Annotated in this window: 214 protein-coding genes and 1 tRNA gene (1 of these 215 running past the window's edge); 112 read left to right on the forward strand and 103 right to left on the reverse strand. The window is 72.7% G+C overall.

Translation table 11 applies throughout. The features are described from left to right. Positions 1 to 541: 541 nt before the first annotated feature. From Q9R28_RS10075 to Q9R28_RS10090, 4 genes are all read left to right on the forward strand, one after another. Positions 542 to 1,540, forward strand: a complete 999-nt coding sequence (locus Q9R28_RS10075; protein WP_066655816.1) for a glycosyl hydrolase family 18 protein — start codon at positions 542 to 544, stop codon at positions 1,538 to 1,540. Positions 1,541 to 1,728: 188 nt separating this feature from the next. Then, positions 1,729 to 2,721 carry a MoxR family ATPase gene (locus tag Q9R28_RS10080; RefSeq protein WP_235426362.1) on the forward strand — a complete coding sequence of 331 codons (993 nt, stop codon included), beginning with the start codon at positions 1,729 to 1,731 and terminating at the stop codon, positions 2,719 to 2,721. After that, positions 2,721 to 4,052 (forward strand): DUF58 domain-containing protein, encoded by a 1,332-nt coding sequence (locus tag Q9R28_RS10085; protein ID WP_066655815.1) that lies wholly within the window; start codon positions 2,721 to 2,723, stop codon positions 4,050 to 4,052. Before Q9R28_RS10080 ends, Q9R28_RS10085 begins: the two co-directional genes overlap by 1 nt. Beyond that, positions 4,049 to 6,406 (forward strand): transglutaminaseTgpA domain-containing protein, encoded by a 2,358-nt coding sequence (locus tag Q9R28_RS10090; RefSeq protein ID WP_311206003.1) that lies wholly within the window; start codon positions 4,049 to 4,051, stop codon positions 6,404 to 6,406. The genes Q9R28_RS10085 and Q9R28_RS10090 overlap by 4 nt, the downstream gene beginning before the upstream one ends. A 480-nt stretch (positions 6,407 to 6,886) precedes the next feature. Here the strand turns inward: Q9R28_RS10090 and Q9R28_RS10095 are convergent, their stop codons facing one another. Together Q9R28_RS10095 and Q9R28_RS10100 are read right to left on the reverse strand one after the other, a co-directional pair. Next, a complete protein-coding gene (locus tag Q9R28_RS10095) occupies positions 6,887 to 7,495 on the reverse strand; it encodes a TetR/AcrR family transcriptional regulator (protein WP_209685623.1) in 609 nt (202 codons plus the stop codon). Between the two features lie 416 nt (positions 7,496 to 7,911). Continuing rightward, positions 7,912 to 8,685, reverse strand: coding sequence for a trimeric intracellular cation channel family protein (locus Q9R28_RS10100; RefSeq protein WP_311206004.1), 774 nt, complete (start codon positions 8,683 to 8,685; stop codon positions 7,912 to 7,914). A 69-nt stretch (positions 8,686 to 8,754) separates the two neighbouring features. Between Q9R28_RS10100 and efeU the strand changes: the two genes are divergently transcribed. From efeU to Q9R28_RS10115, 3 genes are read left to right on the forward strand one after another with little or no spacing between them, the layout of a single operon-like run. Next, on the forward strand, positions 8,755 to 10,344 hold the full coding sequence (efeU, locus tag Q9R28_RS10105) for an iron uptake transporter permease EfeU (RefSeq protein WP_311206005.1): 1,590 nt from the start codon (positions 8,755 to 8,757) through the stop codon (positions 10,342 to 10,344). Further along, the gene (gene efeO, locus Q9R28_RS10110) at positions 10,331 to 11,581 is read left to right on the forward strand and encodes an iron uptake system protein EfeO (protein WP_311206006.1); all 1,251 of its coding nucleotides are present in this window, start codon (positions 10,331 to 10,333) and stop codon (positions 11,579 to 11,581) included. Before efeU ends, efeO begins: the two co-directional genes overlap by 14 nt. Continuing rightward, positions 11,578 to 12,861 (forward strand): Dyp-type peroxidase, encoded by a 1,284-nt coding sequence (locus tag Q9R28_RS10115; protein ID WP_311206007.1) that lies wholly within the window; start codon positions 11,578 to 11,580, stop codon positions 12,859 to 12,861. The genes efeO and Q9R28_RS10115 overlap by 4 nt, the downstream gene beginning before the upstream one ends. Positions 12,862 to 13,114: 253 nt before the next feature. Here Q9R28_RS10115 and Q9R28_RS10120 read toward each other — a convergent pair whose 3' ends face one another. The 3 genes from Q9R28_RS10120 to Q9R28_RS10130 all read right to left on the reverse strand — a co-directional run bounded on the left by Q9R28_RS10120 (position 13,115) and on the right by Q9R28_RS10130 (position 18,622). After that, positions 13,115 to 15,463 carry a bifunctional UDP-sugar hydrolase/5'-nucleotidase gene (locus Q9R28_RS10120; protein ID WP_311206008.1) on the reverse strand — a complete coding sequence of 783 codons (2,349 nt, stop codon included), beginning with the start codon at positions 15,461 to 15,463 and terminating at the stop codon, positions 13,115 to 13,117. A gap of 122 nt (positions 15,464 to 15,585) precedes the next feature. Further along, positions 15,586 to 17,400: a thiamine pyrophosphate-requiring protein gene (locus Q9R28_RS10125; protein WP_311206009.1), complete on the reverse strand. Its 1,815-nt coding sequence runs from the start codon at positions 17,398 to 17,400 to the stop codon at positions 15,586 to 15,588. Positions 17,401 to 17,452: 52 nt separating this feature from the next. Beyond that, positions 17,453 to 18,622, reverse strand: coding sequence for a Gfo/Idh/MocA family protein (locus Q9R28_RS10130; RefSeq protein WP_066655782.1), 1,170 nt, complete (start codon positions 18,620 to 18,622; stop codon positions 17,453 to 17,455). Between the two features lie 81 nt (positions 18,623 to 18,703). Between Q9R28_RS10130 and Q9R28_RS10135 the strand changes: the two genes are divergently transcribed. The 6 genes from Q9R28_RS10135 to Q9R28_RS10160 all read left to right on the forward strand — a co-directional run bounded on the left by Q9R28_RS10135 (position 18,704) and on the right by Q9R28_RS10160 (position 22,842). Beyond that, a complete protein-coding gene (locus Q9R28_RS10135; RefSeq protein WP_311206010.1) occupies positions 18,704 to 20,128 on the forward strand; it encodes a glucose-6-phosphate dehydrogenase in 1,425 nt (474 codons plus the stop codon). A 102-nt stretch (positions 20,129 to 20,230) separates the two neighbouring features. Then, the gene (locus Q9R28_RS10140) at positions 20,231 to 21,016 is read left to right on the forward strand and encodes a dienelactone hydrolase family protein (RefSeq protein WP_271826772.1); all 786 of its coding nucleotides are present in this window, start codon (positions 20,231 to 20,233) and stop codon (positions 21,014 to 21,016) included. Positions 21,017 to 21,128: 112 nt separating this feature from the next. After that, positions 21,129 to 21,201, forward strand: a tRNA-Arg gene (locus Q9R28_RS10145). Positions 21,202 to 21,516: 315 nt separating this feature from the next. Continuing rightward, positions 21,517 to 21,897, forward strand: coding sequence for a hypothetical protein (locus tag Q9R28_RS10150; protein WP_311206011.1), 381 nt, complete (start codon positions 21,517 to 21,519; stop codon positions 21,895 to 21,897). Positions 21,898 to 21,983: 86 nt separating this feature from the next. Then, positions 21,984 to 22,424, forward strand: coding sequence for a hypothetical protein (locus Q9R28_RS10155; protein WP_251154503.1), 441 nt, complete (start codon positions 21,984 to 21,986; stop codon positions 22,422 to 22,424). Beyond that, complete coding sequence (locus tag Q9R28_RS10160; protein WP_311206012.1) at positions 22,417 to 22,842, forward strand: hypothetical protein; 426 nt, start codon at positions 22,417 to 22,419, stop codon at positions 22,840 to 22,842. The genes Q9R28_RS10155 and Q9R28_RS10160 overlap by 8 nt, the downstream gene beginning before the upstream one ends. 28 nt (positions 22,843 to 22,870) lie before the next feature. Here the strand turns inward: Q9R28_RS10160 and Q9R28_RS10165 are convergent, their stop codons facing one another. The 7 genes from Q9R28_RS10165 to Q9R28_RS10195 all read right to left on the reverse strand — a co-directional run bounded on the left by Q9R28_RS10165 (position 22,871) and on the right by Q9R28_RS10195 (position 30,138). Next, positions 22,871 to 23,494: a pyridoxamine 5'-phosphate oxidase family protein gene (locus Q9R28_RS10165; protein ID WP_311206013.1), complete on the reverse strand. Its 624-nt coding sequence runs from the start codon at positions 23,492 to 23,494 to the stop codon at positions 22,871 to 22,873. Then, positions 23,491 to 24,330 carry a creatininase family protein gene (locus tag Q9R28_RS10170; RefSeq protein WP_251154506.1) on the reverse strand — a complete coding sequence of 280 codons (840 nt, stop codon included), beginning with the start codon at positions 24,328 to 24,330 and terminating at the stop codon, positions 23,491 to 23,493. Before Q9R28_RS10170 ends, Q9R28_RS10165 begins: the two co-directional genes overlap by 4 nt. Beyond that, the gene (locus Q9R28_RS10175; RefSeq protein ID WP_311206014.1) at positions 24,327 to 25,724 is read right to left on the reverse strand and encodes an FAD-binding oxidoreductase; all 1,398 of its coding nucleotides are present in this window, start codon (positions 25,722 to 25,724) and stop codon (positions 24,327 to 24,329) included. Before Q9R28_RS10175 ends, Q9R28_RS10170 begins: the two co-directional genes overlap by 4 nt. Before the next feature lie 118 nt (positions 25,725 to 25,842). After that, the gene (locus Q9R28_RS10180; RefSeq protein WP_311206015.1) at positions 25,843 to 27,039 is read right to left on the reverse strand and encodes an ABC transporter substrate-binding protein; all 1,197 of its coding nucleotides are present in this window, start codon (positions 27,037 to 27,039) and stop codon (positions 25,843 to 25,845) included. Positions 27,040 to 27,158: 119 nt separating this feature from the next. Next, a complete protein-coding gene (locus Q9R28_RS10185; RefSeq protein WP_311206016.1) occupies positions 27,159 to 28,028 on the reverse strand; it encodes an ABC transporter permease subunit in 870 nt (289 codons plus the stop codon). Then, positions 28,028 to 28,819 carry an ABC transporter ATP-binding protein gene (locus Q9R28_RS10190; RefSeq protein ID WP_251154510.1) on the reverse strand — a complete coding sequence of 264 codons (792 nt, stop codon included), beginning with the start codon at positions 28,817 to 28,819 and terminating at the stop codon, positions 28,028 to 28,030. Before Q9R28_RS10190 ends, Q9R28_RS10185 begins: the two co-directional genes overlap by 1 nt. Positions 28,820 to 28,845: 26 nt before the next feature. Beyond that, on the reverse strand, positions 28,846 to 30,138 hold the full coding sequence (locus tag Q9R28_RS10195) for an amidohydrolase family protein (RefSeq protein ID WP_311206017.1): 1,293 nt from the start codon (positions 30,136 to 30,138) through the stop codon (positions 28,846 to 28,848). Between the two features lie 212 nt (positions 30,139 to 30,350). Here Q9R28_RS10195 and Q9R28_RS10200 point away from each other — a divergent pair, with 212 nt between their 5' ends. After that, positions 30,351 to 30,986, forward strand: a complete 636-nt coding sequence (locus Q9R28_RS10200) for an XRE family transcriptional regulator (RefSeq protein ID WP_251154512.1) — start codon at positions 30,351 to 30,353, stop codon at positions 30,984 to 30,986. Beyond that, entirely contained in the window at positions 30,983 to 31,936 is a 954-nt protein-coding gene (locus Q9R28_RS10205) for a PDR/VanB family oxidoreductase (protein ID WP_311206018.1), read from the forward strand. The genes Q9R28_RS10200 and Q9R28_RS10205 overlap by 4 nt, the downstream gene beginning before the upstream one ends. A 98-nt stretch (positions 31,937 to 32,034) precedes the next feature. On the opposite strand, the gene Q9R28_RS10210 is transcribed toward Q9R28_RS10205, so the two are convergent. Continuing rightward, the gene (locus Q9R28_RS10210; RefSeq protein WP_311206019.1) at positions 32,035 to 33,432 is read right to left on the reverse strand and encodes an amidohydrolase family protein; all 1,398 of its coding nucleotides are present in this window, start codon (positions 33,430 to 33,432) and stop codon (positions 32,035 to 32,037) included. A 147-nt stretch (positions 33,433 to 33,579) separates the two neighbouring features. Between Q9R28_RS10210 and Q9R28_RS10215 the strand changes: the two genes are divergently transcribed. Continuing rightward, a complete protein-coding gene (locus tag Q9R28_RS10215; protein WP_311206020.1) occupies positions 33,580 to 34,878 on the forward strand; it encodes an amidohydrolase family protein in 1,299 nt (432 codons plus the stop codon). A 129-nt stretch (positions 34,879 to 35,007) separates the two neighbouring features. Here Q9R28_RS10215 and Q9R28_RS10220 read toward each other — a convergent pair whose 3' ends face one another. From Q9R28_RS10220 to Q9R28_RS10230, 3 genes are read right to left on the reverse strand one after another with little or no spacing between them, the layout of a single operon-like run. Continuing rightward, on the reverse strand, positions 35,008 to 36,000 hold the full coding sequence (locus Q9R28_RS10220; protein ID WP_311206021.1) for an XdhC family protein: 993 nt from the start codon (positions 35,998 to 36,000) through the stop codon (positions 35,008 to 35,010). Continuing rightward, entirely contained in the window at positions 36,000 to 38,795 is a 2,796-nt protein-coding gene (locus Q9R28_RS10225) for a molybdopterin cofactor-binding domain-containing protein (protein WP_209685652.1), read from the reverse strand. The genes Q9R28_RS10220 and Q9R28_RS10225 overlap by 1 nt, the downstream gene beginning before the upstream one ends. Further along, a complete protein-coding gene (locus tag Q9R28_RS10230) occupies positions 38,792 to 39,625 on the reverse strand; it encodes a xanthine dehydrogenase family protein subunit M (RefSeq protein ID WP_209685654.1) in 834 nt (277 codons plus the stop codon). The genes Q9R28_RS10225 and Q9R28_RS10230 overlap by 4 nt, the downstream gene beginning before the upstream one ends. Positions 39,626 to 39,908: 283 nt before the next feature. Here Q9R28_RS10230 and pucL point away from each other — a divergent pair, with 283 nt between their 5' ends. Both pucL and Q9R28_RS10240 read left to right on the forward strand, forming a co-directional pair. Then, on the forward strand, positions 39,909 to 40,850 hold the full coding sequence (gene pucL, locus Q9R28_RS10235) for a factor-independent urate hydroxylase (RefSeq protein ID WP_066655738.1): 942 nt from the start codon (positions 39,909 to 39,911) through the stop codon (positions 40,848 to 40,850). A gap of 14 nt (positions 40,851 to 40,864) precedes the next feature. Next, positions 40,865 to 41,599, forward strand: a complete 735-nt coding sequence (locus tag Q9R28_RS10240; protein WP_311206022.1) for an NTP transferase domain-containing protein — start codon at positions 40,865 to 40,867, stop codon at positions 41,597 to 41,599. Here the strand turns inward: Q9R28_RS10240 and Q9R28_RS10245 are convergent. From Q9R28_RS10245 to Q9R28_RS10270, 6 genes are all read right to left on the reverse strand, one after another. Beyond that, positions 41,507 to 42,748 (reverse strand): mannosyltransferase family protein, encoded by a 1,242-nt coding sequence (locus Q9R28_RS10245; RefSeq protein ID WP_066655735.1) that lies wholly within the window; start codon positions 42,746 to 42,748, stop codon positions 41,507 to 41,509. The two genes, Q9R28_RS10240 and Q9R28_RS10245, sit on opposite strands and share 93 nt — an antisense overlap. A 129-nt stretch (positions 42,749 to 42,877) precedes the next feature. Continuing rightward, positions 42,878 to 43,972, reverse strand: a complete 1,095-nt coding sequence (locus Q9R28_RS10250) for an alkene reductase (RefSeq protein ID WP_209685658.1) — start codon at positions 43,970 to 43,972, stop codon at positions 42,878 to 42,880. Between the two features lie 53 nt (positions 43,973 to 44,025). Beyond that, positions 44,026 to 44,238, reverse strand: a complete 213-nt coding sequence (locus tag Q9R28_RS10255; protein WP_251154519.1) for a hypothetical protein — start codon at positions 44,236 to 44,238, stop codon at positions 44,026 to 44,028. Between the two features lie 49 nt (positions 44,239 to 44,287). Continuing rightward, the gene (locus tag Q9R28_RS10260; RefSeq protein WP_311206023.1) at positions 44,288 to 44,734 is read right to left on the reverse strand and encodes a MarR family transcriptional regulator; all 447 of its coding nucleotides are present in this window, start codon (positions 44,732 to 44,734) and stop codon (positions 44,288 to 44,290) included. Between the two features lie 432 nt (positions 44,735 to 45,166). Next, on the reverse strand, positions 45,167 to 47,875 hold the full coding sequence (locus Q9R28_RS10265; RefSeq protein ID WP_311206024.1) for an MMPL family transporter: 2,709 nt from the start codon (positions 47,873 to 47,875) through the stop codon (positions 45,167 to 45,169). Positions 47,876 to 47,947: 72 nt separating this feature from the next. After that, positions 47,948 to 48,583: a TetR/AcrR family transcriptional regulator gene (locus Q9R28_RS10270; RefSeq protein WP_158407762.1), complete on the reverse strand. Its 636-nt coding sequence runs from the start codon at positions 48,581 to 48,583 to the stop codon at positions 47,948 to 47,950. 182 nt (positions 48,584 to 48,765) lie between these two features. On the opposite strand from Q9R28_RS10270, the gene Q9R28_RS10275 reads away from it, so the two are divergent. Together Q9R28_RS10275 and bla are read left to right on the forward strand one after the other, a co-directional pair. Further along, the gene (locus Q9R28_RS10275) at positions 48,766 to 50,247 is read left to right on the forward strand and encodes a mannitol dehydrogenase family protein (protein WP_066655718.1); all 1,482 of its coding nucleotides are present in this window, start codon (positions 48,766 to 48,768) and stop codon (positions 50,245 to 50,247) included. A 181-nt stretch (positions 50,248 to 50,428) separates the two neighbouring features. Continuing rightward, positions 50,429 to 51,382, forward strand: coding sequence for a class A beta-lactamase (gene bla, locus Q9R28_RS10280; RefSeq protein ID WP_311206025.1), 954 nt, complete (start codon positions 50,429 to 50,431; stop codon positions 51,380 to 51,382). Positions 51,383 to 51,402: 20 nt separating this feature from the next. On the opposite strand, the gene Q9R28_RS10285 is transcribed toward bla, so the two are convergent. Next, on the reverse strand, positions 51,403 to 52,395 hold the full coding sequence (locus tag Q9R28_RS10285) for an alpha/beta hydrolase (RefSeq protein WP_066655713.1): 993 nt from the start codon (positions 52,393 to 52,395) through the stop codon (positions 51,403 to 51,405). A 219-nt stretch (positions 52,396 to 52,614) separates the two neighbouring features. Between Q9R28_RS10285 and Q9R28_RS10290 the strand changes: the two genes are divergently transcribed. Beyond that, entirely contained in the window at positions 52,615 to 54,675 is a 2,061-nt protein-coding gene (locus tag Q9R28_RS10290; RefSeq protein ID WP_311206026.1) for a transglycosylase domain-containing protein, read from the forward strand. 81 nt (positions 54,676 to 54,756) lie between these two features. Here the strand turns inward: Q9R28_RS10290 and Q9R28_RS10295 are convergent, their stop codons facing one another. The 4 genes from Q9R28_RS10295 to Q9R28_RS10310 form a co-directional block, all read right to left on the reverse strand. Beyond that, positions 54,757 to 55,782 carry an ABC transporter substrate-binding protein gene (locus tag Q9R28_RS10295; RefSeq protein WP_311206027.1) on the reverse strand — a complete coding sequence of 342 codons (1,026 nt, stop codon included), beginning with the start codon at positions 55,780 to 55,782 and terminating at the stop codon, positions 54,757 to 54,759. 73 nt (positions 55,783 to 55,855) lie between these two features. Continuing rightward, positions 55,856 to 56,776 carry an ABC transporter ATP-binding protein gene (locus Q9R28_RS10300; RefSeq protein ID WP_311206028.1) on the reverse strand — a complete coding sequence of 307 codons (921 nt, stop codon included), beginning with the start codon at positions 56,774 to 56,776 and terminating at the stop codon, positions 55,856 to 55,858. Beyond that, on the reverse strand, positions 56,773 to 57,894 hold the full coding sequence (locus Q9R28_RS10305) for an iron ABC transporter permease (RefSeq protein ID WP_209685674.1): 1,122 nt from the start codon (positions 57,892 to 57,894) through the stop codon (positions 56,773 to 56,775). Before Q9R28_RS10305 ends, Q9R28_RS10300 begins: the two co-directional genes overlap by 4 nt. Continuing rightward, positions 57,891 to 58,970 (reverse strand): iron ABC transporter permease, encoded by a 1,080-nt coding sequence (locus Q9R28_RS10310; RefSeq protein ID WP_235426357.1) that lies wholly within the window; start codon positions 58,968 to 58,970, stop codon positions 57,891 to 57,893. Before Q9R28_RS10310 ends, Q9R28_RS10305 begins: the two co-directional genes overlap by 4 nt. A 29-nt stretch (positions 58,971 to 58,999) precedes the next feature. Here Q9R28_RS10310 and Q9R28_RS10315 point away from each other — a divergent pair, with 29 nt between their 5' ends. Together Q9R28_RS10315 and Q9R28_RS10320 are read left to right on the forward strand one after the other, a co-directional pair. Continuing rightward, positions 59,000 to 59,827 (forward strand): siderophore-interacting protein, encoded by an 828-nt coding sequence (locus tag Q9R28_RS10315; RefSeq protein ID WP_066655700.1) that lies wholly within the window; start codon positions 59,000 to 59,002, stop codon positions 59,825 to 59,827. A gap of 23 nt (positions 59,828 to 59,850) precedes the next feature. Further along, entirely contained in the window at positions 59,851 to 60,228 is a 378-nt protein-coding gene (locus Q9R28_RS10320) for a VOC family protein (protein WP_066655697.1), read from the forward strand. A gap of 226 nt (positions 60,229 to 60,454) precedes the next feature. Here the strand turns inward: Q9R28_RS10320 and Q9R28_RS10325 are convergent, their stop codons facing one another. The 3 genes from Q9R28_RS10325 to Q9R28_RS10335 all read right to left on the reverse strand — a co-directional run bounded on the left by Q9R28_RS10325 (position 60,455) and on the right by Q9R28_RS10335 (position 63,761). After that, positions 60,455 to 61,372 (reverse strand): carbohydrate ABC transporter permease, encoded by a 918-nt coding sequence (locus tag Q9R28_RS10325; RefSeq protein WP_066655694.1) that lies wholly within the window; start codon positions 61,370 to 61,372, stop codon positions 60,455 to 60,457. A gap of 1 nt (position 61,373) precedes the next feature. Continuing rightward, a complete protein-coding gene (locus Q9R28_RS10330; RefSeq protein WP_066655692.1) occupies positions 61,374 to 62,270 on the reverse strand; it encodes a carbohydrate ABC transporter permease in 897 nt (298 codons plus the stop codon). Positions 62,271 to 62,393: 123 nt separating this feature from the next. Then, positions 62,394 to 63,761 (reverse strand): extracellular solute-binding protein, encoded by a 1,368-nt coding sequence (locus tag Q9R28_RS10335; protein WP_209685680.1) that lies wholly within the window; start codon positions 63,759 to 63,761, stop codon positions 62,394 to 62,396. A 231-nt stretch (positions 63,762 to 63,992) separates the two neighbouring features. Here Q9R28_RS10335 and Q9R28_RS10340 point away from each other — a divergent pair, with 231 nt between their 5' ends. Further along, positions 63,993 to 65,495, forward strand: coding sequence for an alpha-N-arabinofuranosidase (locus Q9R28_RS10340; protein ID WP_251154527.1), 1,503 nt, complete (start codon positions 63,993 to 63,995; stop codon positions 65,493 to 65,495). 269 nt (positions 65,496 to 65,764) lie between these two features. Here Q9R28_RS10340 and Q9R28_RS10345 read toward each other — a convergent pair whose 3' ends face one another. The 3 genes from Q9R28_RS10345 to Q9R28_RS10355 form a co-directional block, all read right to left on the reverse strand. After that, complete coding sequence (locus Q9R28_RS10345; protein ID WP_251154528.1) at positions 65,765 to 67,273, reverse strand: GNAT family N-acetyltransferase; 1,509 nt, start codon at positions 67,271 to 67,273, stop codon at positions 65,765 to 65,767. Positions 67,274 to 67,343: 70 nt separating this feature from the next. After that, entirely contained in the window at positions 67,344 to 68,201 is an 858-nt protein-coding gene (locus Q9R28_RS10350; protein WP_311206029.1) for a 3-hydroxyacyl-CoA dehydrogenase, read from the reverse strand. Positions 68,202 to 68,264: 63 nt separating this feature from the next. Beyond that, positions 68,265 to 69,293: a LacI family DNA-binding transcriptional regulator gene (locus tag Q9R28_RS10355; RefSeq protein ID WP_311206030.1), complete on the reverse strand. Its 1,029-nt coding sequence runs from the start codon at positions 69,291 to 69,293 to the stop codon at positions 68,265 to 68,267. Positions 69,294 to 69,481: 188 nt separating this feature from the next. On the opposite strand from Q9R28_RS10355, the gene Q9R28_RS10360 reads away from it, so the two are divergent. The 4 genes from Q9R28_RS10360 (at position 69,482) to Q9R28_RS10375 (ending at position 74,733) form a co-directional block, all read left to right on the forward strand. After that, on the forward strand, positions 69,482 to 70,417 hold the full coding sequence (locus Q9R28_RS10360) for a carbohydrate ABC transporter permease (RefSeq protein ID WP_066655681.1): 936 nt from the start codon (positions 69,482 to 69,484) through the stop codon (positions 70,415 to 70,417). Further along, complete coding sequence (locus Q9R28_RS10365; protein WP_066655680.1) at positions 70,414 to 71,397, forward strand: carbohydrate ABC transporter permease; 984 nt, start codon at positions 70,414 to 70,416, stop codon at positions 71,395 to 71,397. The genes Q9R28_RS10360 and Q9R28_RS10365 overlap by 4 nt, the downstream gene beginning before the upstream one ends. A 102-nt stretch (positions 71,398 to 71,499) precedes the next feature. Next, positions 71,500 to 72,831 (forward strand): sugar ABC transporter substrate-binding protein, encoded by a 1,332-nt coding sequence (locus tag Q9R28_RS10370; RefSeq protein ID WP_209685688.1) that lies wholly within the window; start codon positions 71,500 to 71,502, stop codon positions 72,829 to 72,831. Positions 72,832 to 72,906: 75 nt separating this feature from the next. Then, entirely contained in the window at positions 72,907 to 74,733 is a 1,827-nt protein-coding gene (locus Q9R28_RS10375) for a beta-galactosidase (RefSeq protein ID WP_311206031.1), read from the forward strand. Between the two features lie 145 nt (positions 74,734 to 74,878). Here the strand turns inward: Q9R28_RS10375 and Q9R28_RS10380 are convergent, their stop codons facing one another. Both Q9R28_RS10380 and Q9R28_RS10385 read right to left on the reverse strand, forming a co-directional pair. Further along, on the reverse strand, positions 74,879 to 75,313 hold the full coding sequence (locus tag Q9R28_RS10380) for a hypothetical protein (protein WP_209685692.1): 435 nt from the start codon (positions 75,311 to 75,313) through the stop codon (positions 74,879 to 74,881). Next, positions 75,310 to 75,639 carry a biopolymer transporter Tol gene (locus Q9R28_RS10385; protein WP_251154533.1) on the reverse strand — a complete coding sequence of 110 codons (330 nt, stop codon included), beginning with the start codon at positions 75,637 to 75,639 and terminating at the stop codon, positions 75,310 to 75,312. The genes Q9R28_RS10380 and Q9R28_RS10385 overlap by 4 nt, the downstream gene beginning before the upstream one ends. Before the next feature lie 45 nt (positions 75,640 to 75,684). Here Q9R28_RS10385 and Q9R28_RS10390 point away from each other — a divergent pair, with 45 nt between their 5' ends. Further along, a complete protein-coding gene (locus Q9R28_RS10390) occupies positions 75,685 to 76,758 on the forward strand; it encodes a spore photoproduct lyase family protein (protein ID WP_245172420.1) in 1,074 nt (357 codons plus the stop codon). A gap of 65 nt (positions 76,759 to 76,823) precedes the next feature. Here the strand turns inward: Q9R28_RS10390 and Q9R28_RS10395 are convergent, their stop codons facing one another. The 3 genes from Q9R28_RS10395 to Q9R28_RS10405 form a co-directional block, all read right to left on the reverse strand. Continuing rightward, entirely contained in the window at positions 76,824 to 77,000 is a 177-nt protein-coding gene (locus Q9R28_RS10395) for a CsbD family protein (RefSeq protein ID WP_126891475.1), read from the reverse strand. Between the two features lie 130 nt (positions 77,001 to 77,130). Next, positions 77,131 to 78,225 (reverse strand): SDR family oxidoreductase, encoded by a 1,095-nt coding sequence (locus Q9R28_RS10400; protein WP_311206032.1) that lies wholly within the window; start codon positions 78,223 to 78,225, stop codon positions 77,131 to 77,133. A gap of 35 nt (positions 78,226 to 78,260) precedes the next feature. Continuing rightward, on the reverse strand, positions 78,261 to 78,659 hold the full coding sequence (locus Q9R28_RS10405) for a DUF3253 domain-containing protein (RefSeq protein ID WP_066658549.1): 399 nt from the start codon (positions 78,657 to 78,659) through the stop codon (positions 78,261 to 78,263). 124 nt (positions 78,660 to 78,783) lie between these two features. Between Q9R28_RS10405 and Q9R28_RS10410 the strand changes: the two genes are divergently transcribed. Continuing rightward, the gene (locus Q9R28_RS10410) at positions 78,784 to 80,064 is read left to right on the forward strand and encodes an alpha-amylase family glycosyl hydrolase (protein ID WP_066658547.1); all 1,281 of its coding nucleotides are present in this window, start codon (positions 78,784 to 78,786) and stop codon (positions 80,062 to 80,064) included. A 103-nt stretch (positions 80,065 to 80,167) separates the two neighbouring features. Here Q9R28_RS10410 and mmsB read toward each other — a convergent pair whose 3' ends face one another. The 3 genes from mmsB to chvE form a co-directional block, all read right to left on the reverse strand. Then, positions 80,168 to 81,349, reverse strand: coding sequence for a multiple monosaccharide ABC transporter permease (mmsB, locus tag Q9R28_RS10415; RefSeq protein ID WP_066655663.1), 1,182 nt, complete (start codon positions 81,347 to 81,349; stop codon positions 80,168 to 80,170). Further along, positions 81,336 to 82,886 (reverse strand): multiple monosaccharide ABC transporter ATP-binding protein, encoded by a 1,551-nt coding sequence (mmsA, locus tag Q9R28_RS10420; protein WP_066655660.1) that lies wholly within the window; start codon positions 82,884 to 82,886, stop codon positions 81,336 to 81,338. Before mmsA ends, mmsB begins: the two co-directional genes overlap by 14 nt. 102 nt (positions 82,887 to 82,988) lie before the next feature. After that, on the reverse strand, positions 82,989 to 84,122 hold the full coding sequence (gene chvE / locus Q9R28_RS10425) for a multiple monosaccharide ABC transporter substrate-binding protein (RefSeq protein WP_066655659.1): 1,134 nt from the start codon (positions 84,120 to 84,122) through the stop codon (positions 82,989 to 82,991). A 181-nt stretch (positions 84,123 to 84,303) separates the two neighbouring features. Here chvE and Q9R28_RS10430 point away from each other — a divergent pair, with 181 nt between their 5' ends. Further along, positions 84,304 to 85,353, forward strand: a complete 1,050-nt coding sequence (locus Q9R28_RS10430; RefSeq protein WP_311206033.1) for a substrate-binding domain-containing protein — start codon at positions 84,304 to 84,306, stop codon at positions 85,351 to 85,353. A 117-nt stretch (positions 85,354 to 85,470) separates the two neighbouring features. Here the strand turns inward: Q9R28_RS10430 and Q9R28_RS10435 are convergent, their stop codons facing one another. After that, positions 85,471 to 87,540, reverse strand: a complete 2,070-nt coding sequence (locus Q9R28_RS10435) for a glycoside hydrolase family 127 protein (RefSeq protein ID WP_066655652.1) — start codon at positions 87,538 to 87,540, stop codon at positions 85,471 to 85,473. A 150-nt stretch (positions 87,541 to 87,690) separates the two neighbouring features. Between Q9R28_RS10435 and Q9R28_RS10440 the strand changes: the two genes are divergently transcribed. From Q9R28_RS10440 to Q9R28_RS10465, 6 genes are all read left to right on the forward strand, one after another. Beyond that, a complete protein-coding gene (locus tag Q9R28_RS10440) occupies positions 87,691 to 88,695 on the forward strand; it encodes a LacI family DNA-binding transcriptional regulator (RefSeq protein WP_209685698.1) in 1,005 nt (334 codons plus the stop codon). 503 nt (positions 88,696 to 89,198) lie between these two features. Beyond that, complete coding sequence (locus Q9R28_RS10445; protein ID WP_311206034.1) at positions 89,199 to 90,959, forward strand: FGGY-family carbohydrate kinase; 1,761 nt, start codon at positions 89,199 to 89,201, stop codon at positions 90,957 to 90,959. Continuing rightward, a complete protein-coding gene (locus Q9R28_RS10450; RefSeq protein ID WP_066655643.1) occupies positions 90,956 to 91,666 on the forward strand; it encodes an L-ribulose-5-phosphate 4-epimerase in 711 nt (236 codons plus the stop codon). Before Q9R28_RS10445 ends, Q9R28_RS10450 begins: the two co-directional genes overlap by 4 nt. Continuing rightward, positions 91,663 to 93,189 carry an L-arabinose isomerase gene (gene araA, locus Q9R28_RS10455; protein ID WP_251154539.1) on the forward strand — a complete coding sequence of 509 codons (1,527 nt, stop codon included), beginning with the start codon at positions 91,663 to 91,665 and terminating at the stop codon, positions 93,187 to 93,189. The genes Q9R28_RS10450 and araA overlap by 4 nt, the downstream gene beginning before the upstream one ends. Before the next feature lie 10 nt (positions 93,190 to 93,199). Beyond that, the gene (locus Q9R28_RS10460; protein WP_311206035.1) at positions 93,200 to 94,459 is read left to right on the forward strand and encodes an FAD-binding protein; all 1,260 of its coding nucleotides are present in this window, start codon (positions 93,200 to 93,202) and stop codon (positions 94,457 to 94,459) included. Positions 94,460 to 95,044: 585 nt separating this feature from the next. Continuing rightward, complete coding sequence (locus Q9R28_RS10465; RefSeq protein WP_311206036.1) at positions 95,045 to 95,965, forward strand: cation-transporting ATPase; 921 nt, start codon at positions 95,045 to 95,047, stop codon at positions 95,963 to 95,965. Positions 95,966 to 95,985: 20 nt separating this feature from the next. Here Q9R28_RS10465 and Q9R28_RS10470 read toward each other — a convergent pair whose 3' ends face one another. Beyond that, entirely contained in the window at positions 95,986 to 96,942 is a 957-nt protein-coding gene (locus Q9R28_RS10470; RefSeq protein ID WP_066655635.1) for a DUF5937 family protein, read from the reverse strand. A 56-nt stretch (positions 96,943 to 96,998) separates the two neighbouring features. On the opposite strand from Q9R28_RS10470, the gene Q9R28_RS10475 reads away from it, so the two are divergent. From Q9R28_RS10475 to Q9R28_RS10495, 5 genes are all read left to right on the forward strand, one after another. Beyond that, on the forward strand, positions 96,999 to 98,279 hold the full coding sequence (locus Q9R28_RS10475; protein ID WP_311206037.1) for an MFS transporter: 1,281 nt from the start codon (positions 96,999 to 97,001) through the stop codon (positions 98,277 to 98,279). Positions 98,280 to 98,592: 313 nt separating this feature from the next. After that, a complete protein-coding gene (locus Q9R28_RS10480) occupies positions 98,593 to 100,260 on the forward strand; it encodes an ABC transporter substrate-binding protein (RefSeq protein ID WP_209685711.1) in 1,668 nt (555 codons plus the stop codon). After that, complete coding sequence (locus Q9R28_RS10485) at positions 100,257 to 102,002, forward strand: ABC transporter ATP-binding protein (protein WP_311206038.1); 1,746 nt, start codon at positions 100,257 to 100,259, stop codon at positions 102,000 to 102,002. Before Q9R28_RS10480 ends, Q9R28_RS10485 begins: the two co-directional genes overlap by 4 nt. Further along, positions 101,999 to 102,937 (forward strand): ABC transporter permease, encoded by a 939-nt coding sequence (locus Q9R28_RS10490; RefSeq protein WP_251161016.1) that lies wholly within the window; start codon positions 101,999 to 102,001, stop codon positions 102,935 to 102,937. Before Q9R28_RS10485 ends, Q9R28_RS10490 begins: the two co-directional genes overlap by 4 nt. Continuing rightward, positions 102,934 to 103,932, forward strand: coding sequence for an ABC transporter permease (locus tag Q9R28_RS10495; RefSeq protein WP_311206039.1), 999 nt, complete (start codon positions 102,934 to 102,936; stop codon positions 103,930 to 103,932). Before Q9R28_RS10490 ends, Q9R28_RS10495 begins: the two co-directional genes overlap by 4 nt. Positions 103,933 to 104,116: 184 nt before the next feature. Here the strand turns inward: Q9R28_RS10495 and Q9R28_RS10500 are convergent, their stop codons facing one another. From Q9R28_RS10500 to Q9R28_RS10510, 3 genes are all read right to left on the reverse strand, one after another. Further along, the gene (locus tag Q9R28_RS10500; protein ID WP_311206040.1) at positions 104,117 to 105,433 is read right to left on the reverse strand and encodes a GNAT family N-acetyltransferase; all 1,317 of its coding nucleotides are present in this window, start codon (positions 105,431 to 105,433) and stop codon (positions 104,117 to 104,119) included. A 195-nt stretch (positions 105,434 to 105,628) separates the two neighbouring features. After that, positions 105,629 to 107,134, reverse strand: coding sequence for a cryptochrome/photolyase family protein (locus tag Q9R28_RS10505; protein ID WP_311206041.1), 1,506 nt, complete (start codon positions 107,132 to 107,134; stop codon positions 105,629 to 105,631). Between the two features lie 291 nt (positions 107,135 to 107,425). After that, a complete protein-coding gene (locus Q9R28_RS10510; RefSeq protein ID WP_311206042.1) occupies positions 107,426 to 109,195 on the reverse strand; it encodes a hypothetical protein in 1,770 nt (589 codons plus the stop codon). Positions 109,196 to 109,386: 191 nt separating this feature from the next. Here Q9R28_RS10510 and Q9R28_RS10515 point away from each other — a divergent pair, with 191 nt between their 5' ends. After that, the gene (locus Q9R28_RS10515; RefSeq protein ID WP_311206043.1) at positions 109,387 to 110,271 is read left to right on the forward strand and encodes an aminoglycoside phosphotransferase family protein; all 885 of its coding nucleotides are present in this window, start codon (positions 109,387 to 109,389) and stop codon (positions 110,269 to 110,271) included. A gap of 12 nt (positions 110,272 to 110,283) precedes the next feature. Here Q9R28_RS10515 and Q9R28_RS10520 read toward each other — a convergent pair whose 3' ends face one another. Beyond that, positions 110,284 to 110,838, reverse strand: coding sequence for a hypothetical protein (locus Q9R28_RS10520; RefSeq protein ID WP_311206044.1), 555 nt, complete (start codon positions 110,836 to 110,838; stop codon positions 110,284 to 110,286). A 69-nt stretch (positions 110,839 to 110,907) separates the two neighbouring features. Here Q9R28_RS10520 and Q9R28_RS10525 point away from each other — a divergent pair, with 69 nt between their 5' ends. Further along, entirely contained in the window at positions 110,908 to 111,648 is a 741-nt protein-coding gene (locus Q9R28_RS10525; protein ID WP_311206045.1) for a hypothetical protein, read from the forward strand. Positions 111,649 to 111,721: 73 nt separating this feature from the next. On the opposite strand, the gene Q9R28_RS10530 is transcribed toward Q9R28_RS10525, so the two are convergent. Continuing rightward, entirely contained in the window at positions 111,722 to 112,585 is an 864-nt protein-coding gene (locus Q9R28_RS10530) for an NAD(P)H-binding protein (RefSeq protein ID WP_311206046.1), read from the reverse strand. 85 nt (positions 112,586 to 112,670) lie between these two features. Between Q9R28_RS10530 and Q9R28_RS10535 the strand changes: the two genes are divergently transcribed. Next, on the forward strand, positions 112,671 to 113,429 hold the full coding sequence (locus tag Q9R28_RS10535) for a TetR/AcrR family transcriptional regulator (RefSeq protein WP_311206047.1): 759 nt from the start codon (positions 112,671 to 112,673) through the stop codon (positions 113,427 to 113,429). Between the two features lie 25 nt (positions 113,430 to 113,454). On the opposite strand, the gene Q9R28_RS10540 is transcribed toward Q9R28_RS10535, so the two are convergent. Further along, a complete protein-coding gene (locus Q9R28_RS10540; protein WP_311206048.1) occupies positions 113,455 to 113,997 on the reverse strand; it encodes a hypothetical protein in 543 nt (180 codons plus the stop codon). A gap of 99 nt (positions 113,998 to 114,096) precedes the next feature. Between Q9R28_RS10540 and pnuC the strand changes: the two genes are divergently transcribed. Together pnuC and Q9R28_RS10550 are read left to right on the forward strand one after the other, a co-directional pair. Continuing rightward, on the forward strand, positions 114,097 to 114,762 hold the full coding sequence (gene pnuC, locus Q9R28_RS10545; protein ID WP_066655568.1) for a nicotinamide riboside transporter PnuC: 666 nt from the start codon (positions 114,097 to 114,099) through the stop codon (positions 114,760 to 114,762). A gap of 74 nt (positions 114,763 to 114,836) precedes the next feature. Continuing rightward, positions 114,837 to 115,469 (forward strand): TetR/AcrR family transcriptional regulator, encoded by a 633-nt coding sequence (locus Q9R28_RS10550; protein WP_311206049.1) that lies wholly within the window; start codon positions 114,837 to 114,839, stop codon positions 115,467 to 115,469. Positions 115,470 to 115,533: 64 nt separating this feature from the next. Here Q9R28_RS10550 and Q9R28_RS10555 read toward each other — a convergent pair whose 3' ends face one another. From Q9R28_RS10555 to Q9R28_RS10580, 6 genes are all read right to left on the reverse strand, one after another. Beyond that, positions 115,534 to 116,760, reverse strand: a complete 1,227-nt coding sequence (locus Q9R28_RS10555; RefSeq protein WP_066655562.1) for an ABC transporter permease — start codon at positions 116,758 to 116,760, stop codon at positions 115,534 to 115,536. Beyond that, positions 116,757 to 117,725, reverse strand: a complete 969-nt coding sequence (locus Q9R28_RS10560) for an ATP-binding cassette domain-containing protein (RefSeq protein ID WP_311206050.1) — start codon at positions 117,723 to 117,725, stop codon at positions 116,757 to 116,759. The genes Q9R28_RS10555 and Q9R28_RS10560 overlap by 4 nt, the downstream gene beginning before the upstream one ends. 230 nt (positions 117,726 to 117,955) lie before the next feature. Continuing rightward, entirely contained in the window at positions 117,956 to 119,617 is a 1,662-nt protein-coding gene (locus tag Q9R28_RS10565; RefSeq protein WP_311206051.1) for a glycoside hydrolase family 13 protein, read from the reverse strand. A 92-nt stretch (positions 119,618 to 119,709) separates the two neighbouring features. Next, complete coding sequence (locus Q9R28_RS10570) at positions 119,710 to 120,615, reverse strand: carbohydrate ABC transporter permease (protein ID WP_066655554.1); 906 nt, start codon at positions 120,613 to 120,615, stop codon at positions 119,710 to 119,712. Further along, positions 120,615 to 121,565 carry a carbohydrate ABC transporter permease gene (locus Q9R28_RS10575; RefSeq protein WP_066655553.1) on the reverse strand — a complete coding sequence of 317 codons (951 nt, stop codon included), beginning with the start codon at positions 121,563 to 121,565 and terminating at the stop codon, positions 120,615 to 120,617. The genes Q9R28_RS10570 and Q9R28_RS10575 overlap by 1 nt, the downstream gene beginning before the upstream one ends. A gap of 10 nt (positions 121,566 to 121,575) precedes the next feature. Next, positions 121,576 to 122,874: an extracellular solute-binding protein gene (locus Q9R28_RS10580; RefSeq protein ID WP_311206052.1), complete on the reverse strand. Its 1,299-nt coding sequence runs from the start codon at positions 122,872 to 122,874 to the stop codon at positions 121,576 to 121,578. A gap of 134 nt (positions 122,875 to 123,008) precedes the next feature. Between Q9R28_RS10580 and Q9R28_RS10585 the strand changes: the two genes are divergently transcribed. The 4 genes from Q9R28_RS10585 to Q9R28_RS10600 all read left to right on the forward strand — a co-directional run bounded on the left by Q9R28_RS10585 (position 123,009) and on the right by Q9R28_RS10600 (position 125,322). After that, on the forward strand, positions 123,009 to 124,208 hold the full coding sequence (locus Q9R28_RS10585; protein ID WP_251154547.1) for an ROK family protein: 1,200 nt from the start codon (positions 123,009 to 123,011) through the stop codon (positions 124,206 to 124,208). A 60-nt stretch (positions 124,209 to 124,268) separates the two neighbouring features. After that, positions 124,269 to 124,532, forward strand: a complete 264-nt coding sequence (locus Q9R28_RS10590; protein WP_066655545.1) for a type II toxin-antitoxin system prevent-host-death family antitoxin — start codon at positions 124,269 to 124,271, stop codon at positions 124,530 to 124,532. Further along, a complete protein-coding gene (locus tag Q9R28_RS10595) occupies positions 124,525 to 124,800 on the forward strand; it encodes a type II toxin-antitoxin system RelE/ParE family toxin (protein WP_066655542.1) in 276 nt (91 codons plus the stop codon). Before Q9R28_RS10590 ends, Q9R28_RS10595 begins: the two co-directional genes overlap by 8 nt. Before the next feature lie 87 nt (positions 124,801 to 124,887). After that, on the forward strand, positions 124,888 to 125,322 hold the full coding sequence (locus Q9R28_RS10600) for a hypothetical protein (RefSeq protein ID WP_209684956.1): 435 nt from the start codon (positions 124,888 to 124,890) through the stop codon (positions 125,320 to 125,322). Between the two features lie 42 nt (positions 125,323 to 125,364). Here the strand turns inward: Q9R28_RS10600 and Q9R28_RS10605 are convergent, their stop codons facing one another. Next, on the reverse strand, positions 125,365 to 126,375 hold the full coding sequence (locus Q9R28_RS10605; protein ID WP_081984994.1) for a low specificity L-threonine aldolase: 1,011 nt from the start codon (positions 126,373 to 126,375) through the stop codon (positions 125,365 to 125,367). Positions 126,376 to 126,471: 96 nt separating this feature from the next. Between Q9R28_RS10605 and Q9R28_RS10610 the strand changes: the two genes are divergently transcribed. Beyond that, a complete protein-coding gene (locus Q9R28_RS10610; protein ID WP_311206053.1) occupies positions 126,472 to 127,392 on the forward strand; it encodes a metallophosphoesterase in 921 nt (306 codons plus the stop codon). A gap of 81 nt (positions 127,393 to 127,473) precedes the next feature. Further along, complete coding sequence (locus Q9R28_RS10615; protein ID WP_081984992.1) at positions 127,474 to 128,535, forward strand: NADP-dependent oxidoreductase; 1,062 nt, start codon at positions 127,474 to 127,476, stop codon at positions 128,533 to 128,535. A 76-nt stretch (positions 128,536 to 128,611) separates the two neighbouring features. Here the strand turns inward: Q9R28_RS10615 and Q9R28_RS10620 are convergent, their stop codons facing one another. From Q9R28_RS10620 to Q9R28_RS10630, 3 genes are read right to left on the reverse strand one after another with little or no spacing between them, the layout of a single operon-like run. Next, positions 128,612 to 129,454, reverse strand: coding sequence for an ABC transporter permease (locus Q9R28_RS10620; protein WP_209684958.1), 843 nt, complete (start codon positions 129,452 to 129,454; stop codon positions 128,612 to 128,614). Next, on the reverse strand, positions 129,441 to 130,430 hold the full coding sequence (locus Q9R28_RS10625; protein WP_311206054.1) for an ATP-binding cassette domain-containing protein: 990 nt from the start codon (positions 130,428 to 130,430) through the stop codon (positions 129,441 to 129,443). The genes Q9R28_RS10620 and Q9R28_RS10625 overlap by 14 nt, the downstream gene beginning before the upstream one ends. Beyond that, a complete protein-coding gene (locus Q9R28_RS10630; RefSeq protein WP_311206055.1) occupies positions 130,427 to 131,497 on the reverse strand; it encodes a sigma-E factor regulatory protein RseB domain-containing protein in 1,071 nt (356 codons plus the stop codon). The genes Q9R28_RS10625 and Q9R28_RS10630 overlap by 4 nt, the downstream gene beginning before the upstream one ends. 150 nt (positions 131,498 to 131,647) lie before the next feature. Here Q9R28_RS10630 and Q9R28_RS10635 point away from each other — a divergent pair, with 150 nt between their 5' ends. Continuing rightward, positions 131,648 to 133,216 carry an FGGY family carbohydrate kinase gene (locus tag Q9R28_RS10635; RefSeq protein WP_311206056.1) on the forward strand — a complete coding sequence of 523 codons (1,569 nt, stop codon included), beginning with the start codon at positions 131,648 to 131,650 and terminating at the stop codon, positions 133,214 to 133,216. Here the strand turns inward: Q9R28_RS10635 and Q9R28_RS10640 are convergent. From Q9R28_RS10640 to Q9R28_RS10655, 4 genes are all read right to left on the reverse strand, one after another. Beyond that, the gene (locus tag Q9R28_RS10640) at positions 133,200 to 133,742 is read right to left on the reverse strand and encodes a ribose-5-phosphate isomerase (protein WP_311206057.1); all 543 of its coding nucleotides are present in this window, start codon (positions 133,740 to 133,742) and stop codon (positions 133,200 to 133,202) included. The two genes, Q9R28_RS10635 and Q9R28_RS10640, sit on opposite strands and share 17 nt — an antisense overlap. Continuing rightward, positions 133,739 to 135,478 carry a dihydroxyacetone kinase family protein gene (locus tag Q9R28_RS10645; RefSeq protein WP_311206058.1) on the reverse strand — a complete coding sequence of 580 codons (1,740 nt, stop codon included), beginning with the start codon at positions 135,476 to 135,478 and terminating at the stop codon, positions 133,739 to 133,741. The genes Q9R28_RS10640 and Q9R28_RS10645 overlap by 4 nt, the downstream gene beginning before the upstream one ends. A 155-nt stretch (positions 135,479 to 135,633) precedes the next feature. Next, on the reverse strand, positions 135,634 to 136,959 hold the full coding sequence (locus Q9R28_RS10650) for an MFS transporter (protein ID WP_311206059.1): 1,326 nt from the start codon (positions 136,957 to 136,959) through the stop codon (positions 135,634 to 135,636). 19 nt (positions 136,960 to 136,978) lie between these two features. Then, on the reverse strand, positions 136,979 to 138,154 hold the full coding sequence (locus Q9R28_RS10655) for a zinc-binding dehydrogenase (protein WP_209684963.1): 1,176 nt from the start codon (positions 138,152 to 138,154) through the stop codon (positions 136,979 to 136,981). A 142-nt stretch (positions 138,155 to 138,296) separates the two neighbouring features. Between Q9R28_RS10655 and Q9R28_RS10660 the strand changes: the two genes are divergently transcribed. Then, the gene (locus Q9R28_RS10660; protein WP_271826878.1) at positions 138,297 to 139,115 is read left to right on the forward strand and encodes a GolD/DthD family dehydrogenase; all 819 of its coding nucleotides are present in this window, start codon (positions 138,297 to 138,299) and stop codon (positions 139,113 to 139,115) included. Positions 139,116 to 139,167: 52 nt separating this feature from the next. Next, the gene (locus Q9R28_RS10665; protein ID WP_209684965.1) at positions 139,168 to 140,133 is read left to right on the forward strand and encodes a sugar-binding transcriptional regulator; all 966 of its coding nucleotides are present in this window, start codon (positions 139,168 to 139,170) and stop codon (positions 140,131 to 140,133) included. Between the two features lie 135 nt (positions 140,134 to 140,268). Here the strand turns inward: Q9R28_RS10665 and Q9R28_RS10670 are convergent, their stop codons facing one another. After that, complete coding sequence (locus Q9R28_RS10670; protein WP_311206060.1) at positions 140,269 to 140,805, reverse strand: DinB family protein; 537 nt, start codon at positions 140,803 to 140,805, stop codon at positions 140,269 to 140,271. A gap of 189 nt (positions 140,806 to 140,994) precedes the next feature. Between Q9R28_RS10670 and Q9R28_RS10675 the strand changes: the two genes are divergently transcribed. Further along, positions 140,995 to 142,497 carry an MFS transporter gene (locus tag Q9R28_RS10675; protein ID WP_311206061.1) on the forward strand — a complete coding sequence of 501 codons (1,503 nt, stop codon included), beginning with the start codon at positions 140,995 to 140,997 and terminating at the stop codon, positions 142,495 to 142,497. Positions 142,498 to 142,729: 232 nt separating this feature from the next. Here the strand turns inward: Q9R28_RS10675 and Q9R28_RS10680 are convergent, their stop codons facing one another. Continuing rightward, positions 142,730 to 143,767 (reverse strand): GTP-binding protein, encoded by a 1,038-nt coding sequence (locus Q9R28_RS10680; protein ID WP_066655485.1) that lies wholly within the window; start codon positions 143,765 to 143,767, stop codon positions 142,730 to 142,732. Between the two features lie 60 nt (positions 143,768 to 143,827). On the opposite strand from Q9R28_RS10680, the gene ykgO reads away from it, so the two are divergent. Then, positions 143,828 to 143,950 (forward strand): type B 50S ribosomal protein L36, encoded by a 123-nt coding sequence (gene ykgO, locus Q9R28_RS10685; protein WP_058743312.1) that lies wholly within the window; start codon positions 143,828 to 143,830, stop codon positions 143,948 to 143,950. A gap of 27 nt (positions 143,951 to 143,977) precedes the next feature. Beyond that, positions 143,978 to 144,634 (forward strand): histidine phosphatase family protein, encoded by a 657-nt coding sequence (locus Q9R28_RS10690; protein ID WP_066655482.1) that lies wholly within the window; start codon positions 143,978 to 143,980, stop codon positions 144,632 to 144,634. A 197-nt stretch (positions 144,635 to 144,831) separates the two neighbouring features. Here the strand turns inward: Q9R28_RS10690 and Q9R28_RS10695 are convergent, their stop codons facing one another. Then, positions 144,832 to 146,574, reverse strand: coding sequence for a glycerol-3-phosphate dehydrogenase/oxidase (locus Q9R28_RS10695; protein WP_311206062.1), 1,743 nt, complete (start codon positions 146,572 to 146,574; stop codon positions 144,832 to 144,834). Positions 146,575 to 146,803: 229 nt separating this feature from the next. Between Q9R28_RS10695 and Q9R28_RS10700 the strand changes: the two genes are divergently transcribed. From Q9R28_RS10700 to ald, 3 genes are all read left to right on the forward strand, one after another. Beyond that, positions 146,804 to 147,745, forward strand: coding sequence for a sugar-binding transcriptional regulator (locus Q9R28_RS10700; protein ID WP_066658541.1), 942 nt, complete (start codon positions 146,804 to 146,806; stop codon positions 147,743 to 147,745). Between the two features lie 61 nt (positions 147,746 to 147,806). Then, complete coding sequence (locus tag Q9R28_RS10705) at positions 147,807 to 148,811, forward strand: AraC family transcriptional regulator (protein ID WP_209684969.1); 1,005 nt, start codon at positions 147,807 to 147,809, stop codon at positions 148,809 to 148,811. A gap of 141 nt (positions 148,812 to 148,952) precedes the next feature. Further along, entirely contained in the window at positions 148,953 to 150,053 is a 1,101-nt protein-coding gene (gene ald, locus Q9R28_RS10710; RefSeq protein ID WP_251159637.1) for an alanine dehydrogenase, read from the forward strand. Positions 150,054 to 150,194: 141 nt separating this feature from the next. On the opposite strand, the gene Q9R28_RS10715 is transcribed toward ald, so the two are convergent. Further along, complete coding sequence (locus Q9R28_RS10715; protein ID WP_311206063.1) at positions 150,195 to 151,028, reverse strand: tryptophan-rich sensory protein; 834 nt, start codon at positions 151,026 to 151,028, stop codon at positions 150,195 to 150,197. Between the two features lie 99 nt (positions 151,029 to 151,127). Between Q9R28_RS10715 and Q9R28_RS10720 the strand changes: the two genes are divergently transcribed. The 6 genes from Q9R28_RS10720 to sufU all read left to right on the forward strand — a co-directional run bounded on the left by Q9R28_RS10720 (position 151,128) and on the right by sufU (position 158,021). Further along, the gene (locus Q9R28_RS10720; RefSeq protein ID WP_311206064.1) at positions 151,128 to 152,111 is read left to right on the forward strand and encodes a magnesium and cobalt transport protein CorA; all 984 of its coding nucleotides are present in this window, start codon (positions 151,128 to 151,130) and stop codon (positions 152,109 to 152,111) included. A 136-nt stretch (positions 152,112 to 152,247) separates the two neighbouring features. After that, on the forward strand, positions 152,248 to 154,368 hold the full coding sequence (locus tag Q9R28_RS10725) for an alpha-galactosidase (RefSeq protein WP_311206065.1): 2,121 nt from the start codon (positions 152,248 to 152,250) through the stop codon (positions 154,366 to 154,368). A 121-nt stretch (positions 154,369 to 154,489) separates the two neighbouring features. Then, a complete protein-coding gene (locus tag Q9R28_RS10730; protein ID WP_311206066.1) occupies positions 154,490 to 155,785 on the forward strand; it encodes a chloride channel protein in 1,296 nt (431 codons plus the stop codon). Positions 155,786 to 155,971: 186 nt separating this feature from the next. Continuing rightward, a complete protein-coding gene (locus tag Q9R28_RS10735; protein ID WP_066655469.1) occupies positions 155,972 to 156,184 on the forward strand; it encodes an antitoxin in 213 nt (70 codons plus the stop codon). A gap of 98 nt (positions 156,185 to 156,282) precedes the next feature. Then, a complete protein-coding gene (locus tag Q9R28_RS10740; protein WP_311206192.1) occupies positions 156,283 to 157,578 on the forward strand; it encodes a SufS family cysteine desulfurase in 1,296 nt (431 codons plus the stop codon). After that, positions 157,575 to 158,021: a Fe-S cluster assembly sulfur transfer protein SufU gene (sufU, locus tag Q9R28_RS10745; RefSeq protein WP_066655467.1), complete on the forward strand. Its 447-nt coding sequence runs from the start codon at positions 157,575 to 157,577 to the stop codon at positions 158,019 to 158,021. Before Q9R28_RS10740 ends, sufU begins: the two co-directional genes overlap by 4 nt. 10 nt (positions 158,022 to 158,031) lie before the next feature. Here the strand turns inward: sufU and Q9R28_RS10750 are convergent, their stop codons facing one another. After that, positions 158,032 to 158,520 carry an SRPBCC family protein gene (locus tag Q9R28_RS10750; protein WP_311206067.1) on the reverse strand — a complete coding sequence of 163 codons (489 nt, stop codon included), beginning with the start codon at positions 158,518 to 158,520 and terminating at the stop codon, positions 158,032 to 158,034. 113 nt (positions 158,521 to 158,633) lie between these two features. Between Q9R28_RS10750 and Q9R28_RS10755 the strand changes: the two genes are divergently transcribed. From Q9R28_RS10755 to Q9R28_RS10765, 3 genes are all read left to right on the forward strand, one after another. Continuing rightward, positions 158,634 to 160,034 carry an LLM class flavin-dependent oxidoreductase gene (locus Q9R28_RS10755; RefSeq protein WP_311206068.1) on the forward strand — a complete coding sequence of 467 codons (1,401 nt, stop codon included), beginning with the start codon at positions 158,634 to 158,636 and terminating at the stop codon, positions 160,032 to 160,034. A 61-nt stretch (positions 160,035 to 160,095) separates the two neighbouring features. Beyond that, a complete protein-coding gene (locus tag Q9R28_RS10760; protein ID WP_311206069.1) occupies positions 160,096 to 160,590 on the forward strand; it encodes a GNAT family N-acetyltransferase in 495 nt (164 codons plus the stop codon). 87 nt (positions 160,591 to 160,677) lie between these two features. Then, positions 160,678 to 161,400 (forward strand): VIT1/CCC1 transporter family protein, encoded by a 723-nt coding sequence (locus Q9R28_RS10765; RefSeq protein ID WP_209684975.1) that lies wholly within the window; start codon positions 160,678 to 160,680, stop codon positions 161,398 to 161,400. A gap of 99 nt (positions 161,401 to 161,499) precedes the next feature. Here Q9R28_RS10765 and Q9R28_RS10770 read toward each other — a convergent pair whose 3' ends face one another. Beyond that, a complete protein-coding gene (locus Q9R28_RS10770; protein WP_311206070.1) occupies positions 161,500 to 161,955 on the reverse strand; it encodes a VOC family protein in 456 nt (151 codons plus the stop codon). Positions 161,956 to 162,095: 140 nt separating this feature from the next. On the opposite strand from Q9R28_RS10770, the gene Q9R28_RS10775 reads away from it, so the two are divergent. The 3 genes from Q9R28_RS10775 (at position 162,096) to Q9R28_RS10785 (ending at position 163,521) form a co-directional block, all read left to right on the forward strand. Then, positions 162,096 to 162,242, forward strand: coding sequence for a hypothetical protein (locus Q9R28_RS10775; RefSeq protein ID WP_251159630.1), 147 nt, complete (start codon positions 162,096 to 162,098; stop codon positions 162,240 to 162,242). 134 nt (positions 162,243 to 162,376) lie between these two features. Beyond that, complete coding sequence (locus Q9R28_RS10780) at positions 162,377 to 162,967, forward strand: VOC family protein (RefSeq protein ID WP_251159629.1); 591 nt, start codon at positions 162,377 to 162,379, stop codon at positions 162,965 to 162,967. A gap of 20 nt (positions 162,968 to 162,987) precedes the next feature. After that, positions 162,988 to 163,521, forward strand: a complete 534-nt coding sequence (locus tag Q9R28_RS10785; RefSeq protein WP_271825056.1) for a GNAT family N-acetyltransferase — start codon at positions 162,988 to 162,990, stop codon at positions 163,519 to 163,521. A 23-nt stretch (positions 163,522 to 163,544) separates the two neighbouring features. Here Q9R28_RS10785 and Q9R28_RS10790 read toward each other — a convergent pair whose 3' ends face one another. Genes Q9R28_RS10790 through Q9R28_RS10800 form a run of 3 tightly spaced genes read right to left on the reverse strand, consistent with a single transcriptional unit; the run spans position 163,545 to position 164,833 of the window. Continuing rightward, on the reverse strand, positions 163,545 to 164,024 hold the full coding sequence (locus Q9R28_RS10790; protein ID WP_271825057.1) for a hypothetical protein: 480 nt from the start codon (positions 164,022 to 164,024) through the stop codon (positions 163,545 to 163,547). 16 nt (positions 164,025 to 164,040) lie between these two features. Beyond that, complete coding sequence (locus tag Q9R28_RS10795; protein ID WP_311206071.1) at positions 164,041 to 164,616, reverse strand: VanZ family protein; 576 nt, start codon at positions 164,614 to 164,616, stop codon at positions 164,041 to 164,043. Positions 164,617 to 164,626: 10 nt separating this feature from the next. Next, positions 164,627 to 164,833, reverse strand: a complete 207-nt coding sequence (locus tag Q9R28_RS10800; protein WP_311206072.1) for a hypothetical protein — start codon at positions 164,831 to 164,833, stop codon at positions 164,627 to 164,629. A 115-nt stretch (positions 164,834 to 164,948) separates the two neighbouring features. On the opposite strand from Q9R28_RS10800, the gene Q9R28_RS10805 reads away from it, so the two are divergent. Both Q9R28_RS10805 and Q9R28_RS10810 read left to right on the forward strand, forming a co-directional pair. Next, complete coding sequence (locus tag Q9R28_RS10805; RefSeq protein ID WP_311206073.1) at positions 164,949 to 165,464, forward strand: SecDF P1 head subdomain-containing protein; 516 nt, start codon at positions 164,949 to 164,951, stop codon at positions 165,462 to 165,464. 159 nt (positions 165,465 to 165,623) lie between these two features. Beyond that, a complete protein-coding gene (locus Q9R28_RS10810; protein ID WP_311206074.1) occupies positions 165,624 to 166,199 on the forward strand; it encodes a phosphoglycerate transporter in 576 nt (191 codons plus the stop codon). 97 nt (positions 166,200 to 166,296) lie between these two features. Here the strand turns inward: Q9R28_RS10810 and Q9R28_RS10815 are convergent, their stop codons facing one another. Next, positions 166,297 to 166,851 (reverse strand): VOC family protein, encoded by a 555-nt coding sequence (locus Q9R28_RS10815; protein ID WP_209684983.1) that lies wholly within the window; start codon positions 166,849 to 166,851, stop codon positions 166,297 to 166,299. Positions 166,852 to 167,066: 215 nt separating this feature from the next. On the opposite strand from Q9R28_RS10815, the gene Q9R28_RS10820 reads away from it, so the two are divergent. From Q9R28_RS10820 to Q9R28_RS10845, 6 genes are all read left to right on the forward strand, one after another. Further along, on the forward strand, positions 167,067 to 168,629 hold the full coding sequence (locus tag Q9R28_RS10820; protein WP_311206075.1) for an NCS1 family nucleobase:cation symporter-1: 1,563 nt from the start codon (positions 167,067 to 167,069) through the stop codon (positions 168,627 to 168,629). A gap of 120 nt (positions 168,630 to 168,749) precedes the next feature. Next, entirely contained in the window at positions 168,750 to 169,526 is a 777-nt protein-coding gene (locus tag Q9R28_RS10825) for an aspartate/glutamate racemase family protein (protein ID WP_209684985.1), read from the forward strand. After that, entirely contained in the window at positions 169,523 to 170,929 is a 1,407-nt protein-coding gene (gene allB / locus Q9R28_RS10830; RefSeq protein WP_311206076.1) for an allantoinase AllB, read from the forward strand. Before Q9R28_RS10825 ends, allB begins: the two co-directional genes overlap by 4 nt. Continuing rightward, on the forward strand, positions 170,926 to 172,167 hold the full coding sequence (locus tag Q9R28_RS10835; protein ID WP_311206077.1) for an alanine--glyoxylate aminotransferase family protein: 1,242 nt from the start codon (positions 170,926 to 170,928) through the stop codon (positions 172,165 to 172,167). Before allB ends, Q9R28_RS10835 begins: the two co-directional genes overlap by 4 nt. Next, positions 172,164 to 173,465: an allantoate amidohydrolase gene (locus Q9R28_RS10840; RefSeq protein WP_209684987.1), complete on the forward strand. Its 1,302-nt coding sequence runs from the start codon at positions 172,164 to 172,166 to the stop codon at positions 173,463 to 173,465. Before Q9R28_RS10835 ends, Q9R28_RS10840 begins: the two co-directional genes overlap by 4 nt. Then, positions 173,462 to 174,292 (forward strand): MurR/RpiR family transcriptional regulator, encoded by an 831-nt coding sequence (locus tag Q9R28_RS10845; RefSeq protein WP_066655435.1) that lies wholly within the window; start codon positions 173,462 to 173,464, stop codon positions 174,290 to 174,292. The genes Q9R28_RS10840 and Q9R28_RS10845 overlap by 4 nt, the downstream gene beginning before the upstream one ends. On the opposite strand, the gene Q9R28_RS10850 is transcribed toward Q9R28_RS10845, so the two are convergent. Together Q9R28_RS10850 and Q9R28_RS10855 are read right to left on the reverse strand one after the other, a co-directional pair. After that, a complete protein-coding gene (locus Q9R28_RS10850) occupies positions 174,259 to 174,753 on the reverse strand; it encodes an SRPBCC family protein (RefSeq protein ID WP_311206078.1) in 495 nt (164 codons plus the stop codon). The genes Q9R28_RS10845 and Q9R28_RS10850 overlap by 34 nt on opposite strands. After that, positions 174,750 to 175,322 (reverse strand): GNAT family protein, encoded by a 573-nt coding sequence (locus Q9R28_RS10855; protein WP_311206079.1) that lies wholly within the window; start codon positions 175,320 to 175,322, stop codon positions 174,750 to 174,752. Before Q9R28_RS10855 ends, Q9R28_RS10850 begins: the two co-directional genes overlap by 4 nt. Positions 175,323 to 175,367: 45 nt before the next feature. Between Q9R28_RS10855 and Q9R28_RS10860 the strand changes: the two genes are divergently transcribed. From Q9R28_RS10860 to epsC, 3 genes are all read left to right on the forward strand, one after another. Next, on the forward strand, positions 175,368 to 176,402 hold the full coding sequence (locus Q9R28_RS10860) for a dipeptidase (RefSeq protein ID WP_311206080.1): 1,035 nt from the start codon (positions 175,368 to 175,370) through the stop codon (positions 176,400 to 176,402). Between the two features lie 172 nt (positions 176,403 to 176,574). Next, complete coding sequence (gene cysK / locus Q9R28_RS10865; RefSeq protein WP_311206081.1) at positions 176,575 to 177,513, forward strand: cysteine synthase A; 939 nt, start codon at positions 176,575 to 176,577, stop codon at positions 177,511 to 177,513. Next, positions 177,510 to 178,094 carry a serine O-acetyltransferase EpsC gene (epsC, locus tag Q9R28_RS10870; protein WP_235426355.1) on the forward strand — a complete coding sequence of 195 codons (585 nt, stop codon included), beginning with the start codon at positions 177,510 to 177,512 and terminating at the stop codon, positions 178,092 to 178,094. Before cysK ends, epsC begins: the two co-directional genes overlap by 4 nt. 101 nt (positions 178,095 to 178,195) lie before the next feature. Here the strand turns inward: epsC and Q9R28_RS10875 are convergent, their stop codons facing one another. Then, on the reverse strand, positions 178,196 to 178,495 hold the full coding sequence (locus Q9R28_RS10875) for an excalibur calcium-binding domain-containing protein (protein WP_200884105.1): 300 nt from the start codon (positions 178,493 to 178,495) through the stop codon (positions 178,196 to 178,198). A gap of 131 nt (positions 178,496 to 178,626) precedes the next feature. On the opposite strand from Q9R28_RS10875, the gene Q9R28_RS10880 reads away from it, so the two are divergent. Beyond that, on the forward strand, positions 178,627 to 179,109 hold the full coding sequence (locus tag Q9R28_RS10880) for an MmcQ/YjbR family DNA-binding protein (protein ID WP_081984979.1): 483 nt from the start codon (positions 178,627 to 178,629) through the stop codon (positions 179,107 to 179,109). Here Q9R28_RS10880 and Q9R28_RS10885 read toward each other — a convergent pair. Continuing rightward, on the reverse strand, positions 179,011 to 179,646 hold the full coding sequence (locus tag Q9R28_RS10885) for an MOSC domain-containing protein (protein ID WP_066658512.1): 636 nt from the start codon (positions 179,644 to 179,646) through the stop codon (positions 179,011 to 179,013). The two genes, Q9R28_RS10880 and Q9R28_RS10885, sit on opposite strands and share 99 nt — an antisense overlap. A 98-nt stretch (positions 179,647 to 179,744) precedes the next feature. Between Q9R28_RS10885 and Q9R28_RS10890 the strand changes: the two genes are divergently transcribed. From Q9R28_RS10890 to Q9R28_RS10900, 3 genes are read left to right on the forward strand one after another with little or no spacing between them, the layout of a single operon-like run. Then, positions 179,745 to 180,299, forward strand: coding sequence for an RNA polymerase sigma factor (locus Q9R28_RS10890; RefSeq protein WP_066655417.1), 555 nt, complete (start codon positions 179,745 to 179,747; stop codon positions 180,297 to 180,299). Further along, the gene (locus tag Q9R28_RS10895) at positions 180,290 to 180,964 is read left to right on the forward strand and encodes an Asp23/Gls24 family envelope stress response protein (protein WP_066655414.1); all 675 of its coding nucleotides are present in this window, start codon (positions 180,290 to 180,292) and stop codon (positions 180,962 to 180,964) included. The genes Q9R28_RS10890 and Q9R28_RS10895 overlap by 10 nt, the downstream gene beginning before the upstream one ends. After that, complete coding sequence (locus tag Q9R28_RS10900) at positions 180,961 to 181,269, forward strand: hypothetical protein (protein WP_066655412.1); 309 nt, start codon at positions 180,961 to 180,963, stop codon at positions 181,267 to 181,269. The genes Q9R28_RS10895 and Q9R28_RS10900 overlap by 4 nt, the downstream gene beginning before the upstream one ends. Before the next feature lie 127 nt (positions 181,270 to 181,396). On the opposite strand, the gene Q9R28_RS10905 is transcribed toward Q9R28_RS10900, so the two are convergent. The 7 genes from Q9R28_RS10905 to Q9R28_RS10935 all read right to left on the reverse strand — a co-directional run bounded on the left by Q9R28_RS10905 (position 181,397) and on the right by Q9R28_RS10935 (position 186,924). Further along, positions 181,397 to 182,278, reverse strand: coding sequence for a phospholipase (locus Q9R28_RS10905; protein WP_271825076.1), 882 nt, complete (start codon positions 182,276 to 182,278; stop codon positions 181,397 to 181,399). A gap of 295 nt (positions 182,279 to 182,573) precedes the next feature. After that, positions 182,574 to 183,035: a MarR family winged helix-turn-helix transcriptional regulator gene (locus Q9R28_RS10910; protein ID WP_066658510.1), complete on the reverse strand. Its 462-nt coding sequence runs from the start codon at positions 183,033 to 183,035 to the stop codon at positions 182,574 to 182,576. A 166-nt stretch (positions 183,036 to 183,201) separates the two neighbouring features. Beyond that, positions 183,202 to 183,864 (reverse strand): GntR family transcriptional regulator, encoded by a 663-nt coding sequence (locus Q9R28_RS10915; RefSeq protein ID WP_081985319.1) that lies wholly within the window; start codon positions 183,862 to 183,864, stop codon positions 183,202 to 183,204. Between the two features lie 107 nt (positions 183,865 to 183,971). Next, positions 183,972 to 184,403, reverse strand: a complete 432-nt coding sequence (locus Q9R28_RS10920) for a DUF1810 domain-containing protein (RefSeq protein ID WP_066655400.1) — start codon at positions 184,401 to 184,403, stop codon at positions 183,972 to 183,974. Continuing rightward, positions 184,400 to 185,197 (reverse strand): DUF2071 domain-containing protein, encoded by a 798-nt coding sequence (locus Q9R28_RS10925; protein WP_311206082.1) that lies wholly within the window; start codon positions 185,195 to 185,197, stop codon positions 184,400 to 184,402. The genes Q9R28_RS10920 and Q9R28_RS10925 overlap by 4 nt, the downstream gene beginning before the upstream one ends. Beyond that, the gene (locus tag Q9R28_RS10930; protein WP_311206083.1) at positions 185,194 to 185,592 is read right to left on the reverse strand and encodes a hypothetical protein; all 399 of its coding nucleotides are present in this window, start codon (positions 185,590 to 185,592) and stop codon (positions 185,194 to 185,196) included. Before Q9R28_RS10930 ends, Q9R28_RS10925 begins: the two co-directional genes overlap by 4 nt. Before the next feature lie 45 nt (positions 185,593 to 185,637). Then, entirely contained in the window at positions 185,638 to 186,924 is a 1,287-nt protein-coding gene (locus tag Q9R28_RS10935) for a phosphopantothenate--cysteine ligase family flavoprotein (protein WP_251154657.1), read from the reverse strand. Positions 186,925 to 186,989: 65 nt separating this feature from the next. Between Q9R28_RS10935 and Q9R28_RS10940 the strand changes: the two genes are divergently transcribed. After that, the gene (locus Q9R28_RS10940) at positions 186,990 to 187,778 is read left to right on the forward strand and encodes an NRDE family protein (RefSeq protein ID WP_311206084.1); all 789 of its coding nucleotides are present in this window, start codon (positions 186,990 to 186,992) and stop codon (positions 187,776 to 187,778) included. 87 nt (positions 187,779 to 187,865) lie between these two features. Continuing rightward, positions 187,866 to 188,633, forward strand: a complete 768-nt coding sequence (locus tag Q9R28_RS10945) for an SGNH/GDSL hydrolase family protein (protein ID WP_311206085.1) — start codon at positions 187,866 to 187,868, stop codon at positions 188,631 to 188,633. Between the two features lie 58 nt (positions 188,634 to 188,691). Here Q9R28_RS10945 and Q9R28_RS10950 read toward each other — a convergent pair whose 3' ends face one another. Then, positions 188,692 to 189,621 (reverse strand): SDR family oxidoreductase, encoded by a 930-nt coding sequence (locus Q9R28_RS10950; protein ID WP_311206086.1) that lies wholly within the window; start codon positions 189,619 to 189,621, stop codon positions 188,692 to 188,694. Positions 189,622 to 189,735: 114 nt separating this feature from the next. On the opposite strand from Q9R28_RS10950, the gene Q9R28_RS10955 reads away from it, so the two are divergent. The 3 genes from Q9R28_RS10955 (at position 189,736) to Q9R28_RS10965 (ending at position 192,680) form a co-directional block, all read left to right on the forward strand. Continuing rightward, positions 189,736 to 190,845 (forward strand): LLM class flavin-dependent oxidoreductase, encoded by a 1,110-nt coding sequence (locus Q9R28_RS10955; RefSeq protein WP_235426353.1) that lies wholly within the window; start codon positions 189,736 to 189,738, stop codon positions 190,843 to 190,845. Positions 190,846 to 191,098: 253 nt separating this feature from the next. Next, a complete protein-coding gene (locus Q9R28_RS10960; RefSeq protein WP_311206087.1) occupies positions 191,099 to 191,725 on the forward strand; it encodes a hypothetical protein in 627 nt (208 codons plus the stop codon). A gap of 463 nt (positions 191,726 to 192,188) precedes the next feature. Then, entirely contained in the window at positions 192,189 to 192,680 is a 492-nt protein-coding gene (locus tag Q9R28_RS10965; RefSeq protein WP_209685002.1) for a pyridoxamine 5'-phosphate oxidase family protein, read from the forward strand. A gap of 119 nt (positions 192,681 to 192,799) precedes the next feature. Here Q9R28_RS10965 and Q9R28_RS10970 read toward each other — a convergent pair whose 3' ends face one another. After that, on the reverse strand, positions 192,800 to 194,053 hold the full coding sequence (locus Q9R28_RS10970; protein WP_251154575.1) for a hypothetical protein: 1,254 nt from the start codon (positions 194,051 to 194,053) through the stop codon (positions 192,800 to 192,802). A gap of 246 nt (positions 194,054 to 194,299) precedes the next feature. Between Q9R28_RS10970 and Q9R28_RS10975 the strand changes: the two genes are divergently transcribed. After that, a complete protein-coding gene (locus Q9R28_RS10975) occupies positions 194,300 to 194,686 on the forward strand; it encodes a RidA family protein (RefSeq protein WP_066655379.1) in 387 nt (128 codons plus the stop codon). A gap of 34 nt (positions 194,687 to 194,720) precedes the next feature. On the opposite strand, the gene Q9R28_RS10980 is transcribed toward Q9R28_RS10975, so the two are convergent. The 5 genes from Q9R28_RS10980 to Q9R28_RS11000 are packed head-to-tail and all read right to left on the reverse strand — an operon-like array spanning position 194,721 to position 200,221. Continuing rightward, the gene (locus tag Q9R28_RS10980; RefSeq protein ID WP_311206088.1) at positions 194,721 to 196,334 is read right to left on the reverse strand and encodes an amidohydrolase family protein; all 1,614 of its coding nucleotides are present in this window, start codon (positions 196,332 to 196,334) and stop codon (positions 194,721 to 194,723) included. Next, positions 196,331 to 196,999 carry a bifunctional 4-hydroxy-2-oxoglutarate aldolase/2-dehydro-3-deoxy-phosphogluconate aldolase gene (locus Q9R28_RS10985; protein ID WP_209685004.1) on the reverse strand — a complete coding sequence of 223 codons (669 nt, stop codon included), beginning with the start codon at positions 196,997 to 196,999 and terminating at the stop codon, positions 196,331 to 196,333. Before Q9R28_RS10985 ends, Q9R28_RS10980 begins: the two co-directional genes overlap by 4 nt. A 56-nt stretch (positions 197,000 to 197,055) precedes the next feature. Continuing rightward, the gene (locus Q9R28_RS10990) at positions 197,056 to 198,138 is read right to left on the reverse strand and encodes a sugar kinase (protein ID WP_311206089.1); all 1,083 of its coding nucleotides are present in this window, start codon (positions 198,136 to 198,138) and stop codon (positions 197,056 to 197,058) included. After that, positions 198,135 to 198,986, reverse strand: coding sequence for an IclR family transcriptional regulator (locus tag Q9R28_RS10995; RefSeq protein ID WP_311206193.1), 852 nt, complete (start codon positions 198,984 to 198,986; stop codon positions 198,135 to 198,137). The genes Q9R28_RS10990 and Q9R28_RS10995 overlap by 4 nt, the downstream gene beginning before the upstream one ends. Further along, positions 198,986 to 200,221, reverse strand: a complete 1,236-nt coding sequence (locus tag Q9R28_RS11000; RefSeq protein ID WP_311206090.1) for an alanine racemase — start codon at positions 200,219 to 200,221, stop codon at positions 198,986 to 198,988. The genes Q9R28_RS10995 and Q9R28_RS11000 overlap by 1 nt, the downstream gene beginning before the upstream one ends. A 164-nt stretch (positions 200,222 to 200,385) precedes the next feature. Here Q9R28_RS11000 and Q9R28_RS11005 point away from each other — a divergent pair, with 164 nt between their 5' ends. Together Q9R28_RS11005 and Q9R28_RS11010 are read left to right on the forward strand one after the other, a co-directional pair. Further along, positions 200,386 to 201,789, forward strand: a complete 1,404-nt coding sequence (locus tag Q9R28_RS11005; RefSeq protein ID WP_311206091.1) for an MFS transporter — start codon at positions 200,386 to 200,388, stop codon at positions 201,787 to 201,789. A 274-nt stretch (positions 201,790 to 202,063) separates the two neighbouring features. Next, the gene (locus Q9R28_RS11010) at positions 202,064 to 202,843 is read left to right on the forward strand and encodes an endonuclease/exonuclease/phosphatase family protein (protein WP_209685009.1); all 780 of its coding nucleotides are present in this window, start codon (positions 202,064 to 202,066) and stop codon (positions 202,841 to 202,843) included. 247 nt (positions 202,844 to 203,090) lie between these two features. Here Q9R28_RS11010 and Q9R28_RS11015 read toward each other — a convergent pair whose 3' ends face one another. The 3 genes from Q9R28_RS11015 to Q9R28_RS11025 are packed head-to-tail and all read right to left on the reverse strand — an operon-like array spanning position 203,091 to position 205,752. Continuing rightward, positions 203,091 to 203,765 (reverse strand): methionine ABC transporter permease, encoded by a 675-nt coding sequence (locus Q9R28_RS11015; RefSeq protein WP_066655373.1) that lies wholly within the window; start codon positions 203,763 to 203,765, stop codon positions 203,091 to 203,093. Continuing rightward, positions 203,762 to 204,802 (reverse strand): methionine ABC transporter ATP-binding protein, encoded by a 1,041-nt coding sequence (locus tag Q9R28_RS11020; protein WP_209685010.1) that lies wholly within the window; start codon positions 204,800 to 204,802, stop codon positions 203,762 to 203,764. Before Q9R28_RS11020 ends, Q9R28_RS11015 begins: the two co-directional genes overlap by 4 nt. Next, entirely contained in the window at positions 204,802 to 205,752 is a 951-nt protein-coding gene (locus Q9R28_RS11025; RefSeq protein ID WP_311206092.1) for a MetQ/NlpA family ABC transporter substrate-binding protein, read from the reverse strand. Before Q9R28_RS11025 ends, Q9R28_RS11020 begins: the two co-directional genes overlap by 1 nt. A 237-nt stretch (positions 205,753 to 205,989) precedes the next feature. Between Q9R28_RS11025 and Q9R28_RS11030 the strand changes: the two genes are divergently transcribed. Beyond that, entirely contained in the window at positions 205,990 to 206,481 is a 492-nt protein-coding gene (locus Q9R28_RS11030) for a 2'-5' RNA ligase family protein (RefSeq protein WP_311206093.1), read from the forward strand. Positions 206,482 to 206,508: 27 nt separating this feature from the next. Here the strand turns inward: Q9R28_RS11030 and Q9R28_RS11035 are convergent, their stop codons facing one another. From Q9R28_RS11035 to Q9R28_RS11045, 3 genes are all read right to left on the reverse strand, one after another. Then, the gene (locus Q9R28_RS11035) at positions 206,509 to 207,756 is read right to left on the reverse strand and encodes a D-arabinono-1,4-lactone oxidase (protein WP_311206094.1); all 1,248 of its coding nucleotides are present in this window, start codon (positions 207,754 to 207,756) and stop codon (positions 206,509 to 206,511) included. 71 nt (positions 207,757 to 207,827) lie between these two features. Further along, positions 207,828 to 209,312 (reverse strand): MDR family MFS transporter, encoded by a 1,485-nt coding sequence (locus Q9R28_RS11040; RefSeq protein WP_311206095.1) that lies wholly within the window; start codon positions 209,310 to 209,312, stop codon positions 207,828 to 207,830. A 142-nt stretch (positions 209,313 to 209,454) separates the two neighbouring features. Beyond that, positions 209,455 to 209,736 carry an acylphosphatase gene (locus Q9R28_RS11045; protein ID WP_066655367.1) on the reverse strand — a complete coding sequence of 94 codons (282 nt, stop codon included), beginning with the start codon at positions 209,734 to 209,736 and terminating at the stop codon, positions 209,455 to 209,457. A 102-nt stretch (positions 209,737 to 209,838) separates the two neighbouring features. On the opposite strand from Q9R28_RS11045, the gene Q9R28_RS11050 reads away from it, so the two are divergent. The 6 genes from Q9R28_RS11050 (at position 209,839) to Q9R28_RS11075 (ending at position 216,065) form a co-directional block, all read left to right on the forward strand. Then, on the forward strand, positions 209,839 to 210,558 hold the full coding sequence (locus tag Q9R28_RS11050; RefSeq protein WP_311206096.1) for an NrtR DNA-binding winged helix domain-containing protein: 720 nt from the start codon (positions 209,839 to 209,841) through the stop codon (positions 210,556 to 210,558). 8 nt (positions 210,559 to 210,566) lie between these two features. Next, on the forward strand, positions 210,567 to 211,838 hold the full coding sequence (nadA, locus tag Q9R28_RS11055) for a quinolinate synthase NadA (protein WP_066655365.1): 1,272 nt from the start codon (positions 210,567 to 210,569) through the stop codon (positions 211,836 to 211,838). A gap of 32 nt (positions 211,839 to 211,870) precedes the next feature. Next, complete coding sequence (locus tag Q9R28_RS11060; protein WP_311206097.1) at positions 211,871 to 213,646, forward strand: FAD-binding protein; 1,776 nt, start codon at positions 211,871 to 211,873, stop codon at positions 213,644 to 213,646. Further along, positions 213,643 to 214,530, forward strand: a complete 888-nt coding sequence (nadC, locus tag Q9R28_RS11065; RefSeq protein WP_311206098.1) for a carboxylating nicotinate-nucleotide diphosphorylase — start codon at positions 213,643 to 213,645, stop codon at positions 214,528 to 214,530. Before Q9R28_RS11060 ends, nadC begins: the two co-directional genes overlap by 4 nt. A 4-nt stretch (positions 214,531 to 214,534) precedes the next feature. Beyond that, positions 214,535 to 215,719, forward strand: coding sequence for a cysteine desulfurase family protein (locus Q9R28_RS11070; protein ID WP_311206099.1), 1,185 nt, complete (start codon positions 214,535 to 214,537; stop codon positions 215,717 to 215,719). A 79-nt stretch (positions 215,720 to 215,798) separates the two neighbouring features. Continuing rightward, complete coding sequence (locus Q9R28_RS11075; protein WP_066655361.1) at positions 215,799 to 216,065, forward strand: hypothetical protein; 267 nt, start codon at positions 215,799 to 215,801, stop codon at positions 216,063 to 216,065. Positions 216,066 to 216,354: 289 nt separating this feature from the next. On the opposite strand, the gene Q9R28_RS11080 is transcribed toward Q9R28_RS11075, so the two are convergent. After that, the gene (locus Q9R28_RS11080) at positions 216,355 to 216,816 is read right to left on the reverse strand and encodes an MSMEG_6728 family protein (RefSeq protein ID WP_209685019.1); all 462 of its coding nucleotides are present in this window, start codon (positions 216,814 to 216,816) and stop codon (positions 216,355 to 216,357) included. 87 nt (positions 216,817 to 216,903) lie between these two features. On the opposite strand from Q9R28_RS11080, the gene Q9R28_RS11085 reads away from it, so the two are divergent. Then, positions 216,904 to 217,500 (forward strand): NAD(P)H-dependent oxidoreductase, encoded by a 597-nt coding sequence (locus Q9R28_RS11085; protein WP_209685020.1) that lies wholly within the window; start codon positions 216,904 to 216,906, stop codon positions 217,498 to 217,500. 246 nt (positions 217,501 to 217,746) lie between these two features. Here Q9R28_RS11085 and aroQ read toward each other — a convergent pair whose 3' ends face one another. Continuing rightward, positions 217,747 to 218,226: a type II 3-dehydroquinate dehydratase gene (gene aroQ, locus Q9R28_RS11090; RefSeq protein ID WP_311206100.1), complete on the reverse strand. Its 480-nt coding sequence runs from the start codon at positions 218,224 to 218,226 to the stop codon at positions 217,747 to 217,749. A gap of 136 nt (positions 218,227 to 218,362) precedes the next feature. Here aroQ and Q9R28_RS11095 point away from each other — a divergent pair, with 136 nt between their 5' ends. Both Q9R28_RS11095 and Q9R28_RS11100 read left to right on the forward strand, forming a co-directional pair. Next, positions 218,363 to 220,033: a sodium:solute symporter family protein gene (locus Q9R28_RS11095; protein ID WP_251154589.1), complete on the forward strand. Its 1,671-nt coding sequence runs from the start codon at positions 218,363 to 218,365 to the stop codon at positions 220,031 to 220,033. Positions 220,034 to 220,057: 24 nt separating this feature from the next. Further along, on the forward strand, positions 220,058 to 220,384 hold the full coding sequence (locus Q9R28_RS11100; protein ID WP_194074877.1) for a hypothetical protein: 327 nt from the start codon (positions 220,058 to 220,060) through the stop codon (positions 220,382 to 220,384). A 337-nt stretch (positions 220,385 to 220,721) separates the two neighbouring features. Here the strand turns inward: Q9R28_RS11100 and Q9R28_RS11105 are convergent, their stop codons facing one another. Then, complete coding sequence (locus Q9R28_RS11105) at positions 220,722 to 221,252, reverse strand: DUF3800 domain-containing protein (RefSeq protein WP_251159600.1); 531 nt, start codon at positions 221,250 to 221,252, stop codon at positions 220,722 to 220,724. 104 nt (positions 221,253 to 221,356) lie between these two features. Between Q9R28_RS11105 and Q9R28_RS11110 the strand changes: the two genes are divergently transcribed. Next, the gene (locus Q9R28_RS11110) at positions 221,357 to 221,764 is read left to right on the forward strand and encodes a VOC family protein (RefSeq protein WP_245172227.1); all 408 of its coding nucleotides are present in this window, start codon (positions 221,357 to 221,359) and stop codon (positions 221,762 to 221,764) included. A 55-nt stretch (positions 221,765 to 221,819) separates the two neighbouring features. Continuing rightward, positions 221,820 to 222,416 (forward strand): DNA-3-methyladenine glycosylase I, encoded by a 597-nt coding sequence (locus Q9R28_RS11115; protein ID WP_311206194.1) that lies wholly within the window; start codon positions 221,820 to 221,822, stop codon positions 222,414 to 222,416. A gap of 10 nt (positions 222,417 to 222,426) precedes the next feature. On the opposite strand, the gene Q9R28_RS11120 is transcribed toward Q9R28_RS11115, so the two are convergent. Further along, a complete protein-coding gene (locus Q9R28_RS11120) occupies positions 222,427 to 222,897 on the reverse strand; it encodes an N-acetyltransferase (RefSeq protein WP_066655347.1) in 471 nt (156 codons plus the stop codon). Then, positions 222,894 to 223,676 (reverse strand): LysR family transcriptional regulator substrate-binding protein, encoded by a 783-nt coding sequence (locus Q9R28_RS11125; RefSeq protein ID WP_209685023.1) that lies wholly within the window; start codon positions 223,674 to 223,676, stop codon positions 222,894 to 222,896. Before Q9R28_RS11125 ends, Q9R28_RS11120 begins: the two co-directional genes overlap by 4 nt. Positions 223,677 to 223,709: 33 nt before the next feature. On the opposite strand from Q9R28_RS11125, the gene Q9R28_RS11130 reads away from it, so the two are divergent. The 3 genes from Q9R28_RS11130 to Q9R28_RS11140 are packed head-to-tail and all read left to right on the forward strand — an operon-like array spanning position 223,710 to position 225,204. Continuing rightward, positions 223,710 to 224,099, forward strand: coding sequence for a DUF5997 family protein (locus Q9R28_RS11130; protein WP_311206101.1), 390 nt, complete (start codon positions 223,710 to 223,712; stop codon positions 224,097 to 224,099). Between the two features lie 30 nt (positions 224,100 to 224,129). Further along, positions 224,130 to 224,645, forward strand: coding sequence for a hypothetical protein (locus Q9R28_RS11135; protein WP_066655339.1), 516 nt, complete (start codon positions 224,130 to 224,132; stop codon positions 224,643 to 224,645). Positions 224,646 to 224,676: 31 nt separating this feature from the next. Beyond that, positions 224,677 to 225,204 carry an Lrp/AsnC family transcriptional regulator gene (locus Q9R28_RS11140; RefSeq protein WP_066655337.1) on the forward strand — a complete coding sequence of 176 codons (528 nt, stop codon included), beginning with the start codon at positions 224,677 to 224,679 and terminating at the stop codon, positions 225,202 to 225,204. 48 nt (positions 225,205 to 225,252) lie between these two features. Here the strand turns inward: Q9R28_RS11140 and Q9R28_RS11145 are convergent, their stop codons facing one another. Continuing rightward, positions 225,253 to 225,563: the 3' portion of a GNAT family N-acetyltransferase gene (locus Q9R28_RS11145; RefSeq protein WP_126892230.1), read on the reverse strand. 121 nt of this gene lie beyond the right edge of the window; the window shows 311 of its 432 coding nt (coding positions 122-432); its start codon lies beyond the right edge, outside the window — the gene reads right to left on this strand; the stop codon is at positions 225,253 to 225,255.

The following is a 225,563-nucleotide window of genomic DNA, read 5'->3' on the forward strand; positions in this document are numbered from 1 at the left end:
AGCTCGACGGTTGAGTGCGTGGTCCTGGCTGTAGATCTGACTCAAGCTCCGATCTAACTCACACATTCACGCGCTCGCGCTGACCACAAAAGCTCTGCAGCAAGACGATGGACTACGTCCCCTCCTCGCTGCTGTCCCTTGCAGGCACTCTCATCGTCGAATGGCCCTTCCCCGAGATCGATCGACGCGCCGGCGTGTCGCCTCACCCCCGGTATCAAGCTCGCGCGAGTGGGCACATCAACGTGGCGCTGGCGGCGCTGCGATCACTCCGCTCTCGGCGGGCACGCCCTGAGAACTGTGCCAAAGTGCGCCCATGCACTGTGCCAACAGCTCCTCTTCATGATGCCGATGAGTCACTCTGAACAGGGATTTCCGCGGAGTCATCAACTACCCGCAGTCGACGAAACCCCCGCCACCGGCGGGGGTTTCGTCGTTCCGGCAGGGTGCGCGCGGGAACACGACGGTGCGGCCGTGCTCGACGGTCGGGAGGCACGGGCCGGCCCGTCACGGGTGCCCTGGCCCCGCCCACTACCGTTGCCCCGTGCTCCGCTCATCCGCCCTCGCCGTCGCGCTCGTCGTGATCGTCACCACGGTCGCCGGCTGCGCCGACGCGTCCGCTGCCCGCGGCGTCGCCGTCGAGGCGTACGTCGAGCCGGGAGCCCCGACGGCGGTCGCCCGGGTACGAGCCGCCACCGAGCGGGCGGACACGATCGGCATCGACGGTGTCACGCTCTCCGCGGACGGCACGGGCCTCGCGCCGTTGCCCGACGGCGTCGACCGTCTGGCCCTCGCCGCGGCCCGCCAGGGCGCGCGACCGGAGCTCCTCGTCAGCAACTACTCCGAGACGCTCGGTGACTTCTCGCCGGAGACCGCCTCGGCGCTGCTGGCCGACCCGGTCGCCCGCGCACAGGTGGCTCGGGACCTGGCGGCCCTGGCGCACGACCACCACTGCACGGGCGTGCAGATCGACCTCGAATCACTGCGCGACCGCGACCGCGCGGGTCTCGTCGCCTTCGCAGCCGCGCTCGAGGACGCGGTGCACGACGAGCTCGGTGCCGACGCCCCGGTGTCGATGGCCGTGATGGCGTCCACCTCGGCCGCGGGCTTCCGGGACACCGGGTACGACCTCCGTCGTCTGGCGGAGCACGTCGACCGCTTCGTGCTGATGACCTACGACCAGCACGGCCCGTGGAGCGGACCGGGCACGATCGGTGCCCTGCCGTGGGCGCAGCGCGTCGTCGAGGTGGCCGAGCACGAGGGACTGCCGGCCGACCGCACCGACCTCGGCGTCGCCGGGTACGGGTACCGCTGGGGTGGACCGGACGCCGGGCAGGTGTCGCCGGCGCGGGCCCGTGCGCTGGCCGGCGGTGCCGCACGCTGGTCGGACCGCACGGGGGAGTGGTCGGCGACCCTCCGCGACGGACACGAGCTGCACTGGTCGGACGCCCGCTCCTACCGGGCACGTGTCGCGCTGGCGCAGCGACTCGGGCTGCACGGCGTCGCGCTCTGGTCGCTGACGACCGAGGCCCTGCCGCGCTGACGCCCGCACCGACCGGACCGTGACCAGGAGGCGGACGGGAGGCGCGTGGCGGCCCCGCACCGCGCCTCCCGTCCGTCGCGGGGCACGGCCCGTGTGTGCCTTCCGGATGATCGGTGACGCATCCTCCGGTGCCTGTCACCGCGCCGTTGTAGCATGCACGACACCTGTCCCGAGACGAGGAGGCCTGCGTGCCGGACCAGACCGACCAAGCCTTCCCGATCGAGCACGTGCGAGCGGTGGGCGACGACGTCGTCGCAGCCGTCTCCACCGTGGTGGACGGCAAGGTCGACGCCATCCGCACGGCCTTCACCGTGATGCTCGCCGAGGGGCACCTGCTCGTCGAGGACGTCCCCGGCGTCGGCAAGACCGTGCTCGCGAAGGCGCTCGGTGCCTCGGTCGGCGGGACGGTGAACCGCATCCAGTTCACCTCGGACATGCTGCCGTCCGACGTCACCGGTGTGAACATCTACGACCAGTCGTCGGGCACGTTCCGGTTCTCGCCGGGTCCGGTGTTCGCGAACGTCGTCATCGGTGACGAGATCAACCGCACGAGCCCGAAGACCCAGTCGGCCCTGCTCGAGGCGATGGCCGAGGCGCAGGTGACCGTCGACGGCGTGACCCGGCCGCTGGAGTCGCCGTTCATGATCGTCGCGACCCAGAACCCGATCGACATGGAGGGCACGTACCCGCTGCCCGAGGCCCAGCGCGACCGGTTCATGGCCCGCATCGCGATGGGGTACCCCAGCGCGGACGCCGAGCGCCAGATGCTCGCGGCGCGCGGGACCCGCGACCCGCTGTCCGCGCTCCGACCGATCGTCGACGTGCAGACGCTGCGGGCGATCGTGCACGCCGTGCGCGGGGTGCACCTTGCCCACGACGTCGAGGCCTACATCGTCGCGATCGTCCGTGCCACCCGCACGCACCCGGACCTCGTGCTGGGCGCGAGCCCTCGCGCCACCCTGCACCTGGCGCAGGCCGCTCGTGCCCACGCCGCGCTGCTCGGTCGCCCGTTCGTCACCCCCGACGACGTCGCCCACCTCGCACCGGTGATCCTGTCCCACCGTCTCGTCCCGGTCGCCCGCGGGCTCGGCGGGGCCGCCGAGGACACCGCGCGCGACGTGGTCGTCCGGATCGTGTCCGACACCGCCGTGCCGTTCGCCTCGGCCGCCGTCCGCTCCTGATGCCCGACGGCAGCGGGCCCTCGACGTCCGCGCTGCGCGCGGGCGCGGTGCGGTCGTGGGTGCTCCGCACCGGGCGACGCGGCGCGGCCATGCTCCGCCGGACCCCGTTCCCGCGGCCGACGGCCAGGGGGTGGACGGTGCTCGGGTCGGGGATCGCCCTCGTCGGCGGTGGTCTCGTCGCCACGACGAGCATCGCCGTCTCCGCCGGGCTCCTGCTGCTCGTGCTGCTCGTGCTCGGGATCGTCATGGCACTCGTCGTCGCGGCGCCGCTGCGTGCGACCCGGTCGACCGCCCGCTCGGTCGTGCAGGTCGGTGAGGTCCACCGCGAGCGGATCACCCTGCGGGGGACGTCGCTGCCGATCGGGCCGCGGACGACCCTGCTGGTGCGGGAGCAGCTCGAGGACGCCCTCGCGAGCGTGTCCGACGCGCAGACCTACGCCCTGGTCGGCCCGAACGAGCCCCCGGCGGTGCTCGACGTCGAGGCCCTCGCGATGCACCGGGGCCGCACGCTGGTCGGCCCCGTGACCATCCGCGTCGAGGACCCCTTCGGCCTGCTGCGCATCGACCGGCCGGTCGTCCCCGCCGAGGAGGTCGTGATCGTCCCCGCATCCACCACCCTCGGTGCCATCGACACCGGAGCGCTCGCGGGTGCCGTCTCGGCGGACGAGGGCCGTGTGGGTCAGGGCGGTTCCGCCGACGACAGCGAGCTCCGGCCGTACCGGCAGGGCGACCCGATCCGCCGCGTGCACTGGGCACAGAGCGCCCGACGCGGCGAACTCCACGTCCGCCAGACCACGCAGGCGCAGCCGCCGGAGGCCGTCATCGCCATCGACCTCCGCCGAGAGTCCTACCAGGCGCTCGGCCGCGACGACCTCGCGGAACTGAGCGACCTCGGTGGCGACGCCGCGTTCGAGCACGCCGTCGTCGTCGCCGCGAGCGTCGCCCGTGCCCTCAGCGCGCGGACGTCGCGCGTGGTGCTCGTGAGCGACGACGGCCCGGGCGCGGGACGGCACACCGGCGACGTCGGCAGCCTGACGGACCTGCTCGTCGGACTCGCCGACGTCCGGGTCCGTTCGGACGCCCGCCCGGTCACCGAGGTCCTGTCCGACGTGCACGGTCGCGACGTCCACGGCATGACCGCCGTCGTCACCGGCCGGTGCACCGCCGAGCAGGCCGCCGAACTCGTTGCCGCGACGAGCGGCTCCAGTCGCGGCATCCTCGCGACCATCGTCCCGCCCGACCCCGTGGTGCGCGGCATCCTCGACCGTGCCGGTTGGCGGACCCTGGTCGTGCCCGTCGCGGGCGCGCAGGCGCACGGGAGCACCCGGTGAGCGGGACCTCGACGGCCGACCGCGTCAGGACGCCCACGCGCAGCGGCCGCCCCGAGCGTCCGGCCGAACGCGACGACGCCCCGGGACCGTGGGTCGTCGCCCTGGCACCGCTGCCGGTCCTCATCGCGGCGCTCGCGATGCGTCCGCTCGTGCAGGGCACCGCCTGGTGGCTGTCCGGCGTCGTCTTCACGGCGGTGCTCGTCGCCGTCGTCCTCGCCGTCCGCCGTCGCGCTCCGGGCGTGCGCTTCATCGCCCTCGTCGCCACGCTGGTGGTCGGGTCGTGCGTCGCCGCGGTCGTCAACGACGTCCACCCCCTCGGCTGGCTCGACCGCGAGGGAGCCCTCGGCGAGGCGCTCGCCGCGATCCGGCTCAACCCCGCGCCGCTGCCGCAGAGCGACGCGATCCGCTTGATCGTCACCGTCGCGATCGCCTGGGTCGCCGGGGTGACCCTGTTCCTCGCCGCGATCGCGCCGACCGTCGCGCTCGCGGCCGTGCCCGCGCTGGTCGTGCTCATCGTCCCCGGCGTCGTCACGGGCGAGCCCGCCTCGCCGGTGCTCGTCGTCCTGGTGGGGGCGGCGTTCCTCGGGCTCCTCTGGCTGTCCGTCCGACCGGTGCAACGGGCGTTCCCGGCCGCCGTCGTGGGCGCGATCGGGCTCGTCGTCGCCGTGGGGCTCCCGGTGCTCGTCCCGATCAACGCCAGCTGGCTATCCGGCGTGACGGGCGCGCTGCAGGCCCCGATCCAGCCCGGTCGTCCCGGCACGCTGCTCGAGCTCGGCCGCGACCTCCGCCAGCCGAACGAGCTCGAGGTGTTCCGCTACCGCACCGCCGACGGGCAGCCGGAGTACCTCAAGCTCGCCGACCTCGACGAGTTCGGCACCGGCGACTGGGTGCCCACCGTGACCGACGCCAGCACTGCGGAGACCGCGGACCAGCAGCAGTGGGCGGTCGGGATCAACCCCCGTCTGGCGAGCCGCGGCGACCTGACCGTGCGGATCACCGGGCTGTCGAGCAACTACCTGCCCGTGCCCGGCGGCGCCGTGTCGCTCGAGTCGCAGTCGACGAACCTGGACCTGTCGCAGTGGCGCTGGATGGGGGACTCGAGCACGGTCCGGTCGACCGGTCCCGTGACCCAGCGCGGTTCGACCTACCAGGTCTTCGGCGCCTCGACCTGGTCGGGGGAGTACCTCGACGCGATCGCCGCGAGCGGGATCCTCGGGCGCACCGACGGCCGCGGGTTCACGGCGCCGAGCGAGACGCAGCTCCGCACCGACCTGGCACTGCCCGAGGACCTGCCACGTGACATCCGGGCGGCGGCCCAGCGGGTGGCCGGCGGGCTGCCGAACGACTACGCCCGGGCGCGTGCCCTGGAGCAGTGGTTCCGCAGCGACCTCTTCACCTACTCCGAGACGGCCCCCGTCGAGCAGGGCTACGACGGCGACAGCATGGACGTGATCGACACGTTCCTGCGCGTGCGCCAGGGGTACTGCGTGCACTTCGCATCGTCGATGGCCGTGATGGCGCGGACGCTCGGGATCCCGTCGCGCATCGCGGTCGGGTACCGGGCGAGCAGCGACCAGACGGAGGACGGCGAGTACACCGTCTCGAACCGACAGCTGCACTCCTGGCCCGAGCTGTACATCCGTGGTGCCGGTTGGGTGTCGTTCGAGCCGACCCCGAGCTCCGACGCCGCAGCCCAGGCGGGGACCGAGACGTCGGCGACGCCGGCTCCGGCCCCGTCGGAGACGCCGCTGCCGGCCCCGGGGGAGACCGCTCCCGCCGAGGCCTCGCCCACCCCGACACCCTCCGCCTCGACCGGAGCGGGCACGGCGGCCACGACGGGCGGAGGCACCCCACCCGGTGCCGCCGGCCTGGTGGTCGGGCTGCTGCTCCTGCTGGCGGTGCTCGTCGCACCCGGGGTCGTCCGTGTGGTGCGTCGGCGCCGACGGCTCGCCGCGGTGCAGGCGGGACGCTCGCCCGCACTGCAGGCCTGGCGCGAGGTGCTCGACGACGTCGCCGACCACGGGTACGCACCGGGGCTCGCGCCGCCGGGTGACGCCGCCGCAGCAGCGCGGACGGCGCGCGCGGTGCGCGGTCGGCTCGTCGGGACCGTCCCCGCGAGCGTGCTCCCGCACCTGACGAGCATCGTCGATGCGGTCGACCTGGAGCGCTTCGCCGCGGACGGTGCGGCGGGCGTGGACACGTCAGCACTCCGGCGGGCCGTCCTGGAGGCTCGTGTCGCCCTCGACGCGTCCGTCCCGCGGGCGCGCGTGGTCCGGGCGCGGCTGTTCCCGCCGAGCCTGCTGCCCTCGTCCGCGTGGTCCCACGAGGGCCGGCAGCGCCGGCGCACGGCCTAGCCGCCGCGCGGCGCGGCGCGCTGCCGGCGCCGGCCGTGCCGGCCCGGGCCTGGTGCGGCCGTGCCGGGCCGGCTGGGCCGGCCGTGCCGGCCGGGCCCGGGCGTGGTGCGGCGTGCGGCGTGCTCGCGCACAACGGGGAGCACGTCGCACCGCGGAATCGCGTGGCGCGACGTGCTTCCGGTTGTGCGGACGGCCGCGGCGGGACTCGGCCGCGGCCGCCGCGGTCGAGTCAGCGCCGCGGGCGCACGACCGCGGCGGCTGGGCCGGTCGTGCCGGCCGTGCCGGCCCGGGCCTGGTGCGGCCGCGCCGGGCCGGGCGTGGTGTGGCGTGCTCGCGCACAACGGCGAGCACGTCGCGCCGCGGAATCGCGTGGCGCGACGTGCTTCCGGTTGTGCGGACGGCTGCTCGCGCCCCGCCGCGCCGGGCGCATGCGCCCTGCCGCGCCGGCGCGCAGGCGGCGGCGCCGCGGCCGCGGCCGCGTCAGCGCCGCGGGCGCACGACCGCGTCGACCAGGCTCGCGATGACGTCGCCGGGGTTCACCCCGGGCAGGGCCGGCCCGTCGAACACGATCCCGGTGTTCGCGCCGATCAGCAGCGTGGCGAAGTCCTCGAGCGGCATGCCCGGCTCGACCTCGGGGTGCGCCCCGAACCACGACCGGACCAGGTCGAGCACGCCGTCCTGCAGCTCGCGCCGCTGCCGGACGAACTCGGGCATGAACTCCGGGTCGCGGAGTGCGTACCCCCGGAGCTCCGAGACGAGGGCGAACTGCCGACCCTGGTCGTACCGCCCGAACGCCGCCCGGACGACCTCGGCGATGCTCGCGGCGGCGACGTCCTCGTGGACGACCTCCTGGAGCGCGGCGAGGATCCGGTTCGTCGAGCGCTGCATGACCTGGGCGACGAGGTCCTGCTTCGACGTGAAGTTCGAGTAGACGGCGCCCTTGCTGAATCCGGCGCGAGCGGCCACGTCGTCGAGCCGGGCGCCGTGCACGCCGGACTCGGCGAAGACGTCGGCTCCGGCGACGAGGAGTCGTTCGCGCACCTCGGCGCGGGGTGTCCGGGGGTTGGGGGAGGAAGCGTCGTCGCGCATGGGTCCTGGTCCGTGATCGTCGTCGTGGACGGTGGTGCGCCGTCCTGTCGATCCCCGCGCGTCGGTGGCGCACGGGCCGTGCCGCACCCGGTCCGGTGCGACCCTCGGAGACCTGCCGCGCCGCGCGTCGTGATCACGCGCGGCACCAGCGAAGCCCCCGGCCCCGTCGCTCGGTGGACCGCCACGTTCGGGTCGTGTCGGTGCGTCGAGGACGGTGGTCACCGGGTCGGTACCCGGCGGGAGCGATCGTACCGCGGCAGGCCGCTGCAGCGACGGGGTCGTGCGTCGTCCGGACGGTGCGCCACCGGCGTGCCCGGGCACCGACCGGAGCCCGGGCCGAGGCGCTGACCGAGGCGCTGACCGAGGCACCGGCCGGGGCACTGACGGGGCGCTGACGGGGTGCCGACCGCGGCTCGTCAGACGCCGTCGGACGTGTCCCGGTCGCTGCGGACGGCCCCGTCGCCGGTGCGGCGTCCGGGTCGACGGAGCAGCCGGATCGCGTCGGGGCGCAGCCGTCGCCCGCGCTGCAGCAGTGCGCCGAGCGTCGACTTCGGCTGCCACTCGCGACCGTTCGGCAGCCCCCAGCCGCGCTTGACGGCCCCGTACCGGAGCCCGAGCGACAGCACGATCGCGGCGATGATGCCGATCGACGGCGATCCGAGGTACGAGGCGACCACCATCACCGCGGACGCGGCGACGGCCACGGTGGCGTAGAGCGCGTTCCCGCCGAACACCGCGGGCACGCGACGGAGCAGCAGGTCGCGCATCGCCCCGCCGCCGACCGCGGTGATGGTGCCCATGATGATCGCGGCGGGCCAGCCGAGACCGGCGTCGAAGGTCCGCTGGACCCCGACCACGGACCAGAAGCCGATGACGGCGGCGTCCAGCACGGTGAACAGTCGGTCCCAGGTGAGCTCCGAGAACGACACGAAGAACGCGACCAGTGCGCCGGCGATCGCCACGGGCAGGTAGAGCGGGTCGACGAGCGCGACGGGCGGCCCGTTCTGCAGCAGGGTGTCGCGGAGCATGCCGCCGCCGAGGCCGGAGACGAAGCCGACGACGAGGAAGCCGAACAGGTCGAAGTCCATCGTGCGTGCGAGCGAGCCGCCCAGCAGTGCCGAGGCGAACACGCCGGCGAGGTCGAGCACGTTGGTGACCGACGCCAGGGCCTCCGGGGTCAGCACGTTCATGAGAACAATCAAACCCCACGTCGCCGGAGTGGCGGGTCGAGCGCTGGTTAGGTTAGCCTCACCTTCGCCATGATCGCCACCCTCGTCATCGGCCTCCGCGAAGGCCTCGAAGCGACGCTCATCGTCGGCATCATCGCCGCGTTCCTCCGTCGCAACCGCGCGCCCCTCGCCCCGATGTGGGCCGGCGTCGGGCTCGCCGTCGCGCTGAGCATCGCCGTCGGCTTCGGCCTGCAGCTCGTCGAGCAGGCACTGCCCCAGGCCCAGCAGGAGGGCATGGAGACGGTCATCGGAGCCGTCGCCGTGGTCTTCGTCACCGGGATGATCGTCTGGATGCGCACGCACGCGCGCACGCTGTCGCGGGACCTGCAGGCCAGTGCGTCGGCGGCGCTCGGACGGGGGACCGCCTGGGCGCTGGCGGGCATGGCGTTCCTCGCGGTCCTCAAGGAGGGGTTCGAGACCTCGGTCTTCCTCCTCGCGACCTTCCAGGCGTCGTCGGACACCGGCACGGCAGCCGTCGGTGCCGTGATCGGCATCGCGGTCGCGGTGGCGGTCGGGTACGGCATCTACACCGGCGGGGTCCGCCTCGACCTCGGCCGGTTCTTCACCGGTACCGGCGTCTTCCTCGTCTTCGTCGCCGGCGGCCTCGTGCTCACCGCACTGCGGCACGCGCACGAGGCCGGGTGGCTCGTCATCGGCCAGCAGCGCACGGTCGACCTCGGGTGGCTCGCCCCCAACGGGTCGCTCCGCGGCGCCCTCGTCACCGGCGTCCTCGGGATCCCCGCCGATCCGCGCGTGATCGAGGTGCTCGGTTGGTTCCTCTACGTCGTGCCCGTCCTCGCCGTCGCGGTCTGGCCGCGCCGCTGGCGTCCGTCGCCGGCCCGCGTCCCGGTGGTCCGCGCGGCGGTCGCCGCCGGGCTCGCGGCCACGGCCGTCGTCCTCGCCCTGGTCGTCCCGAGCACGGACGTCGACCTCCCGCGTACGACCGCGCTCACCGGTGACGCACGGTCCGTCACGGCGGACGTCGACGGTCCGGCAGCAGTCCTGCGCGTCTCCGGCACCGGCCGGGAGGCACGACGCACCCTCCCCGCGTCGGCCCACCGCCGCGTGACCCGCTCCGGCTTCGCCGCCGACCGCTGGCAGGTCACCGAGGACGTCCCGGCCGCCGAGCGCCCCACCTCGCTGACGCTCGACGACCTCGTCGGACTCTTCGGCCGGGTCCCCGTCGGCATCTCGCCGAGCACGGACCCCGGGCCGTTCACGGCCCGCTGGTCCGTCCGCGAGACCGTCACCCTGACCACCGTCGGTGGGGGTGTCCTGGACGCGACCCGCTCGGAACGCGACGTGCTCACGCTGCGCGGTGGGGGCCTCCCGGCCGCCCGGACCACCACGCTGGAACGCACGGTGTGGGCGGTGCCGACCGACCGCGTCGACCGCGCGGCCGCGGACCTGGCCGCGGCGCACACCCGCGCTGCCGAGCTGCGGCTCTGGAGCACCTGGCTGCCGATCGCGCTCGCCGTCGCCGCCGCCGCACAGGCGTTGCTCGCCCTCCGCGACCGTCGCCGCACCGTCGCCCCACCGACCACCACCCCCGGAACCGACCCGTCGCGCGGACCGCCCGCCGACGTCCCTGCAAGGAGCCTCGACCATGCCGTTCGGTAGGACCGCCCGCCCCCGCGCCGCCCACCCCCTGGCCGCCCGCCCCCTGATCGTCCTCGGTGCCCTCGGCACCGTCACCGCCCTCGCCCTGACCGGCTGCTCGACGGGGTCGCCCGCCGACGACACCTCGAGCAGCACCGGGAAGCTCTCCCGCGTCACCATCACCCTGACGAACGACGGCTCCGACGCCTGCGCCGTGTCGACCACGAAGGTCCCCGCGGGCCCCGTCACGTTCACGGTGCACAACGAGTCGTCCACCGCCATCACCGAGGTGGAGCTCCTGCAGGACCAGCGCATCCTCGGCGAGAAGGAGAACCTCGCCCCGGGGCTCGACGCCGTCCGCTTCACCGCCACGCTGAGCGGTGGGGAGTACCAGGTCTACTGCCCGGGTGCCGAGCACGAGCTCACCGACCTCACCGTCACCGGCAAGGCCGCGTCGACCGCGAACAGCAGCGCGGCCACCCTGCTCGCCGACGGCGCGAAGGGCTACGCGACCTACGTCGACGGCCAGGTCACCGACATGGTGGCGGCCGTGCAGCAGCTGCAGCACGACGTGGACGCCGGCGACCTCGACGCGGCGAAGCGCGACTACGCGGCGGCCCGTCCGTTCTACGAGCACGTCGAGAGCGACGTCGACGGCTTCGTCAAGAAGGGCTTCTCGGCCACCGACAACGCCGGCAACCTCGACTACCTGATCGACATGCGCGCGTCGAACCTCGACGACGCCGTCGGCTGGAGCGGCTTCCACGCCGTCGAGAAGGACCTGTTCCAGGCCGGCGCGATCACCGCGTCGACGAAGGAGACCGCGGCCGCACTGACCGCCGACGTCGAGCTCCTCGCGAAGCGCGTGCCGTCGATCGAGTACAAGCCCGAGGACCTGGCGAACGGTGCTGCCGGGCTGCTCGAGGAGGTCCAGTCGAACAAGATCACGGGCGAGGAGGAGGCGTACAGCCACATCGACCTCGTCGACCTCGCCGCGAACGTCGAGGGTGCCCGGCAGGCCTTCGCCTACCTCAAGCCCGGCCTGACGAAGGTCGACCCGGCGCTGACGAAGCAGATCGCCACGCAGTTCGACACGACGAACACGCTGATGGACGGCTTCCGCGACGCGGACTCCCTCGGCGGCTTCGCCACGTGGGACGCCGCCGCGAAGGCGAAGGACGCCAACCGCATCTCGCAGCAGGTCCAGGCGCTGCAGGACCCGCTCTCGCGCCTGGCCGAGAAGGTCGCGACGGCGTGAACGACTCCCGCTTCTCCCGCCGCGGGCTGATCGGTGCCGGGCTCGCGGCCGCCGGTGCGGGCGTGGGCGCCGTCGCGGGTGTCGCCGGGTCGGCCGCCGCCACCGGCGTCGACCCGTTCACCGCGGCCGCGAACGGCGACGAGTCCGTCGACCTGTCGCAGTCGGTCCCGTTCTACGCGACCGCCGCCCGGCAGCCGCAGGGCGGGATCCGCACGACGCCGCAGCGGCACTGCGTCTTCATGGTGTTCGACCTGACGGCGTCCACCGCGACCGAGCTCCAGGTCCTGCTCGCCCGCTGGTCGGCCGCGATCGCGCAGCTGCAGGCCGGCCGGACGATCGGCAGCGTCGAACCCGTCCACGGCGACGGTGTGGGAGCGGACACGGGCGAGGCGCTCGACCTCGGCCCGGCGTCGCTGACCGTCACCGTCGGGCTCGGGCCCGGCGTCTTCGACGAGCGCTTCGGCCTCGCCGCGAAGCGTCCGGCGCACCTGGCCGCGATCCCGCCGCTGCCGAGCGACGACCTGGACGCGCAGCTGACCGGCGGCGACCTGTCGCTGCAGGCGTGCGCCGACGACCCGCAGGTGGCGTACCACGCGGTCCGCGACCTGGCCCGGATGGCCCGCGGCACCGCGACCGTGCGGTGGACCGTGATCGGGTTCGGCCGCGCCTCGGCCGGTCCGACGCAGTCGACGCCGCGCAACCTGATGGGGTTCAAGGACGGGACGCGGAACGTCACGACGGACGACGAGTACGACCGGTTCGTGTGGCTCGACCGCGGAGCCGACTGGATGGCCGGTGGCACGTACCAGGTGGTGCGGAAGATCCGCATGAACCTGGAGACCTGGGACGCCGACGTCGTCTCCGACCAGCAGCGGGTGTTCGGCCGGACGAAGGTCGAGGGCGCGCCGCTCTCCGGCGGGTCGGAGCACACGACGCCGGACTTCCACGCCCGGGCGCCGCACGGCACCGACGCGGACGGCGGGACCGCGATCGACCCGCGCTCCCACGTCGCCCTCGCGGCGCACGAGAACAACGGCGGCGTGAAGATCCTGCGCCGCGGGTACAACTACACGGACGGGCTGAACCAGTACGGGCAGCTCGACGCCGGCCTGCTCTTCGCGGCGTACGTGAACGACCCGGAGCACGTCACGCGGCTGCAGCGGAAGCTCGGTGCGTCCGACCGCCTGAACGAGTACGTGTCGCACATCGGGTCCGGGGTGTTCGCCGTGCCGCCGGCACCCGGGAAGGGCTCGTACATCGGGGAGCAGCTCTTCCACTGACCCCGGCGGGAGTCGAGGTGGGTGCCCTCCGTCGTTTCCCTGGAGACGGAGAGCACCCGCGCCGCGGAGTCCGGCGGACGGAACCACCGCCCGCCCCCTGGGGGGACGACCCGGCGCGACGCATCGCGATGCGACAGGGGGAGCGTACCTCGCGGGACTGCCCCTGAGCAGTCCCGTTCTGGGATCGGACAGCGGAACGGGCCGCCCCACCAGGTGGGACGGCCCGTCGCGTCGTCGGCCGGGAGGCGCGGTGTCAGTCCGTCAGGACCGGCCCGTCCTCGACGGCGCGCTTCCGGCGTGCGAGCACCAGCGCCACGGCGCCGGCGAGCAGCAGGACGCCGGCAGCGATGCCCGGGAACACCAGGTCGGCGCCGGTGAACGCCAGGTCGCCGCGAGCGGCGTCCGGTCGGTCGGCGTCCACGACACCGGTGCCCGCGCCGTCGGCACCGCCCGCGCTGCCGTCGCCGTCGGTGTCGCCGCTGCCCGGCAGGCCGGGACCGGGGGTACCCGGGTCGGTCGGCTCGCCGGTGCCCGGCTCCGGCTCGACGGCCGTCTCGACCGGGACCGTCACGGCGAGGGTCACGGTCTGCCCGTTCGGCAGGGTGAGGACGAGCGGCTGGTCGGTCGTCGCGGTCGGGGCGGCGGCGCGGGCAGCAGCGGTCGGAACGGCCGTCGGCTCCGTGTCCGCGGCAGGCGTGCCCGGCACGGTGAACGCGAGGGTCGCGCGACCCTGCTCGTCGGTGGTGTCGACGACCGTCGTGTCGACCTCGGCGGACGCGAGCTCCTGACCACCGGCGCTGACCGAGACGGTGCCGCCCTGGTCGGCCGCGTTGCTGAAGGTCAGGGACGACAGGTCGATGCGGACGTCGTCGCCGGGGCCGAAGCCGCCGGCAGGTGCCTCGGAGACCCGGACGCCGACGGCCCGCTGGTCCTCCTGGACCGCGACGGTCGGGTGTGCTCGGAAGTACCGGACCTGCGCCTCGAGGTCGACCGTGCCGCTGTCCTGCTTCGCGGCGGCGTCCTTGAAGGCGGCGAAGTTGTCTCCGCCGGTCGCGAGGAACGAGTTCACCGTGACCTTGTAGGTGCGGTCAGACGCGATCGGGTCACCGTCGAGGGTCATGCCCGTGATGCGCTCGCCGGCCGTGGCCAGCGGGTCGTAGGTGTAGCTGAAGCCCTCGGAGACGCCGAGCTTGAGGAAGGGGCGGCTCGCGGTCGACGGCTGCCACTGCTGCTCGAGCGCCCGCCGGATCTGGTCGCCGGTCAGGTCGAGCACGACGAGCGTGTTCGCGAAGGGCTGGACGACCGCCGCTTCCTTGTACGTCACCGCGCCGGAGGCGATGTCCGCGCGGAGACCGCCCGGGTTCATGAAGGCGATCTGCGAGCCCTGGCGCTGCGTCTGGTCACGCTGCACCTCGGCGACGAAGTTGCCGAGGGTGGACTCGCCGCCGCGGTTCTCCGACCCGTTCGACTGCACGGCGCGCTGCAGGTCGCGGTCCACCGTGCCCAGCTCGACGGCGCCGAGGCGGTCGGCTTCCTGCACGGCGGCGTCGACCGTGGTCTGCACGGCGGGGTCGGGCGTGTACGTGCCGTCGACCAGGCGCAGGTTCTCGGGCGTCGCCGCGGTCACCGTGCCGTCCGCGGCGACCGTGAGCTCGACGTGACCGAGGTTGAAGCCGTACGAGCCGGTCTGGATCACGGGGCGGGCGACGGTACCGCCGGTCGGGACGACCGAGTAGGCGTACGTCTGGTGCGTGTGGGCGGACAGGATCGCCGAGACCTTCGGCGTGACGCCGTGGACCGCGCGCGCGAAGTCGGAGTCGTCGCCGGGCGCGACCTCGGCGGGGGACTCGGCGCCGTCGTGCACGAGGAGGACGAGCACGTCGGCCTCGTCGTTCGCCGTGTCACCGTCGGTGAGCTGCGCCGCGACCTTGTTCACCTCGGTCGTGATGTCGCCCATCTCCAGTCCGGCGATGCCGTCCGGAGCGACGAGTCCCTGGCCGACGAGGTCGACCGTCGCACCGATGAACCCGACGCGCTTGCCGCTGATCTCCTGGATCGAGTACGGCTGGAACGCGGGTTCGCCCGTGGCCGAGTCGAGGATGTTCGCGGAGACGTAGTCCCACTGCGCCGCGCGGACGCCCTCGCCCTGGCCGCCGATCACGCGGTCGCGCAGGTCGTCCTGGCCCTTGTCGAGCTCGTGGTTGCCGATGGCGCTGACCGACAGGTCCATCTGGTTGAGGACGTCGATGGTGGGCTGGTCGTCCTGGATGAAGGACTCGAACGTCGAGCCGCCGATGTTGTCGCCGGAGCTGACGAAGGCGGACGTCGAGGGATCGGCACCCCGGAGCTGCTCGAGTGCACCGGCGAGGGTCGCGGCACCGGCGGCGTCGCCGTCCCGCGGTGCCGGAGCACCGGCGGAGTCCTTCGAGATCGACTGCGCGATGCGGCCGTGGAAGTCGTTGACGTTGTAGAGGTCGATCGTGGTGTCGCCCTCGGCGGCGAGGGCGGCGGACGGGACGGTCAGGGCGGTGAGGACGCCGGCGGCGACCAGGGCGGAGGCCCCGGCCAGGCGCCGGCGACGCGGGGGAGTGTGAGCGTTCATCACCGCAAGAACCTATGAACTCCCACAGCCGACGCGCCAGGGGTTGCCGCAACACGTCACGTGGTGTTCACACCACGGGGGACGTTCCTCCCGTTCGGGGGACAACCACGGCGGGATCGGCGTCAGTCCCGGCCCAGCGCGCCCTTCACCCGCTCGACGGCCTCGGCGGCCATGGCCTTCGCCGAGTCCTTGATGACGCCGATCTCCGCCGGGTCGCCCTTGAGCAGGCTCTTCGCGGTGTTCACCGCGTACTCGGCGGTGATGTGCGGCGGCAGCGGCGGCACGTTGCGGCTGACGTAGGCGTCGATGAGCGTGACCCCGAGGTTGGCGAACGCCCGCTCCACGGCTGCCTCGACCTCGTCGTCACCGTGCACCGCGATGCCCTCGAAGCCGAGCAGCCGGGCGTACCCGGCGTAGTCCATCGACTCGACGTCCTGCGACCCGGACCACATCGGGTTGCCGTCCTCGGTCCGCATCTCCCACGACACCTGGCCGAGGTCGTCGTTGTGCATGACCACGATCACGAGCTGCTGGTTCGGCCACTGGGCCATGTACTTCTTCACCGTGATGAGCTCGTTCATGCCGAGCATCTGGAAGGCCCCGTCGCCGATGGTGCAGACCGCCGGGGCGTCCGGGAAGGCGAACTTCGCCGTGACGGCGTACGGCATCGCCGCGAGCATCGTCGCGAGCCGTCCGGACATGTCGCCGTGCATGCCGCGGCGCAGCCGGATGTGGTGGCCGTACCAGTCGGCGGTGGTCCCGGCGTCGCAGGTGACCGTGACGCCCTCGGGCAGGCGCTCGTTCACGGCCCGGATGACGCGTCGTGGGTTGACGCCGTCGTCGTACGCGACCTCGGCCTGGCGGTGCATCTCCGCCTCCCACTCACGCATCTCGCCGGCGAGCTTGTCCTGCCACGCGGTGTCCTGCTTGTCGCGCAGCAGCGGCATGACCGCCTGCAGCGTCGCACCGACGTCGCCCCACAGGTTGAGCTCGGTCGGGTACCGCAGGCCCATCTGCTCGGGCTTGATGTCGACCTGCACGCCGCGGGCCTGACCGGAGGCGGGCAGGTACTCGCCGTAGGGGTAGTTCGAGCCGAGGAGCACGATCGTGTCGCACTCCTTGATCTGGGTCAGGCTCGGGCGCGAGCCGAGGAGCCCGACCTGCTGCGTGTGGTACGGCACGTCGGAGGGCACGACGTCCTTGCCGCGCAGCGCGGTGATGATGCCGGCGCCGGTCTTCTCTGCGGCCTCGAGCACCAGGTCCGTGGCACCACGGGCGCCGGCTCCGACGAGGAACGTCACGCGCTCCCCGGCGTTCAGGATCTCGGCGAAGCGCGCGATCTGGTCCTGCGGCGGCACGATCCGGGTCGAGGGGGCGACGTCGCTCGACCGGGACACCCAGTGCTCGGCGGCCGGGGCCTCGTACGCCATCGCCTGGACGTCGTGAGGGAGCACGACGACCGCCGGCTGCTTGCGGAGCATCGCGGTGCGGAACGCCGTGTCGACCACGACGCCGACCGCGTCCGGCGTGGCGACGGTCTCCACGTAGCAGGCGACGTCGGCGAACACGCGCTCGAGGTTCGACTCCTGCTGCGTGAACGTGCCGATCGACGCCAGGCCCTGCTGCCCGACGATCGCGACGACCGGCTGGTTGTCCATCTGCGCGTCGTACAGCCCGTTGAGCAGGTGGAACGCGCCGGGGCTCGAGGTCGCGACGCAGACCCCGACCTCGCCGGTGAACTTGGCGTGCGCGGTCGCCATCAGCGCGGCGATCTCCTCGTGCGTCGGGCGGACGTACTCGAGCTCGCGCTCGCTGCCGTCGGCCTTGCCGAGCGCCCCGTCGAACGCACCGATCCCGTCCCCGGGGTATCCGAAGACGCGCGAGACGCCCCATGCCTTGATGCGGTCGATGACGAAGTCGCTCACGGTCGTGCTCATGCACCCACCGTGCTCGGCGGTTCCTGTACGCGCTCAGATCGCCCGGAGGACGTCAGGCGACGGGACGCCACGTCCCGTCGGCCGCGCTGGCGACGACGGCCTCGATGACCGACGCCGCACGAGCACCGTCGGCGAACGTGGGGAGCCCCTCGGGCCACGCCGAACGGTCGCCCTCCGCCCGGACCGCCGCGTAGGTGTCGGCGACGAACGCCGCGAAGGCGTCGAGGTACCCCTGCGGGTGCCCGGCCGGCACGACCGCCAGCCGACGCTGGTCGGGGAACCCGAGCGAGGGGTCGCGCACCACGATCTGGGCGCCGCGCTCGTTGCCGAACCACGCCGCCTCGGGCTGCTCCTGGTCGAAGGCCGCCGACCCGAGGGTGCCGTCGACCTCGAACCACAGCCGGTTCTTCCGCCCGGCCGCGACCTGCGAGACGACGACGTTGCCGATGCGCCCGGTGCCGGTGCGGAAGGTCGCGACGGCCGTGTCCTCCGTGGTGACCTCGGCCCGCTGCCCGGCGTCCGCCACCGGGTCGGGGTCCGGCGAGCCGGAGAACGACGGGCCGGAGGCAGCCGGACGGGTCGGGTAGACGATGTCGGTCGCGGCGCTCACCGCGGCGAACGGGTCGCCGGTCACGAACTCGACCAGGTCGCACCAGTGCGAGCCGATGTCCGCGAAGGCCCGGGACACCCCGCCGGCACCGGCGTCCACCCGCCAGCTCGAGGCGTCCTCGTCGAGCATCCAGTCCTGCAGGTAGTGGCCGTGCACGGCGAGCAACCGGCCGAGCTCACCGGCGGCGATGCGGGCGCGGATCTCCCGGACGACCGGGTGGTACCGGTAGACGAACGGCACGGTCGCGACGACGCCGGCCTCGTCGGCTGCGGCGACCAGCTCGGCGGCCTGCTCGGCGCTGATCGCGAGCGGCTTCTCGCACACGACGTTGATCCCGGCGCGGACGACCGCGAGCGACTGCGGGTGGTGCTGGTCGTTCGGCGTGCAGACGTGGACGACGTCGGGGGCGTCGGCGATCACCTCGTCGAGCGAGGCGTAGCCGCGGGGCACGTCGAGCTGTGCGGCGACCTGCTCCGACCGGGCCGGCGTCCGGCCGAGCACCCCGACGACCTCGGCGCCCGCGGCCCGTGCCGCACGGGCGTGCACCCCCGCGATCATCCCGGTGCCGACCACGGCGACGCGGATGCGTCGCCCTCCGTACCCACTGCTCATGGTGCTCCCTCGCGCCGGACTCGCCCCACCGTACCGACGCAACCCGGCCACGCGCCGGAACGCGTGAGTACGGTCGGGGGCATGTCGAGCCTCCAGACCAGCCTGCTCATCCTCGGAGCCAGCGGCGACCTGTCCAAGCGACTGCTGCTGCCCGGTCTCGCCACCCTCCTCGAGGTCAAGGACGACTGGGACGTCCAGCTCGTGGGGGCCGGCGTGGAGGACATCTCGGACGACGACTGGAAGGCGCAGGTGCGCACGTCCTTCGAGAACGCGCAGGCGTCGAAGAACGAGGAGGACGAGGGCGCGCACGACGGCGGCGAGAAGCTCAGCCGGCGGCTCGTCGAGGTCATCGAGGCCTCGACCTACCGCAAGGCCGACGTCACCGACGCCGGCGACCTGGGGGCCCTGCTCGACGCGTGCCACCACGACCCGGCGATCTACTTCGCGCTGCCGCCGGCCGTGACCGAGAAGAGCTGCGCCGTCCTCAAGGACCTCGACCTGCCCGGTGGCACGCGGCTCGCGCTCGAGAAGCCGTTCGGCACCGACGCCGAGAGCGCCGAGCACCTCAACGACCTGCTGCACTCGTTCCTGCCCGAGGAGCGCATCCACCGCGTCGACCACTTCCTCGGCCGCTCCACGGTCCTCAACCTGCTCGGGCTGCGCTTCGCGAACCGCATCATCGAGCCGCTGCTGTCGTCGGCGCACGTCGACCGCGTCGACATCGTCTACGACGAGACCCTCGGGCTGGAGGGCCGCGCGCGCTACTACGACAAGGCCGGTGCCCTGGTCGACATGATCCAGAGCCACCTGCTGCAGGTGATGGCCGTCGTCGCGATGGAGGCGCCTGCATCCATCGACGCCGACGACCTCCGCACGCAGAAGGAGCTCGTCCTCCGCGCCGTCCGGCCGTGGGGCGAGGACGTCGTCGCCGCGGGCAAGCGTGCGCGCTACACCGCCGGCGCGATCGGCGACCGTGAGCTGCCGTCCTACGTCGACGAGGACGGCGTCGACCCGTCGCTCGGCACCGAGACCCTCGCGCAGCTCACCCTCGAGGTCGCGAACTGGCGCTGGGCCGGCGTGCCCTTCACGCTGCGGTCCGGCAAGGCGCTGGAGCAGCAGCGTCGCGAGATCGTCATCACCTTCAAGGACTCGCCGCACGTGCCGAACGGGCTGAGCGGCGCCGAGCGTCCGGACAAGCTGCGGATCTGGATCGCCCCGGACGAGATGCAGCTCGAGCTCAACGTCAACGGTCCCGGCGACCCGTACACGATCGACCACACGGCGCTGTCCGTGAACTTCAACCCCGGTCGGCTCAGCGCCTACGGCGAGGTCCTGGCCGGCGTGCTCGAGGGCGACGCGACGCTGTCGGTGCGCGGTGACAGCGCGGTGCAGGGGTGGAAGGTGGTCGAGCCGTTCCTGCGTGCGTGGCGCGACGGGAAGGCGCCGCTCGACGAGTACGCGGCCGGGTCGGCCGGTCCCGACAGCTGGGACAACATCGACTGCTGACGTCGCGTCGGCGGGAGGCGCGGTGCCGGACGGGAGGCGCATGGCGGGGCCGCCACGCGCCTCCCGTCCGTCTGCCGGTCGCGCGGCGTAGCGTCCGGTGACGTGAAGACCACCGACGACGTCCTGTCCACCGTCCCCGTCCCCGCCGGCTCCGACGTCCGCGTCGAGCCCGTCCGCTACGACCACGAGGGCACCGCGCTCCTCGGTGTGCTGGCGAAGGACCACGCCGTGTCGGGGCCCCGCCCCGCCGTCCTCGTGATCCACGACTGGCACGGCGTCAACGAGCACGTCGAGGCCCGGGTGACGATGCTCGCCCGTCTCGGCTACGTCGCCTTCGGTGCGGACGTCTACGGCGAGGGCGTCCGTCCCGGCGACGACACCGCCGGCGAGGTCGCGGGCTCGTTCTACCAGGACCTGCCGCTGTTCCGCGCCCGGCTGACCGCGGGGCTCGACCGGCTGCGCGACGACCCCGACGTCGACCACTCCCGCATCGTCGTGATGGGGTACTGCTTCGGCGGCTCCGGCGCGATCGAACTCGCGCGCACCGGTGCGGACCTCGCCGGCGCAGTGTCCTTCCACGGTGGCCTGATCGTGCACGAGCCCTCGGACGCGTCCGCGATCCGGTCGAAGCTCCTCGTGCTCACCGGGGGAGCGGACCCGATGGTGCCGGACACGACGGTCGCCGAGTGGCAGGACGAGATGCGCGCGGTGCCGTCGGTCGACTGGCAGGTCACCACCTACGCCGGCGCGATGCACGCGTTCGCGGTGCCGGGCACCGATGCGCCGGACCACGGGGCGCAGTACCAGGAGCGCGCCGACCGCCGCTCGTGGCAGGCGTTGCAGGTGTTCCTCGCCGAGGTGTTCGACGAGGAGCCGACCGTGGTCTGAACGGCGCGACACGCCGAGGGCTCGGTGCGGCGCGGCTCGATTGGCGTTCCGCGCCGCACCTGTTGTAGAGTCTTCCACGGCCGCAAGGCCAGCATCGGTCGCAAGACCGGATGCGCTCGTAGCTCAATGGATAGAGCATCTGACTACGGATCAGAAGGTTGGGGGTTCGAGTCCCTTCGAGCGCACATCTGAGAAGGCCCCGTCGCACTGCGACGGGGCCTTCGTCGTTCCCGGGGATGTTCCTTGCCGCGCGAGCGTCCTGGGCCGCTCGCCGCTTGCGGCTCGCAGCTCGCAGCGAGACGCCGGTGTCGTGCTGAGACGCCGCCGGTCGAGCGAGACGCCCGGTGATCCGGCGGTGTCTCGGGGGAGCGAGTTCGTCTGGCGACGACGCCGTCGTCTCTTGCGGATGCCGGCGTCGTCCGGAGCGCCGGGGAGTGCCTCGCTCGCCGTCGCCAGGGCAGGAGCTGTACGTACCGCGCGGCGTCCTGCACCATGACTCCATGAGGACCCGCACCGTCGCGGCCACGGCTGTCGTGGTGGCCCTCGTCGTGCTCACCGGGCGCACGCAGCAGCAGACCTCGTTCGACGGGGTCGCGCGGGCGGCGTGCGAGACGAGGGTCGGGCCGGCGATCGTCGCCTGGTGGCGGGACGGGTACGGGATGACCCCGTGGAAGGTCGTCGACACCCGGTCGACGTCCGTCGAGGACGGGCCGGGGGGCTCGGACGAGGTGACCACCGTGATCGTCACCGGCGAGTCCTCGGTACAACGTGTGGAAGACGGCGAGGCGACGGAACCGGTCGAGTGGTCGTGCTCCGCGCAGACCAGGGCTGACGATCCGACCACGGTGTCGGCGACGATCCGGGAGATCACGCTCCGCTGACGCCGGTTCGCGCGCCACGTCGCACAGCACCGTGCGTGCATACAGATTCCTCGCCGGCCCGCTCGACCCGCAACTATCGTTCCGGCATGGTCCGGCGCACGCAGCGAGCACGACGGGACCAACGCCGTGCGCACGAGGAACTGTCGGCGGGTCTCGACGACCAGGATCGCGGCCTGTACCGTCCGCCCCGGCGTGACGACTGCTCCGAGCGTTCGTGGTTCCAGAGCGTGGACGATGCCGACACGATCCGGATCGACCATCGACTGTTCCGGTGCAACGGCGAACTCGTCGACTTCGCGATCGTGGTGCTCGCGGTCGACCTCGACGGGCAGTGGGTCGAACGGGCACGGGCGGACTGTTGCCACGGACACGTCCACCTCCACCACACGAACGGCTCGGTCTCGTCGATCGCGCCGTTGCACTGCGTCGAGGACGTCGACAGGCTCTTCCCGCAAGCGTCGGTCCGCGTCTTCGAGTACGCCGTTACAATCCGGGACATGAAGGGCAGGCGCGAGCACGATGCATGAACTCGACGCGTTCCGTCAGGAAGTCGATCGTTCTCTGGCGGTCGGCCGCTTCGCGGAGATCGAACTCGAGGTCGTCGACGTCGAGGGACGATCGCCGGTGGTGGTCGCACTCGAGGACGAACGGCTTCCGGTGCTCCTCCGTCGCATCGAGGCAGTGGGCGGGTTCGCCAACGTCTTCGTCAAGACGCGCGACGGTGTCCGGCGAGTGTCGGTCATGGACGTCGACGGAGCGCTCGACGTCCGAGGTGCCGATGACATGCGCCGCGAGGGTGATCAGCCGAGCGCTGACAGTTCCGTCGGTGTCTTCGTCGACTACCTCGCGGCGCGGACCGCTGGTGTGGTGTTGCCGGCGCGCTTGGCGTCAGCATCGAAGAACGCCCTGCCGGCGCGTCAAGTGGAGATCATCCGCTCAGCCTGACCCGGTGATGCCGGTTGCCGCTGGCTGGTCAGCCCGGCCACGACTCCTGCGCCCACGAGCCGTCGGCGTGGCGCTCGTACGCGAGCCGGTTGCTCGCCGCATCGGTCGCACCGCGCCAGAACAGCATCCGCACCGGCGTGAGCGCGTAGCCCGTCCAGGTGCCCGGTGGCTCGAGCCCGGCACCCGGTCGCTGACGCTCGAACGCCGCCCAGAGCTCCCGTCGTCGCCCGTGGGTGTCGGCGGCGGCCTCGTGGTCGTTCACCCACGCGAGCACCTGCAGGTACCGGGTCCTGGCGGCGTAGGCGGCGCGGGCCTCGGCGTCGGTGACGGGTGCCACGTCCCCGACGACCACGAGCTGCCGCGCCGCCTCGGGCCAGACGAGGGTGACGGCGGCGCGGGGGAGCGCGGCGAGCTCGGCGGCCTTGCGGCTCCGGCTGTCGGTGTGGAAGTGCAGGCGCGCTCCGTCGAACCGCGAGAGCAGCACGGTCCGGGCGGACGGGTAGCCGTCGAGGCCGAGTGTGGACAGGGTCATGGTGGGGCCGGGTCCGTCCTCGGCGGCCGGGAGCCACGCGGCGGCCAGCTCGAGCGGGTCGGCCGGGGTGGCGGCAGCGTCGTCCTGCGCGGCCGCCGCCTGCCCCGGCAGGACGGTCACGGCACCGTCACCACGTCGGACACGAGTGGAGCGGCGGCGGGCTTCGCGACCGCCGGGTCGAAGCGGGCGATCTCGTGCAGGGACGCCACGGCTTCGTCCAGGGACAGGTCCCACAGCACCTGCCCGTAGGTCGCGGTCGCCCGGCTCGCGTCTCCGACGACCCCGGGCGTGCCGAAGTCGTTCGACAACCAACCGAAGGACACCGGCCCACCGTTGAACCGGATCTTCTCGAACGCTGCCAGGTGGTCCGGCACCCACCGCTCCGCGAGCGACATGTCGACCAGGTCGGGCCGCAGGTGCAGGATCATCGACGTCTCCGCCGCCCCACCGTGGATGCCGAACCCGCGCTCGTCGGCGTCCTCGCCGGCGGGACCGGGCATCCGGGCGAGCGTCGGCATGAGGAACGTCTTCAGTCCGTACCGCTTCCGGATCTCGCGCAGGGCGACCTGGAGCAGGGCGACGTTCCCGCCGTGCCCGTTCGCGAAGACCAGCGACCCGGCACCCGTCAGCGCCACGGCACGGCCGATCTGCACGGCGGTGTCGAACATCGTCGACTCGTCCAGCCACACCGTGCCCGGCGCCCAGCTGTGCTCGTCGGACTTCGTGAACGCCAGCGTCGGCAGCTGCCAGACGTCGAGGCCCTCGGCAGCGGCCCGCTCGACGGCCGCGCCGCCGATGTGGTCGGCGAGCAGGAAGTCGGTGACGAGCGGCAGGTGCGGCCCGTGGTGCTCGACGGCCCCGGTCGGCTGCACCACGATCGTCTCCGGTCCGAAGCCGGCGGCGACCGCCGGCCCCGAGAGCTCCGCCAGACGACGCGAGCGTACGGCGCCGCTCACTTGCCGAACCCCGGCACGACGGGCTGCGCCGACGCGGTCGAGCCACCGCTGACCACGAGCGACGGGTCGATGACGTGCCCCGGGTTGAGCAGCCCCTCGGGGTCGGTGCGCTGTTTCAGTGCCACGAGTTCCTCGACCCCGTGGTCGACGTAGTACTGGTGCGGGCTGTGCACCCGGACGCCCAGCTCACGGAGCACCGGGTAGCCCGCGTAGACGTCCTCGGCCCCGGTGTACGGCGCGGTGAGCATGCCGATCGGGCCGACGTGTGCCGCCTCGATGTGCAGCATCCCGCCCGGGTAGACGGCCTCGACCTCGGCGATCCGGTCGATGAGCGCCTCGCCGCCGACCTCGACGTGGAAGTACTCGGTGTCGGGGGTGTTCCGCTTGAGCCACCAGATCGGGTGGTTGTAGGACAGCATCGACACCTTGGTGGTCTGCTGCAGGCCCTCGCGGACGTCGGACACGGTGCCGCCGGCCTGCTCGACCAGCGCGCGGGCCTCGTCGAGCACGACGTCGTCGATGATCGCGCGGAGGCTCGCCCGGTCGTCCGGGATCGCGGTGTCGGACGGCAGCGTGGCCGCGACCTCGGGCCGGTCGGCGCTGACGAGCCGCGGCACCGGGTCGAGCCCGCGCAGGGTCCGGACGGCGACGAGCGCGTCCTCGAAGGTCGGGAACGACGCGTAGACCGCACGCCACTCCTGCAGCGGCTCGAGGCGGACGGTCGCCCGGGCGATCACACCGGCGGTGCCGTAGGTGTGCACGAACGGCTGTGCCTCGTCACCCTCGACGTGCAGCAGTTGGTCCGAGCCGGGCAGTGCGACGTCGAGCGCGGTGACGAACCCCTGCCAGTTCGAGCCGTGCGCGATCGAACCGGTGCCGCCGGAGCCACCGGACAGGAACCCGCCGATGGTGGACTGCGCGGTGGACGGGTACATCCAGAGCTGCTGCCCGGCGGCGGCCGCGGCCTGCTCGAGGGCGACCATCGACGCGCCGGCCTCGGCGGTGATCCACCCGTCGCCGACCTCGACGACGGCGCGTGCCCGCGAGGTGTCGAGGACGAGTCCGCCGTGCAGCGGGATGCCCTGGCCGTAGTTGCCGGTGCCCTTGCCGCGGGTCGTGACGGGGACGCCGTGCCGGACGGCGGCCTGCAGGGTGGCCGCGACGTCGTCCGCCGACGCCGGGTACGCGACGAGGTCGGCCAGTCCGAGCGGCAGCTGCGCGCTGAGGATCGGGCTCATGGTCGCCTCGTCGACGGAGGCGCGGGCGCGGGTGCGCTCGTCGGCGCTGACGCCGCGCTCACCGAGCAGGTCGACGAGGTCGGCGCCGAGCGCCGCGAGCGCCGCGGCGGACACGGCGGTGTCGGGGGTGGTGGAGGCGGGGGTGACGGTGGTCATGCTCACTCCTGTGGGTGGGTGGTGCGGGAACAGCGGACGGGAGGCACGGGGCGGGCGTGCCCCGCGCCTCCCGTCCGACGGGTGGTCGGCCGACACGACGCGCGCGGCCGACCGGCTGTCAGTTGCCCAGTCCGATGGACTTGTCGAGGAACTCGTTCGTGTACAGGTCGGACGGTGCGAGGTCGCTCTTCACGTCACCGGTGCCGGCGAAGACGGGCTTCGCCTTGTCGATGAAGTCCTGCATGCGCTGCTCGTCCATCGAGCCGATGTAGCCGTCCGTGTCCTTCGCCAGACCGAGGTCCACCATCTGCTTCGCCGCGAACGCTCCGACCTTCGAGTCGTACGTCCAGCCGTTGTTGTACTGCTGCACGAGCTGCGTGATGAGGTCGTTCGTGGCCTCGGGCGCCTTCAGGTAGTCCACGTCGGCCTGCTGCATCACGGGCACGAGCTTCTGCAGGCACGGCTCGAGCTTCGACAGGTCGCCGGTGCGGACGGACACGGCCTCGGGGTAGGGGTTCCACCCGGTGCTCGAGATGGGCTTGTACGCGACCTTCTTGCCCCAGGCGGCGACCTGGTTCTGGTAGATGTACGGCTCGGCGGTGGCGAAGCCCTGCTGGGCGTCCTTGCCGCCGGCGGAGACGAACTTCGACGGGGTGCCGTCGTAGCTGCCGTCGAGGACCTTCTTCGGCAGGATGCCGGACTGCTCGAGGTACGTCATGTACGCGGCACCGTTGAAGTAGCGGACGACGCCGCCGTTCTTCTCGAGCTCCTTGCCGAGGTCCTCGATGGAGTCGACGTCGGGGTAGGTCTTCGGGTCCCACATGATCGACATCGGGGACGAGTCGTTCTCGGCGAAGACGGCCGTGGTGGGCAGGTTGCCGGAGAACTGCACCTGCTCGTCGGTGGACATGTAGCCGAGGGTGATGTCCTTGTCCTGGTACATCTGCGATGCGACCTTCGTGTAGCCGATCGCGGGGCCGCCGGCGCGGATCTCGAGCTGCACGCCGGTGCTCTTGCCGTTGGCGTACAGGTCGCCGGTGACGGTCTTGCCCGACGCGTCGATCGACGGGTTCGGACCGAGCATCTCGTACAGGTGGCCGTGCTCGCCCTCGGGGTTCCAGTCGGTCTGGACGACGACGGTCGCCGGGCAGACGCCCGACAGGTCGATCGCGGGGCCGGTCGCGGCCTTCGCGCTGGCGCTCGACGCCGCGGTGCCGGCGGACGAGCCGGCGGCGCATCCGGTCAGGGTGAGGGCGGTCGCGGCGAGGGCTGCGGTCGCGACGCCGATCCGCGTCGTGGTTCGGGTGGTGCGCATGGAGGCTCCGTTCGTGGTGCGGGTCTCGTGGTGCTGTGGGTCGGTGAGGGGGACGGGAAGCGAAGGGGAGTCGGGGCGACCCGCGCCGCGGCGGCCGGGGGAGAGCGCCGCGACGCGGGTCAGCTGAAGTCGTGCCAGCGACCGACGGCCAGGCGGCCGATCAGTCCGAACACGAGGAAGACGGCGACGCCGTAGAGCGAGGCGATGATGATGGTCGCGTAGAGCTCCGGCCCCATGAGGCGCGAGGCGGTCACCTGGATGAGGACGCCGAGCCCGGGGTTGCCGCGCTGGAAGAACTGGTCGCCGACGATCGCGCCGATGACGCTCAGGCCGGCCGAGGTCCGCAGACCGACGAAGATCGACGGCAGGGCGGCGGGGAACTGCAGCTTCACGAGCTGGGCGAACCGGCTCGCCCGCTGCAGCCGGAAGAGCTCGCGCTGCCCGCGGTCGGCGGACTGCAGGCCGAACAGGGTGTTCGACACCATCGGGAACAGGGCGATCATCACGGTGACGATGACCCGGCTCGCGAACTCGTAGCCGAACAGGGCGCCGATCAGGGGTACGAGCGCCAGGATCGGCACGCACTGCAGCACCACCGCGTACGGGTAGAGCGAGCGCTCGAGCCACTTCGCCTGCGCCATCGCCATCGCCCAGACGACACCGATGACGATCGCGAAGCCGAGGCCGACGAGGGACACCACGGTGGTGCGACCGAGCGCGGCCCACAGGTCGGTGCCGAAGGTCGAGGGCGAGCCGTCGGGCATCGTCGGGGCGACGATCGCCTTCGCCACGAGGTGCGGGTACGGCACCAGGAACGCGAGGCCACGGACGTGGTCGTAGTAGGCGGCCGCGGCGTACCAGATGCCGACGAGCACGGCGAGGACGACGACGGGCTGCCACCACGACACGGTCCGGCGGGCGCGCGGTGCGGTGCGGCGTGCTGCCGCTCGGACGGCTCGGGTCTCGGCGACCTCCTGCAGGGTGACCATCAGCGGTGTCCTTCCCGGAGCGCGTGCGAGACCTCGCCGACCAGTTCGGCGAACTCGGGGGTGAAGCGGATGTCGGGGTCGCGGGGCATCGGGAACGGCACCTCGAACCGGCCGACGATGCTGCCCGGACGGCCGGACATGACGACGACCTCGGTCGACAGGTACACGGCCTCGGACACCGAGTGGGTGATGAACAGTCCGGCGAACTGCTGCTCCACGAAGAGCCGGAGGAGCTCGTCGTTCAGGCGCTCGCGGGTGATCTCGTCGAGGGCGCCGAACGGTTCGTCGAACAGGAACAGCTCGGGGTCGAGCGTCAGCGACCGGGCGAGCGAGACGCGCATCCGCATGCCGCCGGACAGCTGCTTCGGCAGGTTCGTCTCGAAGCCGTTCAGCCCGACCAGGTCGATCGCACGAGCGGCCTCGGCAGCCCGTTCGGCCTTCGGCACGTGCGCGAGCTCGGCGAGCAGCTCGACGTTGCCCTGCACGGTGCGCCACGGCAGCAGGGTCGCGTCCTGGAACACGTAGCCGATGCGGTCGGCGGCGACGTCGGCGGACCCGTCGGACGCCGACTCGAGTCCGGAGGCGATGCGCAGCAGCGTCGACTTGCCGCAGCCGGAGGGCCCGACGACGGACACGAACTGCCCGCGGTCGACGGTCAGGTCGACCCCCTGCAGGGCGATGGTGCCGTTCGGGAAGGTCATCTCGACGTTCCGGAAGTCGAGCAGCGTGTCCGTCGTGGTGACGGGCGGCGGGGCGGTGGTGGTCACGGGCACCTCGGGTTCTCGGGTCACGGGTTCGCGGTGGTGGGGCGAGGGGGTCAGGCGGGGACGGGTGCGGTCGCGCGCACGGACACCGGGGCGGCGACGGTCGTGCGGACCTCGGTGCGTGCGACGAGGCGCCCGCGGGACAGGACGATGCGGTCGGCCGGAGCGTTCGCCACCGCGTCGGTGACGCTCGTCGCGGCGATCGCGAGCAGGTCGGCCCGCCGTCCGGGGACGGGGCCGGCGGCCGGGAGGCCCATCACGCTCCGGGCGGTGTCGCTCACCATCGCGTACGCCTGGTCCGGCGTCACATGTCCGGCCGACACGAGCAGGCTCGCGGTCTCGAGGGCGTCGCTCCGCCCGACCGGGTTGAACGGGTCGCGGACGTTGTCCGCGCCCGCGGCGACGCGCACACCGGCCTCGGTCAGGGCGCGGATCGCGGTGAGCCCCCGGGGCGTGGACACCGGGTGCTGCCACCCCTGCAGGTACAGGTTCGTGATCGGCAGCGTGATGATGCCGAGGTCCGCGGCGGCGACGTCGGTGACGACCTCGGCCAGGCGCTCGTGGCCGAGCGTGCCGAGCCGGACGCAGTGCCCGGCCGAGTACTGCCGGCCGGTGCGCGGCATCCGCAGGACGGCGCGGGCGTAGTGGTCGAGGGTGACCGGCCCGTCGAGGCTCTCGTCGGTGTGCAGGTCCACTCCGACCCCGTACCGCTCCGCGATCGCGAGCAGTCGGTCGACGTCGGCCAGCGGGTCCTCGGCCAGGTGCGGGGCGCCGCCGACCAGGTCGACGCCGCAGTCGAGGACGGCCTCGACGTGGTGGTCGGGTGCGAGCGGCCCGGCGAGTGCGACGAGCTCGATGTCCATCAGGCCGGCGAGCTCGTCGCGGACCTGCACGAGGGCTCGGGCGCCGCGGGTGGCCGACTCGACCGGGGCAGGGGCGTCCTCGGCGGTGCGTCGGCCGCTCAGCACGTCGACGTGGGTGCGGACGGACGTGGTGCCGGTGGCGAGCAGTGCCAGTGCGGCGGTCCGTGCCCGGTCGGTGACGTCCTCGACGGTCATCGTGGCGGCGTGCGCGGACCACGAGGCGATCGCGGCACCGAGGTCGCCGAGCGGGGGGTGGATCGCGTCGGCGCTCAGGGCCTTGTCGAGGTGCGCGTGCGGCTCGGCCGGTGCGGTGAGCAGCAGGCGTCCGTCGAGGTCGAGCACGGCGTCGGCGGGAGCCGAGAGCGTGCCGGCGGAGGCGACGTCGGTCACGGTCTCGCCGTCGATCGCGACGTCGACCAGGCGCCCGTCCGGCAGCAGCGCGGACCGGAGGAGTCCGACCTGGCGAGGTGCTGCGGCGTCCATCCGGTGCCTCCCGATCGTGTGTGAGAATGTTGATCGCATCAACATCTCCGATGCTAGGGCGGCAGTGTTTCCCTCTCGTTTCGAGGCGGTTGCCGTGTGTGACACCCGTCCCGGCCGGACCGGGCGGCCGGAACGACGGTTCCGACCGGGGGACTCGTCCGACCCGCCCACCACCGCACCGGAGCGCCGCCACCAGGCCGAGAGGAGTGCGCGTGAGCACCGGCACCACCACCGAGACCGACCGCGTCGTCGACGACCAGACCCAGCGGATCGGGGAGCACATCCGCGCCCGCAGACGCGCTGCACGACTGACCCTCGTGCAGGTCGCCGAGCTGACCGGGCTGTCGCACCCGTTCCTCAGCCAGGTTGAACGAGGGCACTCCCGCGCGAGCATGGTGTCCCTCGAGAAGATCGCCGCCGCGCTGGGGACCACCCAGGTCGAGCTGCTCGCCGCCGGCGCCCCGGAACGGCCGGACCACGACGACCGGGGCCCCGAGGTCATCCGTGCGGGCGAGGGCGCACGCGGCCCGTTCTCGAGCGGCGAGGCACGACTCCTCGTGCACGCCGGCCCGCACGCCTTCGAGCCGCTCGAGTGGACGGGTGAGAACACCGACCTCGGCGACTGGTTCGAGCACCGCGAGGACGAGTTCCTCACCGTGCTCGTCGGCGACGTCCTGCTCGACCTCCGCGGCCACGAGCCCCTGCGCCTCGGGCCGGGTGACTCCGCGTACTACCGCGGCGGGACCGGGCACCGCTGGTGCAGCGCGGACGGCAGCCGCTTCCACATGATCGTGGTCAAGGAGACCCCACGCGCCGGAGCGGCCCCGAGCACCGGAGTCGTCGCGTGACCGCCGCGCCGGAGCGTCGCCGCATGCGGGTCGCCGCCCGCCGCGCGGTCGCGACCGACGTCGTCGCGCTCGACCTCGCACCGGACGACGGCGCACCACTGCCCGACTGGGAGCCCGGGGCGCACGTCGACCTCGAGGTCGCGCCGGGCACCGAGCGGCAGTACTCGCTCGTCACGACCACGCCCGAGGGGCACTGGCGCATCGCGGTGCTCCGGGAACCGGACGGCCGCGGGGGATCCCGCGCCGTGCACGACGGGTTCGCGGTCGGTGACGAGGTCGTGGTCGCCGGACCGCGCAACCACTTCGGCTTCGACCCGACCAGGCCCGCGGTGTTCGTCGCCGGCGGCATCGGGATCACGCCGCTCGTGGCGATGATCGTCGCCGCCGAACGCGCCGGCACGGCCTGGGAGCTCCACTACGCCGGCCGCAGCCGCAGCCGGATGGCCTTCGTCGACGAGCTCGTGGCGGCACACCCCGAGCGGGTCGTCGTCGCCGCGGCGGACGAGCACCCGCGGTTGAACGTGATCGGCCTCCTCGCCGAACCGCGGGACGCCGTCGTCTACTGCTGCGGTCCGCGCGGACTCATGGACGCGGTCGAGACAGCCGCCGCGCACTGGCCCGCCGGGAGCGTCCGGGTCGAGCGGTTCGAACCGGCCGACGACGTCGACGCCCCCGGGGAACCCTTCGAGGTCGACCTCGCCGTCACCGGTGTCACCGTCACCGTCCCCGCCGACCGCACGCTGCTCGAGGTCGCCGAGGAGGCCGGCGCCTTCGTCCTGTCCTCGTGCCGCGAGGGCACGTGCGGCACCTGCGAGACCCCGGTCCTCGAGGGCTCGGTCGAGCACCGGGACACCGTGCTCAGCCCCGGGGAGCAGGCGGACGACCGCACGATGATGGTGTGCGTCTCACGCGCGCGGCGCGGCTGCCCGCGCCTGGTCCTGGAACTGTGACGGGCCGTCGCCGGTGACGAGACGGACGGGAGGCGGTGCACACGACGTGCGCACCGCCTCCCGTCCGGTCCCGTCCCCCACCCGGTCCGTGTGCGCCGTCAGGGACGCTCGGTGTCGTCGAGCGCGCCACCGGTGAGCGCCGACAGGCGCTCCAGCCCTGCCTCGGCGACGAGCTGGCGGGCGAGGGGGCGGGCGCGGTCCACCGCCTCGCGCACGTCGACCTTCGTGACGTCGCCGTCGGCGAGGCTCAGCTCGCCGTCGACCCAGACGTCGCGGACCTCACGGCTGCCCGCGACGAAGACGACCGCCTGGTAGGGGTCGTGCACGTTCGCCAGCGTGGGGGAGTCGCCGTCGAACACCACCAGGTCAGCGCGCTTGCCGGGCTCGAGCGACCCGATCTCCTGCTCCATCCGCAGGGCCCGGGCGCCGCCGATCGTGCCCATCTCGAGGGCTTCGCGTGCACTCATCGCGGTTGCCTGCAGGTCGCGGACGCGGGCGAGCAGGGCCGCGGTCTTCATCGCCTGCAGGAAGTCCTGCGAGTCGTTCGACGCCGGACCGTCGACCCCGATCCCGACAGGGACGCCGAGCGCTCGCAGTTCGGCGACCGGCGCGATGCCGCTCGCCAGGATGCCGTTCGCGACGGGGTTGTGCGCGACCCCGACGCCGTGCGTGGCGTAGCGCTCGCGGTCCTCGCGGTCGACCCAGACGCTGTGCGCGGCGATCACCGGGACCTGGAACATGCCCGTCGCCTCGGCGTGGCCGATCGCCGTCCGACCGGTGCGCTGCCGGGCGGCGGTGACCTCCTCGCGCACCTCGTGGAAGTGCACGTGCACCCCGTGGCCGCCCGCGACCGCGTAGTCGACGTGCTCCTGCCAGGTGTCGTCGGTGTACCGGCCGATCGACGAGACGCCCACGCGGAAGGTGCTGTAGCGGCTGGCGTCGGCGGCCTCGCGCAGGGCCTCGAACTCGTCGAGGATCGGGGTCGCGCCGAAGTCGCGGTCGACGTCGCCGGAGCCGAACGACACGACACCGCGGAGCCCGAGGTCCTCGAGTGCCTGCACGACACCCGGGGTCGCCGGCTCGTCGGGCACCGGGTCGGCGCAGAACATGTCGTTCGCGGTCGTCACACCGCTCCGGAGGAGCTGGATGCCCTGGAGCACCGTGCCGGCGTACGCCTTCTCGCGGGTCATCACCGGGTTGACGCGGCCGATCAGTGCGGTGAGCCACTCCCACAGCGTGTACTGCGAGCCGATGCCCGTGATGAGCCCCTCGCTGAAGTGGCCGTGTGTGTTCACGAAGCCCGGGGTCACGATGTCGTACGCGCCGCCGCGGACGGGTGCGTCGGGATGCGCAGCGGACAGCTCGGCGAAGGTGCCGACGGCGGCGATGCGGTCCCCGTCGAGCAGGACGGCGCCGTCGCGGATCGCTGCGGGTGTGGAGGAGCCGTCCGGTGCGGCGGTGAGCACCCAGCCGGCGCGGATCAGGGTCTGCGTCATGGGGCGAACCTAGGGTGCCCGTGTTTCGCGGGTGTCACCGCCGGGTTTCCCGGACCGCGCGGCGCGGTCGACCGGAACGGGCGGGGTCGGCGAGACCGTGCGACCCGTCGTCACGCCCCGGAAACAGGCGGCTGCTAGAACCGTCGCATGCTGACCGTCACCGGTGCACACCGTGTCCTCGTCGACCCCCGGACCGAACGGGACGGCGACGTCGTGATCGACGACGGCAGCGAGGTCGTGACCACCCTCGACGTGTCCGGCTGTGTGGTCACACCCGGTCTCGTGAACGCGCACCACCACCTGCTCCAGACCGCCTTCCGCACCCTGCCCGGCACCCGCGGTGTGCCGATGGCCGACTGGTTGCCGACCATGGCGGCGGCGTACGGCCGGGCCGGGCACGATCCCGAGCTGTACGGACTGGCGGCGGCTGCCGGAGCCGCGGAGGGCCTCCTGTCCGGCGTCACGACGATCGCCGACCACCACCTGAACTGGCCGTCCGGCGTGAGCACGGACGACACCGTGGCGCTCGCCGCGGCGACGGTCGACGGGGTGCGTGGTCTCGGCGGACGGCTCGTGTTCGTGCGCGGGTCGGCGCGGGACGCCCCGGAGCGCGCAGCGGCCTCGGCAGACGCGATCGCGACCGGTCTGCTGCACGAGCGTGCGGTGGGCGGCGTCGACCCGGACGGCGGTCTCCAGTTCGCCGTCGGTCCGGCCGGCGTGCACTCCGACGGCGAGGCCACGTTCCGCGCGCTCGGCGAGGTCGCGGAACGGCACGGTCTCCGGCGCCGGACCCAGGCGAACGAGCAGGTCGACACCGCGATCGCGCTCGAGCGGTACGGCCGTCGGCCCCTCGACCTGCTCGACGAGTGGGGCTGGCTCGCGCCCGACGTCACGATCGCGCACCTCTGCGACGTCACCGACGACGAGATCGCACGACTAGCGACCACAGGCGTCACGGCGACGCACGCGCCGGGATGCGATGTTCCGATGGGGTGGGGGGTCGCTCCCGTCGCGAAGCTCGCGGCGGCCGGGATCCCGGTCGGCCTCGGCACGAGCGGTGGGGGCAGCAACGACGCCGGACACCTGCTCGCGGACGGGCGTCTGGCGATGCAGGTGTCCGCGCTCGTCGGGCCGCAGCTGCCCGCGCGCCAGGTGCTCGGGATGATGACGGAGGGGTCGGCGGCGGGACTGGGGCGGCCGGAGCTCGGGCACCTCGGCGAGGGCACCGCGGGCGACCTGTGCGTGTGGGACGTCTCGGGTGTCGCCGATGCCGGCGTCGCGGACCCGGTCGCGGGGCTCCTCTGGGCGTCCCCGGGTCGTCGGCCGCGGCACGTGGTCGTCGGAGGGCGGGTGGTCGTCCGGGACTTCCGACTCGTGACGGGCGACGAGCGCGAGATCACCGCCCGGCTCGGCGAGCGCCTCGCCCGGACCCCCGCCGCGGTCTGAACGCGAGCCACCGAGCTGGGGAGGGGCGCGCCGTCCCGGTCTGGTCCCTCCTCGGCCCGCACGCCGGCCGAGGAGGAGGACCGCGACGCACACGACGCGCCCGTGCACACCGCGACGGGCGATCGTGCGTCAGGGGACCCGCGCGGGGACGCGGTGGATCGGGCCGGACCCGCCGGTCAGCGCCCCTCCCGAGGAGCCCGTCCGCACGGCGACGACCTCGGCCATGATCGCGACGGCCGTCTCGGCCGGGGTCCGCGCGCCGATGTCGAGACCGATCGGGGAGCGGAGCCGATCGAGGTCCGGCGTGCCGAGCGCGTGCAGTTCCGCGAGCCGCCGCTCGTGGGTCGATCGGGAGCCCATCGCGCCGACGTACCCGGCTCCGCGGCGGAGCGCCTGGTCGATCACCTCGGCGTCGAACCGGTCGTCGTGTGCGAGCACCACGACGGCGGTCGTCCGGTCCACGGGCAACCCCTCGAGCACGCGCGTCGGCCAGCCCACGATCCGCTCGTCCGCGGCCGGGAAGCGCTCGTCCGTCAGGAACACCGGCCGCGGGTCGACCACGATCACGGCGTAGCCGAGCACCGCGGCGGCGTTCGTCACGGCGACGGCGGTCTCGACGGCGCCGACGACGACGCAGCGGGGGCGGTGGTCACTGCGCTCGACGAAGACCCGGTCGCGGCACCCGTCCGGAGCGGTGACGACCACCCCGAGCGTCCCCGGCTCCAGCGAGACGGCGAGCGAGGTCGGCAGACCGGCCGCGGCGTCACGCAGCGCGCTCACGAGCAGGGCGTCGTCGGACGTGACCCGCTGGACGAGCACCTCCACGCGACCACCGCACCGGAGCGCGGGGGCCCACACGGCATCGGGGTCGTCGGGGGCGTCGTCGAAGCCGAACCGCTCGAACACCGCCTCGCCGGTGTCGAGCACCTGCTCGGCGGTGAGGAACAGCGAGCCCTCGACGCAGCCTCCGGAGATGGTGCCGACGACCTGTCCGCCCGGCAGCACCGCCATCGAGGTCCCGACGCCGCTCGGCGCGCTGCCGGTCATCGAGACCGCCGTCGCGACGACGACCGGTGCACCCGTGTCGAGGACGGCCAGGAGGCGCGGTGCCAGTTCGAACATCACGCACCCCCGGCGTCGGTCGCGTCGCCCTGCAGCAGCGCCCAGACACGGTCGCGCGTCATCGGCAGGCGGTACGGACGCACGCCGATCGCGTCGCGGACGGCGTTCGCCACCGCCGGGGCGACGGGGTTGTACGGGGCCTCGCTCATCGACTTCGCCCCGAGCGGTCCGAGCGGGTCGTGCGTGTCGGCGAAGCGGACCTCGGTGCGGGGCACGTCGGAGATCTTCGGCACCCGGTACGACCGGAAGGCGTCGGTGGTCACGCGACCGGTGTCGTCGAGCACGACCTCCTCGTACAGGGTCGATCCCATCGCCTGTGCTGCGCCGCCCTCGACCTGTCCGCGCAGCTGCTCGGGGTTCAGGACGGTCCCGGCATCGACGGCCTGCACGCTGTGGAGCACCCGGACCTCGCCGGTCGGTCGGTGCACCGCGACACGGGCACCGTGCACCGTGAACGCGAGCGACCGCGGGGTGCCGTCGTGGCTGCCGTGTGCGACCAGTGGTCCCTCGGCGAGGAGCTCGGCGTGTCCGACGACCTCGTCACCGACGCGGACGCCGCCGGGCAGGACCTCGACGGCGGGGCCGAGCGGCCCGGAGGCGGCACGGGGTGTGCGCGCGGCGACGATCCGGAGCGCCCGGGCGGTCAGCTGCTCGCGGAGGTCCTCGGCCGCCGCGAACAGCGCCTTGCCCGCCACGACCACACCGGCGGAGCCGAACGCACCGGTGTCGTACTGCGCGGCGTCGGTGTCGGACTGGTGCACGTCGACCCGGTCCGGCGTGGTGCCGAGGGCGGTCGCGACGAGCTGGGTGTGCACGGTCGTCGTGCCGTTGCCGAACTCCGCCGTGCCGACCCCGATCCGGTAGCGGCCGTCCGTGGTGGCCTCGACGGTCGCGTGCGCGTGGTGCCCACGGGGCGGCATCGTCGCGATGGCCGCCAGCGCGATGCCGGTGCCGTACGCCCAGTCCCCGGTGCCGTCCGCCGTGGGCGGGTCGAGCTCCGGGCCGTCCATCGCCGGGACCTCGGGCAGCGGCGCGCGCAGCGCGTCCTCCACCAGGTCGAGGCACTGGTCGAGGCCGTAGCTGCCCTCCCAGCGCAGGTCGTCCTCCTCGTCGGGGTCGGTCACGACGAGGGGGTCGCCCGGAACGACGACGTTGCGCCGCCGGAGCTCGAACGGGTCGAGGTCGAGCCGACGCGCGAGCTCGTCCATCGCCGACTCGATCGCGAACACCACCTGGCCCAGGCCGTACCCGCGGAACGCCCCCGATGGCAGGTTGTTCGTGTAGACGGACTCGGCGTCGACCCGTTTCGCCGGGCAGCGGTAGACGGCGACCGACTCGCTGACCGAGTGGAACATGACGCCGACGCCGTGGTTCCCGTAGGCGCCCGTGTCCATCACCTGGTCGACGTGCATCGCGGTCAGGCGGCCGGACGCGTCCGCACCGAGCCGGACACGCACCCGCATCGGGTGCCGCGTGGGCGCGATCGTGAACTCGTCCCGGCGGCTGAACTCGTACTGTACGCTCCGACCCGTACGCAGCACGGCGAGGGTGACGAGGTCCTCGGTGAGCATCTCCTGCTTCCCGCCGAACCCACCGCCGACGCGCTTGGCGACCACCCGCACACGCGACGGGTCGAGGCCGAAGACGTGCGCGATCTCGTCGCGGACCAGGAACGGGACCTGCGTGGCGGTCCGCAGCACGAGCCTCCCGTCCCGGTCCAGCGAACCGCGGGTCGCGTGCGTCTCGAGAGCCGCGTGGGAGACACGACCGGTGGTCCAGGTGCCGTCGACCGACGCGACGGCGGACGCCAGCGCGGCCTCGACGTCGCCGGTCTCGCCGTGCAGGGCCGCGACCACGTTGCGGCCGGGCTCGGCGATGCGGTGCTCGGCGGTCGTCTTGTCGCCGTGCAGCAGGGGAGCGCGCGGGCCGCGCGCGGCGTCGACGTCGTGCACGCTCGGCAGCAGCTCGTACTCGACCCGCAGCACGGCGCACGCCTGCTCCGCGATCCGGACGCTGTCGGCGACGACGGCCGCCACGCGCTGCCCTCGGAACCGCAGCACCCGGTCGAACACGCGGGTGTCGTCGGGGTCGTCGAGCCGCGAGTCGTGCCGCCCGGTCGAGAAGAGCACGCCGGGGTCGTCGTGGTGGGTGAGCACGAGGTGCACACCGGGCAGGGCCTCGGCCGCGCTCGCGTCGATCGACACGACGCGGGCGTGCGGGTGGGGGCTGCCGAGGACCGCCACGTGCAAGAGCGCCTCGGTCGGGCGGACGTCGAGCGTGTACTCCTCGCCCCCGGTCACGATCCGCATCGCCGCCGGGGCCGCGACGGACGTGCCGACGGCGGCCCCGGCACCCGGGCACGCCGTGTTGCGCACGCCGTCGAGGGCGTCCTCGATCGCGCGGTACCCCGTGCACCGGCAGAGGTTGCCCTTGAGCGCCCGGTGTCGGTCGGCGAGCTGGTCGTCGTCGAGGGCGGACGCGGTGACGACGTACCCGGCGGTGCAGAACCCGCACTGGAACCCGGGGGCCTCGGCGAACGCCCGCTGCACGGGGTGGGGCTGCTCCGGCGTGCCGAGGCCCGCGGCCGTCGTCACCACGCGACCCTCGAGCCGGTGCGCCGGTGTGATGCAGGAGTGCACGGGCACCCCGTCGAGCAGGACCGAGCAGGCACCGCAGTCGCCGGCGTCACAGCCCTTCTTGACGCTGGTGACCCCGTGCTCGCGGAGCAGGGTGCGGAGGACCTGGCCCGGCTGCGGGGCGGCGTCCAGGGTCGTCCCGTCGACCTCGAACCTCATCGGGCGTCCCCCTCCGCAGCAGCGAGACCCGAGCCGCCGGCCTCGGCGACGAGTTCGGCGGCGAAGCGGCGGGACACCGCCCGACGCCAGTCGGGGGAGCCGTGCGGGTCGTCGTACCAGTCGTCGTGGGCGGCGAGCACCGTGTCGACCTCGGCAGCCGTGGGCACCGCGTCCCACCGGAGCACGACCGGTCGCGGGGTCCCGCCGGTGACGACGAGGACGAAGCCGTCGGCGTCCCAGCGCGCGGTCACGAGCGCGCCGGTCCGACCGTGGGGGCTGAGCGACACACGGCGGTACCCGGTGGTGCTCCTGAGCGCCGACTCCGGCACGTCGAACGCGCGGACGACCTCGCCGGGCGCCAGTGCCGTGGCGCGGACCCCGGTGACGAGGGCGGCGACGGGCAGGCGGCGATCCCCGCCGTCCGGCGTCCAGACGACCGCCGTCGCGTCCAGGGTCACCAGCAACGCCGTGATCGCTCCCGCGGGCAGCGCGGTCGCCACGTTCCCGCCGACCGTCGCCGCGTTCCACACCTTGAACGACGCGAGCAGGGCGTTCGCGCACCGCTCGACGAGGGGCCACGCACGCCACCCCGGCTCGGGGTCGAGCCGCAGCAGCGCCGCGATGGTGCACGTCGCACCGAGCCGCAGGCCCTCCGGCGTGTGCTCGGCGTCCGGCCAGCCCAGGCCGGTCAGGTCGACGAGGCCGGTGGTTCCCGGTTGCTCCTCGGAGTACAGCCAGGTGCCGCCGGCGAGCGGCTGCTCACCGGGTGCGAGCGCGAGGTCGTCGCGGTGCGACGGTGTCCGCAGGGTGCGGACGGTGACGAGGTCCATGCAGGGGTCCGATCGGGGTGGCGGGACGGGTGACGACGGTGTCGCCCGGTCGTCGGCCGTGCGCGATCATCCCGCGGTTCCACGCCGAGGACGCTCGGGGTGCGGTGCTGCGCGCCACGGTGCCTCCTCGGTCGGATCGGTTCGTGGCGGCAACGCTAGGGAACGGGTGTTTCGGCACCGTTACGGGGGAACGACGGCCGCGTCACGACCGGGCCGGCTCGGCGGACGGAGCTCGTGACCTGATCGACGCACCACCGAAACACGCGGCTGTCATCGTCGCCGCATGGACACCACCGCCACCGCAGCCCCCGTCAGCACGTCCGTCCGCCTCGGTGCGAACCAGTACGGCAAGGCCGAGGTCCGCCTCGTCCGGGTCACCCGCGACACCGACCGCCACGAGATCGAGGACCTGACGGTCACGACCCAGCTGCGCGGTGCGGCGCTCGCCGAGTCCTACACCGAGGGCGACAACGCGAAGGTCGTCGCGACGGACACGCAGAAGAACACCGTCTACGCGTTCGCGAAGGAGCACGGTGTGGGCGCCCCGGAGGAGTTCCTCCTCCGCCTCGGCCGGCACTTCGCGACGGCGTTCGACTGGTACGACGGGTCGACGCTGTCCGCCGAGCAGCACGCCTGGGAGCGGATCGCGGTCGACGGTCGGGCGCACGACCACGCGTTCGTCCGGTCCGGCCGCGGCACCCGCACCGCCGTGGTGCAGGTCGACGGCGACGACGTCCACGTGCTCGCCGGCGTGACCGACCTGACGGTCCTGAAGTCGACGGGCAGCGAGTTCCACGGCTTCCCGCGTGACGCGTACACGACGCTCGCCGAGACCGACGACCGGATCCTCGCGACGTCGGTCACCGCGCGGTGGCGCTACACACCCGAGGCGGTCGCCGACGGCATCGACTACGACGGGGTGTGGACCGGCGTGCTCGACCGGATGCTCGCGACCTTCGCGGACCTGCACTCGCTCGCCCTGCAGCAGACCCTGTTCGCGATGGGGCGCGCGGCGATCGAGTCGTTCCCCGAGATCGCCGAAGTGCGCTTCTCGATGCCGAACAAGCACCACTTCCTGGTCGACCTGTCCCCGTTCGGGCTCGAGAACCCGGGCGAGGTGTTCTTCGCCGCCGACCGTCCCTACGGACTCATCTCGGGCACGGTCGTGCGTGACGGGGTCGAGGACGCCCCGGCAGCCTGGACGTCCGTCCCGGCGTTCGTCTGAGCGGCGGCCCGCGCGTGCCGCGACCGGACGACCCGCTGCCGGTCGCCCCGCACGTCCCGCTGCCGGTGACCGGGGTCCTGCTCGCCGCCGGTGCCGGGACGCGCATGGGCATGCCGAAGGCGCTGGTGCGGACGACGGACGGGACGCCGTGGCTCGGGTCCGTGAGCCGGGCACTGCTCGACGGCGGCTGCGCCTCGGTGGTCGTGGTCCTCGGCGCCGCGGCCGGGGACGCCCGAGTGCTCGTGCCGGACCTGCCGTCCGTCCGCACGGTGGTCGCCGAGCACTGGGCCGAGGGACCCGGTGCGTCGCTCGCGGCGGGGCTGCAGGTGCTCGACGACGGGGTCGTCGCGTGCGTCGCGCTCGTCGACCTGCCGACGATGCCACCGACGGTCGTGCGCCGCGTCATCGGGGCGTCTGCGGGTGCGGACGTCCTGCGGCGTGCCGCGTTCGACGGCCGACCGGGTCACCCGGTGCTGGTCGGTCCGGCGCACCGCGGGGCGCTCGTCGCGGCGGTCACGGCCGACCCGGGGGACCGGGTCGCCGGTGCCTGGCTCCGGCGGGCGGGGGTCTCCGCGGTCGACTGCGCGGACCTGTGGGACGGCGAGGACCGGGACCGCCCGACGCCCGGACCGCCCGTCGACCAGGCCGCTGACGGCTCAGTCGCCCCAGTCGCCGAGTGCGAACCGGTACGACTGGTAGGTCGCGTCCACGATCCCGATGCCGAGCACCACCCAGAAGACCCACCGTGAGCGACGACGGCCGGCCAGCGTGGAGGCCACGAGCACCATGAGCGGGAACTGCACCGAGCTCTCGCGGGCCATCGAGGTCCACGCGTAGCTCGTCCCCATGGACACCACCATGAGGCCCGTGTACACCAGCTCGGGCCACCACCGCTTCGCGATGAGGAAGCCGACCGCGACCAGGTAGACCGCGACCATCACGATGTCCGACCACTCCTGGAACTGCCCCGACCCGGTCGTCCCGGTCGCGATCCGGAGCGTCGTGCGGAACGTCTCCCACGGCCACTGCGTCTCGCGGTGCCACCCGAGCTTCTGGACGAGGAACCAGTGCGTCGGGTTGCCCGTCTGGTGCCAGAGCCAGGCGAGGTAGTAGCCCAGGCCGAGCGACCCCACCGCACCGAAGGCGGCGGCTCGCCACAGGCGCGACCAGAACGGCCGGATCCGCGGGCCGAGCAGCTGCGCGACGACCAGGGCCGCCACGAGGTAGACCGTCTCCACGCGGATCAGTCCCGCCGGGATGCAGAGCAGCGCCCCGGTGAGCCAGCGGCCGCGCTGCACGAGCAGCCAGGCGGCGATCGCGAAGGCCAGGTAGGGCGACCCGGCGTACGGCGCGACCATGAAGTGGGCGTAGGGCCCCGCGACCAGGAGCGCGACGGCGCCGGCCGCGACGCGCGCGTCGAAGCGGTCGCGGACGACCTTCCACAGCAGCACCGCGGCGACGGCGGCGGAGAGGCCGGTCACGAGCCACATGGCCGCGGCGACCTGGGTCGGGTTCGGGGTGACGGTGAAGAACACACCCTCGGCGACGAAGCGGGAGAGGAAGGGGTACCCGGGCAGGAACGCCTCGTCGAACGGCACGACGCCGAAGGTCGGGTAGCCGGCCAGGGCGACGTGCAGGTAGTTCTCCGCGTCCCAGTGGTTCAGGACCGTCGGGAGCGTCCGCAGGCCGAGCTGTCCCGGTCGCTCGACGAGCCAGGCGACGAGGGCGGCTCCCTCGAGCAGCACCCGGGCCGCCGCCCAGATCGCCAGCGCCGCGAGCGTCCCGCGCAGGGCCCGTCGACCGCGGTCGTGCAGCGCTCCGGAGGGGTCGTGCGTCGACTCGCCGACGAGGTGGTCGGGGCGGTCGAGGGGCGTCGGCGGCGCGGTCGCGGTGCTCACCGGAAGATCCTAGGTGGGCCGGGAGCCTCCGGCCCGGCACCGGTGCGACACGGATGACGGACGGACGGACGGACGGGAGGCGCGGTGCCAGCCGGCACCGCGCCTCCCGTCCGTCGCTGGTCGCGTCGACTACGCGACGGGCTCGCGCACCTGGTCGAGCGTCGGGTAGTCGGTGTAGCCCTCGGCGCTCGCACCGTAGAAGAGCTCGGGACGCGGCTCGTTGAGCGGCGCGTCCTGCTCCCAGCGCTCGGCGAGGTCCGGGTTCGCGATGGCGGCTCGGCCCACCGCGACGGCGTCGGCAAGGTCGCCGTCGAGCAGCGTGATCGCCTCGTCGCGGGTGGTCATGGAGGAGAAGCCCGAGTTCGCGATGAACGGGGCACCGGCGGTGCGGCGCACGTGCTGCACGAGCTCGCTGGCCGGCTCGGCGTGCAGGACGTCCACGAAGGCCAGCCCGAGCGGCGCGAGGCCCTCGGCGACGGCGGTGTAGGTCGCACGGACGTCGGCGTCGTCCTCCTCGAGCACGCCCTGGATGTTGTGCTGCGGCGACAGACGGATGCCCACGCGGTCGGCGCCGACGGCCTCCGCGATCGCCGTGGTGACCTCGACGGCGAAGCGCGCCCGGTTCTCGGGCGAGCCGCCGTACTCGTCGGTGCGGGTGTTCGAGACGGGGGAGAGGAACTCGTGCACGAGGTACCCGTTCGCACCGTGCACCTCGACGCCGTCGAGCCCGGCCGCGATCGCGTTGCGAGCGGCGCGGACGAAGCCCTGGACGGCCTCGCGGACCTCGTCGGTGGTGAGCTCGTGCGGCACGGGCATGTCGGCCTTCGAGCCGTCGGCCAGGTGCGTCTGCCCCGGAGCGGCGATCGCCGAGGGGCCCACGATGCGCGGGGTCTGCGAGATGTCGGTGTGCGACACGCGACCGCCGTGCATGAGCTGCATGACGATCGTGCCGCCGCGCTCGTGCACGGCGTCCGTCACGCGGCGCCACCCGGCGACCTGCTCGTCGGTCTCGATGCCGGGCTGGCCGGGGTAGGAGCGGCCCTCCTGCACGGGCCAGGTGCCCTCGGTGATGATCATGCCGAGGCCGGCGCGCTGCGCGTAGTGCTCGACGAGGAGGTCGTTGGGGATGCCCTGCTCACCGGCGCGCGTCCGGGTGAGGGGTGCCATGACGATGCGGTTGCGGAGGTGGAGTGCGCCGAGGTCGGCGGCTTCGAAGAGCTTCACGTGTCCGTTCAACCACGTGTTGCGCGGGGCAATTCCCCCGGCACGGCGGATCCTCAGCGACCGGGGCACACCAGCGTGCTCGAGCGGACCTGGCCCTCGGGGCGGATCACGGTGTGCTGCGAGAGTGGCTGGTGGCAGATCGGGCAGGGACGGTCGACAGTACGGTCGTCGACGCCCTCGACGCGTCCGGCACCGATCTGCGACGGACCCATCTTCTCGATGAGCGTGCGGTTCCAGCGGTCGTACCAGCTGCCGAAGCGACCCATGGTCCGTCCTTTCGTTCGTACACGAATCATTCTGCCACGAAGTACCTGCTCAGTCGAGTGCGTCGACGCGTCCGAGCAGCTCCGTCAGGTCGTCCTTCAGCCGCTCGAGCCGGTCGAGCGGCCAGCCGAGCCGGTCGGCCACCGCGATCGGGACGGTGCTCGCCCGCTCGCGGAGTGTCCGACCGGCGGTGGTGAGCGACACCTCGAGCTGGCGTTCGTCGGCCGCGCTGCGCTGCCGCCGGACGTAGCCGGATGCCTCGAGGCGCTTGAGCAGTGGGCTCAGCGTGGCGGAGTCGAGGCGGAGCTCCGCGGCGATCTCGCGCACCGATCGCGGGTCGTGCTCCCACAGGGCGAGCATGACGAGGTACTGCGGGTGCGTCAGGCCCAGCGGGTCGAGCAGGTCGCGGTACAGGCCGATGACGCTGCGGCTCGTGGCGGCCAGGGCGAAGCAGAGCTGCCGGTCGAGGGCGAGGGGGTCGACGTCGGTCGCGGTCATGCGTCCACGGTACTTCGTCCACGAACGGACCGGGCGCCCGGTGCCGCGGTCGTGCCCGTTCCACTGTGCCGTGCCGGTGCCGGTGCCCGTGCCCGTGGCCGTGGCCGTGCCCGTTCCTTCCCATGACACCCGCGATGGGAGGCGGGAACGGGCGTACCTGGTCCTTCGGGACGACCAGGTACGCCCCTTTCCACCCGGTACGCCCGGGTCCGCCCGGTACGCCCGGTACGCCCGTTTGCACCGGGTACGCCCGACCCCACCAGGTGCGCCCGGGTCCGCCCGGTACGCCCGACCCCGCCGGGTACGCCCGGGTACGCCCGGCACGCGCGATCGCGCCCGGCACACGGACGGGAGGCCCGGTGCCGGTCTCGTGGACCGGCACCGGCCTCCCGGCGGTGCAGTGGGGCTGGCGCCCCCGCGGACGCTCGACGCCTAGGCGCGGTGCGTCGGCGTGTGCCCCTCGTGCGGGTTCGCATCGGGCTCCACGTCGGCGGCGTGCGACCCGCGGTGCGCTCCGGCTCCGGCCCCGGCGGTGGCACCGGCGACGGCGGGCTCGGCGCCGTGGCCGCGGTCGTCACCGGGGTGCGAGCGCTCGAGCTTGGCGCCCTCGACGTCGACGTCCGGCAGGATCCGGTCGAGCCACTTCGGGATCCACCAGGCGCTCTTCCCGAGCAGGTGCATGACCGCCGGGATGAGCAGCATCCGGACGACGAAGGCGTCGACCAGCACGCCGAACGCCAGGCCGAAGCCGATCGGCTTGATGGTCGAGGACTCGGAGAAGATGAAGCCCGCGAACACCGAGATCATGATGATCGCAGCTGCCGTGACGACCGCGCGACCGGCGTGCAGACCGCGTTGCACCGCGACCTTGGCCGAGGCGCCGTGCGCGTACGCCTCACGCATGCCGGACACCAGGAAGAGCTGGTAGTCCATCGCGAGCCCGAACAGGATGCCGATCTCGATGATGGGCAGGAAGCTCAGGATCGGCGCAGGGTCGTGCACGCCGAACACGGAGCCCAGCCAGCCGAACTGGTAGATGGCCGTCAGACCACCGAAGGACGCGAGCACGGACAGGATGAACCCGGCCGTCGCGGTGATCGGCACGAGGAACGACCGGAACACGACGATGAGGATGATCAGCGACAGGCCGACGACCACGACGAGGTAGAGCGGCAGCACGTTCGCGAGCTTCTCCGACACGTCGATGTTCGCGCTGGCGTTGCCCGCGACCCCGAGCGTCACCGTGCCGTCGTCGGTCTGCACGGTCTGCTCGCGCAGGTCCTTGACCAGGGTCTCGGTCGAGACGCTGTCCGGGCCGCCCGCGGGCTTGACCTGGAAGGCGATGATGTCGCGGTCGGACGACGCGCCGATCGGCAGGACAGCCTCGACGTCGTCGTTCTTCGCGAGCGCCTGGCCGATGGTGACCTCGGTCGCGGTGACGTCGTCCTTCGCGATCGCCTCCGGCAGGTCGGCCACGACGAGTAGCGGACCGTTCTGGCCGGCGCCGAACTCGTCCTCGAGCGCCTTGTACGCCTTGTACTGCGACGAGTCGGTGGCCTCGGAGGCACCGGTCGGCAGGCCGAGGCGCATCTGCGTGGCGGGGAGGGCGATCGTGCCGAGCACCGCGACGCCGGCGACGAGCGTGACGACCGCGCGCCAGGTCGACATCGGCTTGTTCGGCACCCGGACGGACCCGGTGTGCCCGATCTGCTGCCGCTCCTTCTTCCGGAGGATGCGCATGCCGAGCAGGGACAGCAGCGCCGGGGTGAACGACGTCGCGATGAGGATCGCGAACAGCACGGCGACGGCGCCGACGGTGCCCATCAGGCCGAGGAACGGGATCCCGGTGATGTTGAGCGCGAGCAGGGCCACGATGACGGTCGTGCCCGCGAAGACCACCGCGTTGCCGGAGGTGCCGTTGGCGAGACCGATGGACTCGTGGACGCCCATGCCGGCCTTCAGCTGCGTCCGGTGTCGGTTGAGGATGAACAGCGAGTAGTCGATGCCGACCGCCAGGCCGAGCATCACCCCCAGCACCGGCGTGACCGAGATGAACTCGACCAGGCTCGAGAACGAGAGCGACGCGAGGGTGGCGACGCCGACGCCGAGCACGGCGGACAGCAGCGGGATGGCGGCGCCGATGACCGTGCGGAGCATCAGGAAGAGCACGAGCGCGGCGATGATGACACCGACGATCTCGCCGGGGCCGAGGATCGACGGGACACCCTGCGCGATGTCGTTCGAGACGTACACCTCGACGCCGTCGATCTTCGCGCTCTCGGCCCGGTCGGAGATCTCCTGCTTGGTCTCCTGCGGCACCTCGAAGGTCGACTTCGTGAACTGCACGGTGCCGATCGAGGCAGCGCCGTTCGACGACACGAAGCGGATGTCCTTCGACAGGTCGAGCAGGTCGGACCCCTGCTCCAGCTCGCGCTCGTTGTCCTCGAGCTTCTTCGTGTTGTCGTCGATCTCCTGCTGGGCGTCGGCGATCTGCTGCTCGCCCGCGGTGATCTGCTGCTGCTGGGCGTCGATCTGCGCCTGGGCCTGCTCGAGCTGCTGCTGACCGGCCTGCGCGGCCGCACTGTTCGCGGCGGCGGCCCCGGCGGCCTGGGCCTGCGCCTCGGCCTGGGCCTTCTGCTGGTCGAGCTGCGCCTGCGCCTGCTCGATCTGCTGCTTGCCCGACTCCAGCTGGTCCTTCTGCTGGTCGAGCTGGGCCTGGCCGTCCTCGATCTGCTTGCGACCGTCCTCGATCTGCTGGCGCCCGTCGACGATCTTCTGCCGCTGCTCGTCGAGCTGGTCCTGCGTGGTGAAGCCGTCACGGACCTCCTTCACCCCGTCGAGGTCGGCGATCCCGTCCAGGAAGTCCTTGACGTCGGCCTGCTGCGTCGCGGTGAACGCCTTGCCGTCGGTCGTCTCGAAGACCAGCGTGCCGTTGCCACCGTTCGCCGACGGGAACTTGTCCGCCAGCTCGTCCTGCACCTGGCTCGTCTTGGTGTTCGGGATCGTGATGGACGAGGAGATCGTGCCCGCGAACAGGCTGTAGGTGAGCCCCGCGATGCCCATGATGACGATCCAGGCGATGATCACCAGCCAGTGGCGTCGTGCGGAGAACCGTCCGAGACGGTAGAGGAGACCGGCCATGCGGTTGCCCCGTCCTTTCGTGTCAGGTGCTGTGGTGGTGCGGGGTGCGCCGGTGGACCCCGGGGGGAGTGGTCAGGAGGCCGGCATGTAGCCGGAGCGGACGCTGTGCACGAGTCTGCTCAGCAGGGCGTCCCAGGCGGTCAGTGACGCCGGGGTGAGCTCGGGGCCGTCGTTGGTGAGCCAGTGGTCGGCGATGACGACGATCCCGCTCATGAGCGAGTCGACGAGCAGCGCGGTGTCGAGCGGGTCCGCACCCGGGTGTCGCCGGGCGACCTCGTCGCGCAGCCGGTCGGTGACCCGCGAGAACGCGGTCTGGGTGAGGACCGCGGCCTTCGGGTCCTCCTTCCCCGGTTCACCGATGATCCGGTACATCCCGGAGATCGCCGGCGCCAGGTCGGCCCCGCGTGCGGCCGACTCGAGCTCCTCGAACATCGACGCGCGGCTGCCGTCACCGATCGGGGTCCGGGCCATGTCGGCCAGGAACCGGTCGATGATCACCGAGAGCTCCTGCTCGCACACCGCGAGCAGGACCTCGTCGAGCGACGCGAAGTGGTTGAAGACGGTCCGTCGCGCGATGTCGGCACGCGATGCCAGGTCGTCGACGCCGAAACCGCGTCCGCCGCGTTCGTCGACCAGGTCCCGCGCTGCCTGCAGGATCGCGGCACGGTGCTTCGCCTTGAGCGCGGCACGACGGTCGGTGGTGGTCACGTGTGCCAACACTAGGTGCATCGATGCACTCGGTGCACCTTCTCCGAGCGCTCCCTCAGGTTCGTCCCCCGGGCACGGAGGGTCGCGGGTCGATCCGGATGCGTCGGGTCGGAACACCGGTTCCGCACACCGGTTCCGGCTGCCAGACTGGGGGCTCGCGACCGCCGTACGAAGGAGTACCCATGACCGTCCGCCTGAGCCCGGAGACCCTGGACCGGATCGCCGCGAGCGGCGTCGCCGTGCCGAGCTACGACCGCGACGGGATCACCCCGGGGATCGTGCACTTCGGCGTCGGCGGCTTCCACCGTGCGCACCAGGCGATGGTGGTGGACCGGCTCCTGCAGCAGGGCGAGGCCCGCGAGTACGGCATCTGCGGTGTCGGTGTGCTCGAGCAGGACCGTCGCATGGCCGCCGCGATGGCGGAGCAGGGCGGCCTCTACACGCTCGTGCTCAAGCACCCGGACGGCACGCGGGAGTCGCGGGTCGTGGGCAGCATCGTCGAGTACCTGCTCGCGGTCGACGACCCGGACGCGGTCGTCGAGAAGATGGCGCACCCGGACACCAGGATCGTCAGCCTGACCATCACCGAGGGCGGCTACAACTTCGACCACGTCACGGGGGAGTTCGTCGCGGACGAACCGGGTGTCGCAGCGGACCTGCGCGGGGACGCCCCGCCGCGGACTGTCTTCGGCCTCGTGGTCGAGGCGCTCCGGCGTCGTCGCGACCGGGGTCTCGAGCCGTTCACGGTGATGTCGTGCGACAACATCCAGGGCAACGGGCACGTCGCTCGGCAGATGTTCACCGCCTACGCCCGCCTGCAGGACCCGGCCTTCGCGGCGTGGATGGGCGAGCACGTGTCGTTCCCGAACTCGATGGTCGACCGGATCACCCCGGTCACGACCGACGAGGACCGGGCGTGGGTCCGTGACGAGCTCGGCATCGAGGACGCCTGGCCGGTCGTCGCCGAGCCGTTCTTCCAGTGGGTGCTCGAGGACGACCACCCCGCCGGCCGCCCCCGGTACGAGGACGCCGACGTGCAGCTCGTCGACGACGTCGAGCCGTACGAACTGATGAAGCTCCGGCTCCTCAACGCCAGCCACCAGGGGCTCTGCTACTTCGGGTACCTGTCCGGGTACCGCTACGCCCACGAGGCCACGCAGGACGAGGCGATCGCCACCTTCCTCCGCCGCTACATGGCCGAGGAGGCGACCCCGACGCTCCACGCGGTCCCCGGGATCGACCTCGACGACTACACGGCGACGCTCATCGAGCGCTTCCGGAACCCCGAGGTCCGCGACACCCTCGCCCGGCTCTGCGCCGAGTCGAGCGACCGCATCCCGAAGTGGCTGCTCCCGGTGGTCCGCGAGAACCTCGCATCCGGAGGTCCCGTCGCGCTCTCGGCCGGCATCGTCGCCTCGTGGGCGCGCTACGCGGAGGGCACCGACGAGGACGGGCAGCCGATCCAGGTCGTGGACCGCCTCGCCGACCGGCTGACGGCGGCCGCGCGGCGGCAGGACGAGGACCGGCTCGCCTTCCTGCAGGACCGCCAGGTGTTCGGCGACCTGGTCGACGACGACCGGTTCGTCGCGGCGTACCGCGACGCGCTCGACGGGCTCCTGCAGGACGGCGCACACGCGACGGTCACGCGCCTGTCGCGCTCCTGACGTCGCCCGCCGGACGGGAGGCGCGTGCGGACCCCGACCACGCGTCCCGGGTCCGCCACCACCGGACGGGAGGCGCGGGGTGGCACCGCCACGTGCCTCCCGTCCGACCGTGGCCGCGTCGCTCGCACGGCGGGACGCGACGTGCAGGTGGATCGCGGGCGGGGTCGGCATGCTCGTCAGCGTGCGGACGACGAGGACGACCCTGGCCACGATCGCGGCGGTGGCCGCGCTGACGCTCGCCGGGTGCAGCGGCAGTGGTGGTGGCGACCCCTCGGGCACGGCGGGCGGCGCTCCGACGGCGACCACGACGCCGGTACCGACACCGACACCGACCGCGACCGCGACCGCGGACGCGGCGACGTCCCGCGCGTTCGCCGCGCTCGAGGAGCGGGACGACGCCCGGATCGGCGTCGTCGCGATCGACACGGCGGACGGCAGCAGCGTCGGGTACCGGGCGGACGAGCGGTTCGCCTTCGCCTCGACGAACAAGGCGTTCATCGCCGCGGCGGTCCTCGACGCGTCGAGCGGCGAGGACCTCGACGAGGTCGTGCACTACGGACGGGGCGACCTGCTCGAGTACGCACCCGTCACGAGCCGGCACGTCGACGAGGGCATGACGGTCCGGGCGCTCGTCGACGCGGCGGTGCGCGAGAGTGACAACACGGCTGCGAACCTGCTCGTGGAGCGGCTCGGCGGGGTGGGCGGTGTGTCGCGGTGGCTGCGGGGGATCGGGGACGACGTGACCCGGGTGGACCGCGTCGAGCCCGACCTCAACACGGCGGTCCCGGGTGACCCGCGGGACACGACGACCCCGGCGCAGTCGGCGAGCGACCTGCGGGCGGTGCTCGTGGGCGACGCGCTGGACGCCGGGGACCGCGAGCTGCTGCGGTCGTCGATGGCGGGGACGACGACCGGCGACGGCACGATCCGGGCGGGCGTCCCCGCGGGCTGGACGGTCGCGGACAAGACCGGGACCGCCTCGTACGGGGTGCGCAACGACATCGCCGTCGTCCGGCCGCCGGGCCGGGACCCCGTCGTGCTCGTCGTGTTCACGGCGCACGAGCGGGCGGACGCGGAGCCGTCGGACGCCCTGGTGGCCGCGGCGACCCGATTGGCGGTCCAGCGGATCGGCTGAGGGACACCCCCGGGCGGTGCTCAGCGCGGGAGCGTCGTGGCCCAGCGCCCGAGCACGTCCCACACCTGGTCGCGGACCTCGGGCGCGGAGAGCACCACGTCGTGCAGGGCCCCGTGCAGGCGCCGGACGGTCACCTCGGCGCCGAGCGACAGGGCCCGGTGCGCGACCACGTCCACGTTGAGCGCGACGTCGGCGCGCGTCATCGCGTCGTCCCACCGCGGCTGCAGCATGCTCTTGTCGCTGAGCATCACGAGGGTCGGCACCGCGATGCCGAGCCCCTGCGCGACCCGTTCCTGCCCGGCGAACACCGCGGCGAGCCACCCGGGGTGCAGGGCGAAGCCCCGTTCGGGCCGCCAGCGCTGGTCGTAGGTCCACGACCCCTCGCCCGTGGCGGACACCGTCCGCGTCGCGAAGCCCGGGTCGACCGCGGGCATCGGCGCGAGCGGGTTCCGCTTCGCTCCGAGCTTGATCACCGGCGTGACGATCGCCCGGCCGAGTGCACTCGCCTGGAACTCGAGCCACGGGCTGTTCAGCACGAGGCCGTCGACGAGGTCGGGGTGCCGCGCGGCCCAGAGCGCCAGGGTCAGCCCGCCGGTGGAGTGCCCCATCGGGACGAGTCGTCGGCGCGGACCGCCGTGGTGCTCGGCGGCGATCGCGTCGAGGGCGGCACCGATGTCCTCGTCGTACACGGCCAGGTCGTCGACGAACCCGGGCGTCTGGTGCGGGCGGAGGCTCCGGCCGTACTTCCGCAGGTCGAGGGCGTGGAAGCGCGCTCCGAGCCGCTCGAGGTGCTCCGCCAGCTCCACCTGGAAGAAGTAGTCGGACCAGCCGTGCACGTACAGCACGTCCACGCCGTGCAGGGGGCCGCGGGCGTGCAGCAGCAGGTCGTTCGGTGACCGCCGGCGCCGCACCAGGGTCGCGACGACCGGTCCCTCACCGTCCTCGCCGAGCGGGAGCTCGAGGCGCTCGAAGGAGGCCCCGAGCACGTCCTCGTGCCACCGTCCGGTCCCCATCCCCCGAGCGTACCGACGAGCGCACGGTCACGACGCGGTCACGGTCGGGTCACGGGACGGTGACGGCGGGAGCCCCTGCGGTAACGATCCGTACCGACTCGGTCCTTTCCCAGCGGTCGTGCCGGTTCTGCCCGGGGAACCCCGGGCAGACGTCCGAACAGCGTTGGGAGGGTCACCCGACGCCTCCGGACGACGGGGGCGGGACGACGAGGGGGAGACATGACGATGCGACGTGCGACCGGGGCAGCCCTGGGCTTCGTCGGCGGCAGCGTGCTGGCGGGGCTGCTGGTCGGGGTCGGGGTGACACCGGTGCTCGCGGTGGCCGGCGTGGGGACGACCTCGGCGATCGACCTGTTCGACTCGATGCCGGAGTACATCGAGATCGGTGACCTGCCCGAGCGCAACGAGATCTGGGCGTACCAGGGCGGACAGCCCGTGCACCTGGTCGACGTGTGGGACCAGAACCGCCAGGAGCTGTCGCTCGACCAGATCAGCGACACCCTCGAGCACGCCGCGATCGACGGCGAGGACAAGCGCTTCCGCGAGACGGGCGGCGTCGACCCGACGAGCCTGGTGCGGTCGGTCGCGAGCGTCATCGCCTCAGGCGGGCAGGGCGGGTCCGGTGGCTCCACCATCACGATGCAGCTCGTGCGGAACATCAAGATCCAGCAGGCGAGCGAACTGCCGACCGCCGAGGAGCGCGAGGCCGGCTACCGCGAGGCGACGAAGAAGAGCCCGGAGCGCAAGCTCGCCGAGGTGAAGCTGGCGATCGGACTCGCGAAGGAGTACTCGAAGGACGAGATCCTCGCCGCCTACCTGAACATCGCGTACTTCGGCGACCAGACCTACGGTGTGCAGGCAGCCGCGCAGCGGTACTACGGCAAGGACGCCTCCGACCTGACCCCGGCCGAGGCCGCGTCGCTGATCGCCATCGTGCAGTGGCCCGAGCGCCGCGACCTGTCGACGCCCGAGCACCACGCCGACAACCAGGCACGGCGGGACGTCATCCTCCGCTCGATGCACGAGCAGGGGCACCTGGGCGACGCGGACCTCGCGACGGCGCTCGCGTCCCGTCCCGCCGACTACGTCCGCCTCACGGCGCCGCAGCAGGGGTGCGAGTCGGCGGTGCGCGGCGCGGAGTTCTTCTGCGCGTACGCCGAACAGGTGGCGAAGGAGCTGCCGCAGCTCGGCGCCGACCCCGGTGCCCGCGCCGCCGCGTGGCGCACGGGCGGGTACCGGGTGCAGACCACCCTCGACCTCGACCTCAACACCCAGCAGAAGGACCTGCTCGCCCTGCACGACCCGGCGACCGAGAGCCGGCTCGCCCTCGGTGCGACGCTCGACACCGTCGAGGCGGGCACCGGTCGCGTGCTGACGATGGCGCAGAACAAGGACTTCGACCGGTCGGCCGACGCCCCGGCGACGGCGACCTCGCTCAACTACGCCACCGACGAGTCGAACGGCGGCTCGAAGGGGTTCCAGGTCGGCTCGACCTACAAGATGTTCACGCTGCTGCAGTGGCTCGTGTCCGGCCGGAGCCCCGACACGGTGGTGGACGGGACGCGGAAGGCTCGCGCCACGTGGACGCAGTGCGGGCAGCGGGTCACGCTGGACACCCCGTACGACCCGAAGAACGACTCGCCGGGGCAGACCGGGCCGTACTCGGTCCGCGCGGCGACGGCCCAGTCGGTGAACGCGGCCTACGCGGACATGGCGTCGCAGCTCGATCTCTGCGACATCCGCGACACCGCCGCGCGACTGGGTGTCCACCCGGCGACGGGTGGGGAGCTCCCGGCGAACCCGGCGGCGATCCTCGGGACGACGAGCATCGCACCGCTGACGATGGCGGCCGCCTACGCCGGGATCGCGAACGGCGGCGTGTACTGCGCCCCGGTCGTCGTCGACCAGGTCACCGGGCCGGACGGGACGGCCCTCGGTGGGCAGCCGCGGTCCTGCACGCAGGCGGTGTCGGCGTCGGTCGCGGCCGAGGCGTTCGCGGTGATGCAGGGTGCGTTCCGCGGCGGCACGGCGTCGGGTGGGCAGACCCTCGACGGGGCGACGCTGTTCGGCAAGACGGGCACGACCGACGCGGCGGACCAGATCTGGCTCGTCGGCGGGACCTCGCGGGCGGTGACCGCGTACTGGCAGGGCAACACCGACGGCGGGAAGACGAACCTGCGGTACGTCGGGAGCGGCCAGGGCGGCACCTACGCCGGGTCCCGGGCGGACGTGTGGCGGCAGGCGCAGACGGCGGTGAACGCGGCGCTGCCCGCCGGCTGATCGTCCGCTGCGGAGCGACCCCGTGACGGACGGGAGGCGCGGTGCCAGCCGGCACCGCGCCTCCCGTCCGCACGTGGGTCGCTACGAGACCTTCTTGCTGTCCTCGAGCCAGCCCGCGAGCTTCGTCATGTAGTCCGCCTGCGACGCGTAGTCGAGCGCCGGGAAGGTCCAGCTGTGGACCTGGCCCGCCTCGAGCGCGGCGTTGTCGGCGAAGGTCGGCTGCTTCTCGAGGTCCGCGACCTGGTAGCCCTGCTGCGACAGCAGGAGCACGTCACCGGTGATCTGCCCCGCGTTCTCCCACGAGTAGACGCCCCAGTAGAAGCCCTTCGGCTTCGGGTCCACGAAGTCGACACCGAACGACGAGTACATCTGCAGGCTCGGCTCGTCGCTCGGGCGGGTGACGTACGCGCCGGAGCCGTCGGCGAACATCGACACCACGGAGACGTCGCTCGACTTCGCGGCCTGCTCGAGGGTGTCCTCGGCCGCGTCGAAGCGGTCCTCGGCGGCCTGGACCTTCGACTCGGGGGCACCGAGCGACTCGGCCAGGTCGGCGATGGTCTCGATGACGTCCTCGCCCTTGCCGCCCCACTTCACCTGGACGACGGGTGCGATCGCCTCGACCTGCTGCTGCTGCTCCTTGTCCTTGAAGCCGTAGCCGGGCTGGGTCGTGTCGAGCGTGCCCTGCTCGTCCTTCGGGTACACCGACGTGACGACGAGGTCGGGCTTCAGGGCCGCGAGCTCCTCGAGGTCGATGTCGCCGTACGCCTCGCCGAGCTGGGTGATGCCGTCGGTGTCGAGGTCGGCGAACCGCTTGTCCTTCGCCATCGTCAGCTGGCCGAATGTGCCGACCGGGCGCAGCCCGTACTCGATGAACGAGATGGCGACGTCGTTGAGGACGACGACGCGCTTCGGGGTGCTGTCGGTCTTCACGGTCGTGCCGGTGGCGTCCTCGTACGACCAGGGACCGGAGGCGGCCGAGCCCGTGCCCGCGGTGTCGCCGGAGCCGGCTTCGTCGTTCGCACCGGAGCAGCCGGTGAGGAGGAGGGCCGAGACGGCCACGGAGGTCACGAGGGCGGCGCGCAGGGAGCCGCGGCGGGGGATCTTCACGTTAGGAGAGCCTAACCTAACTCTGAGAGACCCGCCAGCATCGGACGCGAACACGGACCCGGATCGGCGGCGGTCAGGCGCGTGGAGCCTCGTGCTCGTCCGCTTCGTGCTCGTCTGCTTCGTGCTCGTCGGCTTCGGGCACGATCATCGGCGCGCCGGTGACCGGGTCCGGCACGACGCGGGCGTGCAGCCCGAAGGCGGTCTGCAGCACGGCGGGTGTCAGGACGTCCTGCGGCGTGCCGTCGGCGACGACACCGCCGTCGTGCAGCACGACGAGTCGGTCCGAGTACCGCGCCGCGAGCGTCAGGTCGTGCAGCACCATCACGACGGTCGACCCCTGCTCGCGGTTCAGGCGCCGCACGAGCCGGAGCACGTCGAGCTGGTGCGCGAGGTCGAGGTACGTCGTCGGTTCGTCGAGCAGCAGGGTCTCCGCCTGCTGCGCCACCACGAGGGCGATCCAGGCGCGCTGCCGCTGGCCGCCGGACAGGCTCGCGACGTCGCGGTGCGCGACGTCGGTCAGCCCGGTCGCCGCGATGGCCTGCTCGGCGACGTCGGCGTCGTCGGCCGTCCACGGCTTCGCCCACGACTGGTGCGGGTTCCGTCCGCGCATCACGAGGTCGAGGACACTCGTGCCGGCGGGAGCCACCGGCGTCTGCGGCAGGATCGCGAGCCGCCGGGCGACGGCGCGGTTCGGCTCCCGGCGGATGGGGGAGCCGTCCAGCAGCACCTCGCCCGACTGTGGCTTCAGCACGCGGCCGAACGCCTTGAGGAGCGTCGACTTCCCGCACCCGTTCGCGCCGAGGAACGTCGTCACCGTCCCGCGCTCGATCCGCAGGTCCAGGTCGCGGAGGACGGGGTCGCGGTCGTAGCCGACGGACAGTCCGCGGGCCTCGAGGACGGGAGGCACGGTGCCGGTCGAGGCGCCGCCCGCGCTCCGGTCGGTGGTCGCGTCCGGTGCGCCCGCGGTCCTGCCGTCGGTCGTGGTGGCGGTCATCGGGACATCTCCTTGCGGTGGCGGACGAGGAGCCAGATCAGGTACGGGGCCCCGACGACGGTGGTCACGATGCCGACGGGCACCTGCCACGGGAAGGCGGAGCGCGCGAGCAGGTCGGCGCCGAGGACGAGGACCGTCCCGAGCGCCCCCGCGAGCAGCAGTGGCGGACGGTTCGTCCCGGCCAGCCGCAGGGCCACCTGGGGGACGACGAACGCGACGAAGCCGATCGGTCCGGCGGCGGCGACGGCGGCGGCGGTGAGGACGACCGCCAGGGCGAGGACGAGCAGCCGGTGGCGCTGCACGCCGAGTCCGACGCCGGTCGCGACCTCGTCGCCGAGCTGCCCGATGCCGAGCGCGGCGCTGGTGGCGAGGGCGATCGGGACGCAGACCGCTGCGACGAGCAGGAGCGGCCAGACCGTCGTCCACGAGGTGCTCGACAGGCTGCCGACGAGCCACTGCGACGCCGCCGTGGCGACGGTGATCTTCGCGCGGACGAGCAGGTAGCTCGTCACGGCGTCGAGCGTCGCGCTCACCCCGATGCCGACGAGCACCAACCGGTAGCTCTGCACGCCGCCCCGCCAGCCGAGGCCGTACACGGCGGCCGCGGCGACGAGTGCGCCGATCGTCGCCGCCACCGGGATGCCGCCGCTCAGGACGACCGCCGACACCGAGTAGGTGCCACCGCCGAGCACGATCGCGGCGACCGCGCCGACGCTCGCTCCCGAGGTCACGCCGATGATGTCCGGCGTGCCGAGCGGGTTCCGGGTCACCGTCTGGGTCAGCGCGCCGGCCGTCCCGAGCACCAGGCCGACCAGGGCGCCGGTGAGCACGCGGGGGAGTCGGAGCGTGGTGACGATGAAGCCCTCGGGGCCGTCCTCGGCGCCGAGCAGTGCGCGGACGACGGTGCCCGGCGCGATGAACGTGCTGCCGACCGCGACGCCGAGCACCACCAGGGCCAGGGCGACGGCGAGCGAACCGACCGTCCAGCCGAGCACCCGCGGACGCCAGGCGAGTCCGACCGGGCCGATCCGGACACCACGGCGACCGGCGGGCGGACGGTCCGTGCCGGACGGTACCGCGCGCTCGGCCTCGAGCCGTCCGTCCGTGGCGGCGCTCACAGGGACACCAGCGATCGGCGACGGGCGACGGCGACGAAGACCGGACCGCCGAGCACGGCGAGCACGATGCCGACCTCGACCTCGGAGAACCCGCCGACCAGTCGGCCCACCACGTCGGCGACGAGCACGAGTGCAGCGCCGACGAGTGCCGACACGGGGAGCGTCCAGCGGTGCCCGGTCCCGACCAGGGCGCGGGCGACGTGCGGCACCGTGAGGCCGACGAAGCCGATCGGTCCGGCGGCGGCGGTGGCACCGGCCGCCAGGAGCGTGATGCCGCCGAGCCCGACGAGCCGGGCGACGAGCACGTTCTCGCCGAGGCCCTTCGCCAGCTCGGCGCCGAGCCCCAGGGCGTCGAGGGCGCGGGTGTTCCAGACCGCGAGCACGGCGCCGACGAGCAGGAACGGTGCCGCGGCCACGAGCACGTCGAGCTGCCGGGAGGCGAGCGACCCGACCACCCACAGGCGGTAGGCGTCGAGGGAGTCCTGGTCGGTCAGGACGATGAACGACGTGATCGCCCCGAGCAGGGCGGAGACGGCGGCCCCGGCCAGGGCGAGGGGCACGGGGCTCGCGGTGCCGCTGCCGGCGACGGTCACCGAGAACACGACGACGCTCGCGACGACGGCCCCGACGAGGGCGAACCAGACGGTGGCCCCGGTGCTCGTCACCCCGAAGACGTACACGCCGAGCACGACCGCGAGCCCGGCGCCGGAGGAGACGCCGAACAGCCCGGGGTCGGCGAGCGGGTTCCGGGTGTGGCCCTGCATGAGGAGCCCGGCGATGCCGAGCGCTGCGCCGACGGCCGCCCCGATCAGGGTGCGCGGGATGCGGGAACCCCAGACGACGGCCTCGGCGGTGCTCGATCCGCTGCGCGTCAGCCCCGCGAGCACCTGGTCGACGCCGAGCCGGTTGCTCCCGAGGAGCATGCTCGCGACCGCGGCGACGACGAGCGCGACGACCAGGGCCACGACCACCAGCAGCCGACGACGGACGGCCCGGCGGTGCACGCCGTCGGCACGCGGCGGGGCCTCGCTCCGGGCGGCCCGGTCGGGCGTCAGGACGGTTTCGGGGGATGGCACGCAGGCCAGCTTAGGGTAGCCTTCCCTTCATGGCGAAGATCCCGCGGCTCATGCCCGAGGCACCCCGGCTCTTCCGTGCTCGGGTGCTCCGCTCCGTCCGGCACACCCCGTCGGTGCAGCGGGTCACCGTGACGGGCGACGACCTGCACGAGTTCCCGTTCCTCGGCTTCGACCACTGGTTCCGCCTGTTCGTGCCGCGCCCCGACCAGGACGCCTTCCGGATGCCCGACCTGGACGGTCGCCGCTGGTGGCCGTCGTTCCTCGCCATCCCCGAGGACGTCCGTCCCCACTGCGCGAACTACACGGTCGCGGCCTTCCGTCCCGAGGTCGGCGAGCTCGACGTCGACTTCGTCGTGCACTGCGACGCCGACGGCGAGCCCGAGGGCCGCGCGGCGATCTGGGCCTGCGGTGCCCGTCCCGGTGACGAGCTCGCGATGCTCGACCAGGGCTGCATCTTCGACTGCCCGGACGACGCCGGCGAGGTCGTCGTCGCCGCCGAGGAGACCGGCCTGCCCGCCGTCGTCGGCATCGCGGCGTCGCTGCCGCGCGACGCCGTCGGCCGCATCATCCAGGAGGTCCCGACCGCCGCCGACGTCCGCGTGCTCGACGCCCCGGTCGGTGTCACGGTGACGTGGATCGTCCGGGCGGACACCGAGCACGACGTCCCCGGACGCGCGGCGCTCGCCGAACTGCAGCGGTACGTGCCCGCCGACGACCGCGGGTACGCCTTCGTGGTCGGGGAGTCGCGGCTCGCGACCGAGGGCCGGCGACACCTGCACCGTGCCGGTCTGCCGAAGACCCGGATCACCTTCTCCGGGTTCTGGAAGCACGACGCGCGCCAGGTCGTCCCCGCCTGAACGTCCCCGCGTAGCGTGCGGGCATGAGCAGTCGACTGAGCGAACTCGTGCTGAACTGCCGCGACCCCGAGGCGTTGTCGCGCTTCTGGTGCGCGGTCCTGGACTACGTCGAACTCGGGAAGGACGACGACGGCATCGAGATCGGGCCCGCATCGGGCTTCGGCGGCGCGACCCCGACGATCATCCTCAACCGGGTCGAGCACGCGCCGACCCAGACCCTGCGGCTCCACCTCGACCTCTCGCCGGTGGATCGCGACCAGGAGGCCGAACTCGAGCGGCTGCTCGCGCTCGGTGCCCGACCCGCCGACGTCGGACAGACCGGCGAGGAGTCCTGGCACGTGCTGCAGGACCCCGAGGGGAACGAGTTCTGCCTGCTGCGGACGCGGCTCGACCCGCTCTGACCACCTCTCGCGCCGCCCGTTCCTTCCCAAGACAGGCGCGATGCAATGCGATCTCGGGCGTACCTGGTCGTTCAGGAGCACCAGGCACGCCCGCTTCGACCAGGGACGCCCGCTTCGACCAGGCACGCCCGCGTCCACCAGGGACGCCCGGTCCGACCACGCGCACGACGGACGGGAGGCACGGTGCCAGCTGGCACCGTGCCTCCCGTCCGTCGACGCGGAGCGTCTAGCCCTTGAGGCCCGAGCCCGTCACGCCCTCCACGATCTGCCGCTGGAAGACCAGGTAGAGGATGATCAGCGGCAGCGCCGCCAGGATCGCGCCGGCCTGGATGTCGGCGTAGCGCTGCCCGAAGCTGCCCTGCACCGTGGCGAGCCCGACCGGGATCGTCATGAGGTCCGGGTTCGACAGCACGAACAGCGGCAGGAGCAGGTTGTTCCACACCCCGACGAAGGTCAGGATCGCGACCGCGGCGATCACCGGACGGGACAGCGGCATGATCACCGACCAGTAGATCTTCCACATGCCCGCACCGTCGATGCGCGCCGCCTCCTCGAGCTCCTTCGGGATGCCGTCGAAGAACTGCTTGAAGATGAAGACCGCGATCACGGCCGGCACCTGCGGGAAGATCACCGACCAGTACGTGTTGAGCAGGTTGACCGCGTTGAGCTCCTGGAAGATCGGGATGATCAGGACCTGCGTCGGGATCATGATGCCCAGGATGATGAGCAGGAACGCGACGTTCCGGCCGCGGAACGCCAGACGGGACAGCGCGAAGGCCGCCATCGAGGCGAACAGCACCGTCAGCGCCGTGGTGACGAGGCTCGTCACGCCGCTGGCGAGGTACCAGTTCCAGATGTCGCCGGACCGGAACAGCGACGCGTAGGAGTGCAGCGTCGGGTTCCAGTTCGACAGGATCGCGTTCGCGCCCAGGGCCGCGACCCCGTTGTCGGACAGTGACGTCTTCAGGGCGAACAGGCTCGGGATGAGCCAGATGATCGCGAACACCGTCAGGATGATCGCGGCGGCGGTGTTGAAGCCCTTGCCGGAGACGCCGATCTTCGCCGCGTTCGCGGGAGCGGCTGCCGAGACGCCGGAGCGCAGCTTCCGCGGACGCGACGTGGTGATGCTCTCGGTGGCGGTCATGTCAGGCCCCGATCTCTCGCTTGGCGGCAGCGCGCTCGACGAGCTGCCGGATGACCGCGATCGCGACGATCACGATGAACAGGAGCACCGACGCGGCGGACGCGGCGCCGAGACGGTTGTCGGTGAAGCCGACGCCGGTGATGAGCTGCAGCGAGACCTGGGTCGAGATGCCCGGGCCGCCGTTCGTCATCAGGTACACCTGGTCGAAGATCTTCAGGCTCGCGATGATCTGCAGCAGGATGACCAGCGTCGTCGTGCGGCCGAGCAGCGGCAGCGTGATCGACTTGATCTGCTGCCAGCTGGACGCACCGTCGACCGCGGCGGCCTCGTACAGCTCGCGGGGGATCTCCTGCAGGCCGGCCAGGTACAGCACGAAGTTGAAGCCGAGGGTCCACCACACGGTGGCGATCGCGACGCCGATCATGGCCGTGTTCGGGCTCGCGAGCACACCCGCACCCGGGGTCAGGCCGATCGCCTGCTGGATCGAGGCGAAGAGGCCCGTCGCCGGGGTGAAGATGAACACCCAGATGAGCGAGATCGTCGCCGACGGCAGGATGAACGGCAGGAAGAACGCCAGGCGGAAGAACCACTGCCCGCGGTTCATCCGGTTCGTCAGCACGGCGAAGACGAAGGCCAGGATCACCAGCGGCGGCGTCGTGTAGAGCGTGAACTGCAGGGTGTGCCAGAGCGACGACCAGAAGTCGGCGCGACCGAGCATCTCGGCGTAGTTCGCGAAGCCCGCGAAGCTGCCGAGCCCGGTGCGGACGGTCGAGGTGTTGAAGAAGCTCGTGACGATCATCCAGACCGTCGGACCGAGCAGGAAGGCCAGGTAGAACAGGCCGAAGGGCGCGAGGAAGAGCCAGCCGGTGCGGCCCTGTCCCCGGTTGGTGGAGTTCACGCGGGGGCGCGTGCCACGGGTGACCGCGGCAGCGTCCGTGGGTCGGGTGAGAACTGGTGCAGCGGTCACGTCATCGTGCCTTTCGCGCGGTGTTCACGTCGGTCGTCGGGGAGGCGTGCCCGGTCACAGCGGGCTCGGGGTGTTGAGGTAGGTGGCGAGCTGGTCCTTGATGGCCGCGAGCGCCTGGGCGGGCGAGCTGCTGCCCTGCTGCACCAGTGCGAGCTGGGCGCCGACGGTGTTCTCGAAGGTCGAGCCCGATCCGCCGTACCAGGCGGGGTCGTCGAAGACGGCGGACTCGGCTGCCGAGGCGTAGTTGGACTGCGGCTTGAGGTCCTTGAACGCGGTGCTGTCGAACGTGGGCATGTACGCGGGGACGTGCCCGCCCTCGGCCCAGGTCAGGCTCTGCTCGAGCATCTGCTTGATGAAGAGCATGTGCGCCTTGCGCTGCTCGGGCGTCCGGTCCTTCCGCGGCAGGATGAACGTGTGCGAGTCGGCCTGCGTCGCCGGCTTGTCGAACAGCTGCGGGACGGGGACCATGCCGAACTTCAGCCCCTTGATGGACTGCGCGGTGCTGATCTCCCACTCGCCCTGCATGAAGAAGCCCGCCTTGCCGGTGAACATCAGCGTCTGGGCGGTGGCGTAGTCGAGCCCCTTGTTCAGCCAGCCCTCCTTCACCCACTTCTGGGTCATGTCGGTGACCTTCGTGTACGCGTCCTCGTTGACGGTGAGCTTCGCGCCCCCGTCGCTGATGAACGGCGTCGCGCCGTCGATCTGGTTGTACATCGACCAGAAGAAGCGCCACGGGGTCGCGACCTCGCTGACGTTCGCGACGTTGAGCGCGGTGCCGCCGGTGACCTTCGCGACGGCGGCCAGCGCGGCCTCGAAGTTCTCGAGCCCGTTGAGGTCCTTCAGGTTGCCGTCGGAGTCGATGAGCCCGGCCTTCTGGCACACGTCAACGTTGTAGAAGAGCACGAAGGGGTGCGTGTCGAGCGGCACGCAGATGTTCTTGCCGTCGGTCTTCTGCGCGGTCCAGGCCTTCTGGTTGAAGTCGCTGGCGCTCAGGCCGACGCTCGCCAGGTCGTCCTCGGTGATCGGGTCGAGCAGCCCGCCGTCCCAGAGCGGCTTCGCACGGGTCAGGTGGGCGATCGCGACGTCCGGCGGCTTGTTCCCGACGGTGGCCAGTGTGACCTTCGAGTAGTACGGGTTGCCCCAGGCGAACGTCGTCGCCTGCAGCGAGGACGGCCCGCCGTGCTGCTTCGCGTAGCCGGCCTCCATCGTCTGCATACGGACACCGTCGCCACCGCCGAAGAGGTTCCAGAAGACGAGGGTCTCGGGGTTCAGCGGGGCACCGGCGACGCCGGCGGCGAGCGGGCTCGAGCACGCGGCGAGGGGGAGGACCGCGGCGCCGGCGGCTGCACCGGCGAGCAGGGTCCTGCGGGTGAAGGCACCGCCGCGGGACTGCGGGGTGGGTACGGCTGGTCGGATCGGCATGGCATCACTCCATCGGGACGGGCCGAGCGGAGCGGTCGTTGCTCCGTGAGCGCTCACAGTAGCGGCAGGTCCGGGGGTGCGCCACCCCTTTCGTGAAGGTCACGACCGGGGCGCGTCCCCGCTTCCCCATCCGCCCGGAACCCGCTAGCGTTCATGGGGACGTGAGCGCTCACTTTCGTTCCGGGCCGATCACGTCGCACCACGAGCCCCCACGCTGATCAAAGGAGATCCATGCCTCGCACACACCTCGTCCTCGACGCCGCGTTCACCGTGGGGCCGGTGCGCCGTCGCCTGTTCGGTGGGTTCGTCGAGCACCTCGGGCGCCACGTCTACGACGGCATCCACGAGCCGGCACACGAGACCGCCGACGAGCACGGCTTCCGCAAGGACGTCATCGACCTCGTCAAGGAGCTGAACGTCTCCGCGATCCGCTACCCCGGTGGCAACTTCGTCTCCGGCTACAAGTGGGAGGACGGCGTCGGGCCCGTCGAGCAGCGCCCCCGTCGCCTCGACCTCGCCTGGCACTCGACCGAGACCAACGAGGTCGGCCTGCACGAGTTCCAGCACTGGCTCGACGCGGTCGACTCCGAGCTCATGCTCGCCGTGAACCTCGGCACCCGCGGCACGCAGGAGGCCATCGAGCTCCTCGAGTACGCGAACATCGACGCCGGCACCGCGCTCAGCGAGTACCGCCGCTCGAACGGCCGCCAGGAGCCCTTCGCCATCACGATGTGGTGCCTCGGCAACGAGATGGACGGCCCGTGGCAGCTCGGCCACAAGAACGCCGAGGACTACGGCAAGCTCGCCGCCATGACCGCGAAGGCCATGCGACAGATCCAGCCCGACCTCGAGCTGGTCGCCTGCGGTTCGTCCGGCGCCTCGATGCCGACGTTCGGCGAGTGGGAGCGCACGGTCCTCGAGCACACCTACGACGACGTCGACTACATCTCGGCGCACGCCTACTACGAGGAGGACGGCGACATGTCGACGTTCCTCGCCTCGGGCGTCAACATGGACCACTTCATCGACACCGTCACCACCGCGGCGGACCACGTCAAGGCGCACAAGAAGTCGGACAAGCGCATCGACATCTCGTTCGACGAGTGGAACGTCTGGTCGATCAGCAAGTGGAACGAGCAGCAGAAGACCTTCGAGCTGCAGGACTGGCCGGTCGCGCCGCGCCTGCTCGAGGACGTCTACACCGTCGCGGACGCCGTCGTCGTCGGTGGGCTCCTCATCTCGCTGCTCCGGCACGCCGACCGCGTCGCGTCGGCGAGTCTCGCGCAGCTCGTCAACGTCATCGGCCCGATCATGACCGAGCCCGGCGGCCCGGCCTGGCGCCAGACGACGTTCTTCCCGTTCTCGCTCACCTCGAAGCTCGCGAACGGCACGTCGCTGCAGGTCAAGGCCTCGGGTGACACGGTCGACGGCGGCAAGTACGGCGAGGTCCCCGTGGTCGACTCCGCCGCGACGGTCGAGGACGGCAGGGCAGCGGTCTTCCTGGTGAACCGTCACCAGACCGAGTCGACGACCGTCACGATCGACCTGGCCGGCATCGGCGCCGACGGTGACGTCCGCGCGGAGGGCATCTGGGACGACGACGTGCACGCCGTCAACGACCTCGAGGGCCGCGAGCGCGTCGGACTCCGCACGAACGAGACCGTCCGTCGCGACGGCGACACGATCACGATCGAGCTGCCCCCGGTCTCCTGGACCGCGCTGTCGATCGGCTGACCCGACCGCCGACCACGGTCGGCGCACGAACGCCTCGGCGAGCGCTCCGGTGAGCGTCGAGTGAGCACGGAGGGCACCGGCCCGCGCGAGCGGACCGGTGCCCTTCGCTCGTGCCGGAGCATGCCGGAGCGGGCCGGAGCGGGCCGGAGCCTGCCGGCGCGGGCCGGACGGGAGGCGCGGTGCGGTACCGCCACGGACCTCCCGACCCGGGACGTGCCGGACGGGAGGCGCGGTGCGGTCCGGCCGCGAGCCTCCCGTCCGCCGCTCGGTCAGTCCGCGGACGGCCGCATGTCGTAGGTGACCCACGGGGTCGCCGCGGCGACGCGGTCGTAGACCGCCCGCGCGGTCGCGTTGTCCTCGGCGGTGATCCAGCGGACGACGCTCGCGCCCTCGGCAGCGGCGGTGGCCGCCGCCTCGTGCAGCAGTGCCGTCGCGACGCCGCGCCCCCTGGCGTCGGGAGCCGTGAACAGGTCGTCGAGGTACAGGCCGGTCGTCGCCGACGACGGGCGGGCGAACCGTCGGAGGTCGGCGAGCCCGAGCAGGTGGCCGTCGGCGTCCTCGGCGACCAGGCCGGTCAGCCCGTGTGCACCCGTCGACACCCACTGCCAGGTGGTCCGGACGGCCTCGGTGTCCTCCGGCAGTCGGTAGAACGCGCGGTAGCCGGCGTACAGGGCCTGCCACGCAGCGGCGTCCGTCGACCGCACCGGACGGATGCGCACGACCGCGGCGCGCGCTCGGGACCGGATGTCCGTGATCACGGCGGTCTTCGCGTCGGCGTAGGCGTTCGTGTCGTCCCACGACTGCTCCATCAGCGCACGCTTGGTGTCCTCGTACCGCTGCCGGTCGGTGTCGTCGCGGCGGAGCTGGTCGCGGAGCAGCAGGTAGTCGTCGAGCTCGGCAGCGCCGTGCTCGTACACGTGCACGTGCGCGTCGCGCTCGGGCGTGCGGACGAGGCGGTGCCCGGGCTCGCGTACCCGGAGCTCGTAGCCGGCGCCGAGCAGTGGGGTGAGGTACGCGGCCTCGTCGGTGACGTCCGGCACGGCGACCGCGACGTCGACGATCGGCTTCGCGGCGAGTCCCGGCACGGACGTCGAGCCGATGTGCTCGATCGTGACGTGCTGGCCGTCCAGGGCGTGGGCGATCCGTGCACGGTGCTCCTCGTAGCGGGCGGACCAGGCGGGATCGTGGTCCCGGAGCCCGACGGTCAGCGGTTCGGGGCCGCCGACGATGTCCACCTCGGTGACGTCGGGGTGCGCGTGCGCACCGGTGCGGATCCAGTGGTGGAGCAGGGTGTGCCCGTCCGGGTCGACCACGCTGCGCTCGTACCGGCCGCCGGCGTGCTCGATGACCCGGCGGGACGCGGGGTTCGTCGCGTCGCACGTCAGCATGACCTCGGGCAGCCCGCGCTCGGCAGCCGCGCGGACGACCTCGGCGAGCGCCGCGGACGCCAGGCCCCGGCCCCGGGCGGAGGGCCGGACGCCGTACCCGACGTGCCCGCCGTACGACCGGAGGAAGTCGTTGAGCTCGTGCCGCAGCGCGATGCTGCCGAGGTACTCGTCGCCCTCGACGATCCAGCGGTAGGTGCACGTCACGTGGTCGGGGCTGGCCGGGGTCGTCTCCTCGGCCAGGAGCTGGTCGACCCAGCGCTCGAAGCCCGCTCGGTCCTGCAGCGCCGCGGCGTCCCGGATCCCGGCGCCGTCCTGGTGGGCACCGTCCCACTCCTGGAGGGCGCGGCGGAAGGACGGGTAGTACTCGGGGGAGGGGGCGACGAGTTCCATCCCGAGATCCTAGGGGTGCTCACGTCCGGCGTGCGCAACGGCAGGCCTGCTCGCGTCAGGCCTGCTCGCGTCAGCGGTAGCGGTAGAACCCCTCACCCGACTCGACGCCGTACTTGCCCTGGTCGAGGTACTCCGACTGCAGGTACGCGGCCCAGGCCTGCGCGCCGGGCTCGGGGGACGCGCTCGCGACCGCGTGCGCGGTGCGGAGCCCGATGACGTCGTACATGCGGAACGGCCCGACCGGGCTGCCGGTCCCGATCTGCCACGTGGTGTCGATCGTGGCGGGGTCGGCCACCCCGCGGAGCACCAGGCCCGCGGCGGCGTCGAGGAGCGGCACGAGCAGGGAGTTGAGCACGTAGCCCGGCTGCTCCTTGTGCAGGCGGATCGGGACCATGCCGATCTCCTCGGCGAACGTCGCGACGCGCTCGAACACCTCGGGGTCGGTCTGCTCGGTCCCCATCACCTCGGCGGTGTTCTGCCGCCAGACGTGGTTGGCGAAGTGCAGCGCGAGGAAGCGGTCAGGGCGGCCGGTCGCGTCCGCGATCGCGCTCGGCAGCAGGGTCGACGAGTTCGTCGCGAAGACGGTCTCCGCCGGTGCCACCTCGGCGAGCCGGCCGTAGACGTCGCGCTTGGTCTCGAGTCGCTCGGGGACCGCCTCGACGACGAGCTCGGCCCCACCGACGGCCCGGGCGAGGTCGGTGTCGAAGGTGATCCGCGCGACGGCGGCGTCGGCGTCCGGTCGGGCGTCCTGCCCGACGTCGCCGAGGTACTGCTCGACGATGCCCGCGAGTCGCTCACGACCGGCGGCGACCGCGTCCTCGCTGATGTCGTACACGACGACGGGGATGCCGTGTCGGGCGGTCTGGAGGGCGATCTGGGTGCCGAGGACGCCGGCGCCGAGCACGGTGACGGAGCTGAAGGTGGTCATGCTGCCCAGTGTGCTCCCGACCCGTGGGAGTGCGCGGGCGAGCGCCTGACCCGACGCGGGCGCCTAGGCCCGCGGCGGCGGTGCCGTGCTCGCTCGTTCGACCAGGCGCACCGGCACGAGGTCGGTCGACGTGCGGACGGGGGTGCCCTCGATCTGCGCCAGCAGCGTCGCGACCGCCCGCCGCCCGACCTCGTCGAAGGACTGGTGCACGGTGGTCAACGGCGGCCAGAACGACTCCGACTCGGGGAAGTCGTCGAAGCCGACCACGCTGAGGCTCTCCGGCACCGATCGACCGGCCTCGTGCGCCGCCCGGAGGACCCCGAGCGCGGTCTGGTCGTTCACCGCGAAGACGGCGGTGATCTCGGGCCGCGCCGCGATCTCCTGCCCGGCGCGGTGCCCGTCGGCCGTCGACCACCCTGCGGGGAGGACCCGGGGGACGCTGCGGCCCGCGTGCTCGAGCGTCTCGCGCCACGCGACGAGGCGGCGTTCGGCGGAGTACGAGGCGGCGGGTCCGGCGACGTGCCAGACGGTCTCGTGCCCGAGGTCGAGCAGGTGCTGCGTGGCGAGCCGTGCGCCCTCGGCCTGGTCGATGTCGATGGAGGGCCGGTCGGTCGTGCCCGCGGAGTCGACGACCACGAGCGGGACACCGCTCGGCAGCACGACCTCGGCGGTGTCGATGATGTGCGACTCGATGACGATCACGACGCCGTCGACCGCCTGCTCGTGCAGCCGGGAGAGCGCGGTGCGGACGCCCTCGCCGGTGCGCGACGCCATGGGCAGCAGGGTGATGGTGAAGTCCGCGGCGGCCGCAGCGGCCGAGATGGCCTCGAGCGTGCGCATGTTGCCGAACGACGCGAGCGTGAACATGATCACGCCGATGGTCCGGAATCGCCCGGACCGCAGCGCACGCGCCGCACGGTTCGGCCGGTAGCCGAGGTCGTCCATGGCGCGCTGGACCCGGTCCCGGGTGTCCGGGCTGACGTTGTCGAAGCCACGCGCGACGCGCGACACGGTCTGCATCGAGACGCCGGCGGCGTCGGCCACGGCGGCCAGCGACGGCGCACGGCGCGGTGCGGTCAGATCGGTCGACAACGCTGTTCCCTCCGTTCGACTTCCCCGAACGCTAGTGCATGTTGACGTTGCCATGCTACGGTGACGTCGTTCGATGTTGACGTCAACATCGACGTCCTCCGGATCCGTGCCAGCGCAGGCAGGGCACGACCCGTGGGCGCCGTCAGGTGCCCGGTCCGGAACCCGAACGCAGCAGACAAGGGAGTCACATGAGCACGCTCGCAGCGCGCCCGGCCGAGGCGGCACCGCCGGCGCGGCCGACCGCTCGCCGCCCGAAGGTCCGGGGGCGGTACACCGGCTGGCTGTTCGTCGGCCCCTTCGTCGTCGTCCTCGTGGCGATGCTCATCGTGCCGATCGGCTATGCGCTCTGGCTCAGCCTGTTCCGCGACCAGCTCATCGGCGGCAACCAGTTCGTGTGGTTCGCCAACTACGTGCAGCTGTTCCAGGACGCCCAGTTCTGGGAGGGCCTCGGTCGCGTGGCACTCTTCCTGGTCGTGCAGGTCCCGATCATGCTCGGCCTCGCGCTCGTGGCGGCCCTCGCGCTCGACAGCGCACGGCTCTGGGGCACCGGGTTCTTCCGCATCGCCGTGTTCCTGCCGTACGCCGTGCCCGGCGTGGTCGCCGCCCTCATCTGGGGCTTCATCTACGGCAACCAGTTCGGCCTCACGGGCGCCGCGAACAGCGCGCTCGGCATCGACCTGCTCCAGCCGTTCAGCCCGACCTGGGTCCTCACGTCGATCGGCAACGTGGTCACGTGGGAGTTCCTCGGCTACAACATGCTGATCTTCTACGCCGCCCTGCGCGTCGTGCCCGGTGAGCTCTACGAGGCTGCCGAGCTCGACGGCGCCGGCCCGCTGCGCACCGTCTTCTCGATCAAGCTGCCCGCCCTGCGCGGCCCGATGGTCATCGCGACGATCTTCTCGATCATCGGCAGCTTCCAGCTCTTCAACGAGCCGAACCTGCTGAAGACGCTCGCGCCGAACGTCATCGGCAGCGCCTTCACCCCGAACATGTACGCCTACTCGCTGTCCTTCAGCGGCCAGCAGTTCAACTACTCCGCCACCGTCGCCATCGTCATGGGTGTCATCACCGCCGTGATCGCCTACGTCGTCCAGGTCCGCGGAACCCGCCAGGAGAACCGATGAGCACCCTGCAGCAGCCCGCCGCCGGCGCGACCAGCCCGGCCACGGTCACCGAGGCGACCACCACCCAGCGCGACCCGGGGGACCGGGCGACCCGCGCCTCCCGGTCGCGCCGCGCCGGCAAGCCCGTCGACGGACGCAAGGTGAAGCGCTCCGGTCTCCTGACCGCCGTGATGGTCGTCTTCGTCGTCTACTCGTTCGCACCGCTGTTCTACCTGCTGGTGAACAGCACCAAGACCCAGGCGTCCCTGCTGTCGACGTTCGGCCTGTGGTTCGGCGGCGACTTCAACCTCTGGCAGAACATCGTCGACACCCTCACCTACAACGACGGCATCTTCCTGCAGTGGCTCGGCAACACGCTGCTGTACGTGGTCGTCGGTGCCGGTGGCGCCACCCTGCTCGCCACGGTCGCCGGCTACGGCATGGCGAAGTTCCAGTTCCCCGGCCGTCGCGCGGTCTTCGCCGTCGTCCTCGGGGCGATCGCCGTCCCCGGCACCGCCCTCGCCGTCCCGACCTTCCTGCTCTTCTCGCAGTTCGGCCTGACGAACACCCCCTGGGCGATCATCCTGCCGTCGCTCATCAGCCCGTTCGGGATGTACCTCATCTGGACCTACGCGATCGACGCGATCCCGACCGAGCTCATCGAGGCCGCCCGCATGGACGGCGCCGGCGAGTTCCGGATCTTCTTCACCATCGCGCTGAAGCTCCTCACGCCCGGTGTCGTCACCGTCCTGCTCTTCGCGGTCGTCGCCACCTGGAACAACTACTTCCTGCCGCTCATCATGCTGAGCGACCCGAAGTGGTACCCGCTCACGGTCGGCCTCAACCAGTGGAACGCCCAGGCCACCGGCTCCGGCGCGCAGCCGATCTACAACCTCGTCGTCACCGGATCGCTCCTCACGATCATCCCGATCGTGGTCGCGTTCCTCTTCCTCCAGCGCTTCTGGCAGTCCGGCCTCGCGGCCGGTTCCGTCAAGGCCTGACCCTCCGGACGGGAGGCGCGCCGGCAGCCCGCCACGCGCCTCCCGACCGGGACACAGCAGCACCACCCCAGCCCCAGATCACGAAGAAGTGGAAGGCAACCCATGAACAAGCGTCTCCGGCGCGGGCTCAGCGCCCTCGCCATCGGCGTCACCGCCGCCATCGCGATGACCGCCTGCGCCTCCGGCAGCTCCGCCGGCGGCTCGGCGGACGACATCGACAAGGCCCTCAAGGACGGCGGCACGCTGACCTACTGGTCCTGGACCCCCTCGGCCAAGGACCAGGTCGCCGCGTTCGAGAAGCAGTACCCGAAGGTCAAGGTCAAGCTGGTCAACGCCGGCACCGGAGCCGACCAGTACACGAAGCTGCAGAACACGATCAAGGCCGGCTCGGGTGCTCCCGACGTCGCGCAGGTCGAGTACTACGCGCTGCCGCAGTTCGCCCTGTCCGACTCGCTCGTCGACCTGTCGTCGTACGGCTTCGGCGACCTCGAGAGCAAGTTCTCGAAGGGCACCTGGAGCAACGTCGCCATGGACGGCAAGGTCTACGGCCTGCCCCAGGACTCCGGCCCCATGGCGCTGTTCTACAACAAGAAGGTCTTCGACGAGTACGGCATCGAGGTGCCGAAGACGTGGGACGAGTACATCGCCGCCGGCAAGAAGCTGCACGAGGCGGACTCGTCGAAGTACATCGCGGCGGACTCCGGCGACGCCGGCTTCACCACGAGCATGATCGCCCAGGCCGGTGGCACCCCGTTCACGACCGACGGCGACAAGATCACCATCGACCTGCACGACGCCGGCACGCAGAAGTGGGCGAAGACCTGGGACCAGCTCGTCGAGCAGGGCCTGCTGTCGAAGACCACCGGCTGGACCGACGACTGGTACAAGCAGCTCGGCAACGGCCAGATCGCCACGATGGTCACCGGCGCCTGGATGCCCGGCAACCTGATGGCCAGCGTGCCGGACGCGAAGGGTGACTGGCGCGTCGCCCCGATGCCGACCTACGACGGCGGCCAGGCCCAGACCGCCAGCAACGGCGGCAGCTCGCAGGTCGTCATGAAGCAGTCGAAGAACCCGGCCCTCGCCGCCGGCTTCCTGAAGTGGCTGAACTCGTCGGAGGAGTCCACGAAGGTCTTCATGCAGTCCGGCGGCTTCCCGTCGACGACCGCTGACCTGAACTCGAGCTCGTTCCTGGACGAGAAGCCCGAGTACTTCGGTGGCCAGCAGATCAACAAGGTCCTCGTCGACGCCTCGAAGTCCTCGGCGAACGACTTCACCTACCTGCCGTACCAGGTCTACGCGAACAGCGTCTACGCCGACACCGTGGGGCAGTCATACCAGAACGGCACCTCGCTCGAGGGCGGTCTGGAGGCCTGGCAGAAGGCACTCGTGAAGTACGGCAAGGACCAGGGCTTCACGGTCGAGAGCAAGTAACACCCGCGTTCCCCACACCCCGGGGCCGTGCGGACACCACGTCCGCACGGCCCCGTCGTACGAGAGAGACACACCATGCGCTTCGCCATCGGCGACTCCGACTTCCTGCTCGACGGCGAGCCGCACCGGGTCCTGTCCGGCGCGATCCACTACTTCCGCGTGCACCCGGACCTCTGGCAGGACCGGATCCGCAAGGCGAAGCTGATGGGCCTCAACACCATCGAGACCTACGTCGCCTGGAACGCCCACGCGCCGCGTCCCGGTGTGTTCGACCTGACCGGCGGCCTCGACCTGGGCCGGTTCCTCGACCTGGTCGCCGCCGAGGGCATGCACGCCATCGTCCGTCCCGGGCCCTACATCTGCGCCGAGTGGTCGAACGGCGGCCTGCCCTACTGGCTCTTCGCCGACGGCACCGTCGGCGTCCGCCGGAACGAGCCGGGCTTCCTCGCCGCCGTGCAGGAGTACCTCGAGCACCTCGCGCCGGTGCTCGTCCCGCGCCAGATCGACCAGGGCGGCCCGATCGTGCTCGTGCAGGTCGAGAACGAGTACGGCGCCTACGGCTCGGACGCGTCCTACCTGAGGGCGCTCGAGGAGATGCACCGGGCCATCGGTCTGACCGTCCCGTTCACGAGCGTCGACCAGCCGATGGACTCGATGCTCGAGGACGGCTCGTTGCCCTCGCTGCACAAGACCGGCTCGTTCGGGTCCCGCTCCACGGAGCGTCTCGCGCGCCTCCGCCAGGCGCAGCCGACCGGCCCGCTCATGTGCTCCGAGTTCTGGGACGGCTGGTTCGACAGCTGGGGCGAGCACCACCACACCACCCCGGCGTCCGCGTCGGCGTCGGACCTCGACGACCTGCTCGCCGCCGGCGGCTCCGTCAACATCTACATGTTCCACGGCGGCTCGAACTTCGGCTTCACCAACGGCGCGAACGACAAGGGCGTGTACCGGCCGATCGCGACGTCCTACGACTACGACGCCCCGCTCGACGAGGCCGGTCGCCCGACGGCGAAGTTCCACGCGTTCCGCGCGGTCATCGAGCGCTACGCACCCGTCCCGCCGCTGCCCGAGTCGATGCGGGAGGGTGGGTCGGGCCGCCTTGAATCGTATGATCGTTCGAGCGGCCGGGAGGCGCGGGTCACCCCCGCCACGGACCTCGCGGTCCGCCTGGACCGCGTCGCGTCGCTCCGCTCCCTGCTGCCCACGCTCACCGACTGGTCGACGCACGACGAGCCGCCGACCTTCGACGCCCTCGGCGCCGCGAGCGGCTTCGTGCTGTACCGCACCGAGGTCGACCTGCCGGACGGCGGCGTCCTGACCGTCGGCACCGAGGTCCGCGACCGTGCGGTCGTCTCGGTGGACGGGGTCGTCGTCGGCGTCCTCGAGCGCGAGCACCACGACCGGGCGATCGCGCTCCCGCCGGTCACCGGCACGCTCGAGCTCCTCGTCGAGGACCAGGGGCGCGTCGACTACGGCCCCCGCATCGGCGAGCCGAAGGGCCTGATCGGCGGCGTGGCCGTCGACGGTGTGCCGCTCGCCCGGTGGTCGGCGTCACCGCTCGCGCTCGACCCGATCGCACCGGCGGCCGTCGACCAGCTCGCGGCGCTGGTACCCACCGACGGTGACGTGCTGGCCGGGCCCGTGCTCGCCGCCGGGTCGTTCGACCTGAGGTCCACCGAGGACCGCTACCTGTCGCTCGACGGCTTCCGCAAGGGTGTCGCCTGGGTGAACGGGTTCTGCCTCGGGCGGTACTGGTCGCGCGGGCCGCAGCAGACGCTGGCCGTGCCGGGGCCGGTGCTCCGTGCCGGTCGGAACGAGGTCGTCGTGTTCGAGCTGCACGCCTCGGCGTCCCGCACGGTCTGCATGCTGCTCGAGCCCGACCTGGGACACACCGAGGCCTGACGCGGGCGCGTCTCCGGGCGCCGGGCACTCCCGGGCGTACCTGGTGAGAACGGGCGTACCTGGTCGGACGAATCGACCAGGTACGCCCGTTCTCGCTTCCCATCGCGAGTGTTCTGGGAAGGATCGGGCGGACTCAGGCGTCCGCTCAGTGGCGCACCCGGAGCAGCCCTTCGCGTCGCCAGCGCCAGAGCGGAGCGAACCTCGTGCCGTCGTCCTGCCACGCCTGGGTCAGGAGCCAGATCTGCCGCCGACGCACGACGCCGCGCTCGTCCCGCCACTCGACGAAGCCGTCGTCGAGAACGGTGTCGATCCCGGCCCGCGGCGCGGACCACGACAGCAGGAAGCCGACGTACTCGAGTCGGTCCTCGGTCAGGCGGACGGCGACGCGGGGGAGCCGGACCGACACGACCGTCCCGAGAGCGACGACGGCAGCACCGAGCACGAAGCAGAAGACGCGGGCCGAGGCATCCGGGTCGGTCGCGATCGATGCCAGGACGATCCCGGTACCGACCACGACGGGGCCGAACACCACGGCTGTGAGGACCCGGTCCGGACGAGGCGGCCGGATCAGGATCGTCACTGTGCGTCTTCGTCGAGGGCGTCGAGGGCGTCGAGGGCGCCGAGGTCGGCCAGGGCGCGCTCGGCGTCGGCGATCCGGTCGGCTTCGGGGCGGGTCCACCACTCGGGGCCGCGCTCGCCGAGCCCGTGCTTCGCCAGGCCGTTCCGGTGCCGGGCGGCGGCGAGGGCGTCCTCGTCGCCGGCGCGCTTCGCCTGCCGCACGGCGTTGCGCCCGCGGCCGAGGTGCGAGCGGAGTGCCGCGGCGACCTCCTCGGGCAACGCGGGGTCGGTGCGACGCCACCGGCGGCCGTCGACGACGAAGAAGTGGTCGTCGGGCTCGGCGGTCATGCTCCCGAGTCTGCACCGTCGGTGGTCGGCGGTAGACAGGTGCCGATGACGGAACCACGCGTGCGACCCATGCTCGACGTCAAGCGGATCTACGCCGAGGATGCTGCCCTCGAGCTCCCGCGCGGGCAGGAGGTCCTCGGGCGCTGGCCGGACGCCGAGATCGTGCCGGTCGCCTCGCACTGGAACATCCCCGAGGTCCACGGCGACGAGCGCAACGTGCAGCGCTGGGTCCGGATCAAGACCGAGGCGCTCGTGCTCGGCGTGAAGAAGTCGCTCGTCACCCGGCCGAACGGGCGCTCCGCCGACTTCATCGCCCCGTCGACGGCGAACGGGTGCGCGATGGCGTGCGCCTACTGCTACGTGCCGCGGCGCAAGGGGTACTCGAACCCGGTGACGGTGTTCGCGAACATCGAGCAGATCACGAAGCACGTGGCGCGCAACATCGCGAAGCAGGGGCCGAAGACCGAGCCGAACCAGTGCGACCCGGACGCCTGGGTCTACGACATCGGCGAGAACAGCGACTGCTCGGTCGACGCGGTGATCAGCGACAACGTGCGCGACCTCTGCGACCTCTTCCGGATGACGCCCACCGCGAAGGCGTCCTTCGCGACGAAGTACGTCAACCGCGAGCTGCTCGACTGGGACCCGATGGGCCGCACGCGCATCCGGTTCTCGCTCATGCCGCACGAGACCGCGAAGGTCACCGACATCCGCACGAGCCCGATCGCCGCGCGGATCGCCGCGGTCAACGACTTCGTGGACGCCGGGTACGAGGTGCACCTCAACTTCTCGCCCGTGATCCTGACGCCGACGTGGGAGTCGGACTGGGCCGAGCTGCTGCGCCAGGTCGACGACGTGCTGTCCCCCGCGGCCAAGGCGCAGCTCGCGGCCGAGGTGATCTTCCTGACGCACAACCAGCCCCTGCACGAGGTCAACCTCGGCTGGCACCCGAAGGCCGAGGACCTGCTCTGGCGTCCCGACCTGCAGGAGCAGAAGGTGTCGCAGAACGGTGCGGTCAACGTGCGCTACCGGTCGGGCATGAAGGGGCAGCTCGTCGAGCGGTTCCGTGAGCTGGTGGCGGAACACCTGCCGTCCTGCCGCATCCGGTACGCCTTCTAGGCACCTCGCCCCGGAACGACGAACGCCCGCACCGCTCGAGCGGTACGGGCGTCAGAGCGCGAGGCTCACTTGCCGTCGAACGCGTCCTTGGCCTTCTCCTTGTCGAGGCGACCCTCGCCCATGACCTGGTCCTTCTGGCCCTGGTGCGTGAGCTCGGCGTCGTCGGTCTTCTTGCCGACGGCCTCCTCGACCTTGCCGGCGACCTTCTGGGTGACGTCCTTGGCCTTGTCTCCGAGCGACATGGTGTCTTCCTTCCTCCGGGAACCGCCGAGGGCTCCCGGCGTCTGTGGAACCGAGACAACCAGGGCGTCGGCGCCGACTCGCGGCCCGGTCGGAGGTTCGTGTACCCCGACCGGGTCGGCCGGGGTACGCCTACGGGACGAGGCGCTCGGCGCGGTAGCGGTCGAACAGGTCGGTGAAGGCCCGCTCGGTCCGGCGGAAGGCGGTGAAGCCCGCCTCGCGGCTCTTGCCCATGTCGGTCACGACCTCCATCGCCCGGCCGAGGTCGGCGTCGGTGTGCCACCACGAGGCCAGCCGTGTGACGTCCGGCTCGGCCAGTCCGTACCGCTCGGCGATGCCGGCCCACGCGCCCTCGTGCGGAGCCATCTGTTCCTCGAGCGGCCGAGGACGGTCCTGGTAGCCGACGACCCGAGCCGGGTCGACGCCGAGGTGTGCGGCGAGACGCGGCCACATCCACCGCCACCGGAACACGTCACCGTTCACGACGTTGAACGGCTCGTCCGCACCCTCGGGGCTGGTGGCTGCCCAGACCATGTGCTCGGCGAGGATGCCGGCGTCGGTCATGTCGGTCAGCCCGTTCCACTGCGCCTCGCTGCCCGGGAACACGAAGTCCAGGCCGAGCTCCTTGGCGAGGGTGGCCTGCACGGCGATGGTCAGGCCCATGTTCATGGCGTTGCCGACGGCGTACCCGATGACGGTGTGCGAGCGGTGCACCGACCACGTGAATCCCTGGCGCTCGGCTGCGGCGAAGAGCTCGTCCTCCTGCGCGTAGTAGAAGTTCGGGGTGTCGAGCCGCGGCTCCTCCTCGTGGAAGGGCGTGTCCGGCATCTCGCCCGCCGCGTACGCCTCGAACGGGCCGAGGTAGTGCTTCAGCCCGGTCACCAGGGCGACGTGGGCGAGCGGCGCGTGGGACAGCGCGGCGAGCAGGTCGCGGACCATGCCGCCGTTCACGCGGATGTTCTCGGCCTCGGTGTCCTGGCGCTGCCACGCGGTGAAGAACACGTGCGTGGGCCGCTCGTCGGCGAGGGCCGCCGTCAGCGAGTCCGGGTCGCGGAGGTCGGCGGCGATGGTCCGGACACCGTCGCGCGCGAGCGGGCGGCGGGAGAGTGCGGTCACGTCCCACCCGAGACCGAGCAGGTGGTCGACGAGGGCGGAGCCGGTGATGCCGCTGGCACCCACGACGAGGGCTTCGGGGCGGGCGGGGGTCGGTTCTGTGGTGGTCGTCATCGTCGGGTGCAACGCGCGCCGACGACGGGTGTTCCCTACCGGGGGCGTCGGATCCGGATCGGACCCTTCGCCGTGGACGGGTCGACCACGCTGCCGTGCTGGGTGATCTCGACCTCACCCCGCGCGACCATGCGACGTGCTGCCCGTCGGGCGGGCTCCATCAGGGGGCGCCAGTCGTCGGGCTCGAGGGACCGCGCGACCTCGGACGGGCAGATGCTCGACGTCCGTGCGCGGGCGGCGAGCAGCTCGTCGATCCGCTGCTCCAGGGCACGGTCGGTGGCGTCGACGCCGTGCTTCCGGCACGCAGCCGAGCACCACTTCGCGTCGGGGGAGGCGGACGACGGCATCCGCCGACCGCACGACGCGCAGGTCCGTTCCGCGTGCGCCTCCTGCGATGCCGATGCGTCCGCAGCGGTCCTGATCGCTCGTCCCATGCGCACCATCCTGGTCCTGCGGTCCGACACGACCCACAGCACAGGCTCGGCTGGCACGATCGGACCGGTGGAGCCCGAACCGAACGACCCCCGCCCGCACGGACCCGCCTGGGTCGAGCACGCGATGTGGTGGCACGTCTACCCGCTCGGCGCGGTCGGCGCCGAGGTCCGTCCGACGACGCCCGTCGATGACCGTCCGGTCGAGCACCGGCTCCAGCGGCTCGTGCCCTGGCTCGACCACGTCGTCGCCCTCGGGCTGAACGGCCTGCTGCTCGGGCCGGTCTTCGCGAGCTCGACGCACGGGTACGACACCGTCGACCACTTCCGGGTCGACCCCCGACTCGGCGACGAGGCCGACCTCGTCGCGCTGGTCGGGGCCGCCCACGAGCGCGGTGTCCGGGTCGTGCTCGACGGCGTGTTCAACCACGTCGGGCGCGAGCACCCCGCCTTCCGTGCGCTCGAGGAACAGGGCCCGGACGCCCCGACCGCGGAGCTCTTCGCGGTCGAACGGTCCGGTTGGCAGGCAGGGGACCCCGTGCCGGTCCGCGACTTCGAGGGGCACGACATCCTCGTCGCGCTCGACCACGAGGGCCGCGCCGCCGAGGACCTGGTGGTCGAGGTGATGACCTACTGGCTCGCCCGCGGGGTCGACGGTTGGCGGCTCGACGCCGCGTACGCCGTGCCGCCGTCGTTCTGGGCACGGGTGCTGCCGCGGGTGCGCGAGCAGTACCCCGACGCCTGGTTCAGCGGCGAGGTCATCCACGGTGACGCAGCTGCGATCGTCGCGGCGTCGACGATGGACTCCACCACGCAGTACGAGCTGTGGCAGGCGGTCTGGCACGGGATCGCCGACCGGAACTGCTTCGAGCTGGCACACGCCGTGGAGCGGCACGATGCCCTGCTCGCGACGTTCGTCCCCACCACGTTCGTCGGCAACCACGACGTGACGCGGATCGCGAGCGCGGTGGGGGAGCGGTTCGCCGGGCACGCCGCCGCGGTGCTGTTCACCGTGGCCGGCACCCCCGTGGTCTACGCGGGGGACGAGTACGGCTGGACCGGGGTCAAGGAGGAACGCGAGGGTGGCGACGACGCCGTCCGTCCGGAGCTGCCCGCGATGCCGCCCGAGCCGGACGACCTGACCCACGCGCACGAGGCCCTCGTCGCCCTGCGTCGGCGGAACCCCTGGCTGCACCGGGCGCACACCGACGTCGTCCACCTGACCAACACGGCCGTGGTCCTGCGCACCGCGACGGCCGACGCCGCGGTGGTGACCGCCCTGAACCTGGCCGACGACCCGGTGGAGGTGCCCGCGGCCGACGCGACACGGGTCGAGGCGGGCGGGGGCGACCTGCGGGACGGCACCCTGCGCCTCCCGGCCGCCGCCTGGGCCGTCCTGACCGCCTGACGCTTCCGCGTACAGAACGAGGCTCGGGCCGGCGGACGGTTCCGCGGTCCCACGACCACGGAACTGTCCGCCGACCCGAGCCTCGGCGAAGGGGGATCGACCGCTACTTGCGGGCGGACGCCGCCCGGCGCTTGTTGAACACGTCGAACGCGACGGCGGCGAGCAGCACCAGGCCCTTGATGAGGGACTGGAACTCGGTGCCGACACCGAGGATCGACATGCCGTTGTTCAGGATGCCGATGATGAGACCACCGACGATCGCACCCGGCACCGTGCCGATGCCGCCGGTGACGGCGGCGCCACCGATGAACACGGCCGCGATGGCGTCGAGCTCGAAGCCGTTGCCGGCACCCGGGGCGGCCAGGTTGAGCTGGCCCGTGAAGACCACGCCCGCCAGGGCCGCGATGACGCCCATGTTCACGAAGAGCAGGAACGTGACGCGCTTGGTCTTGACGCCGGACAGCTGCGCGGCGAGGGCGTTGCCACCGATCGCGTACACGTGGCGACCGAACACCGAGCTGCGCATGACGACCGAGTAGACGACCACGAGCAGACCGAGGACGACGAGCACGATCGGGGTGCCGTTGTAGCTGGCGAGGAGCAGCGCCACGTAGATCACGAGCGCGGCGCCGAAGGCCGTCTTCACGATGAACCAGGCGAACGGCTCGCTCTCGAGCTGGTACTTGCGACGCGTGATGCGGCCCCGGAAGGCCGAGATCACCATGACGGCGGCGGCCGCGATGCCGAGGATCATCGTGAGCGGCTCGTAGCCCGTGGTGCCGAACGACGGCAGGAAGCCGGAGCCGAGCGAGCGGAAGCCCTCCGGGAAGGGCGAGATCTGCTGGTTCTGCAGCACGATCTGCGTGGCGCCGCGGAACGCGAGCATGCCGGCGAGCGTCACGATGAACGCCGGGATGCCGAAGTACGCGATCCAGAAGCCCTGCCAGGCACCGACGAGGGCGCCGACGACCAGGCAGAGGAGCGCCGCGACCGGCCAGGGGAGGCCCCACTGGGTGATCATGACGCCCGCCATCGCACCGCTGAAGGCGACGACCGACCCGACGGACAGGTCGATGTGGCCGGCGATGATCACCATGACCATGCCGATCGCCAGGATCAGGATGTAGCTGTTCTGGACGATGATGTTCGAGACGTTGATCGGGGCCAGCGTGATGCCGTTCGTCGCCACCTGGAAGAAGATGACGATGACGATCAGCGCGATGAACAGGCCGATCTGTCGGAGCTGCCCGGTGAGGTAGCCGGCGGCGGACTTAAGCGCGTTCATTGACTGGGGTCTCCCGTTCCTGGGTCATGTACTGCATGAGGACCTCTGGCGTGGCCTCGGAGCGGGGCACGTCAGCGGTGATCGTGCCCTCGGAGAGTGTGTAGATGCGGTCGCAGATGCCGAGCAGCTCGGGCAGCTCGGACGAGATCACGATGACGCCCTTGCCCTGGTCGGCCAGGTCGTTGATGAGCGTGTAGATCTCGTACTTCGCGCCGACGTCGATGCCGCGGGTCGGTTCGTCGAGGATGAGCACGTCCGGGTCGGCGTACATCCACTTCGACAGGACGACCTTCTGCTGGTTGCCGCCGGAGAGCTTGCCCGTCACGGCGTCGACGTTCGGCGCCTTGATGTTCATGCTCTTCAGGAAGCCGCCGGCGACGGTGGTCTCCTTCGACGCGTTCACGAAGCCCCAGTCGGCGAGCTTGCCCAGTGCCGAGCCGGAGATGTTCCGCTTGATGTCGTCGATGAGGTTGAGGCCGTACCGCTTGCGGTCCTCGGTGGCGTAGGCGATGCCGTTGTCGATCGCCCGGGTCACCGTGTTCGTCTTGATCGGCACGCCGCGCTTGTAGACGGTGCCGGAGATGCCGGTGCCGTACGAGTGCCCGAAGACGCTCATCGCGAGCTCGGTGCGGCCGGCGCCCATGAGGCCGGCGATGCCGACGACCTCGCCCGCGCGGACGTTCAGGTTCACCTGGTGGATGATCTCGCGGGAGCCGTCGAGCGGGTGGTGGACGGTCCAGTCCTCGATGCGCAGGAGCTCCTCGCCGATCTTCGGCTCGCGCTCCGGGTAGCGGCTGGACAGGTCGCGACCGACCATGCCGCGGATGATCCGGTCCTCGGAGACGTCGTCGGCGTGCATGTCGAGCGTCTCGATGGTCTTGCCGTCGCGGATGATCGTGACCTTGTCCGCGATCGCCTTGATCTCGTTGAGCTTGTGGCTGATGATGATCGCCGTCATGCCCTCGGCCTGCAGCGAGCGGATGAGCTCGAGCAGGTGCTCCGAGTCGTCGTCGTTCAGCGCGGCGGTCGGCTCGTCGAGGATGAGGAGCCGGACCTCCTTCGAGAGCGCCTTCGCGATCTCGACGAGCTGCTGCTTGCCGACACCGATGTCCGTGACCTTGGTGACCGGGTTGTCCCTGAGCCCGACGCGCTTGAGCAGCGCCGCCGCCTCGAGGTTCGTCTGGTTCCAGTCGATGAGCCCGCCCTTGACGCGCTCGTTGCCGAGGAAGATGTTCTCGGCGATCGACAGGAACGGGCTGAGGGCGAGCTCCTGGTGGATGATCACCACGCCCGCCTTCTCGGAGCCGTTGATGTCACCGAACTGCACCGGCTTGCCGTCGAGCAGGATCTCGCCGTCGAAGGAGCCGTGCGGGTAGACGCCCGACAGCACCTTCATCAGGGTCGACTTGCCGGCGCCGTTCTCGCCGCAGATCGCGTGGACCTGACCGCGCTCGACCTCGATCGAGACGCCCTGGAGCGCCTTCACACCGGGGAAGGTCTTGGTGATGTCCCGCATCTCGAGGATGGTGTCCGCCATGTGGACCGCCTTTCCGTCGTCCGCGCCTGGGCGCGGGTGGAGACGGACTGGAGGCGCGGTGCGGGGGTGCACCGCGCCTCCAGTCCTGTGGATGGTTGCGTCCTACTTGAGGTCGGCTTCGGTGTAGTACCCGCTGTCGACGAGGACCTCCTTGTAGTTGGCCTTCGTCACCACCGTGGGCTGGAACAGGTAGGTCGGGACGACCTTGACCTTGTTGTCGTAGCTCTTGGTGTCGTTGACCTCGGGGGTCTTGCCGGAGAGCAGGTCCTCGGCCATCGTCACGGACTGCTTCGCGAGCTTGCGGGTGTCCTTGTAGATGGTGGAGTACTGCTGGCCCGCGATGATCGACTTGACCGAGGCGGCCTCGGCGTCCTGGCCGGTCACGATCGGCAGCGGACGGTCACCCGAGCCGTAGCCGGCGCCCTGGAGGGCCGAGATGATGCCGATCGACATGCCGTCGTAGGGCGAGAGCACGCCGTCGAGCTTCGTGCCGCCGGAGTACGTCGACGCGACGAGGTTCTGCATGCGGGCCTTGGCGGTCGCCGGGTCCCACTGCTGCGTGGCGGCCTGCGAGAGCTGGTCCTGGCCGGAGCCGATCTTCAGCGTGCCGTCCTCGAGGTACGGCTTGAGGGTGTCCATCGCGCCGTTGAAGAAGAACCCGGCGTTGTTGTCGTCGAGCGAGCCGGCGAAGACCTCGATGTTGAAGGGGCCCTTCTTGCCGGTCTTCTCGCCCTTGTCGTCCAGCACGCCGAGCCCCGTGAGGAGCGAGGTGGCCTGGTCGACGCCGACCTTGTAGTTGTCGAACGACACGTAGTAGTCGACGTTCTTGTTGCCGGTGAGCAGGCGGTCGTACGAGATGACCTTGATGCCGGCCTTGGCGGCGGCGTCGAGCTGGTCGGAGAGTGCACCACCGTCGATCGACGCGATGATCAGGACCTTCGCGCCCTTGGTGATCATGTTGCTGACCTGCTGGGCCTGCTGCTGGACCTTGTTGTCGCCGTACTCGAGGTCGACCTTGTAGCCGGCCTTCTCGAGGTCGCTCTTGACGGCGTTGCCGTCCTTGATCCACCGCTCGGAGACCTTGGTCGGCATCGCGACGCCGACGAGGGCGCCCTTGTTGCCGTCCGCGGTGTCGCCGCCGCCCTCGGTGGACGCACGGCCGCCGGCCGAGCATGCTGCCAGGGAGAACGCGATGCCGAGGGCCGCGACCCCCGCGATGATCCTGCGCTTCATCATCGAAGTACCTCTGTTCCTCTCGCGTCGTCCTCGACGCGCTCGGGTGCTGGGGCTGCTGTGCCCCGTGGGATGTGCTCGTGTGAGCGCTCACATACTGAGGGTTCCGTACCGGGGTGTCAACTCGTCGTGACCGTTCCGAGATGTTGTTGCGCCGAGCGGACCGGACGCTACGCTCGGCCACGTGACGACAACGACCGCGCTCGGGGGTCCCGGCGGCAGACGCCGGAAGGCCCCGACGATCTTCGACGTCGCCGAGCGCGCCGGGGTCTCCCACCAGACCGTCTCCCGCGTGATCAACGGCGATCCGACCGTCCGCGACGCCTACCGGGCGCAGGTCACCGACGCCGTCGCCGAGCTCGGCTACCGTCCGCGTGCCGCCGCCCGCGCCCTCGCCGGCGGACGCAGTCGCGCGCTCGGCATCATCACCGCGGGCGACGCGCTGTACGGACCGTCGAGCACCGCGGTCGGCTTCGAGCGTGCCGCGCGGTCGGCCGGGTACCACGTGCTGCTCTCGACGCTGCCGGACGACCCGCGCCCCGTGGACCTGTCCGGGGCGCTCACCACGCTGCTCGCGCAGGACGTCGCCGCGATCGTGCTGGTCGCTGCCGACAACCGCGTGCTCGACGCGCTCGCGTCGCTGACGATCCCGGTCACCGTGCCGGTCGTCGTCGCGAACGCCGTGCAGCGCGACGCCGTCCGGACCCCGGCGGCACGCAGTGTCGCCGCCGTCGCGATCGACCAGGCCGCGGGCACCACCCTCGTGATGGAGCACCTGTTCGCCCGAGGGCACCGCCGGGTCGTGCACATCGCCGGGCCCGCGGTGTCCCAGGAGTCCGAGGTCCGCCGGGAGACCTACGGGCGGATCATGCGCGACGCCGGACTCGAACCGGTCGTGCTCGACGGCGACTGGACCCCGGCGAGCGGCTTCGCGGCGGCGCGGACGATCGACGTGCACGCGGTCGACGCGGTCTTCGCCGGCAACGACCAGATGGCGCTCGGGGTGCTGCACGCCTTCGCCGACGAGGGACTCCGCGTGCCGGACGACATCGCCGTGGTGGGGTTCGACGACATCCCCGAGGCCGCGCACTTCACCCCGCCGCTCACCACCGTGCGCCAGGACTTCATGGCGATGGGGCAGCGGGTGCTCGAGGCGGTCCGGGCCGTCGTCGAGGGGGAGCCCCTCGACGAGACGCTGCTGCTGCCCGAGCTCGTGGTGCGGCGCTCCGCCTGAGCGGCGGCGCCGGTCGTCCCGGTCGCACGACGTGCCGCCAGCGGTCGTCCCGGTCGCACGACGTGCCGTCCGTCGCGCGGACGGACGGCACGTCGTGCGACCTGGGCGGTGCCGCGCTCAGTGGGCGAGCGGCAGCCAGACGCGCATCGGTGCGGGGCCGCGGTTCGCCCAGGCGTAGTACGGCACGGCGGTCGCGGTGACGGCCTGGAGGCCGGTGGTCGCGTCGGCGGGACCGGCCGTGGTCGCGGAGCCGGCCGCGTCGGTGACGGGGGTCGCCCCGGCGGGACCGGCCGCGGTCGCGGAGCCGGCCGCTTCGGTCACGGGGGTGGCGTCGGCGGGGTGCGTCGCGCCTCCCGTCCGCTCCAGCCGTCGGTACGGCCACGCCGCCTGCTCGTGCCGCGCCGGAGCGTGCCCGGCGACGCGCAGCGTGACGACGCCGTCGAGCAGGTCGTCGCGGCGCTCCTCGGTTACCGGCGCGCTCGCGTCGACCGTCAGGTCGTCGACCGTGAAGCCCTGCTGGTCCGCCTGCTCGACGGCGTAGACGAGCGGCCCGCGCTCGATCGCCACCTGGCCCCGTGCCGCGTCGATGCGGGGATCCGCCACGTAGCGGTGCGGCGTCGTGTCGAAGGCGAGCTCGACGGTGTCACCGGCCGTCCACGCGCGCTCGACCACGTGCAGGGTGCCGGGCTCCGGGGTCGCGGTGCCGTCGGGGGTGGTCACGGTGGTGGTGTCCGACCACGCCGGGATGCGGAGTCCGAGCGCCAGGGGGCCGTCCTCGGTCACCGTGACGACCACGCGGCCGTCGTGCGGGTAGCCGGTCGCGACGCGGACGGGGCCGAGGTCGGCGTCCGCGTACTGGTGGACCTGCAGGCCGCCGTCGGTCGCCGTCGCCAGGTACCCGTCGAGGCTCGCGAACGTGCGCATGATGTTCGGCGGGCAGCAGGCGCAGTCGAACCAGCCGCGACGTCCGTGGGCGGGGGAGCGGTTCTCGTCCTGGTGCGCGCCGTCGCGGTGCTGCAGCGGGTTGACGTAGAAGTACTCGGTGCCGGCGAGGCTCACGCCGGGCAGGAACGCGTTGTAGAGCAGGCGCTCGATCGCATCGGCGTACACGGGCTTCCCCGTCGCGAGCAGCAGCCGCCACGCCCACTGGATGCCGCCGATGGCCGCGCACGTCTCGGCGTAGCCGCGGTCCGTCGGGAGCTCGTACGGGTCGCCGAACGCCTCCCAGTCCCAGCGGGCGCCGAGGCCGCCGGTGATGAACGCCTTCGTGGCCGTCATGTCCGCGAACTGGCGCTCGCTCGCCGTGAGGAGCTCGGTGTCGCCGGTCTCGATCGCGACGTCCACGGCACCGGCGGCCAGGTAGACGGCGCGGACGGCGTGGCCCTCGACGGTGGTGGCCTCGCGGACGGGGACCCGGTCGGAGAAGTACGTCGGCTCGCCGCCGGCGCGCTCGATGATGCCGCGCCCGCGGGCGTCGACGAACCAGTGCGCCAGGTCGAGGTAGGCGCGGGTGCCGGTCTCGCGGTACAGCTCGACGAGCCCCATCTCGACGACGGGGTGGCCGTCGACGTCCTGGGTGCGGTCGTCACCCGGGCCGAACGTCCGGACGAGGTGGTCGGCGTTCCGCACGGCCACCTCGAGCAGGCCGGTGTCACCCGTGGCGCGGTGCTGCGCGACCGCGGCCTGGTACAGGTGCCCGGCGCAGTACATCTCGTGGCTCCACTTCAGGTCGACGTACCGCTCGCCCCCGCCCCGGACCTGCTGCACCGAGTCGAGGTAGCCGTCCTCAGCCTGCGCCCTGGCGTAGAGCGCTGTCACCTCGCGCTGCAGCTCGAGCAGGTCGTCGGCCGGGGCCCGGCCGTACTCCCACGCAACGGCCTCGAGCCACTTCGTCACGTCGGAGTCCATGAAGATCGGCCCGACCGCCTCGCCCTGCTCGTCGCCCGCGGCGATGCGCAGGTTCCGGAAGTTCCCTGCGTCGCGGAGGCGCTCGTACCCGCTGCGGACGGCGTCGCGACCGTTGCGGTCCTGGCGCAGTGCCCAGAAGCCCCCGGTGATGCGCGCAGCGCCGGCGGGGAGCGGACGGGACACCAGGTGTGCACCCGCGGTCGGGAGGACCGGGGTCGCGGTCCGCGCCCCGCGTCCCGTCGCGGGGGTGGCCGTCGGGGTTCCGGTCGTGGTGGTCATGGCGCCTCCTTGCGTCTGACTGGCGGCCGTCCGTGCGGAAAGCGCTTTCCGGGACGACCGTACGACAGGTGGTGCGGCAGCACAAGAGCGCAGTCGCCTAGGATCGGCGCGGGCTCGGTCGGCCGGGCCCCTGCCGGAAAGGACGTTGCCGTGGCCACGGACCGCAGAGCCCGACTCGCTCGCATCAGCGACGTCGCAGCGCTCGCCGGGGTGTCCATCGGGACGGCGTCGAAGGCGCTGAACGACACCGGGCAGCTGCGCGACGAGACCCGGGCGCGGGTCAAGGACGCGGCGGAGAAGCTCGGGTTCGTCGGCGACGCACGTGCCCGTGCGCTGTCCTCCGGTCGGACGTGGACGGTCGGCATGGTGACGACCGACTCGTTCGGACGGTTCACGATGCCGGTGCTGCTCGGGGCCGAGGACGCCCTCTCCGCCGGCGAGGTGATGGTCCTGGTCGCCGACACCCGCGACGACCACGTGCGCGAGGCCCACTACCTCCGGTCGCTCGTCGCCCGCGGCGTCGACGGCATCATCGTCACCGGCCGCTCCGCCGATGCCCGGCCGCCGATCGAGGTGCCGGTCCCGGTGCCCGTCGTCTACGCGCTGACCCCGTCCACCGACCCCGCGGACGTCTCGATCACACTCGACGACCCCGCCGGCGCTGCTGCTGCGGCGGCGCACCTCGTCGGACTCGGGCGGCATCGGGTCGCCGTCGTCACGGGCCCGCAGGACGCGCGGTCGGCGGTCGACCGGGCGCGCGGGGCTGCCCCGGTGCTCGGTGACCGGATGGTGGGCGCTCCGATGCACGGGGAGTGGTCCGAGCGCTGGGGGCGGCAGGCCGTCGACCTGCTCGACCGGGAGCCGTCCGCGGTGGACGCGGTGCTGTGCGGGAACGACCAGATCGCCCGTGGCGTGTGCGACCGACTGCGGGAGACCGGGCGGTCGGTGCCGGGGGACGTCGCCGTGACCGGGTACGACGACTGGGACGTGGTGGCGCTCGCGTCGCGGCCCCCGCTGACCACCGTCGACATGCGGCTCGACGAGCTCGGTCGCATCGCGGGCCGGGCGCTGCTCGAGCTCGTGGCCGGAGGGAGTCCGGTCTCGACGGCCGTCACCCCGTCGCTCGTCGTCCGCGAGAGCACCCTCGGCGCGTAGTCCGGCGGCCGGCGGCGGGCGGCGGGCGGCGGGCCGCGGGCGCCGGGCGGCGGGCGGGGTACCCGGCTGCGCGAGCGGGCACGACCTGCCGCGGGCGTGCCGCCGAGCGGGCACGACCTGCCGCGGGGTTGCCGCCGAGCGGGCACGACCTGCCGCGGGGTTGCCGCCGAGCGGGCGAGATGTGTCGGCGAGGGGGGCCGAGGGTGACAGATCGTGCCCGTTCGGTGGGGCTCGGTACGGCTCGGTGGAGAGAGCAGCCTCGCTGCGCGAGCGGGCACGACCTGCCGCGGGCGTTCCGCCGAGTGGGTGGGATGTGTCGACGAGGGATGCCGAGCGTGACGGAACGTGCCCGCTCGGCGCTGGGAGCAGCGGGGGGAGCGGGCGGGAGCGGGCGGGAGCCCGGCGCGCGCGAGCAGGGCGGCGCGCCGACGCGTTGCAGGCGTGAGCGCTCACGTGCCAGGATGTGAGCGCTCACGCAGGACGACGAGGTCTCGGGAGGACACATGAGCGACGACCGCCGGCAGCAGGTCGAGGACGGCCGCACGACACTCGGCATCGAGCTCGGCTCCACCCGGATCAAGGCCGTGCTCGTCGACGAGCAGCTCCGACCGATCGCGAGCGGCTCCCACGAGTGGGAGAACGAGTACGTCGACGGGCGGTGGACCTACCCGCTGGTCGCCGTCGAGACCGGTGTCCGCGCGGCCTACGCCGACCTGGTCGCCGACGTCGAGCGGCAGTTCGGCGTCCGCCCGACGGCCTTCCGCGCGGCGGGCGTCTCGGCGATGATGCACGGCTACCTGGCGTTCGACGAGGACGGCGAGCTCCTCGTCCCGTTCCGCACCTGGCGCAACACCTCGACCGGTCCGGCCGCCGAGCAGCTGAGCGCCGCGCTCGACTTCAACGTCCCGCAGCGCTGGTCGGTCGCGCACCTGTACCAGGCCGTGCTCGACGACGAGTCGCACGTCGCCCAGCTGGCCGGCGTCACGACGCTCGCCGGGTACGTGCACCGCATGCTCACGGGCCGCGACGTCCTCGGCGTCGGCGACGCGAGCGGCATGTTCCCGATCGAGTCCGGCCCGGTCGAGAGCGCCCCGGGGGAGCCCGGTCGCCGCGACTACGACGCGTCGATGCTCGCCGCCACGCAGGACCTGCTCGGCGACCGCGTCCCGGACCTCCGCGCCCTGCTCCCCGAGGTGCTCGTCGCGGGTGAGGACGCGGGTGCGCTCACCCCCGAGGGAGCCACGTGGCTCGACCCCACCGGCACGCTGCAGCCCGGCGTCCCGTTCTGCCCGCCCGAGGGCGACGCCGGCACGGGCATGGTGGCCACGAACGCCGTCGCCCCGCGCACCGGCAACGTCAGCGTCGGCACGAGCATCTTCGCGATGGTCGTGCTCGAGCGGGCGCTCCGGACCCCGCACGAGGAGCTCGACGTCGTCACGACCCCGGCCGGTGACGCGGTCGCGATGGTGCACTGCAACAACGGTGCGAGCGAGATCGCCGCCTGGGCCCGTGTCTTCGGCCGGTTCGCCGAGGCCACGAGCGAACGGACCGGCAGTGCGTCGGTCCCCGTCGACGACGTCTACGCCACCCTGCTGGCCGAGGCCGCCGACGCGGACCCGGACGCCGGCGGGCTGCTCTCCTTCAACTACCTGGCCGGCGAGCCGGTCACGCACGTCGAGGACGGCCGACCGCTGCTGCTGCGCACCCCCGGCGCCCGCTTCACGCTCGGCAACCTCGTCCGCTCCGAGGTGCACGGTGCCTTCGCGACCCTCGCGATCGGCATGGACGTCCTGCACGGCGAGGAGGTCGCCGTCGACCGGATGACCGCGCACGGCGGCCTCTTCCGCACGCCGGGTGCCCCGCAGCGCCTGCTCGCCGCAGCGCTCCGCGTGCCGGTCGCCCTCGAGGAGACCGCGGGCGAGGGTGGCGCCTGGGGCATCGCGGTGCTCGCGGCGTACCTGGAGCACACCGACCGCCCGCTGGAGGACTTCCTCGCCGACACGGTGTTCCGCGGCGACGCGGTCCACGTCGCCGAGCCCGAGGACCGCGACGTCGCGGGCTTCCAGGACTACCTGGCCCGGTACCGCGCGGCCCTCCCCGTGCAGGACGTCGCCGCCGCCGCGACCCGCCCCGGCGTGGCGAACGACCAGGCCGCACCGACGGACCAGGCCGCACCGACGGGGCAGCCCGCACCGACCGACCAGGGCGAGCCGACCGACGTGGTCGAGGCGCGCCTCCAGACCGAGAAGGAGTCAGCCGCATGACCGGACCGATCACGGACGAGACGAGGGCGGCCGTCGCCGCGGCGCGGGAGCGCGTCGCGTCCCTGCACGGCGAGCTCGTCCGCTACGGCCTCGTCATCTGGACGGGCGGCAACGTCTCCGAGCGCGTGCCGGGCACCGACCTGTTCGTCATCAAGCCGAGCGGGGTCTCCAGCGACGACCTCACCCCGGAGAACCAGGTGGTCTGCACCCTCGACGGGCTGCCCGCCGACGGGTGGGGCAACGCGCACGGCCCGTCGTCCGACACCGCCGCGCACGCCTTCGTCTACCGGAACATGCCCGAGGTGGGCGGCGTCGTGCACACCCACTCGACGTACGCCACGGCATGGGCCGCCCGCGCCGAGGAGATCCCCTGCGTGATCACCGCGATGGCGGACGAGTTCGGCGGTCCGATCCCGGTCGGCCCGTTCGCGATCATCGGCGACGACTCCATCGGCCGCGGCATCGTCGACACCCTCGCCGGTCACCGGAGCCGCGCCGTGCTCATGCAGAACCACGGCGTCTTCACGATCGGCAAGGACGCGAAGGACGCCGTGAAGGCGGCGGTGATGTGCGAGGACGTCGCACGCACCGTGCACATCGCGAAGCAGGGCGGGGAGCTCGTGCCGATCGCCCCCGACGACATCGATCGACTCTTCGATCGCTACCAGAACGTCTACGGACAGAACCCCGAAGGAGCCATGCGATGACGCAGGTGAACCCCCAGGCCACCCTCGACAGCTACGAGGTCTGGTTCCTCACCGGGTCGCAGGGCCTGTACGGCGAGGAGACCCTGCGCCAGGTCGAGGAGCAGAGCAAGGCCGTGCACGCGGAGCTCGCGGGTGCACTGCCCGTGAAGCTCGTGTGGAAGCCGGTGCTCAAGGACGCCGACGGCATCCGTCGCGCGCTCATCGAGGCGAGCGCCGACGACAAGGTCATCGGTGTGACGACGTGGATGCACACGTTCAGCCCGGCCAAGATGTGGATCGGTGGCCTGCAGGCGCTGACGAAGCCGCTGCTGCACCTGCACACCCAGGCGAACGTCGCGCTGCCGTGGGGCGACATCGACTTCGACTTCATGAACCTCAACCAGGCCGCGCACGGCGACCGCGAGTTCGGCTACGCGCTGGCCCGCCTCGGCGTCCGGCACGCGACCGCCGTCGGGCACGTGTCCGACCCGCGCGTGGTCTCGCGGGTGGAGAACTGGACGCGCGCCGCGGCCGGTGCGGCGGCCGTCCGCGAGCTGAAGCTGACGCGCTTCGGCGACAACATGCGGTACGTCGCCGTCACCGAGGGCGACAAGACCGAGGCGGAGATCGAGCTCGGCGTGCAGGTGAACACCTGGGCCGTGAACGAGCTGGCCGCAGCGGTGGCCGAGGCCGAGGCGGACACGGCAGCGGTCGACGAGCTCGTCGCCGTCTACGAGCGCGACTACGACGTCGACGCTTCGCTGCGGCGCGACGGCGGTGACCGTCACCAGGCGCTCCGCGACGGAGCCGCGATCGAGCTCGGCCTCCGTGCACTCCTGGAGCAGAACGGCTCCGCCGCGTTCACGACGAACTTCGAGGACCTCGGCACGCTCAAGCAGCTGCCCGGCCTCGCGGTGCAGCGGCTCATGGCCGACGGCTACGGCTTCGGCGCCGAGGGCGACTGGAAGACCGCCGTCCTCGTCCGCGCGATGAACGTCGCCGGTGCGGGCCTGCCCGGTGGGGCCTCCCTCATGGAGGACTACACGTACGACCTCACCCCGGGTGCCGAGAAGATCCTCGGCGCGCACATGCTCGAGGTCTCGCCGACGCTCACCACCGCGACGCCGACGCTCGAGATCCACCCGCTCGGCATCGGCGGCAAGGACGACCCGGTGCGCCTGGTCTTCACCGCGGACGCCGGCGAAGCCGTCGTGGTCGCCCTGTCCGACACGCGCGACGGCTTCCGGCTCACCGCGAACGTCGTCGACGTCGTCCCGCCGACCGAGGCGCTGCCGAACCTGCCGGTCGGCCGTGCCGTCTGGGAGCCGCGTCCGTCGTTCCCGGTCGCCGCGGAGGCCTGGCTCACCGCCGGCGCCGCGCACCACACCGTCATGACGACGGCCGTCGGCCTGCAGGTCGTCGAGGACCTCGCGACCATGGTCGGCACCGAGTTCCTGGTCATCGACGAGCACACCACGGCTCGCGGGTTCCGCGACGAGCTCCGCCTGCAGCAGGCGTGGCACCGTCTCGACCGCGGGTTCTAGGACCGTGACCGTGGCCGCGACGACGCGCACCAACTGGGCGGGGAACGTCACCTACCGCGCCTCCGCGCTCGACCGCCCCACCTCGGTGGCGGCGGTCCAGCAGCTCGTCGCGGCCACACCGCGCCTGACGGCGCTCGGCTCGACGCACTCGTTCAACGAGATCGCCGACACCGACGCCGTCCAGGTCACGCTCGCCGGCCTCCCGCCGGTGCTCGAGGTCGACGCCGACCGGCGCGTGGTGCGGGTCGCCGCCGGCATGACGCACGCACAGGTGGCGGCCGGCCTGGAGGCTCGTGGCTGGGCCCTCGCGAACCTCGCCTCCCTGCCGCACATCTCGGTCGCCGGCGCGGTCGCCACCGGCACGCACGGCTCCGGCGTCCGCAACCCGTCGCTCGCGCAGGCGGTGGTCGGGCTCGAGGTCGTCCGGGCCTCCGGCGACGTCGTCCGGGTCGACGCGTCGTCGCCGGACGGCGCCCTCGACGCGCACCGGGTGGCACTCGGTGCGCTCGGCGTCGTCACCGCGGTCGAGCTCGCGATCGAGCCGACGTTCCAGGTGGCCACGACCGTGCACCTCGACCTGCCGTGGTACGCCGTCCTCGAGCACTTCGACCGGGTGGTGTCGGACGCGTACTCGGTGTCCTTGTTCACCTCGTTCGACGACCGCGGTGCCCGACAGGTCTGGACGAAGCACCGCGTCGACGAACCTGCACCGTCGGTCGACCTCGTCGCGCTCGGTGCCCGTCGGGCGGGCGGGCCCGTGCACCCGGGGGAGAACGACGCCGCGAGCGTCACCGAGCAGGGCGGGGTCCCCGGGCCGTGGGCCGAGCGGTTGCCGCACTTCCGATCGACCTTCGAGCCGTCCACCGGTGCCGAGATCCAGGCGGAGTACCTGGTCCCCGCAGAGCACGCCGTCGCCGCGCTCGATGCGCTGCGCCCGCTCGAGCCGATCTTCGCGCCGCTGCTCATCGCGGCCGAGGTCCGGACGATCGCCGCCGACACGGCATGGCTGGCGCCCTCGTCGGGACGGCAGTCGGTCGGGCTGCACTTCACCTTCCGACGGGACGCCGAGGCCGTGGCTGCCGCGGTCGAGCGGATCGAGGGTGTCCTCGCGCCCTTCGATCCCCGCCCGCACTGGGGGAAGGTCTCCGCCGCGAGCGTCGAACGCCTGCGCGAGGCGTACCCGCGCCTCGACGACTTCGCGGCGCTCGCGCGGGACCTCGACCCGACCGGGCGGTTCCGCAACGCGTTCCTGGCGCGCCTGCTGTCCTGACGCGCCTGCCGTCCTGACGCGCCTGCGGTCCTGACCGACGGGGTGCCCCTCGCCGCTGGTGGCGGCGAGGGGCACCCGCATCCTCAGCCCTTGCGGAGCAGGTCGACCAGCAGTCTGGTGGTGTTCACGAGCAAGCTCGCGATCCCCAGCCAGAGCGCGTGACGCCTGTTCCGGCCGTCGTCGTCTCGCGACATCGAGGACCTCCTGGTGTCGTCGCCGGCGGACACGAAGAGCTTCGAGCCAGGGATGCGAAGCCGAGCGGGCTCGGCTACCATCGGTCCGAGCGCTGAGCTCGGGGATGGGTTTGCATCCCTGGCTTTCCACTCGGAAGGCGAACTGAGGCCCGGATCTGTTCCTGCAGATCCGGGCCTCGCACGTTCACCTGGCCGCGCTCCGGCGGGTGCACGGCCGAGGACACCCTCCCGAACCGTCCGGTGATGTACCACCGGATCGGGGTCGCTCGCACCGCGCGCCGCAGTCTGCGCGCCGACCGCTCCGTCGCTCCCAGCGCTCTCGGACCTGATCGGCGGGTGGCGCACTGCTCGGTCGCTGAGTGCTCACATGTGTGATCACAAAGGTTGGGGCATGGCGAACCTCAACCGGATCCTCGGCATGGCCTCGAAGGTCATCGACAAGCAGATGCAGAAGCAGCGCGCGCAGGGGAACGCCGCAGCCGGCCACCAGCAGAACCCGCACGGCACCGGGGGCGGGACCGACTGGCGTGACATCGTCCGGACTGCTGCGGACAAGCTGACGGGCGACGACCGGTCGCGACAGCCGCAGCCGGGACAGCCGCAGCCGGGACAGCAGCGGTACGGGCAGCCGCAGCAGCAGTACGGTCGGACCGAGCAGCACCCGGAGCAGCCGCAGGCGCACGGCGGGCACGCCGACGCGGACAAGATCGCCCTGGCGAAGTACGACTACCTGCTGCGGACGGCGAGCCCGGACCAGATCGAGCAGGTGCACCACGACGCCTTCGCGCGGCTCACCCCGGCGCAGCGGCAGCAGGTGCGGGACCGGTTGGACTCGGAGCTCCCGCCGCACGAGCACCTGCGGGACGACTCGTCCGGCGGCATGGCGCGGGCGATGACCCGCGGCGAGATGTCCCGACCCGGGCTCATCCGCCGCGTGCTCGGCGGCTCCGGGCGACCGGGCAGCGGCAGGGGTGGTGCCTTCGCCGGCGGTGCTGCCGTCGGTGCCGGTGCGGTGGCGCTCGGTGGTCTCGCGGTGGCGGTCGCCGGAGGAGCGGTGGTGAGCGCAGCGGCGGCACCCGTGCTGGCCGGCGCGGCCGACCTCGGTGTCGACTTCGAGGGCATCGCCTCGGGCATGGGCGACCTCGGTCTCGCGGACCTGGGCGGCGGCGTCGAGGGCTTCGCGGCCGAGGGCGAGCAGTTCCTGGGCGGACTGGGCGAGCAGGCGTCCGGCCTCGGTGAGCAGGCGTCCGGTCTGGGGGAGCAGGCGTCGAACCTGGGCAACGACTTCCTCGGTGGGCTGTTCGATCGCTGACACGCCCGGCGGCGACGTGCTCACTCCCGTCGGACGAGCGCGTCGCCGACGGTGCTGCGGTAGTACAGCACCGCGCGGCCGTACCGCGTCCGGTTGAGCAGCCCGCCCCGTTCCATCACCCGCAGGTGCTGGTTGACGGCCGAGGTGGAGACGCCGAACCGCATCGCGAGGTCGGTCGACGACGCGGGCTCGCCGAGCGCGTCGAGGAGCGCGGCCCGCGTGCCCCCGAGCAGGTCGCGGACGGCACCGGCGTCGGGGTGCGACGCGGTCGACCACATCGCGCCCTGCCCCCGCGCCGGGTACATGACGGTCGGGGGCATGTCGTCGTCGATCGGCGTCGACGCGCGGACGACGAACACCGACGGGACGAGCGTCAGTCCCTCGCCCTGCACCGGGCGGTCGCGCGCGATCGGGCTGCTCAACCGGACGTCGACGTGTCGGCCGTCGAAGCGCACCGACTCGGACAGCCCGCCGAGCACCGCGCCGACGCCCTCGTGCGCGGCGATCCGGCCGCGGTGCGTCACGTCGGCCTGCAGCACGCGGCGCATCCGCGGCCAGTACGGTGCGAAGCAGAGCTCCCACGTCGTGGCGAGCGCCCGGACGAGCCGGTCGACGACGTCCTCGTGGCGCCCGACGAACACGTCCGGCACGGTGGCGTGCACCCGCTCGAGGTCGGTCCGGAGCCGGGAGGGGGAGATCCGGCCGAGGGCACGGAGCTCGTCGTCGAACGACCCCAGCGGGGACTCCGGGCGAGGGTTGACGAAGTCCGCGACCCACCGGCGCTCGTCGACCAGGCCGGCGAGGACGGGGCGGTCGAGGACGGGCAGCACGCCGGCGATGCGCTCGAGCCACGGCCGCTGCAAGGGGTACCGCTCCGGTGCTCGGAAGGCGCGCAGCCCGAGGCCGAGCTCCGACAGCGGCGAGATGCCGAACCGCACCGCCGAGACGTCGGAGGGCTCGAGCCGGTAGCGGATCATGAAGCCTGACGCTACATCCGTTCTGGTCAGCACCGCGCTGCTGCGAGAACAGGACCGTGAGCACCACGGCGCAACCGGTCCCGATCCGCACCCTGGTCCGACAGGACCCGACGCTCCGACGCCTGCTCACGGTCACGTTGGTGGACACCCTCGGGCGCGGTGCCTTCTTCACGCTCACCTCGCTGTACCTCATCACGATCGTCGGGCTCCCGGCCGTCGCGGTCGGTCTCGGCCTCACGGTCGCCGGCGCGGTCGGCGTCGCCGCGTCGCTCGTGTTCGGGCACCTCGCGGACCGGTTCAGCGCGCGACGGATGCTCGTGTGGCTGCACCTGGTGCAGGGGCTCGCGCTCATCAGCTACGTGCTCGTCCACGACCTGCCGACGCTCGTCGCGACGGCGTCCGTCGTGACCCTCGCGCAGCAGGGCGGCAGCGCCGTCCGGAGCGCTGCGGTCGGCCGGGCGTTCCCCGGTGGGGAGCGGGTCCGCGTCCGGGCGACCATGCGCACGGTCACGAACGTCGGCATCGGCGTGGGCACCGCGCTCGCCGCGGTCCCGCTCGCGATAGGCACCGGCGAGGCCTACCGCGTGACGATGGTGCTCTCCGGCGCGCTGTTCCTGGCGTCGGCGGTCCTCGTCGCGGGTCTGTCGGCGGCGCGCGTCGACGCGGCCCCCGCGGACCGCACGGACACCGGCACGATCGTGCGCCGGGAACCCGCCGGCCGGAGCCCCTACCGCGACGTGCGCTTCCTCGCCGTCACCGCCCTGACGGGACTGTTCGGCATGCAGTTCGGCCTGTTCGAGGTCGGGGTGCCGATCTGGATCGTGCAGCACACCGTCGCCCCGGACGTGCTCGTCTCGCCGCTGCTGCTCGTGAACACCGTGATCGTCGTCCTGCTGCAGGTCCGGCTGAGCCGCGGGACGGACACCGTCGCGGGAGCGGCCCGGGTGATGCGGCACGCGGGGTGGGTCATGGCGGTGGCGTGCGGCCTGTGGGCCGCCGCCGGGTGGGTCCGCGGGGACGACTGGGTGCCGGCTGCGACCGCGACCGCCGTGCTCGTCCTCGCGGCCGTCGCGCACTCGCTCGCGGAGATCACGTCGAGTGCGGCGGGGTGGGCGCTGAGCTTCGAGCTCGCACCGGCGGACCGGATCGGTGCGTACCAGGGCGTGTACGGCACCGGGTACGCGGTCGCAGCGATGATCGCGCCCACCGTGGTGACCCTCACCGCCGTCGACCTCGGGACCGCCGGCTGGGCGATCCTCGCCGTCGTGTTCCTCGGTTCGGCGCTCGGGGTCGGAGCGATCGCCGGACGCGCCGCGAGGACGACGGTCACGGCCTGACGGGGCCGCGCCGCGCCTCCCGACCGGTGTCCGTCGTCGCCGTCCGTCGGGCGTGACCGGACGCCTCGCGCGCCGCGGGAATACGCTCGAGCCGCAGGCGTTGTGCTGTTGCGTCGTGCAATGTTGCGTTGCATGTCGTCCGGACCACGCGAGCGTTCGGGTCCGCGCACCGACCGGTGCCACCATGGACCGCCCGGCCACCCGAACCGGGACGGACACCCCGTCCACCACGACGACGCTGGCCGCAGCAGACCGGACCCCCGGTCGGCGGCGCTCGACACCCCCACCCCCCCCCCACGAGGAGCAGCACACCATGCACCGCCCCAAGCGCTTGACGATCACCGCGGCCGTCGCCGCCGCCGCAGCCCTCGTGCTGACCGGCTGCTCGGGTGGCGGCGCGTCGGACGACGCGTCCACCGGCACGAGCAAGGGCGGCACGCTCGACATCCTCACCGCGCAGACCGCGCTGCACTGGGACCCGGCGACGAGCCAGAGCCTCGGCATCACCTCGATGGGCCTGGTCGCCCGCCGCCTGACCACCTGGGACGTCCAGCCCGGGAAGACCGCGAAGGTCGTCCCCGACCTGGCGACCACCACGGGTGAGTCGAGCAACGGCGGCAGGACCTGGACCTACACGCTCAAGGACGGCCTGAAGTTCCAGGACGGCACGCCGATCACCACGAAGGACATCAAGTGGGGGATCGAGCGGTCCTTCGCGCCGAACCTCACCGGCGGCCTGAGCTACCACAAGTCCCTGCTGGTCGGCGGCTCCGACTACCAGGGCCCGTTCGAGGGGAAGACGCTCGACAGCATCGAGACCCCCGACGACAAGACCATCGTCTTCACGCTCGACGCCCCGTACGGCGACTGGCCGTGGCTCGCGTCGATGCCGGCGTTCGCGCCCGTGCCCGAGGGCGAGGGCAAGGACACCGGCGCGTACGACGCGAAGCCCGTGTCGAGCGGCCCTTACCAGATCGAGTCGAACACGCAGGGCTCGCAGGTGACGCTCGTCCGGAACAAGGAGTGGAGCGCGAAGACCGACGCGATCCGCACGGCCGGTCCGTCGAAGATCGTCTTCAAGGAGAGCCAGGACGCGTCGACCACGACGCAGAGCCTGATCGCCGACAACGGTGACGCGAAGAACGCGTTCGGTGCGCAGTTCCTCGGTGCCGCCGAGCTCAACCAGGTGCGCGCCAACCCCGCTGCGCAGGACCGCCTCGCGACGAGCAAGGCCGGCCCGATCACCTACATGGCGATCAACACGCAGCGCGGGGCGCTCAAGGACCTGAAGGTCCGCCAGGCGCTGCAGTACGCCGTCGACCGCAAGTCGTTCCGCATCGCCGCCGGCGGCGCGCTCGCCGGCGAGTACGCGTCGACGCTCGTGACGCCGGGCATCGCCGGACGCCAGGACTACGACCTGTACGAGACCGGCGCGACGGGCGACGTCGACAAGGCGAAGGCGCTGCTGCAGGACGCCGGTGCCGAGGACCTGAAGCTCACGCTGGTGACGCAGAACGACCCGACCTACCTGTCCCAGGCGCAGGCCCTGCAGGCGGGCCTGAAGCGCGCCGGCATCACGGTCACGCTCAAGCCGCTCGACTACGACTCGTTCACCCAGGCGACGACGAACGGCACCGACTTCGACCTCTCGCTGTCGAGCTGGCAGCCGGACTTCCCGAGCGCGAACGCCAACATCCAGCCGCTCTACGACTCGTCGGAGATCGGTGGGGGCGGGTACAACGTCTCGAAGTACAGCAACCCCGAGGTCGACGCCCTCATCGCGAAGGCGACCGGCACGGTCGACCAGTCCGAGGCGCAGGAGCTGTGGGCGCAGGCGGACCGGCGGATCATGGAGGACGCCCCCGTCGTCCCGCTGATCTACGCGAAGCAGTCCTTCCTGGCCGGGTCGAACGTCGAGAACTTCCGCATCGCGGACTTCCCGGCCTACCCGAACTACCTCAAGGTCTCGCTCTCGCAGTGAGTGCACCGCTGCTCGAGGTCGAGGGGCTCCGCGTCGCGTTCGGCGACGCGGAGCCCGTCGTCCGTGACGTCTCCTTCACCCTGACGCCCGGCCGGGTGCTCGCGCTCGTCGGCGAGTCCGGTTCGGGCAAGTCCGTCAGCGCGATGAGCGTGCTCGGACTCCTGCCACCCTCCGCCCGTGTGTCGGGCAGCGCCCGGTTCCGCGGGACCGAGCTCATCGGCGCCTCCGTGGACGAGCTGCGCGCCGTCCGTGGTGCGGGCATCGGGGTCGTGTTCCAGGAACCGATGAACTCGTTCACCCCCGTGCTGGCGATCGGCACGCAGATCGCCGAGGCCGTGCGGGCGCACCCGACCGACCTGGACCGGGCGGGCGTCTCCGCCCGCGTCGACGAGCTGCTCCGGGCTGCCGGGCTGCCGGACTCGGCCCGGATCCGGAAGGCCTACCCGCACGAGCTGTCCGGCGGGCAGCTCCAGCGGGCGATGATCGCGATGGCGCTCGCGGGAGACCCCGTCGCGTTGTTCGCCGACGAGCCGACGACCGCACTCGACGTGACGGTCCAGGCCGGGATCCTCGACCTGCTGCGTCGGCTCGGTCGCGAACGCGACCTCGCCGTCCTGCTCATCACCCACGACATGGGTGTGGTCGCGGACGTCGCCGACGAGGTGCTGGTGATGCGCCGCGGTGACCCCGTCGAGCACAGAGCGGTCGCCGACGTCTTCGCGCACCCGGAGGCCGACTACACGCGCGAGCTCCTCGCCGCGGTCCCCGCCCTGGAGGCACACCCCGCGTCCGCACCGTCGGCCGCGGCCGGGTCGGGGGCCGAGTCCGGCCACGATGCCGAGTCTCGGGCCCAGCGACCGTCCTCGGGCTCCGCGGCGCGAGGAACGTCGCCCAGCGCGAGGCTCGCGTCGGCAGCCGAGCCCGGAGCCGCGGTCGCGCGCCTGCGCGACGTCGCCGTGCGCTACGCACGCCGCGGCGACCCCACGGTGCACGGGATCGACCTCGAACTCACGGCCGGCCGGACGCTCGGCCTGGTGGGGGAGTCGGGGTCCGGCAAGTCGACCATCGGCCGCGCGCTCGCCGGACTCGTCCCCGTCGTGGACGGCTCGGTCGAGGTCGACGGCAACGACCTGCGCACCGCACGCGGGAAGCGCCTGCGCGAGCTCCGCAGCCGCGTGGGCATCGTCTTCCAGGACCCGGCGTCGTCGCTGAACCCGCGACAGACCATCGGCTGGAGCATCGCCGAACCGCTGCTCGTGCACGGCGAGGGCACACCGGCCTCGCGCGCCGACCGCGCCCGCGAGCTCCTGTCCGCGGTGCAGCTCGACCCGTCGTGGACCGAACGGTTCCCGCACCAGCTGTCGGGCGGCCAGCGGCAGCGCGTCGCCGTCGCCCGGGCACTGGCGCTCCGACCGGCCCTGGTGATCGCCGACGAGCCGACCAGCGCCCTCGACGTCACCGTGCAGGCCGCCGTGCTCGACCTGCTCGCAGACCTGCAGGACGAGTTCGGCTTCGGCATGCTGCTCATCAGCCACGACCTGGCCGTCGTGCGCCAGCTCGCCGACGACGTCGTCGTGCTGCACGACGGCCGCATCGTCGAGCGCGGCGCGACCTCCGCCGTGCTCGACCACCCGCAGCAGGACTACACGCGCATGCTGCTCGCGGCGGCCCCGGTCGCCGATCCCGCGCGACAAGCCGCCCGCCGCGAGGCCTGGCGTGCCTGGGAAGGAGTGGTCTCGTGACCGCGAACGTCGTCGACCGGCCCGTCTCCGCGTCGGCCGGTCGGACCACCGGGTTCCGCGCCGTGGTGCGCCGGGTCCGTCAGGACCGCTGGGCCGTGGCCGCCGCGATCGTCATCGCGGTGTTCGTCGTCGTGGCGATCGCCGCACCGCTCATCGCCGCCGCCACCGGGCGGAACCCGTACAGCTACGACGTCGACGCACTGAACGACTTCGGGGCTCCCCGCGGTGCTGCCGGCGGCGTGAGCGGCGAGCACTGGTTCGGCGTCGAGCCGCTGACCGGGCGGGACCTGTTCGCCATCGTGACCTACGGCGCACGGACCTCGCTCGGCATCGGGCTCGCCGCGACCGCGATGTCGATCGTGATCGGGGTGCTCGTCGGTGTCACCACCGGGTTCCTCGGCGGCTGGTACGACCGGGTGCTGTCGCGCGTGGTCGACGTGATCTTCGGGTTCCCGTCCCTGGTCTTCATGATCGCGCTCACCGCGGTCGTGCCGACCTCGTTCCCGAAGCCGCTGCTCGTCGTGCTCGTGATCGGGTTCTTCGGGTGGCCCTCCGTCGCCCGCGTCGTGCGCGGGCAGACGCTCTCGCTCGTGAGCCGGAACTACGTCGTCGCCTCGACCGCGATGGGTGCGGGGCGCTGGCACGTCATCCGCAAGCAGCTCCTGCCGAACCTCGCCGCGACGATCACCGTCTACGCGACCATCTCGATCCCGTCGATGATCGGCGCCGAGGCCGCGCTGTCCTTCCTGGCCGTCGGGGTGAACCCGCCGACGCCGTCGTGGGGCCGCAGCATCGGCGACGCGATCGGCTGGGTGCAGACCGATCCGATGTACCTCGTCTTCCCCGGAGCCGCACTGTTCCTCATCACCCTGGCCTTCAACGTGCTCGGTGACGCCCTGCGCGACGCCCTCGACCCGCGCGGGGGCGACCGATGAGCACCGTCCGCTTCCTGGCCGTCCGGATCCTCGGCGCCGTCGTCGTGCTGTTCGTCGTCGCGGCGATCACCTACGCGCTGTTCATGCTGCTGCCCACGAACCCGGCCCGGGCGATCTGCGACAAGCCGTGCACGCCCGAGCGGCTCGCTGACGTGCAGGCGTTCCTCGGCACCGACAAGCCGTGGTTCGCGCAGTTCGGGGCGTACCTCGCCGGCATCTTCGCCGGTCGCACCTTCGGTTCCGGGGCCTCCACGATCACGTGCGCGGCGCCGTGCTTCGGGTACTCGTTCCAGCTGCACGACAGCGTCACGAACCTCATCGCGTCGCGCCTGCCCGTGACCGCGTCGATCGCCGTCGGGGCGGCCGTGCTGTGGCTCGTCGCCGGTGTGGCGGGCGGCACGGTGTCCGCGCTCAAGCGGGGGACGCTGGCCGACCGCGCCGTCATGACGGTCGCCGTCGCCGGGGTGTCCTCGCCCGCGTACCTGATCGGGCTGCTCGCGATCCTGCTGTTCGGGTTCACCCTCGATTGGCTGCCCACGAGCGGGTACGTGCCGTTCGTCGAGGACCCGGTCGGGTGGGTGACACACCTGGTGCTGCCGTGGTGCGTGCTCGCCTTCATCAGCGCGGCCATCTACGCGCGGCTGACCCGCGGCGAGATGCTCGAGTCGATGTCGCAGGACTTCGTCCGGACCGCGCGTGCGAAGGGCCTGCGGGAGCGGCAGGTCGTCGTGCGGCACGGACTCCGGACCGCGATCCTGCCCGTGGTGACGCTGTTCGGGCTCGACCTCGGGTCGCTGCTCGGCGGCGCGGTCATCACCGAGAAGGTGTTCTCGATGCAGGGCCTCGGAGCGCTGCTCATCGACGCGGTGCACACCCTCGACCTGCAGGTGGTCGTCGGCTTCACGGTGTTCTCGGCGCTGCTCATCGTCACCGCGAACGTGATCGTGGACGTCGTCTACGCGTTCGTCGACCCACGGGTGCGTCGCCGGGCGTAGGTGCCGGTCCCCGCTCGGCCGGCAGCCCGGGCCCGCGACGCGCAACGTCGGCTCGCCATGTGTCGGCGCGCTTGGTGGTGCGGCGTGCTGCTGCACAACCGGAAGCACCTCGCGCCATGGGGTTCCGTGGCGCGAGGTGCTTCCGGTTGGTCGTGGTGCAGCGGGCGGCGCGCCTGGCGCACGCCTAGAAGTACGTGATCCCGTGCGGCGTGCGGGCCGGCGTGAGCATCGCCCGGAGCAGCGCGGGCGCCGTCGGGTCCGCCGCACGCACGAGTCCGGCCGCGGCGAGGGTGACCGGGGACACCGAGCCGATGAGCACCGCGCCGAGGTCCGCCACGTCGAGCCGCAGGTCGGCCTCGCCGTCGGCGCCGTCGGACAGGCGCGTCACCGTGCCCTGCCCGTCGGTGACGTCGAGCCGGTAGGTGCCCGACGCGAACCTCATCGCGTCGGAGACGGCGAGCGTCACCGAACCGTCGACCGCGTACGGCCGGCTGCTGAGCACCGCCGGCACGTCGAGCACCCGGAGCCAGACGTGGTCCTCCTCGTGCTCGACGTCGTAGGCGCGGTTGTCGCCGAGGGCCGCGACGATCGGGTCGTCGAGCCGCGAGCGGCTGTACTGCACCACGTCGTTCAGGTCGATCGAGAGCAGGAACTCCCAGAGCGACAGGTACGCGGCATCGTTCGCGTAGACCAGGTCGACGATCTCGAGGACGGTGTCGCCCTTGCCCTCCTTCACGCGCCAGGTCACGTAGCCGTCGACCTCGTCGGAGTCGTCGGGGCGGTGCACCGCGGCGCGGACGTCCTTCGCGGGCTGGCCCTCGCCGTCGCGGAGCCCGAACACGATCGGCCACGTGCCGGCGTTCCGGACCATCGAGCCCGGGGTGCGTGCGTCGAACCGGTCGAACACGGCGCGCCCGGTGCCCTCGGCGAGCCACTCCGGCGTGACGACCGCGACGGTGCCGGTGGTCGGCGCGAGCAGCGGCAGTGCCCGCTCGCGGCGGACGGTCACCGCCCGCTCACGGATCGCGCAGCCGAAGCCGAAGCGGCGGTAGATGGTGCCCTCGGACGCGGTGAGGGACGCGACGGCGTAGCCCTCGGCGACGCCGCGCTCGAGCGCGTGCGTCATCATGCGGCGGAGGATCCCGCGCCGACGCTCGGTCGGTCGGACCGTCACGGCCGAGATCGCCTGCGTGTCGATCGCGGCGCCCTCGGCCCACGTCAGGCGCTTGCGGAACCAGGTGAAGGTCCCGGCCGGCCACGTCTCGTCGACCGAGCCCGGGAACGGGTCGCGCAGGTACACGCCGAGGAACGTCTCCTGGTCCTCCAGGAAGTGCGACGCCATCCGCGCGGCACCCTCGGCGTCGGGGTGGGCTTCGTGGAACCCGAACCCGACGGCGCGCATCCACGCCTCGGTCTCCGGCGTCGGCGCCCCCTCGGCGTCGGTCGTCGGCGCGAACTCGCGCAGGTCGTAGCGGTCGTCGAATGCGTCGTTGCTGGCCACGAGCCGACCCTACCGGTGCGCTCCACGCGGGCGCCTCCCTCGCGCGGTGGAGCAGCAACCGTCGGGTGGGCGGTGGCGCCCCGACCGTTCCTGCCCACCGACGCAACCGGGCGACCGGGTGGCGGACGGGAGGCACGTGGCGCCGCCGCCACGTGCCTCCCGTCCGCCCCTGGTCACCTGGTACCGCGGGGCCGGTCAGGGCGTGCCGCGCCGCGCCTCCTGGTCCACCACCTCGTCGAGGTCCGCCAGCTTCCGCATCTGCTGCAGCGGCCGCGCCATCCGGTTGTTCTCCCGCAGCGCGGGCTCGGTGCGCGACAGGAACGCCCAGTAGCCGGCGGTGAAGGGACACGCGTCCTCGCCGAGCCGCTTCGTCGGGTCGTAGCGGCAGCCGCCGCAGTGGTCCGACATCCGGTCGATGTAGCGGCCACCGGAGGCGTACGGCTTCGTCGCGACCATCCCGCCGTCCGCGTGCTGCGACATCCCGATGATGTTCGCGGGCATCACCCAGTCGGTGCCGTCGACGAACACGTCGGTGAACCACTCCGTCAGGTGGACCGGGTCGTAGCCCCGCTGCAGGGCCCAGTTGCCGAGCACCATGAGCCGTTGGACGTGGTGCAGCCAGCCGTGGTCGTGCAGACCCTCCATCGCGGTGGACAGGCAGACCGCGTCGATCTCGGACGCGTCGAGCTCCTGCCACCAGCGGGGGAGCCGCTCGTGTGCGCCGAGGGCGTTCTCCTCGGCGCCGTAGTCGTCGCCGAACCACCAGTAGAGGTGCCAGACGTAGTCGCGCCAGCCCGCGACCTGGCGGACGAAGCCCTCGACGCTCGCGAGCGGGGCGTCGTGGTCGCGGTGCGCGGTGAGGGCTGCTTCGACGACCTCGAACGGGTCGAGCACGCCGAGGTTCATCGGCACGCTGAGCAGCGAGTGCGCCATGGTCCAGTCGTTCGTCAGCGTGGCGTCCTCGAACGGCCCGAAGTCCCCGAGCCGGACCTGCACGAAGTCGTCGAGGGCCTGCCGGGCCTCGTCGGCGGTCACGGCGAAGCGGCGGGTGTCGTCCCTGCCGACGAAGCGGACGAGGCCGTCGTGTTCCCAGCGGTCGAGGTCGTGGCGGACCTCGTCGTCGATCTCGTCCTCGGTCGGCCACCACGGATCGGGCAGCCCGAGCGTGGTCGCTCCCCTGGGCGGTGGTTCCCGGTTCTGGTCGTCCAGGCTGAACCTCCCGCCGATCGGCTCGTCCGAGTGCATGAGCCAGCCCTCGCGGCGGCGGACCCGCTCGTAGTGGGTCTCCATCCGGAAGCGGCCGGTGCGCTCGGCGGCCCACTCGGCGAACTCGGCCTCGTCGGTGATGAAGCCGCGGCTCGGCAGGATCTCGGTGCCACGGCCCCAGTGCCGGACCTGCGCGCGCAGGGTGCGGGAGGGCGGGTCGACCACGTCGAGGTCGTCCCGGCCGACCAGGGCGTCCTTGAGACCCTCGACCTGCACGTGCTCGGCCCGGTCGCCGAGCTCCCGCACCCGGTGGCGGAGGGCGCTCAACCAGAGGTGTGCCTTCGCCCGGTGCATCGGTCGGGCGGTGAAGAACTCGCGCGCCTCGACCACCAGCGCGGGGCCGCCGTCGTCGAACAGCGGTCCGTACTGCCCCGGGAGGACGAGCCGGGTGCGGTCGGTGCTGCCGGCGTCGGTGCTGCCGTGGTCGGGTGCCATGCCCGGACGCTACCGGCGGCGTGTGACGCCCGGCTGACGCCCGGCTGACGGCCGGTGTGCCCCGACGTCGGCGTCGGCGGCCGGGGCTGGCCCGGCGGCCGCGTTCCGGTCGCACGACGTGCCGCTCGTGTTCGGCGGGCGCGGCACGTCGTGCGACCGGAACGGCCGCCGACGGCACGTCGTGCGACCGGAACGGCCGCCGACGACCACGTCGTGCGACCGGAACGGCCGCCGACGGCCCGTCGTGCGACCGAGGGCCGCCGACGGCCCCGTCGCGGCCGGCCGGCCCGGTCAGTTGTACGACGCGAGCCGGTTCGGCGCTGTGTTGCCCGCCGGCGTCGGTACCGCCCCACCGACCCCGTTGATGACGCTCGAGATCGTGCCCGTGTCACCGAGCGACACCGTCACGAGCCCGTGCGCCCGGATCCCCGCGCCCGTCGGCGTCTCGAACGCCCGGTCTGCGTGCACGGAGGGGTTCGTGTTGAAGAAGCAGTAGACACCACCGCCCCAGATCTCGTGGTTCGACACCCCCGACGCGACCTTGTACGCCGCGTACCCGGCTCCGGTCGGGCTCTGCCACGAGGCGTTGTCCGGCACGTCGTACGGCATCTCGTTCTGGAAGAAGATCGTCCGACCCCGGTTGCCGTTCCACAGCACCTCGTACCGCTGGTAGTGCTCGACGAACAACCCGGTCGCCAGGACGTCGTCCCCGTTCACCTCGACACCCGTGGCGCCGGTGTTGACGTTCCACCCAGTGGCCGCTCCGCCGTGGTCGGCCCGCCACGCCCAGATGTGGTCGACCAGCGTGTCGTCCGCGTTGACCTGCAGCGTCGTCGACGCCTTGCCCTGGATGCTCGACCCGACGCGGAAGAACACGTCCTGGATGCTCTGCGGGTTCGACGCGTGGTCGACGTGCGAGCCGCCGGTGCCGAGTCGGACGAGCTGCGCGCTGTTCGTCGTCCCCGCGTCGACCACGAGGTTCGAGACGTTCACACCCGAGACGTCCGAGCTGGTGAGGACCGCGTTGCCCTTCGTCGGCACGAGCGTCGGGAAGCCGATGCCCGTGACGACGGTGTCCGGACGCGTGACGTTCAGCGCGGCGTCCAGCTGGTACGTGCCCGGGGTGAAGAACAGGTTCAGCCCCTGCGCCAGCGCGCTGTTGATCGTCGTCGCGCTGTCACCGGGGTGTGCGACGTAGAAGTTCCGCATCGGGATGTCGGTCCCCGGCGTGTTCGGCCACGTCACCCCGGTGGAGTTCGTCCGCAGCGACGGCACGAACACGTGGTACTTGTTCGACGAGTCGATGTACAGGTACGGCTTCTCACGCGTCACCGGCGTGGTCGACAGCGTGGTCCAGCTCTTCGAGAAGTCGTTCGCGGGAGCGCCCTGCACCCCCGAGAACACCATGTTCCAGTTCCCGCCCTGCCAGCTGCCGAGCGAGGAGTTCCGGGTGTACCACTGCTGCTGGGACCCGCTGGTGACGGTGCCGTCGACCTTCGAGTCGGCGATGTACCCACCGGACGAGTAGCCCTGACCGCCGTCCTGGTTCGACGGTCCCATCGTCAGGTTCCCCTTGACGTGGACCCGCCGCATCGGTGCGGCCTGCGACACCGCCCAGCGGTCGGTGCCGCCCTCGGGGACGACCGACAGGTTCTCCGCCGACCGCCAGAAGTTCTGCGTCGCGTTCTTCTCGTCACCGGCGTTCCACCCGGAGTCGACGTTGATCGCACCGGTGATCGTGACGTCGTCCGGGTTCTTGCCGAGGCCGGCCACGGACGTGTAGAAGCCGAGGTTCGCCCAGAGCCGACCGTAGCTGCCCGGCTTGAAGAGGAAGGCGTACCGCTGCGAGCCGAACTGCGCCCCGCTGCTGCGGAGCTGCGAGTCGAACGCCGCGTCCACGTCGGCCTGGATGGTCGAGGTCGGTGTCGACGGGCTGTAGACCTTGACGTTGCTGCCGAGGTCCGGGGTGTCGCTGGTCGGCACGGCTGCCTGTGCCTGCACGGCCGGCGCCAGGGCGCCGACCAGTCCGACCGCCGTGATCGTCGCGAGGAGCGTGCTCATCCGTCGTTGCATGATGCTCGATTCGTCGTCGGACGGCCCCGTTGCCGCCCGCAACAGACGGTAGACCCGCCCGGACGCCGCGGCAGTCGGTGCTGCGGCGGACACGTGCGTACCCCGTTCGGGGGTCGGACTGGAGGCCCTGATCGCCCCCGCCCCGCCACCCCCGTCCCGGCGCTCGGTACGCTCCGAGCATGTGGCCGACCGAGCAGGACTGGCGTGCGTCCGTCCCGCGTCTGCTCGCCCGCGCGGTCGAGCGCTGGGACCTGCGCCCCGGCGAGCCGTACGCGGGCGGCAGCGTCTCGCACGTCGTCCGAGTGCGGCTGCCCGACGGCGGCGATGCCGTCCTCAAGCTGTCCCTGCCGCACCGCGAGGCCGAGCACGAGGCAGCAGCGCTCGGGTGGTGGGACGGCGCCGGGGCGGTCCGCCTGCTCGCCGTGGACCCGGACGACCCCTTCGTGCTGCTGCTCGAGCGCTGCGACCCCGGCACCCGCCTCGTGCAGCGTGACGACGTGCCGGCCGAGGAGCGCCTGCGCACCGCGGGTGGTCTGCTCACGCGGCTCTGGGCGACCGGGATCCCGGACGACCACCCGTTCGAGTCCGTCGCCGACGTCGCCGCGGAGTGGGCGGCGCTCGCCGAAGCCCGGATGCTCGAGCTCGCGCCACCCTTCGACCCCGGACTCGTGCGCCGCGGCACCGACCTGCTCCGCACCCTGCCCCGCGACGCCCCACGGTCGGTGGTCGTGCACGGGGACGCGAACCCCGGCAACGTGCTCGCGGCGGTCCGGGAGCCGTGGCTCGTCATCGACCCGAAGCCGATGGTCGGCGATCCGGCCTACGACCTGAGCCCGGTGCTCGTGCAGGTCGGCGACCCCTTCCGCACGGGCGACCCCCTGCGCGCCGTCCGGCACCGGGTCGCCGTGCTGTCGGACACGACCGGCCACTCCCCGGACCGCATCACCGCCTGGTGCACCGCGCGGCTGGTCGAGTCCGCCCTCTGGTCGGTGAGCAGGGGAGCGCTCGGCGAGGGTGTCGACGCGATGGCCCGTGCTGCGGTGGTCGACCGGCTCGGCGCCTGACCGCCGCGGGGCTCACCTCCGCGGGAGCCCGGCGACGTAGGCCGTGAGCACCGCGGTCGGATCGACGGCTGCGACCGCGCCGACCCGGTAGAGCAGCAGGGCGTCGACGATCCCGACGAGGTCCCGTGCGGAGCCGTCCGGGTCCACGACGCCGATGCCGTCGAGCAGGGTCCGTGCCGCTCGGACGAGGTCGTCACGCACCGGGTCGGCGCCGGTCAGGGGAGCACGCAGTCCGGGGTCGTCGCGCAGTTCGACGAGGAGCGCGAGCCGGGCGGCCTGTGCATCGCCGCGAGCAGCGAGTGCGTCGAGGAACCCGGTGGCGACCGCGACGACCGAGGCGTCGTCCGGGTCCTCCGGCAGCTGGAGTCCGGCGACGTCGGACGCCAGCTGCTCGGTGATCCGCGCCGCCACCAGCGCGAGCAGTGCGTGCCGGGTCGACGCGTAGTACGTCGTCGACCCGGGCGGGACCCCTGCCTCGGTGTCGACGCCGCGGTGGGTGAGCGACCGCGCGCCGCCGCGCGCCACGAGGCGGACCGCTGCGTCGGCGAGGTCGTCGCGTCGTCCCAATGGCTTCCCCTCTCGGCCAGGACATCGTACTGTTCTCTACATCTGTAGAGGATCGATCGGGAGGGTGTCGTGCGCGCAGTCGTCGTCGGCGGGGGAACATCGGGTCGAGCGATCGGAGCGGCGATCGCCGCGCGGGGCTGGGCGGTGCAGGTGTCGTCGCGGCGGACGGGGTTCGACGTCCTGCGCGACGAGGTCGCGGCTGTGCTCCGGGGTGCCGACGTGGTGGTCGAGGCCACCGGTCGCTTCACGACGAGCCGCCGACGAGCCACCGACTTCTTCGTCCGGTCGACCACCGCGGTCGGTTCGGCTGCCGCAGCGGTCGGGGCGCGGCACGTCCTGCTCTCGGTCCTCGGGTGCGAGCGTCCGGAGGTGCAGGGGTACGGCTACTTCGCCGGCAAGGCAGCGCAGGAACGGGCCGCCGCGACGACCGGTGCCGAACTGTCGGTGGTGCGCTCGACGCAGTGGCACGAGTTCGCGGAGCAGAACGCCGAGCGCTTCGGTGTCGGTCGCGTCGCGCTGGTCCCGGCGATGACGATCGCTCCCGTGGCGCTGACCGCGGTGGCCGCCGTCGTGGCGGAGGTCGTCTCGGGTGAGCGCAGGGAGCGACGCGTCGAGGTCGCCGGGCCGCGGCGGACGACACTGCTGGCGATGACGGAGTCGCTGCCCGCTCCCGGCATCCGTGCGCTGCCGCTCCGCATCCCCGGTCGGCTTGGGCGCGCGTTCCGCGACGGTGCGCTCCTGCCGGACGTGGGTACGGAGGTGGTCGGACCGTCCTTCGACGAGTGGCTCACCGCGCGGTCGCGCCACTGATGCCGGTCGGCCGGTCGGCCGGTCGGCCGGGGCGTCGCGCTCGCGGCAGGCCGACCGGCACGACGGCGTCCGCTCAGCGCGTGCCGGCGACGACGGCGTCGAGTGCGTCGTCCGCAGACCTCGGCTCGCGGCCGAGCAGCGTCCGGAGCGTCGGGTCCGTCCCCGCGAACCACCCTCCGGCCGCTGCCTCGTACATGCCGAGCAGGAACCGGACCATGCGTTCGTCCTGCCCCGCCGCGACGGCGCCGCCGACCCACTGTTCCGCGTCGACGAGCCGGAAGCCGACGTCGCGACCGACGCGCTCGGCCAGCCGGTCCGTGAGCTCCCCGAAGGTCGGTGCCGCGGTCGCGGTGACGGTCACCGGTCCCTCGGCCGGCGTCTCCTGCAGCAGCAGGGCGGCGGCCGCCTCGGCTGCGTCCTCACGGGCGGTCCAGGACACCGGTCCGTCTGCCGGCAGGGCGACCGTCCCCGTCTCCGGCCACGGCCCCAGCAGCCACTGCAGGCTGTGGGCGTAGAAGCCGTTCCGGAGCGAGGTCCACCGGAGGCCCGACTCGGCGAGCAGGTCCTCGGTGGCGGCGTGGTGCTGTGCCGGCACGAACGGGGACGCCGCTCCCGCGCCCTGGTGGCTCGTGTAGAAGACGTGTCCGACGCCGGCGCTCGCCGCGGCCTGCACGGCGTTCCGGTGCTGCCGGACGGTGTCCCCTCCGGGGTCGTTCGACGAGACGAGCAGCAGGCGGTCCGAGCCGGCGAAGGCCTCGACCAGGCCCGCCGGGTCGTCGTAGTCGCCGTGACGCACCGTCACGCCGCGCTCGGCGAACCGCGCGGCGCGTGCGGGGTCCCGTGTCACCACCGTGAGCCGGGATGCCGGGAGGTGGTCGAGGAGGTGGTCGGCGGTGGCGCCGTTGAGTGCGCCGGTCGCTCCGGTGATCGTGATCATGGTGGCCTCGTTCGTGTTAGCGGTGGAAACACCAGAACCGTAGCGCTGGTTTCCGGTGGAAGCAAGCACCTGTTAGCGTTGATCCGTGACCAGTACCGCACCGGCGATCGACTCCCGTCGCGACGTCCGCGAGCGCATCGTGGTCGGCGCTGCGGAGCTCCTCCACGACGGCGGTGTCGACGCGGTGACGACGCGAGCGGTCGCCGCGAGAGCAGGAGTGCAGGCGCCCACGATCTACCGGCTCTTCGGGGACAAGGACGGACTGCTCGACGCGGTCGCCGAGCACGTCACGACGGTGTTCAGCGCCGAGAAGGCCGCGATGGTCGACGCCGCCGGAGCGGACGGGACGGACCCGGTCGAGGCGCTCCGCGCGGGATGGGACGCGACCATCGCCTTCGGGCTCGCCAACCCCGACCTGTTCGTCATCATGAGCGACCCGCGTCGCGGGCGAGGGTCACCCGCCGTGGCGGCCGGGCTGCGTGTGCTCGAGGAACGGTTGCGACGGGTCGCGGTGGCCGGACGTCTCCTCGTCGGGGCGTCGGAGGCGGTCCGGCTGGTGCACGCGGCCGGTACCGGTGCCGTGCTCGCGATCCTGGGCGAACCGGAGGGCCGACGCGACCCTGCCCTGGCCGAGACGGTCTGGGCCGCGGTCGAGGCGCAGGTCGTCGTCCCCGAGCGCGACATCGTCGCCGGTCCCGACCGGGCGCTCCGCACCGCGGCGTCGACCCTGCGCGCCGGCGTCGAGGAACTCGACCGACTGACGGCAGCCGAGCGCGCTGTCCTGGCGGAGTGGCTCGACCGCGTGGCGGCGGGGCGTCGGGAGTCCGACTCCGGAGGAGCCTGACCGTCCGACCTGCGTCGGACGCAGCTCAGTCGGTCGCGCCCCTCGGCGGGTCCACGAGCAGCGCGACCCGGTCCCGCAGGTAGTCCTCGAGCGGCACGGCGGTTCCGGAGGTGGGGGACCAGCGGACGACCGGTTCGCCGTCGACCACGGCGAGCACACCGTCGGCCCCGACGAGCGAGTCGTCGAGCGGGATCGGCACCGCGCCGTGGTTGACCGTGTCGCCCGCGGCGAAGTGCCCCTTCGCCGCGGCCGCCCGGTAGGCGCGGCGCACCTCGGCGGAGACCGAGACGAACTGCTGGCGTCCGGGGTCGGTCACGCGGGTGATCTGCCCGGTCGCCCAGACCCCGCCGGCGGTCTCGGAGGACGATCCGAGCAGCAGGGCTCCGACGCGCCAGACCCGGCCGAGCGAGCGGATCGTCGGCTCCCGACGGATCCCGAGGACCGCGCGGGGCTCGACGTACTCGCCGAGGGCCTCGTCGCGGACGCCGGCTGCCCGCAGGCGCGCGGCCGCGTGGTCGAGCAGGGTCTGCGCTCGCCGCACCGCGTCCTCCACGAGCCCGTCCGTCACGCTGCCCGAGCCTAGACCGGCACGTCACACGGGGTCGCGCGGCCGGAGGAATGCGCCCGCTGCCCGTACGGTTGCACGGTCTCGGAACGAGGAGGGCCCATGGGCATCGTGCGGTGGTTGTTCGACGCGCAGCTCGTCATCGGCGACCAGACCGTGCTCTGGCGCGAGGTGATCGGCAACGTGTTCGGGCTGCTCAGTGCGCTCGGCGGGATGCGTCGCAGGGTCTGGGCGTGGCCGGTGGGGATCCTCGGGAACGCCCTGCTCTTCACGGTGTTCATGGGTGCGCTCTTCGACACCCCGAACCCGGTGAACCTGCTCGGCCAGGCCGGCCGACAGGTCATGTTCATCGTCGTCAGCGTCTACGGGTGGTACCGGTGGACGCACCGCGCGGACGAGGCGACGACCGTCGTCGAGCCGCGGTGGGCCTCCTGGTCGACCCGGGGGCTGCTGGTGCTGGCGCTGGTGGGCGGCACCGCCGTCCTGACGCCCGTGTTCCGGGCCCTCGGCTCGTACGAGCCGGTCTGGAGCGACGCCTGGATCTTCGTCGGGTCCGTGCTGGCGACGTACGGCATGGCGAAGGGCTGGGTCGAGTTCTGGCTGATCTGGGTCGCGGTCGACCTGGTCGGGGTGCCGCTGCTCTTCTCGGCCGGCTACTACGCGTCCGGGCTCATGTACGTCTTCTACGGCGCCTTCACCCTGACCGGGTTCTTCGTCTGGGTACAGCAGGGGCGCAAGCCCTCGGCGGCGCCGGTGACGGTGGGCTGACGCGCTCGACAGGTGTTGCCTGGCCCCCGCACTGGGTGGAGACACGCCGGGGCCGGGTGCGGTGGACTGTCGGGATGGCAGACATGCACGGCGGGTCCGTCGAGGACGACGCGTCGCTGGCCGAGCGGATCGTGCGCGGGGCGATCCGGGCCTACCGGCTGCACCCGTTCCACGAGGTCGACGTCGGTACGGTCGCCGAGACCTGCGGCGTGGACCGCACGGTCGTCGACCGGCTCTTCCCGACCTGGGACGGACTGCTCCTGGTGGTCTACGACCGCTGGCTGCAGCTCCGCGGATCCCGCCGGTCGTCGGTGCCGCGGTGCACGCTCGAGCACGTGCGGATGACCCTGGCCGAGGACGTCGCCGACCCCGGTCTCGTCCGGGTGCTCGCGGGCGTCGTGACCCTCGCCGCGTCCGAACGGGACTTCGCCGGCTTCTTCCGCAAACGCTTCGAGGAGTACGTCGAGGAGCTCACCGTCGGGCTGCAGCGCGACGTCGACGCCGGTCGGGAGACCATCGGCATCCCCGCCCACCAGGCCGCGACCCAGTTGCTCGCGGTCTACGAGGGACTCCAGCTGCAGATGCTCGTCCGGCCGTACCTCGACGTCCTGGTCGAGTACGACCGTGCCGTGCACACGCTCCGGCACGGCTGGCGTGAGCCCGAAGCCGTGGCCTGGGACGTGGACGAGGTGCTCGTCCGCGGCTGACCCACGAGCGGTGCCGCCGTCGACACCCGTCGGCCCGTCGACGACCCGCGTCCGTCGGACCGCGTCAGCGTGCCCGGGCTCGGCCCCGGCGCCAGCCGGCGATCTGCCGCACCGTGACCTTCGACCCGTACTGCGCCACCGAGTGGCGGAACAGGTACTCGGCGAACCAGAGCAGCACCGCGGCCACGGCGAACACCTCGACGATGCAGACGACGGACTCGACGACGGACAGCGATCCGACGGCGTTCCGGACCATGGCGGTGATCGGCGTGAAGGTGGGGAAGTACGTGAAGAACGCCGCCACCGGCGACGACGGCGTCGTCATCACGAAGAACGCCGCGTAGAGCGGGATGATCAGGGCGAAGATCGCGGCGGACTGCAGCGTCGAGGCGTCCTTGATCGAGGGCACCGCAGCGCCGACGGCGACGAAGAGCCCGCAGGCGAGCAGCACCCCGCCGACGAGCAGCAGCGCACCGACGACCATCCGCCACGGGTCCACCGTCAGGCCGCCGAGCCGCGACGCGACGAGGGGCAGTGCGACCAGGGCGACCGCGAGCCCCGGCAGCACGACGACCCCGACCTGCACGAGCCCGACGAGCAACATGGCGAGGACCTTGCCCCGGATCAGGTCACCGGCCGTCACCGCGGTCAGGATCATCTCGGAGATGCGGTTCTCCTTCTCCTCGACGACCACCGTCACCATGCGGGTCGCGAGCAGGATCACGATGCCGAAGAACGCGAGGGCGTAGAGCAGCGGCGGGACGATCGACAGCCAGCCCGGTGCGACGCGGCCGTCGGCGTACGTGGTCAGGTCGGTCGACGGCGGGGCGCGGAGGAGCGCGACGGCCTCGTCGTCACCGACCGAGGCCGCGACGCTGCGTTCCAGCACCCGCTCGGCGAGCGAGGAGTAGCCACCGTTCTCGAACAGTCCGCGGTCGGCGGCATCCAGCCGGATCGCCTGCGCCGACGGCTTCTCCGGGTACTCGACGAAGAGCTCGAGCGTGCCCGCCCGGACGGCCGCGCGGTCGGCGGCCGGGTCGTCGGACGGCGACCCGCCCCACTCGGCCGCGACCCGCGCCGACACCAGGCCCGAGTGGTCGACGTACCGGAACGAGGTCTTCGCCGCCGAGGCGCTCGACGAGATCGAGTCGGAGCCGGCCGCCTGTCCGACGCCGACGAGCACCGAGACCAGGACGACGACGATCGGGAGCGCGAGGGTGCCGATCCAGAACGCGGGCTTCTTGACGGCGCGGACGAACTCGAAGCGCACGACCGTCCCGAGCCGGCTCACGCCGCCGCCCCGCTCGCGGTGGTGTGCTGCGTCGACGCCCGGCCGGCCGGGGCCTGGTCGGCCCCGGCGTCGTGGCCGTAGACCTGGACGAAGATCTCGTCGAGCGGGATGCGGCGCATCTCGAACGCGGTCACGTGCACACCTGCGCCGACGAGCGCGGCGAGGATGTCCGACCCGTCCACCGCGGCTGCCTCGGTGGGCACCAGGTGGGCGACGTGACCCTCGTGCCGGGCGAGGCGGTACAGGGGAGAACGGGGGACCGTGCCGGTGAGCTGCACCCGGGCGACGGCGCCGCCGAAGGCGTCCTGCACGTCGGGGATGCTGCCGTACGCGGCTGCCCGGCCGTCCTTGAGCAGCAGGATGCGGTCGCAGAGGCGCTCGACCTCGTCCATGTGGTGCGTGACGAGGACCACGGTCGCGCCGTCCGCCTTCCGCTCGTCGACCAGGTCGAGGAGCAGCCGACGGTTGACCGGGTCGAGCCCCTTCGTCGGTTCGTCGAGGATGAGCAGGCGCGGTCGGTCCATGATCGTGATGCCGAGCTGCACCTTCTGCTGCTGCCCGCCGGACAGCTTGTCGACACGGAGCTTCGCGCGGTCGGCGAGCCCGACGCGCTCGAGGTACTCGGTGCTCCACGCCGCGGCCTCGGTGCGGCGGAGGCCCCGCAGCGTGCCGAAGTAGGTCATGACGTCGAGCACGGACTCCTTGCGGTACAGCCCGCGCTCCTCGGGCAGGTACCCGATGCCGCCGGTCGCGGGTCGGTACGGTGCGCCGTCGACGAGCAGGGTGCCGGAGATCGGCGTCGTGATGCCGAGCAGCGCCCGGATCGTGGTGGTCTTGCCCGATCCGTTGCTGCCGAGCAGCCCGAAGGTCTCGCCGGGGGCCACGTCGAACGACAGCCCGTCGACGACGTCCCGGTCCCCGAAGCGCATGACGAGGTCCCGCACGCTGATGCTCGCGCCGCTCATGCTGCCGACCCTACCGGCGGCCGCCGCGAGTTCCGCCGCCCGTTCCTTCCCATCGCACGTGCGGTGGGAAGCGAGAACGGGCGTACCTGGTCGAACGGTTCGACCCGGTACGCCCGTTCCCACCTGGCACGCCCGGTCCTGCCCGGTGGGCGACGACCGAGGTGACCACACGACGGACGGGAGGCGCGGTGCCTGCCCGCACCGCGCCTCCCGTCCGCCACCGGGTTCCGTCAGGAACGCAACCAGGCGGTCCCCACACCCGACAGTGCGCCGTCTGCCACCGGCGCGGAGGCGAGCAGCAGCTCGCCGGCGGGGAGTGCGTACGGCTCGTCGCCGAACACCGTCACGCTCGTCCAGCCGTTCGGCCGGCGGAACGCGAGCACGTCGTCGCGACCGGTCTCGAGCCACTCGAGGTGCTCCTCGGACTGCAGCTGGCCGCGCAGGCCCAGGGCCTTCCGGTACAGGTTCAGCGTCGAGTCGGGGTCGGCGTCCTCCGCCTCGACCGAGACCTGCGCGAACCACGCGGGCTGCGGCAGGTGCGAGCCGCCGTCGCCGAACCCGAAGGACGACCCCTGCCGCGTCCACGGGATCGGCACGCGGCAGCCGTCACGGCCCACGTCCACGCCCGGGTTCCGGAAGAACGCCGGGTCCTGGCGCTCGGCGTCGGGGATGTCGCCGACCTCGTGCAGGCCGAGCTCCTCGCCCTGGTACAGGTAGGCCGAGCCGGGCAGCGCGAGCTCGAGGAGCGTCGCCGCCTGCGCCCGACGGAGTCCGAGCGAACGGTCGAGCGCCGCCTGGTCACCGCCCGCGAGCAACCACGCGGACCCCTGCTTCTGCTCGTCGCCGTTGCGGGCGGGCAGTGCGTAGCGGGTGGCGTGCCGGACGACGTCGTGGTTCGAGAACACCCACGTCGTCGACGAGCCGGACTGCTCGGCGAGCCCGAGGTTGAACTCGATGATCGTGCGGAACTGCTGTGCGTCGAAGTCCGCCTCGAGCAGGTCGAAGTTGAAGGCCTGCCCGAGTCCCTCGGCGCTGGCGTACCGGGCACGGCGGTCGGCTGCGACCCACGCCTCGGCGACCGCGGTGCGGGCCGGGGTGTACTCGTCGAAGACCTTCCGCCACTCGGCGTAGATCTCGTGCACGTCGTCGCGGTCCCACAGGATGTGCGAGCCGTCCTTCGGGGCGGCGAGCACCTCGGCCCACGTGGGCAGCTCGCCCGCGGGCAGGTCCTTCGCCAGGCCGTGCGCGACGTCGATGCGGAAGCCGTCGACCCCGCGGTCCGACCAGAAGCGCAGCGTGTGCAGGAAGTCGTCGCGCACCTCGCGGTTCGCCCAGTTCAGGTCGGGCTGCTCCGTCGCGAAGTTGTGCAGGTACCACTGGCCGTCGCCCACGGAGGTCCAGGCCGGTCCGCCGAAGATCGACACCCAGTCGGCCGGCGCCTCGGACCCGTCGGGACCGGTGCCGTCGCGGAACACGTAGCGGTCCCGAGCCGGGCTGCCCTTCGGCGACGCCAGTGCCTCGCGGAACCACGCGTGCCGGTCGCTCGTGTGGTTCGGCACGATGTCGACGATGACCCGGATGCCGGCGCCGTGCAGGGCATCGACCATCTCGTCGAAGTCGGCGAGGGTGCCCAGACGCGGGTCGACGTCGCGGTAGTCGTCGACGTCGTAGCCGCCGTCGGCCAGTGCCGACGGGTAGAACGGGCTGAGCCAGACGGCCTCGATGCCGAGGGAGGCCAGGTACGGCACCCGCGAGGTCACCCCGCGGAGGTCGCCGATGCCGTCGCCGTCCGCGTCGGCGAACGAGCGGGGGTACACCTGGTAGACGCTCGCCTGGCGCCACCAGGTCTCGGCGTCGGTGGCGGCTGCGGGCTGGACGAGCGTGTCGGTCACGTCGGGCCTTTCGTTGTTCGTGCGGGTGGTGGTCGTGGTAGTTGCGGCTGCGTTCGTGTCCGCGGTCGCGGACGGCGACGGCGACGGCGGGGTCACTTGATCGCGCCCTGGGTCACGCCGGCCATCACCCATCGCTGGGTGACGAGGTAGACGATGATCGCCGGGGCCATCGCCATCAGGTACGAGGCGAACGACACGTTGTAGTTGTTGCTGAACTGCGTCTGGAACATCTGCTGCAGCACCGGCAGGGTCTGCAGCGCCGGGTCCGAGGTGATCAGCGACGGCATCACGAAGTCGTTCCAGGACGCCAGGAACGCGAAGATGCCGACGGTGGCGCTCATCGGCGCGAGCAGCGGGAACACCAGTCGCCAGAACACCTGCCCCGTGCTCGCACCGTCGATGCGGGCACTCTCCTCCAGCTCGGCCGGGATCGAGCGCAGGAACGCGGTGAAGAGCAGCACGCTGAACGACAGCTGGAACATGACGTGCAGGATCGCGACGCCGAACGGGTTGTCCAGCCCGGCGAGGCCCGTGAGCTTCACCTGCGACAGTGCGAGCACCGGGAACGGCAGGAACATCGCGGCGAGCAGGTAGAAGAACGACCAGCGGAAGAAGCGGCGCTCCCAGTTCCGGGCGATGGCGTACGCCGTGAACGACGCGAGCAGGATCGTCCCGACGACGGTGATCGCCGCGATGAGCACCGAGACGCCGAACGCCCGCGGGAAGTCCGTGAGCTCCCAGGCCTGCACGAAGCCGTCGACGCTGAACGGCGCCGGCAGCGAGAACGCGTTGCCGTCCACGGCCTGCGTCGTGGTCTTGAACGCCATCGTCACGGTGACGTAGAGCGGGACGAGGACGGACAGGGTGCACAGCGCGAGGACGATCGTGACCGGCCAGTTGAACCGTTCACCGCGGCGTCCGGCGGTGCGGTCGGCGTCGACCGACCGGATGCTGCCGGTCGCCGTCGTGCCCGGACGGAGGGGTGCTTGCATGGTCATCAGAGCGCTGCCTTCCCGCGGGTCGCCCGCAGCTGGATCACGGCGATGACGACGGCGATCACGAAGAAGATCGTCGCGTTCGCCATCTGGTACGCGTAGTCGCCGCCGCTGAAGCCCTTGAAGATCGACATCGCGACCGTCGTGGTCGAGGTGCCCGGGCCGCCGTCGGTCAGGCCGACGACGATGTCGTACGAGTTCAGGAAGTTCTTGAACCCGATCACGAGGTTGATGAGGATGTAGCCCGCCGTCAGGGGTGCGGTGATCGAGACCAGCTGCCGCCAGGCGCTGGCACCGTCGAGCGCCGCGGCCTCGTACACCTCGCCGGGGATCGACAGGACGCCGGCGATGTAGATGAGGAGCGTCGACGGGATCGCCTGCCAGGCGGTCACGACGACGATCGCGACCCACGCCAGGTCGGGGTTCGCCAGGATGCTCTGCTCGAGCGGGGCGATGCCGAGCGTGGTCGCGAGCGCCGGCAGGCTGTTCGCGAAGAGGAACGAGAACACGTAGGCGATGACGATGCCGGAGATCACCATCGGCAGGACGAAGACGCCGCGGAGCGCGATCTTGCCGCGGATCTTCGACGTCAGCGCGATCGCGAGCAGGAACGCCACGGCGTTCACCAGGAGCACGGTGACGAGCGAGAACCCGATGGTGAACAGGTACGCCTGCAGGATCGCGGGGTCGGAGAAGACCGCGACGTAGTTCGTCAGGCCGGTGAACCGGAACTCGCCGAAGCCGACGGAGTTCGTGAAGCTCAGCACGATGCCCATCGCTGCGGGGAGCGTGATGGCGAGGGTGAAGAGCACGAGCGTGGGGACGAGGAACAGGAGGAAGAGCGGATCGACGCGCTTGGCGCGTCCGCGGACGCCGGCCTGGAGGCGCGGTGCGGCTCCGCCCCGGCGGCGGCGGTCCGCCGTCGTGATCGATTCGGTGGTCGTGGTGGCCAAGGTCGTCTCCTTACGCGGCCGACCGGAGCGCGAGCCGCGCCCAGTCGCCGTCGAGGGTGCGGAGTTGCGGGTCGGGCGCACCGCCGAAGGCGATGGACTGCAGGTAGTTCGCCACCGGGATCTCGGCGGGGATGAGCTGCGAGGCGCCGAGGTAGAACGCGGCCTGGTCGTACGAGTCCTGCATGCCGCGGAGCGCGGGGTTCGAGACCGGAGGGGAGTCCTTCCGCACACCGAAGCCGTTGTTGTCGGCGTTGTACCGGTCGCTGATCTCCGGGCTCATCAGGAAGGACAGGAACTCGCGGGCGGCCTCCTGCTTCCGTGAGGCCTCGGGGATCCAGAGCCCGAGGTCGACGTTGACGCGCACCTTGTTGTCGGCGGGGTCGTCGGTCGCCGGGAACGGGAAGGTGCCGAGGTCCATGTCGGGGTTCGTCTTCGCGATCTCGCCGAGCGCCCAGGGGCCCTGCAGGTACATCGCCGCCTTCCCCTGCGCGAACGCGAGGTTGCCGTCGCCGTAGCCCCGGCTGGCGGCGCCCTGCTGGTGCCACTGCAGCAGGTCCACCATGCGGCCGACGGGAGCGGCGAAGTCCTTCTCGAACGACACCGCCGACCCCCTGCCGACCGAGGTGCCCTCGCGGTCGAGCGCCGCGAAGGTCGACGGCACGTCGAGCATGCCGCCCACCGAGTAGTCGAACATGCCCTGGGCGATCGTCCAGTTGTCCTTGTACGTGCCGTACATCGGGGTGATCCCGGCCTTCACGAGACGCTCGCACACGTCGGTGAACGCGCTCCAGGTCGTCGGCACCTCGAGACCCTGCTGCGCGAACAGCTGCTTGTCGTAGATCACCGACGCGGCGGTCACCGAGTAGGGCAGGACGCTCGTCCGGCCCGGGTAGTCCGCGGTCTGGCGCATCAGGGGCCAGAGGTCGGGGTTGATCGTGTCCTTCTCGGGCAGGTCGGACAGGTCGGTCAGGGCCCCGTGCTCGACGAACGACACCATCGCGTAGTTGTAGTTCAGGCACCCGAGGTCCGGCGGTCGGTTCCGGACGAAGTTCGCGGACATGTTCGACGTCGAGTCGCGGACCACGCGGATCTTGGACTGGCTGTCGTGGAACTTCGCGATGACGTCGTCGAAGTACCCGATGACCTCGGGCTTCGACACGTAGAAGGTGATCGTCTCGGGTCGGCTGCTCGATCCTCCGAGCGGGGCGCACCCGGCGAGTGCCAGGCCCGCGCCGATGCCGCCCGCACCGAGCAGGAACCCGCGGCGGGTGACCCCGGCCGTGCTCCTGGTGGTGGCGTGTGCTTGCACGTCGTCTCCGTCCGTCCGGACCCGGCGTCCCTGCCGTTCCGACTCGCGTGCCGGCGTCGGTGTCGGCTCGCGCGACTAAATGTACTCAGAAAATCTAATCGCGCAAGCAAGTCGCGTCGCGGTAGGGTCGGCGCATGCCACAGCGCCGTGTGACCCCCCGCGCGACCAGCGCCGAGACGGTCCTGGCGTACGCCCTCGAGCCGTCGTCCGGTGCCTTCACGGCGACCGAGGCGATCGACGCCACGGGGCTGACCCGCTCGACCGTCCTCGCCGCGTGCGCGGAGCTCGTCCGGCTCGGTTGGCTCCGCGACCTCGACGACGCCCGCACGGCAGGGGAGTACCGGAAGGGCCGGCCCGCCCGGCGCTGGGAACTCGTCGCGGACGCCGGGGTCGTCGTCGGCGTCGACGCGGGGCAGCACCGCGTCACCGCGCTCGTCGCCGACCTGCGCGGCGCCGTCCTCGCCCGCACCGAGGGGGCGCTCGGCGAATCCGGGCTCGAGGTGCCCGTCCGGCTCAGTGTGACGACCGACACCGTCGCGGCGGCACTCACCGCGGCCGACGTGGACGCCGCCCGCGTGCTCGTGACGGTGGTCGGCATCCCGGCTCCGGTCGACGCGCTCGGTGCGTCACCCCGCGACGGCGGCTTCTGGGACAGCATGAACCCGGGCTTCTCGGACGTCGTGCCCCACGGTGTCGTCGTGGTCGAGAACGACGCGAACGCCGCCGCGCTGGCCGAACGGCCCTCCTCGGGGGACGCCTCGTTCGCGGCGCTGCTCTCGGGCGAGCGGTTCGGCGCCGGCCTGGTCGTCGACGGCGTGCTGCTCCGCGGTGCCCGGGGCGGTGCCGGTGAGCTCCGGGTGCTCGACCTGGTCGACGGGGTGGCCTCGTCGAACGGCATCGGGCGCACCGCCCGCGAGCTCGTCCGCGCGGCGCGGGCCGACGGGCGCATCGGTCCGGCCTCCCTGCTCGGCGGCGTCGAGGAGCCGGGCGCCGAGGCGGTGTTCGCCGCCGCCGCGCTGCTCGACCCGGTGGCGCTCGAGGTCGTCGACCGCCTTGGGGACCGCCTCGCCCGGGTCTGCGTCCTGCTCGCGAGCCTGCTCGACATCGACCGCGTGGTGGTCGCCGGTGCGATCGCCGACGCCGCCGCTCCCGTGATCGAGCGGGCGCGCGAGCACCTGGCTGCCTGGGAGTACGACCCGACGCCCGAGGTCGTGCCGTCGCGGCTCGGCGGCGACGTCGTGGTCCTCGGCGCCGTCGCGCGTGCGCTCGACCTCGTGCACGCCGATCCGCTGGCCTTCCCGCTGCCCGCCGAGACCCCCGCCGTCGCGACCTGACCGCCGATCCGCTCCCACCGAGCCCTTCCCGACCGGACGTACGAGTCGTACGATCGGTACATGTACAACCTGCCCGCGAGTGAAGCACGCCAGCGATGGTCCGACCTCATCGACCATGCGCACCGCGAACCGGTCGCCATCACGGTCCGCGGCCGCGAGCAGGTCGTCGTGCTCGAGGCGGAACTGGCTCGCCGGGCACTGCAGGCGCTCGAGGACGCGATGGACCGGGCCGCTGTCGATCGCGCTCGGCGGGAACTCGCGGAGGACCCGGAGACGCTGCCCCTCGAGCAGGTCGCCCGCGAGCTGGGCATCACGCTTGGGTGAAGCCTCGCCCGTCGAGTACCGGGTCGAGCTGACCAAGCGTGCCGCGAAGGCGCTGACGAAGCTCGACCGGGTCGTGCAGCGGCGGTTGCTCGCCGCCCTGGTCCTGCTCCGCACGACGCCGCGTCCGCCAGGGTCGACCGCGCTGGTCGGCCGGCCGGGCGAGTTCCGGGTCCGTGTGGGCGACCACCGGATCGTCTACGAGATCGTCGACGATCGTCTGGTGGTCCTCGTGCTGGTCATCGGCCACCGCCGTGACGTGTACCGCTGAACCCGACCGACCGACCGACCGACCGACCGCCGACCCCCCCTGGGCCGATCAGTGACACCGCGGCTCGGTCCGCGGCAGACTGGGCCCGTGACGATCCGACCCGTCCTCGTTCCCACGGTCCTCGGTTTGCTCGCGGTGTTGTGCACCGGGTGCGTCGCCGTCGGTCCGGAGGAGGGTGTCCTCACCCTGACGGGCAGCGACGCGGCCCCGCTCCCGGTGTGCAACGGCGCAGCACCCGTCTCGGTCTCCGCCCTGGCGTCCGACGACCCGCCAGCGTGCGAGCCGACCGGTCAGGTGCTCGTCTTCCCCGACGGAGGCCAGCTGCAGTTGCCGGGGGGATCGCTCGGCACCGGTTCGCAGGCTGCCGCGTCGGGCGTCCGGTACGCGTACAGCGGTGTCGGGCGGTTCGGCGTCGTCGCGGCGCAGGCCGGTCCTGGTTGCGTCGATGTCCAGGAGTGGGGGACCCCGGACGCGTTGCGTCGGGTCCACGACGCCTTCGGCTCGCGCTGGATGTGCGACTGACCGGGCGCGGGACGCGAGCGCCCGGCGGCCGCTCGCGGCCCCTCAGCGGAGGAGCGCCGCCAGGACCTCGGCGGCACGGGCGGCCTGCTCGGCGCTGACGTCGAGGTGCGTCACGAGCCGGACGTGCCTCGGGCCGAGCTGCATCACCCGCACGTCCCGCTCGGCGGCCGCGGCCACGAAGGCTGCCGGATCGGTCACCTCGGCGAAGACGATGTTCGTGTCGACGGTCGCGGGGTCGACGTCGAGCGCGGACGCGAGCACCCGGGCGTTGGTGTGGTCCTCGGCGAGACGGTCGACGTGGTGCCGGAGCGCGTACCGACCCGCCGCGGCCAGGAAGCCCGTCTGCCGCATGCCCCCGCCGTAGCGCTTCCGCCAGGTGCGGGCCGCGGCGACGTGCTCCCGGGAGCCGACGAGCACCGAGCCGACCGGCGCGCCGAGCCCCTTCGACAGGCAGACCGACACGGTGTCGAACCCCGCGGCGAGGTCGCGCAGCGCGATCCCCGACGCGACGTGGGCGTTCCACAACCGGGCACCGTCGAGGTGCACCGCGATGCCGTGCTCCCGCGCGAACGCCTGCACGGCGTGCACCTCGTCGACGGGCTGCACGGTCCCGCCACCGAAGTTGTGCGTGTTCTCGATCGCGATCGCCGTCGTGGACACGCTGTAGGCGCCGGCGTTCGGCTCAGCCACCTCCGCGACCGCCGCCGCGACGAGGCGTCCGCGCTCCGAGGGCCACGTGCGCGTCGTGATGCCGGAGAACACCGCCGCGGCACCGAGTTCGGCGCGGACGACGTGGGCCCGGACGTCCGCCAGGAGTTCCTCGCCCGGCGCGACGTGCAGCCGCAGCCCGAGCTGGTTCGCCATCGAGCCGGTCGGGGTGAAGAGCCCGGCTTCGTGGCCGAGCAGGTCGGCGACCTCGCGCTCGAGGGCGTTCGTCTCCGGGTCCTCGCCGAAGACGTCGTCACCGACCTCGGCGTCGGCCATCGCTCGGCGCATCGCAGGCGTCGGGCGGGTCACGGTGTCGGAGCGCAGGTCGATCGGAGCGTCGGTCACCGGGCAACGCTAACCCGCCGTCCGGTCCGTCGATCACCAGGCAACACCGACCCGCCGTCCAGTCCGTCGATCACCGGCGTCGCTACGGTGAGGCCCATGCAGCCGCCAGCAGCCGGGACCCTCCGCATCCTCCACCTCTCCGACACGCACCTGACCGGTGACGGTGCCCTGCACCAGGGGTCGGTCGACACGACGGCGGCGTTGGACGCGGTGCTCGCGCACGTCGACGGGGTCCCGGGCGTCGGCCTGGTCGTGGTCTCGGGGGACGTGTCCGAGGACGGGAGTCCCGCGTCCTACCGCACCGCTCGCGAGCGGATCGGCGCCTGGGCGCAGCGGCACGGCGCCGCACTCGTCCTGGTCCCCGGCAACCACGACCTCCGCGAGGGCTTCCGCCAGGTCCTCGCGAACGGCCACGTCCTCGGGGAGGGCGGCACGCCGCTCGCGCACACGATGGAGTACGTCCCGCCGTCCGTGCCGGTCTCCGGGCAGTCGGTCGTCGCCGGCTTCCGCGTGGTGACGGTCGACACGAGCGTCCCCGGTGCCGGCTACGGCGCGCTCAGCGACACCGCGCTCGAGCGACTCCGCGCGGCGCTCATCGGCGAGCCCGTCCCGCACGGCACGGTCGTCGTGCTCCACCACCCGCCGGTGCCCTCGCCGACCTTGCTGCACGAGGCCCTCCGCCTGCAGGACCCCGAGGACCTCGCCGAGCTCCTCGACGGCTCGGACGTCCGGGTGGTGCTCGGCGGGCACCAGCACCACCACAGCGCCGGGTCGCTCGCCGGCGTCCCGGTGCTCGTCGCGCCCGGGGTCGCGAACGACACGGACGTCGTCGGACCGTACGCCGAGGAGTCCGCCCACGTCGCCCACGGCGCACTGGTCGTCGACGTCGCCACCGACGGCTCCGTCTGGTCGACACCGGTCCGCGTCCCCGACCCGGACCGCGACGTGCTCGCCTTCGCGCTCGACGCCGAGACGGTGGCACGGATCGCGGAGCAGGCGGGGCCCGCCGCGCGCTGACGGCGCCTGGTACCCCTCGCTTACGGACACCGTTCCGGCGTCGCGAGTACACCGGAGCCATGCCCACGGAAGGAGTCCCCCATGCGCATCGGTAGTGCAGTGCAGTACGACCGGTACGGCGGGTTCGACGTCGTCGACCTCGTCCCGCAGGAACGTCCCGAGCCCGGACCCGGCGACGTCGTCGTCGAGGTCGTCGCCGCCGGCCTGAACCACGTCGAGCGGTTCCTCCGCGAGGGGAAGCTGCGCGACCACATCGACCTCGAGTTCCCTGCCCACCAGGGCGTCGACTTCGCCGGCATCGTCCGGGCCCGCGGCGCCGAGGTCCGTGACCTCAAGGTCGGCGACGAGGTGATGGGCCACGCGCCCGAGGGCGGTGCCCACGCCACCTGGATCCGCGTGCCCCGCGGTGCGGTCGTGAAGAAGCCCGAGCACGTCGGGTGGGAGGTCGCCGGCGGCCTCTACCTGGCCGGCGCCACCGCCGCGACGATCGTCCGCGGACTCCGTCTCGGGCCCGACGACACCGTCGTGATCTCCGCCGCTGCCGGCGGTGTCGGGCACATCGAGTGCCAGCTGGCGCACGATGCCGGCGCGACCGTCATCGCCCTCGGCAGCCCGCGGAACCACGACTACCTGCGGCAGATCGGTACGCTGCCGGTCGCGTACGGCGAAGGCGAGGAGGACCGCATCCGGCAGATGGCGGCCGGCCGGCCGATCACCGCGTTCATCGACAACCACGGCGGTGGCGGTGCAGCGGACCTCGCATCGCGGCTCGGCGTGCCGTCGGAGCGGCTGGTGACCTCCGAGCACCGCCGCGACGTCGAGATCCGGTTCCTGCGGGCACCGGCCGACGACGAGGAGGCCCGTGACCTGCTCACCCTGCTCGGCAAGGCCGTGCAGGACCGCCGCGTGCAGGTGCTCATCTCGGGCTTCTACCCGTTCGAGTACATCGTCGACGCCTACGAGGACCTGGCCGAGATGCGCTCCCGCGGCAAGGTCGTGATCGGCATGCAGACGGTGGAGACCGGTGCGCGACTCGACTGGTACCGCTCGGAGAAGGCGCGTGACCTGCGCGACCGCTACGCCGATGCACGAGGCGCGGACACCGAGACGATGGCCGGCGGGTCGGCGAGCCCGGAGGCCTGAACCACACGCGCGACGATCGGGCCCGGTCTCCGGCAGGAGGCCGGGCCCGATGCGTGCGCGGGAGAGCGTGCGTCGGCTAGCTGAGGACGTCCTTCGTCGCGAACCGTCCGTACGCCAGCGCCCCGAACACGGCCACCCAGCCGAGCTGCAGCAGCGCGTTCGCCCCGAAGGAGTCGAACGCGATCGGGTCGCGGAGCAGGTCGCCGAAGCCGAGCCACAGGTGCGAGAACAGGAACGGGTGCAGCCGGTCGAGCTGCGGGAGCTGGTCGAGCACCTGCGACACCCCGGCGAGCACGACCGTCGCGGCCATCGCCCCGACCGGCACCGTCGTCAGCGTCGAGGCGAAGAGCCCGATCGCGGCCAGCCCGAGCATCGACAGGGCCACGTACAGCGCGAGGAGCAGTGCGCGGCCGGCGTACGACCAGCCGCCGACCTGCGTCCCCGACAGCAGGGTCACCGGGCCGATCGGGAAGAGCAGTGCGCCGATCGCCGCGCCGACGAGCACGACGAGGAGCGTCGCGGCCAGGCAGAACGCGACCGTGGCGGCGTACTTGACCAGGATGAACCGCAGGCGGCCGGTCGGGGCCACCAGCAGGTAGCGGATCGTGCCGTGCGATGCCTCGCCCGCGACCGTGTCCCCCGACACGACCCCCACGGTCAGGGGCAGGAACAGCGGGATCGACACGGTGAGCGCGGTGAACGCGACGAAGAGGCCGTTGTTCGTGATGTCCCCGAGGAACGCGGGACCACCGGAGTCACCGTCGGTGGTCAGGCGCACCGCGATCGCGATGAGCACCGGGACCAGGGCGAGGGCACCGAGCATCGCCCAGGTCCGGCGGCGCCGGAACAGCAGCGCGAGCTCCGACCCGAGCAGGGCGAAGGGGCGGACGGGACGGCGGACGGGCTCAGGCTGCGACATCGAACCCCTCTCCGGTGAGCGCGACGAACAGGTCCTCGAGGGTGCCGCCGCCCACCGCGACGCCCCGGACCCGGACGTCGGCACGGACGAGGTCGGCCGTGACGGTCTCGGGCAGGACGTCGTCGGGCAGGTCGGCGACCAGGACGTCCGCACCGGTGTCCCGACGCGGGGAGAGCCCCAACCGCACGAGCACCGCCGAGGCCTCGCCCACGTCGGGGGTCCGGACGGTCAGGGTCCGTCCGCCCGTCGCCCGGAGCTCGTCGAGGGAGCCCTGCGCCACGAGGCGCCCGCTCCGCATCACCGCGGCGTGCGTGCAGACCTGCTCGATCTCGGCGAGCAGGTGGCTCGACACGAAGACCGTGGTGCCGTCGTCGGCCAGCGAGCGGATGAGGTTGCGGACCTCGCGGGTCCCCTGCGGGTCGAGGCCGTTCGTCGGCTCGTCGAGCACGAGGAGGTCACGCGGCGCGAGCAGTGCGCCCGCCAGGCCGAGGCGTTGCTTCATGCCGAGCGAGTAGGCGTGTGCCTTCTTGTCGGCGGCGTGGCCGAGCCCGACGCGCTCGAGCGCCGCCGCGACACGGTCGTGGCGGGTGCGCGGGTCGGAGGTCGGGTCCGCCGCGTCGAACCGCTGCAGGTTCGCCCGACCGGACAGGTACGGGTAGGCGGCCGGACCCTCGACGAGCGCGCCGACGCGGGGGAGGACCTCCTGCAACGCGCCCGGTACCGCACGGCCGAGCACCTCGATCGTGCCGCTCGTCGCCGCCGACAGTCCGAGGAGCATCCGGATGGTGGTGGTCTTGCCGGAGCCGTTCGGACCGAGGAACCCGAAGACCGATCCGCGCGGGACGGCCAGGTCGATCCCGTCGACGGCGCGCTGCCGGCGGAACACCTTGACGAGCGACTGCGTCCGGATCGCGAGGTCGGGAACGGGCCGGCCGGGCTCCGTCGCCGCCCGGTCCGGCTGCGGGGCTGTCGTCACTTGGCGGCGGCGACCAGCGCGGACACCGGGACGGCGCCGGCGAACACCCGGCCGTCGTCCGTCAGGTAGACCGACACGAGCGACGTCTGCAGTGCGCGGCCGCCGTCGACGGGCTTCGTCACCTGGTCGAGGAGCGCCGAGGCGTCGGAGTCCGGACCAGGTCCGGCGGTGTCGCCGGCGGGCAGCTCCACGACGCTGTCCCACCCGGAGCCGGTCACCGTCGGTCCGACGCCGCTCCGGTCGTCGCCGTGTGCCCGACCGCCCTGCCCGTGCTGGTGGGCGTCCGAGAGGTCCTTCGTCGTGACCTCGGCGCCGGACGGCGGGGTGAAGTCGAACAGGCGAGCGTCGGGCGCGCCGTAGTCGAGGCTCGTGAACCCGACCTGGAACGCCGGGTCCTGCTGCCCGGCTGCGGTCACGGTGACGCGCAGGGGCAGGCCGGTCTGCTGGTCGACGGCGAGCCGGACCGAGCCGACCAGGGTGTCGTCGGACCTCGGCGTCAGGGTGACCTGCCACGCGTCGTGTCCGGCGACGCGGATCGTCGTCGGGTCGGACACCCGGGTGCTCGGGGTGATGGCGTCGACCGCACGCTCGGCCGCCTGCGCCGGCGTGGTCGCGCCGGCGGTGGGGGCGTCGGCGTCAGCGGGGAGCGTCAGGTGCACCGCCGTGCGCTCCTTCGAGTCCCAGGTCCACACGTCGGACCCGTTCCGGACCACGTCCTGTTCCGCGAGCTGCCGGGTCAGCTGGAAGCGCTGTTCGTCCTCGCCACCGACGTACACCCGCGCGGTGTGCCCGGCGGTGAGCAGTCCGAGCACGTCGGACGCGTCGCCCTCGAGCGAGGAGCCGCCGCTGCCCGAGGGGAGCTCCGGCAGCCCGAGGTCGCTCGTCTGCGCGATCGTGCCGGAGTACTGCGCGTCCCGGGACCCCGCGATGCTCGCGAGGACCTCGGCCGCGGTGGGGTCCGAGCCCGCCACCGGTCCGGCAGCGGCGTTCGCGATCACGGGCGCGGCGATGACGCCGGCGACGACGACCGGCGCGATCGCGGCGGGCAGCCAGGCTGACTTCTGCATCGTGTCCCCTTCGGTGGAGCGGTGGGTCGCGAGCACCGTACGTCGGGCTGCCGACAGTCGGCTGGGCGTCCGCGGCTGTCGTCCCGGTGCCCGGCACTCGTAGGATCGGTCCGCCCGGCGACGGGACGACACGGCGGCGAAGGAGACGGCATGCGCGCGGTCCTCGGACTGGACATCGGTACCTCGAGCACGAAGGCGCTGCTGGCCGGGTTCGACGGCAGGGTGCTCGCCGAGGGCTGCCGGGAGCACAGCGTCGACCGCCCCGTCGAGGGGCGGGTCGAGATGGACGGCGACGCCTGGTGGGCCGAGTTCGTGGACCTGACGACCGAGCTGCTCGCGCGGGTCCCGCACGCGCGGGTCGAGGCGGTCGGGGTCAGCGGCATCGGTCCGTGCGTCCTGCTGTCGGACCAGGACGGACGGCCGCTGCGGCCCGCGATCCTCTACGGGGTCGACACCCGCACGGCGGACATGCTCGACGAGGTCGCGGCGGAGCTGGGCGGTGACGACGCCGTCCGTGCCCGGTGCGGCAGCGGGCTCAGCACCCAGGCCGCCGGGGTGAAGCTCGCGTGGCTCGCCCGGAACGAACCCGACACGTGGCGTCGTGCCCGACGGTTCACGATGCCCTCGTCGCGGATCGTCGAGCAGCTCACCGGCGAGTACGTCCTCGACCACCACTCGGCGAGCCAGACGACCCCGCTGTACGACGTCCACGCCGAGCGCTGGATCGACGAGTGGTGCGCGCGGCTCGCGCCCGGTCTGCGGATGCCGCGGCTGCTCTGGCCCGGTGACCGGGCCGGTGACGTGACGGCCGCCGCGGCCGCAGCCACGGGCCTCCCGGCCGGGATCCCGGTGATCGCGGGGACCATCGACGCGTGGGCCGAGGGGGTCAGCTCCGGCGTCCCCGCGCCGGGGCGGGTGTTCCTGCAGTACGGGTCGACGATGTTCCTCATCGCGCCCACCGACCGGCCGACGTCGGTCCCGGGTCTGTGGACCACGGTCGGGACCCGCCCTGGGCAGCCCTGCGTCGCGGGGGGCACCGCGACCTCCGGCGCCGTCACCGACTGGCTCCGGCGGCTCGTCGACGGCGACCGTGCAGCACTCCTCGCCGAGGCGCGGGCCGCCGGTCCGGGCGCCGGGGGACTGCTCGTCCTGCCCTACTTCGCCGGGGAGCGGACCCCGATCGCGGACCCGGACGCCCGCGGAGTGGTCGCCGGGCTGACGGTCCGGCACACGCGTGGTGACCTCTACCGCGCGACGCTCGAGGGGACGGCCTACGCGGTCCGCCACAACCTCGAGGTGCTGGGCGGGGCCGGCATCGACGTGCACGAACTCGTCGGTGCCGGCGGCGGGGTGCTCGGACGACTGTGGCCGGAGATCGTGTCGGACGTCACGGGGCTCCCGCAGACCATCCCGTCCGTCACAACTGGGCGTGCTTCGGCACGGCGTACCTGGCCGCGCTGCTCGTCGACGGCGCGGACCGCGTCGACATCCGCGCCTGGAACCCGCCGGCGGTCGTCATCGAACCGGATCCGGTGGCCTCCGAGCGGTACGACCTCGGGTACCGGGACTACCGGGAGCTCTACGAGGCGACCGTGCCGGTCGTGCACCGGTTGGCGCGCCGCCAGCGCGACGACGGGACCGCCACCGCACCGGCCGGTCCGGCGGGTGCGCTGGCGGTCCCGAGGGGGCGACCGGCGTCAGGTCACGCGGTGGCGGTGACCCCGGCGTCGGTGCCGGCTGCGCCTCCGGCGTCGGTGCCGGCTGCGCCTCCGGCGTCGGTGCCGACGGGCGCGGAGCCGTCGTAGCCGCAGATCGCGGCGACCTTCTCCGCGCTCGCGCTCGACGGGTCGAACGTGTACCCGAGCCACTCCTTCGCCATCCGCCGGGCGACCTCGATGCCGACGACCCGCTGGCCCATGCAGAGCACCTGGGCGTCGTTCGACAGCACCGACCGCTCGACGCTGAACGAGTCGTGCGCCGTGACGGCCCGGATGCCGGGGACCTTGTTCGCGCTGATCGCGACGCCGAGCCCGGTGCCGCAGACCAGGATCGCTCGGTCGGCCTCGCCGTCCGCGATCATCCGGGCGGCGTCGACGGCGACGTGCGGGTACGCCGTGTGGCCGTCCGCGTCCACGCCCACGTCGACCACGCTGGCCACGCGGTCGTCGGCCTCGAGGTCCCGCTTGATGACCTCCTTGTAGTCGAAGCCCGCGTCGTCCGAGCCCACCACCAGTCGTAGCGTCATGCGTCCACTCCTTCGCGTCGTGCGCGGTCGGCGAGCACCTCGCCGATCCGTGTGAGGACCATCCCCATCGAGGTGGCGCCCGCATCGGGCGTCCCCACGCTCTTCTCGGCCAGGGGTCGGGCCCGCCCGACCTTCGGCCGCAGGTCCGCCGTCGCCTCCGCCTGCTCGACGGCGACCCGCGCTGCCGTCCGCCAGGCCGCCGGCAGGTCGGCGCCGTCGTCGACCGAGGACCTCAGCCGGTCGACGAAGGGCAGCAGTGCGTCGAGCAGCGTCTTGTCGCCGCGGGCCGCGCCGCCCAGGTGGACGATCGAGTCCGCGAACGCCTGCGCGGCAGCCACGACGTCGGCCGGACCGTACGTCTCCCGGTCGTCGCCGAGGGCACGACCGAAGGACTCGAGGGCCGCGCCCCAGAGCACACCGGACGTCCCGCCGGCGGACGCTGCCCAGGCGTCACCCGCCCGACCGAGCACGAAGGCGACACCCGCGGCCGGGTCGGTCTGCTCGACGGACCGGCGAGCCGCCGAGACACCCTTGACCATGCCGCGCCCGTGGTCGCCGTCGCCGGCGACCGCGTCGATGCGCCCGAGGGTCTCCTCGTGCTCGCGGAGCAGCGCGTCCATCGCCACCACGGCTGCGCGGGCGGTCTCGGCTGCCCGCCGGGAGGCCTCGGTCGCGTCCGGCACGACGGTCGCCTCCGCCTCGGCCTCGGCCACCGCGTCGGCCGGCACGAGCGCCGCGACCGGAGCGGCGACCTTGCGGTACGCCGGCGTGTAGGCGTCCGCGCGCCAGTACTGTTCGAGCTCGTCGTCGAGGAACTGCAGCGTGAGCGAGCAGCCGCCCATGTCGAGGCTGGTGACGAGCTCGCCGACCTCGGGCTCGACGACCTCGAGCCCGGCGTCCTCGAGGAGCGGCAGCACGCGGCCCCAGAGCAGGAAGAGCTCCTCGTACTTGGTGTCGCCCAGGCCGTTGAGGATCGGTGCGACCCGCGGCCCGGCGCCCTCGGGGCGTTCTGCGACCAGCCGCTCGACGAGCAGTGCGGCGAGCTCCCGCGCGGGCAGCACCGGGACGTCCCGGATGCCCGGCTCACCGTGGATGCCGAGGCCGAGGCCGAGGTGTCCGTCCGGGACGGAGAAGAGCGGTTCGGTGGCGCCGGGCATGGTGCAGCCCGAGAACGCGACGCCGATCGTCCGGGTGGCGGCGTTCGCCGCGGTGCCGACGCGCTCCACCTCGTCCAGGTCGAGTCCCGCCGCCGCGGCGGCACCCATCGCCTTGAACACCGAGAAGTCGCCGGCGATGCCCCGCCGCTGCGCGACCTCGTCGGCGCTCGCGACGTCGTCGGTGACCACGACGATGCGCGTGTCGATGCCCTCGGCGCGCAGGCGCTCGGCGGCGAGGCCGAAGTTCATCGTGTCACCGGCGTAGTTGCCGAACGACAGCACGACGCCGCGGCCCTGGTCGGCGGCCTTGGCCACCGAGTACACCTGGGCCGCGGACGGCGAGGTGAAGACGTTGCCGACGACGGCGCCGGTGGCGACGCCGGGGCCGACGACGCCGCAGAACGCGGGGTAGTGCCCGGATCCGCCGCCGACCACGACGGCGACCTGCCGGTCGGCGCCCTCGGTCGGGAGGGCGACCACCCCGCCGTGCACGCCGCGTACCCGGTCGGCGTACAGGGCGAGCCAGCCGGCCAGCTGGTCGTCGGCGAAGTCCTCGGGGTCGTCGTGGATCGTGGTCATGGCGTGCGTTCCTGTCGTGCGGTGGACCGGGGTCCGGTGGATGGGGTCAGGATCGGGTCGGACGACCGGGTGCGTCGGTCGGGTCGGAGGGGACGGGTCGGGGGACCGGGCGGCGGCGGGACGGCCACCGCCGCCCGGGGTCGGCTCGGCGGGCCTCAGCGGGTGCCGCGGTGCGGGCGTCCCTGGGGCACGTCGAGGAAGTGGATCATCACGAAGGCGCAGGCGTAGAGGCCGACGAAGGTCCAGGTCACCGCCTGGCCGCCGCCGCCGAGCGCGAAGACCGCGGCGACGACGCCGGTGCCGAGGAACGCCGCGCCACCGGCAGCGGTGGTGTACATCGCCATCGCGGCACCCTTGTGCTCCGGGGCGAGCGCGGGCATGATCGCGCCCATCGGGACGAAGCCGGCGAGCAGGCAGCCGAACACGCAGCCGGCGACGACCGAGAGCACGTAGCCCCAGTCGGAGCCCGCGGGCACGAGCTGCGGCACGTACCACCAGGCGACGAGCCCGGTCGCCGAGCCCACGATGCCGAACCACTTCACCGTGCGCTGCCAACCGATCCGGTCGCCGACCCATCCGAACAGGGCGTTGACCAGGATGTTCGTCGCGTAGACGCAGACGGTCATGAGCAGCCAGCGGCTCTGGCCCCACCCGCGGTCGTTCGCGATGATCGCGGGCAGCACGACGAACATGCCGAACTCGGGCGCGGTGTTGATGAGGCGGACGAGGAAGCCCATCAGGATCTTCGGCCGGGTGGCGGTGAGGCGGATCCCGCTCGTCATCACGCGCCAGGCGCTCTCACCGGCGGGTGCGATCCGCGTGAAGCCGTTGGGCAGGCGGACGCCGAACAGCATGATCAGGAAGCCCACGACCACGAGGCCGATCGACGCGACCATGGCGCCCGCCTCGCCGACCGTGCCGCCGCCGAACACCGGGATCGCCCCGATGGCGAACAGCGAGCCGAGGGTCGGCAGCCCACCGGTGAAGGCGACGTAGAACCAGCCGACCGCCGAGCCGTTGCGCTCCACCGGCGTCGTGATGTTCACCCACACCAGGAAGGCGAACGCGAACAGCGGGTAGCCGAAGCCGCGCAGGGCGTACGCGACGGCGGCGAACGGCACGCTCTGCACGTTCAGGGCCAGCAGGAACAGCACCTCGAAGACGACCCAGACGGCGAAGCCGAGGATCATCACCCGGCGCGGACCGACCAGGTCGGACAGGGCGCCGGAGACGTAGCTGCCGATCAGGGCGGCGAGGCTGTAGAACGTCACGATCGTCGCCACGGTGGCCTCGGGGCTGCCGAGCACCGCGACCATGTGCGGGGTGATGAAGTTCGACTCGACGCCGTTGCCGGTCATGAAGACCAGCACGGAGACGAAGCCGAGGGCGAGCGGACGGGGGATCCCCATCCGGTCCAGCCGGCCCTCGGACCGGCCGGCGGTGGGCGTGGAGGCGGTGGTGCGCGCGGTCGTCGTCGACATCGCGGGGACTCCTCGGGTGTCAGGCCCGCGCGGCGGACGTGGTCGGCGCGGACGTGGTCGGTGCGGACAGCGACGGGATGATGGACACCTTGACGGACGCACCGGCGGAGTCGCCGACCAGGTCCAGTGCCTGCTGGAAGTCCTCGAGCGGGAACTGGTGCGTGCAGATCTCGTCCATCGGCAGCGTGCCGGACTCGAGCAGCTTGATCGCCGCCGGCCAGGTGTGCGGGCCGAGGTGTGCCCCGCGGACGTCGAGCTCCTTGTCGTCGGAGATGATCGACCAGTCGACGGAGACGGCGTCCTTGAAGACCGAGTACTCGACGAACGTGCCGAGCTTGCGGAGCAGGTTCAGGCCCTGCGGTACCGCGGACGGGTGGCCGGTGGCCTCGATGTAGACGTCGGCACCGTAGCCGTCGGTGAGCTCCTTCACCCGGGCGACGGCGTCCTCGTGCGCGATGTTGATCGTCAGGTCGGCACCGACCTTGCGGGCGAGCGCGAGCTTCTCGTCGACGACGTCGAGCGCGATGATCCGCAGCGGGTTCTTCTGGCGGGCGCCGGCGATCGCGGAGAGACCGATCGGACCGGCGCCGGCGATGACGACCGTGTCGCCGAACCGGATGTCGCCGCGCTCGACGGCGTGGAAGGCGCAGGAGAGGGGCTCCGCGAAGGCGGCGACCTGGCCCGGCAGCGCGCGGTCGACCGGGTGCGTCAGGGCGCCGCTCGGCACGAGCACGTACTCGGCCATCGCGCCGTCGAAGCCCTTGAAGCCGAACATGTCGTGGACGTTGCACATCCAGTAGGCGCCCTCGAGGCAGTAGCGGCACTCCCAGCACGGCACGATCTGCTCGCAGGCGATGCGGTCGCCGAGTGCCACACCGCGCTTCGCGAGCGCGTCGTCGGCGCCGGCGACGATCGTCCCGACGAACTCGTGGCCGGGGATCCGGTCGGCTTCCGCCCATGCCGGGCGGTTCTCGTCGCCCCAGAACTTCGCCGCGCCGTGGTAGCACTTCAGGTCGCTCGCGCAGATGCCGACGGCGTCGGTGCGGAGCAGGAGCTCACCCGGTCCGGGCTGCGGGACCGGACGCTCCTCGAGTCGGTAGTCGCCCGGACCGTGGACCACCACGGCACGCATCGTGGTCGGGATCTCGCGGTGCGCGTCGCCCTGCGCCGGGGTCTCGGTCGTCGTCGTCGACATGAGCTGGTCCTCCGTTGGTCAGCCGGGCGGTGTGCCCGTTCCGATGGTTCGGCGACGACTGTACACGCTCGGGAACAGATGTCCAGAACACAATTTCTGCTATCGTTCCGACACCACGACCGCGCATCGCAAGGGAGCGACCATGACCACCGCCACCGAGACCGACCTCGCCGCCGCACTCCGACCGGGCCCCGACGCCGTCGAGCTGACGAACGACCTGACGGGCCGCACGGCGGTCGTCACGGGTGGGGCGTCCGGCATCGGCAACGCGATCGCCCACGCCTTCGCGTCGCGCGGGGCCCGGGTCGCGATCGTCGACGTCCGGACGGACGCCTCGGCCGCTGCAGCCGCCGGGCTGCCCGACGTCCCCACCGGTGCGCACCTCGGGCTCGCCTGCGACGTCACGGACGACGCCTCCGTCTCGGCGGCGGTCCAGCAGGTCGTCGACGCCGCCGGGTCGATCGAGGTGCTGGTGAACTGCGCCGGCATCGTCGCGCTCGACGCAGCGGAGGACCTGGACGGCGGCGCGTGGGCGCGCACGCTCGACGTCAACCTGACCGGGACCTTCCGGCTGGCGCAGGCGGTCGGGCGGCACATGCTCGCGGCGGGCAGCGGTCGGATCGTGAACATCGCGTCGCAGGCGGCACACGTCGGCCTCGACCGGCACGCGGCGTACTGCGCGTCGAAGGCCGGCGTCCTCGGGCTGACCCGGGTGCTCGCACTCGAGTGGGGCGGACGCGGGGTCACGGTCAACACCGTCTCGCCGACCGTCGTGCTCACCGACCTCGGCCGGGCGGCCTGGGCGAACGAGGCGGGGCTCCGCCACCAGGACGAGATCCCGACCGGTCGCTTCGCCACCCCCGCCGAGATCGCCGCCGCGGTGCTGTTCCTGGCGAGCGACGGTGCCGCGATGGTGAACGGCGCCGACCTGCGCGTGGACGGCGGGTTCACGATCCGGTGACCCCCGGTCGGACTACGATCCGAGTGTCCGACCGATCCGAAGGGTCCGCAGCATGTCCTCCGAGAGCACCACCGGCGCCGAGGGGGCCCGGGCCCGCTTCCCGCTCGACACCGTGTACCAGGCGGCGCGGATGTACTACCTCGAGGACGCCACCCAGGTCGAGATCGCGTCGCGCCTGGGGGTCTCCCGTCCCACGGTCAGCCGTCTCGTCGCCGAGGCCCGCCGCGCCGGACTCGTCCGGATCGACGTCGTGGACCCCTTCCAGGACGAGACCGTCGCACTGGCCGAGCGCCTGCAGGTCGTGCTCGGACTCCGAGCCGTGCACCTGGCCGCCGTGACGCACCAGGCGACGCTCGGTGCCGACCTGGCCGCCCCCATCGCGACCGCGGTCGAGGGCATGGGGCTCACGCCCGGCGACGCCGTGCTGATGTCCTCCGGTCGCACCGTGTACGACGTCGCACACGCCGGGATGCCGCCGCTGGCCGGGGTCCAGATCGTCCCGACGGTGGGCGGCCAGGCGGACCCGATGCCCTGGTTCCAGACGAACGAGATCACGCGGACCGCTGCCGAGCACTCCGGTGCGATCCCGGCTTTCCTCTTCGCGCAGGCCCTGCCGTCCGCCGCGATGCGCGCCACCCTCGACGAGGACCCCGCCTTCCAGCACGTGGTCGGGCTGTGGGGGCGGGCCAAGGGTGCGATCCTCGGCGTCGGCGCACCGACCCCGACCCGCGACGCGCTGGCACGGGGGATCCCGGTCGAGGACGCCGTGTTCGACCAGGCCGCCGGTGACGTCTGCCTCAACTTCTTCGCCGCGGACGGCTCGCCGATCGAGTTCCCCGGCAGCGAGCGCATGGTCCGGACCTCGCGCGACGTCCTGGCCGGCGTCCCGCACGCGGTCGGTGTGGCCGTGGGGGCGGCGAAGGTGCCGAGCATCGTCGGCGCGGTCCGCGCCGGCATGGTCAACGAGCTGGTGAGCGACGCCGCGACCGCGCGCGCCCTGCTCGACGCGCTCGCCTGACCCGGCCGCGCACAGCGGCACCCTCGGCCGCGTCGCCCGTGCGCGTGCCGCCCGCCGTCGGGACGGCACCGTCGACGGACGGGAGGCGCGGTGCGGGCCGGTGCCGCGCCTCCCGTCCGTCCCGTGTCCCGACCGTCAGTCGGTCGTGCGGGCGGTCCTGCGGACGTCCCACAGGTGGTGCACCGGGTCGTGCGCGTAGTAGGTCGCGAGGGTCGCGACCGTGAAGACGCTGCCGTCCGACCGCCGGCCCGTCCGCCCGAGGGCGTCGTCCGGTACCGCGGCGAACGCGGCCGCGGCGTCGCGAGCCGCCTCGGTCAGGTCGCGGGAGACGACCGCCGGGTCCTGCTCGCCGTACCGCTCCTCGACGGCGGTGGCGTCCTGGTCCCAGTTCGCGAAGGCCGGGCCGTCCTCGGAGAGCACGACGCGGAGGCGTTCGGTCATCTTCCGGTGGACGTCGCGGACGTGTGCGCCGTACTCGAGCGGCGACCACGTGTGGTCGTCCGGGCGCTGCCGGACGTCCGGACGGGCGAGCTGCTCCGGCCAGGCCGCCGTGTTCTCCGTGATCACGGCAGGGACGTCGCGGAAGGCGAGGGCTGCGCCGTCGAAGCCGCACTCGGGGCACGCCGCGCCGATCACCCAGGTCCAGTTCTTCGTGTCCGGTCGGATCGCCATGGGGCAGACGTTACCGGCTCGTGACCTCGCGCCCCATCGGCACGGGCATGCGGATCGGGCGGGACCCCCGTCCGGGTGACACGCCGTTCCCTGTGAATCCCGTGGCAGTGCCCGGCCTCGTGCTCCCTAGCGTTGCTGGCTGTCCCGGGCCGGTACCGACCGGCCCGCCCCACCACGAGGAGATCGCGAATGGGTTCCGACCCCAGCAGTACCAGCACCCGACCACCCCGACGTCTGCGCGTCAGTGACGTCACGGTGGTCGACCGGAGCATGATGCGCCGGGCCGTCAGCGGCATGGTCGTCGGCAACACGATGGAGTGGTACGACGTCGGGGTCTACGGCTACCTGGCGGTCACGATGGGCCGGGTGTTCCTGCCCACGGCCGAACCGTCGGTGCAGATCCTGTTCAGTCTCGGGGTGTTCGCGGCGACCTACGTCGCGCGGCCCCTCGGCGGGATCGTGTTCGGGCGGCTGGGGGACCGGCTCGGACGTCAGAAGGTGCTCGCCACGACGCTGATCCTGATGGCGTCGTCGACCTTCCTCATCGGGGTCCTGCCGGCGTGGTCGACCATCGGTGCGGTCGCTCCGGTGGTGCTCGTCGTGCTGAAGCTCGCGCAGGGGTTCTCGACCGGTGGTGAGTACGCCGGGGCCACCACGTTCGTGACCGAGTACGCCCCGGACCGTCGGCGCGGCTTCTTCGCGAGCATCCTCGACTTCGGCAGCTACATGGGCTTCGCGCTCGGTGCGACCGTGGTGACCGTCCTGCAGGTGACCCTGGGCGAGGAGACGATGACCGCCTGGGGCTGGCGCCTGCCGTTCCTGCTCGCCGGCGTGATCGGCGTCGTCGCGATCTGGTTCCGCCTGCGCATCGAGGAGTCGCCGGTGTTCCAGGCGACCCAGGCCGCGCAGGAGGCCGCCGCGTCGGACCGCGAGGCCGCAGCGGGCGGCCGACCGGCGAACGTGCTCGTCATGGTGCGCGACCACTGGCGCCCCATCGTCATCGCGATCATGCTCGTCGGCGCATCGAACACGGTCGGCTACGCGCTGACCTCGTACATGCCGACGTACCTCACCGACTCGCTCGGCTACTCCGCGATCGACGGCACGCTGCTCACCATCCCCGTGCTCGTGCTGCTCGCCGTGATGCTGCCGGTCGCCGGACGGCTGTCCGACCGGATCGGTCGCCGCACCGTGATGTGGATCGGCGCCGGGACGACCGTCGTGCTCGCCGTCCCCGCCTTCCTGCTCATCGGGCACGGCGCGCAGTGGTCGACCCTCACCGGGCTCGGGCTGCTGGCGTTGATGACCGCGCTGTGGGTGTCGAACCAGGCGGCGTCGCTGCCGGCGCTCTTCCCGACGTCGACGCGGTACGGCGGCATGGGCTTCGCCTACAACATCGCCATCGCGGTGTTCGGCGGGACGACGCCGCTCATCGTGCAGGCGCTCCTGACGGCCACGGGGGACCAGCTGGCGCCCGCGTACTTCCTCGTCGCGATGAGCGTCGTCGGAGCGGTCGGTGTGTTCTGCATGCGGGAGTCGTCGCAGCGCCCGTTGCCGGGGTCGATGCCCGCGGTGGAGTCCGAGGACGAGGCCCGCGAGCTCGTGCTCACGCAGGACACGAACCCGAACCTCGACCTGGGGGACCTGCCGTTCGCGGCGCAGGACCAGGCGGAAGCAGCCGCCGAGCGCTGACGGTGTGCGGCTGACCGGCGCCGGGTGACCGGGGCCCGGGGCGGCGCGCGGCGCCCGACGCGCGGTGCCAGGTGCCAGGTGCCAGGTTCGCGACGTTGCACGTGTCGATCGACGCGTGCAACGTCGCGGTTCGCGCGTCACCCGCGTCTCCGGGCGTTCCCACGTCCCTGGCGAGCAGTGCCCCGCCGTCGGTGCTGCCGCCGGCGCCCGCGCCGGCGGCCGTCCGCGGTGCTCAGTCGTGCCGGTGCTCGTGCGACGGGTCGAGCGCCGGCCACACCGGGAACGGGTCCGGCCACCGACGCCACACGTCGGGCCCGGCGAGCAGTTCCGCCGGGGTGAGGAGCGCACCGTCCAGCGCGCGTTCGACGGCGTGCACGTCGAGGCGCTCGCCGACGAACCAGATCGCCTGACCGACCGGTGCGTCCTCGTCCCACGACGGGTTCGCGGTCGGGTCGAGCGCCAGCATCGCGCCGAAGCTCGACCACGAGCCGACGTGGTCCGGCCGGGACGCCAGTCGGAAGAAGCCCTTCGAGCGCAGCACCCGGCCGTTCGCCCCCGCCGCGAGGTCGTCGGCGATGACGTCGGCGAGCCGCCCCGGGTGGAACGGCAGGGGCTCCCGGTACCGCACGGTCACCAGGTCGTCCCGCGGACCGCGCCCGGTGTCGGTCCGGCCGGAGTCGGACGACAGGGCGCGCATCCACCCGGCCCCCGAGGCCAGCAGCCGTGCTGCGCCGCCGTTGGACGCCGGCAGGTCGAGGGCGCTGCGCACGGCGGGCGCGGCGACGATCACCGCGTGCGGTGCCATGCGGTGGAGGAGGGACACGAGGGCGCGACGTCGTCGCCCGGACAGCGGCTCGACCCGGTCGAGCGCGATCACCGTGGCGTACTCGACGACGGAGACCACCCGCTCGGCCGCGACGAAGGCGTCGTCCACGTCGGACCAGAGCAGGTGGGCCACGTCGTCCGCGCGGAGCACGGCGACCACGTGGCGCAGGATCCGGTCGTCCCCGGTCTCCGAGCGCGCGGCGTTCGCGAGCATCATGCCGACCGCGCGGACGTCGACCTCGGGCGCCAGTGTCACGACGAGGTCGTGGTCGGCGTCGGGTCCGCACACGCGGTCGAGCTGGTCGCGCCGCGCGGCGATGCCCCGGGCCGCGGCGAGGGCGTTGCCGGCGACGTGCATGCGGTGGCCGCTGCTGATCCTGCCGGCGACACGGACGGCGTCGGCATCGTGCAGGGCGGTGACGAGGGTGGTTGCTGCGGGGCGCATGTCGAGTACCCTACATGACAACCGTTCTCAACAAGGAGCCGGTGCAGGAAGGAGACCCCCGTGAAGGTCCGCAACTCGCTCAAGGCGCTCAAGAAGATCCCCGGCTCGCAGATCGTGCGTCGCCGCGGTCGCGTGTACGTCATCAACAAGCGCGACCCACGCTGGAAGGCCCGCCAGGGGTAGGTCACCGGCCGTCCGTAGGGTGGGGTCATGCGACTCCTGCTCATCCGGCACGGCCAGACCCCCGCGAACGTGAACGGTGTCCTCGACGCCGAGGTGCCCGGGCCCGGGCTCACCGAGCTCGGGCAGCAGCAGGCGGACGCGCTGCCCGCGGCCCTGGCCGACCGCGGGATCGAGCGGCTCTTCGTCTCGTCCATGGTCCGGACGCAGCACACCGCCGCGCCCCTCGCTGCGGCGCTCGGGCTCGAACCCGTCGTGCTGCCGGGGCTCCGTGAGATCGAGGCGGGCGACCTGCAGGGCAAGCACGACCGGACCTCGGTGCAGCTCTACATCTCGACCGTGCACGGCTGGTCGGCGGGGGACCGCGCGGGCCGGATGCCCGGTGCCGAGAGCGGCGACGACTTCTTCGCGCGCTACGACGACGCCGTGCGGCAGATCCTCGCGACCGGGGTCGAGGTCGCGGCTGCGTTCAGCCACGGCGCGGCGATCCGCACCTGGGCCAGCGCGGTCGCGCAGAACACCCCGGACGAGTTCGGCACGAAGCGGCACCTCGAGAACACCGGGATCGTCGAGGTCGAGGGGTCCTTCGAGGACGGCTGGCGCCTGGTCGACTGGGAGGGCGAACCCGTCGGCGGCGAGGACCTCATCGACCGGACGGCGCAGGACCCCACCGGCGACGCGTTCTGACGGCCGAGCCGTGCCCGAGACGCCGGCGTCGACTCGAGACGCCCGCAGTCGAGCGAGACGCCGCCCGATCCGGCGGCGTCTCGTCAGGACGGCGGCGTCTGGTGATCCGAGCGGTGCGCGAGTGCGTGACCACGCGACGGACGGGAGGCGCGGTGCCAGCCGGCACCGCGCCTCCCGTCCGTCTGCGCTCGCGTGGACTACGCGGGCTGCGCCGTCGTGTGCAGCGGCACGATCACGCCGTGCGACTCGCGCAGGACGTCGAGCGTGCGCTGGACCTCGTCCGCGCGCTCCTCGGTGTCCCAGCCCAGGGTGTCGGCGAGCACGTCCGCCAGCTCGTCGAGCAGGTCGATGGTGACGCCGCCGACGAAGGCGAGGTTCGTGCGTCGGAGCACCACGTCGACCAGGTGGACCGCCTGCTCGTGCTGCGCGAAGTACGCGACCTCGGCCCGCGTGAGCGACGGGTCGGACTCGAGGGGCACGACCGGGCCGTCGGTGAGGACGTCCACGACCTCGGCCGCACGGGTGCCGTAGCGCTCGAGCAGCCCCTCGACGACGGACTCGTCGAGGCCGTCACGGTGCGACTTGATCCACAGCGCCCGCTGCGCGTCGGTCGTCGGGAAGTCCTTGCCGCCGCCGATCGCCAAGCCGGTCGTGTCGACCTTCCGGGCGGTGCCGAGCTTCGTGGTGACGTCGCTCGACAGGTGCGCGGCCAGGGCGCGGAACGTGGTCCACTTGCCACCGACCAGGCTCAGCACCGTGGTGTCGGGGAGGCCGGCGATCGGGGTGTCGACGATCCGGTAGTCGCGGGACACGAAGCCGGGGGCGGTGTCCTCGTGGCGGGGGAGCGGGCGGATGCCCGAGTAGCTGTAGACGATGTGGTCGCGGGTGACCTCGATCTGCGGGAAGACGTGCTTCACCAGGCCGAAGAAGTAGTCGATCTCCTCCTCGGTCGTGGTCACCGGCTTCGACGGGTCCGCGTCGATGTCCGTCGTCCCGATGAGCACCCGGCCCTTGAGCGGGTAGATGAGGACGATGCGGCCGTCGTTGTTCTCGAAGAACAGCTCGCGGCCCTTGGTCGCCTCGAGCAGCTCGTCGTTCTTGACGACGATGTGGGAACCCTTCGTCCCGCCCATGAACTTCGTCTCGCCGCCGAAGGCCTGGTTCGTCAGGTCGGTCCAGGGGCCGGACGCGTTCACGACCACGTCGGCGGTGAACACGAAGTCCTCGCCGGTCTCCCGGTCGCGGAGGACGACGCCGCCGTCACGGGTGCCGGCTGCCTCGACGTAGTTGACGGCGCGGGCGGTCGCGGCGCTGCCGGTGCCCTGCGCGGCGGCGAGGCCGTCCTTGAGCACGTCGAGCGCCAGGCGCTCCGGCTCGTGCACCGAGGCGTCGTAGTAGGTGCCCGTGTACTTGAGGTCCTTGTTGAGTGCCGGCATGTCGGCCAGCGCGGCCTTCTTGGTGAGGAAGCGGTGCTTCGGCACCGAGCCGCCGTCGCGCGAGAAGGAGTCGTAGATCGTCATGCCGATCTTGATGAGCGCGGCACCGCGCTCCTTGGTCGAGCGCTGCTTGTGGGTGAGCATGCGCAGCGGAGCGTTCATGATGCCGGAGAACGTCGAGAAGATCGGCATCGTGGTCTGCAGCGGCTTCACGTAGTGCGGCGCGATGCGGATCAGGCCGTTGCGCTCCTGCACGCTCTCGCGCACGAGACGGAACTCGCCGTTCTCGAGGTACCGGATGCCACCGTGGATCATGTGGCTCGACGCGGCCGAGGCCCCGCCGGCGTAGTCGCCGCGCTCGACGAGCACGACGTCGACCCCCTGCAGGGCGAGGTCGCGGAAGGTGGCGATGCCGTTGATGCCGCCACCGACGATGAGGACCTGTGCGTTCGGGCGCTCGGTGAGCGCGCTGACCGTCTTCCGGGGCTGCGTCTTCTTCGACATGGTGCGTCGCTTCCTTGGTCGGTTCCGTGGGACTCCTCCGATGGTGCGCCTGTGTGGGAGGGCGGGCAACTTGCGTGCACGAACGTGCAGCACACGTGTCGATCGGGTCGGCAGGCCGGCTGCCGACGCCGCTGCGGGTGCGGGGGCGACGGCCGGGAGGCGCGACAGGGGTTGCAGAGGCCCTGCACGTCCGTGCATGCTCGGTTCCGTGAGTGACGCAGCGCAGCCGATGCGAACGCAGCAGGCGCTGCGCGCCGCGCACCTGTACTACCTGCAGGACCTGACGATGGACGCCATCGCCGACGAGCTGGGGACCTCGCGCTCGTCCGTGTCGCGCCTCCTGAAGTACGCCAGGGACACCGGGCTGGTGGACATCCAGATCCGCTCGCCCCTCGACCAGGCCGCCGCGCTCAGTCGCAACATCCGCGCGCGGTTCGGCGTCCACGCGCACGTCGTGCCGGTGCCGGACCACACGAGCGACGTGGACCGGCTGGAGCGGGTGGCGCTGTCCGCGGCGCGCATCCTGACGCAGTACGTCGAGTCGAACATGGTGATCGGCATCTCGTGGGGATCGACCGTCAGTGCGGTGAGCCGCTACCTCGTACCGAAGACGACGCACGGGTCCACCGTGGTGCAGATCAACGGCGCCGCGAACACCCGCACCACGGGCATCGTCTACGCGTCGGAGATCCTGCGCCGGTTCGGCGAGGCGTACGGCGCGTTCGTGCAGCAGTTCCCGGTGCCGGCGTTCTTCGACGACCCAGCGACGAAGGAGGCGCTGTTCCGCGAGCGCTCGATCCGCCGCGTCCTCGACCTGCACGAGCGGATGGACCTCGTCGTGTTCGGCGTCGGTGCCCCGCAGGCGCCGGTGCCGTCGCACGTGTACTCGGGCGGGTACCTCGACCCGTCCGACCGCGACGAGCTCACCGAGGCCGGCGTCGTCGGGGACGTCTCGACCGTGTTCTACCGCGCCGACGGCTCGTGGAAGGACATCGGCGTGAACACCCGGGCCGGTGCGCCGGACCTCGACACGATCAAGCGGGCGCCGCGTCGGGTCTGCGTGGTGGCCGGGCGCTCGAAGGCGGCGTCGCTCAAGGGTGCGCTCGCGGCCGGGCTGGTCACCGACCTCATCCTGGACGAGAGCGTCGGGCAGGCGATCCTGCAGCCCTGACCGCTCCGCTTGGGTCAGGTGCCGACCTACTTTGTCGGTGGTGCCCCGTAGGTTCTGGTCCATGGTGCCTTCTCACGAGAACCCCGATCGGGTGGAGTCCGACGGCGCCGTCCCGGCGGCACCTGCGACCGCGACGGACGGCCGCTCCTTCCGCCGCATCGCCGGCACCGACGTGGATGAAGCCCTGTCGTTCTTCACCGGCGACTACGACTTCCGGGCGCCCCGGGTCCGACGGACCCGACAGCGCCCACAGTGGGACTTCGCGGGGGTGAGCGACGGGCTGCTGTCCCTGCGGACGGCCCGGTTCCTCGTCGACCTCCGGACCGAGAGCGTCGTGGACGACCAGGTCCTCGTCGCGTGGTTGCGGTCCGGCTCCAGCACCCTCACCTTCGGCGGCCGGAGCATCGACCTCGAGCCCGGCGTGCCCGTGGTCCTGCCTGATGCGTACGAACTGCACCACCGCGACATCGGGCTGAACCTGGTGCAGCTCGACAAGGCGCACGTCAGGTCGCTCCTGGGCGATGCCGACTTCACGTTCGACGCGATGCACCGTCCGACCGCCGACGGCGTGCGCACCTGGCAGTCGGTCGTGCGCGCGCACTCGTCGACCTGGTTGCACAGCGACAACGACCTCAGCCCGGCGGCACGGCGCAGCATCGTCGACGCCTTCGTGACCGCGGCGGTCGACGCCTTCCCGCACCGCGAGCGCTGGCAGTCGACGGTCACCGGCAACGGTCCGGAGCACGCCCGACTGCGGCTGGCGCTCGAGTACGTGCACGCCCACGCGCGGGACGCCATCGGGACCGCCGAGATCGCTGCGGCGGCCGGGCTCAGTCCGCGTGGGCTCCAGCAGTCGCTCCGGCGGCACCTCGACCAGACGCCGGGTGACCTGCTGCGCAGCGTGCGGCTCGACGGCGCCCGGGGGGACCTGCTCCGCGGTGACCGCGACGACACCAGCGTGGCGGACATCGCTCGCGCCTGGGGGTTCGGGCACCTCGGCCGGTTCTCGGCGACCTACCGCGCCCGCTTCGGCGAGCTGCCGAGCGAGTCGCTCCGCGCGCACTGACCACCCGGGGCGTGCGCGGGCCGAGCCGAATCTCGTGCGACCGTATCGGCGGAGACCGTGCAGATGTTCGGCGGAATCCCATCCGAAACGAACTCCGGCGCATCGTGGAAGTGTCCTGCACCGCCCACGAAGGAGTCCGTGATGCTGATCGGCGTCCCCACCGAAGTCAAGAACAACGAGTACCGCGTCGCGGCCACGCCGGCGGGTGTGGATGAGCTCGCGCTGCACGGTCACCGCGTGCTCGTGCAGGCCGGCGCCGGAGCCGGATCATCCTTCTCGGACGACGAGTACCGGGCTGCGGGGGCCACCGTCGTCGACACGGCCGCCGAGGTCTGGGAGCAGGCGGAGCTCGTCCTCAAGGTCAAGGAGCCCGTCGCCTCCGAGTACGCGTCGATCCGTCCGGGACAGGTGCTCTTCACCTACCTGCACCTGGCTGCCGACCGGCCGCTCACCGACGCGCTCGTCGCCTCCGGTGCGACCGCGATCGCCTACGAGACCGTGCAGCTGCCGGACCGGTCGCTGCCGCTGCTCTCGCCGATGTCGGAGATCGCCGGGCGACTCTCCGTGCAGGTCGGCGCCGACCAGCTCATGCGCACGAAGGGCGGCCGCGGGCTGCTCCTCGGCGGGGTCCCCGGGACGCCGCGCGGCCGGGTCGTCGTCATCGGCGGCGGGGTCGCGGGGGAGCACGCCGCGACCATGGCCCTCGGACTCGGCGCCGAGGTCACGGTGTTCGACATCAGCCTGCCGCGGCTGCGTGCGCTCGACGCCCGGTTCGACGGTCGGATCACGACGCTGCGGTCGTCGTCGCACGCGATCGCCGATGCGCTTCGCGAGGCAGACCTCGTCGTGGGGTCGGTGCTCATCCCCGGTGCCTCGGCGCCGAAGCTCGTGACCGACGCCATGGTCGCGGACATGCGGCAGGGGTCGGTGCTCGTCGACATCGCGATCGACCAGGGCGGCTGCTTCGAGGGCTCGCGGCCGACCACGCACGACGACCCGACCTTCCGCGTGCACGACGCCGTGTACTACTGCGTCGCGAACATGCCGGGTGCCGTCCCGCGCACCAGCACGATCTCGTTGACGAACGCGACGCTGCCCTACGCCCTCGCGATCGCCGACCAGGGGTGGGAGCGGGCCACCGAGGTCGACCCGGCCCTCGCGAAGGGCGTGAACGTGCACGCCGGCCAGGTCGTGAACGAGGCCGTCGCGGCCGCGCACGGCCTGGCGGCCGCCGCGCGCTGACGCGCGCCGCGCGTCGCGTCGCCGCCGCGCCGCTGCGGCCGAGGCAGCGAAACTCGGCCTGGCGGACACTTTCGCTGCTGGAACGCCACGAAAGTGTCCGCCCAGCCGAGTCTCGCGGCTACGCCGCGCGGGCTGCCGCGGCTACGCCGCGGCCGCGGCCGCGCCGCGCGCCCCGCGCGAGCGCGCGGCCAAGCCGACCCGGGCGCGCACCACGAGGGTGACGACGACCGCGGCGGCGATCCCCACGACGGCCGTGACCGCCGTCGGCACGGACACGAGCGGCCCGTCGAGCCGCCCGACCGCGACCCACGCGAGACCCCAGGACAGCGCCGCGGTCGGTGCGAGTCGTCCGCCGCCCCAGATCGCCAGGAGCACCCCGACGAGCCCGGCGACCGCGGCGACGAGCACGCCCCAGGCGTCCTGCCCGAGTCCGAAGCCCCGGAAGCCCGCGGCCGTCAGCACCGCAGCGGTGTTGGCCGCGGTCGCGACGCAGACCCACCCGAGGTAGAGCCCGAACGTCCCGTCGGTCACGATCGCCTCGACGGCACCCGAGGGACGCGTCCGCCGCAGCACCGCGAACGCCCAGACCAGGACGCCGAGCAGCGCGACGATGATCGGCTCGCTCGCCCACAGGAACCCGAACTGCACGGACAGGATCCACGCCGCGTTGAGCAGCAGCGACAGCACCGCGGGGACGAACAGGCGCTCGTGGCGCTCGTCGTCGGCGGTGCGGAAGAACTGCCGCACCGTGTAGGCGATCAACCCGACGTAGACGACGCTCCAGATCGAGAACGCGGGGCCGGCCGGTGCGATCGCGGTCGACGACGCCGAGAGTGCACCGCCGGCTGCTTCGGCGATGGGGGTCCCGCCCGCTGCGCCCGAGCCGACGAAGGCGCCGACCACTGCCACCACAGCGCTCACGGCGACCGCGATGCGCTTCCAGATCTTCTTCATGTCCGCTCCGTTCGTCAGCATGCTGATGACCCGTACGGTAGGCCCGCCCTGCGGCGCCGGACGCAGCCGACGTCCAGGTGGCCGGGGGACGGACCGACGGGCGGTGCGTACGGTGGCATCGTGACCGTCGAGCTCAACACCGTCTACGTCGACCGCATCGCCCCGATCGCCTGCCCGTCGCTCGACGACACCTTCCGGATGATCGGCGAGCAGGGCGCCAGCGCGTGCATCGTGCTGCACCGCCCCGACGCCGAGGAGCTCGGGGACGTCGCGGTCGCCCTCGGGCTGCACGAGCTCGCGGTCGAGGACGCCGCCGAGGGGCACCAGCGCCCGAAGCTCGAACGCTACGGCTCGACGCTCTTCACGGTGCTGAAGCCGGCGGTCTACCACGACGGCCCGGAGGAGGTGGAGTTCGGCGAGGTGCACGCCTTCGTCGGACAGGACTTCTTCCTGGCGGTCGTCCCGGCGGACCCCCGTGGCGCGCAGGCCGTCCCGCACGCGCTCCGACGGCTCAGCGGCAAGCCGGCCCTCGTGACGGCGGGACCGCAGGCGCAGCTCTGGGCGCTCATGGACTCGATCGTCGACGGCTACGCGCCGGTGATCGACGGCCTGGAGGAGGACATCAACCAGATCGAGGACCAGCTGTTCTCCGGGGTGGCGGGGGTGTCGAGGCGCATCTACGAGCTGTTCGGCGAGGTCGTCGACTTCCAACGCGCGGCCCGTCCGCTCATCGGCATCATCGAGAACCTGCACCGCGGCGCGGAGAAGTACCACCTGCCGGTGGAGCTGCAGCGCCGCTTCCGCGACGTCCTGGACCACGTCATCCGCACGGTCGAGCGACTCGACACCTTCCGACAGCTGCTGCAGAACGCGCTGACGGTCGACTCGACCCTCGCCGCGCAGAAGCAGAACGACGACACGAAGCGCATCTCGGGCTGGGCGGCGATCCTGTTCGCGCCGACGCTCATCGCGGCGATCTACGGGATGAACTTCACGCACATGCCCGAACTGTCGTGGACGTGGGGGTACCCGCTGTCCATCGTCGCGATGATCGCCTTCGCCTCGATCCTGTTCGTCGTCTTCAAGGTGAAGCGCTGGTTCTGACGACCCACCGTCCCGGACGGCCCGGCCCCGCCGGTTCCGCGGACCCTCGCGCGTCGTGTTGCGCAGCACACGCCGCGCCAGCCAGGCTCGTCGTGCCCACGACGCACAGGCGTCGACGACGCCGACCGGAGCAACGATGCCCACCACCACGAACGACCTCGTCCACCTGACCGCCGGTGGGGTGTCCGTCGTGCTCGACTGCCGCGACGGCGCGCTGCCCGCCGTCGTGCACTGGGGCGCTGCCCTCGGGCCGCTCGCCCACGACGAGCTCGTCGCCCTCGCGGACGCCGACGTGGCCCCGGTCGCGAACAACGAGGCCGACGTGCCCGTCCGCCTCGCACTGCTGCCGGAGCCCCACCGCGGGTGGACCGGTCGCCCCGGGCTCTCCGGCCACCGTGGTGGTCGCGACTGGTCACCGGCCTTCACCGTCACGGCGATCGACGTCGACGACACCCACGTGACCGCCGAGGCCGAGGACACCACCGCGGGCCTCGCCGTCCGCGTGACGCTCGAGCTGCTCGTGTCCGGCCTGGTGCGCGTCCGCGCCGCCGTCACGAACACCGCCGTCGGCACCTACACGGTGGACGACCTGACCGTGGCGCTGCCCGTGCCCTCCCGCGCCCGCGAGGTCCTCGACTTCGCCGGCCGCTGGGGCAAGGAGCGCACCCCGCAGCGTCGCGAGCTCGTCGTCGGCACGCACGAGCGCGACAGCCGCAAGGGTCGCACCGGAGCGGACGCCGCGACCGTGCTCAGCGTGGGGGAGCCCGGGTTCGGGTTCGCCCGCGGTGAGGTCTGGGGCGTGCACACCGCGTGGAGCGGGAACCACCGTCACTTCGCCGAGCGGCTCGCGACCGGGCGCCAGGTGGCCGGTGGTGGCGAGCTCCTGCTCCCCGGCGAGGTCCGGTTGGACACCGGCGAGACCTACGAGGGCCCCTGGGTGTACGGCGCGTGGGGTGACGGCCTCGACGACCAGGCCCGCCGGTTCCACCACTGGCTCCGCAGCCGCCCGCAGCACCCGTCGACCCCGCGGCCGGTGACGATCAACGTCTGGGAGGCGGTCTACTTCGACCACGACCTCGCCCGCCTCACCGACCTCGCCGAGCGGGCCGCCCGGCTCGGCGTCGAGCGGTACGTGCTCGACGACGGCTGGTTCCGCGGTCGCCGTGACGACCACGCCGGTCTCGGTGACTGGTACGTCGACGAGGACGTCTGGCCGGACGGCCTCGGTCCGATCGTCGACCGTGTCCGTGCCCTCGGCATGGAGTTCGGGCTGTGGTTCGAGCCCGAGATGGTGAACGAGGACAGCGACCTCGCCCGGGCGCACCCGGAGTGGATCATGCAGGCGGACGGCCGGCTGCCCGTCCGCTCGCGCGACCAGCAGGTGCTCAACCTCGCGATCCCGGAGGCGTACGCGTACGTGCTCGAGCGGATGACCGCGATCATCGGCGAGTACGGCGTCGACTACGTCAAGTGGGACCACAACCGCGACCTGGTCGAGGCCGGGCACCCGGGCGGCGGGGCAGCCGTGCACGAGCAGACCCTCGCCACCTACCGCCTGATGGCGACGCTCAAGGAACGCTTCCCGGGGCTCGAGATCGAGTCGTGCTCGTCCGGCGGTGCGCGTGTCGACCTCGCGGTGATCGAGCACACCGACCGCGTGTGGGTGTCCGACGACATCGACCCCTTCGAGCGTCAGCAGATGCACCGCTGGACGCAGCAGCTGCTGCCGCCGGAGCTCCTCGGCGCGCACGTCGCCAGCGGGGTGAACCACACGACGGGCCGCTTCCACGACGTGTCCTTCCGTGCGGGCACCGCGCTGATCGGGCACTTCGGCATCGAGTGGGACCTCGCGCAGGCCACCGCGGACGAGGAGCGCACCCTCGCGTCGTGGATCGCGCTGCACAAGGAGTGGCGCGCACTCCTGCACGGCGGCCTGCTCGTCCGCGTCGACGAGGTCGACCCCACGCGCCTGGTCTACGGCGTGGTCGCCGAGGACCGCCGCCAGGCCGTGTTCTTCGTCGCGAGCACGGGCCGGTCCGAGGTGTCGGGCATCGGGCGCGTGGTCCTCCGTGACCTCGACCCGGACACGCGGTACCGCGTCGACCCGGTCCTGGTCGGTGAGGACCACGAGGTCCGGGCGCCCGACTGGTGGGCCGGCGACCGCGTCTTCAGCGGCCGCGTGCTCGAGCAGGTCGGCCTGCAGCCGCCGCTCCTGCCGGCCGACCGGGTGGTCCCCTTCCGCGTGACGGCCGTCTGACCGCGACGCGACCAGCAGCCGGACGGGAGGCCCGTGGCGGCCCCGCCACGGGCCTCCCGTCCGTCCACGGGTGCCGTCGGCCGTCCGTGGGCCGGTCCCGATCGCCGCTAGGCTTCCGGTCATGCCGCAGACCGGGAACGCGACACGCACGACCACGCCGGTCTGGGCCCTCAAGCTCGCCGTGATCACCGGGCTCGTCGGCATCGCCGGCGGCGTCGCGGGCATCTCGGTGTGGCTCGCCCTGCAGGCCATCCAGTTCGTCGCCTTCGGGTACCCGTTCGGCGGGCACCGCGAAGCGGCCGATGCGCCCTCCGGGCTCAACCGCTTCCTCGCGCTCGCCGCGGCCGGCGTGCTCACGGGCGTCGCGTGGTGGGCGCTCCGGCGGTGGGCGAAGCCCGTGGTGTCGGTGACCGGCGCGGTCGACGGCAAGCGGATGCCGGCGCTCGCCACGGTCGCGAACGCCGCGGTGCAGATCCTGGCCGTCGGGCTCGGCGCCTCCATCGGCAAGGAGGTCGCGCCCCGCGAGATCGGTGCCTGGCTGTCCCAGCTCGTCACCGCTCGTGCCGGCCTGACGGGGCGCGAGACGCGCATCCTCGTCGCCTGCGGTGCTGCTGCCGGCCTGGCGGCGGTGTACGACGTGCCGCTCGGAGGCGCGCTCTTCGCGGTCGAGGTGCTGCTCGGTGAACTCACGTTCGCGACCGCACTGCCGGCCTTCGCGACGAGCGCGATCGCCGCGTTCACCGCACGGCTCGTGATCCCGGACGAGGTGCTCTACGACGTGCCCGCGATGCACCTGTCGCCGTCGCTGCTGGTCTGGGCGGTCGTCGTCGGGCCGCTGCTCGGGTTCGCGGGAGTCGGCTTCGTGAAGCTCACGAACCGGCTGCAGGCCACGGCGCCGAAGGGGTGGCACCTGCTCGTCGTGCTGCCCGTCGTCTTCGCGATGGTCGGGCTCATCGCCGTGCCGTTCCCGGAGATCCTCGGCAACGGGCGCGCGCTCGGCCTCGTCGCGATGAACGCCACGACCGAGGCGCCGACGTTCGCCGGGCTGTCGCCGATCGTGTTCCTGCTCCTCCTCGGCATCATCCGAACGATCACGACCTCGGCGACCATCGGAGCCGGTGCGGTCGGTGGCACGCTGACGCCCTCGATCGCCGTCGGCTCCGCGGTGGGCGCCGCGCTCGGCGGCCTGTGGGTGCTGCTCTGGCCCGCTGAGGGCTCGAGCCTGGCGGCGTTCGCGTTCGTCGGAGCGGCGGCCTTGCTGGCGACCACGATGCGGGCGCCGTTCACCGCGCTCGTGCTCGTCGTCGAGTTCACGCAGGAGGGCACGGACATCCTCATCCCGTCGCTCCTGGCGATCACGGGCTCGGTCGCGGTCTCCTACCTGCTCGCGCGGCGACGCAGCGCGCAGATGGTCTGAGTCGTCCGTCCGGACCGGGTCGGGCCGGCCGCGACACCGGGCCGGCCGCGACACCGGGCCGGCCGCGACCCGGACAGGCGCCGGAGCCGCGACACCGGGCCGGCACACCCGGACAGGCGCCGGGGCCGCGCCTACCATCGGCGGCAGGTCGGGGCGACGGGCCCCGCACGAGGTGAGGAGCCGTCCATGGCGGGGTTCGACGACATCACGAAGAAGGCACAGGAGCTCCTGAAGGACGGCAAGGTCCAGGACGCCCTGAAGAGCGAGAAGGCCGAGGACGTCAGCGACAAGGTCCTGGGCGGTGTGGCCGACGCGGTGAAGAAGGCCACGGGCGGCAAGTACGACGACAAGATCGACGCCGCACGTGAGCAGGCCGACAAGCGCATCGGCAACGAGTAGCGGCCGGCCTGCCTGCGTCCCGCCGCCGTTCCGGCTCCTTGTCCGCTGCAGGCGATTGGACGCACGGGGCGGGACCGACCACGATTGACCGCGTGACCGTGCTCGCCCCGAACCAGCCGCTGACCGAGTCCGAGGTCGCCGCGATCAAGCGGGACTTCCCGATCCTCCAGCAGGAGGTGAACGGGCAGTCGCTCGCGTACCTCGACTCCGGCGCGACGGCCGAGCGGCCGCGGCAGGTGCTCGACGCCGAGCGACGGTTCCTGGAGCACGACAACGCGGCCGTCCACCGCGGTGCGCACACGCTCGCGGCCCTGAGCACCGACGCCTACGAGGACGCACGGGCCACGGTCGCCGGCTTCGTCGGGGCGTCGTCGCCGTCCGAGGTCGTCTGGACGGCGAACGCCACCGACGCGCTGAACCTCGTGGCGTACGGCATCGCCAACGCCAGCCGCGGACGCGGGGGAGCGGCGGCGGAGCGCTTCAGCATCGGTCCCGGCGACGAGGTCCTGGTCACCGAGGCCGAGCACCACGCCAACCTCGTGCCGTGGCAGGAGCTCGCCGCGCTCACCGGTGCGACCCTGCGCTGGGTCCCGGTGGCCGACGACGGCACCTGGACCGCCGAGGACGCGGTCTCCCGGATCACCGAGCACACGAGGATCGTGGCGTTCGCGCACGTCTCGAACGTCACCGGCATGGTTGCGCCCGTCGCCGCGGTGGTGGCAGCGGCCCGCGCGCACGGCGCCCTCGTCGTCCTCGACGCGTGCCAGTCCGCGCCGCACCGGCCCCTCGACGTGCAGGAGCTCGGCGTCGACTTCGCCGCGTTCTCCGGGCACAAGATGCTCGGGCCGAACGGCATCGGCGTCCTGTGGGGTCGCGGGGAACTCCTCGACGCCCTGCCGCCGTTCCGCACCGGTGGGTCGATGATCACGACCGTGACGATGGAGTCGTCGGAGTACATGCCGGCGCCCGAGCGCTTCGAGGCCGGGACGCAGCCGGTGTCCCAGGCCGTCGCACTCGCCGAGGCGGTCCGCTACCTGCAGGGCATCGGCATGGAACGCGTCCGCGCCCACGAGGAGCACCTCGCCCGCCGGATGCTCGACGGTCTGGCGGCGGTGCCGGGCATCCGGGTCGTCGGCCCGCCCGCCGGGGTGCCGCGCTCCGGACTCGTGTCCTTCGACGTCGACGGGGTGCACGCCCACGACGTCTCGCAGTACCTCGACGCGCAGGGCATCGCGGTCCGGTCCGGGCACCACTGTGCCCAGCCGCTGCACCGTCGGCTCGGACTCGTCGCGACCAGCCGGGCGAGCACCTACGTGTACACGACCGAGCAGGACGTCGATCGCTTCCTGACCGCCGTCGGCGAGGTCCGCGGGTACTTCGGAGCGGCCTCGTGAACGGCCTCGACTCCCTCTACCAGCAGGTCATCCTCGACCACGCGAAGGCGCGGCACGGCGACGGCGTGCTCGACGGCGCCGACGCGTCGCACTTCGAACGGAACCCCACCTGCGGCGACGAGATCACCGTCAGCGTGCGGCTCGAGCCCGGGTCGGACCGCATCGCGGCCATCGGCTGGCAGGGCGACGGGTGCTCGATCTCGATGGCCTCGGCGTCGGTGCTGACCGACATGGCCGTCGGCCGGACCGTCCCGGAGCTGCTCGAGCTCACCGAGTCCTTCCGCACGATGATGCGGTCGCGCGGGGCCGGGGAGCCCGACGAGGACGTCCTCGAGGACCTCGTCGCCTTCCACGGCGTCTCGAAGTTCGTCATGCGGGTGAAGTGCGGGATGCTCGCCTGGGTGGCTGCCGAGGCTGCCGTCCGCGAGGCCACCGCGGTCTGAACCGGTCCGGTCAGCTCCCAGGAGCGGCACCGACGTGTGCGAGCACGACCGGGTCGCTGCACCCCCGGGCGAACCCGGCGATCCGTCGGTCGATGTCGCGTTGCAGGACGAACGCGCCGATGCGCTCGGCCAGCGGTGCGAGCCAGGCGGGTCGGCACGTGAAGTTGTAGCGCCACACCGCCAGCGTGCGGCCCGGCTCGCCCGCCACCGGCGTGAAGCGCCACCCACCGCCCATCTTCTCGAAGAACCACGAGCCCTTCGTCATCTTCATGCCGACGTTCGAGGGCGGGTTGTACGAGACGTACTCGCTCTCCATCCGCAGGCCCGAGCGCTGCACCGTGGAGGTCCGGACGCCCTTCGCCGGCGCGTCGGCGCCGATGAGGTGCTGTCGACGAATGAAGGGGTCCCAGCGCTTCCGGACCGGTCCCTGCACCTGCGACACGGCGAAGGCGACCGCGACGGGGACGGGGACGACGCGGCGGGACTCGACGACGGGCACGCCGCCATGCTGCCACGCGAGATCGACTCAGGTCCGCGGCGCCGTGCGTCGGGCGGGCGTCACACGGCGTCACCTCACGTGACGCGTCGGGCTGCTGGACGTAGCTTCGCCGCGTGACCTCGACGAACGAGACCCGGCAGATCCGCTTCAACGCGTTCGACATGAACTGCGTCGCGCACCAGTCCTCGGGGCTGTGGCGCCACCCCCGCGACCGTTCGCGGCACTACAACGACCTGTCGTACTGGACGGACCTGGCGCAGCTGCTCGAGCGCGGGCGCTTCGACGGCATCTTCATCGCCGACGTCCTCGGCACCTACGACGTGTACGGCGGGACGAACGAGGCCGCGCTCCGCACCGGTTCGCAGGTGCCGGTGAACGACCCGATCCTGCTCGTCTCCGCGATGGCCGCCGTCACGGAGCACCTGGGCTTCGGCATCACCGCGGGCACCGCCTACGAGCACCCGTACCCGTTCGCCCGGCGCATCTCGACGCTCGACCACCTGACGAAGGGCCGCATCGGCTGGAACGTCGTCACCGGGTACCTGCCGAGCGCCGCGCGCAACATGGGGCAGACCGACCAGCTCTCCCACGACGACCGCTACGACGTCGCCGACGAGTACCTCGAGGTGCTCTACAAGCTGTGGGAGGGCTCGTGGGAGGACGACGCCGTCGTCGAGGACCGCGAGACCGGTGTCTTCACCGACCCGTCGAAGGTGCACCCGATCGAGCACCACGGCACGCACTTCGACGTGCCCGGCATCCACCTGTCCGAGCCCTCGGTCCAGCGGAGCCCCGTGGTCTACCAGGCGGGCGCCTCGCCCCGCGGCATCCGCTTCGCCGCCGAGAACGCCGAGGCGGTCTTCGTCGGCGCGCCGACCATCCCGCAGCTCGCCGCGACCGTCGGCAGGATCCGTGACGCCCTGGAGGCCGCTGGTCGCGACCGCTACGCCGCCCGCGTCTACACGCTGCTCACCGTCATCACCGACGAGACCGACGAGGCAGCCCAGGCCAAGTACCGCGACTACCGGTCGTACGCGTCGGCCGAGGGCGCGCTCGTGCTCAATTCCGGCTGGATGGGCGTCGACCTGTCGCAGTACGACCTGGACGAGCCGCTCGGCAACATCGAGTCGAACGCGATCCAGTCGGCGGCGGCGAACCTGTCCGCGGCGACGGGGGAGGACGGGTCGAACTGGACGGTCCGGGACATCGCGGAGCACACGGCGATCGGCGGCCTCGGTCCGGTCGCCGTCGGTTCCGGGGCGACGATCGCCCAGCAGCTGATCGACATCCAGGAGCAGACCGACGTGGACGGGTTCAACCTGGCGTACGCGGTGACCCCCGGCACGTGGGAGGACGTCATCGAGTTCGTCGTGCCCGAGCTCCGCGCGCGCGGTGCCTACCCGGACGAGTACGTCGAGGGGTCGCTCCGTCACAAGCTGCACGGCCGCGGCGACCGGCTGCCGGAGGAGCACCGCGGCGCCCGGTACCGGGTCGGCTCGCGGGCGACCGTCTGACCGATCGCGCGGCGGGCTCCGACCTGACCGCCGGTCGGGGCGTGCGACGTATGGTGGTCGGGTGATCGGGTCGTCCTTCGTCGTGCGCACCGCGGACGACGAAGCGACCGCGGCCGCCTGCATCGCGCTCTGGGTCGCCGCCGTCGCGGACCGGGACGGGGCGCCGGCCTCCGACGCCGTGCGCGCACGTGCGCACGAGAAGTTCGCCGCGGAGCGGGTGGCCCTGGTGGTCGCCGACGACGGCAGCGCCCCGCTCGGGTTCGCCCTCGTCACCGCACCCGGCACCGGCGGCGCGCCGAGCGACGGCGCGTACCTCAGCCTCCTCGCGGTCGCGCCGGCGGCACAGGGGCACGGACTCGGCCGTCGACTGCTCACCGCCGCGGTGGACGCCGCCGCAGCCGCCGGGCACGACCGGTGCGAGCTGCACGCGCTGGACGACAACGCACCCGCCCTCGCGCTCTACACGAGCGCGGGCTTCCGACCGGTCGGTGACCCGTTCCCGCACGCGCTGAACGGCCGTCCGACCCGGGTCTGGCACGCGGCCTCCGTTCGGTGAGGTTAGGCTCACCTCACCACGAAAGCCCTGATCAGGCTTGCCTCACCTTGCTGGCGCGAACCGCTCCGGAGTGGTTCGATGGCCGTCATGTCGACCGCTTCGGACCTCTCGCTCCCCACCTCCGAGCACGACGACGCCACCAGCGCCGCGCGGCTCAACTGGCTCCGGGCCGGGCTGCTCGGCGCGAACGACGGCATCGTGTCCGTCGCGGCCGTGCTCGTCGGGGTCGCCGGAGCCGGCGCGGGCACGGGGCCGATCGTCGCCGCCGGCACCGCGGCGCTCGTCGGCGGGGCGATCTCGATGGCCCTCGGCGAGTACATCTCCGTGAGCGGTGCCCGCGACGCGCAGCGCACCGGGCAGGCCGCCGAGCAGGCGAAGCTCGAGGCCGACGCCGAGGACGCCCCGGCGCTCGCGGCGCACTACCGGTCGCTCGGGGTCGAGGGGGACGTCGCGGATGCCGTCGCGCGGGAGCTGACGCGGCCCGAGGTCCGTCGTCGCCGCGCCGAAGCGGCCCTGCACGACGCCGAGGACGAGATCGTCAGCCCCTGGCGTGCCGCCTGGGTGTCGGCGGCGACCTTCACGGTCGGCGCACTGCTGCCGTTCCTCGCGATGCTGCTCGCGCCGGAAGCCCTCCGCGTGCCGGTCACCGTGACCGCCTCGCTCGTCGCGCTCGCCCTGACCGGCACGACCGGTGCGGTGCTCGGCGGTGCTCGTCGGGGTCGCGCGGCGCTGCGGGTGGTCGTCGGCGGGGCGCTCGCGCTCGCGGCGACCTACGTGGCCGGGGCGCTGCTCGGGACGCACGCGCTCTGACCGGACGGGGACGGTCGCGTCTGCGATCGCGATCAGCGACCACTCGCGTCAGGGCGATGCGCTCCCGGGACCGACCCGAGGCCGTCCCCGCTCGTGGCGTCAGGGAAGCTGCGGTGGGGCGATCAGTTCGAGGAAGCCCCCGAGCGCACCCTCGAGGTAGATGATCCGTGTGCCGGTCCGGACGCGACTGGTCATCTCGTGGGGTTCCCCGACGGGCCGCCAGCCGTGTGCTGCGCAGAGGTCGAGCACGCGGTCGAGGTCCGACACGGTCAGCGCGATGTGGACCGTGCCGGTGTGCGCGGGGGAGTCGGATGCTCGACCCGAGCGGGGAGGGTCGTACTGCAGCAGTTCGATCCGTTGGTCCCCGAGCGTGACCGTGCCTGCACGGATGGTGGATCCCTGGACACCGGTGGTCGCAGTCGTGGTCCGTGTGTCGAGCGTGAAGGTCCGTTCGAGCGCGAAGCCGAGACCGGAGCACCACAGCACCAGCGCGTCGTCGAGGTCGTCCACGGTGAGCCCGGCGTGCGCGACGTCCGAGACGAGTGGTGCTGTCATCCGATCAGTATCGCGCTCCACCGGACAGCTCGGCCCACGGGCACGGTCGTCGCGATCACGCCGAGCGAGCTACCGGAGCCGAGGGGCGCGGAACGACGACGTTCGTCGCACCGGGAGTACGTGGTCGAGGAGAGGGCGGGATGCTCCTCGCTGCCGTGGTCGAGGACCTCGGACCGCCCGGCCTGGAGCGCACGCTCCCGTCGACCCGAGACGCGCACGGTCTCTCCGCGCAGTTCGGCTTCGCACCGTCGGCTGACCCGTCCGAGCTCATGGTGCGCGTCTGGTGATCGATGGTCCAGGGCCACGGGTGTGGGGTGGACGCATGCAGATCGGAGAAGCCCTGTTGCCCACACGGTCCGCGTCGGTCGTTGCCGGGTTCTTCGACCGACTCGGGTGTGAGGTCGAGCGGGACGGTCCGAGCGTGACCGTGGCCATCGGCCTGAGCCGGCTGCGCTTCGTGGAGAGCGACTTCGAGGGCGCTCACCACCTCGCGTTCACCATCCCGACCGGGTCGTTCGACCTGGCCCGCCGGTGGCTCGGACAGCGCGTGCTGCTCCTGTCGGTCGACGATCGAACGGAGTTCGGAGGACCCCCGTCGTGGGACTCGCGGTCGATGTACTTCGACGGCCCTGATGACCAGGTACTGGAACTCATCGAACGTCGAGCCCTGCCTCCCCGAGAGGTGGAGTCCTTCGCCGCTGCCGATCTCGTGTGCGTGAGCGAGATCGGCGTGGCAGTCCCGGACGTCCTCGCCGCGGTCGCGACCCTGCGAGCAGCAGACCTCCAGCCCTACGGGAACGAGCCCACCAGCGAGTTCGCTGCCGTCGGAGACGTCGACGGTCTCCTCATCCTGGTCACCCCCGGCCGCGCGTGGTTCCCGACCAGCACGCGTCACGTCGCGGACACCGCCGTCACGGTGCGCACCTCCGTGCAGCAGGAGGTGACGCTCGGTGCTGGGAAACGCCTCCGGCCCGTGACTGCTGGTCTCGGCGGACGTCCGGTGACCGACTGAACAGCTGGAAGGATGCGAGCATGCCGTGGCCGCGCGCCGTCCCGCTCAGCGCAGACCGTCTCTGCCTCGAACCCCTGACCGTCGAACACGCCGACGTGATGGTGGACGTGCTCGCGCCGGTGGAGCTGTACCACTTCACCGGCGGCGGACCGCCGAGCCTGGAGGAACTCCGTGCGCGCTACACCCGTCAGGTCCGGGGTCGGTCCCAGGACGGCACCGCAGGGTGGCTGAACTGGATCATCCGCCCCCGCCAGGGCCGCGCGCCGATCGGGTTCGTGCAGGCGACCCTGCACCGGACCGCCCAGGTCACGACGGCGGACCTCGCCTGGCTCGTCACGCCGAGCGCGCAAGGGCACGGGTTCGCGACCGAATCCGCGGAGCGCGCAGCGACGTGGCTGCGCTCGGTCGACGTGCGGGAGCTCAGGGCGCGGATCCACCCGGAGCACGGAGCCTCAGCACGTGTCGCCCTGCGGATCGGGATGCACCCGACGAGCACCCGTTGCGACGGCGAGGTCCTCTGGCGGGAGCGACCACCAGCAAGCGATGAGTGCTGACGCGGGACTCGGTACCCGATCGGCTACTCGGACAGCAACGACCGGCGGCGTTCCGCTTCGTCGAGTCGCCAGCGGCCGATGGCAGCCGCGATCCCTGCGGGGACCGAGACGGCCAGTGGGTACTGCCAAGTGAGGTGGTCGTCCTCGAAGGCCAGCAGGAGCACCTGCATGCCGATCGCGGCGAGTGTTCCGCCGAGGACGGCATGTGCGCTCACACGGACGGCACGGCTCCGAGTGCGTCGGAGCGCGCGGCCGAGGAGCTGGGTGAACGGCAGCGCCACGGCAGCGCCGACGGCGGCGATCACGGCGAAGACGACGACGAAGACGACGACGAACAGGAGGGCGCTGGCGGCTCCGTCGAGCGAGACACCGCCCCGGATGGCGATGACGATGCAGGTGATGACCGAACCGGTCGGAGCGACAGCTCCAGCGAGCCAGATGTAGCTCGTCAGGACGAGCTTGTAGGTCGTCGCCCAGGTCCACGGTTCCACAGCAGCAACCATGCCGCATCGTACGGTCTCAGGCGACGTGTTCTTCCCTCGGTGCCGGGTGCCAGCGGAAGACGTCGAGGAGACGGGACAGGCCCGGCGTCCGTGACGCCAGGACGAAGACCGCGTAGCCGAGGACCCCACCGACGGTGTTCCAGATGAAGTCGTCGACGTCGGCGACGTGGCCACCGGAGAAGAGCCGCTGCGCAGCAAGCTGCAGCAGTTCGATCGCCAGGCTCACCGCCGCGGCGGCGAGGAGGACCTTCCACCAGGACGGGCGGCGCATCAGGAGCGGGATCAGGACGCCCAGCGGGGCGAACACGACCACGTTGGTCACCGCGTCCGCAGCTTCGTAGTCGGAGAACGGGATCAGCGCCAGCGCTGGCGTCCACGGCTCAGCGTCGGGGAGCGGATCGAGGAACACGGGGAAGACGGTGTTCGCGAGGATGCCCGCGGCGTAGACAGCGATCACCCCAGCGACGGTCGCGCGCTGCCAGGTGAACCGTCCGGACCGGAGCAGGAACACCAGGTGCACGACGAAGACGATGATGCCGAAGACGGATGCAACGGGCAGGGCGGGGACTTCGCCGTACGGGTTGTCTGACATCAGCACGACACTACGTGTCGTCGCTCCGTCGTCGCCACTCTCCGCCGGCGTAGGCAAGCATGAACAGCCCGAACATGGTGAGCGGTGAGATGGCCAGGAAGACCAGCATCGAGTCGACGAGGAACAACAGCAGCGCGGCGACGCCGAGAAGGACGACACCGCCGAGGACCATCGTCCACAGCGGGAGACGTCTGCTCAGCCGCTGGCGGTCACCCATGGGCCTGACGCTACCCGTCGCCGCGTCCGCGACCGCGCGCTCGTGCAGCCGTTCGTCGTGTCAACCGGCGGGCGGGGGACTGTCGTGAGTTCCCGTCGAGTCCTACCCTGGTGCGATGCAGGGTTCACGGGTCACCCGCCTCGCGGCCGCCGCTGGCCTGGTCGCGGTCCTCACCGGTTGCGCGGCCCAGGCGCCGCCTGCTGACGGTCCGGCGATGAAGTCGCTGCAGCTCCGAGCCGTCGTGTCGGAGGTCGAGGAGGCGTGCACTGCGCCTCCGGTCACCACTGACGTCGCAGCGTCGGCGTGTGACCAGGACGGCGCGACCACCTACCGGTTGGCGAAGTCGCTCGGGTCGATCACGCCGACCTCCGCGCACCGCTCCGACGGTGAGGGTGCGGGCGGCTCGATCGTGTTGCAGTTCGACAGGACCGACAGCGATGTCCTGGCCTCGGCCACCCGCGAGACGATCGACGAGCGCATGGCGATCCTCCTCGACGGCAGGGTGCTCTCGGCACCCCAGGTCATGGAACCCCTCACCGGCGGTGAGGTCACCCTCGCGTTCGGGTCGTCCGCCGAAGCTCGCGAGGTCGACGACCGCCTCCGCGCGACGACGTCCGAGGACTCCCGGTAGCCGGTCCCTCCCGGAACCGCCCGGTGAGAGGATCGGGCATGCCCACCGCCACTGCGCTGCTCGTCATCGACCTCCGACCAGGTGCAGTTCCGTCCCGGTCAGTGAGTGGAGGCGCACCGGGTCGACGTCGGGAGTGACCGCTCCTCGTACACTCGCCGGATGGACCAGGACACCGTCCTCGAGCACATCGCCGAGCGATCGCGGGTCGTGGGGCACCCGCTGGTCGTCGGCATCTCCGGCTTCTGCGGCTCCGGCAAGTCGACGCTCGCACGCAGCCTCGTCGCAGCACTGCCCGATGCCGTGCGGCTCCGCGGCGACGACTTCCTGGACCCCGCTCGATCGCACCGCCGTTCCTCTGACTGGGACGGAGTGGAGCGCGACCGCCTGGTCTCGACGGTACTGGAACCGTTCCGAGGAGGACGGCCCGGGCACTTCCAGCGGTACGACTGGGCATGGCGGGCCCTCGGTCCCGAGGAACCGCTCCCGCAGGCGAGGATCCTCGTCCTGGACCTCATCGGACTCTTCCACCCCGAGGCGTTGCCCGCGCTCGACGCGACCGTCTGGTGCGACGTCGACCTCGACACCGCAGCTCGCCGCGGTACGGCCCGTGACCGGGCACTCGGCCGCAGTCACGACGCGCTCTGGCGCGACGTCTGGATCCCGAACGACCGGGACTTCGCGCAGCGCTTCGCGCCGCGCGACGCTGCCGACCTGCTCGTCGAGCCGTCCTGCTGACCCGTCCGCCTCTCGACGTGGACGCGACCCGGCGCCCGCAGTGACCGGCGGGGCGGCCGCGAGCCGTGCCTCCAGGCCGGTCACGAGCCGGATGCGGTCAGGCCCGGTCCAGCTGCCGGAGCTGGGCGACGTCCGGCCACGGCGCCCACTTCGCCCGCGGCGCGTGCAGCAGGTACGGCTGCGGCGTCGGGTAGGTGACCAACTCGAGCGTCGACCCCCACGGGGTGCGCGTGTAGACGAACCGGTTGCCCTCCCCGGCCTCCTCGCCACGCAGCGGCCGCGGGTCCGAGTTGCGGACGGCACCGGCGGACTCCGCGCGGGCGAGGGCTGCGTCGAGGTCGTCGACGTACAGCGCCAGGTGCTGCCACCCGAGGTCCGACGGGTGCGCGGCGGCGCGCTGGTCGGGTCCGCGGTACTCGAAGAGCTCGAGTCCGGGTCCCTCGGGCAGCGCGAGCATGCGGATCGCGCCCTGCGCCATCGACGACGGGATGCCGAGGTAGCGGTGGGCCTCCGGTGTGCCGTTCGGCTCGTCGGTGGTCCGGCGCACGTCGTACAGCACGACGGCGTCGAAGGCGTTCGCGAAGAACGCCGTGGCGGCCTCCACGTCCGGCACGGTGACGCCGACGTGGTCGATCCGGATGCCCGTGGTCATCCCTCGATGATGGAGCCGGTCGGGCGGCCTGGACGGGCTTGGGGCAGGACCTGCGGCGTTCCCTGCGGCATCCCGCAGCCGCCGCCCGGAACGAGCGTTCCAGCGGGCTGTCCGTGTCACACGACCGTTACACGAGGGAAACGGGCGACGCGAAGTGCCTTCGTAGCGTCGTCCTCGAGCGGGGACCCCCGCCGCACACTCCCACGGAGGACGCCTTGGTCACAGAGATCGCGACCCCGGTCGCCGCGCCCCACGCCCCCCGGACGACGTCGTCGGCAGCCGCCGGCGCCGGCATCGTCAAGCCCGGGTACGACCCGGCGCTCACCAACGAGGACCTCGCCCCGCTGCGCGAGCAGCGCTGGACGAGCTACAACATCTTCGCCTTCTGGATGTCCGACGTGCACTCGGTCGGCGGGTACGTCACCGCCGGGTCGCTCTTCGCGCTCGGCATCGCGAGCTGGCAGGTGCTCGTCGCCCTCGTCGTCGGCATCCTCATCGTGCAGGTGTTCGCCAACCTCGTCGCGAAGCCGTCCCAGCGGACCGGGGTGCCGTACCCGGTCATCAACCGCGCGGTGTTCGGCGTCATCGGGGCGAACGTCCCCGCCGTCATCCGCGGCCTGATCGCGACGGCCTGGTACGGCGTGCAGACCTTCCTCGCCGCGCAGTCGCTCAACATCGTGTTCCTGAAGTTCGTCCCGGGTTCAGCGTCGCTGCTCGACCACTCGTTCCTCGGGCTCTCCGCGCTGGGGTGGATCTCGTACGGCATCCTCTGGGTCGCGCAGGCCGCGCTGTTCTCGATGGGCATGGAGGCGATCCGCCGCTTCATCGACTTCGCCGGTCCGGCCGTCTACGTCGTGATGATCGCGCTCGCCGTCTACCTCGTCGCCCGGGCCGGCATCGGCAACATCTCGCTGACGCTGCACACGGGCGCGCCGATGTCGTTCGGTGCCTCGATCCCGGTCATGCTCTCGGCCGTGGCGATCGTCGTCAGCTACTTCTCCGGTCCGATGCTGAACTTCGGTGACTTCTCGCGCTACGGTCGCTCGTTCCGAGCCGTCAAGCGCGGCAACCTCTGGGGCCTGCCGATCAACTTCCTGTTCTTCTCGGTGCTCACCGTGCTCTGCGCGAGCGCGACGGTCCCGGTGTTCGGCAAGCTCATCACCGACCCGATCGAGACGGTCCAGGCGATCGACGCACCGTTCGCGATCCTGCTCGGCGGCCTGACGTTCGTCACCGCGACGGTCGGCATCAACATCGTCGCGAACTTCATCAGCCCCGCGTTCGACTTCTCGAACGTCGCCCCGCGGAGGATCAGCTGGCGGACGGGCGGCATGATCGCCGCGGTCGGCTCCGTGCTGCTGACGCCGTGGAACTGGTACGGCAACGACCAGGCGATCCTCTACACGCTCGGCATCCTCGGCGCGCTGATCGGCCCGCTGTTCGGGATCCTGATCGCCGGCTACTACCTGGTCGCGAAGCAGCGGGTGGCGGTCGACGACATGTACACGAAGGAGCCCACCGCCCGGTACTGGTACCGCGCGGGCTGGAACCCGAACGCGATGTGGACCCTGCTGCTCGCCGGCGCGGTGTCGGTCGCCAGCGCGGTGCTGCCGCCCGCGACGGGTGTCCTGCCGTGGTTGAGCAACTACAGCTGGTTCATCGGCTGCGGGCTCGGGCTGGTCGTCTTCTGGGCGCTCGAGCGTCGGTCGCCGCGGATGCCGGTGCTGGCATCGGAGGACCCGACGGTCGACGACGGCGCGGCGGCAGGACGCGACTGACCGTCCGCCACACCCCTGCACCGACCCCGGCCGGGAGGCGCGACACGCCTCCCGGCCGGACCGTCGCCGCCCGGGTCCACCACCTCCTCCTCGTCCCCACCCCCGCCTGAGAGGCCCCGCTTGCGCATCCGCGTCGTCAACCCCAACACCACCCCGTCGATGACGGCCTCGATCGGCCGCGCCGCGGCCGCGGTCGCCGGACCCGGCACCGTCGTCGAGGCGGTGACGCCCACCACCGGACCCGCCTCGATCGAGAGTCACTACGAGGAGGCCCTGGCGGTCCCCGGGCTCCTGGAGCAGATCGCGCTCGGCGAGCAGGAGGGTGTCGACGCGTACGTCGTCGCGTGCTTCGGCGACCCGGGTCTCGACGCCGCGCGCGAGCTGGCCGCCGGGCCGGTGCTCGGGATCGCCGAGGCCGGCTTCCACGCCGCTGCGATGCTGGGGCGCCGGTTCGGGGTCGTCACGACGCTGGCGCGCACGACCGGACGGGCGTGGGAGCTCGCGGAGCGCTACGGGTTCGCGTCCCGGGTGACCGAGGTCCGTGCGTGCGAGGTGCCGGTGCTGCAGCTCGACGATCCGACGTCGGGCGCCCGGGAGCTCGTCGTCGAGGAGTGCCGCGCCGTGCTCGCCGGCGGCGCCGATGCGGTGGTGCTCGGCTGCGCGGGCATGGCGGCGTTCTGTGCCGAGGTCTCGCACGAGATCGGTGCGCCGGTGGTCGACGGGGTGGCTGCGGCGACGGTGCTCGCGGAGTCGCTCGTCCGGCTCGGGCTGCGCACGGGCAAGACCGGCGAGTACGCGCCTCCGCCACCGAAGCCGGTGACCGGGCTCCTGTCCGGGTTCACGCTGCAGAGGTCCGACGTCTCCGCGCCGATCGTGCTCGCGGGGGCCTCGGCATGAGCGCCGCGGTGGGCGCCGACCTGGTGCTCCGCGCTCGGCGGGCGTGGGTCGACGGCGTCCTCCGCCCGGCCGCGGTGGTGGTCCGCGACGGCGTGGTCGACGCGGTCCTGCCGTTCGGTGCCGCGGTCGCGGCCTCGCTCGACCGCACCGTGCCCGACGAGCACGTGCTCCTGCCCGGGCTCGTCGACACGCACGTGCACGTCAACGAACCCGGTCGCACCGAATGGGAGGGCTTCGCCTCGGCCACGCGGGCGGCGGCCCTCGGCGGCGTGACCACGATCATCGACATGCCGCTCAACTCGATCCCGGCAACCGTGGACGTCGACGCCCTCGCGGTGAAGCGGGCGAGCGCCGCGGGCCGGGTCGCGGTGGACGTCGGGTTCTGGGGCGGCGCGGTCCCCGCGAACGCCGGAGCACGCGGTCCGCTGCACGACGCCGGGGTCTTCGGCTTCAAGTGCTTCACCGCGCCGAGCGGTGTGGACGAGTTCCCGCACCTCGACCCGGTACAGCTCCGAGCGGCGATCGAGGAGGTCGCCGAGCTCGACGCCCTGCTCATCGTGCACGCCGAGGACCCGGACCACCTCGTGCCGCACGAGACGCTCGGCGGACGGTACGCCGACTTCCTCGCCACCCGTCCGGGCCGCGCCGAGCAGTCCGCGGTCGCGCGGGTCCTCGACGGCGCGCGGTCGACGGGTGCCCGCGTGCACGTGCTGCACCTGTCCGACGCCGGGGTCCTCCCGATGATCCGCGCCGCGAAGGCCGACGGGGTCCGGGTGACCGTCGAGACGTGTCCGCACTACCTGGCGTTCGAGGCCGGGTCGATCCCGGACGGCGCGACCGAGTTCAAGTGCTGCCCGCCGATCCGCGACGACGCGAACCGCGACGCGCTCTGGGCGGGGCTGCTCGACGGCACGATCGACTGCGTCGTGTCGGACCACTCGCCGTCCACAGCCGACCTGAAGACCGACGACTGGGGGTCGGCGTGGGGCGGCATCGCCGGACTCCAGGTGGGCTTCCGGGCGGTCTGGACCGAGGCCGTGCGCCGGGGGCTCCCGCTCGAGGCCGTCCTGCCCTGGTTCACGACCGGCCCCGCGGCGATCGTCGGCTTCCACGACCGCGGTCGGATCGCGCCGGGTGCGGTCGCGCACCTCGCCGTCCTCGACCCGGCGGCCGAGGGCGTCGTCGAGGTGTCGGCCCTGGCCCACCGCAACCCGGTGTCCGCGTACGCCGGCCTGCACACGCTCGGGGTCGTCACCGAGACCTGGCTCCGCGGGCGGCTCGTGGCGACGGCCGGCCACGGGGTCACCGCCGTCGAGGGGGTCCTGCTCGACCGCCCCGCGGCGCCGCAACACGCACGAAACGGACGTTTCGCTACGCTCGTTCCCGGAACGGAGGCATCATGACGCAGCCAGTCAACCCACCCGCCCGACTCCTGATGGGACCGGGGCCGATCGACGCCGACCCCCGCGTGCTCCGCGCGCTGTCGACCCCGCTCGTCGGGCAGTACGACCCGTGGATGACGACGACGATGACCGCGACGCAGGAGCTCTACCGCCAGGTCTTCGGGACACGGAACGACGCCACCGTGCTCGTCGACGGCACGTCCCGCGCGGGCATCGAAGCGGCCCTGGTGTCACTGCTCGCCCCGGGGGACCGGGTGCTCGTGCCGGTCTTCGGACGCTTCGGGCACCTGCTCGCCGAGATCGCGACCCGTGCCGGCGCCGAGGTGCACACCATCGAGACCGAGTGGGGGCAGGTCTTCCCGCCGTCCGTGATCGAGGACGCGGTGCGCCGGGTCCGACCGAAGGTCCTGGCGATCGTGCAGGGCGACACCTCGACGACGATGAACCAGCCGCTCGACGAGCTCGGGGCGATCTGTGACCGGCACGGCGCCCTCCTCTACACCGACGCGACGGCGAGCATCGGCGGCAACCCGCTCGAGACCGACGCTTGGGGCATCGACGTCGTGAGCGCCGGCCTGCAGAAGTGCCTGGGCGGCCCCTCCGGCAGTGCACCGATCACCCTGTCGCCGCGTGCCGTGGCCGTGCTCGACGGTCGCCGCAGCATCGAGGCCGGCATCCGCGAGGCCGACGACGTCGTGTCCGACGACCCGATCCGTTCGAACTACCTCGACCTCGCGATGATCCTCGACTACTGGGGTCCGCGGCGCCTCAACCACCACACCGAGGCCGCGTCGATGCTCTACGCCGCGAACGAGTGCGCCCGCATCCTGCTCGAGGAGGGGCGGGACGCCGTGGTCGAGCGCCACGCGATCGCCGGTCGGGCGATGCTCGTCGGGGTCGAGGCGCTCGGACTGCAGGTGTTCGGTGACGTCGCGCACAAGATGCACAACGTGGTCGCCGTCGAGATCCCGGACGGCGTCGTGGGTGACGAGGTCCGCGGCGCGATGCTCGAGGACCACGGCATCGAGATCGGGACCTCGTTCGGGCCGCTGCACGGACGGGTCTGGCGCATCGGCACGATGGGCTACAACGCCCGCAAGGACACCGTCGTGCGCACGCTGGCCGCCCTCGAACACTGCCTGCGCCGGGCCGGGCACGCCGTCCCGCATGGCGCCGGGGTCGACGCCGCGCTCGACGTCCACGCCGGCCGCGTCGCGCCGGTCGGGGCAGCCCTGTGACGACGACGACCGGACCCGCGACGGCCGAGGTCCCCGCGGCGCCGACCGCGAGCGCCCGGGCGATCGCCGATGCCGCGACGATCGTCCGGTGGTGCGACGCGCTCGCCGGGATCTCGCAGGACGACGGACGCACCACCCGCGTCTACCTGTCGCCGGAGCACGCCCGGGTGAACGCCGTGGTCGCGGAGTGGATGCGCGACGCCGGACTCCGCACCTGGCAGGACGCCGCGGGCAACCTGCACGGCATCGTCGACGGTGCGACGCCGGACGCACCCGTGCTGCTGCTCGGCTCACACCTCGACACCGTGGTGGACGCCGGCCGGTACGACGGAGTGGTCGGCGTGCTCATGGCGATCCGCACGGTGGCGCGGCTCACGGCCTCCGGCCCGCTGCCCTTCGCGCTGCAGGTGATCGCGTTCTCCGACGAGGAAGGGACGCGCTTCGGCAAGGCACTGTTGGGCTCGTCGGCCGTGGCGGGGGTCTGGGACGACGCGTGGTGGGACCTCGAGGACGGCGACGGTGTCACGCTCCGCCGGGCCTTCACCGACTTCGGGCTCGATCCGGAACGCGTCGGCGAGGCGGCACTGCCCCCGGAGCGGCTCGTCGGCTACCTCGAGGCGCACATCGAGCAGGGCCCCCACCTCGAGCAGGCGGGGCAGGCGCTCGGTGTCGTCACGAGCATCGCGAGCGCCCGGCGGTTCACCGTCGAGGCCGTCGGCGAGGCACGGCACGCCGGCGGCACCCCGTACGAGCGGCGTCACGACGCGCTGCTCGCCGCGGCCGAGGCGGCGCTCGCCGTCGAGCGGATCTGTCGCGCCGAGCAGCACGTCGGCACCGTCGGCACGATGTCCGTCGAGCCCGGGGCGGTCAACGTCGTCCCCGGCCTGGCCCGGTTCAGCGTCGACCTGCGGGGGGAGTTCGACGAGGGACGTGACCGCGTCTGGGAGTCGATCACGGCGGTCTTCGACGAGATCGGAGCCCGTCGTGGCGTGACCGTGTCGCCGACCGAGGTGCACCGTGCCCCGGCGGTGTTCTGTGCCCCGGTGTTGATGGACGCCGTCCGTGCGGGGATCGCCGCGACCGGGGAGGCCACACCAGCGGAGCTCTTCTCGCGCGCCGGGCACGACGCGATGTCCCTCGGGCTGGTCACCGACGTCGCGATGCTGTTCCTGCGCAACCCCGACGGCATCAGCCACCACCCGGACGAGTTCGTCTCCGAGGACGACGTCGCGCTCGGCCTCGACGCGCTGGCCGTCGCCGTCGAGCGCATCGCCGACGACCGTGCGGAGACCCGGTGAGCGCCGCGCCCGACGTCCGTGCCCGGGTGGACGCGGTCTGGGACCGCCTGTCGCCCGCGGAACGCCGGGTCGCCGCGATGGTCCGGCACGATCCGGAGCTGCTGCTCGTCGGCACCTCCGCCGAGCTCGCGGCCGAGTCGGGCACGTCGAAGGCCACCGTCTCGCGGCTCGTCCGGTCCCTGGGGTTCCAGGACGCCGCCGAGGTCCGCCAGGAGCTCATGTCCGCGCGGGGGAGCGGCCTGCCGTGGGCCGCCGAGGACGCCGCGCACGTCGACCAGCGGGCCGTCGAGGCACGCAACCTCGACGCCGCGTTCGCCTCGCTCGCCCGGGCCGACCGCGTCCGGCTCGCCCGCCGGATCGTCCGTGCCCGGCGGGTGCTCGTCTTCGGGGAACGCGGCGCGCACCCCGTCGCCATGCAGCTCCGGTCGCAGCTGGCCCAGGTGCGACCGGACGTCCGGATCGGTCCGGCACCGGGGCAGCGCCTGGGCGAGGAGGTCGCCGACCTCGACCGCCGCGACCTCGTCGTGCTCGTCACGGTCAGGCGGCACGCGGCGGGTGCCGAACGGCTCGTGCGGCACTGTGTCGCGACCGGCGCCGACGTGGTCGTGCTCGGCGACCCGACCGCAGCCGTGATCGCGGCGCCCGCGGCGACCGCGGTGCTCTGCCCGGTGGACTCGCCGTCGGCGTTCGATTCGATGGCGGCGCTCTTCGCGGTCGTCGCAGCGATCGCGAACGACGTGTACGAGGCCTCCGGGCCGGCAGGGCGTGCCCGGGTCGACGCCGTGGCGGCGGCCTACGACGCACTCGGGGAGCTCGCCCCCCGCTGACCGTCCCCGTCCCGCTCGAGCTCGTCGCGCAGCGATGCGCCGCGCGCGGCGATCAACCGCGGCAGGTAGCGGGCGAGCGCTACCCGCTCGGCCAGCCAGCCGAGCGGGCCGAGGGGCGCCCGGAAGACGACCTCGTCGACCATCCGCGTCCCGTCGGCCGACGGCTCGAACCGGTGCTCGTGCCGGAACCGGGCGAACGGACCACGCACCTGCTCGTCGACGAAGCGACCCGGAGCCTCCAGGGCGGTGATCCTGCTCGTCATCGACCAGACGATCCCGAAGTGCCGCGCACGCCACGTGACGCTCTCGCCGAGCCCGATGGTGCCGGACGTCGTCCCGGCCACGGCGCGTTCGTCGGTGTCGGCCATCGAGCGTTCGTGCGCGCCGATGTCGAGCGACAGCGCGAAGACGCGCTCCACCGGAGCGGCGATCTCGGTGACCACCCGGAAGGCGACGGTCACGCGTCCGGCCAGACCTGCGGCACCGTGCGGTCGTCGTCGCGCAGTACCGCGGCGAGCAGCTGGTCGTGGCGGGCGCCCCGGTGCACGACGGCCGATCGGGACCGACCCTCGAAGCGCATGCCGATCCGCCGGGCCGTCGCGGACGACGCGGCGTTCGTCCCGAGTGCGCGCCACTGCACCCGCACCAGGCCGAGCCCGTCCGGCGGTGCGGCGAACGCCCACGCCAGCACACGATCGGCGGCCTCGGCCATCAGGCTCTGCCCGCGGCCGTCGGGGTGCAGCGCCCAGCCGATCTCGCCGGCGCCGTCCACGAAGCCGAAGACGCCGACGGTACCGAGCAGCCGGGGGTCCTCCGCACGGCGGATCCCGAAGTCGTACCGGGTGTCGTCACGCCACCCGACCTCGACCAGGTCGAGCCACTGACGGGCCTCGGCGTGCCCGTACGGCACGGGGACCGGGGTGAACGCGATGACGTCCGGGTCGTTCGCGTACGCGATGACGGCCTCCGCATCGGCGGGACCCGGCGCGGAGAGCACGAGCCGGTCGGTCCGGAGCGTCACGGGGAGCACACCGCGAGCCTAGCGACGGCGCGACCACGCGGTAGCGTCGGCGACATGACGTTCGACACCCTCGCCTTCCCGGTCATCGACGGACACAACGACCTCCCGTGGGAGCGCCGCGAGTCGCACCACTCCGGCGTCGAGGGCATCGACCGCGAACAGGGCACGCTGCACACCGACCTGCCGAAGCTCCGGGCCGGCGGGGTCGTGGGCCAGTTCTGGTCGGTGTTCGTGCCGTCGGACGACCCGGACCCGGTGCGCACCACCCTGCAGCAGATCGACACCGCGCACCGGATCATCGCGCGGTACCCCGACGACCTGACCTTCGTCCGCACCGCTGCCGAACTGCGCACTGCCGTCGACGCCGGACGGATCGCGTCGCTGCTCGGCGCCGAGGGCGGGCACTCCATCGGCGACGACCTCGCGGTGCTCCGGTCCTTCGCCCGGCTCGGCGTCCGCTACATGACGCTGACGCACAACGACGACACGACCTGGGCCGACTCGGCCACCGGTGCCCGGGCACACGGCGGCCTGACCGACCGCGGACGCGAGGTCGTCGCCGAGATGGAGCGGATCGGCATGCTCGTCGACCTGTCGCACACCGCGCCGGCGACGATGCGCGACACCCTCGACGTCGCGACGCAGCCGGTCGTCTTCAGCCACTCGTCCACCGTCGCCGTCGACGACCACCCGCGGAACGTGCCCGACGACGTGCTCGCCCGGCTCGCCGACAACGGGGGCGTCGTGATGATCACCTTCGTGCCGAAGTTCGTGTCCCGCGCGTGGGCCGACTGGGAGGAAGCGGGGTCCGAGGGGGAACCGCCGCTCGTCACGGTGGCGGACGTCGCCGACCACGTCGACCACGCCCGTGAGGTCGCGGGCGCGGCCCACCTGGGCCTCGGTGGCGACTACGACGGCACGCCCGTGCTGCCGCCGGACCTGCGGGACGTGTCGCGGTACCCGGTGCTCGCGGAGGAGCTGCGGCGACGCGGCTGGGGTGACGACGACCTGCGGGCGCTCGCCGGGGGGAACGTGCTGCGGGTCCTCGAGGCGACGGACGAGCGGTTCGCGCGGAGCGCGCTGCGCTGAGCCGCGCGGGCGCGGGCGCGGTGGGGCAGGGGTGGCCGGGAGGCGCGGTGTGCGCCCGCCGTGTCAAGGGGCGTCATCGACAGGGGAACACCGGGCGCCGTCGCTAGGATCGCGAGCGGACCGCAGCGCCGCCACCGACGGCGTGAGAACTCGACCCGGAGGACGACAACGGATGACCGGCACCATCTACGACAACATCTCGCAGGCGTTCGGCAACACCCCGCTCGTCCGGCTCAACCGCCTGCCGAAGGCCGACGGCGCCGAGGTCCTCGCGAAGCTCGAGTTCTACAACCCGGGCTCGAGCGTCAAGGACCGCCTCGGTGTCGCGATCATCGACGCGGCCGAGGAGTCCGGCGAGCTGCGCCCCGGCGGCACCGTCGTCGAGGGCTCGTCCGGCAACACCGGCATCGCCCTGGCGCTGGTCGGCGCCGCCCGCGGCTACCGCGTCGTCATCACGATGCCCGAGACGATGAGCGTCGAGCGGCGTGCCCTGATCCGTGCCTTCGGCGCCGAGATCGTCCTGACCCCGGGTTCCGAGGGCATGAAGGGCGCCGTGGCGCGCGCGGGCCAGATCGTCGACGAGACCCCCGGCGCGATCCTGGCCCACCAGTTCGAGACGGCCGCGAACGCCGCGATCCACCGCAGGACCACGGCGGAGGAGATCCTCCGCGACACCGAGGGCCACGTCGACGTCTTCGTCGCCGGTGTCGGGACCGGCGGGACGATCACGGGTGTCGGTCAGGTGCTCAAGGAGCGCGTGCCGGGCGTGCAGATCGTCGCCGTCGAGCCGAAGGACTCCCCGCTGCTGACGAAGGGCAAGGCGGGGCCGCACAAGATCCAGGGGATCGGCGCCAACTTCGTCCCCGAGGTCCTCGACCGTGAGGTCATCGACGAGGTGTTCGACGTCGAGCTCGACGACGCACTCCGGGTCGCCCGCGCGCTCGGGACCGAGGAGGGCATCCTGGCCGGCATCTCGTCGGGCGCGATCATCCACGCCGCCGTCGAGATCGCCGCCCGTCCGGAGAACGCCGGCAAGCGCGTGGTCGCGATCGTGTGCGACACCGGCGAGCGCTACCTGTCCACGCCGCTGTTCGAGGGACTCACTGCGTGACGCGTGCCGTCCGACGCGGCGTGCTGTGGCGGGTCCGCGAGGATCTCGCTGCGGCACGCCGCGGTGACCCCGCTGCCCGGGGTGACCTGGAGAACGCGGTGGTCTACTCGGGGCTGCACGCGATCTGGACCTACCGGTTCACGCACCGGTTGTGGCTCGCGCGTGGTCTCCCTGGATCCCGGTTCGCGGCCCGGGTGGTCGCGCAGGTCGCTCGATCGATCACGGGCATCGAGATCCACCCCGGCGCCCGCATCGGCCGGCGCTTCTTCATCGACCACGGCCTCGGCGTCGTGATCGGGGAGACGGCGGTCATCGGTGACGACGTGCTGGTGTTCCACGGCGTCACGCTCGGCGGGCGCGGGGGCGAGCACGGTCCGGGGCGGCGGCGGCACCCGACCGTGGGTGACCGCGTGGTGCTCGGTGCCGGGTCGTCGCTGATCGGCGCGATCACGATCGGCGCGGACTCCGTGGTCGGCGCGAACACGGTCGTGACGAAGGACGTCCCCGCGGGCTCCGTCGTCACCGGCGTCGCCGGTACGGCCCGGCCGAGGTCGGGGCACGAGGGCGTCCCGACGCTCTGACCGCGGGCGGCCGCGGGCGGCCGCGAGCGCCGGGCGATCGAGCGCCCCGGTCGACCGAGCGGTCCGTCGCCGGGCTGGCCGGCCGCTCGGTCCGTCGGACGTCAGCTCTTCTCGCAGGCGATCCCGTCGCCGTCGCGGTCCATCTTCTTGTTGGCCCCGTAGAGCGCGTCGTCCTTCTTGACGGTGCCCTTGAGTGCGCGGTAGGTGGTCTTCCCGCCGGAGGTCACCCGGTTCTTCGTCACCGACTTCTTCGCGATGCCACCGGAGTACACCTTGTGGACGGCGGTGCAGTTCGCGTAGGTCTTCGGCGCGGCGGAGGCGGTGGTCGCGCCGCCGAGCACGACGGACGCGGCGAGAGCGGTGGTGACGGCGGCGACGCCGAGGCTGTGGATGATGCGCACGGGTTCTTCCCCTGGGACGGGTCGTGACCGCTCGCGCGGCCGCCGCGTCGGGTGCACGGCGGACCGAGCGTACCCGAGCAGCACTCATTCCTTGATCCCCCCGAACGAGGCGTGTGCGGCATGCTGGTGCGATGGACGGCGCAGCACTGCACGAGGTGACCTTCCGGACGGCACTGGCCCTGCCCGCGGTCGAGGAGACGCAGCCCTTCGGCGAGCAGTCCGTCGTCCACAAGGTGGTCGGCCGGATGTTCGTGCTCGCCACGACGTTGCGCGGGGTGCCCATCGTCAACCTGAAGTGCGCGCCGCCGCACGGGGCGGCACTCGTCCGAGACCACGCCGAGATCAGCCCGGGGTGGCACATGGACAAGCGTCACTGGATCACGCTGTCACCGGGGGACGGTCTCGACGAGACCATGGTCGAGGACCTCGTGGCGAACTCGTACGACCTGGTCGTCGCCGGTCTCCCGCGGAACCGGCGCCCCCTCGACCCGGCAGCGCGCCGTCGGGCGGAAGGGTCAGACCCGGCCGCGCGCGAGGACCTTCGCGAGGTCACGGACGACCGTCGGGGCGAGTCGGTCGCCGGAGTCCAGCACCGCGCGGGCCCGCTCGGCTGACGGGCCGGCCGAGATCTCGCCGATCGTGACGCCGTGCTCCGGGCGGTGTGTGACGACCACCGGGTCGCCGGCTGCCACCGGTCCGCTGTGCAGGACCCGGAGGTAGGCACCCGGCCGGTTCTCCGCGGCGAACCGCTTCACCCAGCCGGGGATCCCCATCCGGCGGGCGAAGGTCCCGCACGGCACCCGTGGGATGGTCACCTCGAGTTCGAGCGTCTCGCCGATGCGCCACCGCTCGCCCGTGACGGCACCCGTGACGTCGACCCCGCTCGTGCGGAGATTCTCGCCGAACAGCCCGGGTGGGACGTCGCGCTCCAGGGCCTCGGCGAAGTACGCGGCGTCCTCGTCGGCGTAGGCGTACACCGCCTGGTCCTCGCCGCCGTGGTGCTTGCGGTCCGCCTGCACGTCGGCGTGGAGCCCGAGCGGGCGGACACGGACGGGCCCCACGACCGGGCGCTTGTCGATGGCGGTGATGCCGATCGTGCCTGCGTCGCGGAGCAGCTGGTCGACGCGGCAGACGGCGGTGACGTGGCTCATGCCCACATCCTGGCGCACCGGGGTCACGGAGCCGAGCCCACCGTCGTGCGCGGCCACCCGCCCAGACTTCCTCCACCACTGACCGGTAGAAGGGTGGTGTGCCGTACCAGCCCCTCGCCGACCTCGACGACGCCGTCCTCGCGGGCCGCTCGTCCGACGGCGACGTCCGGGCGTTCGAGGTCCTGATCCGGCGGTACACACCCCTGCTCCGGGCCTACGCCCGGCGGACCCTCGGATCGACCGACGAGCTCGACGACGTCGTGCAGGAGACCTTCATCACCGCGTGGAACCGGCTCGACGCGCTCGACGACGGCGCCAAGGTCAAGTCGTGGCTCATGCGGATCCTCAGTCGCAAGTGCATCGACCGCATCCGGGCGCGGCGCGAGCACCTCGACGTCACCGAGCTCGAGGTCGCGGCACCGCGGGACGACGCTCCCGAGCGGGTCGCCGAGGCCCGGTCCCGCGAGGAGGCGGTCGAGACCGCCCTCGCCGAGCTCCCCGAGGCGCAGCGGCGGTGCTGGGTGATGAAGGAGATGCTCGAGTACCGCTACGAGGACATCGCCGAGGAGCTCGACCTGCCGGTGTCGACCGTGCGTGGCCTGCTCTCGCGTGCGAGGAAGAACATGATCCGTCTCATGGAGGCATGGCGATGACCGGACCCGACCGCACGCGCCCCGACGACGTACCGCTCGACGCGCTCGAACCCGAGGACCTCGACGGCCACACCATCGACGAGCTCGCGGACTACCTGGACGCCGGGATGCAACCGGCCGACCCGAGCATCGACGACTCCGCGGCGTGCCAGAACGCGCTCGCCGCACTCGTCCGGCTCCGACAGTCGTCCCTCGGCTCGCTCGACACCGCCGCTGCTCAGGAGGCACCCGCGGACGAGTCGTGGATCGGCGGTGTCCTGGCGAACATCTCGCTCGAGGCCCGCGCCGGTCGCGACGTCCCGCTGCGCCCGTCCGTCCCGACCGAGCGTCCCGTGATGACCGAGGGAGCCATCCGGTCCCTGGTCCGGACGGCCGGGGACGTCGTCCCCGGTGTCGTGATCGCCCGCTGCGCGCTGCAGGGCGACGTCACGCTGCTCGATGCACCCGTCCGGGTCCTGGTCGAGCTGGCGATCCGGTCCGGGGCACCGATCCACGCCACCGCCGAGCACGTCCGCCAGGCCGTCGCCGAGATCCTCGCCGAGCAGACCGACCTCCGTGTCGCGGCGGTCGACGTGCACGTCCGTGACCTCCTGCCCCCGCTCCCGCCCGCGCACGACGGGGACCAGGCAGCGCCAGGAGCGACCGACGAGGAGGGCCGCGCATGAGCATCGACGACGAGACGGCCGCGGCGATCGAGGCCGCGGTCCTCGCGGCGCCCGGCGTCGCCGACCTGTACCGTGCGCGGCCGACCCTCGGCAGCGCGGTCGAGTCCGCCCGGCGGCTCGCCTCGCGTGCGCCGGTGTCCCGGGTGGTGCTCGACGACGACGTCCTCCGCGTCGTCATCGGCACCGACGGATCGGCTCCCGCGCGGGCTGCGGCGCGTGCGGCGCACGACGCCGCGCTCCGCGTCGCGAGCGAGCGCGGGCTCGCGCTCGGCCGCGTGGACGTGCGCATCGCGCGCGTCGGCTGACCGGACGGGCTCGCTCGCACGGCGGCAGGGCGACGACGACGGACCACGGGACGGACGGGAGGCACGGCGCCCGCCGGCACCGTGCCTCCCGTCCGTCATCCGGTGACGCCCGTCACCCGCTCGCGGCTCAGTAGAAGTTGTTCGCCTGCGAGTGGGCCCACGCGGCACAGGGCGTGCCGTAGGCCGCGCTGATGTACCGCAGCCCCCAGGTGATCTGGGTGGTGGCGTTGGTCTGCCAGTCGGCCGCGACCGTGGCCATCTTCGAGCCGGGGAGCGCCTGCGGGATGCCCGTCGCGCCACCGTTCGGGTTGACGGCCCGGTAGTTCCAGCCGGACTCCTTGGTCCACAGGTTGTCGAGGCACTGGAACTGCGCGGAGCCCCAGCCGTACTGCGACGACGCCATCGAGGACGCCGTGGCCTTGGCGCCGGCGACGGTGTTCGCAGCGGCGAGGCGCTCGGCTGCTGCCGCGGCCTCCGCTGCCGCACGCTCGGCTGCGGCCTTCGCCTCGGCGTCGGCCTTCGCCTGCGCTGCTGCCGCTGCCGCCGCGTCGGCGTCCGCCTTGTCCTGGGACGCGCTCTCGTCGGCGACCTGCGTCGTGGCGTCGACGGTCGAGGCGATGCGGGTGGTGATCGCGGAGCCGGACATGCCGCGGTAGTCCGACAGGGCTGCGACCTGGCGTTCGAGGGCGCGCGTGTCGGTCTTGTCGTTCGCGTCGGCGAGCACCGTGCGGGCGGTCGCGATGGTCGCGGCGGCCTGGGCGCGGTCGAGGTCCGCGCCGTGCAGCGCGGGGGTGGCCGAGGCGCTCGCGGAGGGGACGCCGATGGCCTCGCCGATGGCCGGCTGTGTGCCGACGGTGGCGAGTCCGCCGACGAGGGCGACGGCGGCAACGCCCCCGACGACGAGGGCGGAGCGACTGCGGAGCGCACGGCGGACACGGCGGCTCGGGGTGTCGAGCGCCTGGCGTCGGGTGGTCGCGGTGATGGGGGCTTCGGGGGTGGTTCGCGTCATCGGTTCCGGTGGTCGGCCGGCTGGAGGGCGACTCCCGGGCACGCCGGATCGGGCACGCGGGTGTGGGGGAGCGTGCACGACCGTCGGGACGGCCGTCGTGGGGGAGCCGCGAGCCGGGGGAGGACCGGACGGTGGTGTGGGGCCCGTCCGTCCGCCGCTGGGCGACCGGGTGGCCGCCTGCTCGGGCGAAGCCGTCACGATGACGTGTCAGCCTGGACAGCCCGTCCGGAAGCCCTGGCAGAACCGTCCGTCCACCCCTTGGTAACGGTTCGGTAACGGTGCTGACGCCGCCGGATCAGCGCCCGGAGGTGTGTGCTTCCTGGGAGCGCTCGCCCTGGCCGATTCGTTCGAGGGCGGCGAGGGCGGCGGCGATGGAGTCGACGTCGTCGTCGGGCAGGTCCGCGATGAGCCCGGCGACGATGCCGGTGCGGTCGGAGCGGGCCCGTTCGACGGCAGCGATGCCAGCGGGGGTGGCCGACACCATGAACGCCCGGCCGTCCCGCGGGTCCGCCTCGCGTTCGATGAAGCCGCGCTGCTCGAGCTCGGTGAGGATGCGCGTCATCGTGGGCTTCGTGACGACCTCGATCCGCGACAGGTCGCCGGGGCGCAGGGGTCCCTCGGCCTGGATCGTCGCGAGTGCGGAGACGAGCCCGTAGCCCAGCGCGGCCGAGTCGGTGCGCGCGCGGCGGTTGATGCGTCCGACGGCGGCGGCGAGGCGCGCGGCGATCTCGGTCCGGTCCGGCTGGCGGTGGCTCATGCGGTGCTCCCGGGTCGTCGGGTCGAGGCTGTTCGAGCGGGTCGGAGCGATGCTACCGGTCCCCACGGGCGGGTGACCGAGTGCCGTGCGGGGTGCTGACGCCGGGTGCGTGAACGCCCGTCCCGAGGTCCGGGACGGGCGTTCCTGTACGACGTGACAGGTGCGCTCAGCTGGAGCGGTGCCGCTTCTCGCCCGGGAGCAGGTGGATCGCCTCGGTCGCGAGTTCGGCGGCGATGTTGTCACCGCTCTCGGTCGCGTCGCGCAGCCGGCGGAAGTCCGCGGTCAGCTGGTCCCAGTCGATGAGCTCGTCGAGGTTCGGCAGGCGCAGGCGGAACGCGAGACCGTCCGTCGTGTCGCGGCACACCCGCTGCAGGTTCTCGTTGCCGCAGGCGTCGACGTACAGCCCGAAGACCGAGAGCGCGTCGTGGTTGACGGCGGGGACGTCGTGCGCGTCGAGCTCGGTGATCGTCCGGTCGAGCTGCGCCAGGATCTTCTTCCGCGTCGGTGCCGTGAGCCGGGGGACGGCCAGCCGGACGACCCCGCCGAACAGCACGCCGAGGGTCTGCATCGCCTCGACGACCTCCTCGGCCTTCGGGGTGGTGACCCGGGTGTACCGGTTCGGTGCCATCTCGATGAGACCGGCGCGGGCGAGCTGGCTGAGGGCCTCGCGGATCGGGGTGCGGGAGACGCCGAGCCAGGCGATGAGCTCGTCGTCGTTGAGGCGTTCACCGGGCTCGAGCGTGCCGTCCATGATCGCGGCGTGGATCTTGTGGCGGACGGTGTCGCGGAGCAGCTGGTGCTCGGTGGGGGCGCTGCTGGGGACCGGCATGCGGGTGTCCTCGTTCTCGGTGGACGGTCGGGAGCGCCGGACCGGTCGGTGTCGACGCCTGATCACCGTACCTGATATGTGAACGGTCGTCCGTCGGCCGCCGTGCCTCAGGTGGCGTCGAGCAGCCGGACCGTCACCGGGTCCTCGGTCCCGTCGAACCACCGGTCCAGCAGGGCACGGAACGGAGCCGGGTCCTCGGCGGCCCTGGCGAACAGTGTCGCCGACGACCGCGCCTTCAGCGCGTCGATCCCACCGAACAGGTCGTCTGCGCTCCGGGCCGGTGCGTCGACGACGGTGCGGGCAGCCTCGAGCAGGCGCGGACCGAGCACGGGGTGCGCCAGGAACGCCCGCGCCTCGGCGAGCCCCTCGATCGCGTACCGCTGCGCCGTCGCACTGCGCCCGAGGCCGGCGAGCTGCGGGAACACGAACCACATCCAGTGCGACCGCTTCCGGCCGGCCGCCAGCTCAGCGAGTGCCTGCTCGTGGACGCCCTCCTGCGCACGCACGAACCGGTCGAGGTCGAACGGGTCGTCGCTCACCGGACCACCTCGCCCCACGCGTAGCGCACGGTCGTCGCGTCCACGACGAGCAGTGAGTCGGGGTCGCGGTCGAGGAGCCCTGGTAGCCCGACGGCGTCCGGCAGGTCGCCCTCGAGCCGCTCGAGCCGGGCGCTGCGGACGGTCAGCGGCGCGTGCTGCCGCTGCCAGAAGAGCGTCTGCGCCAGGTGCCGCGCGTGGATGCCGGCGCGCGTGGTGAGCGCGGCGGCGAGCGGCGTGTCCACGACGTCGCCCGCGGAGACCCGGACGAGGACGTCGTGCCGCGGGCGGGGTCGCGGCGGGCGTGCGTTCCCCGCGTGCACGAGCGCCCGCGCCCAGCGGACCGGGTGCGTCGCCCGGGCCGGGTGCCGGACCGACCGGTGGTCGAGGGTGTCCCCGCGACGCGTCGCCCGGACGTGGGAGAACGTGTACGGCACGCCGAGCAGCGTGTTCGCGGCGACGATGGCGGGGACGTGGCCGGTGTCGACCGTGCGGTAGACGATGCCGTGGCGACCCCTGGTGTCGACGGTCGGGATCTCGATCGTGACCTCGGTCATCGAACCGAGTCGTCGTGAGGGCGGGAACGGCGGGAGGGCCGTCTCGCGGAACACGTAGGCGGTCAGACCCACCCACGCGCTGCCGTCGACCACGTCGGGCCGGGTGCCGCGTGGCACGAGCCGGGCGAGCGAGGCCGGGTCCCGCCGCCAGTGCGCGAACACGATGTCCTCCCACGCGTGCACGGCGACGGGCCGGTGCACGAGCGGGACCGCCGCCCGCTGTCGGACCGCGTCGGTCACCGTCGTGGCGCGTGTCGTCCGACGCGCACGGCCCAGGCCACGAGCGGCGCCTGCAGCGGGAGCCGCGCGACGCCGACCAGCCGTGCGGTGCGCCCTGCGCGTGGGCTGTCGAGGAGGTCGGCGGCCATCTTGACGTTCGCGGGGAAGACCGCCAGGAACAGTGCCGCCGCCGCCCAGCCGGACGCGCGACGGGTGGCCGGCACGGCGAGTCCGGCGGCGATGCCGAGCTCGGCCACGCCGGAGGCGACCGTGGTCAGGCGCGGGGGGAGGCCCTCCGGCACGATCCGGTCGTAGCCCCGCGGGCGCAGGAAGTGGGTGACGCCGGCTCCGCCGAGGAGCACGGCGAGCATGGTGGCGGTCCGGGTGGCACGTCGGGCGCGCTCGCGTCGTCGCATGCGCCCATCGTGCACGCCCTCGCCCGAGCGGGTGTCGGGCGTCGCTCAGGTCAGGGCGGTCGCGACGAGGTCGAGCACCGCCGTGGCGACGTCCGCCTTGCTGCCGGAGGTCTCCCGGACGACGTCGCCGCCGGGCACGAGCACCTCGATCGCGTTCTCCTCGCGTTCGAAGCCCGCGTCCCACCCGACGTGGTTCACGACGAGCAGGTCGGCCGGCTTCCGGGCGATCTTGGCGCGTCCGAGGGCGATCCGGGCCTCTCTGTCGGGCTCGGTCTCCGCGGCGAACCCGACGATGACCTGCCCCGTGCGGCGTGCTCGGACGAGGTCGGCCAGCACGTCGGGGTTGCGGACGAGCTCGAGGGTCATGGTGTCGCCCTGGTCGTCCTTCTTCAGCTTGTCGGGGCGGACCTCGGCCGGTCGGTAGTCCGCGACCGCGGCGGTCATCACCACCACGTCGGCGTCGACCGCCGCGGCGTGCACCGCGTCGGCGAGTTCCTGGGCGGACCCGACGGGCACCACGGTCGCACCGAGCTCCGCGGTGAGCCCGGCGTCCACGTTCGCGGCGACGAGCGTCACGGTCGCGCCGCGTCGGACCGCGTCCGCGGCGATCGCCACGCCCTGGCGTCCGCTCGACCGGTTGCCGACGAAGCGCACCGGGTCGAACGGCTCGCGCGTCCCTCCGGCGCTCACGACGACACGCACCCCGGCGAGGTCGCCCTGGTCACCTCGCGCCCCCGTCCCCGACCCCGCTGCGGCGCCGGCCGGGAGGCCCGCCCCGCCCTGGTCCCGTCGGCCCGCCTCGGTCGGTCGGTCGAGCACCGCCAGCGCCGCGGCCGCGATGTCCTCGGGTTCCGCCATCCGGCCGATCCCGGCGTCGTCACCCGTCAGCGCGCCGACCACCGGCCCGACGAAGTGCACCCCGCGGTCGCGCAGGGTCCGGACGTTCGCCCGGGTCGCGGGGTGCTCCCACATCTGCGGGTGCATCGCGGGGGCGACCACCACGGGCGCCTCGGTCGCGAGCAGCGTCGTCCCGAGCAGGTCCCCGGCGAGTCCGTGGGCCATCCGCGCCAGGGAGTCGGCGGTCGCGGGCGCGACGACGACCAGGTCCGCCCGGCGTCCGAGCGCCACGTGCCGCACCTCGGCCACGTCGTCCCAGACGCTCGTCGTGACCGGGTTCCGGCTCAGCGCCTCGAGCGTCGGCAGTCCGACGAAGCGGAGTGCACCCTCGGTCGGGACGACGTGCACGTCGTGGCCGCGCTTGACGAGGTCGCGGACGACCCCCACGGCCTTGTAGGCGGCGATGCCCCCGGTGATCCCGACGACGACGGACAGACGGCGACCTGCTGCAGCATCCACGTCGGTCACGCTACCCGGACGGCCGTGCGAGGATCGAGCCCATGTGCACCGTCGTCGTCCGCGTCGACCCCGGCGCCGCGTGGCCCGTCACCGTGCTGGCGCTCCGTGACGAGTCGCCCGACCGTCCCTGGGACCCGCCCGCCGCCTGGTGGCCCGAGCTCGACCCCGCCGTCCGGGGTGTGCGCGACCGGTCGGCCGGCGGAGCGTGGCTCGCCGCGTCCGACGCCGCGGGGCTCGCCGTCGTGCTGAACCGTGCCGAACCGGTGCCGAGCGACGACGGCACCTGGACCACCCGCGGCGTGCTGCCGCTCGACGCGCTGACCGGCGCGGCGCCGGGCGCGGGCGGCTCGCTCCCGACCACGCGTGCGTTCAACCTGGTACGGGCCACGGCCGAGGGCGCCGCCGTCGACACCTGGGACGGCAGGGCGGTGCGGACGACCCTGCTCGAGGCCGGCGTGCACATGGTGACCCACGGAGCCCCGGACGACCCCGCCGCGCCGCGGGTCGGCCGGTGGCTCGAGGCCTTCCGCGCGGCCCCGGCGCCGGCCGGACCGCCGGCGCTCGGCCCGTTCGACGAACTCCGCACCGCCGACCTCGGCGACGACGCGGGCGACGGCTGGAGCGGCTGGTTCGGCGTGCTCGCCGACTCCGCGGCCCTGCCCCCGGACCACCCGGACGCGATCCTGCGCGACGCGGTCGAGCCGGACGGCCACGTCGCGACGCTGTCCGTCGTCGCCGCCGCGGTCGGGCCCGGTCGGACGGTGCTGCAGCACGCGCGGCTCGCCCACCCGGGACGCCTCGACGGCTCGGTGGAGCTGCACCGGGCGTGATCGTCCCGCCCGGACGTCCCCGATGCTGTGAGGAGCAGCAGCGCACCGGCCGGTCCCGCCGTGGTCCGGCGGCGTACGGTCCCCGTCGTGACCCCGACCACACGGCCGTCCCCGCGCACCGTCGCGGGCATCGGTGACCCTGCTCCGCGGCACCGTCCCCGCGGTCGAGCCGTCCTCGCGACGACGCTCGCCGCCCTCACCGCGCTCGCCCTCGTCGGCTGCAGCGAGGACTCCTCGGTGGCCGCGGCCTCCTCGCCGAGCCCGACCGGCCGCGCCTGGGACCACGCCCCGGGGGAGCGGATCGTCGTCATCGGCGACTCGGTGAGCGGCGGCCACGGCCTGACGCCGGAGCAGGCCTGGCCCGCGCTCCTCGCCCGGACCGAACGGTGGCAGCTGACGAACCTGTCCTGCGACGGGGCCGGCGTCGTCGCCACGGGGGACCCGGACGCGTGCGCCAGTGCCTACCCGGGGCTCGTCAAGCGTGCGGTCGACCTGCGCCCCCGGGTCGTCTTCGTGCAGGCGAGCTCGAACGACCTGGGCGAGGACGACGCACAGGTGACGAGCGCCACCGACCAGCTCGTGGCCCTCGTCCACCGCGACCTGCCCGGAGCCCGGGTGGTGGGGCTGAGCGCCGTGTGGAACGAGCAGGCCCCGCCGGCGCAGCTGGCGACGATCTCGCACGCCCTGCAGCGGGCGACCCGGCGCGACGGCGGCACCTACGTCGACGTCGGGCAGCCGCTGTCCGGCCACCCGGAGTGGATGCAGTCCGACGACGTGCACCCGACCGCCCGCGGACAGCGTGCCCTCGAGGCGGGGGTGATCGACGCGTTCGCACGCGACCACCTGCGGTTCTGACGCCGACGGGACGCGGTCGGGTCGTGCCTCCCGGCCGGTGCGGGTGCCGAGCCAGCGGTCAGGCGGGCGCGTGCGTGTCGGTGAGGTCCTCGGCGACCGCCCAGAGCGACCGGGCGAGGTCCGCACTGCGCGCCGAGCGCGGCACCGAGACCGTCGTGGTCGGTCCGGTCAGGCCCCCGAACCCGGACGGCCCGTAGTAGGCCCCGCCGACCGCGGCCGGACCGACGGCTGCGTACAGGAGCGGCTCCGCGCCCTGCTCCACCGCCTGCGTGAAGGGGAGCGCGCGGTCGCTCGCGCGGACCGGACGCGACCGGCCGAGCGAGCGGCCGGTGGACTGCAGGTTCGTGCGCGTGTAGCCGGGGTGGGCCGCCGTGCTGACGAGTGGCCAGTCCCGCTCGACGGACAGCCGGTGCAGGTGCAGCGCGAGGAGCAGGTCGGCCAGCTTGGACTGCGAGTAGGCCCGCCAGCCGTTGTAGCCGCGCTCCCACTGCGGGTCGGTGAAGCGGATGCTGCCGGGGATGGCGGCGAGGCTCGACATCGTCGCGACGCGCGGGGGCCGGGCGTCGTCGCTGCCCGCGGCCGTGCCGAGCAACGTCGGCAGCAGCAGGTTCGTGAGCGCCAGGTGTCCCAGGAAGTTCGTGCCGAACTGCAGCTCGAAGCCGTCCGCGGTCTCGAAGCGTTCGGGCGGGGCCATCACGCCGGCGTTGTTCGCCAGGACGTGGAGGGGACGGCCGTCGTCGGCGATGCCCGCGGCGAACCGGCGGACGCTGGCGAGATCGGCGAGGTCGAGCTCGCGCACCTCGAGGTCGGCGCCCGGGTGCTCCCGGCGGATCTCGGTCGCGGCGTCCTCGCCCTTCGCGGTGGTGCGGACGGCGAGCACGACGCTCGCGCCGGCACCGGCGAGCCGCTTCGCGGTCTCCTTGCCCGTGCCGCTGTTCGCGCCGGTCACGACGATGCGACGGCCGGTCTGGTCGGGGATGTTGGCCATGCGCGGAACGGTACGCCGGCGGTCTGGTGACCCGCCGGGCGCGCGCCGTCGGGGCTGTACGTCCGGCTCCCGCGGTGCTACAGTTCATGCAAACGCATCGATCAGGAGGCGCACATGAGCAACGCATTCGGCACCGACCGCCCGTCGGACGTCCCGCCGCCCGCACCCGAGCGCATCGGGCCGGTCCAGCTCGGCCTCGACACCTTCGGAGACGTCACCGAGCGTGCCGACGGGTCGCTCCGCTCGGACGCGCAGAGCATCCGCGACGTCGTCGACCAGGCTGTCCTCGCGGACCAGGTCGGGATCGACTTCATCGGCGTCGGGGAGCACCACCGCGAGGACTTCGTGGTCAGCGCCCCCGAGGTCGTCCTCGCCGCCATCGCCGCCCGCACCTCGTCGATCCGCATGGGCTCCGCCGTCACCGTCCTGTCCTCGGACGACCCGGTGCGCGTGTACGAGCGCTTCGCCACCGTGGACGCCCTGTCGGACGGGCGCGCCGAGGTGATCCTCGGCCGCGGCTCGTTCACGGAGTCCTTCCCGCTGTTCGGCTACGACCTGGCCGACTACGAGGTCCTGTTCGAGGAGAAGCTGCAGCTCTGGAACGCCCTGCGCGGTGGGGACGCGGTGACGTGGTCCGGCACGAAGCGCGCGGCGCTCGTCGACCAGGACGTCTTCCCCAAGCTCGAGCACGGCCCGATCCCGACCTGGATCGGCGTCGGCGGCTCGCCGCAGTCCGTCATCCGTGCGGCGTCCTACGGCCTGCCGCTGTTCCTCGCGATCATCGGCGGGCAGCCGGCGCAGTTCGCCCCGTTCTCGCGGCTGTACCGCCAGGCGCTCACGCAGCTCGAGCTCCCGCAGCAGCCCATCGCGATGCACTCGCCGGGCTTCGTCGCCGAGACCGACGCCGAGGCAGCCGAGCGCTACTGGCCGTACCACAAGGCCGTCACCGACCGGCTGGGCCGCGAGCGCGGCTGGCCGCCCCTCGACGCCGCGCAGTACCAGGCGGGACTGTCCGCCGGCGGGTCGCTGTACGTCGGGTCGCCGGAGACGGTCGCGCGGAAGATCGCCCGGAACATGCGGATCCTCGGCGTCTCGCGCTTCGACATGCGGTACGCGACGGGTCGCCTGCCGCACGAGGACATGATGCGGTCGATCGAGCTCTACGGCACGCGGGTCGCACCGCGGGTGCGCGAGCTGCTCGCCGAGCCGGTGCCGGTGCCGTAGGCGGACGCCTCCTCGGGGCGGGCCGGCGGGCCGGTGCGGCTCGGGGCGGCTCGGTGCTGCTCGGGGCGGGCCGGTGCGGCTCGGGGCGGGCCGGTGCGGCCTGCTCGTGCACAACGAGAAGCACCCCGCACCACGGGATTCCGTGGCGCGGGGTGCTTCCCGTTGTGCCGGGTCCGGCAGCGTCCCGTCGGCCGGGAGGCGCGCCCCACCGCCGTCACGCCGACTCACGGCAGCGCCGGGTACCGTCCACCGCATGTCGCCCCGCCCCAACATCGTCGAGCGTCGGTTCCGTGGTCGCATCATGGGCGTCGGCACGACGTCCGGCGTGCGGTTCGTCGTCGGCATGTGGGACCGGTCGCCGTTCGGAGCCTTCACGGACGTCTTCGTGGAGCAGCCGGACGGGTCGAGCGTGCTGCTCGCTCCGGACGAGATCGTGGCCGCGTACGTCTCCGGGACCTACCGCTTCGACACGGTGTCGGTGGTCGACATCGACGCCCGCCGCACCGCTCGTGGTCTCGAGCTCGACGCCGGCCCGCTCCGCGCCTCGATCGGCGTCGGATCCATCTCGCCGCTCGGGCGGGTGCTCCGCATCGTGCCGAAGCCGATCGCGCGTGATCCGCGGTGGCTCAGCGTGATCGACCCGGTCGCACGACTGGTCGCTCCCGGCGCGGGCACGGCCGGGACCGCAGGAGGTGGCCGCCGCGAGTACTACGGCGTGACCGGCGCGCACGACGTGACCGCCGTCTCGGGGTCCTGGGCGGGAGAGCCGCTGGGGTCCCTGGCCCCGCTCGACCCGCCCGTGGCGTTCGGCTTCGCCTCGATGCCGCGCGTCCCGCAGGTCGTCGACGTCGAGACGACGATCCGCGAGCCCGCCGTCTGACGCGTCGCCCTCGGCCCCGGGGGCGGCGCGGTGTGGGGCCGCTGGGTCGGAGCGTGTGGGTGTCCGTCCGTGCCCGTTCCTTCCCATGACGACCGCGGTACCTGATCGTTCCGGGCGTACCTCCCGTTCTCGGACGGCCAGGTACGCCCGTTTCCGCCAAGGACGCCCATTTCCGCGAGGTACGCCCGTTCCCGCCAGGTACGCGCGTTCCCGCCAGGTACGCGCGTTCTCGCCAGGGACGCCCGTTCTCGCCAGGTGCGCCGTTCTCGCCAGGTGCGCCCGTTCCCGCCCTGCACGCCCGGTCCCGCGCGGCACGCGTCCGCGCCGCAGCCACTCGTGCGGGGGCCGGAACCCGGGCGGGCAGGTCCCAGCGACGAGGGGCACACTGGCGGGAACGGAACGCGCCCGGGCAGTGCCCGGCCGGACGTCGAGCACAACGGGGCGCACGACGAACAGGAGCATCATGACCGACACGCAGGCAGACCACCGCGCAGCCATCTCGGACATCGTCCACGGCGCTCGAACCGCCCTGCTCACCACCGTCAGCGACGACGGCCAGCTGCACGCCCGTCCGCTGGCCGTGCAGGACAAGGCGTTCAACGGGACCCTCCGCTTCCTGGTGCAGGACGGCAGCGAGAAGGTGGAGGACATCGCGCGCAACCCGCACGTCAACGTCGCCATCGAGTCGCAGGGCGGGTACCTGTCGATCGCGGGCACGGCGACGGTCACCCGCGACGAGTCCGTCATCGACGAACTCTGGTCCCCGTTCGCCGAGGCGTGGTTCCCGGACGGCCGACAGGACCCGACCATCCGACTCCTCACCGTCGAGGGCGACTCGGTCGAGTACTGGACGCAGGACACCGGCCCGGTCGGCAGCCTCGTGCAGACCCTGAAGGCCGCGATCGGCAAGCAGAGCCAGCCCGACACCGGCCACCACGGCACCGTCGAGCTCTAGCGCGACCAGCTCCCGCACCACGCAACGTCGGCGGTTCCTCGCAGCGGTACAGCCCTGCGAGGAACCGCCGACGTTGCGTTCCGCGAGCGTGCCGCGAGCCTTCCGCCCCGCGACCGGGGTCAGGGCGGGCCGAGCAGCCAGAGCACGGCGACGAGCACCGGCTGCCCGAGGAGCGCACAGCTCACGAACGTCCAGCGCATCCAGGGCCGGGCGACGAGTTCGGGGGAGCCGAACAACGGCGCGAGCGGCATGAGGAGCCGCGGGGTGGACGCCATCGGCAGGGACACCGCGAAGATGTAGAGCGCGTAGGCGGCCGAGTACAGCACGGTCGTCGAGCCGAGCGCCCGGGTCGAGCGCCGCAGCAGCCAGACGGGGTACGCCACGAGCAGGACGACCACGATCAGGACCCCACCGACCCCGAGCCACCGCCCGGCGATCAGGAACCAGGGCGTCATCGGTGTGAAGTCGACCCGCCCGATGAAGTTCACCCACCAGGACATCTCGGTCTCCAGGTAGGCGTCCGACCGCCCGGTGACGTGCGCCGCGATGACCGGCCACGCCAGACCCGCCGCAGCCATCACCACGCCGGCGGCCACGACCCGGACGCGCTCCGCCACCGGGAAGGCCTCGAGGGACCGCACACCGGCGCCCGCGGCGGCTCGTCGTGCACGCACCCAGCGGACGAGCGCGACGACCCCGAGCAGGAGCGGCAGCGCGAGCGCCCCGGGACGGGTGAACGCCGCGACCACGCCGAGCACCGTCAGCAGGCCGTAGCGCCGTCGTTCGAGCGCCAGCAGGGCGCCGAACGTCAGTGCCAGGAACGTGCTCTCCGCGTAGCCGACCTGCAGCAGGAACGACAGCGGACCGCACGTGAAGAAGAAGACCGCCCACATGCCCGCGGCGTTGCCGGCACGGTCGCTCACCAGCCGGTGCAGCAGGAACGTCGCCACGAGCCCGGCGGCCAGCGCGACGAGGGGCGCCCCCACGGCGAACGGCACCCCGGTCGAGGCCGTCAGCATGCGGATGGCGAAGGGGAACGCCGGGAGGAAGGCCCACGCGTTCTGGGCGACGTGCCCGGCGGCGTCGAGCGGCAACGTCGTCGGGTAGCCGTGCACCGAGATCTGCTCGTAGTACTGGCCGTCCCACGCGGTGAGGAACGACCCGAACCCGTGCTCGTTGCCCCAGATGGCGTTGTCCGGCATCTGCCGGGCCATCAGCGGGTAGGCGAGCGCCAGCCAGACCGTGGAGACGAGACGGCCGCCGCCCCACACCAGCAGCACCGCGGCCCAGACAGGCAGGCTCGTCGCCAGGTCGACGATGCGACGTCGACCGTTCGCGAGCGTCCCGGTGACGGCGCCGTCGGTGCGGCTCACCGGCCCGCTCCGGCGGGCGCAGGGCTCTCGGTGGGCACGGACCGAGCGTACCGACCGTCGCCTGGCACCCTCCGGCACGCCGGTGGCCGGACGCGGACGGGTCGGTCGTCGGTGGTCGGCCGGGAGGCCCGTCCCGCGTTCTGCACACCGCAACGGCTCCGGCGGGTGGTCGGTCCGCGCAGTGGGGCCGGCCCTAGCCTGGAGGCCCACCCGGACGGACCGCGTCCGACGACCAGAGGAGTCCCCGTGCCGAAGACCGCCATCGTCACCGCGAACGCCCCGGCACCCGCCGGCCCGTACAGCCAGGGCATCGTGGCCGGCGGGTTCCTGTACACCGCGGGCTTCGGGCCGCAGGACCCGGCGACGGGGGCGATGGCCGACGACGTCGCCGGACAGACCGCCCAGGTGCTGGCCAACGTCGCCGCCGTCCTCGCCGAGCACGGCGCGACCCTCGACGACGTCGTGAAGTCGACCGTCCACCTCGAGCACTCGGACCGGGACTTCGCCGCCTTCAACGAGGAGTACGCGAAGCACTTCTCGGAGCCGTACCCGGTCCGCACGACCGTGCAGTCGCACCTGGCCGGGATCCTCGTGGAGATCGACGTCGTCGCGGTGCTGCCCAGCGCCTCCTGATCGTCACCCGCCGTCCCGCTCCCTGAGCGGAACCTCACCGACCTCCGGTGCCCCTCGGTGCCGTCGCGCCCGCACGCCGGATCCCGGCGCCCGGGGTGGTGCCCGTCAGACGTCCGGCAGCGAGCACCGGCACGCCCGCCACCAGGACGTCTTCCGTCCCCACCGCCGTGGCCGTCGGGTCGTCGTAGGTCGACCGCGCCGCCACCCGCTCGGGGTCGACCACCGCGAGGTCGGCGACCGCCCCCGCACGCACGACCCCACGGTCGCCCAGCCGCAGGTGCTCGACGGCGGTGGTCGACAGGTGCCGCTGGGCGTCCGGCCACGACAGCAGCCCGCCACGCACGAAGTCGCCGAGGTACCGCGCCACGGTGCCGGTGGCCCGCGGGTGCGGGTGCGTGCCGACGTGGATGCCGTCCGACCCCGCGGTGTGCCCGGGGTGACGGACGAGCGGCGCGAGGTCGGCGGGGGAGCGCGGGTGCGGGACGCGCATGATCGCGGTCACCTGCAGGTCGGAGGCGACGAGCAGGTCGATCGCCAGGTCCACGGGTTCGGTGCGTCGCACCGCGGCGGCGTCGGTCAGGGTGCGGCCCTGCAGGTCGTGGTGCGCCGGTGAGGGCACGTGGGAGAGCGTGACCTGGTCCGCCCAGCCCGGTCCGAGGTCCGGGCGTGCGGTGACCCGGTCGAGCACGGCGGTGCGGACCCGGCGGCGTCCGGCGTCGTCGGCGACCGCGCGGGCGAGGTCGACGGTGCCGGGGCGCGCGAGTGCAGCGGGGAGCAGCAGCATCGACAGGATCGTGCACCCGCGGGAGTACGGGTACGCGTCGAAGGTCAGCCGTACCCCCGCGGCCGCCAGGTCCTCGAGCACGCCGAGGGCCGTGTCGACCGGAGCGTGCAGGTGCGACACGTGCGCACGGACCCCGCTCGACCGGACGATCTCGGCGACCTCCTCGAGCCCGACGCGGAGGTTCGCCTCGTACCCGCCGCGGACGTGCGACACGTAGACGCCGTCGACGGCGGCGACCTCCGCGCAGAGCGCCGCGAGCTCGGCGGTGTCGGCGTACAGCCCCGGCACGTAGTCGAGCCCGGTGGCGAGCCCGAGCGCTCCCTCGGCGAGCCCGCGGCGGACGAGCGCGCGCATCGCCGTGGTCTCCTCGGCGGTCGCGGGTCGGTCCTCGTCGCCCAGCACCTCGTGCCGGATCGTCCCGGCGGGCACCAGGGTCGCGACGTTCAGCGGCGTGGTGCCGTCGTACGTCGCCAGCAGGCCGGCGGTGCTGCCGCCGCGGTACCGGGGGTGCGGGCCGTCGATCGCCGCGAAGTACCGGCCCGCCCACCTGCCGTCGCCGGGGGCCGGGCCGACGCCGTCCTGGCCGGTGACGATGGACGTGACGCCCTGACGGAGCAGCGCGAGCTGGACGTCCTCGTCGAAGACCCGGGATCCGGCGTGCGAGTGCGCGTCGACGGCCCCGGGGAGGACCGTGCGGCCACCGCAGTCGATCGTGCTGGCGTCGTCCGGCACGGGAATCGTCGCACCGACCGCCGTGATCCGACCGCGTTCCACGAGCACGTCCGCGCGGGTGGGGCCGTCCCGGTCGACGACGGACCCGCCGCGGAGCACGAGCGGCGCACCGGTCTCCGCGGTGGTGGTCACCGGGCGAGCCCCGCGACGAGCCGCTCCGCGCGGGACCGCAGCGCGACCGTGTCCCCGGTGCCCAGGGCGTCACCGACCAGGGGGGAGCCGAGTCCGACCGCCACCGCACCGGCTGCCAGGTAGTCGGCAGCATCGTCGATCCCGATGCCGCCGGTCGGGACCACGTCGACGAAGTCGAGCGGGGCGAGCACCTGCCGCAGGTACGCGGGGCCGCCGAGCTGTGCCGCCGGGAACACCTTCACCGCCCGGGCGCCGAGCCGCCACGCCCGCACGATCTCGGTCGGCGTCGCTGCCCCCGGGTACCAGCCGAGGCCCCGCTCGTGGGCACGCTCGCCGATCGCGGGGTCGAGGTGCGGGCTGACGACGAAGGACGCCCCCAGGTCGGCAGCGTCGTCGACCTGTTCCGGGTCGAGGACCGTGCCCACCCCGACGGAGACGCCGTCGCCGAACCGTCGCGCGGTCCAGGCGGTGCCCTCGCGCCAGCGCGGGGTGTTCGTGGTGAGCTCGACCGCGCGGACGCCGGCGCCCACCAGGGTGTCGACGACCGCCTCGACGTGCTCGCCCGTGCCGCCGCGGAGGATCGCGACGGCCGGACCCGCGCCGTGCCGGGTGCCGTGGTCCGGCACCGACGGGCTGTCGCCGGTGGACGTGTGGTGGGTGCTCACGGTGTGGCTCCTCGGATCGGTCGGGCGGGTTCGTGCCGGACGGGTGGTGGTCGCGGTCAGCGGTCGACGCGGTCGTGCACCGCCGTGTCGACAGCGGTTGCTCGGGGGCCGGCCGGGTCTGACGGGTCCGATGGGTCTGACGGGTCCGACGGGTCGGACGGGTCCGACGCGTCGGCGGTGAGCGGGTCGGTGCTCGCGCCGGGGACCGGCAACCGCCAGTCGCCCGGGACGGTGCAGGCGAGCGCTCCGGCGTCGGCGGCCCGGTCGAGCGCGGTGTCCGCGTCGGCCCCTGTGAGCGTCGCCGCGAGCCAGGCCGCCACGAACGCGTCACCGGCGCCGACCGGGTCGACGACGCGCACCGGTGTCGCCGCGCGGCGGGTCGTCCGCCCGTCCACGACCGAGACGGCGCCGCGGGAGCCGAGCTTCACCACGGCACGACCACGGGCCAGGTCGGCGAGCCCACGGGCGAGGTCCTCGTCGGACTGCGGCGGGCTCGCCCCGTCGTCCCCGGCACCGTCCGGGTCACCGAGCAGGATGCGGGCCTCGTCGTCGCCGGCGAAGACCACCGCGGCACGGGCGGCGACGGCGCGGTAGTGCTCCCGGGCGACCGCGGCGTCGAGCAGCTTCTGCCGGTGGTTCACGTCGAAGGACACCGGGACCCCGGCGGCCTCGGCGCGGTCGAGCACCGAGGTGACGGTCCGCCGGGCGGACTCCGAGAGCGCGAGCGTGATGCCGCTGACGTGGACGAGCGCCGACCGCTCGACGAGCCCGGCGGGGACGTCCTCCGGTGCGAGCGCCGAGCCCGCGGAGTGTCGACGGTGGTAGGTCACGCGGGTCCGGCCGTCCCGCAGTCGTTCCTTCATCATGAGCCCGGTCGAACGGTCCGGGTCGACGACCGCGGCGACCTCGACGCCGGCCTGCCCGACGTCCCGCAGGACCCGGTCACCGGCGGGGTCCGCCCCCACGCGTCCGACCCACGTGGCCGGGACACCCGCGCGGACCAGCCCGATCGCGACGTTGCTCTCCGCCCCGCCGGTGTCGACGCGCATGTGGTCGAGGTCGCACACCTCGCCGACACCGGGGCCGGCCAGCAGGAGCATCGTCTCGCCGAGGGTGAGGACCCCCGTGCCCGCGCTCACCGGGTCACCCCACCCGGTGCCGTGCGACGCAGGGCGAGCTGTGCCGACGAGGACCCGAGCGCGACCGAGATCTCGAGCGCGGTCCGCACGACACCGTCGCCGAGCTCGCGGACCGCCGCCGCCGGGAAGCGGGACGCCAGCCCCGAGATGCTCATCGCGCCGACGACCTGGTTCGCGTGGTCGAGCACGGGCGCGGCCACGCAGCGGATGCCCGGCTCGTTCTCGCGGTCGTCGATCCCGTACCCGCGCGCCCGGGTGCGGTCGACCTCCTGCCGCCAGCGTCCGTCGTCGGTGATCGACTGGTCGGTCATCGCGGTCGCGGGCACGGCGAGCACCGCGCCGAGGAGCCCGGGGTCGCCGAACGCCACGATCGCCTTGCCGGAGGCAGTGTTCCGCATCGGCAGGCGGTGGCCGATCCGTGACCCCATCCGGACCGTTCCGCGGGTCTCGACCTTGTCGACGTAGACGATGTCCGTGCCGTCCGGCACCACCAGGTGACAGGTCAGGCCCGTCGACTCCGCGGTGCGCCGCATGAACGGCGCCGCTGCGGCGCGCAGGTCGATGCCCTCGAGGTAGCTCTGCCCGAGCAGCAGCGCGCCGAGGCCGAGCGTGAAGCCGGCGTCCGGGGTGCGGCGGAGCAGGTCGGTCTCGACCATCGGTGCGGTCAGGCGCAGCACGGTCGACTTCGCGGTGCCGAGGGTCGTCGCGAGCTCGCCGAGCGACACCGAGGCGGCGCCGTTCCGGGTGCGGTCGGCCACGTGGTCGAGGAGCGTCAGGCCCCGGCGGAGCGACAGTGCGGCGTTCCGCGCGGGCACGGGCGACGGCGGCGACTGCTCGTCGTCGGGCATCAGAACCACGTCGCGACCGTCTCGGTGACGGTGTCGTCGTCCGCGAGCACCTGCACCTGCCGCCACTTGTCGAAGACCGTGCACGGGTGGGAGACCCCGAGCACGACGACGTCGCCGGGCGTCAGCCCGGGTGCCCCGTCGGCCAGGGCGAGGTAGCAGTGCTGGTCGTCGAGGCGGGTGACGGTGACCGCCCCGGGTGGTGGGACGACCTGCGGGTCGTGGGCCGTGCCTCCCGGCCGGATCCCGCGCACCACCGGCAGGCCCTCGTCGAACGACACGTCGCGCTTGCCGACCGCGACCAGCGCGCGGCCCGGCTCCGGGCAGGACGTGACGCGGCCCCACACCTCGATCGCCGGGCGGAGCGAGCCCTCCTCCGGGCGGCGGCCGAACGGCGTGCGCTCGGCGTAGAAGCCGTCGTCGTGCGTGAGGTAGGCGCCCGAGCGCAGGAGCACGTCGACGTCGTCCGGACGGCCCTGCACGGCGTCGACCACCCCGTCGAACCAGGCGCTGCCGCCCATGCTGAGCAGGGTGCGGCCGGCGACGAGACGACGCACGTCGCTGGCGATCGCGAGGACCTCTGCGACCCAGGCGCGTGCGGTGTCGACGTCGGGCAGGCCCCCCTCGTACCCGGTCACCCCGCGGAGGACGAGACCCGCGTCGTGCGCCGCGACGGCGACCTCGCGCGCCTGCTCGGCCGAGCGCACGCCCGTCCGGCCGCCGGGGAACCCGACCTCGACCAGCACGTGGACGGTGCCGTCGACGGAGCGGGCGGCGCTCGCCGCCGCGGTGACACCGGCGACGGAGTCGACGTTGCAGAGCACGTCGGCGTCGGGGTCGACGCTCCGGCGGGAGGCGAGCCAGGCGAGGCCGGCGGGGTCGAGGACCTCGTTGGCGACGAGGATCCGGTGCACGCCGTGTGCCCACGCGACCATGGCCTGCTGGACGGAGGCGACCGTGACGCCCCAGGCGCCGGCACGGACCTGGCGGTCAGCGAGGGCCGGGGCCATGTGCGTCTTCATGTGCGGGGCGAGCAGCAGCCCGTGGCGGTCGACGTACGACTGCATGACGGCGGTGTTGTGGGCGAGGGCGGACTCGCGGAGCGTCATCACCGGGAGGTGCGCGTGGTCGAGGACGTGCCGGCCGAGGACGGGGGCGGCGGGGTCGGCTGCGCCCTTCGTCGTGACGGTGCCGGGCGGGCGGACGGGGTGCCCTGCTGCTGCGGGGGTGGTCGTCATCGGTCCTCCTGCGTCGTGCGGTGTGCTCCTGGGGCAACGCTCCCGGTGCCGGGTCCACCGGGCAACGTCCTCGTCCCGCCCATTCTGCGGTGCAGAACGGTGGTACGCCCCGGCGCCTGCCGGCTGCGTCGGGCAGAAACCGAGCGGGCATAGCATTCGACGTGATGACGACGACACGACGACGGGGGAGCACGGCGGTGGCCGTGCTCGTCGCGGGCACCTTCTTCATGGAGCTCCTGGACGGCACGATCCTCGCGACCGCAGCCCCGGCGATGGGCCGCGACCTCGGCGTCGACTCCGCCGCGGTCGGTGTCGCGATCACCGCCTACCTCGTCACGCTCGCGGTGTTCATCCCGGTCAGCGGCTGGCTCACCGACCGGGTCGGCTCCCGCACGGTCTTCACCGGCGCGATCGCGCTCTTCACGGTGGCCTCCGCCCTGTGCGCGGCGTCGGAGGGGCTCGTCGAGCTGACGCTCTGGCGAATCCTGCAGGGGCTCGGCGGAGCACTCATGGTGCCCGTCGGACGGCTCGTCGTCCTGCGGAGTGCCGGACGCGAACAGCTCGTCACCGCCATCGCGATCCTCACCTGGCCCGCACTCGCGGCACCGATCATCGCCCCGTTCGTCGGCGGCGTGCTCGTCGACACCCTCAGCTGGCACTGGATCTTCCTCGTCAACATCCCGCTCGGGGTGATCGCCTTCGTCGCCGCACTGGTCCTCGTGCCGCAGGAGCGCGCTCCGGAACGCGTCCCGTTCGACTGGCGTGGGTCGCTGCTCGCCTGCCTCGGACTCGGCTCGCTCGTGGTGATGGCGTCCCTGCTCGCACTCGACGAGATCCCCCTGGTCGCGGTCGTCGTGTCGGGCTTGGTCGGGGGCGTCTGCTGCTGGCTCGCCGTGCGGCACTTCCGTCGGGCCCCGCACCCGATCATGGGCCTCGGGTCGTTCCGGCTCGAGACCTTCCGCGTCTCGCACGCCGGGGGCAGCCTGTTCCGGCTCGCCGTGTCGGCCGTGCCGTTCGTGCTGCCGCTGCTCTTCCAGGACGCCTGGGGCTGGAGCGCGGTGCTCGCCGGGTCCGCGGTGCTGTGGGTCTTCGTCGGCAACCTCGGGATCAAGCCGATGACCACGCCGTTCCTCCGCTGGTTCGGCTACCGGCCGGTGATCGTCGTGTCGAGCGCGATCGCAGCGCTGAGCGTCGTCGCGATGGTGTTCCTGACCGAGGACACCCCGTTCTGGCTGCTCGCCGTGCTGCTCGTGGTGAGCGGCGCCGCGCGGTCGGTCGGCTTCACGGCGTACAACACGATCGCCTTCGCCGACGTCGAGCAGGCGGACATGACGCCGGCGAACACACTCTCGTCGACGCTGCAGCAGGTCGCAGCGGGCTTCGGGGTCGCCGTCGCCGCCGTGGCCATCCGGGCTGCGGCCGGGCTCGGCGGGACCGGGCCCTACGACGTGGCCTTCTGGGTGATCGCCGTGCTCCTCGTGGTGGCCTGTGTCGAGGGTGTCCTGATGAGCCGGACCGCGGGGGACACGGTGCGACCGGCGCGACGGGTGCGGGCCGCGGCGCGCTGACGGGCGCCGTCCCGCTGTCGGGCGGGGCTGTCAGCCGTCCGCTGTCCGGCGGGGCTGTTAGCCGTCCGCTGACCGGCGGGGCTGTTAGCCGTCCGCTGACCGGCGGGGCTGTTAGCCGTCCGCTGTCCGGCGGGGCTGTCGGCCGTCCGCTGTCCGTTCGCGACACGGTCACCCGCGGGGGACCCCGGGTGCGCTACGGTCACAGCAACTGTCCGCGACAGCCGAGTACGGTTGCCGCGGCAGGGTGACCGAGACACCCAGGACGGAAGGCAGCATGGCCGGGCCACAGCAGCAGGGGACGATCGCCGACGGCACCGCCGTGCAGCCGACCGAGCTGCGCGTCGTCAGCTACAACCTCCGCGAGCACACCGCCAACAGCGAGCTCGCCGCCCTGGCGGAAGCGTCGCAGGCGGACGTCATCTGCGTGCAGGAGTGCGACAGCAACGACCTCGCGCCGGAGGTCGCCGGGCTGTCGCTCGCCGCCTCCACGAAGGCCAACCGTCTCGGTCTCGCGATCTACAAGCGCGACGACCGCTTCGAGGTGCAGGACTTCAGCATCCACTCGCTGCAGAAGTCGCTGCACGACCGGGTGCTCGCCCCCGCGCACGAACGGCTCATCGCGATGCGGCTCCGCGACACCGAGGCCGAGACGGAGGTCATCGTGGCCTCGTTCCACGCCTCGCCGCTGACGGCCACGAACTCCCTGCGACGCAAGCAGATCGAGGCTGCCCACCAGTTCGTCCGTGAGCTGTCCGACGAGGCTCCGGCGATCATGGTCGGCGACTTCAACTACCCGTGGTTCCAGACGAACCTGCGCCGGAAGATCGAGGAGCACGGCTTCGCGCTGTCGCTGTCCGACCAGCCGACCTACCTGCGCTACCGCAAGTTCACCGGCCACTTCGACTTCGCGACGAGTGTCGGGCTGCACATCGCCGGCGTCGAGACCCTGCCCGCGGGCATCTCCGACCACCGGCCGATCCTGGTCCGCGCGCACTACGAGCACCCCGGCGTCGCGACCGCCGCCGTCGAGGTCCCGGAGACCCCCGCCGCCTGACGCTGCCACGTCGCGGTGCTCGCTGTCCCTCGCCCGCGTTCCGGCACCGTCCCGCCGAACGGGCATGACGTGCCGTGTCCGTCCGTCGAGCGGGCACGTTCGGCTGCCAGCAGCGCCGGGCGTGACGGATCGTGCCCGCTCGACCCCACCCGCGGCGGGACGGTACCGCCGACGGACGGGAGGCACGGTGCCAGCTGGCACCGTGCCTCCCGTCCGTCGTCGATCGCCGGGGCGACCGGTCCGCGCCTCAGCGACGCAGCGTCGCCCGCGCGAGCCGGTTGCCGATGAACTGCCCGAGCTGGACGATCACCACGATCGCCGCCACGGACACGTAGACGATCCACCAGTCGTACCGCTGCGAGCCGTACACGATCGCGTACTCGCCCAGGCCGCCGCCACCGATCAGGGCTCCCTGCGCCGTCATGTCGACGATGCCAACGAAGATGAACGTGTAGCCGAGGATGAGCGGTCCGACGCCCTCGGGGATGAGCACCGTCAGCAGGATCGACACGGGGTGGGCCCCGGACGCGCGCGCTGCCTCGACCACGCCCGGGTCGACGGCGAGCAGGTTCTGCTCGACGATCCGGGACACCGCGAAGGACGCCGCGAGCGAGATCGCGAACGTCACCGCGGGGACGCCGATCGTGGTCTGCACGGCGACGCGCGACAGCGGTGCGATCGCGGCCAGGAAGATCACGAACGGGATCGGGCGCACGATGTTCACGAGCACGTTGACGACCGTGTACACCGCCCGGTTGCCGAGCAGGTTGCCCGGACGGGTGGCGTAGAGGACCAGTCCGAGCGCGAGGCCGATCACGCCCGCGAAGACGAGGGAGACCAGCGTCATCACGAGGGTGTCGCGGATCGCGGCGAGGAACACGTCGGACGTGTCGATCACGCTCTGGAAGCCGTTGCCGTTCATGCTGCGACCTCCTCGTCGACGGTGACGTGTCCGTCGCGCAGTGCCCCGATCGCGCGGTCGACGGCGGCGGGGTCGTCCGCGGTCAACTCGTAGGTCAGCGACCCGATGCGGCGTTCGCGGATCTCGCCGACGCCGCCGAACACGAGCTCGGCCGACACCCCGGCGGTGCGGAAGGCCGCGTCGATCCGGTTCTGCAGGCCCACCTCGTCGGTGATCTGCACCGTGACCAGGCGGCCGCGGTGGTGTTCCCGCAGCCGCGCCAACTGCTCCGCCGAGGGGCGGTCGTGCAGGGCGGTGCGCACGAAGCGCTGCGCCGCACCGGTCTGCGGCGACGCGAACACGTCGTAGACGTCGCCGACCTCGACCACGCGGCCGTTCTCCATCACGGCGACCCGGTCGGCGATCCGGCGGACCGCGTCCATCTCGTGCGTGATGACGACGATGGTGACACCGAGCTCGCGGTTCACGCGACGGAGGAGCGCGAGCACCTCGGAGGTGGTGTCCGGGTCGAGGGCGCTCGTGGCCTCGTCGGCGAGGAGCAGCTCGGGGTTCGAGGCGAGCGCGCGGGCGATGCCGACGCGCTGCTTCTGGCCGCCGGACAGCTGCTCGGGGTACGCGTGCGCGCGCTCGAGCAGCCCGACGAAGTCGAGGAGCTCGGCCACACGGCGGTCCCGCTCGGCCTTCGCGACACCCGCGACCTTGAGCGGGTACGCGACGTTGCCGGCGATGGTCCGCGAGCGGAACAGGTTGAACTGCTGGAAGATCATGCCGATCTTCCGGCGGGCCAGGCGGCGTTCCTTCTCCGGGATCGCGGTGAGCTCCCTGCCGCCGACGGTGACCGTGCCGGACGAGGGGAGCTCGAGGGCGTTCACGAGGCGGACGAGGGTGGACTTGCCGGCACCGGAGTACCCGATGACGCCGAGGACCTCTCCCTGGTGCACGTCCAGGGAGACGTCCTCGACGGCCACCACGGTCTCGCCGGTGTCGGCGCGGCGGTAGTGCTTCGAGACGCCGCGGAGTTCGACGAGGGCGGGCACTACTGCTTGGCCGCCTTCGCGTCCTGCTCGACCGTCGCGAGCTCGTCCTGGAGCTTCGTGGCGCTCTCGTCGCGGGCGACGGCCTCGGGCAGGTCCTTGGCGAAGGCCTTCTGCACCGCCGGGTCCTGGAACAGCTTCGCCAGGTCGAGGTAGGTCTTGTTGTCCTTGTCGGCGTCGCGCACCGCGAAGACGTTCACGTAGGGGGCGGCGCTCGCACTGGCCGGGTCGTCCTGGAAGACGATGTCGCTGGTCGGGAGCTTCGCGGCGGTGGCGAAGTTGTTGTTCACGACCGCGGCGGCGACGGAGCCCTGCTGGAGCGCGTTCGCGGTCTGCGAGGCGTCGAGGGGCTGGACGTCGACCTTCGACGACTCGATGTCGGTCGTGGTCGAGAAGGCCGAGCCGCCGTCCTCGAGCTCGAGGAGCTTCGCGGACTGCAGGATGAGGAGCGCGCGCGCCTGGTTGATCGAGTCGTTCGGGATCGCGACCTTCGCACCCTCGGGCAGCTCGCTCGGCTTCGAGTACTGCGTGGCGTACAGCGGCAGCGGGTACACGGCGGTGGAGCCGATCGGCTGCAGGTCGTCGTCCGAGGTGACGTTGTAGTCCGCCAGGTACTGGATGTGCTGGAACTGGTTGATGTCCAGCTGGCCGTCCTTGAGTGCGGGGTTCGGCAGCGAGTAGTCCGAGAAGTTGGTGAGCTCCACCGTCACGCCGAGCTCGTCCTTCGCGAGCTTCGTGTACGTGCTCCAGTAGCCGAGCGACTTGTCGGCGACGCCGATCGTCACGGTCTTCCCGGCGCCGTCACCGGAGGCAGCGCCCTCGGACCCGCCGGAGCGGACGGCCGCCACGACGACGGCGACGACGATCGCGACCACGACGACCGCGGCGGCGATGATCCAGCCGACGGGGCGCCTGCCCTTCGGCTTCTGGGGCAGGACGGGTGCTGCGGACATGGGTGCTCCTCGTGGGGGACGTGCCCGGACGGGTGGGGCGGGGCCGGGCGGGGCGAGCCCGGACGGCGGCGTGCACGGGCGGTGCGTGGGGAGCCGCGGGATGCCGCGGCCAGGTTCCGAGTGTGGCTGCCCGCGGCGCGACACGCACGATCCGTTCCGCCGTGTTACATCCGTGCCGTTCTCCACAGGTGCCGCACGGCGAGCACCGGGCGCTGCGGGGCTTGGTTGACTCGGAGCGTGCGCAGCCTCGAACTCGTCCTCGACCCCGACTCCGATGCCGCCGTGCGCGCCGCGTGGGACGCCCTGACGGCAGCCGACCTGCCGAGCCTCGGCCGGTCGGGGACGAACGACCCGCACGTCACCCTCGCGGCCGGCGACGCGCTGCCGGTCCCGGAGGGGTTCGACGCCGCGGTGCCGACGACGCTCCGGCTCGGTGGCCTCCTGCTGTTCCCCGCCGGCGCCGGGCGGTCCGTGCTCGTCCGTGCCGTCGTCGTGGACCCGGTCCTCGCGGCCTTCCACGCGGCGGTGCACCGGCAGGCACCCGACGCCGTGGAGACCTCGCTGCCCGGCGGCTGGTCGCCGCACGTCACCTTCGCCCGTCGGGTGCGCGACGAGGACCTGCCCGCCGCGGTCGCGACGCTCCGGGCGACCCCGCTGCCGGAGACCCTGACCGTCGGCGGGGTCCGCCACTGGGACGGCGAGACGAAGACGGTCACCCCCGTCGCGTGAGGGGTGGCCCCGGTCGGGAGGCGCGGCTCAGGTCCGCAGCACCCGCTCACCGAACACGGACGCGAACCGCCGCTCCGGGTCGGCCGCCGCCACCAGCCTGCGGAAGTCCGGCAGGCGCGGCCAGAGGGCCTCGACCGCGTCGGCGTCGAGCGAGCTCGTCTTGCCCCAGTGCGGCCGGCCGTCGAACGGCGCGAGCCGTGCTTCGAGGTCCGGCAGCAGCGCCGCGACCGCCTCGGGGTGCTTCCGCCAGGTGAACGCGATGCAGAGGACGTCCTCGCCCTGCGTCGGGCTGAGCCAGGACGGGTCGGCGGCCATCGTGCGGAGCTCGCACACGTGCAGGTGTGGCTGGATCCGGTCGGCGAGCCCGCGGAGGGCCTCCAGTGCGGCGGCAGCGTGCCGCAGCGGGACGAAGTGCTCGCTCTGCACCTCGGACCCGACGCTCGGCACCGCGTCGATCGGGAAGTGCGGCAGCCGGTCCCACCACGGGCCCACGGTGCCGTCGCGAGCGGTGACGTGTCCGTCGGCCGGGCGTCCCGGCAGCCGCGGTGCGCCGAGCAGGGCCTCCGGGACGTCGACGTCGTCGGCGCCGTCCGGCACGCGGGACTTCAGCAGCACCTCGCCGACCTCGTCCCCGAACACCGTGTAGGAGCACACCGAGTAGGCCGCGGCGTGCACGTCGGCCACGTGCGCGACGAACCGGTCCCACGGGACGGGCCCGTACGCGTCCTGGCGCATCCGGTAGGACGGTTCGACGTCCACCTCGACGCGCGTCACGATGCCGAGCAGCCCGAGGTGCAGCACGGCCCCGTCGAAGTCGTCCTCGCCGCGACGGACCGTCCGCACGGCACCGTCCGGCCCGAGGAGCTCGAACGACCGCACGGCGGTGCTCAGCGACCCGAGCGTCGTGCCCGACCCGTGCGTCGCGGTGGCGATCGCACCGCCGATCGAGATGTGCGGCAGCGAGCCGGTGTTGTGCAGGGCGACCCCCGCGGCGTCGAGTTCCGGCGCCACCACCCCGTAGCGGGTACCGGCACCCATCGAGGCTGTGCCGGCGGCGGCGTCGACGACGAGGTCCTCGGGGAGCCCCGTCAGGTCGAGCAGCACCCCGTGGGTGTCCGCCACGTCGTTGAACGAGTGGCGGGTGCCGAGCCCGTGCACCCGCTGCGACCGGGCGACGACCTCGGCGGCCTCCTCCAGGGTGCGCGGCCGTTCGACCCGTTCGGCCGAGTAGGTGACCGTACCGGACCAGTTGACCTCGCGCGCCGTCGACCGCATGCCGCCCACGATGCCACGCCGTCGTCGACGTGGCACCGGGGACCGCCGGCCCGGTCCGGTGGTGTTCCGGGTCAGTGCATCGCGGGGGCGCCGGCGGGTGCGCCCTCGGGCGTCGCCGGGCGGCGGACGAACGCCGAGGTGAGGATGCCGACGAGGGAGATGACGCCGCCCACCAGGAACGCGGTCTGCACGCCCGAGGCGGTCGCGGCGGCGACCCCGGCGGCGTCCGCGTCGGCCCCCGCCGAGGCCGCACCGATCGTCAGGAGCGTGACGAAGAGCGCTGTCCCCGCGGCACCTGCGAGCTGCTGCGTCGTCCCGAGCACCGCGCTGCCGTGCGAGTACAGCTTCGGCGGCAGGCCACCGAGCGCGGCGGTGAAGAGCGGGGTGAAGGTGAGCGCGAGGCCGATGCTCAGCACGACGTGGGCGCCGAGGACGAACCACACGCTGGTGTCGACCCCGACCGTGGAGAGTGCCCAGAGCACGGCACTGATGATGATCGACCCGGGCACGAGGAGTACGCGGGGGCCGCGGCGGTCGTAGATGCGGCCGACGAGGGGCGAGAGCAGCCCCATGATCAGGCCGCCGGGCAGGAGCAGGAGCCCGACGGTCAGCACCTCGAGCCCGAGGACGCGCTCGAGGTAGATCGGCAGCAGGATCAGCGTGCCGAACATCGCCATGAAGCTGATGCCCATCGCGACGATCGGGACCGTGAAGCCCTTCGTGCGGAAGGTCCGGAGATCGAGCAGGGCGCTGTCGGTGCGCTGCAGGCGGGTCTGCCGGACGACGAAGAACGCCAGTGCCGCGAAGCCGACGACCAGGGCGAGGACGGGGACGAGCGGCCCGGTCGACCCGGCCTCGCCGAAGCTGGACAGCCCGAAGACGATCCCGCCGAACGCCACGGCGGAGACCACGACCGACAGGACGTCGAGCGGCGCGCGGCGGGGCGTGGTCACGTTGCGGACCTTGAGCACGCCGAGCACGAGCGCGGCGACGGCGATCGGCAGCACGAACCCGAAGAGCCAGCGCCACGACAACGCGTTGAGGATCAGGCCCGAGATGGTCGGGCCGACGGCGGGCGCCACCGAGATGACGATCGAGATGTTGCCCATGATGCGGCCGCGGTGCGCGGGCTCGACCAGGTTGAGGACGGTCGTCATGAGCAGCGGCATCATGATCGCGGTGCCGCTGGCCTGCACGATGCGGCCGACGAGCAGCACGGGGAAGCCGGGTGCCGCGAGGGCGACGAGCGTGCCGAGACTGAACAGCGCCATCGCCGCGATGAAGACCTGGCGCGTGCTGAAGCGCTGGAGCAGGAACCCGGTGATCGGGATCACCACCGCCATGGTGAGCAGGAAGCCCGTGGTGAGCCACTGCCCGGTGGCCGCCGAGATGTCGAGGTCCTCCATGAGCCGGGGGAGCGCGACGCCCATGATCGTCTCGTTGAGGATGACGACGAACGCGGAGACGAGCAGCAGCCCGATCACGAGTCTGGTCTCGCCGGCGGAGGGCTGCGAGACGCTCCCGGTGCGCGGGGCGGAATCGACGGCCTGGGTCATGCGGGGCTCCTGGGGAGTGACGGGGGAGTACGGCGGAGAGGACGAGGGCGCGCGGATCGCGCAGACAGGGCAACCGCCTGAACGGATCCGAGTATTCCGCTTCCGTGTGTCGTCCTCGTGAACAGGTCCACCCCGAGCGCGGTCAGCGCAGGATCGCGAACCCGTCGCCGTCGCCGTGCGGGACCACGCTGCGTCGGGCGACGTCGGTGACCGTGGCGGTCGGCGGACCGGTGCGGAGGAACGCCATGAGCGCCTCGACCGCCTCGGACGGCCCCTCGGCCTCGACCTCGACGGTCCCGTCGAACAGGTTCCTGGCGTACCCGTCGAGTTCGAGCCCGTCTGCCTTGCGTGCGGTCCAGTACCGGAAGCCGACCCCCTGCACCGAGCCGGACACCACGGCGTGCACCCTCGTCACCGTCGTCATGGCGCCAATGTAGGCACGTCGGGGACCCGGCACGTTACGGCACTGTTCCGGTTCCGTGAACCGCCTGATAGTGTCATCACAACCCGAACACTTCGAGTCATCATGACACAAACACCTCCCACCAGCATCCGCGTCGCGGTCTCCACCGTGATCGTCGCCCTGCGCCCGCACCCCGACACCGGTGCCCCGGCGCTGTGGATGCCGCTCGTGCGCCGCGTCGCCGATCCGTTCGAGGGGTCGTGGGCGCTGCCCGGTGGCTGGGTCGGCCCGGACGAGGGGCTCGAGGACTCCGCCGCGGCGCGCCTGCGCGAGACGACGAACGTGCAGCCGCGGTACCTCGAGCAGCTGTACGCGTTCGGCGACGTCGACCGTTCGCCGAGCCGCGTGGTGTCGATCGTCTACTGGGCGCTCGTCCACCCCGACGAGGCCGAGTCCGTCCCCGACGACTGGAACGTCCGCTGGTTCCTGGCCGACGAGCACCCCGCACTCGCGTTCGACCACGACCACATCGTCGCCTACGCCCTCTGGCGGCTCCGCAACAAGGTGTCGTACTCGCGGATCGCGCAGGCGTTCCTCGGGGACCGGTTCACCCTCGCCGAGCTGCGCGGGGTGTACGAGGCCGTGCTCGGGCGGACGCTCGACCCCGCGAACTTCCGTCGACAGGTCGCGCAGTCCGACGCCGTCATCGCGACGGACGAGACCACGAGCGGTGACCGGCACCGCCCGGCTCGGCTGTACCGCTCGAACCCCGACCTGGCCTACGCGGACAACGGCCCGCTGCAGCCCGCCCACCCCCGGCAGCACCACCCGCAGAACCGATAGGAACCACAGTGTCCATCGCCACCACGATCGAGCTCATCTCCAACGGCAAGGCCGACGGCAGCACCTGCACCCCCGACCTCGCCGCGCCGACCTGGGACTTCGACAGCCGCCCGGGCTACGGCCCCGGCTCGTCGATGTCCGACGTCATCCCGACCTCCGCACCGCGGCAGGGGCAGCTCCCCGACGAGTACCGGACCGCGAGCGACGCGGAACTCCACGAGCGCATCGAGCGGGCGAAGGCGACGCTGGGGGACCGGGTCGTCGTGCTCGGCCACTTCTACCAGCGCGACGAGGTCGTCCGGCACGCGGACTTCCTCGGCGACTCGTTCCAGCTCGCCAACGCCGCCCTGACCCGGCCCGACGCCGAGGCCATCGTGTTCTGCGGCGTCCACTTCATGGCGGAGACGGCGGACATCCTCGCCCGTGACGACCAGCGTGTGGTCCTGCCGAACCTCGCCGCCGGGTGCTCGATGGCGGACATGGCCGACATCGACAGCGTCGAGGCGGCCTGGGCCGAGCTCGCCGCCGTGTACGGCACCGAGCCCGACGCCGACGGGCGCGTGCCGGTGATCCCCGTCACGTACATGAACTCCGCCGCCGACCTCAAGGCCTTCTGCGGCCGGAACGGTGGGATCGTCTGCACGTCGTCGAACGCGGCGACCGTGCTCGAGTGGGCGTTCGAGCGGGGGCAGCGCGTGCTGTTCTTCCCCGACCAGCACCTCGGTCGGAACACCGCGAAGGCCATGGGGATCAGCACCGACCGCATGCCCATGTGGAACCCGCGGAAGGCGCTCGGCGGCAACGACGCACAGACCCTGCTCGACGCGCAGGTGGTCCTCTGGCACGGGTTCTGCTCGGTGCACCGCCGGTTCACGGTCGAGCAGATCGACCAGGCCCGTCGGGAGGACCCCGGTGTGCAGGTCATCGTGCACCCCGAGTGCCCGATGGCCGTCGTCGATGCCGCGGACGCTGCGGGCAGCACCGACCTCATCCGCCGGACCGTCGCCGCCGCCACCGAACCGACCTCGTTCGCGATCGGGACCGAGATCAACATGGTGAACCGGCTCGCGGCCGAGTACCCGCAGCACCGGATCACCTGCCTCGACCCCGTCGTCTGCCCCTGCTCGACGATGTACCGGATCCACCCGGGCTACCTCGCCTGGGTGCTCGAGGCACTCGTCCGCGGCGAGGTCCTCAACGAGATCACGGTGCCCGCCGACGTGCAGGCCGACGCCCGGGTCGCGCTCGAGCGCATGCTTGCCGCGAAGCCCCGCGGCTGACGGCCCCGCGCGAGGACACCGGGGACCGCACCGTGCACGTCGTCATCGTCGGGTCCGGCATCGCCGGGCTCACCGCCGCGATCCGCGCCAGCGCCCGCCACGACGTCACCCTGGTGACGAAGGGCGGGCTCGCCGACGGCGCCACCGCCGCTGCCCAGGGCGGGATCGCCGTCGCGCTCGGCGCCGACGACGCCGTCGCGCTGCACGAGCACGACACCCACGTCGCGGCCGTCGGTGGGGCCGATGCGCGCGCCGTCGCGCTGCTCTGCGCCGACGGGCCCGCCCGGGTGCGGGACCTGCTCGCGCTGGGCGTCCCGTTCGACCGGACGTCGGACCCCGCGTCCCTCGACCGCCACGGCGACGACCTGGCACGCGGGCGCGAGGCCGCGCACGGTCGCTGGCGCGTCCTGCACGCCGACGGCGACGCCACGGGCGCCGCGGTCGAGCGCACGCTCGTCGCCGCCCTGCACCGGCAGCACGTCACGGTCCTGGAGCGCACCTGCCTCACCGACCTGGTCGTCCGGGACGGAGCGGTGGTCGGTGTGGACGTGCTCGACCTGCTCGGCGAGCCCCGACGCATCGAGGCGGACACGGTCGTGCTCGCCTCCGGGGGCGCCGGCCACCTGTACCGCGAGACGACCAACCCGCTGGTCGCGACCGGCGACGGTGTCGCAGCGGCCTGGCGGGCGGGGGCCGTCCTCGCCGACCTGGAGTTCGTCCAGTTCCACCCGACCCGGCTGGCCGTGCCCGACGGTGGGCTCGTCTCCGAGGCGGTCCGCGGCGAGGGTGCCGTCCTGCGCGACGCCGCCGGACGACGCTTCATGAGCGCCGTGCACCCGGACGCCGAGCTGGCGCCGCGCGACGTGGTCGCCCGCGGCATCGCGGCCGCCGTCCGCGACCAGGGCGGCGCCCCCGTGCTCCTCGACGCCACGGGGCTCGGCGCGGACCGGCTCGTCGCACGCTTCCCCGGCCTCACCCGCGCGACCCGCGCGGCCGGCTTCGACTGGACGCGGGAGGGCGTGCCGGTCGCCCCGGCGGCGCACTACGCGATGGGCGGGATCGCCACCGACAGCGAGGGGCGCACCAGCCTCCCCGGACTGCTCGCCGTCGGCGAGGCCGCCTGCACCGGCGTCCACGGCGCGAACCGACTCGCGTCGAACTCCCTGCTCGAGGGGCTCGTCTTCGGCGTGCGGACCGCCGACGCGATCGGTGCCCCACGACCCGCGCAGCTGCGCCTGCGCGGCGACGCGGCCCTGCCCGTGCGCACCGTCCCCGACGACCAGGTGGGCACGGAGGCGGAGCCGCACCGTGCCTCCCGGCCGGACGGAGGGGTGCCGGGATCGACGCCGCACGGGACGGACCGCAGCGGACGGCCTGGAGGCGCCGCCCACCCGGACCGTGCCGCCGACCTCCGGCAGGCGGTCCAGACCGAGATGACGGAGCGGGTCGGCCTGCTCCGGGACGCGGACGGACTCGCCGCCGCACGTCGCGCGCTCGCTGCGCTCCGGTCGCCGGTGGCGCGCACCGTGCGGGACCACGAGGACCGCGCCCTGCTCGACCTGGCGCGGGTCACCGCGCTCGCGGCGGCTTCCCGGACCGAGTCGCGCGGGTCGCACGCGCGCACCGACCACCCGGAGACCGATCCCTCCGCGCCGGTGTCGAGCGGGTGGGTCCGCGCCGTCCGGCGCGGCAGCGCCCCGGCCTCCGTCCCGACCAGCAGTACCGCGCAGTCCAGCAGCACCGCGCAGTCCAGCAGCACCGCGCAGTCCAGCAGCACCGCGCCCGTCCAGCAGGGAGTCCCCGCATGACCACCACCACCGCAGCCGACCCCGGGACGATCCCGCCGCACGCCCTGCGTCGCGTGATCGAGACGGCGCTCGAGGAGGACGCTCCGTGGGGTGACGTCACGAGCGAGACGCTCATCCCCGTCGACGCCCGCGCGACCGCGACCCTGGCCGCCCGCGAACCCGGCGTGCTGTCCGGCGGCGCGGTGTTCGCCGCCGTGATGCACGCCGTCGACCCCACGGTGCGCACGGAGCTGCACCTGGCCGACGGCGAGCCCTTCGACGCCGGACAGGTCCTCGCCACGGTGCACGGCCCTGCGCGCTCGGTCCTGCGCGCCGAGCGGGTCGGGCTCAACCTGGTGCAGCGGATGTCCGGCATCGCGACCGTCACCGCGCGGTACGTCGCGGCCGTCTCGGGGACGGGCGCACGGATCGCCGACACCCGCAAGACCACTCCGGGACTCCGGGCCGTCGAGCGGTACGCCGTGCGCTGCGGCGGTGGCCACAACCACCGGAACTCGCTGTCCGACGCCGTCCTCGCCAAGGACAACCACCTGGCCGTGCTGCTCGCCGGCGGCACCGCGATCGGCGACGCCGTCCGCGGAGCCCGTGGTCGGCTCGGGCACACGGTCCACCTGGAGGTCGAGGTCGACCGGCTCGACCAGGTCGAACCCGTGGTCGCGGCCGGTGTCGACACGATCATGCTCGACAACTTCACGCCGGAGCAGCTCGTCGAGGGCGTGCGGCTGGTCGCGGGCCGTGCGCTCGTCGAGGCCTCCGGCGGAGTCTCGCTCGACACGGTGGGCGCCATCGCGCGCACCGGGGTCGACGTCGTCTCCGTCGGCGCACTCACCCACTCGGCGCGGGCGCTCGACCTCGGGCTCGACGTCGACGTGACCGGCGGCTGACCCGGTGTTCTACCTCGACCGCGCCGCGACCACCCCGGTCCGCCGTGAGGTGCTCGAGGCGATGTGGCCGTACCTCACCGGCGTCTTCGGCAACCCGTCGTCCACGCACGGGGTGGGCGAGGCGGCCGCCCGGGGACTCGCCGACGCCCGGGCGACGATCGCCCGGTTCCTCGGGTGCCGTCCGGGCGAGGTCGTCCTCACCACCGGCGGCACCGAGGGTGCGAACACCGCGGTCAAGGGCATCGCGCTCGCGGCACCCCGCGGCCGGCACGTCGTCACGAGCGCGATCGAGCACGAGGCGGTGCTCGAGAGCTGCCGGTACCTGGAGCGCCACCACGGGTTCACCGTCACGCTCGTGCCGGTCGAACGCGACGGGACCGTGACGCCCGAGGCGCTCGCGCGGGTCGTCCGTCCGGACACCACGCTCGTCTCGGTGGCACACGCCGACAACGAGGTCGGCACCGTGCAGGACCTCCCGGCCCTCGCGGCGGTCGCGCACCGCGTCGGGGCCCGGTTCCACACCGACGCCGTGCAGAGCGCTCCGTGGCTGCCCCTCGGGCTCGACCGGCTCGGCGTCGACGCGCTGTCGTTCTCCGGGCACAAGCTCGGCGCACCGAAGGGCACCGGCGCACTCGCGGTCCGGGGTGGGGTACCGCTCGAGCCGCTGCTGCACGGCGGGGGACAGGAGCGGGGGAGACGGTCGGGGACCGAGGACGTCGCCGGAGCGGTCGCCCTCGCCACCGCGGTGTCGCTCGTCGAGGGGGCCCGGGGCGCCGCTGCCGCCCGTGCGACCGTGACCCGGGACGCCGTGGTCGAGGGCGTGCTGGCGTCGGTGCCCGGTGCCGTGCTGACCGGGGCGGCGCCGGTCGGGTCGGCGGTGGGCGGGGCGGGTCGGCTCCCGGGGCACGCGTCGTTCTGCTTCCCGGCGGTGCCGGGTGGTCCGCCGGCGGTCAACGGCGAGACCGTGCTGCTCGAACTCGAGGAGCGCGACGTCGTGACCTCCTCCGGGAGCGCCTGTGCCGCGGGGAGCACCGAGGCCTCACACGTCCTCACCGCCCTCGGGCTGTCGGAGGACACCGCGCGCACGGCCCTGCGACTGACGTTCGACGACGGGCTCACGGACGAGGACGTGGCCGTCGTGGTGCAGGCGGTCGCCGAGTCGGTCGCCGCGGTTCGGCGCCTGAGCTGAGTGTACTAGACGTTCTACTCCATAGTTGGGGGTGATGTCCCCCCTTCTGCGGACAGCGATCGTCCGTCACCATGGAGCCATGGCGAACGCGATCACCACCCGGGACCGACAGGAGGTCCCCTTCCGTGCGGTCCAGCTCCTGCCGGCACCCGCGACCGTGGTCGCCATCGCACTCGCCGCGCAGCACGACCTCGGCACCGCCCCGCTCGGCGCCATCGCGACCGTGGGGGCACTCGCCACCGTCGTGAGTGCCCTGCTCCCGACGGTCGGCACCGCGGCACTCCGTCGGGCCATGCCCGCCCCCAGCGAGACGGACCGGTACCGAGGAGACACCGAACACCTCTGAGGAACCCACCACCCGAGGCCAGCACCGCGCGGTCCCGTCCCCCCCCCCGGGGCCCGCGGTGCTCATGACCGGACGCAGCACCCCTGACCGCGTCCGGCGCCGGACACGACATCCCCTGTCGTCGTGCCCGAGCGGCCGCCGCGCCCGTCGTGGACGCGGCGCCGGACCCTGACCGGCGCCGCACCCCCTGTCAGTCCACGACGGGTCGCGGTGGCGTCGAACGGCCGCGCAGCTGCCGTCCCGCCGTCGAGCGGCGGCCGCCCGGTCGTCGTGCCCGGGGGTGAGCGTGTCAGCGTGCCGGCGGCTCGGGGACGCCCGGCCAGACGTAGTCCAGGTCGTCGGGCACGTCGGGGAACAACGGTCGGTAGTGCTCCGGCGCCTTCTGCACGAGCTTCGACCGGTGCGAGGCGTGCACCGCCGGGTCGGTGTTCCACGCGGGCACCGCGAAGTCGCCGCGCTCGTACGCGACCAGGTCCTCGGGGACCAGCCCGAGGTCGGCCAGGGTCTTCTCCAGGCAGGTGTCGGCGTGCCCGCGCTCGAGCCACACCCGGCACGTCGCGTCCTGGTAGGCCATCAGCGCCGGGCGGTACCCGCGCCACATGGCGACGACGGGGTGGTGCTGCCAGCCGTAGTCCGGCAGGGTCAACGCCCGCATCACCTGCAGGGTCTCGACGCGCTGCTTGCCGAGTCGCTTGTCGTCGAGGACCTCGGCCGAGGCGCGGAAGTCGGCGTACGGCAGGAACGTCTGCATCACCCGGACGGTACCCGCGCGTGCTGGTGGGCGACACAAGTCGTCACACCCGGACGGGCCCTCGGACGACGTGTGAGCATCGACCGCATGGACGGAGCACTCGTCGTCGGCGTCAGCGGCAGCCCATCGGACCCCTCGCGCACCTCGACCCTGGTCGGGGCGACCGTGGCGCGCATGGCGGAGGACCTGCCGGACGCCCGGACCGCACAGGTCGAGATCGGACCCCTGCTCGCGGACCTCGGTGCCGCGCCCTCCCGCGAGGCGATGTCGGACCGCACCCGGCGAGCGCTCGAGACCGTCGAGGCAGCGGACGTGCTCGTCGTCGGCAGCCCGGCGTTCCGGGCCGCCTACTCCGGTGCCTTCAAGCTCTTCTTCGACTGGGTGGGGCAGTACGACCTCGTCGACACCCCGGTGCTCCTGACCGCCACGGGCGGCAGTGACCGGCACGCACTGCTCGTCGAGCACCAGATGCGGCCGCTGTTCGGCTTCTTCCAGTCGACGACCCTGCCGCTCGGCGTGTTCGGGAACGAGCGCGACTTCACCAAGCGCGAGGGCGGGTACGACATCGCCAGCGTCGACCTCGAGCTGCGCATCGACCAGGCGGTCCGGCGCGCGCTGCCGATCGTCCGCGGAGGGTTCGCCGCCGTCGGCGCCGACGACGTCCGCCGTCCCGCCGACTTCTAGTCGCCGCCCGCCCGCCGCTCGCGGTCGCACGACGCGCCGCCGGTCGCGCCGCCGAGCGGGCACGACACGCCGCGCGTCGTCCGCCGAGGGGGCGATGTACGTCACGGTCGATCGCGACCGTGACGTACATCGCCCGTTCGGAACCTCACCGGGACGGGACGGGACGGGACCGACGGGACGGACGGCACGTCTGGACGCGGGGCGGACGGGAGGCGCGTGGCGGGCAGGTGCCGCGCCTCCAGGCCGTCAGTCGGTCGGGTCGGCCACCAGTGACGCGACGTGGGCGACCGCCAGGCGGTAGCCGTCGGCGCCCGCACCGGCGATGACCGCGGTCGCCGCCGTCGCGACGTGGTCGACGTGCCGGAACGGCTCGCGCTTCCACGTGTTCGAGAGGTGCACCTCGACGACCGGGACGCTCAGTGCCTCGACCGCGTCGTGCAGCGCGACCGAGGTGTGCGCGTAGGCGGCGGGGTTGATGACCACCGCGACGAAGTCGTCGAGCGCCTCGTGCAGCCACCCGACGAGCTCCCCCTCGCGGTTGGTCTGCCGGAAGTCCGCCTCGAGCTCGTGGACCGCCGCCTCGGTGTGCACGATCGCCTCGAGCTCGGCGAGCGTCACGGTGCCGTACTGTGCCGGGTCGCGACGCCCGAGGATGTCGAGGTTCGGCCCGTTCAGGACGAGGATCCGCCGGGGGCGTGTCGTGGTGTCGGTGACCGGCTCGCTCATGGGGAGAGCCTACCGAGCGGCGGGGCTGCAGCGACGGCGACGGATGCGCGAGCTATGTGAACGGTCACATCGCGGTGTAACGTTCCCGCTCGGGTCGGCGCAGTTGCCGACTGCAACACACTGATGTGGAGATCGCATGGTTCTCGCTGCGGCGACCAACGGGATCCGGCTCGAACTGGGCTGGGTCGACTACTTGATGATCATCGTGTACTTCGCGGTGGTCATCGGCATCGGGTTCACCGCCCGCAAGCAGGTGCGGACGAGCATGGACTTCTTCCTGTCCGGCCGCTCGATGCCGGCCTGGATCACGGGCCTGGCGTTCGTGTCCGCGAACCTCGGCGCGACCGAGATCCTCGGCATGGCCGCGAACGGCGCGCAGATCGGCATGGCGACGCTGCACTACTACCTCATCGGTGCCGTGCCCGCGATGGTGTTCCTCGGGCTCGTGATGATGCCCTTCTACTACGGGTCCAAGGTCCGGTCGGTGCCGGAGTTCATGCTCCGCCGCTTCGGCAAGGCGCCGCACCTGGTGAACTCGATCGCGTTCGCGGTGTCGAACGTGCTCATCGCCGGCATCAACCTCTACGCCATGGCGATCGTCATCGAGGCGATGCTCGGCTGGCCGGAGTGGCTCGCGATCCTGGTGTCCGCCGCGTTCGTGCTCGCCTACATCACCCTCGGTGGCCTGAGCAGCGCGATCTACAACGAGGTCATGCAGTTCTTCGTGATCATCGCGGGCCTCGTGCCGCTGACGATCGTCGGCCTGCACCGTGTCGGCGGGTGGGGCGGTCTCACCGAGGCCATCAAGCAGACCCAGGGCGTGCAGCACCTGCAGGCCTGGACGGGTACCGGCATCGGCGACGTCACGAACCCGATCGGGGCGAACTGGCTCGCCATCGTGCTCGGCCTCGGCTTCGTGCTCTCCTTCGGCTACTGGACGACGAACTTCACCGAGGTGCAGCGCGCGTTCTCGGCGAAGAACATGTCGGCAGCCCGCCGGACCCCGCTCATCGCGGCGATCCCGAAGCTCTTCATCCCGTTCATCGTCGTCGTGCCGGGGCTCATCGCCGCGGCCGTCGTGGGCAACCAGTTCGCCTCGGGGGAGCTGACCTACAACGACGCGATCCCGAAGCTCATCCAGATGTACCTGCCGACCGGCGTGCTCGGCATCGCGGTGACGGGTCTGCTCGCCTCGTTCATGGCGGGCATGGCGGCGAACGTCTCGTCCTTCAACACCGTCTTCACGTACGACATCTGGCAGCGGTACATCAAGCCGAACATGCCCGACCTGCACTACCTGAAGACCGGTCGCTGGGTCACGGTCGTCGGCGTGGTCGTCGGCATCGGCACGGCGTTCCTCGCCGCGCAGGCCGGCAACATCATGACCTACATGCAGACGCTGTTCTCGTTCTTCAACGCACCGCTCTTCGGCGTCTTCATCCTCGGACTGCTGTGGAAGCGGATGACCACCCAGGGCGCGCTCTGGGGCTACGTGCTCGGCATCGTGACGCCGACGATCACCTGGATCGCGTACCTCGTGGACCCGTCGCTGTTCTCGACGGCGACGGCGGAGACGATGTACGGCGCGATCATCTCGTTCGTCACGGTGCTCGTCGTCGGCGTGCTCGTCTCGCTCGCCACGAAGCCGAAGGACGTGTCGGAGCTCGGCGGCCTGGTGTACGGCGTCGGCAAGATCGACATGACCGCCGGTGCCGTCGCGACGGACACCGCCTGGTACCGCTCGCCCGCGCTGCTCGGCACCGTCGCGCTCGTGCTGTGCGTCGCCCTCTACCTGCCGTTCCTCTAGGCCCGGACCCGAAGGAGTACTCCCATGCGTGAGGACACCACGAAGCTCACCGAGGAGCAGGCGGCGCTCGTCCGCTCCACCCGCCGACTCGACCTGCGCCGCATCCTCGGCGGCCTGTTCGTGCTCTACGGCGTGATCACCACCATCGTCGGCATCGTCCACTGGGACACCGACCCCGAGAAGACCGGCGGCATCCACATCAACCTGTGGGTCGGGCTGTCGCTGCTCGTCGGCGGGCTGCTCTTCTTCCTGTGGGACCGGCTGAACCCGGTGCCTGCCGAGGACATCGTCGGGCAGGCCGAGGCCGAGGCCGACCAGCGCGCCGCAGGCGAGGGGCGCGAGCGGGTCTGACCCCGCTGCGCGCGGCTGCGCGGCTGCACGGCCCGCCTGACACGAACGGGCGTACCCGGCACGAACGGGCGTACCTGGTCGGTCGATCCGACCTGGTACGCCCGTTCTCGCTTCCCACTTCGAGCGTTCTGGGAAACACCGGGCGGCCAGGAGGCACGGGGCGGTTGACGTCGTCGGTCATCGTTCCTAGCATTGACATGTCGGTCGCGTGTTGCTCGACCGGAAGTGAGCCCCGGATACGCCTGCAGCCAGCGCGGGCCCGGGGCTTCGCGCTGTCCGGGCCTCGGGGCCCCGGTGTCACGACACGTCGGTTCGCTCCATCGCACGACGAGTTGCTTCAGCGCACGACGACGATCTCTGCGCCGATCTCCTCGTGCATCCCGGACGCGTACGCGCCGCAGGCCAGGTCTGCGAGGGCGACAAGGGGCTCGTCCGTCCCTCGGACGTGCTCGTACCGGACCGATCGACCGACGCCTCGTCGACGGAGCGCATCGAACATCGACCGATCGGCAGCATCACAGGAGGCTCCTCGCGACTCGAGCACGACGTGCTGCACCCCGCGGACCTCGAGCTCCCACACGAGGCGCTCCAAGCACGACCGACGTCGCCGCTCCGCTCGCGCAGGGGCACCGTCGTAGCGAACGACCAAGACCGCTGCCGCGACGGCGAGCAGGTCCAGCCAGGAGATGCGCTGTGTCCGGAGCGCCTCGTACCAGTGCAGCTTCCGCATGCGGGAGGGCTTGGCTGACCGGACCGCCGCACGCGCAGTCTCGGCTCGGCACTGAACGACCACCACCGCCGCGAGGACGTAGCTGGTGTGATCGAGCCCACCGCCGGGCTCGGACTCGTCGACGTAGGCCCGCTCCATGTGACCAGAGTATGACGTTCCAGTTGGTTGCAGAGAGGAACGGTTGCGCTCGACGGGCGGCTGCGCCAGGTTGGTGCTCGACGAAGGGAACCACCGTGGAGCAGATGGTGTTCATCAACCTGCCGGTCACCGACCTGGACCGGGCAGTCGGCTTCTACGAGGCGCTCGGCTACACGGTGAACCCGGAGTTCACCGACGAGACCGCCGCGTGCATCGTCGTGAGCAGCACCGTGTACGTGATGCTCCTCACGCATGCGAAGTTCCAGGAGTTCACCGACGGGACGATCGCCGCCCCCGGGACGGTCGAGGTGATCAACTCGCTGAGCGCAGCCTCGAAGGACGAGGTGCACCGCATCGTCGACGCCGCCGTCATGAGCGGCGGGAACGAGGACCGCCCGGAGACCGACCTCGGCTTCATGTACCAGCGCAGCTTCACCGACCCGGACGGCCACCGGTGGGAGTACGTCTGGATGGACCAGGCCGCGATGACGGGCGACGGCACCGACCGGTGACCCCGGGGTCGTCGGTGCGGTCGGCCAGGATGGACGCGTGAGCGACGACCCGACGATGATCCCCGACGGCCTGGTGACCGGAGAGGACGGCCTCGCGCGCCCGGTCTGGGCCGCGACCGACCCGATGCTCCGCGAGTACTACGACACCGAGTGGGGCATGCCGGTCCGCGACGAGCACGGGGTGTTCGAGCGGTTGTCGCTCGAGGCGTTCCAGTCCGGGCTGTCCTGGCGCACGATCCTGGCCAAGCGCCCGGCGTTCCGCGCGGCCTTCGCGGACTTCGACCCGGACGTGGTCGCGGTCTTCGGGGACGACGACGTCGAGCGCCTGATGGCGGACGCCGGCATCGTCCGGAACCGGGCGAAGATCCGCGCGACGATCACGAACGCGAACGCGACGATCGCCCTGCGCGCCGACGGTGGGCTCGCCGACCTCGTGTGGTCCTTCCGGCCGGACGCGACACCGGCGCCGCGGACGATCGCCGAGGTCCCGACGACGAGCGAGGCGTCCGTGGCGCTGTCGACGGCCCTGCGGAAGCGCGGGTTCGCGTTCGTCGGGCCCACGACGATGCACGCCCTGATGGAGGCACTCGGCATCGTCGACACGCACCTGGTCGGCAGTCACCGACGCGGCACGTCCGGCGTCTGGGCCTGACAGGCCGCGATCAGTCGAGCGGGAGCTGCATCTGCGTCGCGGTGACGCGGTAGCCGAGCGCGGCGTACAGGTCCTGCGCGCCCGTGTTGTACCCGAACACGTTGAGCCCGATGCTCGTGGCGCCGTGCTCACGGGCGACCCGCTGCCCGGCCTCGAGCGCCCGTCGGGCGTGACCGCGGCGACGGAACGGCTCGTCGACCTCGACGTCGAACACCCACCACTCGGTGCTGCCCGACGAGAACGGTCCGATCCAGAGGTACCCCACGACGGCGTCCGCGTCGTCGACCAGGTCCCAGACGAAGTGGTCGGGCAGGGGTGCCCCGTCCGGGAACCACTGGTCGAGCGACCGCTGCTTGTTCGCCTCGGCCTGCTCGCGGGTCTCACCGGCCCGCATGCGCGATCCGACGTACTCCGCCATCGTGCGGTCCAGCCAGGCCGGGAGGCGCGTGGCCGGCATCGGGACGAGCCGCGTGTCCGTCACCGGTTGCCCTTGGACCCGCGTTTCGGCTTGCCGTTGCCGAGTCGCTGGGTGCCCGGTCGTCCGGTCCCGCGCGGCTTGCGCGCGCCCTTGCCGCCCGCCTTGCCGCCGGCGGCCTGCTTCGCGGTGGCCTTGCCACCACCGGCGCGGGCGGTGCTGCCGCGACCGGCTCCGGAGCCGTCCCGCGTGCCGCGCGAGCCGGCGTCGTCGGCGTTCGTCGTGCCTCCCGGTCGGTCGGCGGCGTTCCGCGAGCTGTTGGCGGTGCGACCGCGCACGACACCGATGAACTCCTCGGTGGTGTCGGAGGCGTCCGCGTCGCGCCAGACGAGGGCGATCCGGGTGCCCGCTGCGCCGTCGAGGGGCTTCGCCACCAGGTCCTTGCGGCTGGCCGCGCGGAAGAGGGACTGGGGGAGCACGACGACCCCGACGTTCGCCTCGACCAGGTCGAGGGCGGCGGACACGTCCTCCGGCACGGGCCCGGCGTCGACGACGTGCACGTCGGCCAGGTCGGCCTCGGTCACCACGTCGGAGGAGGCGAGGGACGCGTCCTTCGGCATCGCGACGACGGCCGTCTCGGTCCAGAGCGGGATGGCGTTGAGGTGGGCGCCGACGGGCATCCGGGCGAAGGCCATGTCGGCCTCGCCGGTGAGCGCGTCGTCGACCTCGGTCGGTCCGATCGGCAGCAGGCCGAGCTCGGCGTCCGGGAAGCGTTCCCGCCAGACCCGGACCCACTTCGCGGGGGAGACCCCCGGGACGAAGGCGATGGTGAGGGCCGCGGTCATGCAACCGAGTGTAGGGGCCGTACCCTGGTACGCATGGCGCAGGAACAGACGATGAAGCCCGAGACGGCTGCGAAGAAGCTCGGCATCCTGCTGGCGGCAGCCCCGGAGTCGTTCCGCGCGGCGCCGGTCACCCGGACCGCCTTCGACGAGCTCCGCACGCAGCCGCCGGCGTGGCTCGAGGAACTCCGTCGCGAAGGGCCGCACCCGCGTCCGGTCGTCGCACAGAAGCTCGGCGTGTCGATCTCCGGCCTGGTGCGCGCCGGGGTCGAGGAGCCCCTGACCACCGCCGAGGTCAAGGCCCTCCTGCAGGAGATGCCCGAGTGGCTCGTGCGTGAGCGTGCGACGCAGGCCGAGGTGCACGCCGAGAACGCCCGCGTGAAGCAGGAGCGTGCCGACAAGGCCGCTGCGCGCGCCCAGGACTGACCGACCGGACCGACCCGGACGCCGCTCGCCGTGACCGCCGTGCACGAGACCGTCGCCGACGCGATGCTCGTCGTGCCGCAGTTCGCGTCGGTCTGCTGCATCGTGGGGGACCGCTACCGGCCCCGACCGGGTGTGATCGTCCCCGCCGCGGTGATGCTCGTGGCGATGGTGCTCCCCGTCGTGCAGGCGGGCGCCTCGTGGACGCTGCTGGCCGCGGCGACGCTGCTGCTCCTCGCGCCGCTGCCCGTGCTGCGGCGCCGTCGGCCGGACGGGCGTCGGGCGGAGCCGATGGACGTGCACCGGGCGCTGTCGTCGGTCGTGATGGCCGGCATGCTCCTGATGGGGCACGCGACCGGGCTGTCCGACGGGCACGCCGGACACGGGATCGCGCTCTCCGCGGTCCTCGGAGCCGGTGTGATCGGCTACTGCGCGTTCAGCGGGTGGCTGCTCCGGTACGAGTGGGCGCGCGAGGACCGTCGAGCCGTCCGCAGCGGTGAGGTCTTCGCGATGACGGTCGCCGTGGTCGGGATGACGCTGGCGATGTAGCGCGGGGGTCGACCAGCGGTAACGTCGGGGCGTGTCCGACCGAACCGTCCGTCGCCCCGATCCCGCACCGCGCCTCGACGAGGTCGACGAGCGCATCCTCTGGACCCTCGCCGGCGACGCCCGGATGCCGAACAACCGGCTGGCCGCCGCGGTCGGGGTCGCGCCGTCCACGTGCCTGACGCGGGTGCGCGCGCTCGAGGACGCCGGGGTGATCCGCGGCTACCGGGCCGACGTCGACGTCGCGAAGCTCGGGTTCGCGATCGAGGCGATGGTGTCCGTCCGGGTGCACGCCGCGGCCCGGCACGAACTGCGCGACTTCGCGAAGCGCCTGCTCCGGGTGCCCGTCGTGCAGGACGTGGCGTTCCTCGCCGGCGACAAGGACTTCCTCGTGCACATCGCCTGCACGTCGACGGAGCAGCTGCGGGACTTCGTCGCCGACGAGCTGAGCGGGGACCCCGCCGTCGCGACGACACAGACGAACATCGTGTTCGAGCGGCTCGTCGCGGACCGCGCGCACCAGGGGCGGTCGTTCGACGAGCTCCGCCGCTGGCGCGCCTGACCCGGGCCGACGACGTCGCACCGACCCGGGACGCGGACGGCAGGTCGCCTAGCGGGTGCGCGTCATCGGGACGTGCGGGATCGCGTCCTCGAGGAAGTCGTCGCCGGACCGCACGAAGCCGAACCGGCCGTACCACTGCTCGAGGTGCGCCTGCGCGTTGATCGCGATCGACGACGAGCGGGACTCGGCGATCGCCGCCTCCATGAGCTGCGCCCCGAGCCCCTGCGACCGCGCGTGCCGGGCGGTGGCGACGCGGCCGATGCGCTCGGTGCCGTCGTCCTCGCGGAGCAGCCGGAGCGTGGCGTCCACCGAGCCCTGTCCTGCCCAGAACTGCACCGTGCCCGGCTCGAGGTCGCGGC

This window comes from Curtobacterium sp. BRD11 (assembly GCF_031844345.1).
Taxonomy (GTDB): Bacteria; Actinomycetota; Actinomycetes; order Actinomycetales; family Microbacteriaceae; genus Curtobacterium.

Bases quoted from the DNA above. Each gene is read 5' to 3' on its own strand.
- Q9R28_RS10915 (WP_081985319.1), bottom strand. From the start codon at position 183,864: ATGCCGGTCCCCAGCAGCGCCCCCACCGAGCACCAGCTGCTCCGCGAC.
- Q9R28_RS10635 (WP_311206056.1), top strand. From the start codon at position 131,648: ATGCGCGCGGTCCTCGGACTGGACATCGGTACCTCGAGCACGAAGGCG.
- Q9R28_RS10400 (WP_311206032.1), bottom strand. From the start codon at position 78,225: ATGACGACCACCACAGAACCGACCCCCGCCCGCCCCGAAGCCCTCGTC.
- Q9R28_RS10560 (WP_311206050.1), bottom strand. From the start codon at position 117,725: ATGAGCGGCGCGAGCATCAGCGTGCGGGACCTCGTCATGCGCTTCGGG.
- Q9R28_RS10715 (WP_311206063.1), bottom strand. From the start codon at position 151,028: ATGCTGACGAACGGAGCGGACATGAAGAAGATCTGGAAGCGCATCGCG.
- Q9R28_RS11115 (WP_311206194.1), top strand. From the start codon at position 221,820: ATGATCCCCGACGGCCTGGTGACCGGAGAGGACGGCCTCGCGCGCCCG.
- Q9R28_RS10585 (WP_251154547.1), top strand. From the start codon at position 123,009: ATGCCACAGCGCCGTGTGACCCCCCGCGCGACCAGCGCCGAGACGGTC.
- Q9R28_RS10665 (WP_209684965.1), top strand. From the start codon at position 139,168: ATGTCCTCCGAGAGCACCACCGGCGCCGAGGGGGCCCGGGCCCGCTTC.
- Q9R28_RS10725 (WP_311206065.1), top strand. From the start codon at position 152,248: ATGCCCACCACCACGAACGACCTCGTCCACCTGACCGCCGGTGGGGTG.
- Q9R28_RS10405 (WP_066658549.1), bottom strand. From the start codon at position 78,659: ATGGGACGAGCGATCAGGACCGCTGCGGACGCATCGGCATCGCAGGAG.
- Q9R28_RS10785 (WP_271825056.1), top strand. From the start codon at position 162,988: ATGCCGTGGCCGCGCGCCGTCCCGCTCAGCGCAGACCGTCTCTGCCTC.
- Q9R28_RS11105 (WP_251159600.1), bottom strand. From the start codon at position 221,252: ATGGAGCGGGCCTACGTCGACGAGTCCGAGCCCGGCGGTGGGCTCGAT.
- Q9R28_RS10350 (WP_311206029.1), bottom strand. From the start codon at position 68,201: ATGACCACCTTCAGCTCCGTCACCGTGCTCGGCGCCGGCGTCCTCGGC.
- Q9R28_RS10125 (WP_311206009.1), bottom strand. From the start codon at position 17,400: ATGAGCACGACCGTGAGCGACTTCGTCATCGACCGCATCAAGGCATGG.
- Q9R28_RS10905 (WP_271825076.1), bottom strand. From the start codon at position 182,278: ATGACGCGAACCACCCCCGAAGCCCCCATCACCGCGACCACCCGACGC.
- Q9R28_RS10955 (WP_235426353.1), top strand. From the start codon at position 189,736: ATGAGCAACGCATTCGGCACCGACCGCCCGTCGGACGTCCCGCCGCCC.
- Q9R28_RS10790 (WP_271825057.1), bottom strand. From the start codon at position 164,024: ATGGTTGCTGCTGTGGAACCGTGGACCTGGGCGACGACCTACAAGCTC.
- Q9R28_RS10215 (WP_311206020.1), top strand. From the start codon at position 33,580: ATGCTGACCGTCACCGGTGCACACCGTGTCCTCGTCGACCCCCGGACC.
- Q9R28_RS10640 (WP_311206057.1), bottom strand. From the start codon at position 133,742: ATGACGCTACGACTGGTGGTGGGCTCGGACGACGCGGGCTTCGACTAC.
- Q9R28_RS11095 (WP_251154589.1), top strand. From the start codon at position 218,363: ATGGTTCTCGCTGCGGCGACCAACGGGATCCGGCTCGAACTGGGCTGG.
- Q9R28_RS10530 (WP_311206046.1), bottom strand. From the start codon at position 112,585: ATGATCACGATCACCGGAGCGACCGGCGCACTCAACGGCGCCACCGCC.
- Q9R28_RS10730 (WP_311206066.1), top strand. From the start codon at position 154,490: ATGCCGCAGACCGGGAACGCGACACGCACGACCACGCCGGTCTGGGCC.
- Q9R28_RS10895 (WP_066655414.1), top strand. From the start codon at position 180,290: ATGGCGATGACCGGACCCGACCGCACGCGCCCCGACGACGTACCGCTC.
- Q9R28_RS10450 (WP_066655643.1), top strand. From the start codon at position 90,956: ATGACCGGACCGATCACGGACGAGACGAGGGCGGCCGTCGCCGCGGCG.
- Q9R28_RS10810 (WP_311206074.1), top strand. From the start codon at position 165,624: ATGGACCAGGACACCGTCCTCGAGCACATCGCCGAGCGATCGCGGGTC.
- Q9R28_RS10690 (WP_066655482.1), top strand. From the start codon at position 143,978: ATGCGACTCCTGCTCATCCGGCACGGCCAGACCCCCGCGAACGTGAAC.
- Q9R28_RS10615 (WP_081984992.1), top strand. From the start codon at position 127,474: ATGCGCATCGGTAGTGCAGTGCAGTACGACCGGTACGGCGGGTTCGAC.
- Q9R28_RS10265 (WP_311206024.1), bottom strand. From the start codon at position 47,875: ATGGCCGGTCTCCTCTACCGTCTCGGACGGTTCTCCGCACGACGCCAC.
- Q9R28_RS10135 (WP_311206010.1), top strand. From the start codon at position 18,704: ATGTCGAGCCTCCAGACCAGCCTGCTCATCCTCGGAGCCAGCGGCGAC.
- Q9R28_RS10465 (WP_311206036.1), top strand. From the start codon at position 95,045: ATGGCGAACCTCAACCGGATCCTCGGCATGGCCTCGAAGGTCATCGAC.
- Q9R28_RS10495 (WP_311206039.1), top strand. From the start codon at position 102,934: ATGAGCACCGTCCGCTTCCTGGCCGTCCGGATCCTCGGCGCCGTCGTC.
- Q9R28_RS11080 (WP_209685019.1), bottom strand. From the start codon at position 216,816: ATGCAGACGTTCCTGCCGTACGCCGACTTCCGCGCCTCGGCCGAGGTC.
- Q9R28_RS10470 (WP_066655635.1), bottom strand. From the start codon at position 96,942: ATGATCCGCTACCGGCTCGAGCCCTCCGACGTCTCGGCGGTGCGGTTC.
- Q9R28_RS10950 (WP_311206086.1), bottom strand. From the start codon at position 189,621: ATGGCCAACATCCCCGACCAGACCGGCCGTCGCATCGTCGTGACCGGC.
- Q9R28_RS10670 (WP_311206060.1), bottom strand. From the start codon at position 140,805: ATGGCGATCCGACCGGACACGAAGAACTGGACCTGGGTGATCGGCGCG.
- Q9R28_RS10655 (WP_209684963.1), bottom strand. From the start codon at position 138,154: ATGTCGACGACGACGACCGAGACCCCGGCGCAGGGCGACGCGCACCGC.
- Q9R28_RS10385 (WP_251154533.1), bottom strand. From the start codon at position 75,639: ATGACCGCCGAGCCCGACGACCACTTCTTCGTCGTCGACGGCCGCCGG.
- mmsB (WP_066655663.1), bottom strand. From the start codon at position 81,349: ATGAACGCGCTTAAGTCCGCCGCCGGCTACCTCACCGGGCAGCTCCGA.
- Q9R28_RS10910 (WP_066658510.1), bottom strand. From the start codon at position 183,035: ATGAGCCACCGCCAGCCGGACCGGACCGAGATCGCCGCGCGCCTCGCC.
- Q9R28_RS10180 (WP_311206015.1), bottom strand. From the start codon at position 27,039: ATGCGCACCACCCGAACCACGACGCGGATCGGCGTCGCGACCGCAGCC.
- Q9R28_RS10375 (WP_311206031.1), top strand. From the start codon at position 72,907: ATGCGCTTCGCCATCGGCGACTCCGACTTCCTGCTCGACGGCGAGCCG.
- aroQ (WP_311206100.1), bottom strand. From the start codon at position 218,226: ATGAGCGAGCCGGTCACCGACACCACGACACGCCCCCGGCGGATCCTC.
- Q9R28_RS10150 (WP_311206011.1), top strand. From the start codon at position 21,517: ATGAGGACCCGCACCGTCGCGGCCACGGCTGTCGTGGTGGCCCTCGTC.
- Q9R28_RS10095 (WP_209685623.1), bottom strand. From the start codon at position 7,495: ATGCGCGACGACGCTTCCTCCCCCAACCCCCGGACACCCCGCGCCGAG.
- Q9R28_RS10435 (WP_066655652.1), bottom strand. From the start codon at position 87,540: ATGACCACCACGACCGGAACCCCGACGGCCACCCCCGCGACGGGACGC.
- Q9R28_RS10700 (WP_066658541.1), top strand. From the start codon at position 146,804: ATGCGAACGCAGCAGGCGCTGCGCGCCGCGCACCTGTACTACCTGCAG.
- pnuC (WP_066655568.1), top strand. From the start codon at position 114,097: ATGGGCATCGTGCGGTGGTTGTTCGACGCGCAGCTCGTCATCGGCGAC.
- Q9R28_RS11130 (WP_311206101.1), top strand. From the start codon at position 223,710: ATGGCGCAGGAACAGACGATGAAGCCCGAGACGGCTGCGAAGAAGCTC.
- Q9R28_RS10620 (WP_209684958.1), bottom strand. From the start codon at position 129,454: ATGTCGCAGCCTGAGCCCGTCCGCCGTCCCGTCCGCCCCTTCGCCCTG.
- efeU (WP_311206005.1), top strand. From the start codon at position 8,755: ATGATCGCCACCCTCGTCATCGGCCTCCGCGAAGGCCTCGAAGCGACG.
- pucL (WP_066655738.1), top strand. From the start codon at position 39,909: ATGGACACCACCGCCACCGCAGCCCCCGTCAGCACGTCCGTCCGCCTC.
- Q9R28_RS10995 (WP_311206193.1), bottom strand. From the start codon at position 198,986: ATGCCCGACGACGAGCAGTCGCCGCCGTCGCCCGTGCCCGCGCGGAAC.
- Q9R28_RS10410 (WP_066658547.1), top strand. From the start codon at position 78,784: ATGTGGTGGCACGTCTACCCGCTCGGCGCGGTCGGCGCCGAGGTCCGT.
- Q9R28_RS11025 (WP_311206092.1), bottom strand. From the start codon at position 205,752: ATGTCCGCAGCACCCGTCCTGCCCCAGAAGCCGAAGGGCAGGCGCCCC.
- Q9R28_RS10480 (WP_209685711.1), top strand. From the start codon at position 98,593: ATGCACCGCCCCAAGCGCTTGACGATCACCGCGGCCGTCGCCGCCGCC.
- Q9R28_RS10345 (WP_251154528.1), bottom strand. From the start codon at position 67,273: ATGGAACTCGTCGCCCCCTCCCCCGAGTACTACCCGTCCTTCCGCCGC.
- mmsA (WP_066655660.1), bottom strand. From the start codon at position 82,886: ATGGCGGACACCATCCTCGAGATGCGGGACATCACCAAGACCTTCCCC.
- Q9R28_RS10175 (WP_311206014.1), bottom strand. From the start codon at position 25,724: ATGACCACCGTCACCCCCGCCTCCACCACCCCCGACACCGCCGTGTCC.
- Q9R28_RS10885 (WP_066658512.1), bottom strand. From the start codon at position 179,646: ATGAGCCACGTCACCGCCGTCTGCCGCGTCGACCAGCTGCTCCGCGAC.
- Q9R28_RS11040 (WP_311206095.1), bottom strand. From the start codon at position 209,312: ATGACCCAGGCCGTCGATTCCGCCCCGCGCACCGGGAGCGTCTCGCAG.
- Q9R28_RS10930 (WP_311206083.1), bottom strand. From the start codon at position 185,592: ATGCGACGACGCGAGCGCGCCCGACGTGCCACCCGGACCGCCACCATG.
- Q9R28_RS10505 (WP_311206041.1), bottom strand. From the start codon at position 107,134: ATGGCACCCGACCACGGCAGCACCGACGCCGGCAGCACCGACCGCACC.
- Q9R28_RS10795 (WP_311206071.1), bottom strand. From the start codon at position 164,616: ATGTCAGACAACCCGTACGGCGAAGTCCCCGCCCTGCCCGTTGCATCC.
- Q9R28_RS10340 (WP_251154527.1), top strand. From the start codon at position 63,993: ATGCCTCGCACACACCTCGTCCTCGACGCCGCGTTCACCGTGGGGCCG.
- Q9R28_RS10185 (WP_311206016.1), bottom strand. From the start codon at position 28,028: ATGGTCACCCTGCAGGAGGTCGCCGAGACCCGAGCCGTCCGAGCGGCA.
- Q9R28_RS10210 (WP_311206019.1), bottom strand. From the start codon at position 33,432: ATGACGCAGACCCTGATCCGCGCCGGCTGGGTGCTCACCGCCGCACCG.
- Q9R28_RS10100 (WP_311206004.1), bottom strand. From the start codon at position 8,685: ATGAACGTGCTGACCCCGGAGGCCCTGGCGTCGGTCACCAACGTGCTC.
- Q9R28_RS10120 (WP_311206008.1), bottom strand. From the start codon at position 15,463: ATGAACGCTCACACTCCCCCGCGTCGCCGGCGCCTGGCCGGGGCCTCC.
- Q9R28_RS10320 (WP_066655697.1), top strand. From the start codon at position 59,851: ATGAGCAGTCGACTGAGCGAACTCGTGCTGAACTGCCGCGACCCCGAG.
- Q9R28_RS10290 (WP_311206026.1), top strand. From the start codon at position 52,615: ATGACGATGCGACGTGCGACCGGGGCAGCCCTGGGCTTCGTCGGCGGC.
- Q9R28_RS10815 (WP_209684983.1), bottom strand. From the start codon at position 166,851: ATGACCACGGGCATCCGGATCGACCACGTCGGCGTCACCGTGCCGGAC.
- Q9R28_RS10445 (WP_311206034.1), top strand. From the start codon at position 89,199: ATGAGCGACGACCGCCGGCAGCAGGTCGAGGACGGCCGCACGACACTC.
- Q9R28_RS10650 (WP_311206059.1), bottom strand. From the start codon at position 136,959: ATGTCGACGACGACCGCGCGCACCACCGCCTCCACGCCCACCGCCGGC.
- Q9R28_RS10325 (WP_066655694.1), bottom strand. From the start codon at position 61,372: ATGACCGCCACCGAGAGCATCACCACGTCGCGTCCGCGGAAGCTGCGC.
- Q9R28_RS10880 (WP_081984979.1), top strand. From the start codon at position 178,627: ATGGACGGCGCAGCACTGCACGAGGTGACCTTCCGGACGGCACTGGCC.
- Q9R28_RS10860 (WP_311206080.1), top strand. From the start codon at position 175,368: ATGACGTTCGACACCCTCGCCTTCCCGGTCATCGACGGACACAACGAC.
- Q9R28_RS10800 (WP_311206072.1), bottom strand. From the start codon at position 164,833: ATGGGTGACCGCCAGCGGCTGAGCAGACGTCTCCCGCTGTGGACGATG.
- Q9R28_RS11075 (WP_066655361.1), top strand. From the start codon at position 215,799: ATGGCGAACGCGATCACCACCCGGGACCGACAGGAGGTCCCCTTCCGT.
- Q9R28_RS10285 (WP_066655713.1), bottom strand. From the start codon at position 52,395: ATGGGGACCGGACGGTGGCACGAGGACGTGCTCGGGGCCTCCTTCGAG.
- Q9R28_RS10315 (WP_066655700.1), top strand. From the start codon at position 59,000: ATGGCGAAGATCCCGCGGCTCATGCCCGAGGCACCCCGGCTCTTCCGT.
- Q9R28_RS10260 (WP_311206023.1), bottom strand. From the start codon at position 44,734: ATGACCGCGACCGACGTCGACCCCCTCGCCCTCGACCGGCAGCTCTGC.
- Q9R28_RS11035 (WP_311206094.1), bottom strand. From the start codon at position 207,756: ATGCGGTCGACGGCGCGCGAGGTCAACTGGTCCGGTACGGTCACCTAC.
- Q9R28_RS11015 (WP_066655373.1), bottom strand. From the start codon at position 203,765: ATGAACGGCAACGGCTTCCAGAGCGTGATCGACACGTCCGACGTGTTC.
- Q9R28_RS10705 (WP_209684969.1), top strand. From the start codon at position 147,807: ATGGTGCCTTCTCACGAGAACCCCGATCGGGTGGAGTCCGACGGCGCC.
- Q9R28_RS10680 (WP_066655485.1), bottom strand. From the start codon at position 143,767: ATGCGCCCCGCAGCAACCACCCTCGTCACCGCCCTGCACGATGCCGAC.
- Q9R28_RS11100 (WP_194074877.1), top strand. From the start codon at position 220,058: ATGCGTGAGGACACCACGAAGCTCACCGAGGAGCAGGCGGCGCTCGTC.
- Q9R28_RS10765 (WP_209684975.1), top strand. From the start codon at position 160,678: ATGTCGACCGCTTCGGACCTCTCGCTCCCCACCTCCGAGCACGACGAC.
- Q9R28_RS10390 (WP_245172420.1), top strand. From the start codon at position 75,685: ATGACGGAACCACGCGTGCGACCCATGCTCGACGTCAAGCGGATCTAC.
- Q9R28_RS11125 (WP_209685023.1), bottom strand. From the start codon at position 223,676: ATGACCGCGGCCCTCACCATCGCCTTCGTCCCGGGGGTCTCCCCCGCG.
- Q9R28_RS10230 (WP_209685654.1), bottom strand. From the start codon at position 39,625: ATGGACCTCGTCACCGTCCGCACCCTGCGGACACCGTCGCACCGCGAC.
- Q9R28_RS10590 (WP_066655545.1), top strand. From the start codon at position 124,269: ATGTACAACCTGCCCGCGAGTGAAGCACGCCAGCGATGGTCCGACCTC.
- Q9R28_RS11085 (WP_209685020.1), top strand. From the start codon at position 216,904: ATGGACGGAGCACTCGTCGTCGGCGTCAGCGGCAGCCCATCGGACCCC.
- Q9R28_RS10130 (WP_066655782.1), bottom strand. From the start codon at position 18,622: ATGAGCAGTGGGTACGGAGGGCGACGCATCCGCGTCGCCGTGGTCGGC.
- Q9R28_RS11005 (WP_311206091.1), top strand. From the start codon at position 200,386: ATGACGACGACACGACGACGGGGGAGCACGGCGGTGGCCGTGCTCGTC.
- Q9R28_RS10335 (WP_209685680.1), bottom strand. From the start codon at position 63,761: ATGCCGATCCGACCAGCCGTACCCACCCCGCAGTCCCGCGGCGGTGCC.
- Q9R28_RS10775 (WP_251159630.1), top strand. From the start codon at position 162,096: ATGCTCCTCGCTGCCGTGGTCGAGGACCTCGGACCGCCCGGCCTGGAG.
- nadC (WP_311206098.1), top strand. From the start codon at position 213,643: ATGACCACCACCACCGCAGCCGACCCCGGGACGATCCCGCCGCACGCC.
- Q9R28_RS11010 (WP_209685009.1), top strand. From the start codon at position 202,064: ATGGCCGGGCCACAGCAGCAGGGGACGATCGCCGACGGCACCGCCGTG.
- Q9R28_RS10735 (WP_066655469.1), top strand. From the start codon at position 155,972: ATGGCGGGGTTCGACGACATCACGAAGAAGGCACAGGAGCTCCTGAAG.
- Q9R28_RS10570 (WP_066655554.1), bottom strand. From the start codon at position 120,615: ATGACCATGCAAGCACCCCTCCGTCCGGGCACGACGGCGACCGGCAGC.
- Q9R28_RS11110 (WP_245172227.1), top strand. From the start codon at position 221,357: ATGGTGTTCATCAACCTGCCGGTCACCGACCTGGACCGGGCAGTCGGC.
- Q9R28_RS10510 (WP_311206042.1), bottom strand. From the start codon at position 109,195: ATGAGCACGCTCCTCGCGACGATCACGGCGGTCGGACTGGTCGGCGCC.
- Q9R28_RS10960 (WP_311206087.1), top strand. From the start codon at position 191,099: ATGTCGCCCCGCCCCAACATCGTCGAGCGTCGGTTCCGTGGTCGCATC.
- ald (WP_251159637.1), top strand. From the start codon at position 148,953: ATGCTGATCGGCGTCCCCACCGAAGTCAAGAACAACGAGTACCGCGTC.
- Q9R28_RS10085 (WP_066655815.1), top strand. From the start codon at position 2,721: ATGCCCGACGGCAGCGGGCCCTCGACGTCCGCGCTGCGCGCGGGCGCG.
- Q9R28_RS10155 (WP_251154503.1), top strand. From the start codon at position 21,984: ATGGTCCGGCGCACGCAGCGAGCACGACGGGACCAACGCCGTGCGCAC.
- Q9R28_RS11000 (WP_311206090.1), bottom strand. From the start codon at position 200,221: ATGACGACCACCCCCGCAGCAGCAGGGCACCCCGTCCGCCCGCCCGGC.
- Q9R28_RS10275 (WP_066655718.1), top strand. From the start codon at position 48,766: ATGACCGTCCGCCTGAGCCCGGAGACCCTGGACCGGATCGCCGCGAGC.
- Q9R28_RS10550 (WP_311206049.1), top strand. From the start codon at position 114,837: ATGGCAGACATGCACGGCGGGTCCGTCGAGGACGACGCGTCGCTGGCC.
- Q9R28_RS10675 (WP_311206061.1), top strand. From the start codon at position 140,995: ATGGGTTCCGACCCCAGCAGTACCAGCACCCGACCACCCCGACGTCTG.
- Q9R28_RS10360 (WP_066655681.1), top strand. From the start codon at position 69,482: ATGAGCACGCTCGCAGCGCGCCCGGCCGAGGCGGCACCGCCGGCGCGG.
- Q9R28_RS10965 (WP_209685002.1), top strand. From the start codon at position 192,189: ATGACCGACACGCAGGCAGACCACCGCGCAGCCATCTCGGACATCGTC.
- Q9R28_RS11050 (WP_311206096.1), top strand. From the start codon at position 209,839: ATGACACAAACACCTCCCACCAGCATCCGCGTCGCGGTCTCCACCGTG.
- Q9R28_RS10770 (WP_311206070.1), bottom strand. From the start codon at position 161,955: ATGACAGCACCACTCGTCTCGGACGTCGCGCACGCCGGGCTCACCGTG.
- allB (WP_311206076.1), top strand. From the start codon at position 169,523: ATGAGCGCCGCGGTGGGCGCCGACCTGGTGCTCCGCGCTCGGCGGGCG.
- Q9R28_RS10660 (WP_271826878.1), top strand. From the start codon at position 138,297: ATGACCACCGCCACCGAGACCGACCTCGCCGCCGCACTCCGACCGGGC.
- Q9R28_RS10300 (WP_311206028.1), bottom strand. From the start codon at position 56,776: ATGACCGCCACCACGACCGACGGCAGGACCGCGGGCGCACCGGACGCG.
- Q9R28_RS10515 (WP_311206043.1), top strand. From the start codon at position 109,387: ATGTGGCCGACCGAGCAGGACTGGCGTGCGTCCGTCCCGCGTCTGCTC.
- Q9R28_RS10835 (WP_311206077.1), top strand. From the start codon at position 170,926: ATGACGCAGCCAGTCAACCCACCCGCCCGACTCCTGATGGGACCGGGG.
- Q9R28_RS10645 (WP_311206058.1), bottom strand. From the start codon at position 135,478: ATGACCACGATCCACGACGACCCCGAGGACTTCGCCGACGACCAGCTG.
- efeO (WP_311206006.1), top strand. From the start codon at position 10,331: ATGCCGTTCGGTAGGACCGCCCGCCCCCGCGCCGCCCACCCCCTGGCC.
- Q9R28_RS10610 (WP_311206053.1), top strand. From the start codon at position 126,472: ATGCAGCCGCCAGCAGCCGGGACCCTCCGCATCCTCCACCTCTCCGAC.
- Q9R28_RS10225 (WP_209685652.1), bottom strand. From the start codon at position 38,795: ATGAGGTTCGAGGTCGACGGGACGACCCTGGACGCCGCCCCGCAGCCG.
- Q9R28_RS10365 (WP_066655680.1), top strand. From the start codon at position 70,414: ATGAGCACCCTGCAGCAGCCCGCCGCCGGCGCGACCAGCCCGGCCACG.
- Q9R28_RS10255 (WP_251154519.1), bottom strand. From the start codon at position 44,238: ATGGGTCGCTTCGGCAGCTGGTACGACCGCTGGAACCGCACGCTCATC.
- Q9R28_RS10900 (WP_066655412.1), top strand. From the start codon at position 180,961: ATGAGCATCGACGACGAGACGGCCGCGGCGATCGAGGCCGCGGTCCTC.
- Q9R28_RS10695 (WP_311206062.1), bottom strand. From the start codon at position 146,574: ATGTCGAAGAAGACGCAGCCCCGGAAGACGGTCAGCGCGCTCACCGAG.
- Q9R28_RS11045 (WP_066655367.1), bottom strand. From the start codon at position 209,736: ATGACGACGGTGACGAGGGTGCACGCCGTGGTGTCCGGCTCGGTGCAG.
- Q9R28_RS10805 (WP_311206073.1), top strand. From the start codon at position 164,949: ATGCAGGGTTCACGGGTCACCCGCCTCGCGGCCGCCGCTGGCCTGGTC.
- Q9R28_RS10370 (WP_209685688.1), top strand. From the start codon at position 71,500: ATGAACAAGCGTCTCCGGCGCGGGCTCAGCGCCCTCGCCATCGGCGTC.
- Q9R28_RS10395 (WP_126891475.1), bottom strand. From the start codon at position 77,000: ATGTCGCTCGGAGACAAGGCCAAGGACGTCACCCAGAAGGTCGCCGGC.
- cysK (WP_311206081.1), top strand. From the start codon at position 176,575: ATGACCGGCACCATCTACGACAACATCTCGCAGGCGTTCGGCAACACC.
- araA (WP_251154539.1), top strand. From the start codon at position 91,663: ATGACGCAGGTGAACCCCCAGGCCACCCTCGACAGCTACGAGGTCTGG.
- Q9R28_RS10220 (WP_311206021.1), bottom strand. From the start codon at position 36,000: ATGTTCGAACTGGCACCGCGCCTCCTGGCCGTCCTCGACACGGGTGCA.
- Q9R28_RS10940 (WP_311206084.1), top strand. From the start codon at position 186,990: ATGTGCACCGTCGTCGTCCGCGTCGACCCCGGCGCCGCGTGGCCCGTC.
- Q9R28_RS10160 (WP_311206012.1), top strand. From the start codon at position 22,417: ATGCATGAACTCGACGCGTTCCGTCAGGAAGTCGATCGTTCTCTGGCG.
- chvE (WP_066655659.1), bottom strand. From the start codon at position 84,122: ATGATGAAGCGCAGGATCATCGCGGGGGTCGCGGCCCTCGGCATCGCG.
- Q9R28_RS10195 (WP_311206017.1), bottom strand. From the start codon at position 30,138: ATGGACGCCGCAGCACCTCGCCAGGTCGGACTCCTCCGGTCCGCGCTG.
- Q9R28_RS10630 (WP_311206055.1), bottom strand. From the start codon at position 131,497: ATGCAGAAGTCAGCCTGGCTGCCCGCCGCGATCGCGCCGGTCGTCGTC.